Source organism: Bacillus sp. D386 (assembly GCF_006346415.1).
In genome coordinates, this window is record NZ_VEMV01000002.1 from 1 (window position 1) to 230,686 (window position 230,686).

General features: G+C 36.4%; 215 protein-coding genes, 15 tRNA genes, 3 pseudogenes and 1 riboswitch (1 of these 234 cut by a window edge). Of the genes and pseudogenes, 61 read left to right on the plus strand and 172 right to left on the minus strand.

Annotation, left to right across the window (positions count from 1 at the left end; translation table 11 throughout):
* Positions 1-734: 734 nt before the first annotated feature.
* The 10 genes from FHY45_RS05010 to yneA form a co-directional block, all read right to left on the minus strand.
* Positions 735-950 carry a YneF family protein gene (locus tag FHY45_RS05010; protein WP_066103996.1) on the minus strand — a complete coding sequence of 72 codons (216 nt, stop codon included), beginning with the start codon at positions 948-950 and terminating at the stop codon, positions 735-737.
* Positions 951-1,117: 167 nt separating this feature from the next.
* Positions 1,118-1,561, minus strand: a complete 444-nt coding sequence (sirA, locus tag FHY45_RS05015) for a sporulation inhibitor of replication protein SirA (protein ID WP_066103999.1) — start codon at positions 1,559-1,561, stop codon at positions 1,118-1,120.
* A 167-nt stretch (positions 1,562-1,728) separates the two neighbouring features.
* Positions 1,729-1,842: a TetR-like C-terminal domain-containing protein gene (locus tag FHY45_RS21295; protein ID WP_180349939.1), complete on the minus strand. Its 114-nt coding sequence runs from the start codon at positions 1,840-1,842 to the stop codon at positions 1,729-1,731.
* A 375-nt stretch (positions 1,843-2,217) separates the two neighbouring features.
* Positions 2,218-3,702, minus strand: coding sequence for a DUF4153 domain-containing protein (locus FHY45_RS05020; RefSeq protein ID WP_139891583.1), 1,485 nt, complete (start codon positions 3,700-3,702; stop codon positions 2,218-2,220).
* Between the two features lie 81 nt (positions 3,703-3,783).
* Positions 3,784-4,425 (minus strand): hypothetical protein, encoded by a 642-nt coding sequence (locus FHY45_RS05025; RefSeq protein WP_139891584.1) that lies wholly within the window; start codon positions 4,423-4,425, stop codon positions 3,784-3,786.
* Positions 4,422-4,754: a PadR family transcriptional regulator gene (locus FHY45_RS05030; RefSeq protein ID WP_066104010.1), complete on the minus strand. Its 333-nt coding sequence runs from the start codon at positions 4,752-4,754 to the stop codon at positions 4,422-4,424. Before FHY45_RS05030 ends, FHY45_RS05025 begins: the two co-directional genes overlap by 4 nt.
* A 120-nt stretch (positions 4,755-4,874) precedes the next feature.
* A complete protein-coding gene (gene tkt / locus FHY45_RS05035; protein ID WP_139891585.1) occupies positions 4,875-6,881 on the minus strand; it encodes a transketolase in 2,007 nt (668 codons plus the stop codon).
* A 138-nt stretch (positions 6,882-7,019) separates the two neighbouring features.
* Positions 7,020-7,250 (minus strand): DUF896 domain-containing protein, encoded by a 231-nt coding sequence (locus tag FHY45_RS05040; protein ID WP_139891586.1) that lies wholly within the window; start codon positions 7,248-7,250, stop codon positions 7,020-7,022.
* A gap of 76 nt (positions 7,251-7,326) precedes the next feature.
* A complete protein-coding gene (locus FHY45_RS05045; RefSeq protein ID WP_066104021.1) occupies positions 7,327-7,977 on the minus strand; it encodes a YneB family resolvase-like protein in 651 nt (216 codons plus the stop codon).
* A gap of 69 nt (positions 7,978-8,046) precedes the next feature.
* The gene (gene yneA / locus FHY45_RS05050) at positions 8,047-8,370 is read right to left on the minus strand and encodes a cell division suppressor protein YneA (protein WP_066104023.1); all 324 of its coding nucleotides are present in this window, start codon (positions 8,368-8,370) and stop codon (positions 8,047-8,049) included.
* Between the two features lie 153 nt (positions 8,371-8,523).
* Here yneA and lexA point away from each other — a divergent pair, with 153 nt between their 5' ends.
* Positions 8,524-9,150 carry a transcriptional repressor LexA gene (gene lexA, locus FHY45_RS05055; protein ID WP_066104026.1) on the plus strand — a complete coding sequence of 209 codons (627 nt, stop codon included), beginning with the start codon at positions 8,524-8,526 and terminating at the stop codon, positions 9,148-9,150.
* Between the two features lie 203 nt (positions 9,151-9,353).
* Here the strand turns inward: lexA and FHY45_RS05060 are convergent, their stop codons facing one another.
* On the minus strand, positions 9,354-11,825 hold the full coding sequence (locus FHY45_RS05060) for a helicase-related protein (RefSeq protein ID WP_180349936.1): 2,472 nt from the start codon (positions 11,823-11,825) through the stop codon (positions 9,354-9,356).
* 474 nt (positions 11,826-12,299) lie between these two features.
* On the opposite strand from FHY45_RS05060, the gene FHY45_RS05065 reads away from it, so the two are divergent.
* A complete protein-coding gene (locus tag FHY45_RS05065; protein ID WP_139891588.1) occupies positions 12,300-12,950 on the plus strand; it encodes a 2OG-Fe(II) oxygenase in 651 nt (216 codons plus the stop codon).
* 224 nt (positions 12,951-13,174) lie between these two features.
* Here the strand turns inward: FHY45_RS05065 and FHY45_RS05070 are convergent, their stop codons facing one another.
* From FHY45_RS05070 to FHY45_RS05130, 13 genes are all read right to left on the minus strand, one after another.
* Positions 13,175-15,085 carry an AMP-binding protein gene (locus FHY45_RS05070; RefSeq protein ID WP_139891589.1) on the minus strand — a complete coding sequence of 637 codons (1,911 nt, stop codon included), beginning with the start codon at positions 15,083-15,085 and terminating at the stop codon, positions 13,175-13,177.
* Positions 15,086-15,104: 19 nt separating this feature from the next.
* The gene (locus FHY45_RS05075; RefSeq protein WP_139891590.1) at positions 15,105-16,637 is read right to left on the minus strand and encodes an acyl-CoA carboxylase subunit beta; all 1,533 of its coding nucleotides are present in this window, start codon (positions 16,635-16,637) and stop codon (positions 15,105-15,107) included.
* 25 nt (positions 16,638-16,662) lie between these two features.
* Entirely contained in the window at positions 16,663-17,436 is a 774-nt protein-coding gene (locus tag FHY45_RS05080; RefSeq protein WP_139891591.1) for an enoyl-CoA hydratase, read from the minus strand.
* Positions 17,436-18,353, minus strand: a complete 918-nt coding sequence (locus tag FHY45_RS05085) for a hydroxymethylglutaryl-CoA lyase (RefSeq protein ID WP_139891592.1) — start codon at positions 18,351-18,353, stop codon at positions 17,436-17,438. Before FHY45_RS05085 ends, FHY45_RS05080 begins: the two co-directional genes overlap by 1 nt.
* A 16-nt stretch (positions 18,354-18,369) precedes the next feature.
* On the minus strand, positions 18,370-18,585 hold the full coding sequence (locus tag FHY45_RS05090) for an acetyl-CoA carboxylase biotin carboxyl carrier protein subunit (protein WP_066104050.1): 216 nt from the start codon (positions 18,583-18,585) through the stop codon (positions 18,370-18,372).
* An 11-nt stretch (positions 18,586-18,596) separates the two neighbouring features.
* A complete protein-coding gene (locus FHY45_RS05095; protein ID WP_139891593.1) occupies positions 18,597-19,949 on the minus strand; it encodes an acetyl-CoA carboxylase biotin carboxylase subunit in 1,353 nt (450 codons plus the stop codon).
* A gap of 12 nt (positions 19,950-19,961) precedes the next feature.
* Positions 19,962-21,599, minus strand: coding sequence for an AMP-binding protein (locus FHY45_RS05100; RefSeq protein WP_257468991.1), 1,638 nt, complete (start codon positions 21,597-21,599; stop codon positions 19,962-19,964).
* A gap of 34 nt (positions 21,600-21,633) precedes the next feature.
* Positions 21,634-22,776 carry an acyl-CoA dehydrogenase family protein gene (locus FHY45_RS05105; RefSeq protein ID WP_139891594.1) on the minus strand — a complete coding sequence of 381 codons (1,143 nt, stop codon included), beginning with the start codon at positions 22,774-22,776 and terminating at the stop codon, positions 21,634-21,636.
* Positions 22,777-22,844: 68 nt separating this feature from the next.
* Positions 22,845-23,459 carry a TetR/AcrR family transcriptional regulator gene (locus tag FHY45_RS05110; protein ID WP_139891595.1) on the minus strand — a complete coding sequence of 205 codons (615 nt, stop codon included), beginning with the start codon at positions 23,457-23,459 and terminating at the stop codon, positions 22,845-22,847.
* Between the two features lie 302 nt (positions 23,460-23,761).
* The gene (locus tag FHY45_RS05115; protein ID WP_139891596.1) at positions 23,762-25,354 is read right to left on the minus strand and encodes a long-chain-fatty-acid--CoA ligase; all 1,593 of its coding nucleotides are present in this window, start codon (positions 25,352-25,354) and stop codon (positions 23,762-23,764) included.
* A 1,167-nt stretch (positions 25,355-26,521) separates the two neighbouring features.
* Positions 26,522-27,052: a cupin domain-containing protein gene (locus FHY45_RS05120; protein ID WP_373925467.1), complete on the minus strand. Its 531-nt coding sequence runs from the start codon at positions 27,050-27,052 to the stop codon at positions 26,522-26,524.
* A gap of 135 nt (positions 27,053-27,187) precedes the next feature.
* Positions 27,188-28,102: a ketose-bisphosphate aldolase gene (locus FHY45_RS05125; protein WP_139891597.1), complete on the minus strand. Its 915-nt coding sequence runs from the start codon at positions 28,100-28,102 to the stop codon at positions 27,188-27,190.
* Between the two features lie 217 nt (positions 28,103-28,319).
* Positions 28,320-29,072, minus strand: coding sequence for a DeoR/GlpR family DNA-binding transcription regulator (locus tag FHY45_RS05130; protein ID WP_139891598.1), 753 nt, complete (start codon positions 29,070-29,072; stop codon positions 28,320-28,322).
* 530 nt (positions 29,073-29,602) lie between these two features.
* On the opposite strand from FHY45_RS05130, the gene FHY45_RS05135 reads away from it, so the two are divergent.
* The 5 genes from FHY45_RS05135 (at position 29,603) to FHY45_RS20810 (ending at position 34,773) form a co-directional block, all read left to right on the plus strand.
* The gene (locus tag FHY45_RS05135) at positions 29,603-30,904 is read left to right on the plus strand and encodes an ABC transporter substrate-binding protein (RefSeq protein WP_257468993.1); all 1,302 of its coding nucleotides are present in this window, start codon (positions 29,603-29,605) and stop codon (positions 30,902-30,904) included.
* 72 nt (positions 30,905-30,976) lie between these two features.
* A complete protein-coding gene (locus tag FHY45_RS05140) occupies positions 30,977-31,900 on the plus strand; it encodes a carbohydrate ABC transporter permease (protein ID WP_257468995.1) in 924 nt (307 codons plus the stop codon).
* Position 31,901: 1 nt separating this feature from the next.
* On the plus strand, positions 31,902-32,738 hold the full coding sequence (locus tag FHY45_RS05145) for a carbohydrate ABC transporter permease (RefSeq protein WP_139891599.1): 837 nt from the start codon (positions 31,902-31,904) through the stop codon (positions 32,736-32,738).
* Between the two features lie 97 nt (positions 32,739-32,835).
* Positions 32,836-34,143 (plus strand): ADP-dependent glucokinase/phosphofructokinase, encoded by a 1,308-nt coding sequence (locus tag FHY45_RS05150; protein ID WP_139891600.1) that lies wholly within the window; start codon positions 32,836-32,838, stop codon positions 34,141-34,143.
* A 501-nt stretch (positions 34,144-34,644) separates the two neighbouring features.
* Positions 34,645-34,773, plus strand: coding sequence for a hypothetical protein (locus FHY45_RS20810; protein ID WP_257468997.1), 129 nt, complete (start codon positions 34,645-34,647; stop codon positions 34,771-34,773).
* Positions 34,774-34,890: 117 nt separating this feature from the next.
* Here FHY45_RS20810 and FHY45_RS05155 read toward each other — a convergent pair whose 3' ends face one another.
* The 4 genes from FHY45_RS05155 to FHY45_RS05165 form a co-directional block, all read right to left on the minus strand.
* On the minus strand, positions 34,891-35,631 hold the full coding sequence (locus FHY45_RS05155) for an SRA domain-containing endonuclease (RefSeq protein ID WP_483861444.1): 741 nt from the start codon (positions 35,629-35,631) through the stop codon (positions 34,891-34,893).
* A gap of 222 nt (positions 35,632-35,853) precedes the next feature.
* Entirely contained in the window at positions 35,854-35,988 is a 135-nt protein-coding gene (locus tag FHY45_RS20815) for a hypothetical protein (RefSeq protein WP_257468998.1), read from the minus strand.
* Positions 35,989-36,185: 197 nt separating this feature from the next.
* A complete protein-coding gene (locus FHY45_RS05160; RefSeq protein ID WP_139891602.1) occupies positions 36,186-36,713 on the minus strand; it encodes a hypothetical protein in 528 nt (175 codons plus the stop codon).
* Between the two features lie 421 nt (positions 36,714-37,134).
* Positions 37,135-37,572, minus strand: a complete 438-nt coding sequence (locus FHY45_RS05165; RefSeq protein ID WP_139891615.1) for an ASCH domain-containing protein — start codon at positions 37,570-37,572, stop codon at positions 37,135-37,137.
* A gap of 326 nt (positions 37,573-37,898) precedes the next feature.
* Between FHY45_RS05165 and FHY45_RS05170 the strand changes: the two genes are divergently transcribed.
* The 3 genes from FHY45_RS05170 (at position 37,899) to FHY45_RS05180 (ending at position 39,881) form a co-directional block, all read left to right on the plus strand.
* Positions 37,899-38,936, plus strand: a complete 1,038-nt coding sequence (locus FHY45_RS05170; protein ID WP_139891616.1) for an NAD(P)-dependent alcohol dehydrogenase — start codon at positions 37,899-37,901, stop codon at positions 38,934-38,936.
* Between the two features lie 225 nt (positions 38,937-39,161).
* Positions 39,162-39,530 (plus strand): fumarylacetoacetate hydrolase family protein, encoded by a 369-nt coding sequence (locus tag FHY45_RS05175; RefSeq protein ID WP_257469005.1) that lies wholly within the window; start codon positions 39,162-39,164, stop codon positions 39,528-39,530.
* 15 nt (positions 39,531-39,545) lie between these two features.
* The gene (locus tag FHY45_RS05180; RefSeq protein WP_139891604.1) at positions 39,546-39,881 is read left to right on the plus strand and encodes an Ntn hydrolase family protein; all 336 of its coding nucleotides are present in this window, start codon (positions 39,546-39,548) and stop codon (positions 39,879-39,881) included.
* 2 nt (positions 39,882-39,883) lie between these two features.
* On the opposite strand, the gene FHY45_RS05185 is transcribed toward FHY45_RS05180, so the two are convergent.
* From FHY45_RS05185 to FHY45_RS05205, 5 genes are all read right to left on the minus strand, one after another.
* Complete coding sequence (locus tag FHY45_RS05185) at positions 39,884-40,891, minus strand: hypothetical protein (RefSeq protein WP_139891605.1); 1,008 nt, start codon at positions 40,889-40,891, stop codon at positions 39,884-39,886.
* A 200-nt stretch (positions 40,892-41,091) separates the two neighbouring features.
* On the minus strand, positions 41,092-41,295 hold the full coding sequence (locus FHY45_RS05190; RefSeq protein ID WP_139891606.1) for a hypothetical protein: 204 nt from the start codon (positions 41,293-41,295) through the stop codon (positions 41,092-41,094).
* Positions 41,296-42,177: 882 nt separating this feature from the next.
* Positions 42,178-42,900 carry an NADPH-dependent F420 reductase gene (locus tag FHY45_RS05195; protein ID WP_139891607.1) on the minus strand — a complete coding sequence of 241 codons (723 nt, stop codon included), beginning with the start codon at positions 42,898-42,900 and terminating at the stop codon, positions 42,178-42,180.
* Positions 42,901-43,180: 280 nt separating this feature from the next.
* Positions 43,181-43,951 (minus strand): SDR family NAD(P)-dependent oxidoreductase, encoded by a 771-nt coding sequence (locus FHY45_RS05200; protein WP_139891608.1) that lies wholly within the window; start codon positions 43,949-43,951, stop codon positions 43,181-43,183.
* Positions 43,952-44,057: 106 nt separating this feature from the next.
* A complete protein-coding gene (locus tag FHY45_RS05205) occupies positions 44,058-44,816 on the minus strand; it encodes an SDR family NAD(P)-dependent oxidoreductase (RefSeq protein WP_139891609.1) in 759 nt (252 codons plus the stop codon).
* A 180-nt stretch (positions 44,817-44,996) separates the two neighbouring features.
* Between FHY45_RS05205 and FHY45_RS05210 the strand changes: the two genes are divergently transcribed.
* Positions 44,997-45,611 (plus strand): TetR/AcrR family transcriptional regulator, encoded by a 615-nt coding sequence (locus tag FHY45_RS05210; RefSeq protein ID WP_139891610.1) that lies wholly within the window; start codon positions 44,997-44,999, stop codon positions 45,609-45,611.
* Between the two features lie 304 nt (positions 45,612-45,915).
* On the opposite strand, the gene FHY45_RS05215 is transcribed toward FHY45_RS05210, so the two are convergent.
* The 17 genes from FHY45_RS05215 to FHY45_RS20825 form a co-directional block, all read right to left on the minus strand.
* Positions 45,916-45,987, minus strand: a tRNA-Glu gene (locus FHY45_RS05215).
* A gap of 3 nt (positions 45,988-45,990) precedes the next feature.
* A tRNA-Asn gene (locus tag FHY45_RS05220) sits at positions 45,991-46,065 on the minus strand.
* A gap of 90 nt (positions 46,066-46,155) precedes the next feature.
* A tRNA-Gly gene (locus FHY45_RS05225) sits at positions 46,156-46,229 on the minus strand.
* Positions 46,230-46,319: 90 nt separating this feature from the next.
* Positions 46,320-46,393, minus strand: a tRNA-Trp gene (locus FHY45_RS05230).
* Between the two features lie 8 nt (positions 46,394-46,401).
* Positions 46,402-46,485, minus strand: a tRNA-Tyr gene (locus FHY45_RS05235).
* A 12-nt stretch (positions 46,486-46,497) separates the two neighbouring features.
* Positions 46,498-46,570 (minus strand) — tRNA-Thr (locus FHY45_RS05240).
* A gap of 45 nt (positions 46,571-46,615) precedes the next feature.
* Positions 46,616-46,691, minus strand: a tRNA-Phe gene (locus tag FHY45_RS05245).
* A gap of 16 nt (positions 46,692-46,707) precedes the next feature.
* Positions 46,708-46,784: transfer RNA gene (locus FHY45_RS05250), tRNA-Asp, on the minus strand.
* 108 nt (positions 46,785-46,892) lie between these two features.
* A tRNA-Ser gene (locus tag FHY45_RS05260) sits at positions 46,893-46,985 on the minus strand.
* 117 nt (positions 46,986-47,102) lie between these two features.
* Positions 47,103-47,178, minus strand: a tRNA-Ala gene (locus FHY45_RS05265).
* 12 nt (positions 47,179-47,190) lie between these two features.
* Positions 47,191-47,267 (minus strand) — tRNA-Pro (locus FHY45_RS05270).
* Between the two features lie 8 nt (positions 47,268-47,275).
* Positions 47,276-47,352, minus strand: a tRNA-Arg gene (locus FHY45_RS05275).
* Between the two features lie 18 nt (positions 47,353-47,370).
* Positions 47,371-47,456, minus strand: a tRNA-Leu gene (locus FHY45_RS05280).
* Positions 47,457-47,470: 14 nt separating this feature from the next.
* Positions 47,471-47,545 (minus strand) — tRNA-Gly (locus FHY45_RS05285).
* Positions 47,546-47,552: 7 nt separating this feature from the next.
* Positions 47,553-47,634 (minus strand) — tRNA-Leu (locus tag FHY45_RS05290).
* 684 nt (positions 47,635-48,318) lie between these two features.
* Positions 48,319-48,444 carry a hypothetical protein gene (locus FHY45_RS20820; RefSeq protein ID WP_257468923.1) on the minus strand — a complete coding sequence of 42 codons (126 nt, stop codon included), beginning with the start codon at positions 48,442-48,444 and terminating at the stop codon, positions 48,319-48,321.
* Between the two features lie 84 nt (positions 48,445-48,528).
* Positions 48,529-48,804, minus strand: coding sequence for a hypothetical protein (locus FHY45_RS20825; protein ID WP_257468924.1), 276 nt, complete (start codon positions 48,802-48,804; stop codon positions 48,529-48,531).
* Positions 48,805-49,234: 430 nt separating this feature from the next.
* Here FHY45_RS20825 and FHY45_RS05300 point away from each other — a divergent pair, with 430 nt between their 5' ends.
* Positions 49,235-49,969 carry an alpha/beta fold hydrolase gene (locus FHY45_RS05300; protein ID WP_139891064.1) on the plus strand — a complete coding sequence of 245 codons (735 nt, stop codon included), beginning with the start codon at positions 49,235-49,237 and terminating at the stop codon, positions 49,967-49,969.
* A gap of 344 nt (positions 49,970-50,313) precedes the next feature.
* Here the strand turns inward: FHY45_RS05300 and FHY45_RS05305 are convergent, their stop codons facing one another.
* The 16 genes and pseudogenes from FHY45_RS05305 to FHY45_RS05375 all read right to left on the minus strand — a co-directional run bounded on the left by FHY45_RS05305 (position 50,314) and on the right by FHY45_RS05375 (position 67,993).
* Complete coding sequence (locus FHY45_RS05305) at positions 50,314-52,317, minus strand: ABC transporter permease (RefSeq protein ID WP_139891065.1); 2,004 nt, start codon at positions 52,315-52,317, stop codon at positions 50,314-50,316.
* Positions 52,307-53,074: an ABC transporter ATP-binding protein gene (locus FHY45_RS05310; protein ID WP_139891066.1), complete on the minus strand. Its 768-nt coding sequence runs from the start codon at positions 53,072-53,074 to the stop codon at positions 52,307-52,309. Before FHY45_RS05310 ends, FHY45_RS05305 begins: the two co-directional genes overlap by 11 nt.
* A gap of 297 nt (positions 53,075-53,371) precedes the next feature.
* Positions 53,372-54,388: a sensor histidine kinase gene (locus FHY45_RS05315; protein ID WP_139891067.1), complete on the minus strand. Its 1,017-nt coding sequence runs from the start codon at positions 54,386-54,388 to the stop codon at positions 53,372-53,374.
* Positions 54,385-55,059, minus strand: a complete 675-nt coding sequence (locus FHY45_RS05320) for a response regulator transcription factor (RefSeq protein ID WP_139891068.1) — start codon at positions 55,057-55,059, stop codon at positions 54,385-54,387. Before FHY45_RS05320 ends, FHY45_RS05315 begins: the two co-directional genes overlap by 4 nt.
* A gap of 228 nt (positions 55,060-55,287) precedes the next feature.
* Positions 55,288-55,636 (minus strand): annotated as a pseudogene (locus FHY45_RS05325) (GyrI-like domain-containing protein); the annotation flags it as partial.
* A 376-nt stretch (positions 55,637-56,012) separates the two neighbouring features.
* Positions 56,013-56,510: a hypothetical protein gene (locus tag FHY45_RS05330; protein WP_139891069.1), complete on the minus strand. Its 498-nt coding sequence runs from the start codon at positions 56,508-56,510 to the stop codon at positions 56,013-56,015.
* Positions 56,511-56,989: 479 nt separating this feature from the next.
* Positions 56,990-57,736, minus strand: coding sequence for a hypothetical protein (locus tag FHY45_RS05335; RefSeq protein ID WP_139891070.1), 747 nt, complete (start codon positions 57,734-57,736; stop codon positions 56,990-56,992).
* Between the two features lie 131 nt (positions 57,737-57,867).
* On the minus strand, positions 57,868-58,176 hold the full coding sequence (locus FHY45_RS05340) for an HIRAN domain-containing protein (protein WP_139891071.1): 309 nt from the start codon (positions 58,174-58,176) through the stop codon (positions 57,868-57,870).
* A 356-nt stretch (positions 58,177-58,532) separates the two neighbouring features.
* Positions 58,533-58,787, minus strand: a complete 255-nt coding sequence (locus tag FHY45_RS20830; RefSeq protein ID WP_257468925.1) for a transporter associated domain-containing protein — start codon at positions 58,785-58,787, stop codon at positions 58,533-58,535.
* Positions 58,762-59,856: a hemolysin family protein gene (locus FHY45_RS05345; protein WP_257468926.1), complete on the minus strand. Its 1,095-nt coding sequence runs from the start codon at positions 59,854-59,856 to the stop codon at positions 58,762-58,764. Before FHY45_RS05345 ends, FHY45_RS20830 begins: the two co-directional genes overlap by 26 nt.
* A 304-nt stretch (positions 59,857-60,160) precedes the next feature.
* Entirely contained in the window at positions 60,161-61,600 is a 1,440-nt protein-coding gene (locus FHY45_RS05350; protein ID WP_139891072.1) for a glycoside hydrolase family 1 protein, read from the minus strand.
* Positions 61,601-61,606: 6 nt separating this feature from the next.
* On the minus strand, positions 61,607-63,178 hold the full coding sequence (locus FHY45_RS05355) for a response regulator (RefSeq protein WP_139891073.1): 1,572 nt from the start codon (positions 63,176-63,178) through the stop codon (positions 61,607-61,609).
* Positions 63,175-64,899, minus strand: coding sequence for a cache domain-containing sensor histidine kinase (locus tag FHY45_RS05360; RefSeq protein WP_139891074.1), 1,725 nt, complete (start codon positions 64,897-64,899; stop codon positions 63,175-63,177). The genes FHY45_RS05355 and FHY45_RS05360 overlap by 4 nt, the downstream gene beginning before the upstream one ends.
* Positions 64,900-64,905: 6 nt before the next feature.
* A complete protein-coding gene (locus FHY45_RS05365; RefSeq protein WP_139891075.1) occupies positions 64,906-65,754 on the minus strand; it encodes a carbohydrate ABC transporter permease in 849 nt (282 codons plus the stop codon).
* A 13-nt stretch (positions 65,755-65,767) separates the two neighbouring features.
* Entirely contained in the window at positions 65,768-66,643 is an 876-nt protein-coding gene (locus FHY45_RS05370; RefSeq protein WP_139891076.1) for a carbohydrate ABC transporter permease, read from the minus strand.
* A gap of 66 nt (positions 66,644-66,709) precedes the next feature.
* The gene (locus FHY45_RS05375; protein WP_139891077.1) at positions 66,710-67,993 is read right to left on the minus strand and encodes an extracellular solute-binding protein; all 1,284 of its coding nucleotides are present in this window, start codon (positions 67,991-67,993) and stop codon (positions 66,710-66,712) included.
* Between the two features lie 627 nt (positions 67,994-68,620).
* On the opposite strand from FHY45_RS05375, the gene FHY45_RS05380 reads away from it, so the two are divergent.
* Positions 68,621-69,301, plus strand: coding sequence for an EcsC family protein (locus FHY45_RS05380; RefSeq protein ID WP_225983687.1), 681 nt, complete (start codon positions 68,621-68,623; stop codon positions 69,299-69,301).
* Positions 69,302-69,741: 440 nt separating this feature from the next.
* Here FHY45_RS05380 and FHY45_RS05385 read toward each other — a convergent pair whose 3' ends face one another.
* The 8 genes from FHY45_RS05385 to FHY45_RS05420 all read right to left on the minus strand — a co-directional run bounded on the left by FHY45_RS05385 (position 69,742) and on the right by FHY45_RS05420 (position 79,071).
* Positions 69,742-70,548 carry a MurR/RpiR family transcriptional regulator gene (locus tag FHY45_RS05385; protein ID WP_139891079.1) on the minus strand — a complete coding sequence of 269 codons (807 nt, stop codon included), beginning with the start codon at positions 70,546-70,548 and terminating at the stop codon, positions 69,742-69,744.
* 27 nt (positions 70,549-70,575) lie between these two features.
* Positions 70,576-71,262 (minus strand): N-acetylmannosamine-6-phosphate 2-epimerase, encoded by a 687-nt coding sequence (locus FHY45_RS05390; RefSeq protein ID WP_139891081.1) that lies wholly within the window; start codon positions 71,260-71,262, stop codon positions 70,576-70,578.
* A 178-nt stretch (positions 71,263-71,440) separates the two neighbouring features.
* On the minus strand, positions 71,441-73,039 hold the full coding sequence (locus FHY45_RS05395; protein ID WP_139891082.1) for a PTS transporter subunit EIIC: 1,599 nt from the start codon (positions 73,037-73,039) through the stop codon (positions 71,441-71,443).
* 469 nt (positions 73,040-73,508) lie between these two features.
* Positions 73,509-74,381, minus strand: coding sequence for a pirin family protein (locus FHY45_RS05400; RefSeq protein WP_139891084.1), 873 nt, complete (start codon positions 74,379-74,381; stop codon positions 73,509-73,511).
* A 579-nt stretch (positions 74,382-74,960) separates the two neighbouring features.
* Positions 74,961-75,161, minus strand: coding sequence for a cold-shock protein (locus FHY45_RS05405; protein ID WP_050614125.1), 201 nt, complete (start codon positions 75,159-75,161; stop codon positions 74,961-74,963).
* A gap of 369 nt (positions 75,162-75,530) precedes the next feature.
* The gene (locus FHY45_RS05410) at positions 75,531-76,547 is read right to left on the minus strand and encodes a PTS sugar transporter subunit IIC (protein WP_139891085.1); all 1,017 of its coding nucleotides are present in this window, start codon (positions 76,545-76,547) and stop codon (positions 75,531-75,533) included.
* A gap of 18 nt (positions 76,548-76,565) precedes the next feature.
* Positions 76,566-77,513, minus strand: a complete 948-nt coding sequence (locus FHY45_RS05415; RefSeq protein ID WP_306821530.1) for an L-lactate dehydrogenase — start codon at positions 77,511-77,513, stop codon at positions 76,566-76,568.
* A gap of 415 nt (positions 77,514-77,928) precedes the next feature.
* Positions 77,929-79,071: an acyl-CoA dehydrogenase family protein gene (locus FHY45_RS05420; protein ID WP_139891088.1), complete on the minus strand. Its 1,143-nt coding sequence runs from the start codon at positions 79,069-79,071 to the stop codon at positions 77,929-77,931.
* A 187-nt stretch (positions 79,072-79,258) separates the two neighbouring features.
* Here FHY45_RS05420 and FHY45_RS05425 point away from each other — a divergent pair, with 187 nt between their 5' ends.
* Positions 79,259-79,627: a hypothetical protein gene (locus tag FHY45_RS05425; protein WP_139891090.1), complete on the plus strand. Its 369-nt coding sequence runs from the start codon at positions 79,259-79,261 to the stop codon at positions 79,625-79,627.
* Positions 79,628-79,652: 25 nt separating this feature from the next.
* Here FHY45_RS05425 and FHY45_RS05430 read toward each other — a convergent pair whose 3' ends face one another.
* The 6 genes from FHY45_RS05430 to FHY45_RS05455 all read right to left on the minus strand — a co-directional run bounded on the left by FHY45_RS05430 (position 79,653) and on the right by FHY45_RS05455 (position 85,776).
* Positions 79,653-80,576: a TIGR01777 family oxidoreductase gene (locus tag FHY45_RS05430; RefSeq protein WP_139891092.1), complete on the minus strand. Its 924-nt coding sequence runs from the start codon at positions 80,574-80,576 to the stop codon at positions 79,653-79,655.
* Positions 80,577-80,702: 126 nt separating this feature from the next.
* Complete coding sequence (locus FHY45_RS05435; RefSeq protein ID WP_139891094.1) at positions 80,703-81,407, minus strand: Type 1 glutamine amidotransferase-like domain-containing protein; 705 nt, start codon at positions 81,405-81,407, stop codon at positions 80,703-80,705.
* Between the two features lie 133 nt (positions 81,408-81,540).
* Complete coding sequence (locus tag FHY45_RS05440; protein ID WP_139891096.1) at positions 81,541-81,951, minus strand: hypothetical protein; 411 nt, start codon at positions 81,949-81,951, stop codon at positions 81,541-81,543.
* A 301-nt stretch (positions 81,952-82,252) separates the two neighbouring features.
* Entirely contained in the window at positions 82,253-83,314 is a 1,062-nt protein-coding gene (locus FHY45_RS05445; protein WP_139891098.1) for an NAD(P)H-dependent flavin oxidoreductase, read from the minus strand.
* Between the two features lie 179 nt (positions 83,315-83,493).
* Positions 83,494-84,183: a response regulator gene (locus tag FHY45_RS05450; protein ID WP_066104175.1), complete on the minus strand. Its 690-nt coding sequence runs from the start codon at positions 84,181-84,183 to the stop codon at positions 83,494-83,496.
* 12 nt (positions 84,184-84,195) lie between these two features.
* Entirely contained in the window at positions 84,196-85,776 is a 1,581-nt protein-coding gene (locus FHY45_RS05455) for an ATP-binding protein (protein ID WP_139891100.1), read from the minus strand.
* 88 nt (positions 85,777-85,864) lie between these two features.
* On the opposite strand from FHY45_RS05455, the gene FHY45_RS05460 reads away from it, so the two are divergent.
* Together FHY45_RS05460 and FHY45_RS05465 are read left to right on the plus strand one after the other, a co-directional pair.
* Positions 85,865-86,908: a DctP family TRAP transporter solute-binding subunit gene (locus FHY45_RS05460; protein ID WP_139891101.1), complete on the plus strand. Its 1,044-nt coding sequence runs from the start codon at positions 85,865-85,867 to the stop codon at positions 86,906-86,908.
* Between the two features lie 213 nt (positions 86,909-87,121).
* Entirely contained in the window at positions 87,122-88,399 is a 1,278-nt protein-coding gene (locus FHY45_RS05465) for a dicarboxylate/amino acid:cation symporter (protein WP_139891102.1), read from the plus strand.
* A gap of 247 nt (positions 88,400-88,646) precedes the next feature.
* On the opposite strand, the gene FHY45_RS05470 is transcribed toward FHY45_RS05465, so the two are convergent.
* From FHY45_RS05470 to FHY45_RS05480, 3 genes are read right to left on the minus strand one after another with little or no spacing between them, the layout of a single operon-like run.
* On the minus strand, positions 88,647-89,015 hold the full coding sequence (locus FHY45_RS05470; protein WP_066104187.1) for a hypothetical protein: 369 nt from the start codon (positions 89,013-89,015) through the stop codon (positions 88,647-88,649).
* A gap of 13 nt (positions 89,016-89,028) precedes the next feature.
* Positions 89,029-90,108 carry a toxic anion resistance protein gene (locus FHY45_RS05475; protein ID WP_066104191.1) on the minus strand — a complete coding sequence of 360 codons (1,080 nt, stop codon included), beginning with the start codon at positions 90,106-90,108 and terminating at the stop codon, positions 89,029-89,031.
* Positions 90,109-90,132: 24 nt separating this feature from the next.
* Positions 90,133-90,933 (minus strand): hypothetical protein, encoded by an 801-nt coding sequence (locus tag FHY45_RS05480; RefSeq protein ID WP_066104194.1) that lies wholly within the window; start codon positions 90,931-90,933, stop codon positions 90,133-90,135.
* 379 nt (positions 90,934-91,312) lie between these two features.
* On the opposite strand from FHY45_RS05480, the gene FHY45_RS05485 reads away from it, so the two are divergent.
* On the plus strand, positions 91,313-91,774 hold the full coding sequence (locus FHY45_RS05485) for a PH domain-containing protein (RefSeq protein WP_066104197.1): 462 nt from the start codon (positions 91,313-91,315) through the stop codon (positions 91,772-91,774).
* Between the two features lie 109 nt (positions 91,775-91,883).
* On the opposite strand, the gene FHY45_RS05490 is transcribed toward FHY45_RS05485, so the two are convergent.
* Positions 91,884-92,576, minus strand: coding sequence for a DUF1919 domain-containing protein (locus FHY45_RS05490; RefSeq protein WP_139891103.1), 693 nt, complete (start codon positions 92,574-92,576; stop codon positions 91,884-91,886).
* A 283-nt stretch (positions 92,577-92,859) separates the two neighbouring features.
* On the opposite strand from FHY45_RS05490, the gene FHY45_RS05495 reads away from it, so the two are divergent.
* From FHY45_RS05495 to FHY45_RS05510, 5 genes are all read left to right on the plus strand, one after another.
* Complete coding sequence (locus FHY45_RS05495; RefSeq protein WP_139891104.1) at positions 92,860-95,799, plus strand: SH3 domain-containing protein; 2,940 nt, start codon at positions 92,860-92,862, stop codon at positions 95,797-95,799.
* A 190-nt stretch (positions 95,800-95,989) separates the two neighbouring features.
* Positions 95,990-96,262, plus strand: coding sequence for a phospholipase A2 family protein (locus FHY45_RS05500; protein WP_139891105.1), 273 nt, complete (start codon positions 95,990-95,992; stop codon positions 96,260-96,262).
* Positions 96,263-96,530: 268 nt separating this feature from the next.
* A complete protein-coding gene (locus FHY45_RS05505) occupies positions 96,531-97,298 on the plus strand; it encodes a YqjF family protein (protein WP_139891106.1) in 768 nt (255 codons plus the stop codon).
* Between the two features lie 289 nt (positions 97,299-97,587).
* The gene (locus FHY45_RS20455; protein ID WP_175354261.1) at positions 97,588-97,746 is read left to right on the plus strand and encodes a hypothetical protein; all 159 of its coding nucleotides are present in this window, start codon (positions 97,588-97,590) and stop codon (positions 97,744-97,746) included.
* Positions 97,747-98,174: 428 nt separating this feature from the next.
* On the plus strand, positions 98,175-100,556 hold the full coding sequence (locus FHY45_RS05510; RefSeq protein WP_139891107.1) for a DUF6359 domain-containing protein: 2,382 nt from the start codon (positions 98,175-98,177) through the stop codon (positions 100,554-100,556).
* A 98-nt stretch (positions 100,557-100,654) separates the two neighbouring features.
* On the opposite strand, the gene FHY45_RS21195 is transcribed toward FHY45_RS05510, so the two are convergent.
* The 6 genes from FHY45_RS21195 to FHY45_RS20460 form a co-directional block, all read right to left on the minus strand.
* Positions 100,655-100,810, minus strand: coding sequence for a phage holin (locus tag FHY45_RS21195; protein WP_077248048.1), 156 nt, complete (start codon positions 100,808-100,810; stop codon positions 100,655-100,657).
* Positions 100,811-100,944: 134 nt separating this feature from the next.
* Positions 100,945-101,322, minus strand: a complete 378-nt coding sequence (locus FHY45_RS05520; protein WP_066104215.1) for a hypothetical protein — start codon at positions 101,320-101,322, stop codon at positions 100,945-100,947.
* Positions 101,323-101,334: 12 nt separating this feature from the next.
* Positions 101,335-101,649: a hemolysin XhlA family protein gene (locus tag FHY45_RS05525; protein ID WP_066104219.1), complete on the minus strand. Its 315-nt coding sequence runs from the start codon at positions 101,647-101,649 to the stop codon at positions 101,335-101,337.
* Positions 101,650-101,812: 163 nt separating this feature from the next.
* On the minus strand, positions 101,813-102,430 hold the full coding sequence (locus FHY45_RS05530) for a glycoside hydrolase family 25 protein (protein ID WP_139891109.1): 618 nt from the start codon (positions 102,428-102,430) through the stop codon (positions 101,813-101,815).
* A gap of 290 nt (positions 102,431-102,720) precedes the next feature.
* Positions 102,721-102,843, minus strand: a complete 123-nt coding sequence (locus tag FHY45_RS20835; protein WP_257468928.1) for a hypothetical protein — start codon at positions 102,841-102,843, stop codon at positions 102,721-102,723.
* Between the two features lie 107 nt (positions 102,844-102,950).
* Complete coding sequence (locus FHY45_RS20460; RefSeq protein ID WP_180349899.1) at positions 102,951-103,088, minus strand: hypothetical protein; 138 nt, start codon at positions 103,086-103,088, stop codon at positions 102,951-102,953.
* Positions 103,089-103,299: 211 nt separating this feature from the next.
* Between FHY45_RS20460 and FHY45_RS21100 the strand changes: the two are divergent.
* Positions 103,300-103,530, plus strand: a pseudogene (locus FHY45_RS21100) (tyrosine-type recombinase/integrase); the annotation flags it as partial.
* A 112-nt stretch (positions 103,531-103,642) separates the two neighbouring features.
* On the opposite strand, the gene glnA reads toward FHY45_RS21100, so the two are convergent.
* The 4 genes from glnA to hflX all read right to left on the minus strand — a co-directional run bounded on the left by glnA (position 103,643) and on the right by hflX (position 108,652).
* The gene (glnA, locus tag FHY45_RS05540) at positions 103,643-104,977 is read right to left on the minus strand and encodes a type I glutamate--ammonia ligase (protein WP_066104225.1); all 1,335 of its coding nucleotides are present in this window, start codon (positions 104,975-104,977) and stop codon (positions 103,643-103,645) included.
* 46 nt (positions 104,978-105,023) lie between these two features.
* A complete protein-coding gene (locus tag FHY45_RS05545; protein WP_066104229.1) occupies positions 105,024-105,437 on the minus strand; it encodes a MerR family transcriptional regulator in 414 nt (137 codons plus the stop codon).
* A 683-nt stretch (positions 105,438-106,120) separates the two neighbouring features.
* Complete coding sequence (locus tag FHY45_RS05550) at positions 106,121-107,386, minus strand: methionine gamma-lyase family protein (protein ID WP_139891110.1); 1,266 nt, start codon at positions 107,384-107,386, stop codon at positions 106,121-106,123.
* A 15-nt stretch (positions 107,387-107,401) separates the two neighbouring features.
* The gene (hflX, locus tag FHY45_RS05555) at positions 107,402-108,652 is read right to left on the minus strand and encodes a GTPase HflX (protein ID WP_066104235.1); all 1,251 of its coding nucleotides are present in this window, start codon (positions 108,650-108,652) and stop codon (positions 107,402-107,404) included.
* Positions 108,653-108,797: 145 nt separating this feature from the next.
* Between hflX and FHY45_RS05560 the strand changes: the two genes are divergently transcribed.
* Complete coding sequence (locus FHY45_RS05560) at positions 108,798-109,400, plus strand: trimeric intracellular cation channel family protein (protein ID WP_139891111.1); 603 nt, start codon at positions 108,798-108,800, stop codon at positions 109,398-109,400.
* Between the two features lie 122 nt (positions 109,401-109,522).
* Here the strand turns inward: FHY45_RS05560 and FHY45_RS05565 are convergent, their stop codons facing one another.
* The 4 genes from FHY45_RS05565 to miaA form a co-directional block, all read right to left on the minus strand.
* Complete coding sequence (locus FHY45_RS05565) at positions 109,523-110,281, minus strand: hypothetical protein (RefSeq protein ID WP_139891112.1); 759 nt, start codon at positions 110,279-110,281, stop codon at positions 109,523-109,525.
* Positions 110,282-110,572: 291 nt separating this feature from the next.
* Complete coding sequence (gene spoVK / locus FHY45_RS05570; RefSeq protein ID WP_066104245.1) at positions 110,573-111,526, minus strand: stage V sporulation protein K; 954 nt, start codon at positions 111,524-111,526, stop codon at positions 110,573-110,575.
* Positions 111,527-111,797: 271 nt separating this feature from the next.
* Positions 111,798-112,025, minus strand: a complete 228-nt coding sequence (gene hfq, locus FHY45_RS05575) for an RNA chaperone Hfq (protein ID WP_066104248.1) — start codon at positions 112,023-112,025, stop codon at positions 111,798-111,800.
* Positions 112,026-112,054: 29 nt separating this feature from the next.
* A complete protein-coding gene (miaA, locus tag FHY45_RS05580; RefSeq protein ID WP_139891113.1) occupies positions 112,055-113,005 on the minus strand; it encodes a tRNA (adenosine(37)-N6)-dimethylallyltransferase MiaA in 951 nt (316 codons plus the stop codon).
* A 998-nt stretch (positions 113,006-114,003) separates the two neighbouring features.
* Here miaA and FHY45_RS05585 point away from each other — a divergent pair.
* Positions 114,004-114,699 carry a YqjF family protein gene (locus FHY45_RS05585; RefSeq protein ID WP_139891547.1) on the plus strand — a complete coding sequence of 232 codons (696 nt, stop codon included), beginning with the start codon at positions 114,004-114,006 and terminating at the stop codon, positions 114,697-114,699.
* Positions 114,700-114,744: 45 nt separating this feature from the next.
* Here FHY45_RS05585 and FHY45_RS05590 read toward each other — a convergent pair whose 3' ends face one another.
* On the minus strand, positions 114,745-114,966 hold the full coding sequence (locus tag FHY45_RS05590; RefSeq protein WP_139891114.1) for a hypothetical protein: 222 nt from the start codon (positions 114,964-114,966) through the stop codon (positions 114,745-114,747).
* Between the two features lie 183 nt (positions 114,967-115,149).
* Between FHY45_RS05590 and FHY45_RS05595 the strand changes: the two genes are divergently transcribed.
* Positions 115,150-115,563: a YkvA family protein gene (locus FHY45_RS05595; RefSeq protein WP_066104258.1), complete on the plus strand. Its 414-nt coding sequence runs from the start codon at positions 115,150-115,152 to the stop codon at positions 115,561-115,563.
* Between the two features lie 785 nt (positions 115,564-116,348).
* Here FHY45_RS05595 and mutL read toward each other — a convergent pair.
* From mutL to cotE, 3 genes are all read right to left on the minus strand, one after another.
* Positions 116,349-118,280 (minus strand): DNA mismatch repair endonuclease MutL, encoded by a 1,932-nt coding sequence (gene mutL / locus FHY45_RS05600; protein ID WP_139891115.1) that lies wholly within the window; start codon positions 118,278-118,280, stop codon positions 116,349-116,351.
* A gap of 15 nt (positions 118,281-118,295) precedes the next feature.
* On the minus strand, positions 118,296-120,908 hold the full coding sequence (gene mutS / locus FHY45_RS05605; protein ID WP_139891116.1) for a DNA mismatch repair protein MutS: 2,613 nt from the start codon (positions 120,906-120,908) through the stop codon (positions 118,296-118,298).
* 106 nt (positions 120,909-121,014) lie between these two features.
* Entirely contained in the window at positions 121,015-121,614 is a 600-nt protein-coding gene (gene cotE, locus FHY45_RS05610; RefSeq protein WP_139891117.1) for an outer spore coat protein CotE, read from the minus strand.
* Positions 121,615-122,099: 485 nt separating this feature from the next.
* Between cotE and FHY45_RS05615 the strand changes: the two genes are divergently transcribed.
* Together FHY45_RS05615 and FHY45_RS05620 are read left to right on the plus strand one after the other, a co-directional pair.
* Positions 122,100-122,615, plus strand: a complete 516-nt coding sequence (locus FHY45_RS05615; RefSeq protein WP_139891118.1) for a DUF6141 family protein — start codon at positions 122,100-122,102, stop codon at positions 122,613-122,615.
* A gap of 239 nt (positions 122,616-122,854) precedes the next feature.
* Positions 122,855-123,820: a bile acid:sodium symporter family protein gene (locus FHY45_RS05620; protein WP_139891119.1), complete on the plus strand. Its 966-nt coding sequence runs from the start codon at positions 122,855-122,857 to the stop codon at positions 123,818-123,820.
* A 121-nt stretch (positions 123,821-123,941) separates the two neighbouring features.
* Here the strand turns inward: FHY45_RS05620 and FHY45_RS05625 are convergent, their stop codons facing one another.
* Complete coding sequence (locus tag FHY45_RS05625; protein WP_139891120.1) at positions 123,942-124,376, minus strand: DUF4395 domain-containing protein; 435 nt, start codon at positions 124,374-124,376, stop codon at positions 123,942-123,944.
* Positions 124,377-124,879: 503 nt separating this feature from the next.
* Between FHY45_RS05625 and katA the strand changes: the two genes are divergently transcribed.
* A complete protein-coding gene (gene katA, locus FHY45_RS05630) occupies positions 124,880-126,331 on the plus strand; it encodes a catalase KatA (protein WP_139891121.1) in 1,452 nt (483 codons plus the stop codon).
* A gap of 117 nt (positions 126,332-126,448) precedes the next feature.
* Here katA and FHY45_RS05635 read toward each other — a convergent pair whose 3' ends face one another.
* Positions 126,449-126,730 carry a hypothetical protein gene (locus FHY45_RS05635; RefSeq protein WP_139891122.1) on the minus strand — a complete coding sequence of 94 codons (282 nt, stop codon included), beginning with the start codon at positions 126,728-126,730 and terminating at the stop codon, positions 126,449-126,451.
* Between the two features lie 367 nt (positions 126,731-127,097).
* On the opposite strand from FHY45_RS05635, the gene FHY45_RS05640 reads away from it, so the two are divergent.
* A complete protein-coding gene (locus FHY45_RS05640) occupies positions 127,098-129,200 on the plus strand; it encodes a 5'-nucleotidase C-terminal domain-containing protein (RefSeq protein WP_257468929.1) in 2,103 nt (700 codons plus the stop codon).
* Positions 129,201-129,409: 209 nt separating this feature from the next.
* Positions 129,410-129,706 carry a hypothetical protein gene (locus FHY45_RS05645; RefSeq protein WP_139891124.1) on the plus strand — a complete coding sequence of 99 codons (297 nt, stop codon included), beginning with the start codon at positions 129,410-129,412 and terminating at the stop codon, positions 129,704-129,706.
* Positions 129,707-129,990: 284 nt separating this feature from the next.
* Here the strand turns inward: FHY45_RS05645 and FHY45_RS05650 are convergent, their stop codons facing one another.
* From FHY45_RS05650 to FHY45_RS05660, 3 genes are all read right to left on the minus strand, one after another.
* Positions 129,991-132,015, minus strand: a complete 2,025-nt coding sequence (locus FHY45_RS05650) for a penicillin-binding transpeptidase domain-containing protein (protein ID WP_257468930.1) — start codon at positions 132,013-132,015, stop codon at positions 129,991-129,993.
* 192 nt (positions 132,016-132,207) lie between these two features.
* On the minus strand, positions 132,208-132,870 hold the full coding sequence (locus FHY45_RS05655; RefSeq protein ID WP_139891125.1) for an HAD family hydrolase: 663 nt from the start codon (positions 132,868-132,870) through the stop codon (positions 132,208-132,210).
* 127 nt (positions 132,871-132,997) lie between these two features.
* A complete protein-coding gene (locus FHY45_RS05660; RefSeq protein WP_139891126.1) occupies positions 132,998-133,279 on the minus strand; it encodes a putative periplasmic lipoprotein in 282 nt (93 codons plus the stop codon).
* 374 nt (positions 133,280-133,653) lie between these two features.
* Between FHY45_RS05660 and safA the strand changes: the two genes are divergently transcribed.
* Positions 133,654-134,256, plus strand: a complete 603-nt coding sequence (safA, locus tag FHY45_RS05665; RefSeq protein WP_139891127.1) for a SafA/ExsA family spore coat assembly protein — start codon at positions 133,654-133,656, stop codon at positions 134,254-134,256.
* Between the two features lie 454 nt (positions 134,257-134,710).
* Here the strand turns inward: safA and pulA are convergent, their stop codons facing one another.
* From pulA to FHY45_RS05740, 15 genes are all read right to left on the minus strand, one after another.
* Entirely contained in the window at positions 134,711-137,212 is a 2,502-nt protein-coding gene (pulA, locus tag FHY45_RS05670; protein WP_373925460.1) for a type I pullulanase, read from the minus strand.
* Between the two features lie 789 nt (positions 137,213-138,001).
* Positions 138,002-139,030, minus strand: coding sequence for a PTS sugar transporter subunit IIC (locus FHY45_RS05675; RefSeq protein ID WP_373925450.1), 1,029 nt, complete (start codon positions 139,028-139,030; stop codon positions 138,002-138,004).
* A gap of 520 nt (positions 139,031-139,550) precedes the next feature.
* Positions 139,551-139,976, minus strand: a complete 426-nt coding sequence (locus tag FHY45_RS05680; protein WP_139891130.1) for a hypothetical protein — start codon at positions 139,974-139,976, stop codon at positions 139,551-139,553.
* A gap of 213 nt (positions 139,977-140,189) precedes the next feature.
* Complete coding sequence (locus FHY45_RS05685) at positions 140,190-140,906, minus strand: PepSY domain-containing protein (RefSeq protein ID WP_180349900.1); 717 nt, start codon at positions 140,904-140,906, stop codon at positions 140,190-140,192.
* Positions 140,907-141,027: 121 nt separating this feature from the next.
* Positions 141,028-141,600, minus strand: coding sequence for a PepSY domain-containing protein (locus FHY45_RS05690; RefSeq protein ID WP_139891132.1), 573 nt, complete (start codon positions 141,598-141,600; stop codon positions 141,028-141,030).
* Positions 141,590-142,945, minus strand: a complete 1,356-nt coding sequence (locus tag FHY45_RS05695; RefSeq protein ID WP_139891133.1) for a sensor histidine kinase — start codon at positions 142,943-142,945, stop codon at positions 141,590-141,592. The genes FHY45_RS05690 and FHY45_RS05695 overlap by 11 nt, the downstream gene beginning before the upstream one ends.
* A gap of 3 nt (positions 142,946-142,948) precedes the next feature.
* Positions 142,949-143,632, minus strand: a complete 684-nt coding sequence (locus tag FHY45_RS05700; RefSeq protein ID WP_139891549.1) for a response regulator transcription factor — start codon at positions 143,630-143,632, stop codon at positions 142,949-142,951.
* Positions 143,633-144,225: 593 nt separating this feature from the next.
* Entirely contained in the window at positions 144,226-144,798 is a 573-nt protein-coding gene (locus tag FHY45_RS05705) for an MBL fold metallo-hydrolase (protein ID WP_180349902.1), read from the minus strand.
* A 157-nt stretch (positions 144,799-144,955) separates the two neighbouring features.
* Positions 144,956-145,483 (minus strand): hypothetical protein, encoded by a 528-nt coding sequence (locus FHY45_RS05710; RefSeq protein WP_139891135.1) that lies wholly within the window; start codon positions 145,481-145,483, stop codon positions 144,956-144,958.
* Between the two features lie 129 nt (positions 145,484-145,612).
* A complete protein-coding gene (locus FHY45_RS05715; RefSeq protein ID WP_139891136.1) occupies positions 145,613-146,410 on the minus strand; it encodes an ABC transporter ATP-binding protein in 798 nt (265 codons plus the stop codon).
* A 1-nt stretch (position 146,411) separates the two neighbouring features.
* Positions 146,412-147,443 (minus strand): FecCD family ABC transporter permease, encoded by a 1,032-nt coding sequence (locus tag FHY45_RS05720; protein ID WP_180349903.1) that lies wholly within the window; start codon positions 147,441-147,443, stop codon positions 146,412-146,414.
* Between the two features lies 1 nt (position 147,444).
* A complete protein-coding gene (locus FHY45_RS05725) occupies positions 147,445-148,416 on the minus strand; it encodes an ABC transporter substrate-binding protein (protein WP_139891138.1) in 972 nt (323 codons plus the stop codon).
* Positions 148,417-148,607: 191 nt separating this feature from the next.
* Positions 148,608-148,787, minus strand: a riboswitch (cobalamin riboswitch).
* Between the two features lie 144 nt (positions 148,788-148,931).
* Positions 148,932-150,428: an amidase gene (locus FHY45_RS05730; RefSeq protein WP_139891139.1), complete on the minus strand. Its 1,497-nt coding sequence runs from the start codon at positions 150,426-150,428 to the stop codon at positions 148,932-148,934.
* Between the two features lie 94 nt (positions 150,429-150,522).
* Complete coding sequence (locus FHY45_RS05735) at positions 150,523-151,590, minus strand: undecaprenyldiphospho-muramoylpentapeptide beta-N-acetylglucosaminyltransferase (RefSeq protein WP_066099816.1); 1,068 nt, start codon at positions 151,588-151,590, stop codon at positions 150,523-150,525.
* A gap of 130 nt (positions 151,591-151,720) precedes the next feature.
* Positions 151,721-152,263, minus strand: a complete 543-nt coding sequence (locus tag FHY45_RS05740; protein WP_254654674.1) for a histidine phosphatase family protein — start codon at positions 152,261-152,263, stop codon at positions 151,721-151,723.
* A 261-nt stretch (positions 152,264-152,524) separates the two neighbouring features.
* Between FHY45_RS05740 and FHY45_RS05745 the strand changes: the two genes are divergently transcribed.
* The 3 genes from FHY45_RS05745 to FHY45_RS05755 all read left to right on the plus strand — a co-directional run bounded on the left by FHY45_RS05745 (position 152,525) and on the right by FHY45_RS05755 (position 154,204).
* A complete protein-coding gene (locus FHY45_RS05745; protein WP_066099827.1) occupies positions 152,525-152,791 on the plus strand; it encodes an acylphosphatase in 267 nt (88 codons plus the stop codon).
* Positions 152,792-152,936: 145 nt separating this feature from the next.
* On the plus strand, positions 152,937-153,713 hold the full coding sequence (locus FHY45_RS05750; RefSeq protein ID WP_066099829.1) for a C40 family peptidase: 777 nt from the start codon (positions 152,937-152,939) through the stop codon (positions 153,711-153,713).
* Between the two features lie 182 nt (positions 153,714-153,895).
* Positions 153,896-154,204 (plus strand): hypothetical protein, encoded by a 309-nt coding sequence (locus FHY45_RS05755; RefSeq protein WP_066099832.1) that lies wholly within the window; start codon positions 153,896-153,898, stop codon positions 154,202-154,204.
* 28 nt (positions 154,205-154,232) lie between these two features.
* Here the strand turns inward: FHY45_RS05755 and FHY45_RS05760 are convergent, their stop codons facing one another.
* The 3 genes from FHY45_RS05760 to FHY45_RS05770 all read right to left on the minus strand — a co-directional run bounded on the left by FHY45_RS05760 (position 154,233) and on the right by FHY45_RS05770 (position 157,055).
* Positions 154,233-154,433 (minus strand): ChaB family protein, encoded by a 201-nt coding sequence (locus FHY45_RS05760; protein ID WP_066102205.1) that lies wholly within the window; start codon positions 154,431-154,433, stop codon positions 154,233-154,235.
* Between the two features lie 108 nt (positions 154,434-154,541).
* Positions 154,542-155,261, minus strand: a complete 720-nt coding sequence (locus FHY45_RS05765) for a YebC/PmpR family DNA-binding transcriptional regulator (protein ID WP_066099835.1) — start codon at positions 155,259-155,261, stop codon at positions 154,542-154,544.
* Between the two features lie 669 nt (positions 155,262-155,930).
* Positions 155,931-157,055, minus strand: coding sequence for an acyltransferase (locus FHY45_RS05770; protein ID WP_180349904.1), 1,125 nt, complete (start codon positions 157,053-157,055; stop codon positions 155,931-155,933).
* Positions 157,056-157,284: 229 nt separating this feature from the next.
* Between FHY45_RS05770 and FHY45_RS20845 the strand changes: the two are divergent.
* A pseudogene (locus tag FHY45_RS20845) lies at positions 157,285-157,542 on the plus strand (IS3 family transposase); the annotation flags it as partial.
* 192 nt (positions 157,543-157,734) lie between these two features.
* On the opposite strand, the gene FHY45_RS05780 reads toward FHY45_RS20845, so the two are convergent.
* The gene (locus tag FHY45_RS05780) at positions 157,735-158,205 is read right to left on the minus strand and encodes a hypothetical protein (RefSeq protein WP_139891142.1); all 471 of its coding nucleotides are present in this window, start codon (positions 158,203-158,205) and stop codon (positions 157,735-157,737) included.
* A 144-nt stretch (positions 158,206-158,349) separates the two neighbouring features.
* A complete protein-coding gene (locus FHY45_RS05785) occupies positions 158,350-159,099 on the minus strand; it encodes an aminoglycoside phosphotransferase family protein (protein ID WP_139891143.1) in 750 nt (249 codons plus the stop codon).
* A 531-nt stretch (positions 159,100-159,630) separates the two neighbouring features.
* Here FHY45_RS05785 and FHY45_RS05790 point away from each other — a divergent pair.
* The 4 genes from FHY45_RS05790 (at position 159,631) to FHY45_RS05805 (ending at position 162,617) form a co-directional block, all read left to right on the plus strand.
* Positions 159,631-160,065, plus strand: coding sequence for an LptM family lipoprotein (locus FHY45_RS05790; RefSeq protein WP_066099846.1), 435 nt, complete (start codon positions 159,631-159,633; stop codon positions 160,063-160,065).
* A 431-nt stretch (positions 160,066-160,496) separates the two neighbouring features.
* Entirely contained in the window at positions 160,497-160,721 is a 225-nt protein-coding gene (locus tag FHY45_RS05795) for a hypothetical protein (protein ID WP_139891144.1), read from the plus strand.
* 360 nt (positions 160,722-161,081) lie between these two features.
* Positions 161,082-162,119: a MerR family transcriptional regulator gene (locus FHY45_RS05800; RefSeq protein ID WP_066099853.1), complete on the plus strand. Its 1,038-nt coding sequence runs from the start codon at positions 161,082-161,084 to the stop codon at positions 162,117-162,119.
* Positions 162,120-162,140: 21 nt separating this feature from the next.
* Complete coding sequence (locus FHY45_RS05805; protein ID WP_066099855.1) at positions 162,141-162,617, plus strand: MerR family transcriptional regulator; 477 nt, start codon at positions 162,141-162,143, stop codon at positions 162,615-162,617.
* Between the two features lie 108 nt (positions 162,618-162,725).
* Here the strand turns inward: FHY45_RS05805 and FHY45_RS05810 are convergent, their stop codons facing one another.
* Positions 162,726-163,268 carry a GNAT family N-acetyltransferase gene (locus FHY45_RS05810; protein WP_066099858.1) on the minus strand — a complete coding sequence of 181 codons (543 nt, stop codon included), beginning with the start codon at positions 163,266-163,268 and terminating at the stop codon, positions 162,726-162,728.
* 25 nt (positions 163,269-163,293) lie between these two features.
* Positions 163,294-163,776, minus strand: a complete 483-nt coding sequence (locus FHY45_RS05815; protein WP_175354207.1) for a GNAT family N-acetyltransferase — start codon at positions 163,774-163,776, stop codon at positions 163,294-163,296.
* A 207-nt stretch (positions 163,777-163,983) separates the two neighbouring features.
* Between FHY45_RS05815 and zupT the strand changes: the two genes are divergently transcribed.
* Entirely contained in the window at positions 163,984-164,793 is an 810-nt protein-coding gene (gene zupT, locus FHY45_RS05820; RefSeq protein WP_066099864.1) for a zinc transporter ZupT, read from the plus strand.
* 64 nt (positions 164,794-164,857) lie between these two features.
* Here the strand turns inward: zupT and FHY45_RS05825 are convergent, their stop codons facing one another.
* On the minus strand, positions 164,858-165,679 hold the full coding sequence (locus tag FHY45_RS05825) for an STAS domain-containing protein (RefSeq protein ID WP_066099869.1): 822 nt from the start codon (positions 165,677-165,679) through the stop codon (positions 164,858-164,860).
* Between the two features lie 772 nt (positions 165,680-166,451).
* On the opposite strand from FHY45_RS05825, the gene FHY45_RS05830 reads away from it, so the two are divergent.
* On the plus strand, positions 166,452-166,715 hold the full coding sequence (locus FHY45_RS05830) for a hypothetical protein (protein ID WP_139891145.1): 264 nt from the start codon (positions 166,452-166,454) through the stop codon (positions 166,713-166,715).
* A 58-nt stretch (positions 166,716-166,773) separates the two neighbouring features.
* Here FHY45_RS05830 and FHY45_RS05835 read toward each other — a convergent pair whose 3' ends face one another.
* The gene (locus FHY45_RS05835) at positions 166,774-167,283 is read right to left on the minus strand and encodes an LURP-one-related family protein (protein ID WP_066102213.1); all 510 of its coding nucleotides are present in this window, start codon (positions 167,281-167,283) and stop codon (positions 166,774-166,776) included.
* 241 nt (positions 167,284-167,524) lie between these two features.
* On the opposite strand from FHY45_RS05835, the gene FHY45_RS05840 reads away from it, so the two are divergent.
* A complete protein-coding gene (locus FHY45_RS05840; RefSeq protein WP_139891146.1) occupies positions 167,525-167,815 on the plus strand; it encodes a hypothetical protein in 291 nt (96 codons plus the stop codon).
* A gap of 191 nt (positions 167,816-168,006) precedes the next feature.
* Here the strand turns inward: FHY45_RS05840 and FHY45_RS05845 are convergent, their stop codons facing one another.
* From FHY45_RS05845 to fosB, 4 genes are all read right to left on the minus strand, one after another.
* Complete coding sequence (locus FHY45_RS05845) at positions 168,007-168,969, minus strand: S8 family peptidase (RefSeq protein ID WP_066099880.1); 963 nt, start codon at positions 168,967-168,969, stop codon at positions 168,007-168,009.
* Positions 168,970-169,348: 379 nt separating this feature from the next.
* Positions 169,349-170,059, minus strand: a complete 711-nt coding sequence (locus tag FHY45_RS05850; RefSeq protein WP_066099884.1) for a 6-phosphogluconolactonase — start codon at positions 170,057-170,059, stop codon at positions 169,349-169,351.
* Between the two features lie 375 nt (positions 170,060-170,434).
* Positions 170,435-171,394 carry a DMT family transporter gene (locus FHY45_RS05855; protein ID WP_139891147.1) on the minus strand — a complete coding sequence of 320 codons (960 nt, stop codon included), beginning with the start codon at positions 171,392-171,394 and terminating at the stop codon, positions 170,435-170,437.
* A gap of 334 nt (positions 171,395-171,728) precedes the next feature.
* Positions 171,729-172,148: a metallothiol transferase FosB gene (gene fosB / locus FHY45_RS05860; protein WP_066099887.1), complete on the minus strand. Its 420-nt coding sequence runs from the start codon at positions 172,146-172,148 to the stop codon at positions 171,729-171,731.
* A gap of 178 nt (positions 172,149-172,326) precedes the next feature.
* On the opposite strand from fosB, the gene FHY45_RS05865 reads away from it, so the two are divergent.
* The gene (locus FHY45_RS05865; RefSeq protein ID WP_225983684.1) at positions 172,327-173,700 is read left to right on the plus strand and encodes an MATE family efflux transporter; all 1,374 of its coding nucleotides are present in this window, start codon (positions 172,327-172,329) and stop codon (positions 173,698-173,700) included.
* Positions 173,701-173,765: 65 nt separating this feature from the next.
* On the opposite strand, the gene FHY45_RS05870 is transcribed toward FHY45_RS05865, so the two are convergent.
* The 9 genes from FHY45_RS05870 to coaA form a co-directional block, all read right to left on the minus strand.
* On the minus strand, positions 173,766-175,835 hold the full coding sequence (locus FHY45_RS05870) for a catalase (protein WP_257468931.1): 2,070 nt from the start codon (positions 175,833-175,835) through the stop codon (positions 173,766-173,768).
* A gap of 322 nt (positions 175,836-176,157) precedes the next feature.
* Positions 176,158-176,307 (minus strand): YvrJ family protein, encoded by a 150-nt coding sequence (locus FHY45_RS05875; protein WP_066099896.1) that lies wholly within the window; start codon positions 176,305-176,307, stop codon positions 176,158-176,160.
* Between the two features lie 74 nt (positions 176,308-176,381).
* Positions 176,382-176,600, minus strand: a complete 219-nt coding sequence (locus FHY45_RS05880; protein WP_139891149.1) for a DUF2922 domain-containing protein — start codon at positions 176,598-176,600, stop codon at positions 176,382-176,384.
* A 42-nt stretch (positions 176,601-176,642) separates the two neighbouring features.
* Positions 176,643-176,855, minus strand: coding sequence for a DUF1659 domain-containing protein (locus FHY45_RS05885; protein WP_066099901.1), 213 nt, complete (start codon positions 176,853-176,855; stop codon positions 176,643-176,645).
* A gap of 455 nt (positions 176,856-177,310) precedes the next feature.
* Positions 177,311-179,086, minus strand: coding sequence for an ABC transporter ATP-binding protein (locus tag FHY45_RS05890; protein ID WP_257468983.1), 1,776 nt, complete (start codon positions 179,084-179,086; stop codon positions 177,311-177,313).
* Between the two features lie 32 nt (positions 179,087-179,118).
* Positions 179,119-180,858 carry an ABC transporter ATP-binding protein gene (locus FHY45_RS05895; RefSeq protein WP_139891151.1) on the minus strand — a complete coding sequence of 580 codons (1,740 nt, stop codon included), beginning with the start codon at positions 180,856-180,858 and terminating at the stop codon, positions 179,119-179,121.
* Between the two features lie 391 nt (positions 180,859-181,249).
* Positions 181,250-181,999: a CDP-diacylglycerol--serine O-phosphatidyltransferase gene (gene pssA, locus FHY45_RS05900; RefSeq protein WP_139891152.1), complete on the minus strand. Its 750-nt coding sequence runs from the start codon at positions 181,997-181,999 to the stop codon at positions 181,250-181,252.
* 207 nt (positions 182,000-182,206) lie between these two features.
* Positions 182,207-182,770, minus strand: a complete 564-nt coding sequence (maa, locus tag FHY45_RS05905; RefSeq protein WP_139891153.1) for a maltose O-acetyltransferase — start codon at positions 182,768-182,770, stop codon at positions 182,207-182,209.
* Positions 182,771-182,800: 30 nt separating this feature from the next.
* Positions 182,801-183,736, minus strand: coding sequence for a type I pantothenate kinase (gene coaA, locus FHY45_RS05910; RefSeq protein ID WP_139891154.1), 936 nt, complete (start codon positions 183,734-183,736; stop codon positions 182,801-182,803).
* 162 nt (positions 183,737-183,898) lie between these two features.
* On the opposite strand from coaA, the gene FHY45_RS05915 reads away from it, so the two are divergent.
* Positions 183,899-184,843 carry an ATP-grasp domain-containing protein gene (locus tag FHY45_RS05915; RefSeq protein ID WP_066099910.1) on the plus strand — a complete coding sequence of 315 codons (945 nt, stop codon included), beginning with the start codon at positions 183,899-183,901 and terminating at the stop codon, positions 184,841-184,843.
* A 225-nt stretch (positions 184,844-185,068) separates the two neighbouring features.
* Here FHY45_RS05915 and FHY45_RS05920 read toward each other — a convergent pair whose 3' ends face one another.
* Together FHY45_RS05920 and FHY45_RS05925 are read right to left on the minus strand one after the other, a co-directional pair.
* Complete coding sequence (locus FHY45_RS05920; RefSeq protein ID WP_139891155.1) at positions 185,069-187,375, minus strand: SEL1-like repeat protein; 2,307 nt, start codon at positions 187,373-187,375, stop codon at positions 185,069-185,071.
* A gap of 37 nt (positions 187,376-187,412) precedes the next feature.
* Positions 187,413-189,164 (minus strand): Hsp70 family protein, encoded by a 1,752-nt coding sequence (locus FHY45_RS05925; protein WP_066099917.1) that lies wholly within the window; start codon positions 189,162-189,164, stop codon positions 187,413-187,415.
* A 388-nt stretch (positions 189,165-189,552) separates the two neighbouring features.
* Between FHY45_RS05925 and FHY45_RS05930 the strand changes: the two genes are divergently transcribed.
* On the plus strand, positions 189,553-189,810 hold the full coding sequence (locus tag FHY45_RS05930; RefSeq protein WP_139891156.1) for a hypothetical protein: 258 nt from the start codon (positions 189,553-189,555) through the stop codon (positions 189,808-189,810).
* A 113-nt stretch (positions 189,811-189,923) separates the two neighbouring features.
* Here the strand turns inward: FHY45_RS05930 and FHY45_RS05935 are convergent, their stop codons facing one another.
* The 16 genes from FHY45_RS05935 to FHY45_RS06010 form a co-directional block, all read right to left on the minus strand.
* Positions 189,924-191,204 carry an ADP-ribosylglycohydrolase family protein gene (locus FHY45_RS05935; RefSeq protein ID WP_139891157.1) on the minus strand — a complete coding sequence of 427 codons (1,281 nt, stop codon included), beginning with the start codon at positions 191,202-191,204 and terminating at the stop codon, positions 189,924-189,926.
* 530 nt (positions 191,205-191,734) lie between these two features.
* Positions 191,735-192,589: a malate synthase gene (locus FHY45_RS05940; RefSeq protein ID WP_066099925.1), complete on the minus strand. Its 855-nt coding sequence runs from the start codon at positions 192,587-192,589 to the stop codon at positions 191,735-191,737.
* Between the two features lie 744 nt (positions 192,590-193,333).
* The gene (locus tag FHY45_RS05945) at positions 193,334-194,524 is read right to left on the minus strand and encodes an NRAMP family divalent metal transporter (protein ID WP_066099928.1); all 1,191 of its coding nucleotides are present in this window, start codon (positions 194,522-194,524) and stop codon (positions 193,334-193,336) included.
* A 77-nt stretch (positions 194,525-194,601) separates the two neighbouring features.
* Positions 194,602-195,381 carry a LamB/YcsF family protein gene (locus FHY45_RS05950; RefSeq protein WP_066099931.1) on the minus strand — a complete coding sequence of 260 codons (780 nt, stop codon included), beginning with the start codon at positions 195,379-195,381 and terminating at the stop codon, positions 194,602-194,604.
* Positions 195,374-196,351, minus strand: a complete 978-nt coding sequence (locus FHY45_RS05955) for a 5-oxoprolinase subunit C family protein (RefSeq protein ID WP_066099934.1) — start codon at positions 196,349-196,351, stop codon at positions 195,374-195,376. The genes FHY45_RS05950 and FHY45_RS05955 overlap by 8 nt, the downstream gene beginning before the upstream one ends.
* Positions 196,345-197,061, minus strand: a complete 717-nt coding sequence (gene pxpB, locus FHY45_RS05960; protein ID WP_139891158.1) for a 5-oxoprolinase subunit PxpB — start codon at positions 197,059-197,061, stop codon at positions 196,345-196,347. Before pxpB ends, FHY45_RS05955 begins: the two co-directional genes overlap by 7 nt.
* A gap of 415 nt (positions 197,062-197,476) precedes the next feature.
* Positions 197,477-198,121 carry a hypothetical protein gene (locus FHY45_RS05965; protein WP_139891159.1) on the minus strand — a complete coding sequence of 215 codons (645 nt, stop codon included), beginning with the start codon at positions 198,119-198,121 and terminating at the stop codon, positions 197,477-197,479.
* 415 nt (positions 198,122-198,536) lie between these two features.
* Positions 198,537-198,836: a DUF2087 domain-containing protein gene (locus tag FHY45_RS05970; protein ID WP_139891160.1), complete on the minus strand. Its 300-nt coding sequence runs from the start codon at positions 198,834-198,836 to the stop codon at positions 198,537-198,539.
* A gap of 19 nt (positions 198,837-198,855) precedes the next feature.
* Positions 198,856-199,404 (minus strand): nucleoside/nucleotide kinase family protein, encoded by a 549-nt coding sequence (locus FHY45_RS05975; protein ID WP_139891161.1) that lies wholly within the window; start codon positions 199,402-199,404, stop codon positions 198,856-198,858.
* 356 nt (positions 199,405-199,760) lie between these two features.
* Positions 199,761-200,321: a thioredoxin family protein gene (locus FHY45_RS05980; protein WP_066099951.1), complete on the minus strand. Its 561-nt coding sequence runs from the start codon at positions 200,319-200,321 to the stop codon at positions 199,761-199,763.
* 99 nt (positions 200,322-200,420) lie between these two features.
* The gene (locus tag FHY45_RS05985) at positions 200,421-201,812 is read right to left on the minus strand and encodes an FAD-binding oxidoreductase (RefSeq protein ID WP_139891162.1); all 1,392 of its coding nucleotides are present in this window, start codon (positions 201,810-201,812) and stop codon (positions 200,421-200,423) included.
* Positions 201,813-202,173: 361 nt separating this feature from the next.
* On the minus strand, positions 202,174-203,028 hold the full coding sequence (locus FHY45_RS05990; RefSeq protein ID WP_139891163.1) for an ABC transporter permease: 855 nt from the start codon (positions 203,026-203,028) through the stop codon (positions 202,174-202,176).
* The gene (locus FHY45_RS05995) at positions 203,021-203,941 is read right to left on the minus strand and encodes an ABC transporter ATP-binding protein (RefSeq protein ID WP_139891164.1); all 921 of its coding nucleotides are present in this window, start codon (positions 203,939-203,941) and stop codon (positions 203,021-203,023) included. Before FHY45_RS05995 ends, FHY45_RS05990 begins: the two co-directional genes overlap by 8 nt.
* 421 nt (positions 203,942-204,362) lie before the next feature.
* On the minus strand, positions 204,363-204,986 hold the full coding sequence (locus tag FHY45_RS06000; RefSeq protein ID WP_139891165.1) for a pyridoxamine 5'-phosphate oxidase family protein: 624 nt from the start codon (positions 204,984-204,986) through the stop codon (positions 204,363-204,365).
* A gap of 128 nt (positions 204,987-205,114) precedes the next feature.
* Complete coding sequence (locus FHY45_RS06005; RefSeq protein ID WP_306821531.1) at positions 205,115-205,423, minus strand: GNAT family N-acetyltransferase; 309 nt, start codon at positions 205,421-205,423, stop codon at positions 205,115-205,117.
* Between the two features lie 58 nt (positions 205,424-205,481).
* Positions 205,482-206,147, minus strand: a complete 666-nt coding sequence (locus FHY45_RS06010; RefSeq protein ID WP_180349905.1) for an NUDIX hydrolase — start codon at positions 206,145-206,147, stop codon at positions 205,482-205,484.
* Between the two features lie 143 nt (positions 206,148-206,290).
* Here FHY45_RS06010 and FHY45_RS06015 point away from each other — a divergent pair, with 143 nt between their 5' ends.
* Positions 206,291-206,707, plus strand: coding sequence for an organic hydroperoxide resistance protein (locus FHY45_RS06015; RefSeq protein WP_139891167.1), 417 nt, complete (start codon positions 206,291-206,293; stop codon positions 206,705-206,707).
* A gap of 114 nt (positions 206,708-206,821) precedes the next feature.
* Here the strand turns inward: FHY45_RS06015 and FHY45_RS06020 are convergent, their stop codons facing one another.
* Positions 206,822-207,127, minus strand: a complete 306-nt coding sequence (locus FHY45_RS06020; RefSeq protein ID WP_257468933.1) for a DNA-binding protein — start codon at positions 207,125-207,127, stop codon at positions 206,822-206,824.
* Positions 207,128-207,475: 348 nt separating this feature from the next.
* Here FHY45_RS06020 and FHY45_RS06025 point away from each other — a divergent pair, with 348 nt between their 5' ends.
* Both FHY45_RS06025 and yidC read left to right on the plus strand, forming a co-directional pair.
* Positions 207,476-207,763: a hypothetical protein gene (locus tag FHY45_RS06025; protein WP_139891168.1), complete on the plus strand. Its 288-nt coding sequence runs from the start codon at positions 207,476-207,478 to the stop codon at positions 207,761-207,763.
* A gap of 26 nt (positions 207,764-207,789) precedes the next feature.
* Positions 207,790-208,572, plus strand: a complete 783-nt coding sequence (yidC, locus tag FHY45_RS06030) for a membrane protein insertase YidC (protein WP_306821532.1) — start codon at positions 207,790-207,792, stop codon at positions 208,570-208,572.
* Between the two features lie 145 nt (positions 208,573-208,717).
* Here the strand turns inward: yidC and FHY45_RS06035 are convergent, their stop codons facing one another.
* Entirely contained in the window at positions 208,718-210,205 is a 1,488-nt protein-coding gene (locus FHY45_RS06035; protein WP_066099972.1) for an aldehyde dehydrogenase family protein, read from the minus strand.
* A 358-nt stretch (positions 210,206-210,563) separates the two neighbouring features.
* On the opposite strand from FHY45_RS06035, the gene FHY45_RS06040 reads away from it, so the two are divergent.
* Positions 210,564-210,980, plus strand: a complete 417-nt coding sequence (locus FHY45_RS06040; RefSeq protein WP_139891170.1) for a hypothetical protein — start codon at positions 210,564-210,566, stop codon at positions 210,978-210,980.
* Between the two features lie 61 nt (positions 210,981-211,041).
* On the opposite strand, the gene FHY45_RS06045 is transcribed toward FHY45_RS06040, so the two are convergent.
* Positions 211,042-211,965 (minus strand): aromatic acid exporter family protein, encoded by a 924-nt coding sequence (locus FHY45_RS06045; protein WP_066099977.1) that lies wholly within the window; start codon positions 211,963-211,965, stop codon positions 211,042-211,044.
* A 164-nt stretch (positions 211,966-212,129) separates the two neighbouring features.
* Between FHY45_RS06045 and pepT the strand changes: the two genes are divergently transcribed.
* Positions 212,130-213,362, plus strand: a complete 1,233-nt coding sequence (gene pepT, locus FHY45_RS06050) for a peptidase T (RefSeq protein ID WP_139891171.1) — start codon at positions 212,130-212,132, stop codon at positions 213,360-213,362.
* Positions 213,363-213,739: 377 nt separating this feature from the next.
* Here pepT and FHY45_RS06055 read toward each other — a convergent pair whose 3' ends face one another.
* Entirely contained in the window at positions 213,740-214,114 is a 375-nt protein-coding gene (locus FHY45_RS06055) for a DUF2750 domain-containing protein (protein WP_066099981.1), read from the minus strand.
* A gap of 810 nt (positions 214,115-214,924) precedes the next feature.
* Between FHY45_RS06055 and FHY45_RS06060 the strand changes: the two genes are divergently transcribed.
* The 3 genes from FHY45_RS06060 to FHY45_RS20470 are packed head-to-tail and all read left to right on the plus strand — an operon-like array spanning position 214,925 to position 216,733.
* Positions 214,925-215,761 carry a peptide ABC transporter permease gene (locus FHY45_RS06060; protein ID WP_139891173.1) on the plus strand — a complete coding sequence of 279 codons (837 nt, stop codon included), beginning with the start codon at positions 214,925-214,927 and terminating at the stop codon, positions 215,759-215,761.
* Entirely contained in the window at positions 215,754-216,233 is a 480-nt protein-coding gene (locus FHY45_RS20465) for a hypothetical protein (protein WP_180349906.1), read from the plus strand. Before FHY45_RS06060 ends, FHY45_RS20465 begins: the two co-directional genes overlap by 8 nt.
* Before the next feature lie 29 nt (positions 216,234-216,262).
* Positions 216,263-216,733, plus strand: a complete 471-nt coding sequence (locus FHY45_RS20470; RefSeq protein WP_180349907.1) for a hypothetical protein — start codon at positions 216,263-216,265, stop codon at positions 216,731-216,733.
* A 180-nt stretch (positions 216,734-216,913) separates the two neighbouring features.
* On the opposite strand, the gene FHY45_RS06070 is transcribed toward FHY45_RS20470, so the two are convergent.
* From FHY45_RS06070 to FHY45_RS06085, 4 genes are all read right to left on the minus strand, one after another.
* The gene (locus FHY45_RS06070) at positions 216,914-217,390 is read right to left on the minus strand and encodes a BsuPI-related putative proteinase inhibitor (protein WP_066099988.1); all 477 of its coding nucleotides are present in this window, start codon (positions 217,388-217,390) and stop codon (positions 216,914-216,916) included.
* Positions 217,391-217,452: 62 nt separating this feature from the next.
* Entirely contained in the window at positions 217,453-218,874 is a 1,422-nt protein-coding gene (locus tag FHY45_RS06075) for a hypothetical protein (protein ID WP_066099991.1), read from the minus strand.
* A 333-nt stretch (positions 218,875-219,207) separates the two neighbouring features.
* The gene (locus tag FHY45_RS06080) at positions 219,208-219,975 is read right to left on the minus strand and encodes an alpha/beta fold hydrolase (RefSeq protein ID WP_066099995.1); all 768 of its coding nucleotides are present in this window, start codon (positions 219,973-219,975) and stop codon (positions 219,208-219,210) included.
* Between the two features lie 465 nt (positions 219,976-220,440).
* Positions 220,441-220,836 (minus strand): hypothetical protein, encoded by a 396-nt coding sequence (locus FHY45_RS06085; protein ID WP_066099998.1) that lies wholly within the window; start codon positions 220,834-220,836, stop codon positions 220,441-220,443.
* A gap of 394 nt (positions 220,837-221,230) precedes the next feature.
* Here FHY45_RS06085 and FHY45_RS06090 point away from each other — a divergent pair, with 394 nt between their 5' ends.
* Together FHY45_RS06090 and FHY45_RS06095 are read left to right on the plus strand one after the other, a co-directional pair.
* Positions 221,231-222,268: an endonuclease I family protein gene (locus FHY45_RS06090; protein ID WP_139891174.1), complete on the plus strand. Its 1,038-nt coding sequence runs from the start codon at positions 221,231-221,233 to the stop codon at positions 222,266-222,268.
* Between the two features lie 98 nt (positions 222,269-222,366).
* Complete coding sequence (locus FHY45_RS06095; RefSeq protein WP_066100001.1) at positions 222,367-222,852, plus strand: DUF4306 domain-containing protein; 486 nt, start codon at positions 222,367-222,369, stop codon at positions 222,850-222,852.
* Between the two features lie 200 nt (positions 222,853-223,052).
* Here the strand turns inward: FHY45_RS06095 and FHY45_RS06100 are convergent, their stop codons facing one another.
* Complete coding sequence (locus FHY45_RS06100) at positions 223,053-223,367, minus strand: hypothetical protein (protein ID WP_066100008.1); 315 nt, start codon at positions 223,365-223,367, stop codon at positions 223,053-223,055.
* 413 nt (positions 223,368-223,780) lie between these two features.
* Here FHY45_RS06100 and FHY45_RS06105 point away from each other — a divergent pair, with 413 nt between their 5' ends.
* Entirely contained in the window at positions 223,781-224,008 is a 228-nt protein-coding gene (locus FHY45_RS06105; RefSeq protein ID WP_139063780.1) for a hypothetical protein, read from the plus strand.
* 124 nt (positions 224,009-224,132) lie between these two features.
* On the opposite strand, the gene dacB is transcribed toward FHY45_RS06105, so the two are convergent.
* On the minus strand, positions 224,133-225,614 hold the full coding sequence (gene dacB, locus FHY45_RS06110; RefSeq protein WP_225983682.1) for a D-alanyl-D-alanine carboxypeptidase/D-alanyl-D-alanine endopeptidase: 1,482 nt from the start codon (positions 225,612-225,614) through the stop codon (positions 224,133-224,135).
* A gap of 1,211 nt (positions 225,615-226,825) precedes the next feature.
* Between dacB and FHY45_RS06115 the strand changes: the two genes are divergently transcribed.
* The 4 genes from FHY45_RS06115 to FHY45_RS06130 all read left to right on the plus strand — a co-directional run.
* Positions 226,826-227,269 carry a hypothetical protein gene (locus tag FHY45_RS06115; protein WP_066100014.1) on the plus strand — a complete coding sequence of 148 codons (444 nt, stop codon included), beginning with the start codon at positions 226,826-226,828 and terminating at the stop codon, positions 227,267-227,269.
* Positions 227,270-227,582: 313 nt separating this feature from the next.
* Positions 227,583-228,044, plus strand: a complete 462-nt coding sequence (locus FHY45_RS06120) for a hypothetical protein (RefSeq protein ID WP_139891175.1) — start codon at positions 227,583-227,585, stop codon at positions 228,042-228,044.
* Positions 228,045-228,250: 206 nt separating this feature from the next.
* Positions 228,251-229,321, plus strand: a complete 1,071-nt coding sequence (locus FHY45_RS06125) for a DUF3900 domain-containing protein (protein WP_139891176.1) — start codon at positions 228,251-228,253, stop codon at positions 229,319-229,321.
* Positions 229,322-230,006: 685 nt separating this feature from the next.
* A protein-coding gene (locus tag FHY45_RS06130; RefSeq protein ID WP_066100023.1) for a DUF6612 family protein crosses the window boundary here: on the plus strand, positions 230,007-230,686 show its 5' portion. 211 nt of this gene lie beyond the right edge of the window; 680 of the gene's 891 nt are visible here — the first part of the coding sequence; the start codon lies at positions 230,007-230,009; its stop codon lies beyond the right edge, outside the window.

Here is a 230,686-nt window from a genome sequence, read left to right on the forward strand (position 1 = left end):
ACAGTTTAGCGGACGGGATCATTTGTCCCACTGCCCCTTACGTTCTACCCTGGCTACTGATAGATTAAATTCATATGAAAAAAGTTCAACCAGAAAGTTCTGGCTGAACTATATAATACGAACCGCCCCTTTAGCCGCATAAGAAAAGACCGTCAATTTGACAGCCTTGATTTTCTGCTATTACCCCAGTTTGTATAAGTACGTTTAATTGGAAATACCAAAAGGTAATTCCACAATCATAACCAATCTTTCACATATGTAACAAGTCCTAAAACTGCACCTAAACTAGAAGCAACAAACACAATAGCTATATTATTAGATTTACTATGACTATGCTTTTCATTACTCATTCTGATATCACCCCTCACTAATTATCCTTATTATACCATTTATGTGATTTTAGTTTATTTATCTTATTCAGCTAACCTGCCCGTTTCTACAATAAGGAGTTCAACATAAAAGAGCATAATCCTCGATACTTTGAGAGAAACTCTTAACGTTCCTTGCTCTCGAACTGGTAAACCTTTTTTTATCACAAAGATGTAAGTATCCTTCTATTACCTCTTTTAACAACATAAAAAGACCATCTCCTTCTGAATATTTCTCAGAAAAAAGACGGTCTGATGGAAGATTAACCAATTTGACTTATGTATCTCCAAAAAGATAAACCAAATTACAAAAATTAATCTATACAGTATGGTGACAACACCTTAGAATCCCAGATGGAACAAGGCTTATTTCCCTTGTTGCTTGTTCATCGCATTCATCATTTGATTTACTTTCTTTTGGGATGGCTTCATACCCATTTGTGTCATCATCATTTTAATCATTTGTTCATTGATTGGTGGGTTTTTCTTTAAATAGTCCATCATGTATTTACGAGCGATAAAGAATCCTAAAGCCACACCAGCAATCAAAGCAATCACTGCCGTAAGAATATAATATCCCATAACCTAAACTACCTCCTCCGTGCTGTCACAAAGACATTGTACTAAACCAAAGTAATAATACCATAACTATTGTGATATTTCTATCAGATTTTGATACAAACAGACATAATAGAATAAATTCCACGGTATTTATAACAATCTCATAGTGAAATCTGTCTTATTCTACTTCATACATATAACCTCTGTTTAATAGGTCTGAGCCAAGCGCACCGTTCCTTAGTTATATCCAACGCTAAAAAATATGGATTCCACTGCCTGAGCCATTCAAAAAATATGGTCTCACATTCATACGTTCCAGTAGCATGCAGAATCAATGAATGATTGCGATATCCTAAGCTTGCTTCGCTTTGGCCGACATTTCGCTTTCTGATATAATATACCCCATTTTCCATATAACAATCTTTATTTTCCATTAGTTGATTTTCCATAAAAGAGGTAAAAAGCTGTGCATGAATCTTTTTAGTAACAAAGTTAATTTGCCTGCGGAGTATTTTTTTCTTATCCCCTTCAGATTGTTCATAATCCTGGAATAAGTTAAAAAACATATATTCTCGTCCATAATAATGACGTGCAAATTCATTCTCTATTAAATAAATAATATAAGTGCGCATACTCTTACCTCCAATTCTCTTTACATATAGTATAAAAAACTATTGTTGCATATTATGTAAAATGAACGTGCAGAGTTGTTCTAATTTTGTCGAGTAAATATTTTTTTGATTTTTCAAATTAATCTCTTATACCCATTATACATATGATTTACTCTTATCACCATTGATCATCTGTATAATTCTGTAATTTGACTGGCTACATATTCAGAACTGAAATGAAGTCCGTCTTTTATCCACCATATGATAATTCCCAATACTGATGAGCTAATATATCCGGTGATAGACTTTTTCTAATTTAGGGGCAAGTGATGCTTATTATTTCATGACATTATTGAGTGTCATCGCATTAATGATTACATTTTTTGTACCTTCTAAAAATTATATCCATTCCCCACTCGCTAGGATCAAGGGCAGCTGAGGAAAATAAAATTGATATATTTCATATTTTTAAATGGATTAGCCTACAGACATAAACACTTTAAATAAGCTTGTTTACAAAAAGCCTGGACCCATAAGTCCAGGCTTTTTACTTATTTATCCTTCAAAAATCAAATTAGCCAGTACTCCGTTTTCTGCTGGAATCCTCCAAAAACCGGTTGCCGTTATCTGATATCTACTTTATAGCAAGAATATGACCAGTACTGGATTAGCTGTTGTTAATCTCCATTTTCATGCTTAGTGAGGTTAAGACTTTCTAACCTATCATAAACTTCAACTCTGGAAAGATTATAGGACTGCCAAGTATAGTCAGTGTTCCTCATTTGCTCATATTGGACTGATAATAGATGTTTCAATTCACCAGAATTGGGGTCTGATTCATATAAGTCAATCAGTCCAGATAATCCTGTATAGGATAATTCGTTTAAATAATATAGATCAATTTTACCCGTTTCTTTATATCTACTTATATTTTTATCTACGATTAGTTGATCCAGTTGAACGATGTGCAATCCAGTGTAAAACAATAATCCGGTTAAAAAATAAAAATGTCTTAATGCAATTCGTTCAATCCAGATTTTTACTAATGTATAGGTAAAAATGACAACCAGATAAAGCATAATCGTATGTGCGAGTATTCTGAGAATCGTATATCCATAGGCCTCTTCATACATATAGAGGCGCATAAAAGCCGATGTTAGCATAACTCCGCTAAATACGATTAAAAGACTGAGAAGGACCTGTATAAGCCTTTTAGCAGCGTTCATTTGAACAGATACATACTTTAGGGTTCCAAGCAGTATGGACCAATTTATGAGGGTAACCAACAATAACTGGGCAAATCCTGTTCGCGCGCTTGAAGCATAGGTCATATCATTGAGAAGCGGGCTGCCAAAGAAATATTTAAACTGGACAATTGTAAATAATAAATAGACTCCATTAATCAGGACCAGAATCGTTGTCACAATGGTTGAATCGAACTGGACACTTCCTGCCTCTTTCATGTTAGAGGACAGTGTTTGCGGCTGTTTTAAATGTAATACATTTAGAAAACCATAAAACAAAAGAGCAAATAGGATAATAACTATCAATCTTCCAAAGAATTCACCTATTTGTACGGAAAATAACCAGTCAGGGATGTGCATAAATATCGCTTGAAAATGACTGTCTGCCGATACAAGCAATAGAATGATGATGATGAGTATCGGGAATGCAATAACAATTCCCAAACCGATGCTTTTAGCCATCCCCCCAGTTTCCCCTGCTCCCTCTTTTCTGAATTTTTTTAGGATGTAGGAGATGAATTGCTGATTGTATTTAATACTGTTTACCAGTTTTGTTTTCAATTGTTTAATAAAGTTGACTCTGCTCCAATCAATTTTTTGTTGATTTGTAATAAGTGTTAGCTGAGCTGCTACAAGAATTGGTATAACCAACCCATTCGTTAGATAAAAAAGGACATTAGATTGATAGAAATAAGATAAACCAAGAATCCAAATACAAACCATCAGAAGGCTTCCAATTCGCATATGAGTAAATTTCGTTTTCCGAAACCTCCAAAAAAACAGACCATAAAAAGCAAATAAGAACAACGGATAGGAAATCCCTACTTCTCCATGTAAAAAAGATAACTCAGCAAAACAGGCTAGCGCTATACATAACAGTAAAAATACTTTATCTTCTTTTTTAAACTGAATATCCATTTTAAGGATCCCCCTCTACCTAGTTTTTCTAGGTATATAGTGATAAATATACATAGTTATTCTATGTATATAGGCAAATAGTCAAAGCGAGGCTTTCTTCCCCCATAGATACCCAGCAAAACTGACTGGATATAAGATAAACGTACAAAATACACATGCAATAATAAATGATTTATCCAGTAAGGGGTCAAACCATTGATCCGGTACGAGGTTAAAGATAACCAAATACATTAAGATAATGTTAGGGATCACCGTAATCAATAACGTTTTCTTAATAAGCTTTTTGCCCTGATGTCCAAATTCCTTGCCAATTTCATAACCAAGCAAGACCCAAAAACCAATATAGATGGCCATTAAAAGTACAGGAATCGATGTTAGCAAAGACCATATTTCCTTGGCCCAATTCCAATCATATGTATGGTTGATAAATGTTAACAAAATTCCGCTTATAAAGAGGGACAAGTTAATTCCTGCAAATATCCACCTTGTTTTTCTTGGTGTAAGGGTTAGTTCCTGTTTCCAGGATACAGCAACTTCTTCCGGTGTACCCAGCCGCATCGATAGCTCTTTATAGATTAAGTCGGGTGACTCATCCTCATAAATGATGTCGCAAGCCATTTCGGAAATATGTAACTTATATTCTTTCATAATAGCCGCTTTATCAGGATGGGCACCCAGCAATCGATCAAGCTGACGTAAATAATCTTCTTCAGCCCGTCTCATGTTTCTGTTCTCCCCATTACCTTGTTCATGACCTGGACATATCGATTCCATTCGTTTGTTTTAATCTCTAGCATCTCTTCGCCAGCCATGGTAATACGGTAGTACTTACGAGCGGGTCCCTTCTCTTGTTCAACCCAGTAGCACTCTATATATTCCTGTTTTTCAAGCTTATGCAAAGCAGGATACAGCGTACCTTCCTTCATCTGAAATCCATGGTCACTGCGGTGATCCATTTCTTTCACCAATTCATACCCATACATATCTCTTTCTTGCAAAAGCTGCAGAACAAGAAGTGATGTACTTCCTTTTACAAGTTCACGATTAAACATTTCTTCACCTACCTAGAATTATTAGGTACATATCAAACATACATCATTTGGAATTGTTTGTAAATATATTCATAAAAAAATCACCAGAGAAAGACCCTGGCGATTTTTTAAAAATATATTTTATTTTTGTAGCATTTCTTTTACTAAAGAAACCACATTAGATGGAGTGAATCCGAATTTTTCCATTAACAATTCACCAGGGCCGGAAGCACCAAAGCGGTCAATTGCCAATATTTCACCTTCATCACCTGTATAACGGTCCCATCCGAAAGATGTACCTAATTCAATTGCTAAGCGTTTCTTAACAGTTGAAGGGATAACAGATTCTTTATATTCAGCAGATTGAGCTTCAAAGCGATCAAATGATGGCATGCTGACAACTGATACATCAATGCCGTCATTCGCTAATATAGCCTGTGCTTGAACAGCCAATCCTACTTCAGATCCAGATGCCAACAATATAGCATCGGCAGTATCCTTATTGGAAGGTGAAACTACATATCCACCTTTAGCAACGCCCTCTTCAGCTAATTCAGCTGATAACGGTAACGTAGTTAAGTTTTGGCGGGATAATACTAACGCAGTTGGTGCAGACTTGCTTGTTAATGCCGCTTTCCATGCAGCTGCCACTTCATTGCTGTCAGCCGGACGGATAAGTGAAACATTAGGCATTGCGCGCAATGCAGCCAAGTGCTCAATTGGTTCATGAGTTGGACCATCTTCTCCAACAGCAATACTGTCATGTGTAAATACATATGTGACAGGAAGATTCATTAACGCTGCTAAACGAATAGCTGGACGCAGGTAATCAGAGAATACAAAGAATGTTCCTCCATACACATGCACACCACCGTGAAGTGCCATACCGTTTAATGCAGCACCCATACCAAATTCACGTACTCCAAACCAAATGTTTCGGCCATCATAGGAGCCTGGCAAGAAATCTTTTTCGCCTTTCAGCATCGTTTTGTTTGATCCAGCTAAGTCAGCGGATCCACCAAATAAAGATGGAAGATTTTTAGCGATTGCATTTAATACTTCTCCGCCTGAATTACGTGTAGCAACGGCTTTTCCTGCTTCATAAACAGGAATATCCTTATCCCAGCCTTCAGGTAATTCGCCTTTGATTGCTGTTTCTAGTTGAGCAGCAAGTTCAGGGTATTCGTTTTTATAGCTTTCAAATAATTGGTTCCATTCTTCTTCTTTTTTAGCACCAGCTTTTACAACAGTTTCTTCGAATGTGTCATAAACTTCCTGTGGTACATAAAAATCTTCTTCGAATGTCCATTTGTAATATTCTTTAGTCAATTTCATTTCGTCTTCGCCAAGCGGAGCACCATGAACAGCAGATTTACCGGATTTATTTGGAGCACCGTATCCGATAACTGTTTTTACTTCAATCATAGTTGGACGGTCAAGATCTGTTTTTGCCTCTTCAAGCGCTTTAGCAATTTCATTCAGATCATTACCGTCTTCTACGCGAATGTATTGCCATCCGTAAGCTTTAAAACGCTCAGCAACACTTTCAGAGAAGCTCATATTTAATTCGCCGTCAAGAGAGATATCATTGGAATCATAAAGGACTACTAAACGTCCCAATTTTAAATGGGCAGCAAGAGAAGCAGCTTCAGCTGATACCCCTTCCATTAAATCTCCATCTCCGCAAATGCTGTATGTAAAATGATCTACAACATCAAAGTTATCTTTATTGTAGACTGCCGCCAAATGACGTTCCGCCATTGCCATACCGACTGCCATCGCAATACCTTGGCCAAGTGGTCCGGTTGTAGCTTCTACGCCTTTTGTATGTCCATATTCAGGATGTCCAGGTGTTTTACTGCCCCATTGTCTGAAATTCTTAATTTCTTCCATATCAAGGCCATAACCTGATAAGTGCAATAAGCTGTATAAAAGCATGGAACCATGTCCTGCTGATAATACAAAACGATCACGGTTAAACCAATCCGGATTTTTTGGATTATGGTTCATGAATTTGGTCCAAAGAGTATAAGCCATAGGAGCAGCTCCCATTGGCATACCAGGATGACCTGAATTAGCTTTTTCAATTGCATCGATTGAAAGAGTACGAATAGCTGTGATAGATAAATTATCTTTTTCTGTGAACATTGCCTACATCCTTTCAGATTAACCTTCTAATTTATATTAATGAAGTATAAACAGGTTGACAAGACTTTGTTGGTAAATGCTACAAAATCGTCACTCCTTAGGATATTTTTTTGGAGTCTAACCTATTATGCTATACCCTTAATGTAATTTTTTATTACGTAATTTTTTTATTTTTTCAGGTGTGACATCCTTACCTTCTGGATCGATAATTGTCAAACCTTCAACCGTATTTCTCATTGAGGTACGAAAGGTTTCCAAATACTCTTTCCTTAGAAGAGATTGTTCAGTGGCTTCTTCTTTTGTAAGGCCAACTGTTTTTGATTTCTTAGATAATTCATTAATTCTTTTAATTTTATGCATTGGCAGCATGGTATTGCTCCTTCTATATAAAATATAAGTAGATATTGTCATCGTATAGAAAAACTGCGTAATTTTCAAGAATGAACTATTGATTAGTATTCTTTTTCATATATTCTGAATATCTTCGATGAATGGTGGCTTTTGAGAGATCATAGCCTTTTCTGTTTAAATTCTCCGTAATTTCAGCAAATGTTAATCCTTTAATACGCAGCTCAATAACCTCCTGTAAAGGTACCTCTGACCTTTCTCTTCCGCCTCCAAGATGTTGATTTGCTAAATTTCTTTGTGGTTTATATCCATTTTCAATTGCTCGTTTCATCCCTCTTCTGATTTTACTGTTTTGTAATTTTCGCTGATATTCCTCTACTATACTGATGATTTGCAAAAGCATGGCATCTGTTTCAGAAACCTCGAGCTCACCATTATGAGTAACCGTATATAATTTAACCCCTTCTTTATAGATGCAATGTAATAGAGCAATCTTGGCATTTCCTCTGCCCAGTCTTGTTTCATCCTGAATCAAGAGACCCTCGATTTCTCTATTTTTCATTTTTTCCAGCAAGATTAGAATGCCTTCTCGTTCTAAATCATATCCACTGGCTTGTTCTTTCTCGATTATTACCACCTCGAACCCCTTTATGGCAGCCAGTCTTGTTAACTCCTGCTCCTGCCTTTCCAGTGATGTTTCCTGTGAACTTTTATCTGTGCTGACTCTGCAATAAATTCCAACCTTCATTTTCTCTCACCATTCTTCTTTACATATAGATAAGGCCGGGAAACATTCCCGACCTTACTGATTATATAGTTATTTATCAGAATCTGCTAAGTGTAGCATTTCTGTATTTTCGTTCATTTTCTTTACAGGAATCACAATCGTTTGCCCTTCCTTTAAATGATTAATGTGCAAGTCATTATGTTCCTGAACCCAAGAGACAAATTCAGTCTGTGTCATTTCGCTGCCGTCAAAACGTTCAGCCATATCCCAAACTGTATCTCCTTTTTTAACCGTGATTTGTTGATAATCGTCTTTTGGTGCTTCAATATTTGTTACTATCATTGTAGTTATTAATAAGAAAAGACCGATAAAAAACAAGATGGAATAATTATAAGAAGTCCATAATTTTTTCATAAATAAACCCCCATCGAATGTATGTTCGTTTAATATAAATCAAGTATAAACCGAACAAACGTTTTGTGTCAATACAAAAAACGAACTTATGTTTGTACTGTTAAACAGGAAATGATATACTAAAAACAAGAAAAGCTAAAAGAGGTGCGGGAGATGACTACTAAATTATCCAAACGGCAACAGGATATTTTGCTATATATTAAAGAAGAAGTAAAAACGAAGGGCTATCCGCCTTCCGTTCGAGAAATTGGCGAAGCAGTCGGACTGGCTTCAAGTTCCACGGTTCATGGTCACTTAGCGCGATTGGAAAGCAAAGGACTCATCAGACGAGATCCTACCAAACCACGTGCTATTGAAATCCTGGATATGGATCCACATGACCATATTCCAAAAACAAATTCAGTTAATGTACCATTAATCGGGAAAGTAACTGCAGGGCAGCCTATTACAGCTATCGAAAATATAGAAGAATACTTCCCTCTGCCTGAGCATATGGCTCCTGCCGATGAAAATGTGTTTATGCTTGAAATTATGGGTGACAGTATGATTGAAGCTGGAATACTTAACGGTGACTATGTTATTGTTCGCCAGCAGCATACAGCAAACAATGGTGAAATTGTCGTAGCCATGACTGAAGATGATGAAGCTACCGTAAAACGTTTCTTTAAAGAAGATACTCATTTCCGTCTGCAGCCGGAAAATTCTATGCTCGAGCCTATCATTCTACAAAATGTCAGCATCCTCGGTAAAGTGATCGGGTTATACAGAAATATTCAATAAGAACGATGGGACCGGCTTTCAGCCGGTTCTACTTATGTGTTTAAAATCTATTATCTCTATTTTCTCTATTAAACTTATGCATTTAAAGATTGGCATATTCCACTTTATGAATAGATTAACGCTTTTATTTATCTTCTTGTTTACATAATATAATTATGTAATACAAAAAGCTTGCAACCATTATGATTGCAAGCTTGAAGGTCCTATATATCCCATCCTCTGTAATAGTATCTTGATCGTTTACTCTCTTCATAACACGACTGACAAATAGCAAATGGATAATTCCAGCTTAACGGCTTATTGCATGACCGACATTTTGTTTGATATTTTTTAACCCCTTTTCTTAACTGATTATGTGCATCTGAACTGATTTCTTCTCTTACTCGCTCCCAATAGACCGTTTCACTTCTTCTATCTAATTTATACAAAAACAATAAATGCAATCCTACTGATTTATAAGATAATTCAAGTTCATCCAAGGAATCTTTCTTTATTAAAGGCTCTCTCAATTCTCTTCTATCCACAATGGCTTTCATATTATAGAGCCATTGATTAACAAGGCTCTCCTCATTCGCTGAAAAAGGTAAATGCAGAAAACCGTATAAATCAGTTATCGACATTCGTCCTTCTATTTGTTCATGGCGAATTAAATGATATAAAGCTTTTTCCTGAGTAAGCGGTGCTTTTGTTGTTCCGGCAGGATTTTTAAATTCATCCCATAATTCAAAGAATTGATCAAAGCTGGAATGATAACGTTTAAAGCGTTCAAATACAACCTGTGTAGGAGCTATTGTAAATGTACTGATTGGCCGGTCTTCACCATTCAACAACCGTTTCATTAAACCAATTTGATCAGTAAATGCCACTCTTCCTTCATTATATATACCTTTACGTCCGGCACGGCCTGCTAACTGCTTTACTTCCTGGGAGGTCAATAAACGTCTTCTCGTGCCATCAAATTTATCATTTTCCAGAAAAACGACCCGCCTAATCGGTAGATTGAGCCCCATTCCGATGGCATCTGTAGATACAATCACTCGCGTCTCCCTGTTAATAAACCTCTGAATTTGTTTAGCTCTTGTCTCAGGAGGCATACTTCCATAGATCACACTTACTTTATGGCCGTTTCTTTCCAGCTTTGAAGCGGTTTGAAGCACTTTATTTCGAGAAAATACAATCAATGCATCTCCTGCCTTGGTATGTTCGATCTTAAAAGGTTTTTTCTCTACAATCAGCGGTATATCACGTTTGTATTCATGAATTTCAATATCATTTCCCTGAAGCAGATTTAAAATCATCCTTTTAGAGTTGTGACTGCCTATAATGTGAACTTCCCGAGCACGCGCTTTATTAATAGCTCTAAACCAAGAAAACCCACGATCCTTATCTGCAATCATTTGCGCTTCGTCTATAACCATGACATCGAATTCATCTTTCTCGGTAAACATTTCAATTGTGCAGGAATAATGCGTGGCATTTGCAATATCCTTTTCTTCTTCACCTGTCTTTAATGCACAGGCAATTCCGTTGTTTTTAAGCGTTTCATATACTTCAAGTGCCAATAGCCTTAAAGGTGCCAGGTATATACCAGATGCAGCTTGCCTTAATCTATTTAGTGCCTGATAGGTTTTACCGGTATTTGTTTCTCCTATATGCAGAATATATTTAGTGTTACTATAAACGGTCGTCTTGTATTCCACACCAAAGATGTCATCCAGTTTCTTTTGTTTTATTTCTTCCTGTTTCCTCAGCTCTTCTAATTTCTGTTCTCTTTTTTCAATTCTCTCTTTGTGCTGAGTATGGTATAACGGCATTTGTATATCAAATTCATCCGGGTGGGTTCGAACATCTATAAGGTCCTCAATCAATTCCTGCTCTATTTCACTTTCATATTCCCATTGAAATTCACTAATATTTCCCCCGATCAATTGCCTGATCAGCTTATGATTAATCGACCCTTTAAACAAATTCTCATATTGGTTTATGATTTGATTCGGCAATTCTGATACTATAAATGGGTATATGGTTTCGTAAACAAAGGTATCGATCAGATTTTGATAAATATATTCGTCAAAAACAGAATCATCCTGGTATACATCATATCCCCAATATAAGAGGTCGTTGAGCGTTTCAAATTGGGCTTGTTTGAACCCCTTCACATTTGCTATATCCCTTTGTAATTGATTTGCCACTTTATATCTGAGTTTTAAATAAAAATAAAGCTTGTTACTGCTCAAAATACTTAAGGCCTCATCTTTTATAACGGTATTCTCATAATTCCCTTTCAATTTTTTTAGCTTGACTGTTTCAAATAATTCATCCCATCGTTCATCTGTTTCTCCAAAGTAATCTTGGATCCAACTTTTCAGATCAAAGGATTTTAGTCCACTTAGTTCTTGTTCAACCATTTTATTTATTGCTTTCTTGGAGGCTCCTTCTGTTTCTATACCACGCAGCCCCAAAAATTTAATTTTTTCAGCTCTATTCATCCGCTGAAGCGTTCGACTCTTCCATGCTAAATTCCAAATTTGATCGAAATAGCGTTCTCTGCTCTCCAAATAATCATGTATAGCTGGCTTTGTTTCGCTTTCTTCCATATATAAGGAAATATCATTCAGAATATCATTTTTTGCTTTTTCAACTGCTTCTTTATACCCTTTATTCAATATGTCCATTATTCCGTTCTCCTTCAACTGCCATAAAAATTCTCTTATAAGGCTAATATATACGATTACCCGCATATCTATAAATTTAATACATTAGTTTACATAATATTATTATGTTCTACATTAATTTTTTTCTTAATTTTTGTATTAAATCCACTTGATTCATTACTTTATATAAATCATACATATAATATCACCGGATCAATCATAATTGTTCCATTGTGTTTGCTTTGATGGCGCATTTTCTGTATATACAGCAAAAGTAAAGTATTAAACAAAATAAACTCCCCATTCATTGAGGAGTTTTGATTTATAAAGTTCTTGAACTAAAATTTCGGCTTCCTTTCTTCAAATTCAAACTCATATATTATTATTTTGAAATTTACTCTTCCAAAAATAATTATGAGAATTCTAATCGGATTTATTAAAATACATGATAAAATAACAAATGGAACAGAGAAAAGATGGGAGAGGAAGCAATATATGACAACGACCATTCATCCACAAAAAGAAACGCCTATTTTCCCCCACACAGGTCATTTCATTGAGACAGAGAACAGACGAATTCCTATCTTAGCTCGTCACGGTGAACCACTTGTTGTGGTATTGGGAAACGTGTTAAGCGACGAGGAATGCGATACGTTGATAGAGTTAGCGAAGCAGGATATGAAACGCTCAACCGTTGGAGCAACCCGTGAAGTAAACGGTATGCGTACGAGTTCAGGTGCTTTCATTGAAGATGCTCAAAATGAAACCGTTTTACGCATTGAACAACGGCTAGCTGCCATCACTACCATTCCGTCTGAACATGGCGAGAATCTCCATATCCTTCGCTATACTCCTGGTCAAGAATACAAAGCACACTTTGATTATTTTGCTTCGACAAGTTCAGCTGCTCAAAATAACCGAATTAGTACAATTGTCTTATACCTAAATGATGTGGAAGAAGGCGGAGAAACGTATTTCCCTCACCTAGATTTATCAGTCGCTCCACAAAAAGGAATGGCGGTTTACTTTGAATATTTCTACCAAGACGAATCTCTGAACGAAAAGACCTTACATGGCGGTGCCCCGGTTACCAAGGGTGAAAAATGGATTGCTACTCAATGGATTCGGAAACAGCGTATTCGTTAACAGGACAGTAAAGCGAGGCAATGATGTATGCCTTGCTTTTTCTTTTGTTCCGATACATTCTATTAAATTATTTTAATCGTTAAGTTTTCAAGAATACAACAACCCAATTATATTAACTATAAAACTAATTAAAAAAGCATGGAGATTATCCATGCCAACGCTTAACTATCAGATAGCTGTTTACCAGCATGTGATTCGCACACTTGCTTCCAACTAACTGGGTATCATTTTATTTTTATCTGATTGATTTCATGTACGATCTCCGGATTGACTAAGGAGGATAAATCACCTGCATCTTGGTTAAGGAAGGTAGATTTGATGACTCGGCGCATAATTTTCTGGTTTCTCGTTTTTGGCAGGTCGCTCACGAAGTAAATAGCTGAAGGCTTGAGTGCTTTTCCAAGCTGATTGCCCAAAAGCTTCATGAGCTCATTTTCTAGCTCTGTACTCCCCTTTACATTCGTTTGTAAAACGGCAAAGCATACACAGGATTCCCCTTTAAGCTCATCCGGAATACCGATAGCAGCCGCTTCAATCACATCTTCATGCTTAATAAGAATGGATTCATATTCAGTCGGACCTACTCTTTTTCCTGCTATATTCAATGTATCATCAGACCGCCCTTTAATCTCCCAAAAAACGCCGTCTGTACTAACCCAATCCCCATGAACCCAGGTATTCTTATAGGTGCTCCAGTATGTATCCAAGTATCTTTCCTTCTCATTCCAGAAGCCTTTAGTCATGCCAACCCAAGGAGCGCGAATACAGAGCTCACCCACCTCGTTCGTAACAGATTCACCGGATGAATTTAATACCGTAATATCCATGCCTGGCATCGGTGAATTAAATGTAACAGGAGCAATAGGCTTCAATAAAACATTTCCTAAAATGCCGCCGGATATTTCGGTGCCTCCTGAATAATTAATAATCGGGATTTTCTTTTTCCCAACCCTTTCAAACAACCAATTCCATGGATCCGGATTCCAAGGCTCACCCGTTGATCCAAACACTTTAAGAGATGAAAGATTATGAGAACCAATCGAATCATCAGCTCTTGCCATAAGAGAACGAATTAATGTAGGTGATATTCCTAATTGCGTAACTTTCCACTTTTCAACTAACTTCCATATCTGATTAGCTGTTGGGTAGTCAGGCACCCCATCGTAAAGCATAATCGTAGCTCCGTTCATTAAACTGGCAAACAACTGGAATGGTCCCATCATCCAGCCCATATCGGTTATCCAGAGAAGCTTATCACCTTTGACCACGTCCATTGAGATTCTTGCATCAATCGCTGACTTTATCGGGAAACCGGTATGAGTGTGGACTGTTCCTTTTGGTTTACCTGTTGTCCCTGATGTATAAATGAGCATGAATGGGTCATCACTCTTCATTTCAGCAGAGGTGTCCACCGAATCAGTTGCTTCGATTTGAGTCCAGGATACAAATGAGCCACGCATCCCAGTCTCTCCCACTACAACTACCTTCTCCAAAGTATCCATTTCATCTAAAACATTTGTAACTGTCTTTAACATATCGACCTTTTTACCACGTCGAGTATAGGACTCTGCCGTTATAATCATTTTGGAGCCTGCTGCGTTTACCCGTGTCTTTAGGGCATCCTCTGCAAAACCGGAGAATACAGGCGAGACAACCGCTCCAATTTTTGCAGCAGCCAGAATGGCTACAATGGTCTCCGGAATCATTGGCATATAGATGGTTATTCTATCTCCACGTACAATCCCCTGTTCCAATAACCCTCCTGCCACTCGGCTCACCCAACCATATAATTGCGGAAAGGAGATTTTCTTTGTTTGTCCTAATTCATTTTCATATTCGATTGCATGATGATCAGAATATATCCATTTCTCTATACAAGAATCCACAATATTACAGGTTCCACCGACATACCAATCCGGGAATTCAATCCCATTTGATAAATCCATTACTTTTTTATATGGTGTTTTCCAACTGAACCCCAATTCTTTTTCGACCTCTCCCCAATACCATTCGGGCTCTTCAATCGATTTAGCATAAAATTGGTCATAGTCTTTAAAGCCCAGTTCTTGTATCCATTTATAAAGACGCAGGTTAGAAATCGTACGATGATCGGGTATCCAGGCTACTTGGCTCATGAAAGAACCCTCCGTTTCCTCAAACCGGGTAAACCGGATGTTTTCGGCATGAAAAGACCTGATATTTACTTTGATATAAGCTAAATCTAGTGATTAATTGACTTCTTAAATCATTAGGTTCAACAATATCATCAATGATCATTTCTGAGGCGAGGCGATAAATATTAATATCTTCCTTGTACTCTTCTCTTTTTTCCATAATGAAGCCTTGACGTTCTTCTTCCGGCAGCGCGGCAATTTTATTGGCATACACAGCATTCACTGCCGCTTCTGGACCCATAACTGCAATCGAGGCAGTCGGCAAGGCAATACAGCAATCTGGTTCAAAGGCTGGACCGGCCATCGCATAAAGGCCAGCTCCATACGCTTTCCGAACAATAACAGAGATTTTTGGAACGGTTGCTTCACTCATGGCAGCAATCATTTTTGCACCGTGCCTGATAATTCCTGCCTGCTCTACTTTAGTGCCAATCATAAAGCCTGGTATATCGGCCAAAAAGAGCAAGGGGATATTGAAAGCATCACATAGATTAATGAATTTGGCTGCTTTATCAGCAGAATCATGAAAAAGGACTCCACCCTTTACACGAGGCTGATTGGCAATAATACCAATCGGTTTACCACCCATTCGGGCAAGACCAGTAATTAATTCAGGTGCAAACATTTTCTTGATTTCACAAAAGGAATCCTCGTCTATTAATTGATTAATGAGATCATACATATTAAAAGGTGCATTTTGATTCTGAGGGATAAGATCTGCGATTGTTTTGTCTGATACTTGAGGTAGTTTTTCTTCGGTGCTTTTTGTTTTTTCGGCAAAATTGGCTGGGAAGTAGGATAGATATTTCCGGGCATATTCGATTGCCTCTTGTTCACTGCTTACAAGAACATCTCCGCAACCTGATACAGAACAATGCATTTTCGCTCCGCCCATTTGTTCCAATGTGACCTTCTCACCAATCACCATCTCTGCCATTCTAGGAGAACCAAGATACATGGAAGCATTTCCTTCCACCATCACAACGATATCGCAAAATGCTGGAATATAGGCACCGCCTGCTGCAGATGGGCCAAATAATAAACAGATTTGCGGGATTTTCCCGGACAGTTTTACCTGATTATAAAAAATTCTGCCAGCCCCTCGGCGTCCAGGGAACATCTCTACCTGATCGGTTATTCTCGCACCGGCTGAGTCCACTAAATAGAGCATAGGGATTTGAAGCTTATCAGCAGTTTCCTGAATACGAATGATTTTTTCAACCGTCCGTGCTCCCCAGGATCCTGCTTTAATGGTTGAATCATTAGCCATAACAGCAACCGTTTGGCCGTTTATTTTTCCTAATCCCGTTACCACCCCGTCAGCCGGTAAACCTTCCGCAGAATGATTCGCAAACAATCCATCCTCAGCTAAAACGCCTTCATCAAACAATAACTCCAAACGCTCTCGGACGAACAATTTGCCTGCTTCTTTATTTTTTTGATGATACTTCTCTTCTCCGCCTCCTTTAATTTTTTCTATTCGTTCTATAAGGTCGTTTTGAATTGTATTCATGGTCATCTACCTTTCTATTGGGAGTTTATTCACCGGTATATACAGGCTTACGTTTTTCCTTGAATGCCATGAGCCCCTCCATACGATCCTTCGTTGGAATGGTAACCTGATAGCTCATTTCTTCAATTTGGAAACCATGTGCTAAGTCTGTTTCCATACCTCTTTCTATCGCTTTTTTAGCTTCCCTTACTGCGATAGGTGCATTGGCTGCAATTTTCTTTGCGATTGACAGACTCATAGTCTCCAGTTCATCCGGCTTGGCGATTTGATTAACCAGGCCAATTTGCAGTGCCTCAATGGCATCTATCCTGCGAGCGGTGAAAATAAGCTCCTTTGCTTTGCTGATTCCAATTAATCTCGGCAGTCTCTGTGTTCCGCCTGCGCCTGGAATAATTCCCAGAGAGGTTTCTGTGAGCCCCATCCTGGCATGATGGCTGGCCACTCTTATATCACAAGCCAATGCAAGCTCAAGCCCTCCGCCAAATGCTGCCCCATTAATGGAAGCAATCGTCGGCTGCGGCATTTGGTCAATCATGGAAATGGTTTCCTTGATTAATCTGACCGCTTCTCCTACCTGTGCTGGAGTCATATTTAACCGTTCTTTTAGATCAGCACCAGCACAAAAGGCTTTGTCACCACTGCCAGTAATGATTATGCAATGAATAGATGAATTTTCTTTATATAGACGCAGTGTTTGTTGCAATTCTTTTAACAACTCAATAGATAAAGCGTTGGATTTATGAGGATGATCTAATACAATCACCGCTATCCCGTCTTCTCGTATGGATCGGTTTATCATCAGTTGACCCTTCTCCCTTCCTTTTTCTCCTGGATAGCCATTTGTTTGCTCGACAAAGGGATACCCATCTGTTTTTGAATATAATCTGCAGCTTCAGCTAACATTCTTCCATCAATACCCGTACGAATCCCCATCCTCTCAAGCATATAAACTAAGTCATCAGTGGCTACATTTCCTGAGGCTCCGGTTGCATATGGACAGCCGCCTAAACCGCCTAGTGAGGAATCAAAAATTGTATATCCTTTCTTTAAAGCTACTAATATATTTGCCAGCGCCATGCCGCGTGTGTCGTGAAAGTGTAACGCAATACGATCCTTATTAAACCGTTTTGTTACTTCATCCAGTAAAAAATCAACCTGTTTTGGATGGGCAATACCAATTGTATCGCCAAGAGAGATTTCATCTACCCCCATCGCGAACAGCTTATCGCATATATGTAAGACAGCATCAATCTGAACTTCGCCCTCGTACGGACAGCCAAACACTGTCGATACATAAGCTCGTGTTGTTTTTCCTTCCTTTGATGCATCCTCTGCAACCTCCTGAAGAATTGGAAAGGTGTCTGCAATGGATTTATTTATATTTTTTTGATTATGTGCTTCACTCGCTGACATGAAAATAGAGACTTCATCGATATTTGCTAACAGCGCATTTTCCAATCCCTTTCGATTTGGCACTAGAGCCGCATAAGTGACCGTATCCTTGCGCTTGATTTTCCTTGATACCTCCAGCGCATCAGCTAGCTGCGGAATCCATTTAGGAGCAACAAAAGATGTAATTTCAATATAAGAAAGACCCGTTTCGCTCAACAGGTCAATCCATTCTATTTTTTGTTCAGTCGGAGCTATATTCATCTCGTTCTGCAAACCGTCCCGGGGGCCAACTTCTTTTATTTGTACAAATTCAGGTATCTCCAAAAAAGTTCTCTCCCTTCTAGTCAATACGGATTAAAACATCGCCCTCATTTACAAAATCCCCTTCGTTTACGACAACCTCTGTGACGAGTCCGTCTCCTTCAGCGGCTATAGGAATTTCCATTTTCATAGATTCCAAAATGACCATGTCCTGTCCGTTTTCAACGGTATCTCCCTCTTTTACTTGTATTTTCCATACATTTCCTGCCATACTTGCTTTGATTTCTTCAGCCATTATTACCTCTCCTATCTGTTTTTCATTTTTTTAAGATTTGCTTCAATAAACCCAGTTGTTGTGTCTCCCGCCTTAAATGCTTCATGCTGGATGACCGTTAAAAGCATGGGTAGATTTGTTTTAATTCCCTGAATTTCATAGCTTTGAAGTGCCTTTGTCATACAGCTTATAGCTTCTTCCCTGCTTGATGCCGACACAATTAGTTTTGCAATCATCGGATCATAAAATGGTGTTACCTTAGAGTTACCACTGATAGCAACCTCATTTCGTACACCTGGACCATTCGGTAATTTCAGATGGGTTATTTGCCCGGGTGATGGTAAGAACGTAACGGGATCCTCCGCATAGACTCTCACTTCAATAGCATGACCCTCTAACCGAATATCATCTTGGGTAAAACGTAAATTCTCCCCATAGGCAATCCTAATTTGCTCCTCAACCATATCAATTCCCGTAATCTCCTCTGTTACCGGATGTTCAACCTGCAGGCGCGTGTTCATTTCAAGGAAATAGAAATTCTTTTGTTCATCCATTAAAAATTCAAAGGTACCGGCATTATAGTAGCCTAAATCGCGTACGGCCTTTAATGCTGTTTCGCCCATTCTTTTCCGTAAACTCTCATCAACAAATGGAGATGGTGCTTCTTCTACCACTTTTTGATTACGGCGCTGAATGGAACATTCACGTTCCCAAAGGTATACAGCATTGCCTTGCTTGTCAGCCAGCACTTGAATTTCAATATGTCTCGGGTTCACAATGACTTTCTCAAGGAACATATCCCCATTGCCAAAAAAACTTTGGGCTCGGTTTTGATTGCCTTCATATGCTTTTATGAGCTCGATTTCATTTGAGACTGACTGCATGCCAATCCCGCCTCCGCCAGCAGAGGCTTTCAGCATTACAGGATATCCGAGTTTCTTAGCTACCCTGACTGCCTCCTCCGCATCAGCAAGCGGGTATGATATTCCAGGCACAACCGGTACACCTGACTTCTCCATGGCCTCCCTTGCCTTTGTCTTTTGTCCCATTAGTTCAATGACATCCGGAGAGGGACCAATGAAAACAATATTTTCTCTTATGCATTCCCTCGCAAACTCACTGTTTTCACTTAAAAATCCGTAACCCGGATGGATAGCTTCCACATCATGCTCTTTCGCAATCTCTAATATTTTCGCGGTATTAACATAGCTTTCATTTACTCTTGGACCACCCAAAAGAAAAGCAAAATCTGCTTCCTTAACAAATGGTGCCTCTTGATCTGCCTCAGAATAAACCGCAACCGTTTCGATATTAAGGCGTTTACAGGTACGGATTATTCTTGAAGCGATTTCCCCTCGATTGGCAATTAATATTTTCTTAAACAATGCTGCTCCTCCTCACGTTCCCAAAATCTGCATGGATTGTTCCCGAAGCTTATATTTTTGAATTTTTCCGGAAGCTGTCATCGGATATTCGTCTATAAATTCGATATAGCGCGGAATTTTATGCCTTGAAATCTTCCCGTGGCAGTAAGTACGGATATCCTCGGCTGTTATGGATGTGCCTTCTTTAGGAATGATCCATGCCATTACTTCTTCACCATATTTGGCATCTGGTACACCAATGACCTGGACATCAAGTACAGAAGGATGCTGGTACAAAAACTCTTCTATTTCTCTTGGATAAATATTTTCGCCACCACGGATAATCATGTCCTTAAGCCTGCCAGTAATAGCGCAATACCCATTTTCATCCATGACAGCCAAATCACCGGTATGAAGCCAGCCATCTTTGGAAATCGCAGCTGCAGTTGCTTCTGGATTTTTGTAATAACCCTCCATGACATGGTAACCGCGTGTGATTAACTCGCCATGCTGCCCCCGAGGCACTTCATTCTCAGTGCCAGGCTCGACGATTTTCACCTCAATATTAGGCATCGATCTGCCAATGGAGCTGACTCGCAATTCAAGCGGATCGTCCGTCCTCGTTTGAGTGATACCAGGTGAAGATTCGGTCTGTCCAAATACAATCGTTATTTCATTGGCCCCCATCTTTTCCACTACACCCTTCATGACTTCAATAGGGCAGGTGGAACCAGCCATTATACCTGTACGCAGAGTGGATAAATCGTATTCTTCAAAGTCCTCCAGGTTCATTTCAGCAATGAACATCGTTGGAACACCGTGAAGAGCGGTACATTTTTCTTCTTCAACAACCTGTAAAACACTGCGCGGATTAAACTCCTGCAATGGAATCATGGCTGCACCAACAGAAACGGCTGTTAATGTTCCTAATACACACCCAAAACAATGGAAAAAAGGAACTGGAATACACATACGATCTTCATTTGTCAGCTTCATTCCCTCAGAAATATTGATCGCGTTATTGACGATATTGCGGTGAGTCAGCATGACTCCCTTTGGAAAACCAGTTGTCCCAGACGTATACTGCATATTGATGACATCGCTGTCGTGTAAGGAATCTAGCCTTTCAGCCAATTCCTGCTCTGATGTGTGGGAGGCCATTTTTATCACATCATCCCAGCTGTACGTACCAGGATATCGATTCTCACCGAGCACGATAACATTTTTTAAATAAGGCAGCTTCTCTGATACCACCTCTCCAGGAGGTGCATCTCTTAATTCCGGTATGACTTCATAAAGTGTTTCAATATAGGAATGATCCTTCACATTTTCCATTAAAATAAGTGTTTTTGAATCAGACTGCTGCAAAAGGTATTCTAGCTCTTTGGCTCTGTAACTCGTATTTACCGTAACGAGCACCGCTCCCATCTTCCCTGTCGCATATTGGGTAATCAGCCATTCAGGAGTATTAGTCGCCCATATGGCAAGATGATCTCCCTTTTCCATTCCAAGCGACATAAACGCTCGGGCTGCCTCCTTGCAAACATCATTAAACTGTTTATACGTATACCGAAGACCTCGCTCTGCATAAACAACTGCTTCTCGCTCCGCATTCTCTTGAGCTATTTCATCCAAAAGAGCACCCACTGTTTTCTGAACCAAATCCGCCATCTCGTTCCTCCTTATCACTTAAAAAAATATAAGGCTAGCAACCTAGTTGGCGGGATATTACAAGTCGCTGAATTTCTGATGTACCCTCGCCAATCTCCAATAACTTCATATCACGTAAGTAACGCTCCACTTCGTATTCACGCATATATCCATATCCACCATGAATTTGAATCGCCTGATTGCATGTACGGAATCCCATTTCAGAAGCAAATAGCTTGGCATAGGCAGATTCTTTTGTGAAATTCTTTTTTTGATCTTTAAGCCAGGCAGCCTTTAATACCATATTTCTCGCCAGCTCAATTTCCATTGCCATGTCTGCCAGCTTAAATTGAATAGCCTGAAACTTAGAGATGGACTGTCCAAACTGGATTCGTTCCTTACTGTAGGCAAGCGCTTTATCAAATGCTGCCTGAGCAATCCCGACCGCCAAAGCCGCGATTGAAATCCGGCCGCCGTCCAGTGTATATAAAAATTGTTTAAATCCTCCCTCGAGATCTCCAAGGACATTCTCCTTAGGTACCCGAACATGGTCGAGGATTATTTCTGATGTATTCGAAGCTCGAACACCCATTTTGTCGTAATTGCTAGTAATCTTTAGCCCTGGCGTATTAGTTGGTACAAGAAAGGCGGAAATAATATTTTTTCCGGTATTGGTCTTACCAGATATCGCAGTGACCGTAATCGTTTCTGCAAATCCGGCATTTGTAATCCAGCATTTTTCTCCTGTAATTACGTACTCATCACCTTCTAGAACTGCCCTTGTTCTCGTCCCTCCGGCATCTGATCCGGCATTAGGCTCCGTTAATCCAAATGATGCTAAGGCCTTACCACTTGCCAATGGAGTTAAGTACTGTTGCTTTTGCTCCTCTGTTCCAAAATAATAAATCGGACTCGATCCAAGTGATACGGCAGCTGCATAGCTCAAGCCCGTACCTCCGCAGGCTCTTCCAATTTCCTCTACTGCAAGCGCATAAGAGATCGTATCTCCACCAGAGCCTCCGTATTCTTCTGGAAAGGGAATTCCGAGCAGACCTAATTCACCCATTTTCTTAAATACTTCTTCAGGGAATCTTGACTCCCGGTCTAATTCAATCGCTATTGGCTTAATTTCCTTTTCCGCAAATTCTCTTGCCATATTGCGGACCATCTTTTGCTCCGTGCTCAATTCAAAGTTCATTTTCATCCTCCTACTCTTTTGTGAAAGACCGACTGGTTGGTCTGTTATAGATATGTAAGCGCTTTAATTTATGTGGTAAAAAAATGTGCGTATTTCCTTTTTGCCTCTTCCGTTAATAGAGCATGCATAATAAAGTCAGTAAAATACACAGAAATCTGATCCATCGGCAATGGCCCGTTTCGTTGGTACCATTTTGAGGTCCAGTTCACAATTCCCAAAATGGCCAAACCACTAATTTCAAAAGGAATCTCTTTTCGAAAATCTCCGGAATCCTGACCTTCTTTAATGACTTCGTATATTAATAGCCTGAACTCATCCCGCTTCAGTTTAATAGTTGAATCCAGTTCCGGTTTTAAATATTTACTTTCCTGATAAAAGACTGATATGTGAGATTGGTAGAGATCAAATACTTTCGTAAACGAGTAAATAATCTGCTGAAGTTTCTCTGGTGGAGTTTGATAATGGTGGATAGCCTCTTTGGCTTTACGCAAGACATAGGAGATAAATGTGTCGTGTATAGAGAAAAGCAATTCATCCTTTGATTGAAAATGGTGATAAAAACCACCCTTTGAAGTATCACTGGCCTGAACAATATCATTTACTGAAACACCATGAAAGCCATGCTTTTCAAACAGCTTAACAGATGTATCCAGAATGCGATCCTTTAATTCCGTTTTCTTCACCCCTCTCCATGTTCATTTATTATGATTTAGATTCTAACTCAACCTTCACAAAATTGTCAAATTATTTTATTTATTCAAATATTTAGGTTTTGATTGGATAGTTAAAAATGAATGTGAAATCTACTTTGAGTGTAGTTCTTAAATTAATTAATTAAATCGAAATATGTAGCACCATTAAATAGATTCTAAGAAAGTTAAAACTCGCTAATCAGATAGCGAGTCTTTTTTATATTGATTATACTTATTTTTCCTAATCTAATCCTACTAGTTACCTATCATAATAATCTTCAGTTGATATTTTATTAATTGACGAATTTCCCGCCTTTTCCGGCTGCCTCCCAGTAATCATTACGAAGGACTACCTTTTGTATTTTCCCAGAAGCTGTCTTTGGTAGTTCGCTTACAAAGGTTACTCCTGTTATCGCTTTAAAATGAGCTAACCTCTCTCTTGTAAATGCAATTAATTCCTCTTCAGAAACGTTTCTTCCCTCTCTTTGAACAATAAAGGCATGCGGAGTTTCTCCCCACTTTTCATGAGGAACAGCGATCACCGCTGCTTCTAATACATCGGGGTGGTCATATAACACGCCCTCAACCTCGATGGAAGAGATATTTTCTCCTCCGCTTATGATAACGTCTTTCTTCCTATCGACAATATCAATATGTCCATCTTCATCTACAGTAGCCATATCTCCCGTATGAAGCCATCCGTTTTTGATCGCCTCCATCGTTGCCTCTTCATTCTTCCAGTACCCTAACATGACTCCATTACTTCTTGTAATGACTTCCCCAATCTCTTTACCGTTATGCTCGACTTCTTCGCCATGCTCAGTCACAACTTTAACTTCACAGCCAACCATCGATATCCCAGCCTTCGATTTAATTCTATATTGTTCCTCAGTAGGTAACTCCTTTAATTCTGAGCGAACAACTGAAATCAAGCTTAAAGGAGAAGATTCAGTCATTCCATATACTTGTATGAAATCCCAGCCCAGCTCTTTTTCCACTCGTCTAACAAAGGCTGGCGGTGGTGCCGAACCGGCAATGACAACTCGAACTGCTTGTTCAATATTTGAGCTATTCTGGTCGTAATATTGCAGAAGTGCATTTAACACGGTTGGAGCCATATGCATAACGTTTACTTTATGTTTTTCGAGGGCAGAAAAAATCATCTCAGGCGTCGTTTTTCGAGAGCAGACCTGAGTAGCACCGTTAGCCGTATAATAAAACGGAGAACCCCAACCATTTACATGAAACATCGGTAAGACATGAAGTAACACATCTTCATCCGTTATGCGAAGATGATGCATAGTACTTAACGCATGAATATAGTTATTTCTATGAGTCAGCATGACTCCCTTTGGATTCCCGGTTGTTCCACTTGTATAAAGAAGGCTGCATACATCATCTTCTTCTAACGGAAATCTCTCAAATGCCTCGTTACTTTTCTCTTCCAACCAAACATCATATCCTACCTCTTCTGTCTCTGAATCTTTATAATGAACTATAATTTTTTCAATCGTCTTTAGCTTATCTTTAATTGGCAAAATCAAATGGTAAAGGTCTTGATCAACGAATAAAATTTTCGATTCACTGTGGTTTAGAATAAATTGATAATCATCTGGCTTTAATCGACTATTTAGTGGTACCATCACACCACCCAATTGGAAAATCCCATAAAAGCCCTCCAACATTTCAACAGAGTTTGGTGCTAAGTAGGCAATACGATCCCCTTTTTGAACCCCCAAATTCTTTAAACCGTGAGATAACCGATTAACTCTTTCATTTAGTTCTTGATATGTAAATACCCTGTCTTCACATATGATAGCCTGCTTGTCCCCATACAAGCTTACGGCCCTGTCTAAGAATTGCGTAAGTATTAATGGTACATTCATTACTGTATCCCCCTTTACTAAAATCAAAATATTCCGAATTAATTAGACATAACATATTCACTGGACTTTTCAAATGATAGGAGGAATTAATTTAACTTCTGACATTTCAACGGAATATCAATTTCTAAAAATCTCTTCCCGCTAAAATATTCAACTCTCTCCCAAATAATTAATTCGACAAGCAAGAACTATATTTCCTGCAATAATAACGAAAAAGAAATATAAAAAAGCAATCCGAAGAATGCTTGAATGAATGATCCCTTATTGTTTGCGGTCTATATGGAAAAATAAATCCGTCTTACTTTGATGAAATTAAGAAATTTAGACTAGTAAATTGACAGGATGGAGGGCGCTGGGTTCGAACCCAGTTGGAATTATACTTTTCAAAAAGGCTTAAACCTAGATGTATGATATGCTCCCATTAGGTAGACAGATTAAAAAATAAAATATGTTTATCTAATGGTGAGTATTTCATGTCTAAAAAATTACTTTCATAAAATATTAAAATCCGAATGAGACGGTAGTTTGCAATTTTAAGACAATAACTACTATAGTGTTGAATGCGCGTTTACGTAAAAGGTGATCAAGATAAGGTAAAATATCGTTTCATCCAATGGTTTTCATTGCTCTTAAAGACAGCATTATTTTCTTCATTAAAAAAAACATTTTTTATATCGTATTTTCGTATTTATCTAAAGGTAAATAACTTCTTTCTTTTCCACTTTTTAATTATATCTAACGCCTTCCTATTCTGTTCCTGCCTCATCAAATCATATGACAGCGGCTTCATCTCTGGAATAATTATCCTAGGTTTAACATTCTTACTCTAAGTACTTTTACTTTATTAGAAGATATAATATATAGGTGATTGAAAAGCTATCATCCCCAAATATTTTTTAATATTCAATATAATTTTTTTACTCTTATATCCTCTTACAATAATAATGACTTTACAATGAGTATTAAAAAGCTCATAAACCTCGTTACGGTTTATGAGCTCTTATTCCCGATTAGTATTGAAGATTTTATCAAATGATGCCACTAACTACGTATTATTCAAACTGATAAGGTTTGAGTACAATATGTTCGTAAAAGTAATAGAAAGCAAAAACTCATTCTCGAGTCTTGGTTATTATTTTGTTAATACCTAAAAAGAGCTTTTCTTTTCTAGACACGTTTTATTCTTGGGTCTGTAAAAATATCTGTCTCATCTTCACTATTGGATGAAAATTCGGATATGACAGCTCCTTCTTCTCCTGCTTGAAACCAGTGCTTTGTGTTTTCCGGAATGGTATATTGTTCTCCAGGCTGTAGTACAATTTCATGAAATACAGTATAGTATCCTAAATCCTCTGTAGGTGGTGACGCTTTCGGAGAAACAGTAGATTCTCCCTCCACAAAAAGATAAACTGTTCCTTTACGACATCTAAACGTTTCTAATTTGCCAGAATCTCCATTTTTTCTTGGTGGATGGCGATGTTCAGGGCATGTTTGATGTGGAAACAATACTAAATCTTTTGCACAATAACGCTCATTATTAACGTAAGTGATTAACTGTAATCCTGTTTTTTCTAGATTTTTCAAGTTAAAATCTACTATCTCAATCATTTCCTGTTCTGCTTGAGTTAAAACAATTCCAGTTTCAGCAAGCATATTGGCAACCATTTCCCTATAATCCTTTGTTTGCAAATTAGCCATGTAATCAACCTTCCTAGTTATAACAATAATAATTTAATAGATATTATGAGAGATTCTAAGGAGATATGAATATGAATAGTTGTGAGTTGATTATTGTGAAGTATCTGATGAGGATTTTCTTTATTTGAGATATTACTAATATAAATTATCCGATAATGCCTTTTCATTTCTGTTAGTTGTATTTACCTTTTCGTAAAGACTGGCTTTTCCTACAGAGTTGAAAAGGTGCATTTTATGGTTGATCACCTTTCGTGCTTCTAGAATACATTCTGGATAAATAACATTCGGATCCCAATATTCAGTTGAATTTAAAATTTCACGTACTTTTTTATAATAAGCATACTTCATATCACTAGATATATTAATCTTACTGACACCTAGTTTCACAGATTGAGCAATTTCACTATCTGGATTGGATGAACCACCATGTAATACTAGCGGGATATCAACAAGTTTATTAATTTCTTCAAGAATATCTAATTGCAACTCTGGTTTAATATGTTTCGGATAAATACCGTGTGCAGTACCAATTGCCACTGCTAATGAATCAACACCTGTTCTAACAACAAAATCCTTTGCTTCAGCCGGATTAGTATATGTAACCTCAGTTACACCACCCTCTATTGAATTTCCTGTATTCCCGATAGTCCCTAATTCACCTTCCACAGAAACACCAACAGAATGAGCAATTTCAACGATCTTTTTAGTTAAAGCGATATTTTCATTGTATGGAAGTAAAGATCCATCAATCATCACCGATGTAAATCCACAACGAATTGCTCTTAATATATCTCCCAAAGAACCTCCATGATCTAAATGCAACACAAATGGAACTGCACTTTCATATACACGATGTTTAACGTATGAGAAAAATTCATCTGTCAAAAATTCATGCTCAGAAGGATGGATTGCAATGATTGCTGGAGATTTTAATTCTTCCGCCTCTTCTATCACAGCTCTTAAGAATGTACTATCTGCAACATTAAACGCTCCTACTGCAAATTGATTTTCTTTTGCAACAGTTAATAATTCTTTCATTGTAATTAACATTCAGTTCATCTCTCCTCTTAAAAAGTTTAAATTTGTTTCACTTAGTCTTTAGAATTCAGAAAATGTTATAAGCTTTTTAATTTCAAGTAACAGTCGATTTTCTAGATAATATACACTATTTTCATAATTAAACATTTATCTAACATGAGTCCTTAAAGCCAACATGGCAATCCATGTTGAAGGGCACCACCCCCTTAATGTAATTTTAATTAAACACTCATACCTTAATTAGCTTGACATCTTTATTTTCAACTACAGTTACCCAATAGTCAGATAAACTACTATCAGTTATTATCATATCGACGCTTTCAATGGGAGCAAATAGATTCATAGAACGCTTTCCAAACTTTGATGTATCGGCTAAAATATATGTTTCTTTACTAGACTTAATCATAGTTTGTTTTATTTCGGCATCAGAAAAGTGAAATACACTATAGCCGTTTTCAACAACACCGCTAGTTCCAATAAACGCTTTGTTTACATATAAACTTTCTAGAAAAGATTTTGCTCCATTGCCAAGGAATGCCTGTGAATTTTGACGAAACTCACCACCGGCCATAAATAAAGATATATTTTGCGCATATCGAAGGGGATATGCAGTAGTTAGGGAGTTTGTAATTACCGTAACGTTCTCAAGTGCAGATTCAGCTAATGCGACTGCAATATAATTAGCGGTAGTACCAGAATCCAGAAAGATTGTATCGTTGGAGGATATAAGCGTCAAACAATATCTAGCAATACTTTTCTTTTCCTCTACATATTGTGTCTCTCGTTGAACGGGGGACTCTTCCCTTACATGGCGGATTCCACCATGATATCTTTCGAATAATCCGCGTTGCTCCAACTTTTGCAAATCCCTTCTAATAGTCATATCTGATACTTGAAATTCTTCAACTAATTCCTGTACGGATAAACTTCCTCTTTTAATTATAAATTCAGATAGTTTTTTCAATCTTGTTTCAGCAGACATAATTATCTCCAATCACTCATGTGTTTTACACTTTATTTATATAGGAACCAAAAGAATAAATCAAGATAAACAAACAAATTAAACAAATTTACAAACATTTATTGTTATATATATGTTTATTTTGTTCAATTCTTATTGACAAAAAAAACCAATGCATTTAATCTTTATGTATTAATAAACAAAATAATGTGAGGGGGAGAAGTATTATTAAATTAACGAAATGCACTGTTGAAAGATCAACCTCTCTAGTGAGGTAAAGCCTTCTTTTTTTGGAGAATTCCAAAATACATTAAATAAGAATCCAGATAACAACAAGTCTGATCCTTTTTGCTAGATACAACCAGAGAAAAAATAATGGTTATGTAAGCAATATGCATTTGTTTGATTCGTATCAAGTAACGGAATTATAAGTTTGTTTGTTGTCCCACTCATTTCACCTTGTATACATAAAATGGATCTGTATACAGTCTTACTCTGAATTATAGGAATAAATTTATCTGCATTATATAAAAAAATAGGGGTGACTTAATTTGAAACTTCAAATTTTGAAAGCGCTTAATAAAAGAATGGTATCAATTTTATCAATAGTGTGTATTTCTATAGTATTAGTGGGCTGTATGGATTCTCAAAAGACCACTAAAGACAAAAATGGTAACCAGGAAGTTACATTAGAGTTCCAACAGTGGTGGGGAGTAGAACTACCAGATGGAGTTCTTCAAGATATTGTAGATAAGTTCACTTCAGATACAGGAATCAAGGTAAAACTATTAAGTAATCCATATGCTGATACCAAAACTCAAATAGCAGCTGGCGCAGCCGCAGGTACAATGGCAGATGTTGTTGGTCTAGATGGCTCTTGGGTATATGATTTTGCTAAACAAGGATCCATTGCAAATTTGACAGAATTAATGAGTAAAAGTGGATACGATGATAGTCAATTATCCGATCAGATTAAAGTTGATGGGAATACATATATGATTCCTGTTGCCAATTTTGCATATCCGATGTATGTAAACTTAGATATCTTAAAAGAGGCTGGTGTTAAGGAGATTCCTAAAACTTGGTCTGAATTTAGTGAAGTGACAAGTAAAATTACTAAGTCAACAGGAAAAGCAGGATGGGCCATTCCATTGTCTACAGAATCTCCAAGTGGCATTCAAAACAATTTTATGAGTTGGCTATGGGCTTCCGGGGGTTCTATGTTAAATGATGGAAAGCCAGCTTTAACAAATAATGAAGACTTAACTGCTACTGTAGAATTTGTAAAAGATCTATTTGATTCTGACGTAGTAGCTCCAGGTGCATACGCAATGAAAGAGGCAGATATGGTAGAAGAGTTTACAAACGGTCGTATAGCATTTATGACTGATTCTCTAGCTCACTTAACCACTATAAAAAAAGGAGCACCTAATTTAAACTTCGATATCATTCCAATGCCTCTTAAAGATGGTTATAGTGGTAAAAGTGGCATGGACGTAGCAAATTGGGGGATTGGAGTTGCAGAAAACAGCGAACATAAAGAAGAAGCTATGAAATTTGTTGAATATCTAATGAGTCCTCAAGTTAATGCAGAACTTGCTGTTTATGCAAATGCCTTTCCAGGAAACTCAAAAGCACAACCTGATTACTCTAAAGCAGATAAGCTATTCATAAAAGCTTATGAAATTTATCAAAATTCATATGCGATTAACGAATTTACCGGCCTTCCAACTTCAGAAGAATTGATGAGAACTTTTGATGAACAACTGCAACTTTACTTAGATGGTGATACCAGTTCAGCAGCTGATATGTTAGAAGAAACACAGAAAATATGGGAAGATGCATTTGAATAATAGATACTTCTTTATTTGCCAGCGGGATGTATGCATAACATACATCCCTGTTTAGAAAGGTGGTAAAAGTAAGTGAAAACTGAAACTGAAACAATAAGAAAGTTACAGTATAATAGGAAAACTCGATTTAAAAAGAAATCAGAGCCATATGTATATCTTTTACCAACAGTTTTATTAATGATTATTTTGTTAGTTATACCTATTTTTATGGTTATTCGTTATTCCTTCTTCGATAATGTAATCATTAATAAAAATCCCGAATTTATCGGTTTCTCAAACTTTAAAGAAGTATTAGCAAATAAATCTTTTTTAACAGCTGTAAAGAATACATCGATTTTTGTTGGCTTTAGTATAGTTGCACATATGATTTTAGGAATGACATTTGCAATGGTATTAAATACAAAATATCTTGGTACTAAAACTAAAGCAATATTTAGAGTAATTTTCGCTTTACCTTGGATGTTTACAGCAGCCGTAATAGCAATTTTATGGAAGTTACTATTAAATCCTAACGGCCTAATCAACTATTTTTTAATAGAATTTAATTTAACCAGTAATCAAATTGAATGGCTCGCTTCAAGAGATTTTGCATTATTGTCGGTTACTATGATTAATATTTGGGCGGGATATCCCTTCTTTATGATAAGTATTTTAGCTGGGCTTCAAGGAATACGATCAGAACTCTATGAATCTGCTGCGATTGATGGCGCAAATAGCATAAAAAGTTTTTTCCATATTACTATTCCTCAATTGAAACCAATTTTAATTAGCTTAATATTATTAGATTTTGTGTGGACAATACAACAATTTGCACTTATTTGGATGACCACTGGAGGCGGTCCAATTGACTCGACCGAGATACTTAGCACATTTATTTATAAACAAGGATTTACTCGATATGAATATTCTCTAGCTTCAACTAGTGCTGTAATTTTATTAATCATATGTACAATAGTGTCAATCTTTTATGTGAGACACCAAAGAGGGAGGGAATAGTATGGTTGGAGAAAAAAAATGGTATATTCAAGTTTTATCTATAGTCTTATTAATTCTTGGAACAATCTTTGCTGGATTACCAGTATTGTGGATGTTTCTAAGTTCCTTTAAGCCAAACTCAGAAATTTTTGCTTGGCCACCTCTATGGATATCCAAAAATTTTACATTTGATGCTTACATTGAAATTTTCAATAATCCAGAACAAATCAGATTTTTCATTAATAGCTACTTTATAGCTTTTGCTGTTGTAATTTTGACTTTAATTGTCAGTATTCTTGCCGCATACAGTTTTAGTAGATTTGATTATCCAGGTAAAAAAGTGATCAATACAATTATTATTAGTGTTCAGGCTGTACCACCTATAACCCTATTAATACCTTACTTAGGTTTGATTGTTACAATGGGATTGTATAACACATATGGCGCATTAATATTAACTTACCTTTTATTTACATTACCTTATGCAATATTAATGATGACTGGATATTTTAATACTTTGCCAAAAGACTTAGATGAAGCAGTTATGATTGATGGTGGAACTAGATTCAGAGCACTTTGGAATGTTTTAGTTCCTGTATCAATTCCTGGGATAGTTTCTGTAGGAATGTATACCTTTATGTTATCGTGGAACGAATATTTATTTGCCCTAGCTTTAACTAAGACAAACGAATTTCGAACTGTTCCAGTAGGAATTAGCTTATTAATGGGTCAGCATGCTTACGAGTGGAACCAAATGATGGCCATGAGCATACTTGGTTCGTTACCAATTCTACTACTATTCTTGTTTTTCCAAAAATACTTTATTGCTGGAATGACATCCGGGGCGATTAAAAGCTAGTAAACAATATAAGTTACATGAAAGCTGACTAGTTTATATTCTTTAGAAAAAGCCAATATTTAAATTAATATATCTTTTAAAATAGAGGGATGTAAACATGACAATTGAAGATAAATATATAGAAACATATGAAAAATTATATAAAAATACACGTAACTCTACAAAAATGCCTGCTCTAGGGTATACAAGTAATTTAGATATTTTATGCGATTTTCAAATTGATATTTTAAATGAACTCCTTGCAGAATATATGCACGGAGAGCACTTATTTGACCTGAAAGCATCGAAGGTAATAAAAACAGTGCAAGATTTTTTAAGTACTTTAGTATATTTTTGTGGTAACGGTATTGGTGGAGAGGTAGAGATAGAAGATTTTAAAATTATCGAAAGTTTCTTTTTGACTAAGAATGGTATAGGAGGAACTGCAGCCCAAGCAGCTATGGCATTATCTGCCATTGAATTTCCTTCGATTATTCATATGACCGATGATTCAAAAAAGGTTTGTGATATCCTTTGTTCACCCCATATATATACAATATCTCCAGATGGAAAATTGATTCATACAAATCAAGTCACTCAAAGATCCGAACAAGAAATACACTACATTATACAATTTAAAAAAGGTGATGTTATCCGATTAGGAGAGCAAGAATTGCTTATACCTGTTTCAAATCGCTTGATTGTTACAAAAATCACAGTTAACGAAAGATTACCATTCTCACACTCCTATTTTGAATATATAGAAACGCATGCAAAAGAAATTAGTAGTAATGTGCTCTCTAGTTTTAATGCCATTAAAGATCAAAATATTTTAAAAGAACGTTTGGATTTTATAAAACAACATATAAAAAAATATAAGGCTAACAATGAGTCAGGCATTGTTTTTTTTGAGGATGCTCATTACCATAGCAATATGATAAAGAAATTATGTATAGAGACAATATATTCAGATGTAGATATTGTCTGTATGAATGAAGAAGAATTAGAAAATATGCTAAAAATGTATAACTTTAATATCAACATTGAAGATATAATCTCATGTATAGAAGGAATGAAATTTATTAAACAGAATCTAATGATTAACAAGGGTGTAGTTGTACATACGAAAGATTATTCTATGTATGTAGGAGATAAACTTGATATTGACATTGAAAGCGGTCTTGTATATGGCAATATGCTTGCTACTACAAAGGCTATGCTTGGTTGGTATGGGTCTATGAAACAAATATCCAGAGTTCTAGAGCTCCCTTTAAGTAAAAAAGGAATGTCTAATAGAGAAATAATAGCTAATAGTAATTATGCAAATGAAACAATAATTGTCCCTACCAAATATATCGATAATCCTAAATATACTATTGGATTGGGTGATTCATTTATAGCCGGTGTGCAAATCTGTTTTGTGTGAGTTTTAAGCCTTAATTTTAGCTGCCATCTATCAAATAGAACATAATAAAATGCTTTCAACGGCTTGAAACCTTTATTCTAGGGTCTCAAGCCGTATTTGTATGAAATGTCCTTCCATTATAAATTGCACAATCCGATGTACCACTTATCTTGTTTAGGGTATATTTGATCAAAAAAACTGCACCTCAAATTGTTAATTGTGTCTAACAATAGGCATGCAGTTTATACGAGGAAATCTGTTATATACAAAACTTAAGACAGCTTAATGGTGATAAGTAGTCGACGTTTCCGCTATTTTATGAGATTATGCCTCATCTCGGCTTAAGTCATTAGTTATTTTGCATGGCTTCGAATTTTTCTAAAAGCAAATCTTTTCGTACACTATCAACAATTCGATAATTTGCTTGCCATAACGTTTTACTTTTCCCGACTTGTTGAGGATTTGTATCAGTATCAAAAGTATTTTGAACTAGGCGAACTCCAGCTTTTTGGAGGAGTATAATTGCCTTTAGGTGAATTTATACGAACTATACATGATGTAAGTGAATATTGGGAAGGTAAACAAGATGACATTATCACAACTGAAGCTGAAGGACGTTTTAAACTTATAATAGTGCCAGGAAATACCTAAACAAAAGATTTAACTTATCAATAAGAATGAGGAAAATAAAAAAAACTAAAAGTTAGTGGAGAAAATTTAAAGGGCAATGAAAGAAGACCTACTGCCCCTTAAAGTTGTAAAAAAAAGTTAGTTATTTAGTAATTTTTCTTTTTTATTAATGATGGATATAAGTTTATTATTATATTCTATCTTATCATTACCATAATGTACTCTTCTATGACAGTTAGGACAAATTGCAGCAACGTTTTCCGGATGATCAATTCCACCATCTGATAAACGATATAGATGATGAACTTCTAGTAAGGGCTGATCCTCTATTGTAAAAAAAGGAGCACCTTGATTACATGCTTCACAAATACCTTTAGATCTAACGAGAGCGTATTTTTTTACAGCTGCTGAACGTTTCCTTATTATTTGCTTCCTTTCTTTAATTGAATGTGTATTGATAAAATTTGATTTTTGGGCTATTTTTCGTAATTCTTCAAGATCATTTGTTTCTATTATATTCGAGATAACTTCTGTGTCAGGATTTATTTGTTTAATATTAGCGAAATTAAAAATGATCACTCTTCGCATATTTCCAAATTTATCTGGTCCTCCATCAAAGTGATGACCGATCAATGTTAGCTGACCATCAAATCTGTATAGTCCATTTTTGTCATTCTTCTCGAACAAAAATACATCTTTACCATTTTCAACATGATCCCTTAATGCTTTATTTCCTTCTTTAAAAACCTGATCTCCCACTTGGCCTTCACCAGTATAGACATAAGTGCCTTCATTGTTCCATCCATCCTCATATCCATATATTTTTCCCTCTTTACCAGAAAAAATAAAAATCATTGGATTTTCTCTAGATATGGATATACCTCTTTATCTGTTACCACCAAAGCTATCATGGATATCAGTACGTTTGTATTCAGTATTTAAAACAAATGGAAAAATGGTTGTTTTAGCATTCATTTTTCGTATCCCCCACTTTCCTGCTCCCTTTCCCTCCACAGAATGGAAAATATCTTTTTCATCGCCTGGTGAACCTTTAAAAATATCACAATCACTAGAATGTAAATATATATTCTTTCTAACCTGCTATTTCCAGTCTGTATATGAGCTTAATTTAATACTTTTACCTTCAGAAAACTCTTTATATATTTCTTCAAGAGTTCCTTCTCCACCTAAATTATTAATTGCAGCAATTATTTCTTTTAACCAATTATTCTTCATAAAGCGTTTAAATGACCTCCAAAAGATTTTGTCATTTTTTATAATTTAAGAGAGCAAATAAAAATGAATACATACAATATATCATTTCAGTAATAAAACTATTTTTAACCTTATTTTCACGCTATTTCAATGGCAAGAATGGTGAGAATAATTTCATTTTTTATTGCTTTTCTTCATATCCAATATTTATTTCTTGTTTAGCTAATTGTAACTCCCCCTTCAATCATGGGTAAGGCCACTCGTTTAATTCGAAGGGTATTATCTCTGCCATTTAACTGATCAGCCCGACCCGTACCATAAACACTGAGTCCTCGTTTTCCCTTTACGGCCTTTACTGTTATCCGGTGACTTTCTCTTTTGAAATCGATGTCAAGACAATCTTTGGCTTGTTCTAAAGTTAGGATAGCAATCTCACTATCTTGCATTTTATTATGCTGCCCACATATAAAGGCAAAGGCATACTTTTTTCCATTATCTTGGTACTGTTTAATTCTCTCCAATTCTTCTGTTGAAAAGGAAAACGTCCAGGTCTTTGTGTGTTTATTCTTTCGTACCCCAGGCATGGAGGCGTATTTCGTATATATCTCATATTCCCCTTCATCATTTGTGACTGAATAAACCCGCCTATTTTCTCCTGGTTCCACAATCGCTGGTGCCATTCCATTATTGATAAAAACCGATAGTAAAGACCCATAATAGAAATCAGCTTTTCGAATAGTAGTCATCACGATCTCCCCTTTGTACCTTTATAGTTATATTGTACTAAATATCATAACTCCTATGGGATAATTTCGATTATTTATTGTTAATTCGTACCGTATTTTACACATATATGTATATTTTGATAAATATCTGTTTGTTTTTGTTTAGTTTTTTTGATCTTTATTTGCCTGTTTATAATATTTCTCTTCCTGTATGGCTTAAGCTAAATAACAGCCGAGTGGAGCAGTTTATGATGTGGTGCAGGTATTAGAAGTGAATGAAATTCCATACATTCTTTTTGAGGAAGTAGACTTGTATGAGAAGGTATCGGAGAATTGAAAGAAAATCTAACCTGCCCCTTTCCGTCAATAAGAAATGAAACATAAATAGGCTTTAATCCTTCTCGGATCAAAAGCCCCACTGATGCATAAGATATTTTACACTTTATTTAGGATATACTTTTTTAAACCGTTCACATACAACTAACATATTTGGTGTAAATTCTATATTAAACTCTTTTAATGCTTGGATAAAAAATTCTTCGTGAACATCCCACCAATATGGATAATCTCCTTCACCTTCAGCTAAAGCGAATTCCTCTGTACCCTCATTCATCGGAACAACTTCAACCGATTGATTTTGAATGACTGCGACTGGATTATCCTGCCCATCTAAAACAATCGAGTATTCACCAGCCTGTGGGATAGGTTCCTTTTCTAACTCATAAAATACAAAACCAGAAGTTGTCGCTATCTTCTTTCCTTCAACAACTAAGTCAGCTAGCCATTCAGCGGAAACACCAAATTGAAAGGAATCTTTAATTACAATGTAGTATTTATGAAGATAATTTCCTAGTCTTTGAAGAAGGTACTCACAGACCATATAAAGTTGAATACACACACCATTTCTCCTATCAAAATAAGAATGACACGATTTATAGGGCTTATTGTAAGGCCCAACCAACAAAGTTTACTCCAATTATGCAAATAAACAGGAAATTGTTTCCTTTTTGACGAATTGTATAGGTAAAAGGGAGGTGAATGAAAATGAAATTAGTTTAGACGAAATATATCAAGGTATACACCATTACACCAGATTGATGTACCGCCAATCCTATCCAGAATGCTTGTTATTTTAAAAAAAATTCTTTGAGATAAAATATATAAATAGTTTTCTATTAAGGCAAAGGGGATATTACAGTGAAAAAAATGAAGGCGTATCGAATGATAGAATGGGGACAAGATCCTCAATTTGTAGAATTAGAAGTCCCGCAACCAAAAAGAGGTGAGGTTCTTGTTAAGGTTGCTGGGAATGGTTTATGCCACTCGGATATCGGGATGAAGACCATGAGTAAAGAAATTGGTGAAGCCATTGGTTGGCAAATGCCTTTTACTCTTGGACATGAAATTGGAGGATATATTGAAGAAGTTGGTGAAGATGTTAAAGGGTTTGAAAAAGGAGAAGCTGTAGCACTTACAAGTTCTGCTTTTTGTGGAGAGTGCGAATACTGTATGAAGGGGTTAACTAATAATTGCGACTATGGATTGGCAGGCCGTGGTTATGGAAGAGATGGAGGGTTAGCTGATTATGTCTTAGTAACAAACACTAAGCACATTATTAAACTTCACTCCCTAGATCCTATAAAAGCGGGACCTCTAACAGATGCAGGTGCAACTTCCTATCATGCTGTAAAACGTATATTGCCTAAATTAATTCCAGGTTCAAGTGTAATTGTCATTGGAGCTGGTGGATTGGGTAGTTATGCGATACAGTTTATATCTGCTATGAGTTCAGCAAACATAATAGCAGTGGATATGAATGAAAATCGGTTAAAAATTGCAAAAGAGCTAGGAGCAGATTTTGCTGTGCAAGGTGTTAATGAATCTACCTTGTCAGAAATAATGGATATGACAAATGGTCGTGGAGTAGAAGCAGTTTTAGACTTCGCAGGTTTTGATTCGACCATTGAATTTGCATTAAAGGTTGTCCGGAAATGTGGATCATATGGACTGGTCGGAGCTGGTCAAGGGACAAATAAGCAACCTTGGTATGGTAGTTTTCCGTTTGACGCAGAAGTGTTCAATTTTCAAGGGGGATCATACACGGATGCTAAAGAAGTAATTGCTTTAGCAGAATCCGATTTAATTAAGATAGAAGTCGATCTATTCCCATTCGAGGACATAGAAAAAGCATATGATCAAATGGAAAAAGGTCAACTGAAAGGTAGAGCCGTTATCCAACCTTAACAATAAGATAGTGTACCTATATTATTTCTCGGCACACTAAAAACCTTGCTTCTATTTGAGTATTAGAGACTACAATAAAGATAGATAAAAAAGTGTTGACCTCCACATTTTACATGAGATTACGAGGACAGCACTTTTTTCGCTTGGGCAGACGGTTCATTTGTCCGGCGTTACTATACCATTTGGTTGTATCGATCTCATTGATTTGATATTGAAGAAACCGATATTCCATATCTCCATCAGTTAGATTTGAATTTATGGGTATACGGTGAACTTAGACAAAAAAACAATACCCAAAACTTACTGTACAAACCTGCTGAAACACTAGCTGAATTAAGTGGAGTTATAAGTTTTAAGATTGGTGATTTACTATTAACAGGAACACCATCTGGAGTGGCCATCACTGCTCCACCAGCATTCGTTCAAAATTTGTTAAGTCTTCTAATACCCAAAGAAAAGAAGATGCAAATGTTTATTAATGGACAAAAGAAAAATCCTAATTATCTTCAAGATAATGACGTTATCCGAGCCAGTATTCGGTCTAAAGATGGTGAGATTGATTTAGGTATGCAAATCAATACAGTACAGTTTTAAGGAAGGACGATTCTTGTGAAGAAGAGAAATTTATTTCTAACAGTTGGTATCTTAACCTCATTTGCTATGATTGGCAAAAAAAAAATTCAAAAACCAAGGATTCATTTAGATGGTAATTATCCCGTGTTAGATAAGGTGCAGCATGCCGTATTTTACGTAAAGGATTTAAACGAATCACAAGCATTTTATGAAGCAATTTTTGATATACAATATTCAGCCATAAATCATCCTGATAGTAGTGCAGCTATGAAAATGGTTGGACATACCATGAAATTTTTTAGTTTTGGTTATTATCATCATGATATTTGCTTTGTCCAAAAAAAACGGTCATATATGACCGTAGAGTTATAGAATTAATTACCCGCCGTGATCCCCCCCAACATAGCACCCTCAGACGTTAAAACCGCACTAACCTGCATATCCATGGCAGCAGGCGAATTCGTATAAAATGCATCAATAATAGCGATAAAGAATGATTCATCCTGTGTTATGGTATATCCTCTTTGTTCTAGTATATATAAGACGTTGGATACACCATGAAATTTTTGGTTATCCGTCAACTTAATCCATTCATTGCCGTTTATACTAGTCAAATCTATTTCCGTATCATCAGATGTTCCAGTTCCCTCGTATGAGTTATTTGAATGTGAATCCTCCGTTTCTGAATCGTCTTCCGAAACTGACCCACTAGTTGTAGCCGACCCACTTGATAAGGAACCATCAGAATCAAAGCCATTATAAACAAAACTTTCCGAATCAGCAACATCTCCTGCCAATTCTCCGTCCCTAGTTATCATACTGCCTTCAATAGTGGACTCTTTTCCGCTCTCCTCTTCTTCTTCAGTTAAACCTCCAATTTTACCTGACATAACCGTTTCTTTATCCAATTTATCAAGAGTATCTATAATGATGTCTTTAGGTTTTTCTCCGGATTTCCGCTCTACCCCGAGACTAATCGCCACCAAATATGAAACTTGATATTCAATACTGTAGGTAGGGTAAGATTTCCTGCTAAAATTCACTTGCATTTCATCAAGGTACCCACCCTCTAACGTAGTACCGAATTTATCATTATATTCCTCATAAAAATCAACCAAACTTAGATATTGTTCACTAATCGATTTATCTCCGAAATCATCTTTAACTGTGATAACTAAGCATTCTTCATTATCTGATTTATCTAATGTAAAGGATTTTATAAACAATCGTGAAGATACCCATTTTTCTCTTTCTTCAACGGATGGTTCTTTCTTCTCCTCATCTTTCTTATTTACTTTTTCAACACTTCCACTCTCACCGGATGAACAAGCTGCAATAAACAACAAAATACAGATAAATACTCCCACCACGCTTTTCTTCACTGTATCATCCCCTTGTTATTCTTCGTTTGATTTTACCATAAATAACCAATTAATAATACCTAAAATAACAACATTCCAACTTATGCTCACATTACTTATTGCTTATTTCATCTGTCCAAATAAAAAAAACATAGACAATTTGCCTATGTTTATATTTAATTACTGTTCCATATAATCAGCCAAAACCACAGGTTCCGGTTTCACTTCTTCCAAACTAATTTAAGAGCAGCATTATTGGTATCTATATCAACAACATTCAAGAAATTTTTCATCAAAAATTTGTGTCTTTCTCTACCATTAGAAGCTCTAAAAGCATGCTTATTTACAAGCTTGACCAGTGTCCAATCAATTTTTCTCTTACCTTTTGGTTTTGCACCCAACATCCTTAATTTCTGATAATCCATCTCTAAATCCATACCAGTTTAAGAGCTTCATTAAGTGTTTCTATATTAGTAACAGTTAAGTATTTATCCATAATGATTTACAGCCAGATAATTGTACCTGGCTGTTTTTATCATCATAGGTAATCTGACATGTTATTAACAAAATTGTTGCTGACTAAGAATAAACGGAGATAAATTTAGATTCTAGAGGCTTATCTTATGATCTATAACATCATTGTATGGAATATTTCCCTATCCTCCACCACCGGCTATTTGTTCTCCATATTCCATAATGCCTTCTGTATCATTGTATCTATCGTAAACAATTCCCCTCTGCTAATACTTCTTGTTCTGCTTCAACTGGAAAATCACCCTACCTCCACCTACTATATTCATTCATATACACACTGCACAAAAATTGCACAGAATTTCTAGAAACAATGGAATTAAGAGATTCAGCTTGTATAAACAATCACTTGCCCCCTGAATTAATGGACTGTTTGGATCCTATTTATGCATATACTGTGTATAAGATTCGGAATAGTACATTGACAGGGTGGGGGTCGCTGGTTCCAGTCGGGATTATACTCTTCAAGTAGGCTTAAACTCATTGTTTCAAGGGTTTGAGCCTTTTTTCTGTTTTTCTGTAAATGACCGATTTCCCCTGTATATTACAAAAATACGGAAGTGAACAGCAGATCTGTTTGGTGAACATTTTGGATTTAACGGGAAATATGGAGACAGCTGAACACCTCGGAAACACTGGGCTCGTGTAGCTTTAAAAGATTTAAAATATGAAAAAAGTGATCAAAATAACTTTGATCACTTTTTTAGTTCCCAACCTATTCCTCTATTCAATATAAAATCAAATACCATAGTATAATCGATAGGAAAATCCTAAAATCAGGAATTATATATTTCTCTGTTTAGATTCACAATATCTTTATGTGACAAGCCAGCTGAAAACTTGTCCATAACCTTGTCCCGTAGTAACGGTGCTTTTTCTTTATTGGCTTTTTTCAACGCTTGCAAGAGCTCATTTTTTGTTAGTTCTGTGCAGTAAGCAGGAGTTCCTGGTTGTTGTCTCCAAGAGTCACTTAAAGAACCACTATCTACCGCGTCGAAGCCTAGCTCGTTTACTACGTACATGACTACTTGTTTTCGTGATGGGTCATCACCAGCAATTGCCATTGCAATTCTACTGCTAGAACCCTCGGATTTTCCTCCATTTTCCAAAGTATAGGCTAATAAGTTATTGAATCCTTTAATGATAGGTCTGCCTAATTGATTCGAAACCCAAACACTTTCAACCATTCCATTTTTAATTTCTTCAATCTCACCGTCTCTATATGGATAATAATTTGAAGTATCTACAATGATTACTTCCTCACCGACTTGATCGATAATGTTCCGAATACTCGGCAGTACGTGTAAAGGGATGGATATTATAAGAACTTCTATATTTTTAATGACATCCTCTACAAGCACAGGTGTTCCAGCAAGCTCTTTTCCTTCTAAATGTTCAATTGCTCGTGCATCTGCAATTTTGACATCATGTCCATTTTCAACTAATTTTTTAGAAATAATTGTTCCTATTGGTCCTGCGCCTATAATTCCAAATTTCATTATTGTTCCTCCTAAATATAATACTGATAGTCTGTAAGATTGAGTAAATGCATAGAGATTTTACTTACATCAAACAGGGGCCTATTCGGAAGAATTATGCAATACATTATAATACCGGAAGGGCCGATTTAATAATGTCCTGTCTCAAAAAACCAAAATACATGCGGGAAAGAGAAAATTCTTCTACCTCATTCGCATGTATTTATTGGAATGTTTATCTTAAGTTAAAAGTAATCAAAAACAGCTTTAACAAATCAAATCATTATTACTTAGAAATTAATTACTTTGTTGTGGTGGCTCCTCCATCTACTACAAATTCACTACCTGTAGCGAACTTAGACTCATCAGATGCTAAAAACAACACCATATACGCAAGGTCTTTAGGATCACCTAGATGCGGTGGAAGCGGAAAATTGGTTTCTATTGTTTTTCTCAATTCAGGGTAGTCTTTCAACGAGCTTTCTACCATCGGGGTACTAATTACACCTGGATGTACAGAGTTCACACGAATATGATCTTTTGCTAGTACTTTTGCTGCATGCTTTGTCATCGACCGAACAGCACCTTTAGAAGCGCTATAGGCTACATCATACCCATCAGGAGCTCCACCAACAATGGCACCGATTGAAGACATGTTAATGATTGACCCATGACCGTTTTCCTGCATTTTAGGAATAACCGTTTGCATTCCTAAAAATACACTAGTTGCGTTTATTGCCAGAACTTTATTCCATTCTTCTAGTGTTGCTTCCTTTACACTTTTTCCTATCTGAATAGCAGCGTTATTTACTAACACATCGATCTTACCATATTTTCTAACAGTCTCATCAATAGCACTTTTCCATTCATCAGGAGAGGATACATCTAGTTTTAAAGCAAGGGCATCTCCGCCTTTTGCATTAATTTCATTTACTCCTTCTTGTAGAAGTTCAAATTGTATATCTGCCGCTACTACCTTTGCTCCTTCTTCAGCAAACGTTTGAGCCATTGTTAACCCCATTCCACCTGCTGCACCTGTAATGATTGCAACTTTACCATCTAATCTAGCCATTGTAATTCCTCCTATAAAGTAACTCTAATTCCTTTAAAGATATACTCTCTCTTTTATGAAATTTTGAAAGTAAACCATATCTGCATTTGTTAATTTATACGGCAGATTATTTATTTATAGTTGCTCTTGCTCCGTCTACTACATAGTCTGCTCCACTTATATAACTAGCTTTATCCGATGCTAAAAATGCAACTACTTCAGAAACTTCTTCTGGATTTGCAAAACGTTTCATTGGAAGCAGATTTTGAGACACGTCATCAATCTGTTCTTTAGTTAGTGTAGCTTCAGCCATTGGAGTGAGTATTGCACCGGGAAGAATAGCATTGATTCTAATATTTTTATCAGCAAATTCATATGCTGCTTGTTTTGTAAGTCCTCTGATAGCAAATTTTGAAGCAGTATAAGCTGGATTAACTGTAATATCATGTCTCAATCCGGCAAGTGAAGAAATATTTATAATAGACCCATTATTATTTTCAACCATTGTAGGTAAGACTGCTCTCATACCGTAAAATATTCCGTTTTGGTTAATATCAATTATTTTTTTATACAAACTTTCTTCTATATCTAAAAGTCCAGTTATTGCCCCTGCTAGACCTGCATTATTCACTAAAATATCAATAGTGCCAAATGTATCTTTAGTTTTTTGTACTACATTGTCCCAACTCTTGGGATTTGTAACATCTAATTCTACAAAAATAGCCTTATCTTCACCTATGTCTCTTGCTATTTTTTCTCCGTTTTCTATATCAAGATCTCCTATTACAACTCTAGCACCTTCTTCAGAAAGCTTTCTTGAATGAAATTCCCCCATACCTTTGGCTCCGCCAGTAATAATCGCTACTTTCCCATCTAAAAGACCCATTATTATTCCCCCTAAATGTCATTCCGCATTTTAAAAGAGTTAAATTCTTAGAGAATGCTGTCATTTATATGTTAGAGTCAATCGACTTAACACTCAATAAGTAGGTATAATGAATTTGTTGAATAATCAACAAATTCATTATGTTTGTTTATCTCTAAATGAATAAAAGGGTGATTTATATTGAATAATCCAAATCGACAAATACGAAAGAAGCAATTAACTAAGAAGTTACTAAAAAATGCTTTTATAGATTTGATATTAGAAAATAATGATGTGCATGCTATCACAATTAGTGAAATTACTGATCGAGCTGATTTTAATAGAGGTACTTTCTATATCCATTACCAAGATAAAATCAATCTCCTAGAAGAGTTATACCAAGATGCTATTGAAGGCATAGATCAGGCTATTAAAAAACCATATAGAAATAAGAGTAAAGTGTTTTTAAATGAGGTTATTCCTTCTAATAAGCTCATATTTGAGTATATCGAAAAGCATAAAATGTTGTTTAAAGCTCTAGATCTTATAGAGGACAATCCAGATATATATAAGCGACTTGAACTATTTTTATGGAATTTATTTACTAAAGAAATATATATTGAAAGAGAAACTGACATACAGGAAACAATGTATGATATCTTTCTAAGTTTTCAAGTCTCCGCTACAGTTGGTGTCATAAAGTATTGGATTAAAAATGATTTTATTTTCTCTACAAATATTATGAGCGAACAATTAACATCTTTTTATTCGGATAAAGTAATTGCGATGAATTTCAGGAATAGGAACCTTGATTGAGAGAAGTTTTTTCCTAATACTTGGATGTAAAAATTCTAATCCCTTCGTTCATTCATACACACTGCACAAAAATTGCCCAAGATTTCTAGAAATAATGGAATTAAGAGATTCAGCTTGTATAAATATAATAATCATTGGCACCCTGAATTAATGGATTGTTTGGACTTTATTTATGCAAATATTGTGTATAGCGTTTTACTCAATCATCCGTAGGTCCCACTAAAGATAAAAGGTTGTAGGTTAATAGATATGGAAAGATTGTGGCAAATAGAAAAAAACCATGTACATCTTGTACATGGTTTTATGACCCCTACGGGATTCGAACCCGTGTTACCGCCGTGAAAGGGCGGTGTCTTAACCGCTTGACCAAGGGGCCAAATGGCTCCGCAGGTAGGATTCGAACCTACGACCGCTCGGTTAACAGCCGAGTGCTCTACCACTGAGCTACTGCGGAATAATAATATGGGCGACTCAAACTATCGACTTGACACTTATCAGGCGTGTACTCTAACCAGCTGAGCTATAGGCCCTTTATGATATTTTTTGGAGCGGGTGAAGGGAATCGAACCCTCATCATCAGCTTGGAAGGCTGAGGTTTTACCACTAAACTACACCCGCATCTATGGGACAGCTGATGAAAATCGAACCCACGAATGTCGGAACCACAATCCAATGCGTTAACCACTCCGTCACAATCGCCATATTTATTGGCAGGGGCAGTAGGAATTGAACCCACACTGGAGGTTTTGGAGACCTCTGTTCTACCTTTAAACTATGCCCCTATAATGAATGGTGGAGGGGGGCAGATTCGAACTGCCGAACCCGAAGGAGCGGATTTACAGTCCGCCGCGTTTAGCCACTTCGCTACCCCTCCGATTATTTTGAGTGCCGGCAAGAGGACTTGAACCCCCAACCTACTGATTACAAGTCAGTTGCTCTACCAATTGAGCTACACCGGCATAATATTTAGGAAAAATCATTATTTGTCATATTTTAATTAATAATGGTGGCTCAGGACGGAATCGAACCGCCGACACAAGGATTTTCAGTCCTTTGCTCTACCGACTGAGCTACTGAGCCAACTTCATTATGTAAATGGCGGTCCGGACGGGACTCGAACCCGCGACCTCCTGCGTGACAGGCAGGCATTCTAACCAACTGAACTACCGGACCATTTATTGTGGGAATAGTATTTGAAGCTGCGACCTTCGGGTTATGAACCTTACAAGTTACCAGACTGCTCCATCCCGCAACGCTATAACTATTGCTTTAGATAATATATGGCGGAGGAAGAGGGATTCGAACCCCCGCGCGGTTTAACCCGCCTCCCGGTTTTCAAGACCGGTCCCTTCAGCCAGACTTGGGTATTCCTCCATATATATAATAAACCTTGTAGGACTCGAATCTATGACAGAACGATTATAATCCGTATGCTCTAAACAACTGAGATACACCGCCAAAACCAAAATCCTATTGGGTTTAAATTAGTCATGGTGGAGCCTAGCGGGATCGAACCGCTGACCTCCTGCGTGCAAAGCAGGCGCTCTCCCAGCTGAGCTAAGGCCCCATATTTTTAGAATGGTCGGGAAGACAGGATTCGAACCTGCGACCCCTTGGTCCCAAACCAAGTGCTCTACCAAGCTGAGCTACTTCCCGCAAGGAATTGGCGCGCCCGAGAGGAGTCGAACCCCTAACCTTTTGATCCGTAGTCAAACGCTCTATCCAATTGAGCTACGGGCGCATTCTTGCAAACAACTAGTGCCGAGGGCCGGTCTCGAACCGGCACGGTAGTCACCTACCGCAGGATTTTAAGTCCTGTGCGTCTGCCAATTCCGCCACCCCGGCATATAACTTGGCATTGGAGCGGAAGACGGGATTCGAACCCGCGACCCCCACCTTGGCAAGGTGGTGTTCTACCACTGAACTACTTCCGCATATAAGTGCGGGTGAAGGGAGTCGAACCCCCACGCCATAAGGCGCCAGATCCTAAGTCTGGTGCGTCTGCCAATTCCGCCACACCCGCATGTTTAAAGATGGTGAACCATTAAGGACTCGAACCTGCGATCCTCGAGGTTCTAATTGATTAATTTCAAACTCTCTCGTTGACTGCTTTATTATTTTAATCTGTATTTATCTATATTTCAATAAGAAATATATGGAAATATTAATTTATTTTTCTTCCCTCTATCAAAAAGATTAAACTTCTATGAATGCATTTATCCTACACAGGAATACATGTTCTTTTATACGGTGTTAGAACCCTTGCTTATAGCTATATAAACAACTCAAGATCCTTAATATCCCTTTTATTTTCAAATTATCTTAGAAAACATAACTATCATTTTACTGTTTGAAACGGAAAGAGTGATATTCCTAGCACCATTAGAAATATAGATACCAATTCTAGTATAAAAAATCTCCTATCTTCTCCATTTAACTTTTGAAGATCTCATAAATTGAATTTTAGCTTTTAGAGATTTTTACTCGCTTTTCCAATTAACTTTTACCTACTTAACAATACCTTTAATGATTCTGATATCAAAAACCAAAAAGTTGCCGTGTAATTACTATTAATACAGTTTTCAGGCCGCCGGCCCGTTTCTTCAATAATTCTAACTCTTCGATTTGTCTGCACCAGTCAAGCCATTTGCCTTATATATAAACAGCTCTATCATCCGTCTCCCTCTATTAAAAATATGTCGGTATATTAATTCATTTGGTCATAGATAATTGCTTTGAATATCTGTTTGAGTTCTTTTAATTTTTTTCCGCGAAGCCATTCGACCTGGTCAATTGGCAGCGTGAGCTTAAGGGTGATCTTTTCATCAGGCATCTCAACTTTCCTGATGTCGGCAAGGGAAATTCCCTTCTCAATATCAGGAAAATTGGTCTCGTTCTCATTGATATGGTCAAGGCCCTACTCATAGGGACCATCAATCACGCAATTCAAGTTCAACTGCGGTAGACGGCCAGGAATTGATTTTATGTACATAAATGAGCTGATTACTCGGTTATCGGTCAGTTCAATTTCAGCAATGATGCTCTCACGGTTGCTATATTTCTTTAGGGCTACCTCGCTCACGATGATGTCGAGCTCCAACGAAAAACCGGATGAAGTTTCCAATATATATATCGCACTATTAAAAATATGGATTTCTTCGCCGTCAAGATTCACCGTTTTTACGCCAACCATGTCATTCCCCTCCAAAAGAGACCTTCGGGAATATTCCCCCACCCGGCTTATTTTCTTTTATTCTACTAAATCATGGTAGTTCCTCCAAGCGTAGCTTCTCGGGGAAGGCCTCAGATATTTTGCCTTCAAATAGCTGTTTTACTGTGGTAGCCTTCTTTTGTACAAAAACAAGCAGATGCATCACCCTGCTTTCCATGATGGTGTTGAACACCTTAGTGATTGCTTGCTCCGGCACATCTTCAAAATTGGTGAAAAAACTGGTGTTTGCCTTGCGCTTCGATTCAGCGAACGATGTAGACTTACAATTCTTACTTGATTAAGAAACCGAATTACCTGCTTTATGCTTTAGAAAGAATTTATACATAGCACGGAAGCTCTTTATGCTAAAATTGAAATTGTAAATCATTTATGAAAGAGAAGAAGGCATTTTATGAAGAAGATTATTACTATTAGCTTAGGTATACTATTGATTATTTTTGTGTTGGGTCTTACCGGCTTCTATTTTTGGTCCCAACAAACGTACAAAGCATCAGAAGAAGTTACGTCTTACGTAGATCTGGATGACATTCAGACGGAAGAAAACTGGCTTGTGTTCGAACCTATAGAAAAACCAAAAAGCGGGATTATTCTTTATCCTGGAGCAAAAGTAGAGCCTGAAGCATACAGCTACTATGCCCAAGGCTTAGCGGATAAAGGTTATTTGGTGATTGTCCCGAAAGTCAACTTGAACTTTGCCTTACTCGATATTAATCAGGCGGATATAATTATAGATGAGTTCAACGATATAACGAATTGGTATATAGGCGGGCATTCACTTGGCGGCGTAGCCGCAGCATCATATGCATACGATCATCTCGAAGATGTAAAGGGTTTAATCTTATTGGGTTCCTATCCAAGTGATTCCAGTAATTTTTCAGAAACTGACCTCCCCATTCTCTCCCTGTATGCCGAGTTTGATGGGTTAACGACAACTGATAAAATAGCTGATACAAAACATTTGCTTTCGTCTGAAGTAACTTTATATGAGGTTAAAGGCGGAAACCATGCCCAATTTGGAATGTATGGAACGCAAGATGGAGACGGAAAATCCACGATTTCGGCAAAAGAACAGCAGGATAAAATAATAGAAGAAACGTTAAAATGGCTGACTCAATATCAAAGATAATGCCGAGGTTTCTTTCAACATATCGGATACTGTAATAGCCCACCCGTTATACGGGCGGGCTATTTTAAACTTTTATCTTTCATTTGAGGTAACCGCGCCTCACAAGCGCTATTATTTCTGACTATTTTAAATAAAACCCATAGTCTCTTCACAGATGTTTTTCAATTATTCAATTACACTACTAATAATCTCGAACCATTATTCCTTTTACTAGTATGATTCCCCATAGATTCAGATATTCGTTCTGAAACAGTAAATTTTGCAATTTAAAATCACCTACAAGCTCTAATTTAAACAGTAAAAAAGCTGTGCCAAAACAACTCATTTTTGACACAGCTTCTCTTTTAATTTTTCACAATGCGCTTGTACCCTGAATATGTTGCTATGAAATAACCGCCATATACAATAATCATAATTAACGCCGTAAACAAAGCCGGTATGAAAACGGAAGGTTGACCCATCATCAGAAGTTCCTGATTGACCACTTTAATTCCAAAAATCGAATGGATGATTGCTAAAGACAATGGCATCATGAAGTAAATAAATACCTGACCGAATATCGCCTTGTTAATTTCCTTACTTGTTACACCTATTTTTCTTAGCATGCTATAGCGCTCCATATTATCACTCGCTTCAGATAACTGCTGAAGCGCCAGTACAGCTGCACTTGAAATGAGGAACACAATCCCAAGATAAATACCAATAAAGACAATCATTGTAGACGATCCAATACTTTGGTCATACAACATTTGCTTAGTCATTACGTTGACATAAAAACCATATTTAGAATAAACTTCTTCATTTTGAGTTAAATGATAAAGCTCGTCTTCATTTACTTGACTATTACTACTGTAATTAACATTAGACAGTGACATATTAGGTGTCATACCTTCAATAGCTTGATCTGGAACAATCACGGTAAATGCAACTCTTCCTGGATAATCATTTATATATTGTACGTACTCTACTTGACGATTAACAATCGTATAATCCATAGCGTTCAATTGAATGGACTGATTTTCTTTAATATAGGCATTCACTGCATCAAAATAAGTCTCATCATCTGATATGAGGAGTACTTCTCCTTTATTAAACTTTTTCGGTTCAATGTCTTGCATTTGCAAAAGCTTTACATAATCAGATTCTTTCATCAATAAGATTTTTTTACGAGAGATTGCCATATCAAAGTATTGTTCTAACTCTGCATTTGCAAAAGGACGCAATAATTCGTTATACGTAGAATCCGCTTCATATAATTCAAAGGAACTATTTTCACCCATCTCATCCAAGTCCATACCCAATATTTCAATCGCTTGATCTATATTCTTTATTTGCGTATCTTCTTTTCCATACAGGTAGAATGTTGCATCATACGGCACTTGATTTACAAGCTGTTTTTCTCCCGCCGTCTTTATGCTAAATCCTGTTGATAAAACACCAATTGTGAAAAAGAGCATTAAGCAAATGATAGTCATGGATACAAAGGTTGTATTCACCTTGCTGCTTATTTGGCGTAGAACAAACATATTTAAGCCTTTAAAATATATAGTATTATTTCTTTGCAGCATATTAAGAGCAAATCCAGAAAGAGACATAAAAAACAAAAACGTTCCAAGTGACCCCAGTCCAACGCAGGTCCACGTGACAGTCAAACTTTCTGTTAAACCATACTTTAAAATAACAGTATAAGCGATCCCAAGAGTAATGAAGGATAAAACAAAGAACGCGATTGATGTTGATATTTTTCGGATCTTCAGGCTTTCATTTTTTCTAGCGGCTGTTAGCAAGTCGATGAGCTTATACTTCGAAATCACTAAACTATTAAAGATCATAACGAACAGAAAGATAATCCCAAAATAGCTCATTGTTTTGAACATCGCTTCACTGGAAAAGACGACTTCGAACTTAGTCATATCTGCCTTAAATAACGAAACCACTAGAACGGACAATCCTTGAGATATAAATATTCCCAGTAATAATCCGGCCATTAACGATAAAACACCTATAAAAAGTGTTTCCATTACAACTATTAACGATATACTATATTTACTCATACCTAGCGTCATATAAATTCCGAGCTCTTTTTTTCGTCGTCTGATTAAGAAATTGTTTGCGAATAAAATCAGAAACCCTAACACAATCGAAACAAAAACAGATACTATTGAAATTAATTGTGTTATCGATTGAATCATTTCCGACTGACTGGCACTTAAACTAGACATAGCTGCCGAAGCTGAAATCGAATTAAAGCTATAAAATATACAGACTGCAAATGTTAATGTTAAGAAATAAATTGCATAATCCTTGAAGCTTCTCTTCACATTGCGAGCAGATAATTTAAATAACATTATTCGTGTCACCTCCGAGAAGTGTTACCACCTCAATGATACGGCCGAAAAATTCTTTTCTCGTATCATCACCTCTCACCAGTTCATTAAAAATTTCCCCATCTTTAATAAACAAGATCCGATGTGCATAGCTTGCTGTAAACGCATCATGTGTGACCATTAAAATTGTAGCCTGCAACTCCTTATTTAATTTCTCAAATAAATCTAGCAGTAATCGGGCAGATTTTGAGTCAAGTGCTCCTGTCGGCTCATCAGCCAGAATTAATGACGGGTTCGTTACAATTGCTCGGGCTGAAGCAACACGTTGTTTTTGTCCACCCGACAGTTGATATGGGAACTTTTTTAATACCGCCGTAATCTCTAATTTATCGGCAACTTCATTTACTAGCTTTGTAATATCAGCCGGCTTACGACCTTGTATGGTTAAAGCGATCGCGATATTTTCAAACGCTGTTAATGTATCGAGCAAATTAAAATCCTGAAAGATAAATCCTAGCTCATCCCGGCGGAACTTCTCAAGCTTTCCAGCCTTTAATGTCGTAATATCCTGACCATTTATATGAATATGACCCGTTGTTACATGATCAATTGTAGAAATGCAATTCAACAGTGTCGTTTTCCCGCTGCCTGAAGGACCCATAATACCAACAAATTCCCCTTTTTTTACATCAAAACTTATATGATTAATGGCTTTTGACACATTTCCTTTATTACCATAGTATTTTTCTATATCTTTTACTTCCAGAACTGTATTCATAACAACCTTCTCCTCTCTTTTATGCTTTTAGTATATCCCCCCTACAGCAATACAAATATTGAAGTTGATTGCATAAACCTTACATTTTTGAAAGCTTCCAGTTTAGTACCGTGTAGATTTGAATCCTTCGTCTATGGAAAGGAAAACGACTGATGGAGATAATTGATCTTAACTTTCCGGTGAGAGTGGCGAATTACATGTCAACTTGCACTGGAGATTAATGGCTAAAACCACCATACAAATTCATACCACAAATCAGTAATAATCTTATTTTCGTAATAAAAAAGAGCCTTTCTCTCAAGACTCTAATAAAACCAATTTACTTTTCGGGAAAATGATATTTACCTCGGTTCCTACATCCTTCTGTGATTTGATCGTAATCCCTAAATGCAGCTTATCTACCAACATTTTACAAAGATATAGACCGATGCCTGTTGACTTTCTGTATATGCGTCCATTTTCTCCTGTAAATCCTTTTTCAAATACTTTTCCGACATCCTTTTCATCAATACCAATGCCATTATCAACAATATGAAGTATAAGATTATGCTCATGATTAGTCGTATAAATAGAGATGAAACTATTTTCTTTATAGCAATAATTAATACTGTTAATGATTACTTGATTCACTATGAACTCAACCCACTTTTCGTCACTATAGACGACATCATCTATTTCTGATAACTTAAGCTGAATCTTTTTATGAATAAACGCTTTTGCATTTCGCTTAATTACTTTGGAAACACATTCTTTTAAACGAAATTCTTTCACAATATAATCCTTGCTGGCACTGCTGCTTCTCGCATAATACAAGGCCTGTTCAATATAATCCTCAATCTTCGTTAATTCCTCAGTTAAGCCAACAATCGGACCACCTTGATAATTCTCAATTATTAGCTTACTAGATGCAATCGGTGTCTTAATTTCATGGACCCACGCTTCAACATACTCTTGGTATTCCGATTGCATAGTCTTGTAGTGGTTGACATACTCATGCACCTGCTTGTCACTCGTCCGTAAAATGTCATATAAAATCTTTCCTTCTAAAAATTCAGGCTCATCCATAATTTCAGATAGCAAATATTTTTGATCAAGATTTTCAACATTTTCTATTACCCCATCATAAAAAGGTTTTTTCTTCATAAATTCAAGAAAATAAGAAGTAAGCAGCGGACCAAACCAGCATAACCCGACTATAACAATAACACCCTTTTGTATAGAAATAAAAGCTAAAAATAATGCTACCGTCATAAAAAGAAAAACATTAACCGTAATAAAAACGACTATTTCCTTTAAAAATGCCCACAATGTCATGACATGATATACCCCAATCCTCGTCTCGTTTCAATCGGGTTTTCCATACCGATTGCCTCTATCTTTTTACGAAGTCGAGTAATGTTAACAGATAGCGTATTGTCATCCACAAATAAATCAGATGACCATAGATCCTCCATCAGCTGTTCTCTAGAAACAATAATTCCATTATTTTTCATTAAACAATGTAAGATTTTTATTTCATTTTTTGTTAGTTCCTCTTTCTTGCCTTGATAGGAAATTGTCCCATTAGCCAAATGCAGCTTCAAATCCTTGTAAGTCATTACAGCACTTTCTTGTTTTGCATATGTCCTTCTTAAAATATTTTCAATGCGTGCCAACAAAATTTGCGTGTTATATGGCTTCGTAATGAAATCATCTGCGCCTATATTCATGCTCATCAATTCGTCCACTTCCGTGTCTCTGCTTGTCACAATAATAATGGGTACCTGAGAGTATTTGCGGATTTCGCGACAAATATAATAACCGTCGTACACAGGCAAATTAATATCCAATAAAATCAAATGAACATCATCCTGACTTGCATAGTTCATGACATTTTGAAAATCATCCGGTGCTTCCACTTCATAACCATAATTTTTTAAAAATGCGGTTAATTCTCTACGAAGCGTCTCTGCATCCTCAATGATTAATATTTTTGCGTTTTGCATAGTGATCACCCCTTAACGAGCTTTTCAATTGTTCATTCTTGAGCAACAAAAATCCTGCACCCTACAATGAAGCTAGGCTGTATTTTATATTTAGTCAATAGCTCATTTTTCATTATATTACTTTGAATATTGGATTATCGTGTAGAAAAACCCAAATAAATGATGTTTATCTTATCACAAATCAGATAAGGTTTGGAATTCTGCAATTCAGGAAATGTCCCTGCTCCGTTACTGTAAAGTAACTAATATTTCACACAAATGATTATCAATCATTTGTGAAGTATATCTTTCTATAATTGGTTGTTCTCTAATGGATAGATTATTTCTTTCTATCTCCGAAAAAATATTGCCCCAAAAATTAACTGACTGCCTCTTTTGTATGATCAAGCAAGAAAACAGCATATTTCCCACCAGGAAATTTACCAACATGAGCTGGTTTTACCACATTAAAATCTTTATTTTTAACAACGCAAACTTCATAACAATATTCCTCTTTAGGAGTAATCTCTGGGTTATCTTACGGTATACCTAAAATTGTAGAATTATCAAATACTCCATTCAATTTTGCCGACTTTTTAATAATTAGAGTATGCTTTAATTAATCAGTTTCTTTGTCAACTGCCCGTTGATAAGCCTTTTTAATTCTGCTACATTTTATTTTAAAACTGGATTTCTTGTTGCTCCAAACATTTCCCAACCTATTTGTTCATTTACAAAAATAAAAGGAGAAACAGCATCTTTTGCCATTCTCCTTTTTATCATTTCATTGCTTGCATTTCTACTTCCGAATAAAGAGAAAGAGTGAATTTCCCATAAATTCGTCGGCTCAGCATCAAATAAGTCGTTAAGTTCATATCATTTAATTAAATTTCTTGCTAATCAAAACATTTTCACGGTATACACAAGGCTTTCTACCTGTATCTTGTTTAGCTCTTATGCAATTGCTAATAATCTTAATCAGAAAAGGACTTTGTATACTTAGGTAGCAAGTACCGGAATATCACCAACGCATGGACAATCCCAATTCCTGCAAAAAGAGCCCTCACAAACCATTCCTGCCAAAGCAGTAAGATACCATTCATATCGCCACCACCAAAAAATCCACAAAGTACACTCAAATATAGCGGATCAAGCAGTAGCATGACTAGTGAGGTATACCATGCGATGGTCCGGAAAACCTTTGATTTTACTGAACAGATTGGTTTACAAAATATAATAAGAAGCCAACTGAAAACAAGAGTTGCAATCGCACCCGCCAGACAGAAAATTCCCATCTGAATATCTGTCATCAGGGTATGATATACATCCACCTGAACCCCGAGCCCCATGAAATTGATTTGCTTAAAAACCCCGTAATAAAAAGCTACTAGGAGGTGCGCCCCCTCATGGATGATATAGTAAATGATAATAGCCGCAATAATTCCAATATATTGTCTTACACTTCTGCTCATAATAGTCACCTATCTTACTTACCGTTATACTTTTATGAATGACAAATCTTTAAGCTAAACAATGCCTATTCTACAAACTCTTAGCCAATCATCAGCCTGTGATTGGCTAATGATCATGTGCATTGTTTTTTTCATTTGTATGTTAATTCACAAAGGTAGTATATTGCATATAGGCACCTAAAACAATACATTTTTCTATCTACACCTCTTTTTGCAGATTCACTAGAGTACTCTTTAAATATAACCATAATACCGTAACCCCAGTAATAGCTATAGCAATCATTAATCTAATCCAATTAGAAGAGATTGGTGTAATAAAAATTACTGGTAACGAACAAATGTTATTAAAGATAAACCCTCCTAATCCACTTTAAAAGGTGATTTAATAGCATACTAGAGCAGATAAACTGAAAATATTGTTAAAAGTGTCTCTACTAAAAAAGCCGCCCACTAAGGGCAGCTCTTCTACTTATTTACCTCTAAAAAGAAGGATTTTTATTCTCCATATGTAACTTTCGGGTTACAGCTACAATTCTTTCTTTAGGAATATCCGGATGCTTGTCCTTGATTATCTTGACACATTCAACCCAATTGATTTCAGATTTTAACAAAGATGCGATTTCGTTTTTAATCATTGGATCTATTTGATAAATATCACTATCGGTTTCATCCGTTTCATTCTTTCCATCCACACTTTGGTCAATTTTATCAAACAGCAGCGAAGCAACAAGATGAATAGATATGATAATTATTTTCACAGTTGTAGAAAGATCGATGAGTGTAAAAAAGTAATCTAGTGCGCTAATAACTATATAACTACCAGCGAAAGTTAAGATACTCGCAATCAACTTATTGACAAAGATATCCTTATAAATGTCCGTTACGGCATGAAGAAAGCTATCAATAATAGTCCCCACTCCCATATCTATAAGACACAACAGAAAAAGAAACAGAATTAAATAGATTAAATTCTCATAATACTGGCCTGTAAAATGAATAATCAAAGCATAAATAACCATGAGAGGTAGAAACAAGAATAAAACAACCGTCATAAGTAAAGAAGTGGATAGAAAAAAATTCTTCACAAGTATAGACTCCAGTCTCCATAGCTCTTCTCCGCCTACGGAGGTTTTTGTTAAATTATAACAATTATTTCGCATAAAGTCAGCAACTGCATATGAATATCCTGCCTTTTCAGTTTTAGTTTCTACTTCCAGCTTAATCAAAATTTTGCGAGAGCCACCCACAGCCTCTACTAAAATAAGACTTTCACTTTAAGGACGACGTATCTCTACTTCACTTACGTTTAACACTTCAAAACTAATGCCATTCTTTCATTAGAGATAGGTGAATCTGATTAAGCACTCTCATCCTTTCCCAATAATTTTACGATGATTGTATCCTTCACAATGAAGGCCACTTGTCCCATGCATACGTACTCGAATGTATCATAGATCCTGCCGGCACTGCGGGTTCCTTTTGCAACTGTCTGATAACTATTAGCCACATAACCAACCTTACCAATTGTATCGAGCTCGGCTTGAATTGCTTCATCATCATGCTTATTATCCAAGTCTTTTCTTAAGATTATCTTCTGACCAACCTTGAAAATATCCGCTCCAAAATAATGACAAACACCTACAACTGATATATATTTCTCTGCCATTTCTATCCCCTCCATGTGACACTTTTTATTACTTTACTCTCTATATATTTACGAATTTCACAAAAATAAGTTTCAGTGATCCCTTGTAGAAAGCCTTTTAGATTGTCACATAAAAGAGATAAGGCAGCTCACAGGTTCTTATCGGATCGTGTATCATCTAAATAGGAACCATTTTTAGCTCCTTCACCTTTTCTTTGTTTCATTGCCAATAAAATTACACAAAATTAAAAAAGCCTTAGAGAATCGAAAATGATTCCTAGGACTTTTAACGTTTCTTTAGATTTAACTCCTTCAATTTATGAGAGTTTGATTAATACATATTCCACATAAAAAAGATGACCATTCATTAGGTCATCTTATATTATTTCTTCTGTTGAGTCTCTTTCTAGCCTTGTGATTAACACTTTATCTACTCGGGCACGATCCATGTCCACTACTTCAAGTTGAAAGTCATCTACTTGAATGGTGTCTTTAATTTTTGGTATATATCCAATTTTATTAATAATAAATCCACCCAATGTGTGGAAGTTTTTACTTTGGTTAAGAATCGTAAAGTCTTCCAAATCAAAATATCTAATAAACGTATCAATCGAAACAAGACCATCTGCCAACCATGAGTTTCCATCTCTCTATAATTTGCGGCTCTTCTTCATTATCCTTTTCAGGCATTTCTCCAATAATATTTTCCATAATATCATGAAGAGTGACAAAGCCCTCAATTCCTCCATATTCATCGATAATAACGGCTTCATGCTGGCCGGATTTTTTCAATGTTTCCAATGCCCGATATACTTTCATTTGTTCTGGCAGAACAAGTGTATCTTTGACGGAATCCGCTAAAGAAAAATTCTCTCCTGCCACAATTCTTGATAAAAGATCTTTTTTATGAATGATTCCTTGAAAATCATCTAAACTTCCAATCCCAACAGGAAATTTGGAGTAATAACTTTCATTAATTTTTTTCATATTTTCTTCAAACGAATCCTCTAAATCAATGTAAACAAGCTGCGTACGAGGTGTTAAAATATCACTAAGACGTTTGTCCCCTAAATAGAAAATTTGTTCTACCATATCCTGTTCTATTTCTTCAACAATCCCACTATGAACACCTTGTTCAATTAATTGGGTTATTTCTTCTTCGGTTACATTCGGTTGGCTTGTGGGTTTTATTCTTAAAAATTTTAATGCAAAATCAGTAGACTTACTTAAAAACCAAATAATTGGGCGTCCAACTTTTGAAAAATAATACATTGGTTTTGCTACTGCACATGCTACTTTTTCTGGATTTCCCATACCAATCCGTTTTGGAACTAACTCACCAATAATTAATGATAAGTAAGTTGAAAGTCCTACAACCACGATCAGACTTAGCTCATTACTGAAAGAAGCAAGACCATTAATTTGTTCAATATAAACAGCTAGCTGGCTTGCAATGGTTGCACCGCCAAATGCACCTGTAATTACCCCAATTAATGTGATTCCGATTTGAATAGTCGACAATAATTGATTTGGGTCATCCGCTAATTTCAAAGCATAACTAGCACTGGAATTTCCTTCATCTCGCAATTTTTCTAGTCTATTCTTCTTAGATGTAACAATTGAAATTTCGGTCATAGCAAATATACCATTTGCCACGATAAGTATTAACAAAATTACAATTGAGGTCCAAATGCTGTCCAAAAAAATCTTCACCGTTCCTTAATTAAATTTTCCAATTATTATAACGTTACTATACACCATAGTCTATTTCCCTATTATGCTCAAAACAAGATAATACATTACCATATATATTTCATCTAAATGAATCTTTCACAGACTTATTTTATATATTTTTTTAAAATATCGCCTTTTTAGCAGCTTAAAATAAGACTGTCCATATAGCTAGCTATCATCTAATATCCTTCCCTTTATCCATTAATCCTATCGAATCAAATTGATTTCATGGCCTTTGAGGTTAGATACATTCTGGAATGGTCATCCCAACTCACCTATAAAAATCGTCATTCTCTGCTTCAAATTCTTTTGTTTCGATTACTTGTTTATACCAGTAAGCAGATTTCTTAAGTGCTCGATTGCGGTTATCGTCTAAATTAATTTCAACTAAACCATAGCGGTTTTTGAATGCGTTCATGGGTGATACATTGTCGGTGAATGCCCATAGCATATAGCCTTTACAGTTGGCTCCTTCTTCGATTGCCTTTAAGAGCCATTTTAAATGTTCGCTTATAAACTCAATTCGGTAATCATCCTGAATGATTTGTTCTTCATTCTTAAATCTGCCTTCGTTTTCTACACCCATTCCATTTTCAGCAATAAACCATTCAATGTTTCCGTACTCTTCTTTCAATCTGACCGCCATATCAAACATAATTTGCGGGTAGATTTCCCAGCCACGATATGGGTTCATTTTCTTACCTACTAGCTCGTGTTTTTCATAATAGTACTCAGGGTGGAAAGGTGTTTCTTCATTCCATGCAGTTGTACGTGCTTTGACGCGGTGTGGGAAATATAGATTAATGCCTACATAATCAATCGTATTTTCCTTAATGAGCTGCAACTCTTCGGTTGTATGTTCAAAAGTAATATCATGTTTTTCCATCAACTCAAATAATTCCTGCGGGTACTCACCCTTAATGGCTGGATCTAAGAATACACGATTGAAGAATAGGTCATACATTCTAGCTGCTTTTTGGTCGTGTTCAGAGGAAGAACGAGCATATGTAACCTCTGGGTTTAGGATGGTCCCAATTTTGGCTCCTGTCTGATCCTTTAATCTCATTTCCTTAAATAACTTCACCACTTTAGCAGTAGCAAGCCCTTTATTATAGTTCCACTGCATCCATTTTTTTGTGTTCTGTTCATATGGCCAACGAATCGCATCTAAGTATATGCGTGTTTGAACTACAACTGGCTCATTAAATACGAACCAGTGTTTCACACGATTTCCATAACGTTCAAATACTTTTTCCGCATATTTTACAAATAGTTCAACCACATGCTTTGAGCCCCAACCGCCGTATTTTTTAAATAAATAAGCAGGCAATTCATAGTGCTCCAGACAGATCATTGGCTCTACACCATTTTTAATTAATTCATCAATAACGTTTCCGACAAAGCTTGCGTATTCTTCATCCACAATAGCATTCTCATAGTCCACTAAAAAACGAGACCAATTGATCGATGTTCTAAAATGGGTAAGACCAATTTCCTTCATATAACTGATATCTTCTTTATAGCGATTGTAAAAATCAGTTGCATAAGCGGGTCCATATCCGTTATGCCAAACATTCTTATTCTTTTTATACCAGAGGTCTAAGTATGAATCTTGAAACTCTTTTTTATCGGTCCCGCCTTCAGTTTGCCATGCAGAAGATGATGCTCCTAAAATAAAGTCCTTTGGTAGCTTCCATGTTATTTTTTCCATCTAATATTATCTCTCCCCAGTTTTTCTATCTTGCAGGTTTCTAAATTTCCGATAGTCCGTCGCAGTCATTCCTGTCAGTTTTTTAAACACTCCCACGAAATACTTATATTCATGGAATCCTACTTGTTCGGATATTTCGTTTACCTTAAAAGGAGTCTCCGCAAGTAAGATCTTTGCTTCATCCACTCTTAATTGGTTAACGTATTCATTGAAATTAACACTTGTTTTCTGCTTGAATAGAGAGCTAAAGTAATTTGGGGTTATATTAAGGACCTCCGCTACTTCATGAACTCTAATATTTGTTCTGTAGTATTCATGTATGTATTCCTTCGCGTGATTGATTAACAAATCCTGTTTGTCAAAATTCTTCAGCTCAGATTGGTATATACGAATGGAGGAAAGGTCCAGATAAAAAAGTTCTCTCAACAATTCGAATGAGTTATATTCATGGACATTTATACTCTCACTGTAATAAAGATCCCATTTCCTTACCTTTTTCCCACTCAGAGACTTATAGTGATCCAAAATTTTATGAAGTATCTCTCTGCAAACCTGAACAACTTCATCCAGAAAAAATTCATGTATTGTAAAGTATCCGAATAATTCATTAGTAAAAGTATGAAGGTCCAAATCTTTCATCTGGACAATAGCATCTATTAATTGCTCTTCAAGTTTAGTTGGGTACGATTGAACGGGATCCCGCCTCAATTGATCTGAAACTATCAGGCTAGTACACTCAGTGAAAGCTAAATACCTTCCTTTATTTAATAGTTCTGTTAGTACGATCATAAGATTTTCAACAGGAATCCACTGGTCACTCCAAACAAATTGAAGGTTGAATCCATCATTTCGAATCAAATTTTGCAGGATATCCGATGTCATTTTCCGACCATCATCACTATGAACACAGGTAACTAGTATATTTTTTTCAGTAAAGAACGAATAAGAGGCAAGTCCATAATTTTGTAGTTTCCTCTCAATGCTTTTCTCCCATCCACTTAAAAACTCTTCATATTCCTCTTCTGACAAGCTATTTATTTTTCGAATATAATTTTGATGCATACTAATAAATGGATAAATCCTGAAGCAGTTGTAGTCGTCTGATTTAGCAGGTGAAGACCTTTGTAAATTTGTTACTTGTTGGAGGATTGCATTTCTCAATCCTATTTTGTCCCGTTCTTTTTTTTGCTGCCGCTTTTGCTTCATTTCGTTGGTTATCTCTTTAACATTTTCCACGAGCTCATTAATATCAACCGGTTTAAGAAAATAATTATCTACACCCAATTTGATAGCTTGCTGGGCATATTCAAATTCTTCAAATCCACTAAGAATAATCGTCCGAATTTGAGGGTAGTTTGCATACAGAAAACGCGCCAGCTGCAGTCCATCCATTTTTGGCATCCTTATATCTGTAATAACAATGTCTATATCGCCATATTGTATAACCTTCTCGATGGCATCCTCTCCGTCATGTGCTGTGTCTACGACTTCGACGTCGATGGTCTCCCAGGGAATTGTTAAACGCAGACCACGGGAAATAATAGGTTCATCATCCACTATTAACATTTTAAAAGTCACGAGTGTTCACCTGATTTCTCCATGTTTATGGGCTGCCAAAGTAGTGGCAGGATTAGTCTTACCAATGCTCCGGATTCAGCTTCTAACACCAGCAAACCATATGGTTCTCCAAACGCAATCTCTAAACGTTCTTTTAGGTTTTTCATTGCATAACCAGTATCTTCCGTACCTTTTTCGAAACCCCAACCGTTATCTATCACATCGATCCATAACTGATCTTCCGCTTGGTAGCAGTGAATGGATATGATTCCTTGTCTGGGTAATTCTTTAAAACCGTGCTGGATGCAATTTTCAACTAATGGCTGCATTAATTGTTTCATTATGTAGGAACGTTTGATTTGATCATCAATAAAAATGTAAAAAGATAAACATTCTCCTAAGCGGCTTTTCTGTAATTCTAAATAGGATTCAATATAGGCTATTTCCTCTTCTATTGTAACCCACATTTTACCATTGTTTAAATTCATACGGAAAACTTTTGAAAGCTGTTCAATTTGTTGACCTGTTTCCATCGCATTTTCCAGGCGTGCGGTCCATCGAATCATGTCTAATGTATTGTAAAGAAAATGTGGATCAATTTGATTCTGAAGCGCCTTTAATTCAGATTCCTTTTGTTTAATAGTCAGTTTGTATTCTGTATCAATATGTCTTTGGATTGTTTTGACCATTTTATTAAACTGTTTCCCTAGTTGACCAATTTCATCATTTGTTGAAACGCCCACATTCGCCGAGAAGTCCCCTTTCTCAAGCTGGTGTGTTTGGCCAGTTAATTCAATTACTCTTTTTATATTAGAGCGATAGAATCCATAAAAAGCGATAATTCCACATATGAGAAGAAGAAAAATCATATTACGAATCGAATTTCGAACGGTATACAGTTCCTTGACCAAGTGCTCCTCATTTACAATCACGATAGATGTCCAATTTGTCCCACTCAGCTTTTTTTTAACAGCTTTATAGTTATGGTTGTTTTTTGTAAAATCATAGGCTAGGTTCTCACTATGATTGACCCAATCGATAAAGGCAGGATCATTGTATTTTTTTCCTATTAGCTCTTGATTTGAATGAAGAATAACTTCACCGGACTTTGACATGACCAGGTAATTACCTTGTTTTACTTCTAAATTTCTCTTAATTTTTTCCTGATCAAGACGGATTCTTACGATGCCAATTGGTTGATTAATCTTATTTAAATCGTTAATGACTCTAGAGAGGCTAATAACATATTTTTTCCCATCCCACCCACTTGTAACCCCATAGGTATCACTCCAAATTGGAGATCCTTTTCCGTCTATGGCAGCCTGATCTAACTTATCCTCGTTTCCAAAAACAGGTTCACCAAATGCCAGCTCCTCACCATTGCCTCCTTTTAATAAGATGGAGGATATATACTCATTTGACATCAATTGAAAAGTAAAATAGCCTTTTATCCCGTCCATACTACTTTTATCCGCAATAGGGATTTCATCTGTAGTTTTAAAAAATGTTCGAAAGTCCTCGCTGTAAATCATATAGGAGGACATACTTTCAACATCTCGTATGATGGACAAAAGGCTCTGTTCATCTTTTTCTAGTATTTCAAGGATATCCTCTTCCAGCTGTCTTTTAAGTACTTCCGTTGTTTGGTAGTAAATGAGAATTCCATAGCATACTGTTGGTAGTGTGATGAATACAAGGAATATAATCATAAACTTCTTTTTTAGGCCCCAATTTCGAATCATATTCATTTACCCTTTTACCGCACCAGCTGTCATACCTTTAACAATATTCTTTTCAAAAATCATGTAGAAAATGACAATTGGAATTAAAGACATCGTTAAACCAGCCATTTGGGCACCATAGTCGGTTGTAAATTGACCTGCAAAGTTTGCTAAACCTAGTGGCAATGTTTGAAGCTCTGGGTCATTAATTAACACTAGCGCAAATGAAAATTCATTCCAATTGTAGATGAAATTAAGAATGACAGTTGTAGCGATTGCCGGACGTGACATGGGCAGGATGATGGACCAAAATATTCTAAAAACTCCGCACCCGTCCATGATTGCAGATTCTTCAATATCCTTAGGAAAGCCCTTCATAAAGCTGGTGAGGATAAAGATCGTAATGGGTAAATGAAAAGCGATATAGGGAAAGAGTAAGGTGATGGGTGTATTCAATAGTCCTAAATTTTTCATTAGAATAAACATAGGTACTAATGTGGCATGAATCGGTATTAATAATCCAAAGATGAAAAATCCATATAACCACTTGCTCATCTTGAAATCAAATCGAGATAAGAAATAAGATGCTAACGCCCCGATAAAAACGGTTAATACAGTCGCTGTTACAGTAATAAAAATACTATTCTTAAACAGGACACCTAAGTTAGCAATATCCCAAGCGGCAGTATAGTTTTCTATTATAAATTTCTTTGGAAACCCAAATTGGTTTGTTGCAAACTCCTTCTCGGATTTAAAGGAGTTGATTGCCATCCAAATAATTGGATACGCATTAATGATTGCAAATATAATTAATGCTATATAGATGCTTACTTTTTTGAAGCTTCTTTTCTTAGGTATTTCATTTGTTTTCGCCATCTATACCCACCTCCTAAATCATTTTCTTTCCTAATACTTTGTTTACAATTGCTATTAAGATCAGACTAAAGAAGAAAATAAATACGGACACTGCACTACCATAACCATACTGCAATTTTGAAAATGTTTCATTAAACATATAGAGTGCCATAACATCCGTTGAATGTGCCGGACCACCATGTGTCATGACATAAATCAAATCAAATGTTTTCAAACTGCCTGCAATACAAAGCGTAATCGCAACGAGAATGGTCTCCCAAATCATTGGAATCGTAATCTTCCAGGTTGTTGCCCATTCTGATGCACCATCCATTTTAGCGGCTTCTAATACTTCAGTAGGTATATTTTGTAATGCGGCCAGAAAAATAATTAAGTATAGACCAACAAATTGCCAAACAACAACTACTAAGACAGATGCCATTGCCCACTTTGTATCTCCTAGCCAATTTTGTGCGAATGAATCTAACCCAATTGATCGTAAAAATTCATTGATTAATCCATTACGAGAATTGAAAATTAAACTCCAAGTTAAGGAGATTACCACGGTTGATAAAACAACTGGCAGAAACCCAATTGTTCTAAATAATTTTGCGCCCTTCATTTTACGGTTCAATAAAAGGGCAAAAAATAAAGCAAGTGGAACTTGACCCAGCACTGAGACTAAGACTACGTATATATTATTTTTGACAGAGTTCCAAAATAGCGAATCCGCAAATAGCTTTTTAAAGTTATCTAACCCTACGAATGTCATTTCATTGAATCCGTTCCAATCCATGAATGAATAATAGAAGGATTGGAGAATCGGATAAATGGCAAAAACAATATATAGTAAGAAAGCAGGCAGTATACCTAGTATAAACGCTCCCTTAGTCTTCTTAGTTAACTTCATTTTCTTCCCCCCTAAACATTCACAGGTTACTTGCATGAAGTAACCTGTGAAAGAACTTATAGAAGATTATTTACTTTTGTTTTCTTTTTGCATCTCTTCCGCTAATTGTTCAGGTGTTTTGTCACCTAAGGTAATAGATTGCAAGCCATTGTTAATAATATCAGTAAGTTCAGGAGTTAAGGTTGCATCATATACAGGCACTAATCCACCTTGAGCAAAGCTATTAGCATCCTGGAATATTTGTGGAATACTGTCATCCATTTCAACAGTAGCTGGAACGATAATATTCGCTTTGATTAAGCCTTGGTATAGTTCATCACCATAGTAGTATTTTAAGAATGTGAAAGCAGCCTCTTGCTCTTCTTTACTTAACTTGCTGTTAACGGCAATCCCCCCGCCAGCAGCACCAGCAATCTTGGCAGGATCCCCTTTACCACCTTCAAATGTAGGAAATGGAGCTACACCAATGTTATCAATATTTTCTACACTGTCTAAAATTGGCCCAAGTGCCCATGAACCAGCAAAGTGGAGTGCTGCAGTTCCTTTAATAAATTCATTTCGCGATTGAGCTTCATCAAGGGTATTCATATCCTCATTAAATGCCTTTAATTTTGTTAATTCGTCGATCACAGATAATGCATTGATAAATTGCGGATCTTCGAAGCTGCCATCTCCATTTAATGTATTCTCTAAGAAATCACTTCCAGTAAAGCGATCAGCAATAGTAGAGATGTAAACAGATTGTAATGGCCAGATTGCTTTGTTACCTAAAGAAATTGGAGTCGTTCCTTTATCATTAAGTGCTTTTACAAGTTTTTTAAATTCTGCATATGTTTTTGGAAACTCATCAAACCCTACATCTTGAAGAATGTCCTTATGATAGTAAATTAATCCTGTAATACTAATGTTTGAAGGGATTGCGTAATAATTATCATCTAACGCATAGTCTTGTAGAATGGCATCAGGAATGACTCCATCCCAGTTCTCAATGATTGGGTTCAATGGAAGGATGGCTCCACCTTCAGCTAGAGGCTCTGTTCTCGCCCCAGGCCATACACGCATCATGTCAGGTAACTGGTTACCAGCAGCTTGTGTTCTTAATTTAGTTTCATATTGGTCATGTGGTATGGCCTCTACCTTAACCTGAATATCATCGTGTTCTTTATTGAATTTAGAAATAATGTCTTTGTAAAGAGTATTTTCCGGCCGATCCTCGGTCCAGTCAGTCCAAAGCGTAAGCTCAATTGCCCCATCCTTCGTGGATTGACCTGCTTTTTCATCATCATCGCTACACGCAGCCAAAGCTAGCACCGTCAGTAACCCCATTAGGACTAAACCTAATTTCTTCATCGTCTTTTCCCCCTTTATCGTAAATTAAAGCGCTTACAAAATTCATTATAACGCTTACCTATTGATTGAAATATCCTACAAACCTATAAAAATATCTAAAATTCTTGGGAAAGGTGGTTGGGATGCTGTGGTTAAGTACAAGGAGGGTCTTCTCTGTCTAAACCAGAAGAGGGCTTGTACATCTTATGCAGCCGAGGGTCTATATACTCTTAAAAAGCGTTTTTCTGAGTGCTGTATTATCTCCAGTACTAATCTGTTGTTAAAGATGGATTATCTAGATCCTCGACCGAATTTACCTTTATATACTCCATACAAGAAGAGACAAAAATAGAGACGTACTTTTATATAATTATTTTTATCAACGGAGGTATTTAAATGAAGAAATTATTAGTAGGTTTTACAAAATTCCCGAATATGAAAGCTGGACAGATTAGATTCGCTTCCAATAGTAAAGAAAATTGTATTGAGCCACAGAATTATTAAAGGATTCTATTAGAAATATGGACGGTTATCCGCAATTGCTGAAAAAACTAGTTTTGATAACAATAATATCAATTAAACAATTAGCACAGTCAGATAAATAACTTATAATATTAGTATAATACTGAGAGGTAAGGTGAATATATAGTGGACGAGAAAAAAAGATTAACCCACGATGCTATAATGAATGCCTTAGATTGGTCTTATGATAAAGCAATTAATGGCGGAATAGCTGGAATGGACACAGCCATAGAGTTAGCTGAAAGTTATTTACAAAAAAGTGGTACACTTGATCAAAAAGTTCAAAGTTTAATTAATTGGCAAAATACTAAAAGTGCCACAAGTGGCTTCTTAACAGGAGTAGGAGGACTTATTACTTTGCCAGTTGCTGTCCCTGCAAATATAACTAGTGTTATATTCGTACAAATGAGAATGGTAGCAGCTATTGCACATATGGGGGGATATGATCTAAAAGATGATCAGGTTAAAACTTTTGTTTATGTATGTTTAGCAGGAAACGGAGCTAAAGACATTCTTAAAAATACAGGGATTCAAATTGGTAGGAAGCTTGCAGTAACAGGTATAAAAAAAATACCTTTTGAGGTTATTAAAAAAATTAATCATGCTGTAGGATTTCGTTTACTAACAAAGTTTGGAGAAAAAGGAGTCATTAATTTAAGTAAAATGGTTCCTGTAGCAGGTGGAATTATTGGAGGAACTGTAGATGCTTTTGCAACCAATACAATAGGTAACTTAGCCAAGAAGATGTTTATTCAAGAGCCTAAATCATATAATGATGACGAACCTGATATTATTGATATGTTGTAATAACCTTACCTTAATGTACATTTTAATGTTAGATAAATACTCGGTTTTCCAAGTAACGTATTCTACCACCATTCTCTAATATTCATCATACAGAGGTAATATAATATGTATTTTTTATCTTCAATTATTACACTCTAGAATGCCAATGAATGACCTATTACCTTTCAATGGTATTCTTAATTTATAATTTGTTGAATGAACTCACCAATATAAACCTAAGCACGAGTATCCTAATATTTATAATTAGCATCTTCAATATTTTTAGGAAAATGAAAGATTATCTCGATATCACGACCGTACTTAAAATATGTACATACTCAACGTTTTGAAAAGACAGATCAATAATATGAATATCTTTTTACAAAAAAATACTCCTCCTAAGGTAGGCAGATTTTAAACAAATCAACTCTCTCAGGCGGAGTATTTTAAACTTCTCTTTTTCAACTATTAATATGGATTTGAGACGATACGGCGGAAATGGTCTCTTGATAGATTTTTTTCCTATTTGGGTCCTCTAGGAAATGCATACTAATTAAATCAATGAGGTAAAGCGCGCTTAAATCAAGACCGGTTGACAAGTATGCATTTCGAACTGGATGAACGGTCCATAGCACTTCATCCGATAATTGCGTAAGATATGTATGGTCATAAGCCGTTAGAGAGATTAATTTAACATCTTTTTTCTTCGCTTCATTAACTGATGAGATTAACTCCCGGGTTTGTCCAGAACGTGAAATAGCTAATAGCAAATCCCCTTTTTTTAATAAGGTACTCCTAATAATCATTAAATGTGGATCAGTTACAGCTTCACTGGCAAAACCCATCCTACTTAATCGGTAATTTAATTCCTGTGCGGCAAGTCCCGAGCTTCCTAAACCATAGATAAAAATCCGCTTAGCATTTGTAACTAATTTGAGTGCTTTCATTATCGATTTTCGACTGTTTAATCCTTGTATATCGCGGATTACATCCATATACTGACTTCTAATTTTGGAATCCATATCTTCCGCTTCTTCATGGTGCGTTTCTCTCGCTAGATTCATTTTTAATTCCACGAAATTTTTACAGGATACTTTTCTACAAAAACGTGTAATCGTTGCAACGGATACATTCGTCTTTTCTGCTATTTCTTTGATCGTGCACTTGGAAGCTTCTGATGGCGAAGAAAGCAAATAATCAGCTAAGCCTTTTTCTTTATCGGAGAATGAAGAATATTTCGATTGAATTTCCTTCAAGAGCGTAACCATAGATGACTCCTTCCGCCTTAAGTTTGATCAGCAACCCCTCTTTATTTCTTCAACAAAGCGACTTGTTATTTGCTGCGGCCGAGTGATTGCTCCCCCGACTACAACGGAGTAAGCTCCGATATCAAGTACCCTTCCCGCCATTTCAGGAGTGATAACATTTCCTTCAGCTATAACAGGGATTGAGACATTTTTTAAGACTGTTTTGATAAATTCAAAATCATTCTCATATAATTTACATCCTTTTGTCTCATTTGTATAGCCATAAAGGGTTGTGGATATACAATCAAAGCCCAATCGTTCCGCATTCATTGCATCCTCCAACGTGGAGATATCTGCCATCAACTGAACCTGTGGATAATGCTCTTTTACATATGAAACTAGATTAGCTAATGTTTCTTCATTTGGACGTTCTCTTAGTGTTGCATCCATCGCAATCATTTCACAGCCTGTCTCAATTAGTTCATCTACTTCTTGTTTTGTTGCTGTAATAAAGACTTCACTATTCGGATAATTTCGCTTCACAATTCCTACGACAGGTAAATCTACTTCTTTTTTAATCGCAATAATATCTGGTTTAGATTCTGCCCGAATACCTGCCGCTCCGCCTTGCTTGGCAGCCAGAGCAAGCTTTGACATGATAAATGAGCTATGAAGAGGCTCACTCTCTTGAGCCTGACATGAAACAACAAGACCTTTTTTAATTTGTTCTAACATTTTTTATTCACCTACTATTTCTGTTTTTCTACCTTGATGATTACAATTAGATCACGATTCTCCAGCAGCAAATCCAATTAACGAAACTTAAATAGTGGAGGTAGCTTAGCATTATTATATAGATTAAGAAAGGATAAAACATAATACCACTACGGCTCCACCTATTAAACTTTTAGGATTATTTAACGTTGTTTATCTCATTCTTTAAGATTTCTGCGAGGGCTCCATAAACAACTTGAACACCCTTGCCTTTCTTAAAGAGTCCCTTTGCCTTCAGTTCATCTTTCCAAACCGAATCTTCTGCAACCTTATCAATATCCTTAACGGTTACTCTTAATCTAGTTATACATGCATCGACGTCCACTAGGTTTTCTCTTCCACCTAAGGCTGTGATTACATCCTCTATATCAATATCTTTTAACAAAGCATCTTTCTTCGTATATAACTTATTCTCAGATTCCTCCCCACGACCTGGAGTTTTTAAATTCAATTTGAGAATAAGTGTTTTAAATACAAAGTAGTAGATGAGTGCTGTTGGAATTCCGAGAATGAGAATCCAAATGTAATTCGTTTTATCATTACCCTGTAATAGACCGAATAATGTAAAGTCAATGATACCCCTTGAGAAAGTAACCCCTACCGAAACATCTAAAGCATATAAAGCAGCATAGGAAATTCCCTCTAGGATGGCATGAATACCATAAAGTAATGGCGCTACAAATAGAAATGTAAATTCGATTGGTTCAGTAATCCCTGTTAAGAAGGATGTTAAGGCAGCTGAAAATAGAATACCGCCCACAATTTTCTTGTTTTTACTGTTAGCAGTATGATACATAGCAAGAGCAGCTGCTGGGAGACCGAACATCATTGGTAAATAACCACCTGTGAAATACTTCGTTGCTTCTGCTGAGAATTTGGTAACAGTCGGATCAGCCAATTGGGCGAAGAAAATGCTTTGTCCACCTTGTACGATTTTCCCTGCAACCTCTAATTCTCCACCAAGTGAGGTGTACCAGAATAGTGGATAAATAGCATGATGAAGTCCAAAGATATTGAGAAGTCTCATTAGCGATCCATAGAAGAACATTCCGATTGGTCCTGTTCGTCCAAAGAATTCTGAGAAGGTTGAAATTCCAATGTGAACATATGGCCAAACAAATGGAATAATCACCCCTACAACACTGATTGCAAATACTGAAATAATCGGAATAAATCTTACTCCAGAGAAAAACGAAAGTGCTTCTGGAAGCTGCTTGTTGTAATATCTATTAGCTAAAAAGGCTACTAGTAAACCAACAATAATTCCTCCAAGCACGCCAATTCTAACTGTAAAAATACCAAGCTCGTACCCATATACGTTTGCCTGCTTCGCTGCTTCAACTGGATCTAGACCCTGAGATAAGAAATAGTCTACAGTTGTCGTCTCTGGTGTATGGCCCAGGAAACCTAGAATGGTACCAACGATAACATGCATGACAAGAAAAGCGATTGCTGCCGATAAACCCGCTGCACCTTTTTCCTGTAATGCTAACCCCGAAGCAATCCCGACAGCAAATATCAAAGGCAAGTTAGCAAAAACAATATTACCAATTGCAGACATGGTGCTTAAAATATAAAACAAAAATGTCCCTTCTCCGAGTATTCCTTCCAACCCATAGGTTTCTACCATAAGGGGGTTGGTAAAAGCTGCACCAATACCAAGCATAATCCCCGCTATTGGCAAAACAGCAATAGGAATCATAAAGGCTTTTCCTAAACGTTGTAGTTTTTCAAACATTCGTATCCCTCCATTCTCAATCAATTATAGAACCCTTTGCCCAATCATTTGTTACTTTTGAAAATAATTATCATAAATAATATTTTATGTAATTTATTATCTTCTATTATATGAGAGTACCATATTAATATGCAAATAATTTTTAGAATAATTTTACTATATTGATAAAATTTATGATTTTCGCAAGTTCCACGTGTACTGTCCATCCCTTTTGTAGATTATTTGTAGGGCAATAAATATGGGATGTAGGATTAGGAAAGGAGCTGAGCTCAATAAAATATATATGTATCTTATGATTGGTTATTTTTTCTTTTGGAAAGAACATTGATTAATTTTGTCAGTAACACACTTCTTGGATCAACACACTCGATAGTTTAAGAACATACGTTCAAACTATACAAACAAACACCAGATGTTTATTATCCATCTGGTGTTTGTTTGAAAATATATTCTATTTCTCTAATTTGATTTATTTTTTTACTGCAGGTGGTCCAAATAATCCGTGCTGAAAATCGCGGAACGCCTCCTTGATTTCTTCCTGTGTATTCATCACAAATGGTCCACCAAACGCTATTTCTTCGCGGATAGGGATGCCTGAATAAATCAATACTTTGGAACGAGATAATGCTTTTATTTTTAATCCACTTGAGTTAGAATCTGAGCCTTCTTCATTAAAGGATAGGGTAGCCGCCCCTGTTTTAGCTATCTTTGTCTTACTTTCTCCGAACTCCATCTCCCCCGCCAACATATACAAGAATGCATTATGATTCTCAGGCAATACATGTGTGTAATCAGTTCCTTCACGGAGGCTAATTTCTGCCATCGTAATAGGAACCAAACTATTCATAGGTCCTGTTACCCCTGCAATATCACCTGAGTAAACTCGAATGTAACCCCCTTCAAAGTTCACAACAGGAGCATCTTCTACATAGATGTTTTGATAACTTGTTTCTGTATGCTTTAGACTTTTTGGCAGATTCAGCCATAACTGTAAGGTATGAATAAGATCATCATCAAAAGCCTCTTCCGCATGCCTAGCTGCCCAACCGGCATTCATGTATTGGGCATCACCAGCATCCAAAATGCTATACCCTCCTGCATTATCTATATGTTCAAGCCTTCCATCAATAACATAAGTTATAGTTTGAAACCCTCTGTGGGGATGGTCGGAGAAGGTTCCACGCTTAAACCAGTCTTCAGCCATTAGAATAAACGGGGAAAATTCCTCATTCCTCTCAGGATTTAAAATCATTCCTTGTTGAACATGAGGGTATCCATTTTTGTTGTATTCTGGATACCAAAAATCTTTTACTTCTCTCTGCAATGTTGATTCATTAGACATTTCAATACCTCCTTTTGGACTTTTAAACATATGAATAAATTCATTTTCATACAGCTTTAACTACTTTACTTAATTTCAATTGGGTTTCTTTTTAGCTCTTATTAGGAACTTTCCAATTAATTGTTCAGACTGTTTCCCCCATAGCATAAATTGAAATTCCTTAAAGAAGTCATCAACGATCATTTCAATATTCCCTAAGGCAGTTTCTTTTGAAAGGCATTTAGTTCTTGATTTAAAACCCTAGCCCTTGTATTCTGTGATTGTTTCTTCACCAAATACTTTTACTGCAAACTCTTTTTTATTTCAGAATCCATTACTATTCCCCTTATTGATATCCCACTATCTTACCATTAACATATTACCATAATATTCCGATTCGTCATTGAAAAATCACAGTATAATCCCTGTTTAAATTAGTGATTATTCAACCACTATGCTATACTTACCCCACCATTTGATAATACTAGTTTCATACGTTTGTTACAGAGGCTCTATTGATTTCATGAATAGGGCTTTATTTTTTTCAATGATGAAATAAAAATAGACCCTACAAATGTAGGGTCTATCTATTAGCTGTTATTAAGCTTTTTGAACATTTGTAGCTTGCGGGCCACGTTGTCCTTGTTCTACTTCAAAAGTTACACTTTGACCTTCGTCTAAAGATTTGAAGCCTTCGCTTTGGATTGCTGAGAAATGTACGAATACGTCTTCTCCGCCTTCACGTTCGATAAATCCAAAACCTTTATCTGCATTAAACCATTTCACTTTACCTTGTTCCATAATTGTTGCCTCCTAGTGTGTTTCCACACAATGTATTACTATCCTTGCTCAAAAACCTTAGACGAAAATCAAAATCGCTTCTCAATCTGAAAACGAACAAAAATAATTCTTCTTTAGAATAACAGACATATCTTATAATAGCAAATTATTAGACTTATACCCTCCATTAACCCACGAACATTGTCACTTATCTTCTTCAAAAAATACTGTACTTAATTGAACATATCAAAAAAACTGCATTAGTGTTCTGAAACATATTCTTTTAATGAATGTAACATTTCACTTTGGATTTAATTTATTTTACAGTCAAAAAACCTTTAAAAAGTAAAACAAGGTAAATCATTAGATTTACCCTGCTCTCTTTATTCGTTATACTGGTAAGCTTAAATCATTTTCTTTAATCTTACCTTTTTTCTTTAATAGATAATAAGTGCCATATGCAATACCTGCAGGTAATATTATATAAGTAATCAACATCGCTGGAATGATATAACCCAGATTATTTGTAGTTAATAGTTGAATTGGAGCCACAAGTGAACTTAAACCCATACCGGCAATTTCTTTAGGAGCTTCTATACTAAATACTAAAGCTGACACCGGACCTGCCACTGCACTTGCTAACAATGTCGGTAGCAGGATATATGGATTCTTTGTTATATTGGGCAATTGTACTTTTGGCGTACAAATCCCTTGAGCTAGTATACCTCCTAACTGATTTTCTTTTGCTGAGATAATAGAAAAACCAACAAAGTGAGCAGCACAACCTGCTAGAGCAGCTCCACCAGCGATACCTGACAGTTCAAGTGCTATAGCTAATGCGACGGAGGATGCTGGAGATACTAGGAATAATCCCCAAACTACTGCCAAAACGATTGAAGCGATCAAAGGACTTCCGGCTGTTGATGTTTTAATAAACGCACCAACGGATGTTAAAATAGGTGCTATTACTGTTGAAAGCTGTATTCCAACAAATCCAGAGATTAATATGGTTGCAAATGGAACTAACATCATATCAAGCGGTGTTTTGCCGCTCAATCTTTTTCCAATAAAGGTTGCTAATGTTGCAGTTATTAAAGCACCAATAGGTTCTCCTGATTTAATCAACATACCCGCTTCGGTAATACTAATAGCGCCTGCTCCCAATGCTGCTGCTATGGCCGCAGAGAATACCACTAACCCATTCGCTCCTAGCATAATTGCAATACCTACCCCGATTGCTGGTGCCATTAACCCTGTAGCTATTGAGCCAATTTCAATCATCCATGCCAAATCCAAAATGGAACCTATATTTTTTATTAATAGTCCGATACCCAGCGTAACGAAAATACCTTGTGCAATACCAGTTGAAGCATTAAATATTCTAGGCATTATATATTCTTTTTTCATCTGTCATTCCTCCTGTTGTTAAAAGCCAATGCTTCTCATGTATTCACGTAGTATTTCATTCGATTGATCAAATTTTTCTTTTTCTGTGCTAGTTAGGTTTAACTCAACTACTTCTTTAATACCTTCTCTTGTAATGATAGAAGGCACTCCAGTACAGATATCTTTATATCCATATTCGCCATCAAGAATAGTAGAAAGTGCGACAATTTTATGAGAATCATTAAATATTTCTTTAGTGATAGATGCCAGAGCTGATCCGATACCGTAGTAGGTGGTTCCTTTTCTTTCTAGTATCTCAAACCCTACTCTTTTCACTTTTTGCAATAATAAATCTAAATCGATTTCCCCAATTTCTTCTTTTCCTTCTTCTAAAATTTGTAGAAGTGGTTTTCCCCCAACAGTCATGTGGGACCAAGCGGCAAATTGAGAGTCTCCATGTTCACCCATTGTATAACCATTAATACTTCTTGGATCAACATGTAAAATTTCCGATAAATAATTTTTCAATCTTGAAGAGTCTAATGAAGTTCCAGTACCAATTACTCTATTTCTCGGAAGGCCAGATAATTTCCATACCATATAAGTCATAATATCAACTGGATTGGATGCTATCAAAAAGATACCGTCAAACCCACTTTCCATTACTTCCGAAACAATAGACTTCATAATCCTTGCACTAATTTCCAATGTATCTAGTCGTGTCTGACCTTTTTTAGGAGGAGGACCAGCAGTTATGATAACGATATCTGCATCTTCGCAATCAGAATAGGAACCCGCAGTAATTTTCGTTCGGCTTGGCAAAAAGTCGATGCAGTGTAATAAATCCCAAACTTCACCCTTTGCTCTTTCATGGTTAATGTCAATCATAATTAATTCATCGCAAATTCCTTGATTAATTAAGCTATAGGCTGCACTTGATCCAACCAAACCAGTTCCTACCATTGCTACTTTTTTTAGATTTCTCAAATTACTCACTCCTCTAAGATGTTAAATATGTGAATCTTTTCACATAACGCATTATCAATATAGCTTCTTATTTTTTCATGGTCAAGAAAAATGTGGTATTTTTCACTAAATATACATTTATTATATTAAAAAGTTAACTTTACTTTTTTTGAATAAAATCAAGCTGGAAATTAAGCTATGAATAGCACTTTTGCTTTTTTGTATATCCCTTTAATGAGTTTAATGGATATAAACCGGTATTCATTTGCTTCTTCAAAAAATTATTCTTGGAAAAAGTGACCCCCAATCAACTTGGAATAAAGACAAAAAAAGAACCTCATTATCTTAATGAGGATTCTTTCTGAATATAAGAAACGATGAAAAGTTCATTTAATATTTTCTTTAACTATGTTACATCCCAACTGTTTTCTCTCTATTACACCTGTTTCTCCAACGCATTTTTAGCAAGTAAGGTCAGCGTAGAATCATCCATAGGAGGATTATGCAGACCTGCCCGAACATCACGATAATATCTTTGCATTGGACTTTTCCGTTGCAGGCTTTGTGCGCCGACTATTCGCATGGCTGTATCGACAATCGAGATTGCTTGATTGGTTATAGCCGTTTTAACAGCTGCCAATTCAGGACCCATTTGTTCACGTTTCTCAGGATACTGCTCCCATCTTTGAGCAATAGAATATAAAAAGCTCCTAGACTGCATCAGCTCAAGCTCCATTTGACCAATCTTTGCCTGAATATGCGGCAGTTCAGAGATTGTGCCCTTTAAACTGTTTGGTGAATACGTTTTTGCAAATTGAATCGCATAGTTACGCGCTCCCATTGCAATGCCGATATAACAGGCAGGTATATGTAAAAGCCAGCCTGAAGCTTTTCTAGCAGAAGCTCTTTCCACAAAATCTTCTTCACGAAGCACTACATTTTCCATAAGTAAATCATGGCTGCCAGTTCCCTGCATCGAGATCATATCCCATGTTTCATCAATACTCACACCGCTCTGGTTTTTGTATACTTTAAACCAACCAATCGTTTCCTCGTCAGGAATCCATGCACTTACAAGAAAAATATCCAAAACCGGAGCCAGTGAGGTGTACGTTTTTCTTCCGTTAAGAATCCATTTATCTCCTTTTCTAAGAGCGATCGTCTCTGGTCTACCTCCCCTTGTTGGGCTACCTGTCGCTGGTTCAGATGCGGCACGATTAACCAAAGCTCCGTCAGCGATTTCGTTAAATAGTTTCTTTTTATTTTCTTCTGTCCATGTTTTATTTTCTAAGAGCTCCAGGATCACCATATTGTGCCACCCAATTGCTAGTGACGTTGAACCGCAATGCTGGGCGATGATCTCCTGGCCAAGCAAAAAAGTCGTTAACCCTTCCCCTGCTCCTCCAAATTCCTGTGGCAAGGTTAAGGTTGTATACTTCATTTTTTTCAAATCGGTAATATTCTCGGCTGGAAATGAGCGTTCCTCGTCATATTTTTGTGCACTTACAGAAAACTCTTTTGCTACGTCTTTTAATTGCTGCAAAATAGTTTCTTGTTGCTTTGTTAAATATTCCTCCATGTTGCCAGCTCCCTTATCGAAAAAACTATTCTGGGTTGAATAGTATGGTTTATATGTTTATCATATCACTTTGCCGTTTCTATACCCATTACCAAACTATAATTATTCCCCTATTCCCTAAGCAAAACGCCTATGCAAATGATCTATAACGTGCATTAACTAATTATAAAGAAAGGGGAGACTACATTTGAGTAATGAAAGTGATAAAGATTTTTTTGATTATGCTTCTGATCTAATTAGTGAACAAGTCCAGGTTATTACAGTTGAAGGTTCATATTACGGGGAATTAAAGGCGTTAAAGAGCGACTTTTTGTTGCTGCTTACCACAAATAGAGGTCAAACTAGCATAATAGCCATCCGCTTCAAGAAAATAATTGGCATTTCAAGAAACCTATACAAGGAAAGAAGACGTCCATTATTCTTCGGTCAACAATGGAACCAAGAGCAGGATCATACAGACGACCAATATGATGATCATGTAGAGGATCATTATGAACATTCAGCAGACAATGATCATGGTGAGCATGAAAATCATGATTTTCATGACGAAAAATAATTCAAAAGAAGTAAGGACTCTGCTTTTACCTCCGCGAGTCCTTTCTTTGTTTTACTAATTGCCTTAGAGCAGACCTTAAATCCGGATAGATAAATGAGTATCCGGCTTCGATTAATTTTTTGGGTATCACCTTTTGCCCTTGCAGTATTAACGTACTCATTTCTCCAAGAGCTGTCTTCATGAAAATAGAAGGAATGGTTGTCCAATGCGGTTTATTAAGTACCTCACCCAGAGTTTTACCGAAATCCTCCATTCTCTTTGGATGCGGAGCGGTAAAATTCACCGGGCCATTTATTTGGTTATTTCGGATACAAAATAAAATTGCATTTGCCACATCCTCAACATGAATCCACGAATACCATTGTCGGCCTGAACCTAAATTACCTCCGACAAATAGCTTATAGGGCAAAATCAATTTTGGAAAAGCCCCTTCTTTGGCACCAAGAATTAGACCAAAACGGGCAAATACGACTCGCATTCCAAAATCTGTTACTTTTTGGGCTCCCTGCTCCCACTGAACAACAGTTTCCGCCAGAAAATTGTCACCTGCTTGTTTCCAGTCCTCATGATAGGTTTGTTCTAGAGATGGCTCATAACAACCAATAGCACTTGCATTGATTAAAATTCGAGGTTTAGGGTCAAGCTTTGCTATTATCCTATAGATCTCATTTGTTGCATTTATACGGCTTTTTAAAATTTGCTTTTTTCTTTTCTCCGTCCAACGACCAGAATTCAGGGATGTCCCAGCTAAATTAACAATAGCTTCAATCCCTTCCAATTCCTCTTCTGGTTTACTATATTCATTAAGCCATTCGACTGGTTTAACAGTTGACATTGTCAGCTTATTTTTATTACGGGTCAAAATATAAACCTCGTGACCTTCCCTGACTAATAATGCAGCAAGTTCCTTCCCAACAAAACCGCTACCGCCGGCAATCGCTATCTTCATCCTCCGCACCCCATTCATTTGCGACTATCAATTCAGAAAGACTTTTAATCTATTTTTGCTTACTTTTCTACTTCCCTCAAAAGAAAAAGATGTAAACATCATAATAATTACAACGTGGTATTCTCTCTATAAGTCTTCCTTTCCTAAATAATAGGGTAGGATTTTTTCCTCAATGCCATCTTCAGACATTTCAACTCTATATGCTGCTGCGTTCGGTCTGGAGCTCACTACTTTTACCAGCTCTCCATTTACATAATGAAGCCCTACCCCATCATCAGCAGCAATACCTGGATTTATTAATCCATCTTTAATCATTTGTAGATAGGCCGGTCTTCTATTCATTTCACCGTCGTAGTGAGGGGAATGACTCCCCTTTAATATCCCCAATGCCTTTATTGGTTCAAGAGTATCTCCAAATGAATCGGTCAATCCTTCCTCATACCAGCAAATCGCACCTGCACTTATACCGCACAATAGGATTCCTTGGTCATAAGCAGTTTTCAGTATTCGATCCAATCCCCACTCTTTCCAGAGAATTAATAAGTTCTTTGTATTACCTCCCCCAACATAGATAATATCCTGCTTGAGTATGTAATCTTGCAAATTTCTTGTAGGTGGCTTAAATAATGATAAGTGCGTTGGTTCGCACTCCTGCTCATTAAAAAAGGTATAAAACCTTTGTATATACCCGTCCGCATCCCCGCTGGCAGTTGGTACAAAGCATATTTTCGGCTTTTTTACGGTGGCCTGATTTAAAATATATTGATCCAATAACGGGTTCTCCGGTTCCATTGAGAAACCTCCGCCTCCTAAGGCAATAATCTGTCGCAAAGCCCAATCCTCCCTTACTTTTGACGACCAATAACGTTCAGGCAAAACTTAGTCTATAAATAACGTTTAATATATGTTTGTTAACAGCGTTTATAATGAACAAATGCATAAAAAAGCCTTACTCAAGGCTTCTTTAAAACTTCAGTTCTATCGATTTACCATCATCCTTAGAACGAATAGTTACTTGTTTTTGTACAGAGCGATTTTTTTCTAAATAGACATCATATGTACCAGGTTCAATGGTCAACTCATATTCACCTTTACTATTAGTTTGGACCTTTAAGGGTTTCTTGTCTTGATTCTTAGATTTTTTCTTAATCAAAATATCAGTCTCACCAAGTGCATGACCGGATGAATTCAAAAGGATAAATTTTATTTGAACATTTCTTCTGATATCCTCATCCGAGGAATCAGCGATTTGTTTACTAGACGTGTGATTTAAATTCACATCATGATCACTAAAAGAATAGAAAATGGCATACAGATAAATCGAAAATACGATTACTGCATAAAATATGAGTTTAACCTTCGCCATCATATTCACATCTGATCGCCCCTTCATTCCCTTTAAAAAGTAATCATGAGCCTGCCTTCTACCATTATATTTCCATCCTTAAGCTATCATTCCCTTCCAGTATTTAAAATTTGTTAATAAAATACTAATAAGTGGCTCTAATAATCAGTTTGATAAACAGTATTGGAAGAGCAGAAAAAATGAACGAATTTGAACATTTAATTAGTCTATTACATGGAGCGATCTGGTCCATATTTTACAACCATAGGATATTTATTTTTATTAGTTTGGTGGTTTTTGTTCTTATTCAAAAATAAAAATAAAAGATAAATTATAAATTTACAAACTGGTTCAGAATCCCTTTTGTTTCTTCTTGAAGAGATTGTATTAATTCTTTAACCGATACTTCCCTGCTTAATCTTGGGCTCTGCCCAGACCAAAGTGACATATATTCCTTATTATTTTGTTCACTTGCTACCCTTCTTATTTCTTTAGTTAATGTATTTTGATAAGGATAAGCCGGCAATTCATTTTCGTACTCTCTCATATTTTCCATGAATTTATTGTTAACACCCCGGGCTGTCTTACCAGAAAAGACCCTGGTTAATAATACATCTTCTTCTGATGCATTAAGAATAGCCTTCTTATGCAATGGATGTGCTCCACTCTCTTTTGTAGTTAAAAAAGCTGTGCCTAATTGAACTGCTTTTGCACCAAGACATAAAGCCGCTGTGACACCTCTTCCATCCATAATCCCTCCTGCAGCAATAACAGGTATGGAAACATTATCTACAACTTGTGGAATTAAAGACATTAACCCTATTAAGCTATCTGGATTCATAAATGATCCTCTATGTCCTCCTGCTTCGCTGCCTTGAACAACTACTGCATCCATTCCTATACTTTCAACTATTTGGGCTTCTTTTACATTTGTTGCAGTACCTATAACAACTGTTCCTTTCTTTTTTAATTCTTTCACAATCTCTTTGCTTGGAATACCAAATGTGAACGAGCAAACCTTCAATTTTTCTTTTAATACTATTTCAATTTGTTCTTCGAATTCTGATTTAGTAGAAATCGACAAATCATCCTTTACTATCTGAAGTTCTTTTCGATATTGGTCTAATAAACTATTCGTTTTTAAAATTTTATCTTCTATTAATTTATGATTTTCAGGTACAAAAAGATTTATACCAAATGGATGTTTAGTTAACTTTTTTACATTATGTATGAATTCTCTTGTTTTATCTGCTGTTAAATAACCGGCTCCAATACTACCTAAACAATTATTATTTGAAACTGATGAAACGAGTTCCGGAGTAGTCACGCCTGCCATAGGAGCTTGTAAGATGGGATATTTAATCCCTAACTCTTGAATCAATTTATTCTCCATAACGAGTTCCCCCTCATTTTTTTGAATTTATAATAAAGTTTTTCCCCAGGATGTATTGTATTTTTTACTTTTCATTGCTAGGTTGCCAAACGTTGAATAACCTTGAATGGATATTGCAATAATTCTCTGATAAAACAAGAAATATTTAGCTTTAGCTTCTTAACTGATTAATGCTAATATCAATTAACCGTTTGATAACGGTTGATAGGCCGTCCTATCCCGCCATACTGTAATACAATTTCTACTTTGTTTTGCTTTTCGAGATGTTCCAGATAACGACGAGCTGTGACTCTTGCAAGTCCAGTCCCTTCGGCAACTTCTTCTGCCGAGATTGGTTTCTTTTTCTCTTCGATGAATAGAAGTATTTTCTCCATTGTTGCCGGGTTAAGTCCTTTAGGGAGTACTTCCTTCTTCATTTTATGCCCCTGTTCAGGTTGGCTGCGCAAGAGACGGTCCAATTCATCCTGAGTCAACTCCTCTTTCTGTTTGAATTGCTCCCTGTATGCCTTATAGTTTTCGAGCGCTTGCTTCATTCGCTCAAAGGTGAATGGCTTCATGACATAGTCAAAAGCTCCAAACTGCAGAATTTCCCGAATTGTCTGCTGGTCATTAGCTGCCGTAACGACGATGACCTCTGTCGAAATGGCCTTTTCCCTGATTTTGCGGATAGTAGCAAGCCCATCCTGTTCAGGCATGAATATATCCATTAAAACAAGTTCTGGCTTCAAGATTTCTATTTGTTCAAGCCCCACCTTACCGTTCGGGGCAAAACCGACGACATGGAAGCCTTCTATTTTCTCAATAAACCCACGATTAACCTCGCGTACCATTGGATCGTCCTCAATTAGTAATACAGTAACTGTTTCCATTTCATTTCCCCCTTAAAAAGTAATGACAATGCTGGTCCCTTCACCAGGAGAACTATCCACTTCAATATTGCCGCCGCCTTTGGCGACAATTTCATGAATCAAGTACATGCCAATCCCATGTCCTTCTTCTTGTTTGGTGGTGTATCCATTTTTGAATAGATTATTGATGACGGCTTCATCCATCCCAATTCCATTATCCTCCACCAAAATTGATGTAGATTCATCCGTTTGGTCCAAGCTAATAGACACTTTACGCTCTTTTTGGATAGATTTCTGTACAGCCTCGAATGCATTTTCAATAAGATTTCCGATAATGACGACAAAATCATGATGGTCAAGCCCATTTGGAAAATGAGTCCAATTGCTGTTCTTATCTATTTCGACTTCGATACCTAGTTCTTTCCCATGGCTAACCTTACTTAAAAGCAAACCTGATAGATTGTCATCTTTAATGCGTTCATGTAGGAAATCAGTGAGCATTTCTTGTTCTTCTTTAGCTTGGAAGATATATTCAGTTGCTTTTTTATATTTACCAAGCTGAAGCAAGCCTGCGATTGTATGCATCTTATTTTTATGTTCATGATTTTGAACACGGAGAGCCTGAACAAAAGCCTTTACGCCTGTAAGCTCCTCGGCTAGCTTCTTCACGTCTGTCCTGTCCTGAAAGACTGCGACGGCTCCAATCGTTTTGCCCCTTACCTGAATAGGAATACGATTACTCAAAATGGAATGCTGGTTGACCAATAACTCCTTATTATAGACCGGGTGATTAAAATCAATGATTTCTGGCAATCTTGTATCAGGCAGAACATCATAAATATTCTTGCCGATTAGATTTTGCTTATCTACACCAAGGATACGATAGGCCTTTTCATTAAAAACCGTAATGGTCATATCATTATCAATAGCGATAATTCCTTCATGCATGGCATTGAAGGTTTCATTCCGTTCGGCATAGAGACGAGCTATTTCATGTGGCTCAAGCCCAAACATTTGGTTTTTAACATGCCGTGCCAGTGACCATGCTCCCCATGCGCCAAGTAGCAGCGAAAAACCAATAGCCAAGAAGATTTCAATCCTTGTCCCCCATACAATTTCCCATAGAGTTGGGGTCAGATATCCTGTGATAACCACCCCTACCTGATTATGTTCATCATCCATAATAGGAACAAATCCGCGCATAACTGTGCCTGCTTCTCCATTCGCTTTAGAGACATAGCTGTGTTCCGTAAACGCAGCATCCTCATCTGCCGTTTTTGACACTGTACCTATCATCCTTTTGACAGGATGGGACAGTCGGATACGATTATTATTGAGCACAACAATATAATCAGCATTATTGATAACCCTAATCCGCTCAACAACTGGGTTTATTTCTTCCGCTCTGCTTTTGTCACCGCCTTCTGAAAGCAGCTTCCTCACCTCAGGCAATTCAGCAACCGTTCTTGAGAGGAGCAGGCTCCGTTCGCTGATTTCTGCCTCCTTCTTTTCCATGAAACTTCCGAGCACAAAGATACCTGCAACAGCAAAAGAACAGATAATGATGAAGAAAGTCATAGTCATAATCTTCCAATGGATAGATATTTGCTTCATGCCCAAAACTCCTCGAGTAACTTTTTTCCATTGTACCACCAAAAAACATGGTAGAATATTGAAAAGAATAATATGGCGGGGATATGATATGAAAAGTTTTTTAATAACAGCTGTTTCCATCATTGCCGTATTGGTGATATACATGGGGGTTCAGCATGATTTTGGGCAGAAAGCAAGCTTACCGCCTGATTTTGAACAAGAGGGCTTAAACGAACAAATTGTCATCAACTTTAGTCATGTTGTTGCCGAAAATACACCAAAAGGGCTCACCGCTGATAAATTTGCAACGCTAGTCGAGAAGAAGACTAACGGAGCTATCCAGGTAGAGGTATATCCAAACAGCACACTCTACTCAGATGGGGAGGAACTGCAAGCTTTGCAAAATGGCGATATCGAGATGATTGCTCCCTCCTTCTCAAAAGTGACAGATTGGATTCCCGAATGGCAAGTTCTCGATCTGCCGTATTTATTGAAGAATTATAAAGATATAGAAGAGATTTTCACAGGTCCCATAAAGGGAGAGCTATTAGGGATGCTTGATGAGTATGGTGTAAAGGGCTTGGCCTTTTGGAATAATGGATTTAAACAAATTACAACGGCCCATTCTCCTGTTAAACTGCCAGATAATCTTGAGGGACTTACTCTGCGTACCATGCCAAGTAACATGCTCAAAAGGCAGCTGAACCTTGTTGGTGCAGAGAACCGAAGCGCTTCCTTTGACCAAGTTTATAGTTTATTAGAAAGGGAGAAGCTTGACGGCCAAGAAAATACGATCTCTAACATTGATTCTAAGGGTTTCTATCAAGTGCAAGATCATATGATACTATCCAACCATGGTATTCTTGGATATGCAGTCATGATTAACAATGAGTTTTGGAACAGTCTTCCAAAGAATTTACAGCAGGCAGTCATCGAAGCAATGGACGAAGCGACAGCTTGGAACTTAACGCAATCCGAGCAAATGAACAGAGAATCCTTAGCGAAATTGGAAGCTTCCGCTGAGCTTGAAATCTATCATCTAAGTGACGAAGAATTACGGCAATGGCAGCAAACTTTCTTGCCACTGTATGATTACTATAAGACCCAATTCGACGAAAAACTATTAAAAAAGATTCAAGAGTCGATTGACTGATGAGGCCTTCCCCTACGGAAGGTCTTTCTTTTTCATATAGATTGGATGCTGATTAAAGAAATATGCTCATTCTTTCGATTAAGATAATTATCCTGGTGACCAAAAAGACCAAAAAGAACATTAAAACCATAATCCCACAATTCCTTCTTTATCCTTTAAGATAAACACAATAAATTGTAAGCGCTAACAATAAAACAGAAAGAAGGGTTGGCTTTGAAAATCTTTAAGAATCTAACTGTCCAAGTTGTCACCGGTATCATTTTAGGGATTATGGTAGGGGCAATTTTCCCTGAGTTCGGTGCCAGTTTAAAAATCCTTGCTGATTTATTCATAAAATTAATTAAAATGTTGATTGCTCCAATTATCTTTTTGACAGTAATCATTGGGATTGGAAGCATGGGCAACCTAAAGAAAATCGGGAAGATTGGCGGCAAGGCTTTATTGTATTTCGAAATTGTATCCACTCTTGCTTTAGCAATCGGTATTCTTGTCGTCAACTTTGTTCAGCCTGGAAGCGGGCTTAATACAGAGAATTTAAAAACTGGCGATGTATCTCAATATACGGCACAGGCTGCTGAATCGGATCAGGGCTTCGGAGCATTCATTCTGAACTTGATTCCTGAGAATGTTGTCGGCGCCCTTGCTTCAGGGGAACTGCTTCCGGTCTTGTTCTCAGCAATTCTATTCGGACTGGCTGCTGCTTCTGTCGGCGAAAGAGCCAAACCAGTCATCACCTTCTTTGAAATAATAGCTGATATATTCTTTAAGATTGTCAATATGGTTATGAAAATATCCCCTATCGCCGCGTTTGCCGCAATGGCCTATACAATCGGAAATTTCGGTCTTGGATCGCTTGTTTCACTCGGAAAATTGATGGGCTCTGTGTACCTCACTATGTTTTTATTCGTCGTCTTGGTCCTCGGCTCAATTGCAAAATATTACGGTTTTAATATCTTTAAGTTCATGGCCTATATTAAAGAAGAGATTCTGCTGGTTCTTGGTACATCATCTTCCGAATCTGCCCTGCCGGGAATGATGCGAAAGCTAGAAAACTACGGCTGTTCAAAGCAAGTCGTCGGTTTGGTCATCCCTACAGGGTACTCCTTTAACCTTGATGGTACATCTATATATCTATCAATGGCCGCCATCTTTATCGCCCAGGCCTATGGGATTGATTTGACCATCTGGCAAGAACTGACCTTGCTTGGCATATTAATGCTAACCTCAAAAGGCGCTGCAGGGGTGACAGGATCCGGCTTTATCACACTGGCCGCCACTTTGGCTGCCTTCCCAATGATTCCGGTAGAAGGAATGGCGTTATTAATTGGTGTCGATCGTTTCATGTCTGAAGCACGTGCAATTACGAACCTAATTGGCAACGGTGTGGCAACTGTTGTTGTTTCTAAATCAGAGAAAGAATTCAATGCGGATTTTGTGCCTGATGAACAAGCAAAGAGGTATGATGCCACTTCTCCTGCAGACAATCTATAAAACAAAGAGAAAGACAAGCCGTGCCTCCATCTGCCAGCTTGTCTTTCTTTTTAAATACTTTTTCTAATTTTCCATTCATATACGGATGATCAACCTGTGATACTTATTATTTTTCATTTTCAGGTTAATTTAATTATTGCTCTTAATCCATACCTGAGAAGATAGCTGCATAATGAAAAGACTGCCTATCTGACGTCCCGTCTCTGAAGAACAGTTAAATAAAAAAAACGCCGAATCAATCGGCGTTTCAGTAGTATATTCGATTTCCTTTTTCCTTCTGCTTTTTATAATACTTGTCGTATGCAACCAATGTTAAGACTGCTAGGATGGGATAACACAGTACCATGGAGTTGTATGAAGTGTATCCTGCAAAATTAAAATGGAATAGCAGGAAACCAATCGTATTAATGACAAGCAACCTCATTTTCAATGAATGGTTTTCTTTCATTTTCATAAAGAATAAGCCAAATAAAAGAATTGTAATCCCGATGGACATGGAAATATAGGAACCCAGGAACATCCCGAATGAATCAAAGAATACCACTGGTATCAATCCACTGAACATCACGGTCAAATAACAGGTTAGTAGCAAGAGAGAATATCTAACATATTGCATGGTTTCTTCCCCCTTATTGATTTAATAACTTCGTTTTCATTTCTCTGTTCATATCATCCAGCTTCGTTACAAACTCTTTACTGCTGGCGATAATCCTTCTGCTGGATGCTTCCTGGGTCTCAATAGCAGAATAAATATCCTGGTAAGCCTTTTGCAGCTTTTCAATCGAGATAGATGGATTCTCCAGGAGCTTCGTTGTTTTTTCTGTGTTTTCTTTTAACATTTGCGCGTTTGCCAAAATCATGTTTTCTGTAGCTTCATTCACATCATTGATTGCTGTAATGATTCTTTCCTGATTTTGCAGTGCCAAATGAATAGCAGATGTAACGGGAGCTAAGTTCTTAGTCGTATCAATTGCATTCCGAATGGCTTCTTTCAATTTATCATTATTTTTCTTGATAATATCAACAGAAGCAAGGGATTGCTGTAGCACATTTACCATAGAGCTCATATTCTTTGTTCGTACAATAATTTTCTCCTGTGCCTCCATGACAAGCTGCTGCTTATTCTGCCATTCTGGATCGTTCTTTTTATCCTCAATCATTTGGAAAAGATGCTGACCCATATAGATTTGTTTATCTAAGAGATAAATTTTTTCATGGACATCTTTTTTGATGACATCAAGCTCAGCATTATCCTCCTGAAGCATATCTCTTCCTCTAAGTAAGGACTGGACGATTTCATCAATATTCTTTTCCACTGTTTGATACTTTGCAATAAACTTTTCATTTGAACTCTTGCGCAAAAACTTCGGAACAATCTTTGCTATTCCTTTTGTCTGATAGGCATTTGGATTTAGGTCAGAAACCGCCTCGCGAAGCTTGAGCAGATTAGTTGGTATATCGTGATTGTCCTTGTTGTCCATCATGTCTTTGACTGGTCTGCGAAGACTGTTTAATGATTCCCCAGCCATACGTTGCTCATTGCCGCCGAAATTGCTTAAATGCTCTAGGACGGAGTCAATATTATGTGCATCCGTGTCAGATATTTTTTTGACGACCTGAGTTGCTTCATCATTTAATTTTTTCATATCTTCGGGATTTATGAATGATTGAATCGCTGTTTCATCAAATTCCCTATTTTGTTCACTCATCGGTTTTCCACCTCTTGTCCGACATTATTTTTCGTATCTTTGATCGATTGTAGTCAATGTTTTCTTTAAGTCAAATTCCCTTGTATTGTCAATATGTCTGCGAATTTGTGTAATTCGCTCCTGTATGATAATCAGTCGATTTAATGTATCATGTTCATACTTTTCTTGTTGTTTGGATTCCAATTGACTAAAGTCAGCTATCAGCTTTCGTAAATCTTTAATTATTGTCTCCTTAACCTGATGCTCATAATCAACATCAGAGATGAGATCCACATGCTCCAGTAAATAACCCAGGCTTGGGATAATTTGAGTAAAGGCATGATCAATCGGTGATGAGAGATAGTTTCTTTTTCTCGCATCTTCCAGCTCGTTTATAAGAGCAGTAAAGTTATTGTTATTTTGATATATCATTTTCATTTTTTCCGGCTGAAAACTCATAATGGCCCATCTTAAAAACAGGTCAATCTTTTCTAGATCGCTTTCTTTCTTTAATAACTGTTCAGAGATTTTCTTTTCTGTATAAACTCTCGATCTTGTATCGTATCGAACATCAAGTAAAGGCTGTTTGGTTTTAGCTTTTTGCGCATTAATCGTAATGTAATCCGGTCCAGCCAAGATAGATAGTATATTTGAATCCAATTCATATACATAATGGGCATAACGATCATCCAATTGAGTGCATACAAACTGGTCTTTTTGATTTTTACCTGCTATTCGCTTCATCACATTTGCCAAACGTTCCTGTTTTGGTCCTGCTGGTTTTGCGTCCTGCAGAAAAACTACAGCTGTAGCTCCTACCAATCCAAGAAGGATCATATAGAACATAAACAGTCACCCCTTTCTAAGGCAATTTTACCATACTATACATACGAACAAACAGACAGATAGTTTCAAAAAACATTGGTAATTTTCATTTCCTGTAGCACTTTTATCAAAAATAATGGATATCTCAAGAAAAACTATATTTATATATTATTTCTTTCCCTAAGCGAATATCTTAATTTAAAATTTCAGAATAGAAACTATTTTACACACCTAAAATATGGATTGTTTTGGTAAAATACAAATTGAAAGCTGACCCAAATCGTAAAACGGCCAATCGACGGCGAATTTCCATTAATTCACCTGTTAATTTGAAGGGTAAATTACATCTACATACGTACCACCAAGAAAGTATAAATTCAAACGAATAGAGGATGATAGCATGTATTTTTCATCAAAAAGAGACTTATGGATAACCGCTACCATTTGGTTATTCGCATTTATTTTTATTCTTTCACCCATTTTCTTTCCAGACCTTGGTGTTTGGATGACCCCTGAGTTCTTAGACAAGCAATGGATTAAAATCGTACTCTTAGTACCAGTTGGTTTTTGTTTAATGTGGATATGGCTTAAAACGGGATATACAATTGCGGAAAATCTCCTCACCATACACTACGGTCCATTTAAGAAGGAAATTAAGATTGATACGATTAGTAGTATAAGAAAAACCAGAAATCCTTTTACAGATCCTGCCCAATCTATGAATAAAATAGAAATTAATTTTACAGGATTTAATACGATTGCCATTTCACCAAAAAACCAAACTGAATTTGTTCGTCAATTATTAAAGCAAAATCCACATATAAAAACGGATTACCATTTTGAAAATCGTACGGAGAGTTAGGATAAGAATTAATAGATTAGCCTTTTTAAGTGCAATCTGCCTGCAGCGTCGGTCTAATACCATGAGCACATAAAAAACACCGGAAAACACCGGTGTTTTAATTAATTATCTATTTGTTGTCGATTAGCTTAAAAGGAAAATGCAGTTCAAAATTGGCTTTTCTTTTTTCAGGCTCTTTCTTAATCACTTCCCCTGTATTCAGCCAAGATGCTACATCAAAGTATTTCTTATAATCCGTTAGCTCATTTTGTAATTTGGTTTCTATGTGTTGATTTGAAAAACAAATCACATTGTCTAAATGTCCCATTGGCCTAGCCGTAAAACAGACTTTGTTTTTTAAAGGCAACTGATTGAACGTTTCAATACATTCTTTTCTGCACTGATACTGATCGCTGAATTTAAAAAACAACTGATCCCAATTTATGCGTTTAACTCTTTCATTCCAGTCATTTAATGCTGTCTGTTTATACTTATAGGAATAGAAATGGATCTCCACTTTCTGGTCCAACAGCCCAATGGGATAGATATCCGTTATTCCATCATATTTTGAATGGAGTGTAAATTTAAGGGGAGATTTCATATAATGCTCAAAGTTAGATAAAAGCTCAATATAGTCCGGTGCAAATATGAACATTCCAATAAATGGAGAGTTGTATTCCATACCTAAATCATCGTATACTTTCTTGCCCCAATCATTGTCTGAGACAATCGTGAAATGACTGTTTTTCACTTTCTTTTTCATATCCAGATGAAAACAATAACTAGATATCTTTTTCGTTATTTTTTGTAGATAACCTTCCATTTTATCTCCCCCTTTCTACATTATTATTACCTTTATTCCTTTTTTTAATGAAAAAATAACATCTAAATTATGGAATCTTACATTTCTCGCTAAAGATTTCCCAAATTATGCCGATATGTGATATAGCACCCTCTATGACATTTTATGATGGAGACATTTTTTAGTTACTCATTTTATCCTTAAATTTGTTTGGGATTGATTTAACTGGTCTTTGCAGTTGTCTGACAAAAATATATGCCATACAGCCTTGTAAAACTGAGGGAGAATAAAGGAGGATGTACATTTGCAAAATCAAAAGGCAAGCCATAAGCCATTGGTCTATAAGGGTACAACACTTTTATTATCTGCAGGATTTATCCTATATAGCGGGGATACATCATTAAAATTATTGGACACCAAAAAGGCAGAAGCATCTAGTGTTACGTATTACGAAACCACTTCTAATTTAAATTTACGAGTCAGTAATTCTACTAAAAGCACTGTACTCTTAACCATCCCTAAAGGGGAAAAGATTAGCTACCTTGCAAAAAGTGGTTCTTGGTTCAAAGTGAAATTTAACAATCGCACAGGATGGGTCAATAATAAGTATGTGAAGAAAGCTGAAAATATTACTTCTAGTAAAGCAATTGTGTCTGGCTATCAAACTACAGCTAATCTTAATTTACGATCCAAAGCGTCAACCAATGGGAAAATCCTGAAAACCATACCTAAAGGGAAAACCCTAACCTATATTTCCACTAGCGGTTCTTGGATTAAAGTAAAATATCAAACTACTACGGGCTGGGTTAGTTCAGATTATGTAAAAAAAATAAATGAGAAAGCTAAGGTTGAACCTGCTGTGGTGAAATCTGCTGTTGTTACCAGCAGTTCATCAGTCTACACAACGAAAGCTAACCTTAATTTACGATCATCCGCTTCAACAAAAGGAGCTATTTTAACGACGATTCCTAAAGGGAAATCCGTTACTTATGTTTCCAAAAGCGGTTCATGGTTCAAAGTAAAATATGGCGGTAAAACCGGTTGGGTCAGCTCCAGTTATTTAAAAGCTAACTCAGCTGCTGCTAAACCAACGAGCAGCACCCCTTCCGCTGTGGCAAAACCACAGCAAGAGGTTACGTACCAAGCAACAGCTAATTTAAATTTACGATCCTCTTCTTCCACAAAAGGATCTATTCTTACGACGATTCCTAAAGGGAAATCCGTTACTTATGTTTCTAAGAGCGGTTCATGGTTCAAGGTGAAATATAGCGGTAAAACCGGTTGGGTCAGCTCCAGTTATTTAAAAGCTAACTCAGCTGCTGCTAAACCAACAAACGGTACAGGCACACCATCTACCGTGGTAAAACCACAGCAAGAGGTGAAGTATCAAGCGACAGCAAATTTAAATTTACGTTCTTCTGCTTCAACGAAAGGATCCATTTTAACGACAATTCCTAAAGGGAAATCTGTTACTTATGTTTCCAAGAGTGGTTCTTGGTTCAAGGTGAAATATAGCGGTAAAACTGGTTGGGTCAGCTCCAGTTATTTAAAAGGTGTTACACCGGTTAAAAATGAGAGTCCCTCCCCTTCTGTTGAAAAACCAAAGGCGAATTTGACTTATCAAACTACTGCTAAACTGAATCTAAGAACTGAGGCTTCTACCCAGGGGTCTGTATTAACGCTTATACCAAAAGGAGAGAAAGTTACCTATCTATCAAAAAACAGTTTTTGGTTTAAGGTGAAGTATGGAAACAAAACAGGTTGGGTCAGCTCTGAATTCCTAAAGGAAACAACTGAAGATAAAAAAGAGGAAGTAAAGAATAAAGAGATTTATACGACAACTGCTAATTTGAAGTTTCGAATTTCAGGCTCTACCAGTGCAACAGTCATTACTACTATACCTAAAGGAAAGCAGGTTACGTATTTATCCAAAAAAGGGGCATGGTATAAGGTTTCCTTTAACTCACTTACAGGCTGGGTCAACTCATCCTACCTGGTAAAAGGAGCATCTACCTCCGATTCCTCTAATCCAATCAGTTCAGATTCCTATGTAACGATGGATTTAAGGACAAAATCATCCGTAACAGCTGCTCAGATTAATACGTATATTGCGAAAAATGCAACCTCCTCCAACAGTGTTCTATATAACAGGGGAAGCATATTTATTGATGCAGCAAACAAGTATGGCGTGAACGTTTTGTATCTTGCAGCACATGCCATTCATGAGAGCAATTTCGGTAAATCGACTATATCATTGGCAAAAAATAATCTGTTTGGTTACGGAGCCTACGATGCAGCTCCATTCGTGGGTGCTGTCAAATTTAATACAATCAAATCAAATATTGAATTTATTGCTCAAATGATGAAAGCAACGTATTTAAATGAAGGATACTGGTCCTATAAAGGTGCTTATCTTGGTTCTACCGTTAAAGATAGTAATGGGAATAGAATCGACAGCCTAAGCAGCGGGATGAATTTTTATTATGCGACCGATTCAAATTGGGGAAAAGCGATTGCCAAACATATGTCGGCAATGCTTGATTACAGTAACGAGGGTGCAAAAAATGCCACCCCGAATAAAAAGGTGCCAAGCAGACCCTCTTATCCTGATGCAAAAGATGTCTTTCCTACCGGTACTCTTGCTGTAGCCCATAAAACAATTAATCTGACATCAGCAGATAACACAGGTTCAACCGTTTATCAGACAACTTCAAACCTAAATTTGCGATCAAGTGCTTCAACAGATGGTTCTATTCTGCTCACCATTCCTAATGGGAAAACGATAACCTATCTTAGTGCAAGTGGTAGCTGGTGTAAGGTTCAATATAACGGAAAAACCGGCTGGGTCAGTTCTGAATATGTCACAAAAACAAACTCAGGATCTTCTGTCAGCATTCAAGCAGGAGAAACCTTTAATTTACTAGAAAAACATAACAATGAGTCTTTAAAAGTAAAATACAAAGGGAAAATGTATTATACATCCAGTTTTGGATTAAGCAGTTATTATAAATACATGTCCGTTAAAAATCTGGCGCGTGTGGATGCTACATCCTTAAATGTCCGTTCTGCTGCGAATACAGGCAGCAGTATAGTCGGTACCCTATCTAATTATCAATATATTGAGCTATCGGTTGATTCAAAAAACAATCCGGAAACCAGCAATGGATGGTATAAAGTGAAACTTTCAAATGGTACACAAGGATGGGTTTCCGGAATGCATATTATCCGTGAATTGAATAAATAATAGATTGTGAGATTGTCATATCTTAGTTTTTAGCCCAGAGATTCACTCTGGGCTTTTTTCTATAAGGATATATTTGTTTTGTCACAACAGCCCATTAGAAAACAAAAGGAAACATTCACTATTTATCCGCCCTTACGTTTTGTCCGACTCCTCATATATTAATTATAAAGATTTATATGGAGGTGGAAGTATGCAAAGAAGAAGAAGACGTGCAGGCAAAGGACTATGTTATCCAGGATATAATTGGTGCGGTCCTGGCTGTTCCGGTCCATGGGGACCTACTAATCAAGTAGACTCATGCTGCAAGAAACATGATGACTGTTATAAGAGATTTGGACCCACCAAACAGTGTGACGAGATGCTGTTAAACTGCCTTCAATCACAAATAAATCCTCGAACAAAAATGGGACGAGATGCTCGATTGTTTTACAATGTCATGCGCCTTAGGTATGATCTCCGATAATTTAATCAGAAACTATAAAAAGCCTCTCAAATCTTTTTGATTAGAGAGGTCTTTATTTTTACCTATACATTACATCAGTACTATTAGATCTGGAAATTTTATATTTAACTCCATATTTCCCTCAGCTATAATCACTCTTAAATATTATGTAAATTGCATTCCCTCTTGTTCTATTCTTTTTATTATGCCGTGTTGCTTTATCGGAATGTTTAATATCTATATATATGGGCAAAACATTTAATATACCTAGAGAAATGAGGCGGAATTTATGTATTTTGAGTTGAAAGAAACGAAACATCGCCCTTTCCCTTTACCGAAATCACCGTGGGTACTGACCCAGGTATGGAATGATATGCTATTTTTACATTATCAAATAGATCCCACCCTTCTCCGTCCATATGTGCCGGAGGAATTGGAGATTGATTTATATGAAGGAAAAGCATGGATTTCGATTATTCCCTTTAAGATAACTAAAATGAGAGCAAGAGGGCTTCCACATTTTCCATATCTTCATACTTATTTAGAGCTGAATGTACGTACATATGTTAAATACAAGGGTGTTCCTGGTATTTATTTTTTTAGTTTGGATGCTGATAAACTATTAGCCGTCTTGGGAGCACAAGTGGGCTTGGGCCTACCTTATAAAAAAGCACATATGTACTTTCAACAAGATAGGGATCAATTTTATTTTCAAAGTGTACGAGAAAGCAGTAAACAAACCTATCAACTCGATGTTCATTATGAGCGTAAACAGATTTTATACGAACCCCTGCCGGACTCTTTGGATTTTTGGTTATTAGAACGATACAGTATGTATAGTATTTGGGGCGATTTAATCATACGCGGAGATATTCATCACGATCAATGGAAAGTAAGTATGGTTCATGCGCATATTTCAACTAATACTATGCTCGACTTTTTAGGAGATGAAACACTCGATCCTGCACCACAGCATATGCATTACTCGAGAAGAAAGCGATTTTTATTTTTCCCTCCAAAAATTGTGGGCAAAATTAAACACTCCACAGACAAATAATCTATACAATAGGTGTAATCTCGACTATATTATGTTAAACGAAAATATACTCTCTTTAGTCTGGTTAGATAAAAGTATTTAACTGAATTCTTCTTAATTCATTCTCCCTTTTATCATACCCATCAGTTGGGTAAATGATTGCTACCATAACTTACTCCTATCTTTTCGGTAAATTGGCTTTCTTTTGACTTCTTAATAATATTAAAATGTAAACTCCTATTAATCTATTCGTAACATTGTAACTATATAATGGTACTATAACAGTTTTCCAGAAGGATAGATGCTAAAAATGGACATAAAAGAGCCAACGAAAAAAACGAATTCAATAACCATACCTCCGGTGATTAAAGATTATATCGGAAATAAAACTACATTAGAAGATTTAGAGCAACTGAAGCATTTGGTTGCAAAAAGATATGCTGAACTTAAAGTACCCCGTCTCGATTAACGGGGTTTTTTATTTGCCTACATTCAACCTCTATTCATACTTTTCCTACTTAGTGTTTTCTCTTCATTTTTTCTATAATTCTTACCCCGTATTTTCCTATCCTAGTTCATCAAATCTGCACCTTAACTTCATTAAGATGTTAATCTAATGAAAATAAAAAGCTCTCTCCTAGGCTCATTCTGGCTATAGTATTCTCTCAGCCCTATATTTAATAGAAGAAACTCGATATTTTTTACTAAACGATATTTCTAACTTCAAAAAATTGAGGATTCAGAGTCAATACCTTTCTAAAAAACAATAGAATCATGACTTTTTACTTATATTGACTATAACTTTCAATTGAAAGATGAATCTAACCACCCTGTACTAATTGCCCTCTTTTTTGTAGTATATGGGAGAAATGATAGAAATTTAAAGGAGAGTGTCGAATGTCAAAATCCAATATTAATCGTTTCTTCGTCCCAGCCTTTCTCGTGTTCCTGCTCCTCTTATCGTTCATTCCTGCGGTAACACCCAAGGCAGATGGACCAATTACTGTAACAGAGGCAATAGCAAACAATACAGGCAATGCTACTGTTGAAGGCTATATCGTTGCCCATACGACAGGAAATAATAGCTACAATTTTGAAGCACCATTCAGCAGTGATTTTAATATTGCGCTAGCTGATTCACCCAATGAAACGGATAAAGAAAAACTGCTTCCTATCCAGCTCCCGGCTAAATTCCGAGCAGAATTTGGGCTGCAGTCTAATCCATCCATCATCGGGAGTAAAATTCACGTTACTGGAAATCTTGAGGCTTACTATACAGTGCCTGGATTAAAATCACCTACCTCCATTGTTTTTGCAGAAGAACATGATCCAACTCCGAAAGCTGCCGCTGCTGCGAGCTCAGTCTCTCCAGGACCAGTATCAGCTGGAACAGCTATTTCCTTAACTACAGAGACGGAAAACGCAACCATCTACTACACAACAAATGGGATGGAACCTACCATAGACAGCGAAGTGTACACGACCCCTATCATCATCGCAGAAAACACGACAATTAAAGCAATCGTCGTAGCAGACGGCTATAAAAACAGTGATATTGTATCACTAGCCTATTACATTGCCACTAGCGGTTTACAGATACATGACATTCAAGGTGCCGAGCACCACTCTCCATATCAGGATCAATATGTGGCAGATGTTGAAGGCATCGTAACTTATATTGCCGATGCTAACAACTTTTACATGCAATCTCTAACGCCTGATAAAAACCCTGCCACCTCAGAAGGCATACTTGTCTATAAAAGGAACCATGCTGCACAAGTTGGTAATACCATTAAAGCAAGCGGTCAGGTTAAAGAATGGGTACTTGAAGGTTATGCAGAAAAATTAACAACGGATTTACCGGTTACAGAAATCAATGCTACTAACATTACGATTGTAAATGACTCACAACCGCTCCCTAAGCCGATTGAGATTAGCCCGCTTAAAGGACAGCCAACACGAATCATCGATAACGACCAGTTCAGCAAGTTTGATCCATATCAGGACGGGATTGATTATTACGAGAGCCTAGAGGGAATGCTCGTAAACATTAAACAGCCGAAGGTTATTGCACCGCAGGATTATGGCGAACTATATGTAGTGTCAAAATATACTTTACTCAACACCCTGGCAAAAGGCTTGAGGATTTCAGAAAACGATTATAACCCTGAGCGACTCATCATTGATACTGGTGATTCAAGCTTTGTTACCAAGACAGGCGATTCATTTACTGGAGATATTCATGGTGTTGTAAGTTATGGTTTCAGCAATTACCGAATCTTATCTGATAAAGAAAATTTACCAGAGCTTAAAAACGGTAGCCTGAAACAAGAGGTAACGAAATTTAAGCAACATGCCAAAAAACTGACAGTCGCTTCCTATAACGTAGAAAATTTCTCCCCGAAGGAAAGCGACGAGAAAACTACTAAACTTGCAAAAGCCATTACTGACAATTTAAATCAGCCTGATATCATTGGACTTACTGAAATACAGGATAATGATGGTGCCACAAATAGCGGTAATACAGATGCAAGTGCAAGCTATCAAACATTGATTGATAAAATCAAAGAGTTGGGCGGTCCTTCTTATTCATTCACAGATATTGCGCCGGTTAATAATCAAGACGGAGGCGCTCCTGGAGCGAATATTCGCGTTGGATTTTTATATAACCCAGAGCGAGTGTCACTCACTCCTGCTCCAAAAGGCAGTGCGAATGAAGCAGTCAGCTATGAAGATGGCAAACTGACAGCTAATCCAGGACGAATTGATCCTGAAAATCCTGCTTTCGATAGTAGTCGTAAGCCTTTAGCTGCCCAATTCACCTTTAATGGGAAGGATGTTATCGTCATCGCTAACCATTTTAATTCAAAAGGCGGAGATCAGCCGCTCTTTGGAAAAAACCAGCCGGCTATATTGTCTAGTGAGGAGCAGCGCATTAGCATGGCAAATGTGGTGAATCAATTTGTAAAAGAAATCCAGTCCAAGAACAAGAATGCCAATATTATTGCTCTCGGAGACTTAAATGACTTTGAATTTACAGATACACTCAAAACACTGAAGGGAAGGGAACTGACGAATATGATTGATTTGATTCCCTCAATTGACCGCTATACGTATGCCTATCAAGGAAATTTACAAGTGCTAGACCATATCCTTGTTTCGAAACCACTAACATTGCGTACAGCTGTTGATATCGTTCACATCAACGCTGCCTTCATGGAAGAACACGGACGAGCAAGTGATCATGACCCTGTATTAATCCAAACCATGCTAAAATAATGCTCAATAAATTCTTGAGAAGGCGGTCCTAAAAGGATTGCCTTCTCTTCTTTTATGTAAGGCAGAGTTTTGAGATGATACGTCTTAGGTAACGCATATTATGAACACAAGAAACCCAATGGTACATATACATCGGGTTTGTCATCTCTTGGCACTTCATAAGTCAAGGCTTGTCTACTGTCTCCTATTCCTTTAATGGTCGGATCCTGAACAATACCAATCCAGCTAAAATAACCACAAAAATCAAAACTAATTGTGGTGTATCATCTTCTGCGACAGACGGCATGACTCCTATTAAACCGAGCAACTTATATATAAATCTGGTGACTAAAGTAGCAAATGCAATAATAAGGTTGGGTTTTTAAAACGTACTTTCCAATTCATTCTATCACTCCATTAACTTAGTATGCCTAACTTCAAATATATTTAAAAGGCTGAATGCTGACAGTAAAAAGAAAATCCCTGCCCCCCAATTTAAGGACATTTCACTCGTGGCATAAGAAACAGCAATGATTAAATAAATTAAGGCGGATAACCCTAACCCAAACTTTCTCATTACATAACTATTAATAACCAGCCCAATAACCTTAATGGTAGCTGCAGAAAAGAAAATGAGAGCAAACAATGTCTCGCTTCCCAACTGACTTAAAGTTCCATATAACTCTGGCAATTGCTGAAACATATCATTGTTGAACATACATACCATAGCAAGGTAATAGCTCAATATACTAACTAGTGCCTCAAAATATGGTATAGACCTTTTCATCATCCACCCTCCTTAGTTCAGTTTTTGTATAGCAAACACAATAAAACCGATAACCGCTGGAATAGTTCCACCTATAACGGCAGCGGTCACAGTTCTTCTTAACCATACAGTATCTCCTTTAATGTCTTTTAGGGTTTCTAAAATACCAGCAATCTGTTGATCGTGTACAATTTGTGTACTACGCATTTGGTCCAACCGATCCTCCTGCTTGTCCATCCGGAGTTCATGTTTTTCAAAACGCACGTCCTGTTTATCAAATTGCCCTTCCGTCTGACGCTTGTACTCTTTGAACTCTTCTAACATATTCATCACCAACTGTTTTAACATGTAACCTTCACCCTCATCATATGCGAAGAATCTTTCTTTTGTGCCATAATTAGACTTTGTAACTATCATTTAATGTCTGAATAGTTGGCCAAGAGAATGGCTCACTTTACACGAGCATCACTTTAGGCAAAAAAAGAGGACTCCAACTAGAAGTCCCCTCATACTATGTGATTTGATCATACTTACCCGTGAAATAACTCAATGGTTTATTACTTATAATTGCATTCAAGTCTACATTACCAGCATATCCATCTACTATTCCTTTGTCTGTAAACTGCCATAAGTCGCAAACATAGTCAGGTTTCCTGCTACTTGCTCGCATGCCATTGTTACGCCCATAAGAAGGTATCCAAACAGCATCAAAGTCTCTTATATCGATATTAAAGGATTTATAAAGATGATTGGCAATATATATCCCTACTTTCTTCACCCCAAGAGCTCTCAATTTCTTTGCATAGACCTTAACCCCTGCTCTCATATCTTTCATGCTCTTCTCCTCAACGTCAAGCCAGTAAACAGGCGGGCTAAATTCTTTAGTCCGGTTATAAAAATCAGTAGCCTCTTTCTCCATATCAGAGATCGAAATACCTCTTACCCACGCATAGGCATTAGTTGGTACACCACGCTTATTAAATTCCTTGTGATGAGTTTTATAATGTCTGTCGATTGTAGAAGATCCATACTGAGTACGAACAATAACTAAATCCACTTCCTTGGCTAGTTTGTCATAATTTATAGATGATGGTGGCTGGTGATGTGAAATATCTATAATTTTCCCCATTTTTATCAGTACCCCCTTTTATTAGAATATATAAAAAGAGCCCTGGAGGACACTTAAAATAAATTAAACGGCAACTATAGTTTTTGACAGAGGCGAGCAATTTTGCTGGGCATAAAAACTGACTCGCTTTTTTATATTAAATCCTTAAATGGTAAGACTTCTCCCCTTCCCTTAAGGGATTGTGTGCACTATATTGGCCGAGCATACACCTGGATTCTGCTTGCCGTTTTTTATCCAACTAAGGCGATCTATAAAGGGCTTTTCGCTATGTCCTTCACAAAGTGGATGGGCTAATTTTTTCTCGCTATAACAGCAAACTTCTCTTTAGAGTGTATTCTTAGTTGTTTCTCCAGAAATTCATCCGCTTCCGGTTCCCATGGAATTCTAGCATCAGTTTTCCATGTGTATCTCATTTTTATCGCCTCCTACTTTTATAATATCAGTCAGAGGCGATTTATTAATAAGAGGTAAAAAGTTTTTATAAAAAAGAGGACTTCCAGAGTGGAAAGTCCCTTTAATTTTAAATTTTCAGCTTTTCTAATTCGTTTAATTTTAAATGCAAAAGAAGAATTTTTTGATTCACTTCCTTAGATGATTCCACATGTTGAAGCAAATAGCGTAACCGCATGGTGTGGAAAATACACAAAAGTTTCTTCATATATAATCATCCTTTATCCGACTTACGTTAATAATAGCGTTGGTATATAACTTCAACAAGAGGCTCAAGATGCGGTTCATTTGTCATATACAAATAAGAGGAATCCCACTTAGGAACCCTCTTATTTATTCTTCTCATGTTACCGCATAGTATGTTCCAATTATACTTTAAATCCACGAAACCTTTCGCACAGGATATTCATTTCCTGTAACTATTTAATGCTATGGAACGAATCCATAAAAGAGCCGGATTGCCAAAGATACAATTCACGCTTTAAGGCATACTCATGCTGTTCTACTTCTAGAATCAGGAGCTTCGATGAAATACATCCAAGTACGATTGGGTCATGGATCCATTCAGATCACCGCTGATGTGTACTCGCGTCTCTAAGAAAATCGAAAAAGATACTATGGAGAAATTTGAAGATTTCACAAAAAGTTAAAATGTTTAGAGGCGGGGCAAAAGCGGGGTGAAAATTTGGACAAGCTAAAAACATGTGATTGCCCCACCAAATAAAAAACCCTTGACGCTAGCAGTGTCAAGGGTTTCAGCTATTAATACATTTGAAGATATTGTTCTCTCTCCCATGGATGAACTTGGGTTCTAAACATATCCCATTCAATCTCTTTTGCTTCTACAAAGTGTTCCAGGATATGATCACCTAGACCATTCATGATGACTGGGTTTTTTTGTAATTCTACTAACGCTTGATATAATGTAGACGGAAGATCTTTAATACCTTCTTCAGCACGTTCTTGTGCAGACATTACATAGATATTACGGTCAATTGGCGCCGGAGCTTTTTTCTGATTTCTAATGCCATCAAGACCAGCGCTAAGTAATACCGCCATAGCTAGGTATGGATTTGCAGTTGGGTCAACAGAACGTACCTCAACACGTGTGCTCAATCCACGGGAAGCCGGAATACGGATTAGTGGGCTACGGTTACGAGCAGACCATGCAACATAACAAGGTGCTTCGTATCCAGGAACTAGACGTTTGTATGAGTTAACTGTTGGATTTGTTACTGCCGTGAACGCAGGCGCATGCTCAATGATACCAGCAATGAATTGATGAGCTGTCTCGCTCAATTCGATATTTCCTTTTGTATCGTAGAAAGCATTCTTTCCATCAGAGAATAAAGATAAGTTCATGTGCATACCGGAACCATTCACACCGAACAATGGTTTTGCCATGAAAGTTGCGTGCAAGCCATGTTTACGAGCAATTGTTTTTACTACCAATTTGAACGTTTGGATTTGGTCACATGCTGTAATCGCATCAGCATATTTAAAATCAATCTCATGTTGTCCTGGAGCTACCTCATGGTGGGAAGCTTCAATTTCAAATCCCATCTCTTCTAGCTCAAGAACGATATCGCGACGGCAATTTTCACCTAAATCTGTAGGAGCAAGGTCAAAGTATCCGCCTTTATCATTTAACTCCAAAGTTGGTTCCCCTGCTTGATCCAATTTGAATAAGAAGAATTCTGGTTCAGGCCCAAGATTGAAATCTGTGAAACCTAGCTCTTTCATTTCCTCTAACACACGTTTTAAATTAGCACGTGGGTCACCTGAGAAAGGTGTGCCATCCGGATTGTAAATATCGCAGATTAAACGAGCCACTTTTCCTTTTTCAGCAGTCCAAGGAAAAATTACCCATGTATCAAGATCTGGATATAAAAGCATATCAGATTCTTCGATACGAACGAACCCTTCAATGGATGAACCATCAAACATCATTTTATTTTCTAATGCTTTATCAAGCTGACTTACTGGAATTTCTACGTTTTTAATTGTTCCCAGAATGTCGGTAAATTGTAATCGAATAAATTTCACATTTTCATCTTTAGCTAACTTTCTAATATCATCCGCAGTGTATTTCCCCATCTTCCTTTTTCCTCCTTAAATAATAAAGCTTTTTATATTTTAATTTTTAATTAAAAAACCGATGCATATCACCAGATTGGTTGCTGCCTCTCGTTGTAAAGCGGCCAGCCTTCAAAATTTCATCACGCAATAATTTTCTTAATTGCGCATTGGTCAATTCTGGTTTTGTTTCTTCTTTAGAATGTTCATCTTTAGCAATTATTTCAGTTTCATTATAAATAGAAGGTTCAAGAATTTTTTTAATCCCAGCCATATTTATGCCTTGATCAAGCAATTCTTTAATTTCCAAAAGACGATCAATATCGTTTAACGAAAACATCCTTCGATTACCCTCTGTTCTGGCTGGATAAACCAATTTGTGTTCTTCATAATAACGGATTTGACGTGCAGTTAAATCGGTCAGCTGCATGACAATACTCATTGGAAAAAGTGGCATGGTTCTTCTGATGTTACCGCTCACCACTACATCCTCCTTCAATACCTCTTCTTGATATTGTTAGTTTATGCCATGTAAACTTCTTTGTCAATCATATGTAAGGTTTTCTGACATGGAATCTCTGGAGTAATGTATCATTTTAACTGCTTTACTTCTTTTACCCCAAACTCAGACAATTAACCTATTAATTTATAAATAAAAGCAACAAGCTGGTCCTTATTTTGAATTTCACATAAAAAAGCACTTCTATTTACACATTAATTCAACTCTTTTCCACAAAAAAGTATACCTACCTCTATGGAGCAAATAGACCAAGATACAGAAAAGATATTGCACAGACACACTAGAGGTGTATAGAAGATGCAGGAAAGCCACGGTATCCTACGCCTATCTTACATCTATCAAACACCTTTAATTAGGAATAGGTGTAACAAAGATGTAGCATAGCATCTATTCAGCACCTTCCAGACACCTTTGACCCCGCATAGGTGCGGCATAGGTGTGCCATGGGTGCAGCATAACACCTATCCTCCACCCTTCAGACACCTATGCTATGCGATGCCATTCAATAAACAGCTAATATGATATAGATAAACAGAGTTCACTTTGAATCCCACTCTGCAAATAATCGGTTACTTGTAACTCACACTGACCATTTTTACTAATAAAAAACTCCCCTATTCCAAAAATAAGGGAGTTATTATTAGTTACTTTATTAATCCTTTTTCAATCATCTGATCAATTGCTTTGCAAATGGCTATTTTAACATGGGAGTACGTTAGTCCGCCCTGTACAAAAGCGGTATATGGCGGTCTTAACGGACCGTCAGCGGTTAATTCGATACTCGCTCCCTGAATAAACGTTCCGGCAGCCATGATTACATCATCCTCATATCCTGGCATATAAGCAGGATATGGTGTTACATGAGAGTTAATTGGTGAAGCAAACTGAATCTGCTGACAGAACAGCACCATCTTATCTCTGTCATGAAATTGGACTGATTGAATGAGATCTGTTCTTGGTTCGTTCCATGTAGGTGAAGGGTTAAATCCCCATTTTTCTAGCATGGCAGCTGTAAAGATTGCTCCTTTTAAGGATTGTCCAACAACATGCGGAGCCAAGAAGAATCCTTGGTACATTTCTAATAAACTGTACAAGGAAGCACCCGCTTCAGCACCAATACCCGGTGTTGTTAAACGATATGCGCATCGTTCTACCAAATCAGCTCTACCGGCAATATAACCACCCGTTTTCGCTAAACCGCCGCCAGGATTTTTAATTAAGGACCCAGCCATTAGGTCCGCACCAACCTCAGTAGGCTCCATTTTCTCAGCAAACTCTCCATAGCAGTTATCAACAAAGACAACGACATCCTGTTTGATTGCTTTTACAAACTGAATCATTTCCTTGATTTCTGCAATTTTAAATGATGGGCGGTTATCATAGCCTTTTGAGCGTTGAATTCCAATTACCTTCGTATTTGGTTTAATGGCTTTTGCTACTGCATCAAAGTCAACATACCCATCTTCCTTTAAAGCGACAGATTGATAGGATATTTGATATTCCTTTAAGGATCCTATACCACTTCCGCGTATGCCAACAATCTCTTCAAGCGTGTCATATGGCTTTCCAGTGATGTATAAAAGCTCATCTCCAGGGCGTAACACGCCGAATAAGGAAGTTGAAATAGCATGTGTTCCAGATATGATTTGCGGGCGGACAAGTGCCGCTTCGGCTCCAAATACATGAGCAAACACCTTTTCCAATGTATCTCTTCCCATATCATCATACCCATAACCTGTTGATGGATTAAAATGGGCATCACTAACCTGATTTTCCTGGAAGGCTTTCAATACCTTCGCTGTATTAAAGTCTACATTTTCTTCAATTTCTAAAAATCTTTCAGCAATCATTTTTTCAGTTTCCTGAACAGTTTCTTTAATTCTCTCACCGTTCTTTAATTGTTCAAACATGTTGCATTCCTACTCCTACTCATAATTTTTAATAATTCCCATGATTGCATGGTCTGCTAAAGCAAGTCCCTTTAGATGATAGGTCTCATTGCTTTCATGAAACTCGGTTGATTTAACGATTGTCTCATCCTTTAACCGGGCTATAATTTTCCCTTCATTAGCTGGAATCATTACGGAATATGGTTCCATAAAGCTTTCAACCAATTTTTCCATTTCTAAAAGGAGTTGTTGAATCCCTTCATCCTGACGAGCAGATATATGAATGGATTTTTCCTTGGATGTCGGTACAAATTCAGAATGGGCGGCATCTTTTTTGTTATAGACAATCAATTGAGGAATATCCTCAGCACCCAAATCCTCGATAATTTTTTGAACGGTCTTCTCATGATTATAAGCATCAGGATGAGAAGAATCCACTACATGTAAAATGGCATCGGATTCTGTCACTTCTTCAAGCGTGGATCTAAATGCCGCAACAAGGGAGGTAGGTAAATCCTGAATAAATCCAACAGTGTCACTGATAAGGACCTTGTATCCAGATGGAAGAAGACATTCCCTGGTCATCGGATCAAGGGTAGCGAACAGTTGATTTTCCTCATAAGAATCCGCTTCAGCCAGACGGTTAAACAAGGTTGATTTACCGGCATTCGTATAGCCAGCCAATGCAATTTGGAAACGATTATTTCGTTTTCTGCGCGCTCTGTAACGTTCCCTATGCTTAACAACTGAATCCAACTGCCTTTTGATCTCATCCAAGCGACGTCGAATGTGGCGTCTGTCAGATTCCAGTTTGGTTTCCCCCGGTCCCCTCGTTCCAATACCGCCGCCGAGTCTTGATAATTCAGTACCTTGCCCCGCCAATCTTGGCAGCATATATTGCAATTGGGCTAACTCTACTTGCATTTGACCTTCGCGAGAACGCGCACGTTGAGCAAAAATATCTAAAATCAACTGGGTACGGTCAACGATTCTAGTTCCCAGCTCTTTACCTAGATTTCGTATTTGACTGGGAGACAATTCATCGTTAAAGATTACGACATCCGGTTCTAGCTCTTCAACTAATGCAATAAGCTCCTCGACTTTCCCTTTCCCGATATATGTAGCAGGATGAGGCTTAACTCTCTTTTGAGACACTAATACAAGAGCCTGCCCTCCGGCAGTTTCCGTTAGTGATTCAAGTTCCTCCATAGAGGATTCAAATCGACTGTCATCAATATCTTCTCGCTGACAACCAACTAGTATAGCTTTTTCATATGTTTCTTCCATTATGTCACTTCCCTCAATAGTTCACTATTCTTCTTATCATACCAAAAAAATCACCCGTTCCAAACACTGTATTCAAATGATATGATAAATTAGCCAGATTTTAAATGATTATTTGAATTTTATTTAAGGAGAAAAAGAAAAAAGTATGACATGGGATGTATTAAGCATTATCGGAACAATCGCTTTTGCGATTAGCGGAGCCTTAGTGGCAACAGAAGAGGAATATGACTTATTTGGCCTTTATTTACTCGGATTTGTAACAGCCTTTGGGGGAGGTGCCATTCGCAATTTGCTGCTCGGGATCCCAATAATCCATATTTGGGAACAAAACGGATTATTTTTTATCGCATTCATTTCTATAACTATTGTTTGTTTATTTCAGCATTCGCTTTTAAAGCATTGGAACAGGTGGGGGAATTTTTTTGACGCTATCGGTTTAAGCGCATTCGCTGTACAGGGCGCTTTACTAGCAACGGAAATGAACTTACCGCTTATTGCGGTTGTATTTGCTGCTATCCTGACAGGAAGTGGCGGCGGTATCGTACGAGATGTCCTCGCAGGCAGGAAGCCAATACTGTTAAGATCTGAGATTTACGCAATTTGGGCAGGTATTGCAGGTCTCTTAATCGGCCTCGGAGCGATGACATCCAACCTTGAATTATACCTTTTATTTATTATTATTACCTTTTTACGAATGCTTTCTTATCTATACGAATGGCATTTACCTGTTGTTAAAAGAAGTTACTGATTAAGAGTTACTACATAAATATCCTACTAATCCACTTTCATAGATTCGTATTTATATAGGATAAATGATAAGGGCCTTGCTGTTTTCTTAGCAAGGCTCTTTAATCTGTATTGATGATTATCTTAAGTGCCATACTCCACAACTGGCATGAATCCTTTTACCTCATAATCAGAAATCTCTATAAATGAAAAATTATGACGATGAAAAATAGCTCTGATTTTAGAAGAGAACTCCCTCTTATACTCAAGAATGCGTTTTGTTGTTTCAAATTCCCATACACATAGTTTATTTTCTTCTATAAATAAGCCGTATTTGTAGGTAAGTGCAAAGGTAATTAAATTTCCTGTATCAAAAGGAATTTTCATCGTTTTTTCTTCTTCAAGCTGCTCGTTTAGTATTACTAACTCATTTCTCTCCGAGTTGATACAAGCATAGGGCTTATAACGAGTAACCAGAGGGTCATAGAGAAGATCATATTGGATAGCATTGTTATAAAAAGACTCTAAACCACTGAATGGAGATACACAGTTCAATATATTTACTCCAGCACCCTTTCCGTATACACCTTGATCTCCATATGTACATAGAACGCCATCTTTGTAAGGAAATAACTCATGAATATGTGAACCAACCTCAAATTCAGATACAAATTTACCCGTTAATGAATAAAAAGATAGAGTCGTATTGTATAAAAGACAGAAATGGTCTTTTGTGAATCGAATAATATGGTGACCCTTGGGAAGAGTTAAAATAAGTTCTCCGTTTAATTGAACCGTATTTTCACCGGTGTTTTTTAACAAAACAATCAAATCTTCTTTTTTACAATCTGCATCAATGATTACCTGTTTGCTTGTAAATATAATTTCTTCTATCAAATTCATCTCGTTTAACCTTCTACTCTCATTCCACTTCTCGATCTTTATGGCAAGAGATTGTTAATATAAAATCTACCATTCCAACCTATGCAACTAACTAAAATTTACCACAAAATCTAAATTATTAATAGATTACTTAGACGTGGTAGTTCGTTAATTCCCTGCGTTTGATTTTAGTATTCTAACCTACTAATAATCACCATCTTAGAAATATTTCATTATGACTATTTCTCAAAAAAACAAATGCCCCAAAAGCTTTATGACAGCTTACGGGGCACTCATATTTATTCGTATCTCTTACTCAAACGTATCGAACACTAGGTCATCACTTCGGATGGTCATTAATTCCCGACGTTCATATTGATCCGACAGCAAAAGACGCATTGCCTGAGTTCTGATTGATTTTTCTATTACATTCCTTACATATCTACCATTGGAAAAGGATTTAAGATGTAGAACATTTGTTAAATAATATAGATGATCGCGCAGTTTTCTTTCCGCGTCCAGACTATAAACGTATTGCCTGGCACTTAACATTCGGTTCCCTATATCCATTAATTGATCAACCGTGTAATCCGGAAAATCAATGACAATCGGAAAACGGGATTGCAGGCCTGGATTCAAGGTTAAAAAATACTCCATTTCCCGTGAATATCCGGCAAGAATAAGAATAAATTCATGCTGCCGATCCTCCATATGCTTTACCAATGTATCAATCGCTTCCTTACCAAAATCCTTTTCACCACCCCTTCCCAAAGAATAGGCTTCATCAATGAAAAGAATACCCCCAATTGCCTTTTTGATTAAATCTCTCGTCTTTTGAGCTGTGTGTCCTATATATTCTCCTACAAGATCTGCCCGCTCAGCCTCGATTAAGTGGCCTTTGCTCAAGACATTCATCTTTACAAATAAATCTCCTATAAGCCGTGCGACCGTCGTTTTTCCAGTACCGGGATTACCTTTAAACATCATATGAAGCGCCTGTTTTTCAGCCTTAAGGCCAGCTACTTCCCGTTGTTTATTCACATAAATCCATGCATAAATTTCCTTTATAACTTTTTTCATTTCCTCCATGCCTACGAGACTATTCAATTCAGCTTCAATTTCTTTTAGGGCTATATGATGAGAAGGTATATCCTTTGGTAATGGAGGAACATTTAGAATCGGCTTAACCTGAGCCTTTGCTTGACCATTTTTCAATACAACATTAATTTGCCCATTATTTCTCACTCGCATTGGCTGTTGCTCCATTTGATCACCTCTTTAATGAAGCCGTGTCCCCCCTTTTTTACCTAACACATTCGACAAAGTGAAGGCAAAATAGACAAGGGCACCCCTGAAACTACAATATAAATTTATTTTTTACCAATAAAGGTGTGCCTGATTGTCACATACTGCGATTGCCCGGAAAATAATTATATTTCCTCTCCTTATTTATATTCCGGGCACCCTCCATACAGAATGAAAAAATCAGTTAAATAAAAAACAGACTCACCGTAGAGGGAGTCTGCCGTACTTATCCTTAACCTTCAAGGTCAACTTGTACATTTTTTTGAGGAGCAAATGTTGAAATCGCATGTTTGTAGACCAGTTGATGTTTACCCTCTGTTTCAATTAAGACTGTAAAATTATCAAACCCTTTTATCAGTCCGCGTAACTGAAATCCATTAAGTAAAAAGATTGTTACATATACATTTTCCTTACGCAATTGATTTAAAATTTGATCTTGAATATTGATTCCTTGTTTCATTTTTTTGCCTCCTCTTTTCTCTCTATAGTTTATCTATTCGCCTTTAAAGCGAGCATTCCTGCCACTTCAAGCGATATTTCTTCAGAAATTTTTTCGAAATCAGCCAAATTGGTCATATCAAACCAGTGAACATCCATCTTATTTCGGAACCAAGTAAATTGTCTTTTTGCAAACCGACGGGAATTCCGCTGTATTTGAGCTATAACATTTTCTCGTGTTTCAGTTCCTTCAAAGAGTCCCTCAAATTCCTTATATCCAATTGCTTGCATGGATTGTGCATCTTTTAATCCTTTTGCATATAGTTTTCTGACTTCCTCTTCAAGACCCTGCTGCATCATTGCTTCCACTCGTTCATTGATCCTTTTATATAAAAGATCGCGGTCCATCGTTAATCCAATCAAAGCCACATCATATAATAATGTTCTCTCTGTGGATTGTTCCTGTTCACTGAAACGCTTTCCTGAATCATAAAATACCTCTAAAGCACGGATAACTCTTTTTGTGTTATTAGGATGTATTTTTTCTGCAGCAACGGGATCAATCTCAACAAGTGTTTGATAAACAGCATCAGGCCCTTCTTGTTCAATTCGTTCTTCCAGCTCTTCTCGAATATTAGGATTTGCTGTGGTTTCAGGGAACTGGTAATCATAGAGGACGGATTGAATATACAAACCGGTACCACCCACTAATATAGGAAGCTTTCCCCTATTCGTTATATCATTAATCTTCTGCTGCACTTCTTGCTTAAAATCATAAACATTATAGGATTCAGATGGTTCCCTGCAATCAATTAAATAATGAGGAATCCCTTCCATTTCGTCCTTTGTAACTTTAGCAGTTCCTATATCCATACCCTTAAAAATCTGTGCTGAATCGCCACTTATAATTTCACCATTGAACTTCTTGGCCAAATTGATTGATAATTTGGTTTTTCCCACTGCCGTTGGTCCAATAATCACGACCAATTTCTGTTTTTCCATTTATGCTTCACACTGCCCTATTCATTTTTTTCTTATCTTAACATAAATCATTATAATCTGAACATGAGCGAGTAACATCTAACCAGTATAGTCAGTTTAAATGGTCTTTATTCAATTCTTTTTTCACACTTTTATTATTTTTAAATAATTTTTAGATGAACTTTAACCTTAAGATAAGTTCTATTAATACTAACCCTATAATTAAGGTGCTTCAGTAATCAATCATATAACAATTACCTAATCAATATTTATTATAGAGGTTTCATACATTTGAAGGCGTAAACGATATTACGCGAAGCAAATTGCTGAGGATGGAGAAAGGTATCTTACATATATAGAAATGAGGAGATTGTTTTCATGCTCCGGTTCATACAGGCGTTAACCGGCTTACTTACATTTTTCTTACTGGGTTATATTTTTTCATATAGGGTCTTCTCCTTGGTGCAATTACTTTTTGTTTATTTAATCGTCCTATTTTTAATAACCGGTATTAGAGAACTTTATAACTATAAGACTTTTATTGGATCCATGTATGTTCTTGTCTCGCTTCTCCTTTTCTTATTTTTTATCCACAGATGAAACAGCGAGTCCAATATAATCACTGGAATCCCGATTCCATAGGAAACTTACAAACCCATTTAATTGTTCATGTTGGAAAGTTCTTTCCACAAGGCTTACATTTATCTGTAAGATTCTTAATTTAAATCTACAATAGTTACTTTAAAATAGATTAATAATATAAAATCATTTCAATTTAACGGTATAATAGGTATTAATTAGGATGTTTATCTCCATGTAAAATTGCTATCATGAATTTTTTTACTTTTGATTTTTACTTAACCAAAGTGGTGACGATTATTCTAAAAGGAGTTCAATTCCAAAAATTACATTAAAAAATTGTTAAGGAAGTGATAGCTTTGGGAGAACAACTAAAGCTCGATAAAAACCAATGGGATGACAGTCATCGTCCATGGGCTCTCCCGAATTTACCTTGGACAATGAAGCAGACATGGAGCGATCTTTTATTTGCCCATTATCCAATTAAATATGAGGCGTTACGAAAGTTAGTCCCTGAAGTGCTCCCTTTGGATTCATATAATGGCATGTGCTGGATTGGGGTTGTACCGTTTCGTATGTCGGGTATTAGACTCCGGGGATTACCCCCTATTCCAGGAACAGATCAATTTCCTGAGCTAAATGTTCGTACATATGTCATTCTCGACGGAAAGCCAGGTGTGTACTTTTTTAGTTTGGATGCTTCCAATTGGCTTGCTGTAAAAGGGGCTAGAACACTATACCACTTACCGTATTGGTACACTGATATGGAAATCCAGACTAATGATACAAACATTGAATTTAAAAGTAAGAGACTACATGACCATGAAATCGAGTTAACCTGTAGCTATAGACCAATTTCAGAACCATTTCAGGCAGCTAAGGGGTCCTTCGAGGAATGGATGGCCGAGCGTTACTGCTTTTATACTTTAAATTTATCAGGAGTACCGCTTCGCTGTGATATTTTACATGAACCTTGGATCTTACAAGAGGCAGTAGCAGAATTCAGTAAGAATTCAGTATTATCCAAGCAAGGTATTGATATTAATGATGAATTGCCTATTTTTCATTTTGCAAAAAAGATTGAGGTACGTGCTTGGCCTTTGGTTCACCATTTCACTAATCGTTTTAGTACATAGAACAACATAAGGTCTCAGTGCCATGGACTAAAATACTGACTCCTTTTATACACATCTCCTTAGAGCTAAATAAAAAGAGATTCCCTCATCTTTTGTTAGATGCTGAAATCTCTTTTTATGTTTAAACTGTTCCATTTTATCCTTCTTTGTTTTCGTCATTTTTGTACTCAAATCAATTGTATATAGGCCGCCACGTAGAGTTTCAGGATTACGCTTGCCTTCCCTCTCCAATTTCAACCTATATTTTTTAGCCCGACTTTTACTCATAACTCTATACACCTCATTTTTTCACAGGATAGGATTAGTATACACAAATTTAGGGAAAAAGACATTAGGCAGCGTTTCTAATGAGAGGTATTTAATTTTATTTCAAGCCAATCACTGAAATGTTGTTAGTTGAAGCAATATACCTTAAAATGTAAACAAGTTGTCGTTTAGGAGGAATGAGTAATGGAAGAACAAAACAAAGGAATACATAAATATAAAAAATACATCGATTCAGCCAAAACCTATTTAAATAATACAAAAAAATCAAATGAGCTATTAGATGAAGCAACTACAAAATCAAATACAAACAAAAATGCATTGGAAGAGGTATGGGACAATCTGCAATTACTCATCACTATGTTTCGCTCCTGGGTAAAGGGTGATTATAAAGAGATTCCTAAAAAATCGATTATCTCTATAATCGCAGCCATTATCTATTTTGTATCACCTATTGATTTTATCCCAGATTTTATTGTAGGTCTTGGGTTTGCTGATGATGCAGCCATCATCGGATTTACCATTAAGCAAATAACTGAAGACCTCGAGAAATTCAAACTATGGCAGGCGAAGCAAGAGCAAACTATTGATATTGAGTAATTAAAAAGGTGTCTGATCAGTATGATAGGCTGATTTGACACCTTTTTTGCTTTTCAAGGTTGATTTCTTGGGTCCTGGTTAAGACATATATGCGATTTACATAAAAACATAAGCAGCTGCTTAGAGAGAATCAACCCTGCAAGTAATGGTACCTGCTCATAAATTAAATTCCCTAAGATGACTACCTTTCAGACACTTTTACCCCAGTATAGGCTGGTCATAGGTGGAGGATAGCTGCTTTCCTCCATACTTCACCCACCTTTCAGACACCTTTCCCCCGGTATAGGCCGATCATAGGTGCCTCATAGCTGGGAGATAGCTGCTTTCCTTCATACTTCACCTACCTTTCAGACACCTTTCCCCCGGTATAGGCCGGTTATAGGTGCCTCATAGCTGGGAGATAGCTCCTTTCCTCCATACTTCACCTACCTTTCAGACACCTTTCCCCCGGTATAGGCCGGTTATAGGTGCCTCATAGCTGGGAGATAGCTCCTTTCCTCCATACTTCACCTACCTTTCAGACACCTTTCCCCCGGTATAGGCCGGTTATAGGTGCCTCATAGCTGGGAGATAGCTCCTTTCCTCCATACTTCACCTACCTTTCAGACACCTTTACCCGGTATAGGCCAGTCATAGGTGCCTCATAGCTGGGGATAGGCCCAAAAAAGCGCAGCTTAGGAGCTTTTTTGTATCCAAACTTATATTATAAACACAAAAAAAGCGGAGGAAAATGACTCGTTTCCTCCGCTTAATTAAAGTTTAATGGCTTTTATTTACCTACTTCATTACATAACCCGTTTAAACATTTTCTCCAGCTCATAAATCGAATAATGAACGATAATTGGACGGCCATGCGGGCATGTGAATGGATCATTTGTACGGCGCAATTCATCCAGTAATGCACTTATTTCATCATTACGCAAATGCCGGTTGGCTTTAATTGACCCCTTACAGCTCATCATGATTGCCGCTTCCTCACGCAATTTCTTAATATCCACCTTTTTCATCGTTAATACTTGGTGGACCATTTCATCGATGATCGTTTCTTCCATGCCTGCTGGGAACCAGGTTGGATGGGCGCGGACAATATAACTATTTAATCCAAATGGTTCTAAAAATACTCCGACCGCTTCCAACTCTTCTTTATGTTCTTCCAGCTTCACAAACTCATCTGTTGAATACTCCAGTGTCATCGGGACCAACATTTCTTGCAGTTCTTTGTTGACCTCTCCCACCTTATGCTTGAAGAACTCATACTTAATCCGCTCTTGGGCAGCATGCTGGTCAATCATATAGAGCCCTTGTTCATTTTGGGCCAAAATATACGTTCCATGCAGCTGTCCAATCGGATATAAAGGCGGAATTCGGCTTTCTTGCATGTCCTGATTGTCTTGAATCGGCTCTAATTCCTCTTCTTTTTGCTCTACGATCGTTCCGACACGTTCGGAACCCGCTTCTGAACTGATAAACGGTTCAGTTTCTACCTGTTCTTCTACTGATTCCCTTCCAGGCTCGTTCAACTCGATAGGACTAGGAGCCTCGAATTCCCGCTTCGGCTGTTCAATCTCAGGCGGATCATAAATCACTGAAAATCCTTCAGTTGCCTTTACCATTGGAGGAGTCTGCTTTGGCGCCTCAGGCCGCTTGGCTCTTTCCTCCGTAAACGTAAATTGAGCTTGTTCCGTTTTTGCTTTTTCCTCACGTTTAACAGGAGCGCCTGTCGGAATTAATGTCTCTTTTTTAAACGTATTCCGGATGGCCTCGCTAATTAATGTCATCAGCTCTTGCTCTTTACTGAAACGAACCTCCATTTTGGAAGGATGCACATTCACATCAACCAATAAAGGATCCATTTCAATATTGAGCATCGCAATTGGATAACGTCCAATAGGCAATAAAGTATGGTACCCTTCCATGACTGCTTTGGCGATCAAATAATTCTTAATAAATCTTCCATTTACCAAAATGGTCATATAGTTACGCGAAGCCCTCGTCATTTCCGGATGTCCGGCATAGCCTTTTATTGAAAAATCAAGTGTTGATGCTTCAAACGGCAGCATTTTTTGAGCAGTTTGTATCCCATATATCCCGGCAAGCACCTGAAGTGGATTGCCGTTGCCTGATGTTTGTAATAAGGTACGGTCGTTGTGAACCAGCTTAAACGATACATCCGGATGCGACAGTGCCAGCCTATTTACGACATCGGTTATATTCCCAAGCTCTGTATGAACGCTTTTAACATATTTCAGACGAGCCGGTGTATTAAAGAACAGTTCACTCACCGTTATATCGGTTCCTTTACGGCTTGAATAGGACTCATGAGTAAGGACCTTGCCGCCCTCGAGTAAAAGACGGGTTCCAGGTCCATCACCTGTTGAGGTCTTTAATTCGAATTTGGAAACAGAAGCGATTGAAGGCAATGCCTCACCCCGGAAACCTAGCGTACGAATTCTGAATAAATCGTTTTCGTCCTTTATTTTACTGGTCGCGTGCCTGTGAAAAGCATTGAGGGCATCGTCCTCTTCCATCCCTTCCCCATTATCAATAATGCGAATGGATTCAAGACCGGCTTCCGTAGCATAAATCTCAATTACCGTACTGTTAGCATCTATTGAGTTTTCCACTAACTCTTTTACAACAGATGCAGGTCTCTCTACTACTTCTCCGGCAGCGATTTTATTGGATAATAGATCATCTAACAGTACAATTTTCCCCATATCGTTCTCTCCTTCCTACTTTAATTTTTTCTGTAATGCATATAAGGCGTTTAAAGCTTCTAAAGGATTCATCTCTAATATAGATAAGGATTTAAGCTCTTCCGCTACCTTCCACTCTTTTGAGTGTCGGGATGATGAAGTCGTTTTTTCCTTTTTATCTTCTGTGAAAAAGGATAATTGCGCCTGTTCACTGACAATTTCAGCATCAGTTTCAGTTTTTACAGGCGGCGTAGGTTTTGGTTGCTTGTCCCCTTGTTCAAGGACGTTTAATATCTCTTGCGCTCGCTTAATCACCGTCTCCGGCATTTCCGCAAGCTTGGCAACATGAATACCATAACTGCGATCAGCAGGTCCATCGACTACTTTATGAAGGAAAATGACTGTGCCATTTTGCTCAATTGCACGAACATGTACGTTACTCAGCTTGCTGAGTTGATCAGATAGAGCTGTTAACTCATGATAATGCGTGGAAAAGAGGGTAGCTGCGCCAATATGATGGTGAATATATTCGATAATCGATTGGGCTAATGCCATTCCATCATAGGTTGACGTTCCTCTTCCGATTTCATCGAATAGAAGCAAACTGTTTTCTGTTGCATTCGTAATCGCATGGTTCGCTTCAAGCATTTCAACCATAAATGTACTTTGTCCTGATATCAAATCATCCGCAGCACCAATTCGAGTAAATACCTGATCAAAGATCGGCAGTGTTGCTTCGTCTGCAGGTACAAAGCAGCCGATTTGGGCCATAATTGCTGTCAAAGCAACCTGGCGCATATACGTACTCTTACCGGACATATTTGGTCCAGTAATTAATAAGATTTCCTTCTTTTTATCCAAGAAACAATCATTCGGTACATATTCCTGCGCTTTTAAAACCTTTTCTACAACTGGATGTCGGCCATTTCTTATACTCATTTGGCGTGTATGAGAGAATTGTGGTTTTACATAGTGGTAACGTTCACTAATAGTAGAGAAACATTGTAAAACATCCAATTCACTGATTTCCATCGCTAATTTTTGCAGACGAGGTATATAATCTTTAATTTGATCACGTAATTCACAGAACAAATCGTATTCCAGACCTGTACTTTTTTCCTCTGCTTCGAGGATGATTGTTTCTTTTTCCTTTAATTCTGGAGTGATATAACGTTCTGCATTTGCAAGAGTTTGTTTTCTATCATATCGATCATCATTCAGAAGGTGGAGATTTGCCTTTGTTATTTCCAAGTAATAACCAAATACACGATTATAACCAATTTTTAGCGAACGGATACCCGTTCTCTCTCTTTCCTTTTGTTCCAACTGAGCGATCCAGGTTTTCCCGTTCTTGGAAGCATCGCGATAACGATCTAAATCTTCATTATACCCTTCGCGAATAATGCCTCCCTCTTTGATGGAAATCGGCGGGTTCTCATGCAGCGCCTGCTCGAGTAAATCCGTCACTTCTTCACACGGATCCATCCGGGATGCGATTTCTTTAGCCGTATCAATAGGCAGCCTTCCAATCACATCAATAATAGCCGGTACTTGCTGCAGGGAACGCTTCAGCTGCAATAAATCCCGTGCATTTACATTGCCATAGGAAACACGGCCTGTTAAACGTTCCAAATCATACACTTCATGTAATAGCTCACGCAGCTCTTCCCGTTCAAAAAATTGATTCATAAATGTTTCAACCATCGATAACCGAGCTTCTATTTCAGATTCGCTGACTAATGGGCGTTCAATCCATTGCTTTAGTCTTCTGCCGCCCATGGCCGTCTTGGTTTCATCAAGAAGCCATAAAAGAGAGCCTTTTTTACCTTTTGAACGAATAGTTTCCGTGAGCTCTAAATTTCTTTTTGAATAGTAATCAATTTTTAAATATTGTTCCGTTTCATATAATTCAACTGGTTGAATATGTTCAATCGTCCTCTTTTGAGTACGCTGTATATAATTGAGCAAACGGGCTACCGTATGCTTTAGGTCTTTTTTCGGAAGCTCATTTACCAGATGGTTAAACTCGTCTTTCGTTTCCGAATCGGCTTCATAAGAAATCGTGACAATCCCTCTGTCTTTTAATAAAATTTCTTTTTCATCGCCGATATCGGGCTGAACTACAACTTCTTTAGATCCTATAACCGAAACTTCATTTAACACATCTTTAAAATTGGAAAAATGGGTTACTCGATTTTCGCCAGTCGTTAAATCAATATGAGCCACTCCAAATCCCAATCCATCTATAGATGAAATAGTTGCAAGATAATTATTCTCCTTTTCAGCGAGGCTCTTTCCTTCCATCACTGTACCTGGAGTAATTAATTGGACAACTTCACGTTTAACGACCCCTTTTGCCGCTTTTGGGTCCTCTGTTTGTTCGCAGATGGCCACTTTAAAACCACGATCTACCAGTGTTTCAATATAAGACTGCGCTGAATGATAAGGAACCCCGCACATTGGAATTTTTTGTTCTCCTCCACCATTCTTCGCTGTTAAGGTTATCTCCAATTCTTTTGATGCCTTAATGGCATCCTCAAAGAACATTTCATAAAAATCACCGAGACGGAAAAACAAGAATGCATCTTGATAATCTGCCTTTATACTCAAGTATTGTTGAATCATAGGAGTATAGGTTGCTACTGCCATTTTCCCAAAACCTTTCTTTCAATCAAATATATAATAGAAGTATTATATCATAGGAGCCAAGCTCATCTAACAACAAAAAAACTAGAGAGTTTTTCTCTCTAGTTCCTTAATCCCGCTTGCTTTTGCTTTTTTTCCTGCCTGATTCATAGGAGCTGGACTCTTCACTGGATGACTCACTATGATCAAGGAAATCAGGATTAATTTCCTCCAGTTCGTCATCATCTACCTCAAGCTCCCAGCTTTCCTCATCGGTGTTTGCATTTTCCCTGATTGAAACAGTTACTTTTGTTTCACCAATAATCTCCACTAAAAATTCACGTTCAACATGAACAGAGATCTTTTCGCCATCTGGAGTGATGAGACATTCAATACAATTTGGTTGCTGAATTACTTTGGCTATGACTTCATTATCATCATAAACTGTTTGGTCCCGATACTTTAATTTTATGGTGTCTTTATATGGAACCTTTTCTGTTCTTACTTCTGTCTTTGTATTATTGCAATATGAATACCAAACATTGATATCATAATATCCTGCAATTTCTACCTTTTTACCCTGTTTCTTAGCTTCGTACGTATGATTAATAATCCAGCAGCCCAGTATACTGGTAGGATCGTTGTCCGGACAAACCGTATGATTTGCCTTGGTAAACTTACGCCCCTTTGCTACTACTGCCTTCGTGATAATTTCTCTATATTGCGACATACAAGGTTACCCTCCTCAACCATTTTCATTTCATCCTATGCATGATAAATGTCTAGCGTGCAAATTAATTATCAGTTCAACAAGGATTGCATGCTACAGTTTATGCCCATGCTGAAGAAAGGTGACCTTGATTTAAAAATAGGAGCAAGTTATACAGAATTTAAATAAGAAAGCTAGGAATGATAAAGTGTTACTACTCATTTCCCTTTACTATTAAAAATAGAGGATAGACTTTAAAGCTCTCAACAGATGAACAAGCATTATTACTGAAAATATAATTAACAGAAGAAATGAGGCATTTATCTACGGAGATCATGCCTTTTTGAGTTTTAGTTTTATCTGGAATTAAAGGACAGGTAGAATTATGACAGTTTTTCACTTAAATAGTACAATAAGGAGTATAAATAACACATATTTATAATAATACAAAAGTTCTGTACTCAAACATTAGTACTTAATTATGTAAAGAGGAGGAAATTATTATCATGAAAAAACAGGAGGATGTAATCTTTCGAGAAGTTCAATACCCTCGCCAACCCTTGCTATGGATTTTTATTATAGCTCTCGCTACATTATTTTGGTATGCATTTATTCAACAGGTCATTTTCGGAATTCCATTCGGTGATAAACCTGCATCTAATCCGTTTTTAACAATTCTTTGGCTTGTTTTTGGAATAGCAATCCCATTAGGACTATTACTGGGATTCTGTAAGCTAGAAACTGAGGTGCGTAAGGATGGATTGTATGTGCGTTATATGCCGTTTCACCTCCATTATAAATCATTTTTATTTAAAGATATGGTTCAATATTCTAGTATTACCTACAATTCGTTACTACAATTCGGAGGCTGGGGCATAAGATTTAATTTAAATGGGGATACAGCATATAATATAGGCGGCAACAAGGGAATAGAATTGCAATTAAGAGGAAAAGGAAATGGAAAAGTGGTAGTGGGTTCACAAAATCCGGATGAATTAATAAAAGCATTAAATTCAAAGTGAATATTTTCCACCTTACTCGATATTATGTATGTTTCTTGAGTTTGATGGTGTATTTTTTTGCTTTTTCACAGAGATATTCGGAAATTATCCATACTATATATAGAGAGAACACAAGAAGTCAGCCAAAAAAATGTTTCTTTTGAATGCATCTCTTCACAATGAGTTTTCAGACTATTGATTATATTCAGATATTAATATATAATTTCCCATATTAAACAAATTTATCCCTGAGGTGAAATATGAAAGCTTTAGAACGTTTCAGTCAATTTGTAAGTAACACCTTTGCAGTATGGGTACTTATTTTTGCAGCACTTGCCTTCTTTATTCCAGATGGTTTTTCTTGGATTGCAGCCTATATTACCGTTTTATTAGGGATTGTCATGTTTGGGATGGGATTAACAATTTCACCTGCTGATTTTAAAGAAGTATTAACAAGACCGAAGGATGTTCTCATCGGTGTAGTCGGTCAATTCTTGATTATGCCCACATTGGCATTTTTATTGGTCAAGCTATTCGATCTTCCACCAGAAATTGCAGTCGGCGTCATTTTAGTAGGCTGCTGCCCAGGAGGAACGGCTTCTAATGTCATGACCTTTCTTTCAAAAGGAGATGTTGCATTATCCGTAACCATTACTTCCATCACAACATTGCTGGCTCCAGTTGTCACACCTGCACTCATTTTCTTATTCGCAAGCGAATACATCGATGTTGCACCTACTAGCTTATTTATCTCGATTGTGCAAGTAATTGTTATACCAATCGCACTTGGCTTTATTGTTCAGAAATTGTTTAATAAGCAGGCGAAAGCAAGTGTTAAAGTAATGCCTCTTGTTTCTGTTATTGCCATAGTTGCTATTGTTGCAGCTGTAGTTGCGGCAAATCAGCAAAAAATTGCTGAAACAGGATTGCTCATTTTCGCTGTAGTCATTTTACATAATGGCTTAGGCTATTTAATCGGATACTTATTCGGTAAATTATTAGGCATGAATCTGGCGAAAAGGAAAGCAGTCGCGATTGAAGTCGGTATGCAAAATTCAGGATTGGGTGCTTCATTAGCGGTAGCACATTTCTCACCTTTGGCAGCTGTTCCAAGTGCCATCTTTAGTGTATGGCACAATATATCAGGACCGATTTTAGCAACGATCTTCAGTAGAATGAGGGATAAAAATGAACCTGTTGATCTGGATGAATCGCAATCTATTTAAGTTGGAGCCTCTGCAAAGCGATAGCCTTGCGGGGGTTTTTAATTAAGTCGTTAGCAATAATTCTACGATTCTGCCCAGAAAAAAGGATCCTGCGATAGCATGCAAGATCCTTTTCCTTCTTTTAAACTGTTTTATTTACTGATTTCTTATACCTATATTGCTGCCACTGGAAACGAATAAAACAACCAATACAGAATCCAAGAATAGCTACAAATGAAGCAATAGCAACCATGGCCGTAAATACATATCCAGCAATCACCCAATCAAGTAGATAACTGATCAGGCCGCCTGCAAGACAAATAACAGCGATCACTTGATTAAATTGTTGCTGAGCCCACTCTTCCGGGATATAATCAGAAGGTTTTTTTCTTAAAAATAACTTACCTCCTTGCATGATTGGATTGAATCCAAAGACTAAACCCATAATTCCTGCAAATAAAGGCAGTGCTAAAATCCATTCTATACCTGTTACCCAAGTAGCGACCACGCTAAGAAAAATCACCCATTGGTTTAAACGTACCAATGGTCTCGGAACTGTGCGGACCGTTTCTCCCATTATTTCACACCTCTCCAATATGTTTTATATGTTATTTTTCATCTTACTCTGTTTAACCATAAATGGGAAAGTAAAAGAATTTAATTAAATTATATTTCTCATCAAATACTTTTAGATTGTATTTAAAGGAAGATTCATGAACCATTCCATTTGACAGCAAGGAAACTGATAAAGGATACATAACTTTCCCAATCAATTTGGAAAATCAACTGGTTCGATAGAAAATCCCTTTCCACATTTATATAAAGTTGATATTTTCATACTCTAATTAAAAGAACATAATTAAGAATACCTGCTTCTTAATTGAGAATCTCCTTGCTGCCTCTCCTGCTTGCTTTAGGTATTATCCCTACCATTAAGAGCTCTCTCATAATGAATTAAAAAAGCATCCTTTCGCTTAATTTCATTCTATTTATAATTATTTTAAATAAATAGTTGTTTTTAATTGATAATATGATAAAAAATAAATATAATAGGTTTATCATACGAAAAAGGTGGTATAAATAATGTCCAAAAAATTAACAACTAGTTGGGGAGCTCCTGTAGGAGATAACCAAAATTCCATCACAGCTGGAAGACGCGGACCAACTTTAATCCAAGACGTACATTTATTAGAAAAATTAGCTCACTTTAACAGAGAACGTGTACCTGAGCGTGTTGTGCATGCAAAAGGCGGCGGAGCACATGGTTATTTCGAAGTTACAAAGGATCTAACTGAATATACAAAAGCTGCTTTCCTATCTGAAGTTGGCAAAAAAACGCCTTTGTTCATTCGTTTCTCTACAGTTGCAGGTGAACTTGGTTCTGCTGATACATTGCGTGATCCTCGTGGATTTGCTGTAAAACTTTATACTGAAGAAGGTAACTATGATATCGTTGGTAACAATACTCCTGTCTTCTTTATCCGTGATGCAATCAAATTCCCTGATTTCATACATACACAAAAAAGAGATCCAAAAACACATTTGAAAAACCCTAATGCTGTTTGGGATTTCTGGTCACTTTCACCAGAATCTTTACATCAAATAACAATACTTATGTCTGACCGTGGTATTCCTGCTACTTGGCGTCATATGCACGGATTTGGTAGCCACACATTCAAATGGACGAATGCGGAAGGTAAATCCGTATGGGTTAAATACCACTGGAAAACAGAACAAGGGGTAAAAAATCTATCTACTGATTTGGCTGCTGAGCTTGCAGGTACAAATCCAGACTACCATATCGAAGACTTACACAATGCAATTGAAGCTGGCGATTATCCTGCATGGAAATTATGCGTACAAATCATGCCACTTGAAGATGCAAACACATATCGTTTCGATCCATTCGATGTAACAAAAGTTTGGTCTCAAAAAGACTATCCTTTAATCGAAGTTGGCCGCATGGTATTAGATAGAAACCCAGAAAACTATTTTGCAGAAGTAGAACAAGCTACATTCTCTCCTGGTAATTTCGTTCCTGGTATTGATGTATCACCGGATAAATTATTGCAAGGTCGCTTATTCGCTTATGCAGATGCTCACCGTTACCGTGTGGGAGCAAACCATAATCACTTACCAGTCAACCGTCCTAAAGTTGAAGTAAATAACTATCAACGTGACGGACAAATGAACCCAAGTATAAATGGCGGTTCTTCTGTCTACTACGAGCCAAACAGCTTCGGAGGTCCACAAGAATCTCCAGAAGACCAACAAGCAACATTTGAAGTGGAAGGCTATGCTGCAAGCACTTCTTATGATAATGATGATTTCTACACTCAAGCTGGTGATCTTTACAGATTGTTAAGCAGTGAAGAACGCGCTAACCTGGTTAACAACATCGTTGGATCTATGCAAGGTGTAACTGTACCTGAAATTATCGAACGTCAAATCCAGCATTTCTACAAAGCTGATCCTGAATATGGAACACTTGTAGCTGCAGGACTTGGTTTAACAGTAACTGAAGAAGTTTAATAGAATAATTTAATCCTATTTTACATTTTCAATTATATTCTCATATTCTCAATTAAAAAAAGGTGCTGCTACTTGCAGTACCTTTTTTATCTAAAACTCTATCTCCCCTTCTCATTTCTAAGCCATATTTTTCAACCAAGTAAGGACTCGAATGAAATAAAACGGCTCAAACCAGCTAATCACAAAGAACACAATAAAAAAAGAACTGAGTGAAATGAATTTTAACCAACCTTCTTCCTGTTTTGCAATCGCCACAAAACTGAAGACTATTCCAACTAGAAAAGAAAGACTTCCTAAAAGAAATAAAAGTTCCACATGTTTTTCTATACCTGCGGTTAAACCGAATAATATCAGCCCTGCTATCATCATTCCCATCGACCATAAACTGAATTTTCTCAACACTCCACCTCCATTCATAAGAGTATCACCATTTGGAATAATATTACAAAACGTTTTCCATTTAGATTTCATTTAAATTTAATAACTCGGAAAATAAAGATCTGTAAAATTTAAGATCAAAATTAATAACCTTTCTCCTTCATCTTGAACACATACACTATATGATAAGGTTAATCAGATTTCTAAGGCTTAATTATTAAACAAAACATTACAGATACTAAATAAATATCTCTTAAAAGAATTGATTATTAATATATAGTTCAAATTTACCATTTATTTGAAAATTATGTCGATTGCCTCGAAAACTAATTTATAATCAGATATGAGGCCTATATCTTGGCCATATCAAACAAAAGGGGAGCGGTATATGAAGTTTCGATTGAAGTTTTCTCGTATGTTGGCCATTATGACAATGGTTGTTGCGCTTGCTGGAACATTGCTTGCGCCGGCAGTCGATGCAAAAACATCTGATCGCCAGAATGAAGCACGTTTTATTCAGGAACTGGGCGTTTCGTCCCAAAGTATGAAGAAACAGAAATCCATATCTAGAATTGATGCAGCTGCTCTGATGGCGCGTGCATTAAAACTCGATAGCCAAAAAGCTCCAAAGACAAGCTTTACGGATGTGCCAAAATCGTCCCAAAAAGCTGTAAACTCATTAGTCTATGCCGGTATTCTTGATGGGAAAAGCAAGAATAAATTTGGCAGCTATGAGCCCTTAACTCGTGGGGAGCTTGCTGTTTGGATTGCGAAGGCTTTCGATTTGAAAGGAAGCACAGTAACAAACTTCTCTGATGTACCTGCTAAACACGCTGAAAGAATCGGTTCTATCCTTCTATACGACATCGCTGAAGGTATTTCCGATACTGAATTTGGTTATAACCAAAAGGCTAGCTTATCCGAGCTTATTTCCATGCTGCAACTAGCCCTAAAAGCCCCAGATTATCAGTTGCGTGTTCTTCATGTGAACGATACACATGCTAATATTGAAAATACACCAAGACAAATAACCGCAATTAATGAACATCGCAATGGAAATACGAATAATCTTCTTCTCCATGCTGGTGATGTATTCTCTGGCACCCTTTATTTTAATGAATTTAAGGGACTAGCCGATCTTGAATTGATGAATCTTGCCGGATTCGATGCTTTTACCTTTGGTAACCATGAATTTGATCTTGGCACTGAGACCTTGCTGCCATTCGTTCAAAGCGCTGAGTTCCCATTTGTGAGTGCAAATGTTGACTTCAGCGATGATGCCCTCATGAAAAGACTTCAGAATAACACATATACTGCTAAACCACATGATGGAAAAATATACGACGGTATTATTAAAAATGTAAACGGTGAGAAAGTTGGTATTTTCGGCTTAACGACCGCTGAGACTACCAGTATCTCTAGTCCTGGTGATGTTAAATTCGAAGAATATATCAATTCAGCCAAAGCCTCCGTTAAAGCATTCAAGAAACAAGGAGTCGATAAAATCATCGCCCTTACCCATATTGGCTACAATGACGGCGGCGGTGACAATGACCTTGAGCTTGCTAATCAAGTCGAAGGCATTGATATTATTGTTGGCGGCCACTCTCATTCACAGCTGAATGAGCCAGTCGTTGTAGATAAATACAAAGAACCGACAGTTATCGTCCAAGCAAACGAGTATTCCAAATATCTTGGTGAGCTTGATGTGAGCTTTGATAAAAAAGGAAAAGTTATTGCCTATGATGGCGAACTGATTAGCATTGATGCTAAGAACACAGAAGGATCTTATATCTTTGCTGAAGACCCGGCAGCAGCTCAAATCCTAGCGAAGTATAAGCCTATTGTTGACGCAAAGAAAAAACAAGTTGTCGGAACAACAGCTGTCGATCTGATTGGTGGCAATCCTGCTGCAAGGACAGGCGAAACAAATCTTGGCAACTTGATTGCTGATGGAATGCTCGATAAGGCAAAAGCCATCAACCCAAATACTGTCATCGCCCTACAAAATGGCGGCGGTGTCCGGACAACCTTAAAGGCAGGACCAATCACTTTAGCTGACGTTATGACAGTCCTCCCCTTCAGCAATGCACTCGCAATCATGGAAATAAGCGGAGCGGAATTGAAAACAGCTCTTGAACATAGCGTTAGTGCTGCTCCAAGCGCTAGCGGCGGATACCTGCAGGTCGCAGGCATGCGGTTTATCTATGATAGCTCTAAACCTGCTGGCACACGCGTGCAATCAGTCGAAATAAACCAGAATGGCGAATATACATCACTCGTGGATACACAGAACTACTTCGCTGCTACGAACATCTTCACTGCCAAAGGCGGGGATGGCTATTCTGTCTTTGCTGATATTTATGCAGATGGACGCGTAAGCGAACCTGGCTTCGTTGATTGGGAAATTTTCTCCGATTACATCCAGTCCTTCCCTGAACAAACTGTTTCACCTAATGTTGAAGGCAGGATTATTGATTTAGCTAATTAAGATAAAGCTATTCGAGATAAAGAATATTAAAGGCATCAGTTTAAGACTTATGCCTTTTTTCAATGAATTTTACATTAATTTTGTTAACCTGAAATAAGTTTGCTGAAGGGACATGCCTTTTTACTCATTCCATAAATAGCCATTTTAACTTTATAATGAGATAGGATGTTCAATATATTAAATTTATCAAGAGATAGGGTGCGGTGATTATGGATTATATTAATTATACTGAGATTATCTTGAGGTACGCTCTCCTGGCAGTTTCCTTTTTTTGCGTTTATGCAGTAACCAGGCAAGGAAGTAAAAGCGAGCGTTATGCAGCCTTCTTAATCTACCTAGCTACCTTTGGCTATTATACGTTCTTAATAATTGCTGAAATGATTACCCCCTCTGAAGATGCGAACATTGGATTAGGCTTTTCTATATTGCTAATGGGTTTTGTGAGCATCGCAGGCATCATCTTAGCAGGCATCATCTACCTGGTGAGGAGAATTAAATCCCGTTAATCGATTTACATCACTTATTTTTTCAGATTACTAGTTTATCTATTTAAGGTGCACTCAGCAGAAGATAGTAAATAACTAAAAAGTATTGATGAAAAAATAAAAAGAACTATTAACTTGGATCATGCAAAAATAAAACCTGTATAAGAAGCCTGAAAAAAGAAGCTCCCACCCTTACTTGAAAGATACCCCCGGATAGTGGCACTTTTTTATCAGTGTCCGCTATCCAGAGTATCGTTCATGTTCTGAATGGAAGCTTCTTTTCTATTTTTTGTTTACCTTTTTAATTAATCAATTTCAGAGGAATCCCAATCCAGGAATGTCTTTTGAACAATGGATTGAACATTTTTACCTCCGCCATTATTTTGTACATCTTCTATTAACAGTGCCATGACAGCCTTCGGATTTTTTTGATCATAGGCTACGAATAACCCATTTTCAATACCTTCTTCTCCTTGTGTGCTTTTCAGCTCAGCTGTACCTGTCTTACCTGCTAATTGCAGTTTAGGTGTGTTTGCAGCCTTTCCTGTGCCGCTTGTAACAACCTTCCTCAAGTCAGTTTTCAATGTTTTAGCCTGTTCAGCAGTAATAAAAGAATCGTGCCAAACGGCAGTTTCAGTATCAAGGTAAAGACGAGGCTTCATCAATTTTCCATCATTGACAATTGTACCGTAAATACTGGATAAATGAACCGCACTCATTAATACTTCTCCTTGACCATAGCCAGTATCAGCTAATAATTTACTGCTCTCCAATTTGCCGCTATTTGAATATTGTGATGCGCGGACTGGATATTCTAGCGGGAATTTTTCTTCGCCAATCCCTAATTCCTTAAATCCAGTAATCAAATCAGTCTCACCAATCGAAAGAGCTGTCTGTGCGAAATAAATATTATCTGAGATTTGTAAGGCAGTTTGAAGATTAACAGGTTTTCCTGGATCGCTTACTCTTGTAATAGAGGCATTTCCCCATTCTTTCCCTTTAGACCATTTTAAGCCTTTAATATTCAGCTGTTTTTCTGGGTCAAGCTTCCCCGTTTTTAAACCCATTGCTGCAATAATCGGCTTGATCGTTGAACCAGGTGAATAAGCGGCCGCAAATCGATTTAATAATGGCAGTTTTTTATCATTTTCCAGCTGACTATACTTCTCTGAGCTAATTCCCAGTACAAAGTCGTTTGGATTAAACGACGGAGAACTTACAAGCGCCAATACATCTCCTGTATTTGGATGTACCGCAGCAAATGTCCCCGCAGCTCCCTTCATATTTTGAAATGCTTGTTTTTGTAATTCACCATCCAATACTAACCTAAAGCTTTCCCCATCCTCTGCTTCTGTTTCAGCAATGACTATAGGGTCATCTTCGCGGTTAATATAAATCGTATTGCCATCTTTCGGGCGCAGTTTATCCTCTAATAATTGCTCAAGCCCTCTTTTGCCAATTATACTGTCATTTGAATAGCCCTTATCTTTATTTTTCTCTAGCTCTTCAGCAGTAATAGTACCTACATATCCTGTCAAATGGGCTGCACTTTCACCATATGGATATTCCCGAATCTCTTTTTCTTGGAAACTGACACCATTAATAACTTTTAATTTTTCAATCAGCTCTGTTTGGTTATTTTGGATTGTTTTAATTGGCACAAAATAACCTGGCTGAACCCAGCTTTGATTAAGCTGTTTATCAATATAGTCATTGCTAAGATTCAATAATTTTGTTAACTCTGCTTTTTTGGATTCATCAAACTTCTCTGGTGTTATACCTACAGTTTGAGCAATTCCATTTATCGCAAGCCCATTTCCATTACGATCAAGGATTTCGCCCCTTTTACCAGTTGTCGTTTTAATCCCAATCTTATCGTCTGGCTGAAGTTCAGGGAAAATATAAGTTGTATCCCAGTCTACATACCAATTATCTTCCTTATCCTTCGTTTCAAGCTTCATGGTTACTTCTTTTTCAAATTCAATCGGTCCTGCAAGGGAATTCATTTTTACTTGAATGGGAAGTGTTATACTTTTTTGATCCCTCTTCAGCTCTTTCTCATCCTTGAATTCGCTTTTAACTGATAAATCGGAAATCTCCAGGTCCTTATAGACCTTTTGATATCGATCGACATATTGTTCTTTTTTAAACTTGTCTTTGGCTGAGTCTGCTACATAGTTCGAATACATCTTATCAAATTTCTGATCGTTCCACAGGTTTATGTATTCCTTCAATCGCTCTTCTGGACTGACAGTTTCATTACAACCAGCCAAGATAAGAACCATTAATAACATTCCTATACTTCCCCATATGGTTTTTTTAACCTTCAACGTGAGAGCCCCCTTTCACATACAAGACTATTATACTAAACTAATCAATGATTTTCACAATGTTTCATCTTCAAAATAAAGCTTATAAACAATTTTACTAAAGCGAATAGACAAAAAAACCTTTTAAGTTTAACTACAAAGAGTTAATTTAAAAGGAATTAATTAGAATAAACTATTTATTTTTTGTGTATTTTAATTGAAGTTATGCTTATATTTTTTTATCAATTTAATAAAATCAGGAAGAGTCTTACAAATATGAGTAGGCTTTGTTCCATACAAGCTCGTTTGAACTGTGCTAAACCATTGAGCTGCGATGGTCGTTACGTGCGCTGAAGCTCCTGCAGCGATATCAGCCTGGCTATCTCCAACAACGATGACCTCAGATGGATCATTATGGAGTAAAAATAGTGATTTCTGTATCCCTTCAGGATCGGGTTTAGGTGCTTTAACTTCATCGCCAGAAATGGTCACATCGAAATAGTCGTATAGATTCAACAACTCTAGTGAGAGTGTTAATGATCTTCTGCTTTTTCCAGTAACAATTCCCAGATTTATATCCATGTCCTTTAAAACATCCAGCATTTCCTGAATTTCTGTTAAGTATTCAAACTCACGATTATGCCCTTTTTCATATAAATCATAAAAATCTTCTATGGCATGCTCCACCTTTTCCTTATTACGTAAATGATTTCTTATAATAACATCCTCAATGGGACCAAATAATTGAATAATCTCTTCATCAGTTAAACTTCTTTGATCATATTTATTAAACACATACCTAAAAGCTTCAAAACTAACAGGTAAAGTATCGGCAATAGTTCCATCAAAATCAAACAGAACGGTCTGGAGACTCACCGTGCCACTTCCTCTCTGTATTAGCCCTATCAATAGTTTATTACCCTTTTTGTAAGAAGGTTAATACAGAACTAAAATAAAGTTTTACTCCCACCGAATGAAAGCGCTTTAAATTTAAATAAAAAAATTATTTATCATATTCATAGGCTTTGTAAATCTCAGTTGCTTCTTCCACAGATATCTGAAATGAATCACTTGCCATTTTCATAAGCCGATCATCATAGACTGCCGGATTATAATTAGGAGCTGTACTGAGATGAGCTTTTGCTTTCTTAATATATGTATGTACGGCTTTTTGTCCAACAGAACTCTCAATTTCCACTTTTTCGTTTACCTTTATTGAACTTTCGCTAGCACTGCACCCTGTAAATAATAATGTTACACCTAATGTGATTAACATCTTTTTCATTATATGGACCCCCCTTCCATTTGCCTATTTCTAGTATAAAAGACTTATAGAAGGAACGTATATACTGTTTTTGAATTTGTCATATTTCATTATTTTCTAAATCAATATTCAACACATCTCTTAACCCCTATCTTCGCAGCAAAAAAGCCCCAAGCTTGGATGTTTATACTCTTAACATTAATAATCGGTTATTAAAAAATCAGCTCTCCCTCTAATAGTTATATCGCCAATTCTATCATTTACCAAATTTGTATAAATCCCTTTCTAGAGGGGTTCAAATGGCAATATTAGTAGATTCCTGATATTGACAACCAATTCTCTTCCATTCTTTTATATAATCGAACCCGTAATAAAAAATTTTAAGGAGAGGAAAGATGAAGAAAAAAATCACATCAGTTATACTCACAACCACTTTACTGCTACCTACAGCCACCGCTTTTGCAGACTATCAATATACGGTTGTCTCCGGTGATACTTTATGGAAGATTGCTGTTAAAACAGAGACAGGAATCAGCGAAATTATTGCAGCCAATTCTCAAATTTCAAATATAAACTTGATTTATCCTGGTCAAAAGATCAATATTCCTACTCAAGACGATGTTAAATCCTATGAGCAAGAAGTTATCAGACTCGTCAATGTTGAAAGAGCAAAACAAGGTTTGCAGGAATTAAAATATGATTGGGAGCTTGCTAGAGTAGCTAGATACAAATCAGAAGATATGAGAGATAATAATTATTTTAGTCACACTAGTCCTGTATATGGTTCACCATTCGACATGATGAAAAACTTTGGTATCAGCTATAAATCTGCTGGTGAAAACATCGCAAAAGGTCAAACAACACCTGAACAAGTTGTAAAGGCGTGGATGAATAGCACAGGCCACAGAGCAAATATTTTAAGCTCGAAGTTTACTCATATTGGTGTAGGTTATGCGAAATCTGGTCACATTTGGACTCAGCAATTTATATCTAAGTAAAAAGAAAGCCTATTTTGGCTTTCTTTTTTCGTTTTCTAAACCTTCCTTTACTTGTCTTAGGGGATAAACTGGCGGGAGAGGTGGGTTTGATACCCGGGGCATAGGTGTTGCATAGGTGTTCGATAGCTGCTTTCCTTCACCTTTGACACACCTTTGCTCCGCCTTTGACCGGGGATACCCGGGGCATAGGTACTGTATAGGTGTTTGATAGCTGCTTTCCTTCACCTTTGACACACCTTTGCTCTGCCTTTGACCGTGGATACCCGGGGCATAGGTACTGTATAGGTGTTTGATAGCTGCTTTCCTTCACCTTTGATACACCTTTGCTCCGCCTTTGACCGGGGATACCCGGGGCATAGGTTGGTTATTGAAGCCTTAGCTAATTCGTTTTATAAAAAACAAACAGCCCTGTCATTATGATGACAGGGCTGTTTGGCCTTGGATAAACTATGCATCAGCGCTTCTTTTTATATTTTTTTCCCTTTTCTTGAAGCACAACAGTACTTAATGCAGGAATGGTCACCTTTTCCCCTTTCAGTTTATATATGGGTTTCGAGGAAGCCTCATTTGCATTTACGAGTACATTCCATACAGCGTTTCGTGGAAGTACAACTTCAACATCATTTGTGTTGGCATTATGTGCTACAAAATAGCTCCCATTTTGCTTTCCTCTTGATGGTTCAGTAATCGTATAGGCAATCGTATTTACCGGTGCATTTAAAAAGCGAATACTATCCTTTATTGCGCTGGCCTCCGTCATTCTGAATACTGGATGGTTTTTACGAAGTTCTATCAAACCCGACATATATTTCACTTCATTCACAAATTCTGCATTCCGTTTCCAATCTAATTGATTAATTTCATCTGGGGATTTATAGCTATTATGATCTCCATACTTAGTTCGCATAAATTCCTGTCCGGCGTGAATAAATGGGATCCCCTGTGAAGTTAAAATGATAGACGAGGCCAGTTTATGTCTTTGTTTTTTCTCTTCATAACTTGCATTTGGATTCGTCAATTCCAACTTGTCCCAAAGGGTGTGATTATCATGTGCTTCTACATAAGTGATGACCTGTTCCGGATCACGGTATGTCGCCTGGTTATTATCATAATCAAGACCGGCCATAATGCCTTTTTTGATCCGATCTTCCATATTCAATTTTCCATTTACGAATCCATTATCCTGCTCTTCAAATACGCTGCCCTTCAGTCCATCTCGAATGTCATCATTGAAATGAGCAATGCCAGGCATTTTTTCAGCATTTTTCTGATTTGCCTTTATGTCAGCCGCAAGCGGAGTATTTAAATCCCAACCTTCCCCATGGATAATAAATGATGGGTCAATACGCTTCAAAGCCTTCCTTACATCATTCATTGTCTCAACATCATGGATTCCCATTAAATCAAATCGAAATCCGTCCAGTTTATATTCCTTCGCCCAATAGCTTGAGGAGTCGACGATGAATTTACGCATCATTCTTCGCTCGGAGGCAGTATCATTGCCGACACCGGTACCATTTGCCAATGTACCATCCTCATTGTAGCGGTAGTAATAGCCAGGAACCAACTTTTGAAAGTTTGACTCTGCAGCATCATACATATGGTTGTAGACAACATCCATTACTACACGTAGGTCCTCCTTATGGAGCGTTTGGATCATTTGCTTCAGTTCTTTTATTCTCACTTTAGGTTCATAGGGATTGGTAGAATATGACCCTTCAGGTACATTGTAGTTTTGTGGGTCATACCCCCAGTTATACTGTGGCTCGTCAAGCTTTGTTTCATCTACTGTTTTATAATCATAGATTGGCAAAAATTGAACATGAGTTACTCCCAATGATTGTATATGATCAAGACCGGTTGGAAGCCCATTTGGTCCCTTTGTACCTTTCTCCGTAACGCCTAAATATTTCCCCTTTTGCTTAATTCCGCTTTCTGACTGGATGGACAAGTCGCGTACATGCAATTCATAAATAATTGAACTCTCTGGATTCGCTAACTTTGGTTTCTTATGTTTATTCCAGCCATTCGGATTTGTTTTCGATAAATCTATCACGGCTCCTTTTTGACCATTGACTGACGCTGCCCTTACATATGGATCAACAGCCTCTGTCCATTTCCCACCTATATTCACTTTATATGTGTAAAAGAGACCATCCTGATTTCCTTTTAATTTAGCCGTCCATGTCCCCTTTTTATCCGACTTCATCGTAATTTCCTTGCCCTTAGGATCATTCCAATTTTCATAAAGAACGAGCTTTGCCTCTTGAGCTGTTGGAGCCCACAAACGGAAGTTGGTCGAAAAACGTGAGTAGGTGTTCCCAAGATCATTGCCACCATAATAATACTGGCGATCAAACTCCTCTGTCCGCACCACTTCTCCTATCTCAACAGCCCGCTCTCCATAGCCCTCAATTCTCACGGCATAGCTTCCACGCACATCAAGCTTCTTGTTTGTTTTTATCGTAAACTTATTTGTTACTGAGCTATTCCCTTCCTCAGGGATAATTGCTTGAATGGGTGCATTTTCAAGCTCAATCACTGTTCTGTTTATATCAAGTGGATTATTTGTCGTGACAGTGATTTCTGTAAAGCTGTCCATCGCTGCCTTTTTGATGCTCGGCTCACTGTTTGGTTCTGAATAGTACACTTCATCATCTCCTGAAATAATCCACACCTCCGCCTTTCCATCCTTTATTCCTTCAATCCAACGGTCGCCTCCATCTTTTTCCCATGAATCAGTACGAATAATAAAGCCAACCCGCTCATGAAGTCCCTCCAGTGTAAATCTCGCAACCTTTCCAAATGCATCTTCTTCCTCAAACTGTTCGACATGACCTTCTCCATTTTCAGGCCATACCCATAGATTCCAATCCTTTGCATCATCATTTCCCTGATAATGGATGACAATCTCCGTTTTTCCATCTTCTGCTTTTGCACTTAGCTGAGGGAGCATTGTCAATAACAAGCAAAATGTGCCTAGCAACGCGATAATTCTATTCTTTCTCACAGACATCTTCCTCCTCCTTCATTCTTCTCTTAGTAGGCAAACGATTGCATAAATTCATATATGTAATCGTTTTCATAATTACACCCTTCCATTCTAGTAAACTAACTTTCTGAAGAACAGTTTACGTTTTCCTATTTTTAGAAGAATATGATTAAGAAATATGGACTTTATGCCTATACCTTTATATAAATTAAACGAAAGAGGATCATCAGAGTTGAATCATTCTTCCTTACCAAACAAATCCAGCAACTCTTGAATACGTCCCCTTTCGTAGAAAAAACATTCAAATATAATTAACTATATGTGTCTGCTACTATATTGCTGAATTCTCTTTCACAATGGAGGTGATTTCCATCCAAACAATAATCTGATTATTGATTACGAAGTCATAATACCCCCAAAAGAATAATCGCGATATATTGTAGGCATATTCTTAAACTCATGGCCCGCCTGAAACATTCTTTGGACTTAAGTAAACTGAAGTACTTTATATTTTAAATCAACAAGCAACTAAGCTGTCATTCTGCACACGAAAAAAGATGATTCCTGCATCATACAGAAATCATCTACTCACTTCGCATTTTTTATATGTTCATTACAAATGAAGATATAATAACTTTCTCTATGGATTGTTTAGGTTCATTTTTAGCATATTTTTCAAAATAGATTCTCTTCTTCGTTGGATTTACACAAACCCTATCTGAGTCAATATTTCAAAAGAGACAAAGCAGACAACTATTGAACTTCAAGATGAAGATCACCTGCTTTAACCTTTCCAGCCATTTTTAGAAGACGGTGAATCGAAAGAGCAATCATAACAGGAAGCACCATCCCTATTCCTACATAAATGAGGAATATGCCTATCCCTTGATTAGCTAAGATGTTTATCGGTGCAATCAACGAGCTTAGCCCCATACCCCCTAATTCATACGGTACTTTAAAATCAAAGACCATCGTAGCTATTGGCGCAGCAATTGCGGCAGCTGTAAACGCAGGTATAATATAGATTGGGTTTTTTATCAAATTAGGAAACTGTACCTTTGGTGTCACGATTGATTGGGCAAGGAAGCCACCTAAATCATTATCTTTATAGCTCATTGCTGTAAAGGCTACAAATTGTACTGTACAGCCAATCAAAGCTGCTGCACTTGATACTGGATCCAACTGCAGAGCAATCGCAAGCGCAGCTGATGAAGCTGGAGTCATTAATAAAAGACTAAATACCAAGGATAGGACAATCGATCCAATTAAAGGAGAGCCTTCTACAGAGGCTGTTATTTGTGCACTTATCCATGTTAGTAAAGGTGTTGTCACCGCCGCTAATCCAACTCCTGAAACCCCGCCAATAAAAATAGCTGTAATTGGAATTGCCATAATGTCCAATTTCGTTTTACCAACCATCCTCTTGCCTATATATGTAGCGATGAGTGCAGCCAATACAGCCGATATGGGTTGTCCAGTAACGATCGTAAAAGCACCTTCTGCTGTTTTTTGAATAGCTGCTCCACCAACTGACGCACATGCCATTGCACTAAATTGTACTAATGAGTTACCTCCAAGCTGATAGGCAATCCCTGCACCAAGAGCAGGCGCGAGCAAAACCTTTGCCGCTCCTCCAATAGTAAGGAACATTTGCCAATCAAAATAACCCCCAATTGATTCAAATAATAGACCGATTCCCAATGTTACTAAAACGGCATTTGCGATTCCCGTTGACGCCTTATACATTCGATTAACTATATATTCTTTTCTCTTCATCCCCATCGCCCCTTAGTAGTTAATTAAATATTCTGAAAAATAAAGGTATTATGTTTTCTTTTCTATGCATCCTTCCTTTATTGGAGATATTAGTATTTAGATATATTAACACACCTAAAATAAAAATAGCAAAATATTTTGAAAATTTAATATAAATTAATAATTTGAACTTCAAAATAATTCCATAACGTTTTTATCAACTGAATTTCCATATTCATATTATATTTTTAACTTACAGTAATAGTTGGTTTCTGGCATTTTCCTTTTTTCACTCTCCACTTTCCACAGCCAATAATTCTATTTTTAAATATAATCTAATTACACATTTTGATTTACGAATACTTATTAATTATTTTAGTCGTAAAGTAACATAAAAACGGGCAAATACACAAAACTTGTTCTACCTCATAACCAGTGCGAAGTATATGAATGATTTTGAGTATCTCTGTTTATAATAGCTGCTGCGTATAATCTTTTTGGTCCAAAAAAAGGATTTCCGCACTTTTACGGAAATCCTCGCTCTTCTTTATAATGATAATGTTAACTTGATTGTCCCATCATTCATCTCATACGATTTAATTTTTCCAACAGGTATCTTTTTGACGATATCCCAGGAATTAAAATCCATTTTAACCGTCTGATTTGTAGAATCTGAAAATGGCGGACTGTTAAAAATTTTAATTTCATCTTTATTCATATCAGTAGGCTTCAAACTCTCAATTTCAAAAATAATCATTCTTTTTTCCATATGAATAGGTTTCAGACTTATCATATATGAAACATTTTTATCTGTTGTACCGCGAATGTTCAGGTGGCCTGTTGTAATTTCTACTTTTATTTCTTTTTGACCAGACTGTCTTTTTATGAGCTGTTCTAACATTACTGGCTTAATAGGGACGGTGACTCCATTTTTACTTATTTCGTTAAATTTCTGTTTAAATTTATCCAGCACGGTGGCAACACTCCTATTGTATTTAGTTACCGGTTTAATTAACTCCAATTTTTCTTCTACTTGTTTCTTTAAATATAATTTGATCGTAACATGGGTAGAATGAAATTCCCTACTAATGTGTCCTCTTTCCACTCATAAAAAAGCACGATTCCTTCTTTAATTATGAAAGAATCGTGCTTTTCTTTTTATCGAATCATAAAGGATTTTTCCTGATTAGTCCTCCATATCTTGATTGACTTCAATGATTTTTCCTGTATATGCATCTACTTCAACATCATATTCTACGTTTCCGTCTTTGAATTCCAGTTCATAAGTCTTAGTTTGATCATCATTATCGTTGTCTAATTCAACTTTTGTTACTGTTCCTTTAGCGACAGTTGAAGCAATTTTAATGGCCTCTGCTTTTGTGATGATTGCTTTTTGGGTCTTAGCTGCATTCGGTTTAGCTGTTCGAGTATTAGCTGCATTTGTTTGGTTTGATGTTACAGCTTCGTTCTGCTTAGTTGAGCTTGGTTTTGCAGCAGCTGGTTGAGATGAAAATGCCTTTACATCATCATCGTCGTCTTGCTCTTTAGATACTGACTGATTGTTTTGTACTGGTTTCGTGCTGGCTGAATTTTCTTTTTCAGCTAGTTCGCTCTCCGTAATGGTTGCCTTACCAGTCTTTGCATCAACATCAATATTTACTTCTTTATTATTGCTTTGGATTTCAAACTCGTAATGCGGGTGCTGATAATCTTGATCAAAATCAACCTCCGTAATCGTTCCGTTGAATTTTTTTAATGCAATTTCCTTAGCTTCTTTTTCTGTGATTAGTTTTGTACTTTCTGTAGTCTGTGTCGCAGCGGATCCGTTTGTCGTAGAATGTGCGATGAAAAATCCTCCTATTACAGCTGCTGAAATTGTTAACATTATCCCTAATTTTTTCATGATGAACTCTCCTTTATTCTTTAACTTACTTGTATTGTATAGTGGCAACATTAAACGTAAATTAGAGAAAAATTAGAGTTTCATGAGAAAGAAATGAAAACATTAGAAAATGATGAGAATACTAATCATCATACGTGATTGTTAAAATTTCACCAGTTAGTGCATGTATTTGAAGGGTTGCCTCGTCCTCAGCGGTTTCAATGTCCACATTATAATAGCCACCCTCATTCGTACCTACAAACTCAATCTCGTCCACTTCACCATTAAATTTCGAACGAGCAATTTCAATCACCTGTTGTTCGGTTAACGGCTTTACCGCTTCAGGTTCTTCAATTGTTGGTTTTTCCTCTGTCTTTTCCTCTTCTGCTGGTGCCACTTCCTCTGGAATTTCTTCCTTAGGTGGTTCTTCTTTTATCATACCTTCTTTAATCAGCGAAATATTACTGAACGTCCCTTCCGTTTCATCAACTGACACTTCATATAGGAAGTCATTTTTTGAAAAAGTTACTTCATATTGATCTTTTATTTTCGTAACGGACTGGACTTGGCCGTTAAATAGAGACTCTACCCGATTTTTTATCTCCGCTTCTCCAAAAATTGTCTTCGTCAAAATCTGGTTATAGGCATAAAGCGATAAGCTAATGATCCCTATCAAAAGGAGAACTGGCAATATCCAAGTACAGTTAATTTTCATATGCGGGCTCCTCCTTAGGCAGTGTTACGGTAAAAGCTGTTCCCATGCCAACCTCACTTGTTACGGTAATCGTTCCCTGAAGTAATTCAACAAGATCCTTTGCAATCGCAAGACCAAGACCTGTTCCCCCTGTTTGGCGATTACGGTCCTTTGCCACTCGATAAAAACGGTCAAAGAGATGAGGGATATCTTCCTCAGTGATCCCTACGCCATAATCCTGGATTGTAATGGTCACGTTTTGGCCATTTTTTATGAATACATCAATCTTGTCCTCACTATATTTGCGGGCATTATCAAGTAAGATAAAGATAATCTGTTTCAGCTTTGATACATCCGTCGCTAACGTAAAATCTTCTGCATGTAGATTAATGTCCCTTTTATAAGCTTGTCGAAAGCTGATCACGGTATCTGAGAAAAGCTCCCTCGACGAAATGGTCTCCCACTTGATCTGTAATGTTTCATTCGCTTTAGCCAGCTCAAGCATTTGTTCCATCATCGCTTTCATTTGGGCTGTTTGATTCGTGATTGCCTCTAATGCCTCGTGATTGATGTCTTCATTTTCAAAACCTCTTCTCTGGAGAAGCTTTGCATATGATTCAATTATCGTGAGCGGTGTTTTCAGTTCATGTGAAGCATTTCCGACAAATTGCTGCTGCTTTGCATAGCTGTCCTCTAACTTATCCATGAGTGAATTATACGTATAAGTCATCTCAGCAATTTCATCTTTTTTATTTGCGGGTGTTTCTAGTTTCTCATACCTCGACTGTGAAATGTTTCGACGCATCGTGCTAGTCAGCCTTTGAATTGGGATAGCAATCAAGCGAACAAGCAGCTGGCTTGCTAAGTGAATCGGGATGATCGCCAGCAAGGTGATTAAGATCAAGATCCATTTTAAGATAGCCATATTTTCAGACACTTCACCCAAAGGCTGGACAAAATGCACGTTGACAAGTGAATAATCCGGCCAGACCATCGGATAGCGGATGGCCATTATCAGTACACCTTCCCACTCAGAGATGGTGTATCTGTCATTTTCATTTATCTCATAATTCATTTTATCTGTTGTAGAAGTAGCCTGCAGGCGTAAAAAGGCATGATCATTCGAATCGGTTATATGGATCATCCCATTCTGCGGAATATAGGAACGTAATAAAGTATCAATATTATCTGCACTGTCTAATTCACTGATTGCAGCCAGCATTTCATCTCCATATCCTTTTAGCCGCTCGTACTCTGTATCATAGGCTAAATACTTATAGAAATAATAAATGCCGATAAAGCTCAGACAAAAAAAGAAAAGAGTAAGGACAGTTGATAACAAATTAATCTTTGTTTGTAATTTCACATCCTATTCCTCCTTCATAACATAGCCAACGCTCCGTACCGTTTGAATCACCTGATTCCCAAGCTTTTGACGAAGGTAGCGGACATAGACATCCACGACATTTGTATCTCCATAATAATCAAACCCCCATACAGCATCTAAAATTTGCTCTCTCGTTTGGACAATGCGTGCATTCCGAATAAAATGGACAAGTAAATCAAATTCACGCGGGGTCAGTTCAATCACCTTTCCATCTTTCAGCACATCATGGCTATCTAAATTCACTTGAATTGGGCCAAAACTGAATTGATTTAATGGAGGGGTAACAGTTGGAAGGGAAGCTGGACTAAATCGTAAATTCACCCGTATCCTGGCCAGCAGCTCCTCAAATTCAAATGGTTTTGTCACATAATCATTGGCTCCCAAATTTAATCCAGCAACCTTGTCTTTCACTTCATTTTTAGCTGTTAATAAAATAATAGGTGTGCATGATCCTGAGTTCCTTATCTGTTGCAATACTTCCATGCCGTTTAGCTCTGGCAGCATAAGATCAAGCAAAACAAGATCATAACTCCCTTCCTTGAATTTATCCAATCCTTCCCGGCCGGTATGGGCAATATCCGATTCGAACTTTTCAAACTGCAATTCTAGTTGCAGAAGTCTGGCCAGCTGTGGTTCATCTTCTATAATTAAGATTCGTTGCTTCATCATTCAATCACGTCCTGTAGTTAAGTATTTCGCTAAATCTATCGTATTATCAGATATATGTACTCATCAACTAGAAAAAAATTCATCCCTGAAAGTTACTCTCCTATAGATACATTCTCGTGATTGTTGGAGGAAAATTAAAATGATGTACACAAAGAGCTAAAGTTCAATCCGTTTAGAGCATTAAAAAGACCGTCATTCAACGGCCCCATGGTTAAAATAGTTCCCTCAAAATGATGGCTCTGCTTAGTTTATTTATTTCCACTAATGATATAAAAGAAATTGAAAATGCCGAAGAAGAATAAATCAATTTATCCAACGCTAACTTGAATAGCGTATATTTGTTTTTAAAAGAAGGAGTTATTTGAAAGCAATATGCTGGTAATGGGGAATCTGAATTCCAAAAATAAGAACAATGCTGTAGAGAAAGAAGTCAAATGTTATTCAATTGATAAAAATACTTTTGATATAGAGAAAGATGAACTTATAAGATGAACTTATATTGTAAAGTAACTGCTTTTCAAATAATTTTATAAAAGTTGAATTAACAGGGAACTCCTTAACACTAGAGTTCCCTTGTTTTGAGTTGAAAATCAACATGATTTATAAAAATAAAACATGCCATCTCTATCTTCTTTTCGAACAAAACCAATTGATTGCAGGTATTCCAAATTAGTAATGGTCTGCATAAATCCTGATAGAGTACGTGCGCAACTCGGATCCCGTCCATATATTTGCTTGGATATATCGAAGGCGCTTTTCCCTTCATAATCAACTTTTTCATAAATCTGCATCCATCTTTTCCGGTAGTGGTTCTTTAAATCCCGGATTCTTCCTGAGGGATTTTCGATCATTTCCTTATGACCGGTCAGCATATAACGTACTGAACATTGTTCAATTTTCCAGATGGCTTGCATATAATCCCTCAATGGATTTTCACCTGCCTGCTGGATAAGAACAATCGGATTGATGACGTTTAGTAAGTGGTCCCCGACAAAAAGAATACCCTGATCCTCATCAAGAAAACAAAAATGGTCCGGAGAGTGCCCAGGTGTCCAGATTGCCTTATAAGGCACATCTCCTATATTTATATAGTCGTCTTCCGAAAAAATCCGGTCTGGCTCGAATTGGTACTTTTCATATAAATAATACCCTGCATCCTGCACAATTTCGGGTCCTCCATACACCTTGAATAAAGCCGGGACCGGGCTAGCAGTTCATTTTGCACTCCGTTTTTGTTTTCTAGGCTATACCTGTTTCCCATCCACTAATCATGAACTCTGTTGCTTCATTTTATCCATAACAAAAGAAGGATGATCATTTTTAATTCTTTTTTACGGCATATGATTTACTGACAAAAGGAATTTCCTGTATCCCATTCACCTGATTGACGTAAACAGCCATTACAAAACAAACATTAGCGAGCAATCCTAGGAAATCAAATAAGATGTCTGGCACTTCTCGCTCTTCACTAACTTTATGCAGGGCACGATAGGATTTCTTGGCCTCATTGCGTACGACATGAAGTGCGCATGCGGCGTTGCTTCCTTGCGGTAAGACGAATTGTTTTACATTTTCCCCTGTTTTCTCAACATAAAAATCATATCTATCACTCAACCACTGTAAATCTGCTTCAGTTATCGCCAATTTTCCGCGCACAGAACCGTTCACATGATAGCATAGCGCTTGAACCATACGAAGGTCATCAATGACTGCTTGCTCCTTCTCAGTCAATAATGGGAATACAGCCCCAATCCTTGTTGTTAAACTATCAGTGCGAATTTCATAATCAACTAAACAAGTTTTTTCTTTCATGAATGGATAACTGGAGTAGCGCCAGTCTTTTTTCAAGGTTCATTCCTCCTTATTTAAAACATGGAATTTCGTATGAAATGGTGACCCTCCGCGATGCCGTTTACTTTATTCACATAGAAGGCCATCGCTCATGTATGTATAGAAATATAACGAAATCCTTACTCCTCATGCCTCCCCTTTTATATCTATGGCATAAGGAATCATCTGCCTTTTCCCAAAATAGGAATCATTATAGGTATACGTGTGGGTTTGAAAAACACGCATTAAATTATGATCTGTAATGACTTGTTCCGGTTCCCCTGCTGCAATGAGTTCTCCATTTCCCATAAGCATGAGTCGATCACAATAGCGAGTGGCTAAATTAATATCATGGATTGCCGCGAAGACAGCCTTTCCCTCTTTTACAAGCTCCCGGATGACCTCGGCAATTTGGACCTGATGATAAATATCCAGATCTGAAGTTGGCTCATCCAACAAAATAACCTCAGAATTCTGAGTGATGGCTTTAGCTAAGAAAACAAGCTGACGTTCTCCTCCTGAAAGGGATGTGATATAACGGTCTCTTAAATGATAAATTCCTGTTTGTTTCATCGCTTTCTCTGCCAATTGATTATCATCTTTTTGTGAGAATTGCCATTTCTTCCGATGCGGATGCCTTCCCATAAGTACTACCTGACTCACTGTAAATTCATAGTCAAGGACCGTGCTTTGTGGCATGTAGGTGATTGCTTTGGCCACTTCAAGAGTAGTCATCTCAGAGAGAGCATGATTCTTAAAGGCTATTGACCCTGCAGGTGGCTTTAGCAATCCTGCCATTAAGCGCAGTAAAGTAGATTTTCCGGTACCGTTCGGACCAATCAAGCAGGTAAATTGGTTAGTTTCCAAAGAGATATCCATTGCTTTTAAAATCACCTGTTTGCCACGGCTAAAGCTGAGTTTCTCCGCATTCAAAATAGCTGTCATCTCAGATTTCCCCCTTCTTTTTATTTATTAAAATTAAATAAAGGAAAAACGGAGCGCCAAAAAAAGCTGTAATAATACCGATTTGAATCTCAGCAGGCCTAATGGCCAAACGGGATATTAAGTCAGCAAGAATCAAGAAACTCGCTCCCCCTAAGACACTAGCCAGTAGTAAATTTCGATGCGAGGGCCCAATGATCATACGGATCATATGAGGGACAATCAGACCAACAAAACCGATGGCTCCCGTTAATGAGACACTCATTCCAGTTACTAATGAAGCAGTAATTAACAATAGATTACGGGTGCGCTGAACGGAAATCCCCATATTCTGGGCCTGCTCTTCACCCAGCAGAAAGATATCTAAGTCGTTGGCATGGTACAAAAAGACACAAATCGAAAATAAAACAGGAACAGTTAATATTTGTACATGACTCCAATCACGCCCGTTTAAGTTCCCCATCATCCATTGGACAATCTGCTGCATCACTCCTGCATTCGAAAAAGAGATTAGCAGAGAGGTACAGGCTGATAAAAAAGAACTAATCGCAATACCCGTCAGCAGCAATGTCAGTACTGAGGTCCTTCCTTGATTGGTCGCAATCATATAAATTGCAAACAAAGTCAATGCAGCCAGGATAAAGCCCATTAATGGGACGAAAAGAGAATGGATCGCGGCCAAACCAAAATAGATGGCCAGTACACCTCCGAATGCTCCACCTGATGAAACACCAATTATGCCGGGGTCAGCCATCGGGTTGCGAAACACACTTTGCATCACGACTCCCGATATTGCCAAGGCTGCCCCGACTAATCCAGCCACAACAACCCGCCCCAGGCGAATCTGCACAAGGATTGTTTCATACATTGGGTTATAGTCAAACTCTATAAATGGAAGCAGTGAGAGTAATACTTTCACAGTTTCCGTAAATGGAACGATGACCCCGCCATACATGGTTGCTAAAAGTAACGATACGAGCAAGGAACAAATCAGGATTCCAAAAATAAGAACCTGTTTAGACTGTTTACAAACCATATTATTCTCCATATAAAACTTGATAAATATCTTCTGCTCCCTCAATCACAAAATGGGAAGCCGTTGTTAAATTTGCGCTATCTATCACATGCACTTCATTATTCTTAAAGGCTTTAAGATTTTTAAGTGCCGGATCCTTTTTCCATTCCTCGACGAATGTTGCTTTTGAGCCATCATACTGCCAATCACTTGTAATAATCACATCTGGATTTAACTCAACTAATTTTTCCTTTGAAAGATTCGGATAATCAGGATACTCTTCACCGGTAATGCCCGCTTCTGTAATGGCATTTATCCCGCCTGCTAAGGTGATGATTTCTCCTATTGTAGTATTCTCAGTAACTGAAGAATTTTGCTGTGTCCAGTAAACCACTCGTTTTTTATCTGTTTGTGCTTTTGCTTTCGTTTGTAAATCTGACATCCTCTTTTTGACATCAGCTATGATTTCTTCTGCTTTATCTTCCTCGCCAACAATGGTACCAACCTCCATTAGACCATCCAATACACCTGATATAGAGGAATCATCTTTAAGTTGGTAGGTGGTGATGTCTGCTGCATCAATTTGTTTAAGAACCTCAGGATCTACATAGGAAGGAATCAGCACTAAATCAGGCTGAAGTGACAGCACCAATTCAGATGTGACTGATTCAATTTTTGTATCAATTCCATCTGTTAGATCTGCTACATTCGAAATCCCTGAGTCTGTAGACATTTTCGTAACCGCTGCAATCCGTTCCTCTTCTGCCAATGGCAATAAATATTCATCAATGGCCAACGTTGTTGAAACAATCCTTGAAGGTTTTTCTTTTATTGTTACCTTTTCTCCACGACCATCTGTCAGTGTTTTCGGATACTCGCTAGTTTCCTGGTTTGTTTCATTTTTCTGGTTGTTTACTGTCTCATCATTTCCGCATGCAAACAATGCAAAAACGGATAAGAACACCAAAAGTGATAAGCTTGCAATCTTTTTCATCTCACTATTCTCCCTTTTCCAAAATTTATTATATTTAGCGAATTCACGCTGAAATATTAAACATAAAAAAGCCTGTCTTCCCGGTTAAGGAAAACAGGCTTGATTCATGCACAGACAAAAAAACGCTGTCAAAATCAGCGCAAAGACACAATCATCTCTACGTTCGCCATCCCTTTTCCCACCGAAAAGTAAGCAATACACATTCATAAGCAGGTTTCCTGACTCTGAGCTTCACTTTACTCTCACACCTTCCCTCATTTAAAGGTGGTCACGTGATTTCATCAGCTCTTACAGTAGCGGGGGCTGTTCCAGATTTACACTGGATTCCCTTTTACCTCACAATAGTGAGCACTTATGATTGTTTTAAATTTTCGTATTATTAATATATCATGTTGAAAATGTAAACGGAAGATATTTTCGATATATAGGAATTCTCATAAATATAAACAAGTGAAATGACTGTTTTAATTGACCAACTGAATTACACGCATCTTCTAGTCGATCTATCACTTTTATCACCATCCAATATATGGATTCCCTTTCTGTCCAACCCATATATCGGATTGCTCTAACAACGCTCCTATTTTAAGAAGCCAATCTTCCCTTCCCTTTGGAGCCATCAATTGCACTCCAAGGGGTAAGCCAGAATCTGTCATATGAACAGGCAAGCTAATCGCAGGCTGTCCGATGATGTTCGCCAACTGTGTAAAAGGCGTATACGTTAAACTTGGTTTAAACATTTCATAGACCATTGCTAACTGATCAGAGGGTTTTAGTTCATTTACTTTCAATAACTGCAAGCTCTGTTCATCCGTATGCGTCAATTCGCCCACCTTTGGAGCTGAGAAAGCTGTTGCCGGCGTCAAATACAAATCATAATCCTCATTGAACCTGGCCATTTGTGCAGCTGCCGTATCCCATTCAGCTAAACTGCGTGTAAATTGAACAGCTGATACATTCTGCCCGGCAGTTCTGAGTACCCATGTGACTATCTCTATATCATTAACGGTAATCGGCCGTCCAATGGCTTCCTCAATGGACAGTATATCTGCTGCCATTTCTCCGCTATTCATAATATAGTAATTTTCCATAAGGCGGATTCCATCTACCCCATTATCACATTCTTCAACGGTGAACCCTGCCTGTTCCAGCCATTTGACTGTCTTATGTACCGCTTCTACAGCTTCTTCACTAACGGGTGTTCCCACCGGAGACTTTGTGGAAAAAGCAATTTTAAACCTTTCTTTCAATGGATTCGAAAGCTCCTTCAAATAGCTCCCATTATATAAAGGTACCTGAAAGGCAGTATCCGGCTGAATGATTTGCAAGGCATCCAGCATAGCTGCACTATCACGAACCGTTTTGGTTAAGGCAAAATCTACCGCAGCTCCATGCCATTGGCGGCCCACACCTGGACCAACGGGTGTCCTTCCCCTTGTTGGCTTCAAGCCTACTAATCCAGTGAATGATGCCGGTATACGAATAGAGCCGCCGCCATCACTGGCACCGCTAATTGGGACCATACCTGAAGTTATACTGGCTGATGCTCCGCCGCTTGATCCACCCGATGAATGCTGCAGGTTCCATGGATTACGTGTCGCTCCATATACAGCTGGCTCAGTAATATTTTTCAGACCAAACTCCGGAGAACTCGTCTGTCCAATAATGACAAATCCTGCCTCACGAATTTTTTTCACAAAATTAGAATCCCGTTTAGCAATCCGATTTACATGTAATTTTGAACCCGCTGTAATCGGTTCGCCTTTAATAGATTGTGATAAGTCTTTTAATAAGATAGGTACTCCTGCAAAAGGTCCGTATATAGATTCAAACTTTCCAGTTTCCATCATTGCCTTTTCGAATCTAGTTCGAACAACTGCATTTGTTTTAGGATTTAGTTCATTTATTTGTTCAAATGCGTCCTCTATTAATTCTATTGCGGATACTTGTTTTTCCTTTACAAGCTTCGCTAACCCAAGTCCATCATATTGGGTATAACATTTAAGATTCATTGCTCCGACACTCCTACTTTTTGGCTACAAATCCTGTTTAGTGTTCTGTTTTAATGCTTTTTTCGTATATAGAATAATACTTATCATTTCAACATTAAATTTTATAGGTATCAATCAATTCATACAAGCGTTCCAGTCCATCTTCTTCCTCAAAATTGTTCATTTTATCGATAATCATCTGTTTGTTTTTAAATATAGTTTCTACCTTATCAGCTAACGTGTTTAACGAAAGCTCATCCTCTTCAATAACATAGGCAAAACCCTGCTTTTTAAATGATTCAGCATTCATGATTTGATCGCCTCTGCTGGCTTTCCTTGATAACGGGATTAAGACCATTGGAATTTTTAAACTTAAAAATTCAAAAATAGAATTTGAACCGGCCCTTGAAACAGCCACAGCTGTCATAGCCAATATATCTGCCAAGCCTTGGTTAATATATTCAAACTGAGCATATCCATCACGATGTAGGGTGGAATCTACCTTTCCTTTTCCGCATAAATGAATGACATTAAAGGTTTTGAGCAATCGATCCAAGTCCTTACGCACAGCCTTATTCACTGCTTCAGAACCCTGACTGCCTCCCATGATCAATAATCCAGGTTTCCTTGTATTAAATTGGCATATTTTCATTCCAATCGATGGGTCACCCTGACGCAGTTCATCTCTTACGATGGGCCCTAAGAAAAAAGACTTTTCTGCAGGAATATGATTTTTAGCCTCCGGAAAGGTATAACAAATTTTTTGAACAAAAGGCAATGATAGCTTATTGGCCAACCCTGGTGTAATGTCTGACTCATGCGAAATGATCGGTACTTTTCTACTCGCCGCAGCAAGAATGACAGGAACGGAAACAAAGCCACCTTTTGAAAAGATTATGGACGGCTGTAACCGCTTAATAATCTTTCTTGATTGCATAAAGCCTTTCAAAATATTAAAAGGGTCTTTTACATTTTTTATATCCATATATCTGCGAAGTTTACCTGTGGATATTGGAAAATAAGTGACACGATCAAACTCCTTTATCAAAGAGACTTCAATTCCCTCTTTAGATCCTATATAGTAAATCTCCCAATCCCTTTCAATCAAATAGGGAATGAGCGCCAAATTGACAGCAACATGCCCAGTTGATCCCCCACCTGTTAAAATGATTCTTTTTTTCATTTTATAAACCTCCGACAAATTTAAACGAGTCATGGAAAGTAACCATTAATATGTATGCTAAGACATGAAATCTAAATTTTATTCTCTCCTATTCACCTTGCTAATCAAAAACGGAGATGTCATCAGTGACTTACTTCCACACCCTTGTGATATTGCTTTGATCCTCATCTATCTTTAAACAATACACATCCGGATTAGTCAGACCCAACCAAGTTTCGTAACCAAAGGATTCATCCAGATGATTTAGGATTAAAGTCAGTAAGTTACCATGTGTTACGATTAATATATTGAGATTCTCGCTATCCAATGCCTCCTTTATTACAGTAAAACCTCTTTTAGCAGCCTCATTGCTGGATTCTCCTCCGGCTAATTTAACATCACGTTCCAAAAACGATTGGTATAATCTATTTTTCCAATCAGGTAAATCATGTCCAGATAAGATCCGTTCCTTTAAACGATCATCATATTCGAGCTGTATATTCTTTTCTTCAGCAATTGCTTCAGAAGACTCAATTGCCCTTTTATATGGACTGCAGACTATACGCTCTATTGAAATAGAGTTAAAAAAATCAGCTAGTTCCCTCGCCTGTATTTTCCCTTTTTCTGTTAAATCACATTCAGAACCCTGTCCGGTAGCCTCACAATGTCGAACTAAATATATGTATTTCAACACGACACTCTCCTACTCCCTATAAATTTTATTTACTATATTCTACCATATAAGGAATTCCATTAGAGCTTTGGTTAGTACGTCATCCTATTGTTGATAGTTAAATAAAAAATAAGTACCATTAAAATATAGAAATATGAATTCTTAAAACAAGTAGTGCTGAAGCACCTAGTCTTGTACACTCATGTAAATTCTAAATATTTGAGATGCTTGGGATTAAAGATATTGGGATTCTATCTATATATCAGAATAGGAGGATAAATAATGAAGCAATATCACATAATTGTCTCTGGGATTGTTCAAGGTGTAGGATTTCGCTATTTTACTCTGCTTACAGCAAAAGATTATGATATACATGGGTGGGTGCGTAATTTAGTAAATGGTGATGTAGAAATTGTTGCACAAGGAACAGAAGAAGCATTGGATCATTTTCTTGGCAAAATTAGAATAGGCCCAAAATATAGTCGAATAAACCATGTAGAGGTTAACACTCAGGTCGCTACTGAATATAAAAATTTTACAATTAAGTAAACTTATCCAAAACACAGAAAACTCACTTTTATTACAATAAACTTTCTGTTTTGTTACATTTAGGAAACATACCTAGTAATTTTTTGTCGAATCTACTACACTAGGCTAGTACTTTAAAATTTTACTAAGTTTAGTGGGGGTCAACATGAAGAATAAAGTTTTATCTATTACTGCTACCGCTGTCCTGGCGTCTTCTATTTTTGCTGGTGCTGCTTCTGCTGCTACCGTCACAGTTTCTAAAGGTGATTCTTTATGGAAATTAGCAGTTAAATATAATACTACTGTGTCTGCAATCAAAAAGGAAAACAACCTAACGTCTGATACTATTTACATAGGTCAAACACTTAATATTGGTGAAAATACGACTGCAAGCACTTCTACAAAGAAATATACAGTAAAATCCGGTGATTCTTTATGGAAAATTGCAAATACCTATAATACAACTGTTGCAAACTTAAAATCTTGGAATAATTTAAAAAGCGACACCATTTATGTTGGACAAGTATTGGTTGTAAGCAAATCAACTACTTCAACTGGTACCACTTCAGGCAGTACGGTTACAAAATCAGAAGCTGAGCGCATGGTTGCTACGGCAAAAAGTTTAATTGGCACTCCTTATAAATGGGGTGGAACAACACCATCAGGATTCGATTGCAGCGGGTTCATTTACTATATCGTTAAACAAGAACGCCCAAGCTTTACACGTACTAACACAGCAACTTACTTCTCTACTATGAAGAAAGTAAACACACCTTCTGTAGGTGACTTTGTATTCTTTGAAACATATACTTCCGGTGCTTCTCATATGGGAATCTATGTTGGAAACAATAAATTCATCCACGCTGGCTCCAGCGGTGTTGTACAGGCTGATATGACATCATCCTATTGGAAACCAAAATACTTAGGTGCAAGAAGCCTATAAGCATATCTTTATCAATCAAAATCGGTAAGCTACTATTGCTTGCCGATTTTTTATTTTTTCTTCTGAATTATGATTTCATTATTTGAGGATTTATCTAAATTTATACAATTAGGAATTAGCCGTATAGCTGAATATCATTCGGACATCATATTCTTAAATCGGTTATGTAAGGAGATTGTCAGATGGCTAAAGTATTTGGAAATGACCCATTACATATACTATTTGCATCCATTCAAGGAGAAACTGAACGAGATTACTGGGAGCAACTAAATGATGGCTTATCCTATCATAAAGGAATATCATGCTTGGAAGATGGCAGCTATCTGATTATTGAACAAAGGCAATGGATTGAACAAGAAAGCATTGGCTACCCCATTTCAAAGGAAGATGCCCTAAAAGAAATTCTCTTATCAGATAATCTTCATTTATTAAATCACCCTAAATTTTATGATTTAAAAATTCTTTATGAAAAAACAAGGAATACTCCATAATCGAAAGGAGTATTCCTCTTAAATTAGCCTATTCTTTTTCTACCCATTCGCCATCATCGTTTTTCTTGTATTTATTTTTCACCGCACTCCAGGCTACTTTAAAAGCTGTTTCTTCTTCATCATATTCTTCTCTTGCCGAATTAAAGGCTTCTTTAAATATTTCCTGAGCATGATGCGGTAACGAGTCCTTTACGGAATCTGGGAGTTCACTAACAGATTTGTAGGGCATATGATAAACCTCCAGTAATAAATGTTTTAACATTTTATTACCTTGTATCCCCCTTCTTTAAACAAAAAGTCTCTCCAAAGGAATACCCCGGAGAGACATTAAATAAAATTATTCACCAAGATCAACATTATGATAAACTTGCTGAACATCCTCTAAATCTTCAATTGCATCAATCATTTTTTCAAATTGCGCCTGTGCATCTGGATCCAATGTTACATCATTTTGAGCAAGCATGGTAAGCTCTGCCACAGTGAATTCTGTAATTCCAACATTTTTCAATGCTTCTTGAACAGCATGGAATTGATGCGGTTCTGCATAGATGATAACCGCCTCATCTTCTTCCAGGATATCACGAACATCTATATCTGCTTCCATTAGCAATTCAAGCACTTCATCAGATGTTTTCCCTTCAATACCAAAAACTGCTGTAGCATCAAACATATAGGCAACAGATCCGCTGACACCCATATTCCCGCCATTCTTACCAAACGCTGCACGGACTTCTGAAGCTGTACGATTAACATTATTCGTTAATGCATCCACAATCACCATGGAACCATTTGGCCCAAAACCTTCATAACGAAGCTCATCATAGTTTTCTTCTGCTCCGCCTTTAGCTTTCTCAATCGCACGATCAATAATTGCTTTTGGTACACTGTATGTTTTTGCACGTTCAAGTACCATTTTTAATGCTTGGTTAGATTCGGGGCTTGGTTCACCCTGTTTTGCAGCTACGTATATTTCACGTCCAAATTTGGCATAAATACGACTGGTATTAGCATCCTTAGAAGCCTTTTTCTCTTTAATGTTATTCCATTTACGTCCCATTATGAACACTCTCTTTCCACTATATATCTACTTAAAAATAGTAATACGAATAAGCTTTTACTTCAATACTTTTTGTTACAATCCCTTGGTTTCTCCAAGATTCTATGTATAAATGAAGCAACTTTACTATTATACCTCATATATTATACATTTAATGGTTAAGATAATGAAGGAATAGAGATTTTAAATTTAATATCAGGGAGCGATTCACTCAGTAAAGAAACCCTTTAATTAATCTTATTAATGCTACTCAATTTCTAACACAAAGGTATAAGATATCGTTCCATCATTCCATTCAGCTAATACTTCATCCACGACAATTACTGAGCTGCTATCGAACCAATCAATGGCTCATCTAACTCAGCAGTAATTTCAATTTAATATTCTGATTTTTTGACATGGGCTCAAGAAAATCAGCAATAATCTTATCATCTCCGCTGTATATCAAGTTAAATCCCCATACAATAATTTGAGGTATCCATATTTTAAATAACATCTTACTTAATAATAAAATAAGCGTTACATCTGTTACACTCAGTATTTACAAGAGATTCAAGTGTTTCACTGTTTCATTTTTTATACATCCTTGTTTTTAAGTTTAAAATACATGTTATATTAAAGAATTAAAGTCTGGTGCATTCAAAAAATAAGAGGAGCTAAATAAGCTCCTCAAAAATTTATTACTCCAGATATTTTACTACCAATTTTTGCAATAACGTTATAGATAACATTAATAATATAAGATAAAATAAGAGAGCAACAAAATACAACTGGTACTATAATGAAATAATATGGAGTTTTGTCACCTACATTTTCGATATTAGCATTAAGAATCGCATAAAAATGTTTGTCAAAAATCCATGAGACTATATAAATTCCAAAAGACAAATCAGCTATTACTTTAAAAATTTTTCTTACAACTAAATTAACTGATTTAGTATTTATTCTGATAAAAAATATAAACACCAAAACAGAGTTAATAACGTTCCCTACGCTTCCCCATGAACTCCATATACCCCATATAAAATTGGAATCATATGATCTCCAATATGAAAACAGACCAAATACTATCATACAAATAATTATTGCAAAGAAATTCTTTCTGAGTGATAACTTTATTGAGTCTTTATATTCTCTAATATAAGCACCAATAAAGTAATAAACTAATGGGTAAAGGCCAGACCACCAAAACGGTAATATTTTTTGATAATCATTAGAAATACTAGGCTTATCAATCCAATTCATTGTAAAAAAATCATATATATTTGTCATTGTTGGTATAGTAACCAATATCAATAATGTAATAATTAAGTATAATTTATGTTTTTTTTCTGAAAGATTATTATATATCAAATTTAAGAAAGGTATTAGCATAAAAAGTCCTATATACATTTCTACATACCAAGAATATTGCTTAAAAGACAAAATGTTAAAAATACCTTGATTTATACTAATTTCACTTTTCAAAAAAATACCTTGATATATTAATATACATATTGTAGCTAGTACATAAATAGAAAGTGTTTTTATAATACCAAAATAATAACTTTTAGATAATTTCTTATAACACATTAGATAGCCTGTTAAAATTATAAATAATGGCACACATATCATAAAAGAGCTTCTCATTATTGTAGCAATTAACATATCTCTTCCCTGAATATTTTCTGAATAAAAACCATTATTCAAGAAAAAATGAACTGAGAGTACAGCAAAAACAGCAATAGTTCTAATAATGTCAACATTTAGATTTCTATTGTATAATTTTTGCTTTTCATTATCTAATTTAATCAAAAACTTCCACATCTCCTGTATTAAACTATATTAAAATAATATATATTTTAGTATAAGAATCAACACCTGTAAAGGCGCATATTCCTATATATTAATAAGCGCTTTAGGATTATTACATCAATTTATATTGTTTAATTTAGAGAGAGAACGATAGAGGGTGGTTTAAAGTACCTATATCCTCCAGAGAAATGTTAGGAAATATACATGAGGTTAAAGTACCACTTAAGTTCGACAAACAAAAGTAAAAGTCATCTATGAATTAAGGTATAAATACCCGGTAAAAGCACTAGTGGCAGTTTCACACACCCCACGTGGTACATATTACAATTTAGTAAGGAAGATGGAGCGTCCATACCCAGATTTCGATTTAAAGACTGAAATTCAAGCGATTTATGAGGAACATGAAGGGCTTGGACGTTATTGCTACCGCCGTATACGGGATGAGTTAGCGAACCGTGGGCAAAAAGTGAATTATAAGAAGGTTCAATGCTCGAATTACTTTATTGGAAAGAAATTTGAATGTGTAGAGCATTTTAAAATCGAATTAGAAAAATCATAACCTATTACAACACGAAACGAATGAAGGCGAATTTAAAATTAAATCCGGTGTAATACCTAACGCATTTTACCCAAGTTGCCTAATGAAAACCATGTCTAACTTCTTGGGATCACCTTAATGCTAGTCAATTTCTAACACAAATGTATAAGATATCGTTCCATCATTCCATTCAGCTAATACTTCATATATATAACGGCCTTTACTTGCAGGAATATAAAACTGTTTATTTTTATGTTCGATTTCTTGTCCTCTGCCCTTTTCATTCCATAAATAAATTTTAATATCTGGGTTATCGTCAATTTGGATAGTGGCTTTTTGTTTAGATTTAACCTTAATTGATTCTATGCTGTCCGCCATCCGATAAGGAGAGGCGTGATCTGTTTCCACCATTTCTTCTTCTTCTCCGTTAATCCTTTTCCATTTATAATTTCCTTTTTCCAGCTGATACTCTATCCCATTAATTATTACTTCTCCCTTCATATGTGGAGGAAATTCATTAGCATTAGCTTCATTTTCTTTACCTGTATTATTTGAACAACCTGTAATCAGAAGTAAAACGAAAATTAACATCCCCATAAAAAAGTTTCTCATCGACTGGTTCCTCCATTCTCTTACCCTCTAAGATGAGTTTTTTATATTTTTAAACGGTCTACTTTTATATAAGTACAAAACCATAATTATATTATGTAAATTAAAATCCATCTAACGCATATGGTTAGCTTAATAAATCTCTTCCTATAGCGGACATTGCTGATGAACAATTTCCAGTAGATGTTTAGATTTTCCCTTGGAAACATGCTCTGCTAATCTTGCTCCAGCAATAATTGGGATCCACTGCAAAACCTCCTTTTCTGATAACCCGCTTCTCACGCAATACAGATGCAAATACATTTCGGCCAACTCCATTGAAACTTCTGAATACAAAAGATACGTCCGACATACATCAGCACGAATATCTCCTACGCTGCTATCTACCCAATCAATAATCGTTACTTTATTGTCTGAATCGATTAAATTAAATAAATGGAAATCACCATGGCAAAGTCGCTTATCATATGACATTTCATTCATTTTTTGTATCAAAATATCCTTATGTTTTCTTTTTAAAACTGCTGCCTGTTCAATTTGGCGTATTAATTTATCTGTCATGAGTTCAAGAGAATCAGCAATAACCGAATGTATTTCCTGTTGTATATCAATCGACATACTCATGTAATATTCAGCTTTACTCATGTTTTCAGATACGATACTGCCAAATGTTCTGCCCTTAATGTACTCCATTATGATTGCTTGTTTTCCATCTATTACTGTCACATCCACTATTTCTGGAACAGAAAGTCCCAAAGAGAAAACTAGCTTTTGCTTATTAGCTTCATACCTTGCTTCCGTCGCTGGTAAATACTCTTTAAATACTTTGATAATCTTATTATCCCAAAGATATATATTTGCTGTATTCCCCATCGCGAATGGAGCGGCTAATTCCATTGAATATCTCCCCTTGATTCATACTCATGTAGCTTCCACTGTAGACATTACTCTAAAAAATAATATATATATTGCCTGATTACTTCTTTATATTTCAACAAATATTGTGTAATTCCTCTTTCTATAGTACGTTTAATGCCGCTTATCAACAAAAGAGCCTCATTTAAGGATGAATTTATACAAAAATAAAGATTGCAATTAACTTCTTATAATTGCATCCTATCTATATTTCCTGAGGTTCATCAATCAAATAGAGCTATTCCCCTCCAGTCATATAATAAAAAAATGCAGGATCTTGTAGTAGTTAATTTGAAAATTTCCCGTGTTTAATTCATCCATTCATTCTGCAATATGGACATTGGAAGTTACTTTGGCCCTAATCCGTAAGTATTCGAATTCTCTTTGCCTTAACACAGTCATCAAGAAAATGTAACTTATTACCAAAAGGCATAAAACTATTTCTTTCTTCCCTGATGTTCATTAAAATGTAATTACAAAAATAGGTATCTTACGTGAGAAAGGAAAAAAAACATGAAGAAATTTTTTTTCATAATACTTGCACTTGTAATGTGCACGGGGTTAGTTGCATGTGGCGGTTCATCTAGTAGCAAACAGGAGGGATATACACCTGCTAAACCACTAGATCTTTCAGGTACATGGGTTCAAATTAATAGCAATTCTGATGAAGCTTGGCAGGAAGCCACTATTGCAGATGGCACAATTGAAATCAACTGGATCAGTGATAAAGGGGAAACAAAATCATTGTACTGGTCTGGCACATATGAAGCGCCAACTAAATCCACTAATGAATATGAATGGACATCTAAAAATGATAAAGAAAAAACTGACAGTGCCTTGTTAGCATCTGGTGCTGACACTAAAGATTTCACTTATAAAGATGGTGTGATTTCCTATGAAGCATCAGCTATGGGAACAACTACTACTATCAAATTGGAAAGACAGTAAATCATCTTAGCATAAATTGAAAGCCCATGAAAAAAAACAGGTCAGAGGCCAAATGCCCTCTGGCCTTTTCTCATGAACATCTTTTTTGATTTCATTAATTTGGATACCTTTTCAAAGGAAGTATCCCCTCTAAATTAGCAACGCCAACTTTCGCTACTATATAAGATCCTTTGGGTTTTACTTTCGCAAACTAAATACATCACTGCACCGATTGCTAATAACAAAATCTAAATGATTCATTTTTCACCTTTTTACTTCCGTAAATTTTATGCTCAACAAACAATTAATTCCTGGAAATCAGCCCTGCGTAATTAAGGATCTCTTAACAAAAAAATAATTAAGCATTATTTGTTCACAAAATATACACAATCTGTTACGATAATTGTAACAATTTAAATTTTTTTACTATTCCTACAAAGGGTGGGGTTCAAATGAAATTAAAAACATACGGGTTATTTATACTTTCCATTATTTTTGCTGTTATAGGACATTTTAAAGTTTCCGGAAGCATACAGCCAAATGGTATTGAGGTATACTCCAACACAACCGTTCTTGAGAGTATTTCCAACGGAGTTTTGTTAGGCGGGTTTGTCTTCTTTATCGGAATGGCAATGCTAGGATATTCTGTTTATAACTTTGTAAAAGAACATTCTTAATGTTTGGCCCTCAGGTACTTGCTGAGGGTTTTTTTATTTGCTTTTTTTGTCCTACACCTTTTTACTGTTAAGCTACAAACTTCACTTTTTTCTACCGCAAAATATTTCAACCTATCCTGTTTCCCCCTTTATCGTGCATATAATTGCCATGCCTCGTCCGTATTATGAATCCTTCCCAGCATTCTCTGTTTTTAGATAGGTAAACCTCCCGAAATGAACATAAAAACAAGGACTCTGAAGAAATACAACTTGTTTTGATAGCTTTTGTCATGCAGCAGGAAAAGTATATTGCCTGTGAAGAATACATGTATTAGAAAGATACAAATATACCTAAACGACAAAGGGAAAGGATTGTTAATTATGAAAGATAATCAAATCTTACGAGCATATTCCATTAAAGAAGTTTCACGGAGAATAAATGTACCTGCAGGAACAATCCGCCAATGGGAAAAGGACTTAAATGGCGTATTAATTATTCCGCGTTCTAAACAGGGAGCCCGTTTTTATACTGAAGTTGAAATTTCAATTTTAAAAAGAATAAAGGAAATGCGTGATAAAAATCTTAGTAAGGAAATTATTAAGGACATGCTACAAAAACATTTAACTCAAGAAAAACAGCCTGTTTCAGAACCCCCTTCTGAAGATTCCGGAACCTCTTTGGCTGTTGTAGAAAAACCGGCTGAACCAAGGATGGAGGATTTCTTGGTAGCCATGGATGATTATAAGAATAATTTAATGAAAGAAATGTCAGCAGAGTTACGAAATAATCGGAACCTTATGATTGAAGAGGTAAAAAAAGAAATTTCACAAGGTTCAATTGATACGATTAAAGGCCTATCGAAAACGATTCAACGATCCAATATAAAAACAAACGGAGAGTTACGAAAACTTTCTCTAAATGTTTCAAAAGCATCAGAGCGTACATCCGAAACATTCGGAGCACTAACGACCACCATTGCGAGGTCTTCAGAGGGAGCCTTTGAATCGTTTTCCAAACGGATATCCGAAGCGGCCGCAGATGGTTATCGTGACTTACTTGCAGACCTCTCTGCGTCCGTAACTGAAACACAACAAGAAATTAAAAGTGTAACAGAGGCCATGTATCAGGATCGCGAGCAGTATTTCGAAACGATGAATAATGAATTAGACCAGTATCGAAATGACATCCGTCAACGAGAGGAAGCTTTTAAACAAATGGTCATGAGCTTCCGAGATGCGGCACCTACAAAAGAAATAGAAAAACCAAAAACAGTGAAATTTAAAGACGTTAAAAAGAATAAAACAAAGGAAAAAGGAAAAGTCAAAACAGAAAAAAATAAGCAAGATAAACAGACTTTAAAGGAAAAGGATATGGTTCCAGCAGAAAAGAAATGGTGGAGTTTTCGACGCAAGAAGTAAAATCTAAAGGTGGTATTAAAAATGAATACAAACGAAGTAGCTAAAATCTTAGGAGTTTCATCGAGTACAGTTAAACGTTGGGTTAAACACCTATCTATTGAACCTGCCAGAAATTCTAAAGGGCACTTTATCTTTACAAAGGAAGAATTCAGCCAATTGGAACACTATCATAATCAAGATCAAATTCAATCCGTTCAAATGCTCTCTCATCCAAATAACGAAGAGGTAGAGAAACTAAAACTAAAAGTTAATGAACTTGAATTAAAACTGTATAAAAAAGCGGATGGTGTTGCGTCCATCCAGCTACTCCAACATCGAAATGAACTTGAGGATTTACTGTCAATCGTAAATGAACTAACAACTCGAATGGATCATCTTGAGACCCAATTAAGCGGAACAAAAAAACCTCCCGCTATTTCTAAGCCGATTGCACTTGATACAATAAAATCCAGGCGAAAAAGGAAACGGAAAATAACACAAATCATGTTTGGGTTATAAGGATATTAACTTAGAAGTATAACGGGACTTTTTCAATAAGTTCCGTTATTTGCTTTATTAATGTCTGTATACGTCCAACCGCCGAAAAATAATACAGCGGAGTATTTATCAGTGTTTCCATTCCGGTTTCGTAATTGAAAATACATAGGCATCATGTGATTGATTTCTCTGATATAAATATCCTCGAAGTGTCCCTTCTAATGTAAAACCCATTTTCAGCAACAAATGATTAGATGAAGTATTAGCCGGATACGTAATAGCCCCTATCCGGAATAAATCAAGTTGATGAAAGGAATAGTTTACTACTGATATAATAGCTTCTGTTGCATATCCTAACCGCCAAAAATCCGGATGAATCTCATACCCAATCTCGGCACGTTTGCTTTTTAAACTAAGATTATTTAAGCCAACTGTACCAATTAACTGACCAGATTCCTTTAAAGTAATACCCCACCTTATGGATTGCCCAAGTGCCAGCCCTCTATCCAGAGTTGCAAAAATTAAAGCAGCATCTTCCTTTTTGGTCAAAGGCTCCATCCCATAATACTCCATTACTTCTTGTTTAGACATGATCGTAAAATACTGGTTTAGATGAGAGGTATTTAATCTTACTAATTGTAAACGCTTAGTTTCTAATTCTACAAAATCCATTTTAACTCCTCCATTTCTTATCCCCTTAAATCTTCAAATGCAAAACCATTTGTTCTCCTCTTTTCCCCATTCTCCTCTCCCCCATATCCTTAAAGCCGCAGTTTATGTATAAGGATTGAGCAGGGATATTTTTCATATTCACTAGCAGAACAACTTCATCAATTTCCTCAAAATGATTTTTGATAAAGTTGGAGATGGAGTATAATGCTTGTTTGGCAAACCCTCTCTTTTGGTATTTATAATTAACTGAAAAACTGGTTAATAACAGTGCTCTATGGTTTGTCGTCACTTCAGCCACCCTTTTGCCACTGTATAAACAGAAAAAGCCGACTGCCTTTCCGTTATTAAGAATCAACACTGGAAACTTATCACAACCCTGATATACTTGTTCTAATGCTTCGAGCGGATATGATGTAAATAGATATTGTTCAGGGGGTAGCTTATAATCTCTTATACCTTCTATATATTCGTCGGAATAACTAGCTAATGTAATTTTAGAAGTATCCAAATGTTTCATCCTCCATATTTTTCAAAATAGAAGTAATAATTTATAATACCTAATTTATTTTAAAGATTCAATTTTTTATGAACAATATACTTTTGACGAACATATTAATTAGAGTATAGAATTATAATCTATAGAGTTATATTTTGATTTTACTTGATTCAAAAAGGTACACTATGTTTAAGTTATAAGGTTAGAGAGGTTTTCATAATGGATCAAACTATTTTATTTGCCTTTGCATTAACACTCATGGCTGGTTTAGCAACAGGAATCGGGAGCTTGATTGCTCTGTTAACATCTCGTACCAATAAAGTATTTTTATCCGTTTCCCTTGGCTTTTCTGCCGGCGTCATGATTTATGTTTCAATGGTTGAAATTTTTGTTAAGGCAAAAGATTCTCTTGTCAGTGCTTTAGGCTATGAAAAGGGCTATACAATGACTGTGGTTGGTTTTTTTGGCGGTATCTTACTTATCGCCTTAATTGACCGTTTTATCCCAAAGCAAGGGAATCCTCATGAACCAAAAAAAGTGGAGGACATGAATAAGCCGCGAAGTGAAATTCATAGTGATGAGCTTATGAAAATGGGTGTGTTTACCGCTTTGGCAATTGGTATTCACAATTTCCCGGAAGGTATCGCTACATTTACATCAGCAATACAGGATCCTGGCTTAGGAATTGCTATTGCAGTCGCCATCGCTATTCACAATATTCCCGAGGGGATAGCGGTTGCCGTGCCTATCTATTTTGCGACCGGGGACAAACGAAAAGCCTTTAAACTTTCATTTCTCTCCGGATTGGCAGAGCCAGTCGGTGCTCTAGTAGCTTACTTACTGTTAATGCCATTCTTAACTGATATGTTGTTTGGAATTATCTTTTCGGCGGTTGCGGGGATTATGGTATTCATTTCGTTGGATGAATTATTACCTGCAGCTAAAAAGTATGATGAAGGTCACCATGCCATTTATGGGTTGATAGCAGGGATGGCGTTAATGGCAATCAGTTTATTATTATTTATTTAACCAGCTATTTCAAAAAAAGTAGGTCCTGAATTTTCAGGGCCTACTTTTCTTTTACTTAAAAGTTTTAAAGAAATCTTTTGATAGCTTGTTGAAGACTGCCCATTGTAGTAGCTTTGTTTTCAAAATTAATCCCCATATGGATAATTTGCTGTACAATATCGGGGCGAAGTCCTGTGATAATGGATTCACACCCCATCATTGAAGTACCCTCAATTAACTTCATTAGTTGATCAATAACATCAGGATCCATCTCAGCTATACCGGATAAATCAATAATTAAGGTTTGGATATGGTGTTCTCCAACTGCCTGTAACGCTTTCTTTTCTATAATTTTGGACCTATTATCATCCCATACACCGATTAGTGGTAAGATACAAATCGTCGGTGTGATCGGTATAATCGGGACGGATAAATTTTCAACCATTTTAGTCTGCTTTTCAATTAATATATCTTTATAATTCGAATAGCTGATAAAGAAAGTATTCAAGAAACTATCAATTTGATTGTTAATTTGTTTTTCCATAATAAAAAAATCTTCCATATTAAAAGATTCTTCTGATTGTTGAACAAATTGATTGATAAATGCCCACATCGTTCTTCTTATTGCCTGTACCCATTCCAATTTAAAATTCAAAGTAAGGGAATGAGTAGCCCAAGCTATGCCTTCTTGCTTAGCAAAATCAATAACTTCTTTCTTCTCCTGGTCAAGAACGTATATAACCAGTTTATGGGCGTTATTTATCAAATCAATATTGCCAATCAGTAAGATTTCTTCTATTTTCCGCCTGACATTTACTGCTTCAGATAATAACATATCACTAAAGGACTGGCGATTTTCCACGATATATTCTTTGATCATGGCAGCTTTATCCAAGGTTGTATCCATTCTATCCCTCCTATTATAGTCGTCTGGCTACATAAATTTTATCAGACACTTCAAAAATCGTAAAATATTAACTCTTCCTTTCTAAAGTATTTAATAGGTCATCTTATTAATTCGTATGACAGAAAAGCTAAAAAGGATTTTACCCTTTATAAAGGCTTTTCGTATAGTTTGTTGTTAGTAGTCAAAGGTTGAGTGCGAAAACCCAAATTAGAGGAAAATAAAGTAAAAAAATCCAATAAATACGAAGAGAAATGTGATATAAATACTTGTAGTATTTTAATTAGATGGGGGATTCAATGTATAAAAGATATTGGGGATCTTTGACATTTTTGAGCTTGTATGTAGTTGTGTCTATACGTGTTTTCCACACCTAAACTCTTTCCTAATTTAAGCCAGCGAAACCAATTGAGGCAGTTATCAAATATTGAGTTGCAACAACTTAAATATGCTAACGGATCTTCAGTCTACTATAAAAAATATCGTTATTCCCTCTTTAAGCTTAATATATCAACCCCCATTTGGTATAACCATCACGAAAACAGCCTTTAAAAAAGAAAAGTCATGAAGGGTTATGTATTCTGGAACGAATCGTTGGTCACTTAGAAGAACATAAAAAAAACTAGAATGAACCCATATAATCTCGCTTACAGAGTTCATTTTAGTCTCATAGCATTTGTTTGATTAAAAATTGTTACTCTTAATTTCTACTACTTTTTTGTAAATTCAATTATATACTAATATGGATTATGAAAATTTTTAACGGAGGTTAAGGATGATAACGATAAAATCCTTATATGGAGTCACAGCTATGAACTTATTTATCCTTTTACCCTTATTAACAGAGTCCTTACTTCAGGATTGGTCATTTTCTTTTTCCCAGCTCGCCTATTTTTTCTGCCCCATTATTACCATGATAACACTTATTAAGATTATCCAATTAGATATATTAAAAACCTATCATGGTGCCTTCAACTTTATTATTCAATTACTTATTGGAGGCACTTCAATTATTATCGCGTTCAATCAGTCTGGCTAAGTCACCTCTATTTACTCTTTTAGTTCTATCAATTAAAGTTTTAATAGTAATCTCTCGTTTATACGGTACTGTTCGCAGCCGAATGACTCCTTTTTTGAATAGCATTTACACCCATGACAACAGCTATCATTTCACCTATTTCGATTTCATTGGAAGTTTTAGATAATTCATAGGCAGGACTTGATAAGATGGAGTTGACTTTTCTAAATCGGCCAACTTGCTTTCCTTTTTCACTGAGGATTTCATATCTTTTGGAAAAGGTTTCTGAATCAATGCGGAATACTCCCCGGTTATGAGCTGTGTACTCGTATTTTTTGGCAAAAAAGCTAAATCTTGCACGTACGAAGCCAAGTTCATCCCCCTCTTGATTTGTAACGATCCACCTGTTGCTGAAAAGCGGGAATTTGCCGCTAATCAAAATATTTCCCTTCAAATCTAATACATCGATTGTGGAAGTAAAGGCACTTTTTAAATCTAATTTACCAACAATGTGTTCATCCCTTGTATAAATATCTTTTTGGCCAGATGAAAAAAAACTATCTGTAAAGTATAAATTCTTATAATCCATATTGCCACTCCCTGACATTCTTAATTCCCTCTTCATTAACATTTCTACATCTAAAACCGTATTCCTGCCTTAAAATATATATTGCCACTGAAGTTTGTCTACCTTTATAATGAATACAAAATTATCCATTTTCACGATGTCCCCCTAAATGATTGGCATTCGTTAATGAAGCCCTTTATCCTGCCTGTCCACCAATCATTTTTCAAATATTAAAAGAATAACTAATAAAGGAGTGGAGACATTGGATTGGAATTTATTTGGCGCCCTAGCGATTGCTCTCTTTCTTATTCGCTGGGATCAGAACAACATTAAACTTATTAATTTATTTAAAGAACTGTTAATGATAGGCTTGTTTGTACTTGTTTTATCTTTTAGCCTTAAAGTTGAGAATCTAGCATTTTCCGTTTTCAACTATGTTCCTGAACAATTTGAAATTTGGACTGGCGCTCTCCTCTTCATTTCCTTTATTGGCGCATTGACTCACAGAGGCTGGCGCATCTTCAACACAAACCATATCAATCGTCATCATTAAAAAAGAATGCTAATCCATTTCCTACATAAACGAAAGGACTGCCATACTGAGCTAGCTATTCAGTGTGGCGGTCCTTTTTATGGTTACGCGGCCAATCTTACTATCACTGTTATAATGAAGCTTTTCAAATCTTCTCATTCGCATCATAAATCTTTTTAACGATTCAAGAATACTTTTGTACTGTCAACAATCTACATATTTATAGCATCATCTAAGGACAGTTTATTAACCAGCTCTGTTAAATAGTCAGGGGCTGTCAAATACAGCAAGCCATTTCCCTCTAATTTAGGTGAGTTCCCAAGCGGTATTGTTCTCTTTATTAATTGTGCATATATTTCCGGCTCACTTAAGTTACGTTCAAAGCTGTTATTGGTCATAACCTTAATAAGAGCCATTGCTCCTGCCACATGAGGCGTAGCCATAGATGTTCCACTTAAAGTCGCATATTTTCCGTTCAAATAAGTGGATAGAATTTTCTCACCAGGTGCTACCAAATCAATCTCCTTATTCGAATTAGAGAATCGGGATGACCGGTGTTCGAGATCAATTGCGCCAACACTGATGACTTCGTTGTAAACTGCCGGATAGCAAAGCTCTTCCGTCTCTTCATTACCATCTCCATCATTGCCTGCGGCACAAATAACTGCAATATTATTCATTACTGCCTTCTTAATTGCTTCATGCAGCTCAGGTACATCTTCTGTTCCCCCTAGAGACATAGAAATAATATCTGCTTTTTGCTCGATTGCATAAAGAATCCCGTTAATAATCCAGTCATACTCACCGAAGCCATCCTTATCCAATACTTTCAGAATAAGCAGCTTGGCAGCTGGAGCAACCCCAACTACCCCACTTTTATCTTGCGTGGCTGCAATTGTTCCCGCCACATGTGTACCATGCCCGTTATAATCCTGGAATTTATCAGGGTCACTATCATCGTCTGTAGTAAAATTCCGGCCGCCAATAATTTGCTTTGCCAAATCAGGATGGTTCACATCACAACCAGTATCCAACACTGCAATGGTTACACCTTCACCCATCGTAACATTCCAGATTTCAGGGGCTTCAATCATTTCAATGCCCTTTGGCACCTCATTGACTGAATCAAGCTGTTGATCAATATGATATGGTATAACTTGCACTTCTCTCTTCATCTTATCTCCTCCACTTGAGATTAATTTGAAGCCGGTACCAGTTGTTACCCATATTTTAACAATATATATAAAAATATCATAGGTACATTCGCACTGATTTTTAATTAGCTTATTTACATAATTATTCATGATTCATGGTTACTACTTATCAATCGTTATAATTTGACAAGTTAACATTATAATTAACCTGAGTGTAACAATGGGCGTGATTCAAAAATGAAAGACAAAATCGTATTTTATCACTAATACAAAAAACGATTATCCGACCTCTTCACTGATTCAAAACCGATAAATAGTATAATGAATATTCAGAAAATGGTATGTAATAAAGCTGACTGATTATTTTACTTAATATTGATTTTTATACCATGTACGTTTTTTAAACCCTTAATAAGCTTCCAGCTTCCTGATCTAATAAGAAAGTTGTATTTTGGTGTAAAACTTTCTTTTGTGTATGTAAATGTAAATTCTCCTTTAACGTTTTCCTGATTATTTGCGCTTTATGCAAACCATTCGCCAACACAATAACTTCCCGTGCTCCCATTATATGTTTATATCCTACCAAGTAAGCTGCAGGCAGATCCTGTGTATCAGACTGATTATAATAATCCTTATCTCCTATGCGGCGAACATGTGAATAACAAGAAAAAGAACTACTGGGACTAATAAAACCAATCTTGCAATCTCCGCCAATTCCCAATAGGACTAAATCTAATCCCCCGTTTTTAATAATATCATTGTCAATTCTCTTACATTCCTTATGAGGTATCTCAGATTTTCCGTTAAAAAAAACCAATTGTGAAGCTTTGACATTAACTTTAGAAAAAAATTCTTTATAGAGGAATTGATTGCAGCTGCCTTCATCATAAGTGCTTCTGCCCATCCATTCATACATAACTGCAAAACGGCACTCTGAAAAATCAACCAACCCCAATGAATATTGGTTCGCTAATATCTCCAATACTCGCCTTAGACTATTTTCTGCAGGGAGACCTATAAAAAGGTTTGGTTTTTCATTGATTTCTTGTATGATTATTTCAGCCGCGGATGTGGACATTTCTTCGTAATCTTTAAAAATTGTATAGTTCATTTTCTCACAATACTCCTTCCAATATTTAAGCATTTAATTCATTATCCTAAAGATGTATTTCTATTCAGTCATTCATTAACTAGTCCAATTTGTGAAATTTAAGAGAAAGTACAGAGGCGGAGTAAGTAATCATTTATGTACTAAACAGAGGAGGTTATAAACTGTATTGAAGTTAGAAGTTATAAGAAATTGTTGGTTTTATCAAACTACCTTTCCAATAATACAATGCTTCCATCCTCCTAGGCAAGAAAGATGTCTGAAATTTTTGTTAAATTAATCAGAATAAAGTCTTACTAGGAGATAAAAAAAGAAAAAATGTCAATTTCAGCAGAATTAACATTTTAGAAGGATTACTATTTATATATTTCTACCTTTTTATATTTCTTTTGCAGTAATCGTATTCTCTTTCTTCTCAACAGAACTTAAGCTATGCAAGACTAATCCAAACATGACAATAAATATTCCAATCATAGCCGAGATGGACGGAAATAAAATAGATAAGATTATCATCTCTCCTGCTAAAGCAAACAAAATTTCCATGGATTGAGTGGCCTCCACCGCTGCCATCTTTTTCATATCACGGTTAACGAGATCGGTTGCTTTAAAAAATAGAACGGTGGCAATGACTCCTGAAGAAATAGCAACTATCAATGTTTGAATATTTTGCATAGGGCTTGGTGGTCCAACTGTAGACAGCGCCAGAATGGAGACGATAATCCAAAGAGGTAAGCTGGCTATGATCATTCCTAGTACTCGTTGATATGCATCCAACCGACCTTTTGTAATTTCCATCATTTTACGGTTTCCTAATGGATAAGCAAATGCTGCTATCAGGATTGGGATAAAACCAAATAAGAATTCCTTTATTGTTAACTGATTCATATTTTCCATCTGTATCAATAAAATCCCCAGTAAAATAAAGCATGAGAAAAACAATTGCTTTTTAGGTATGATACCTTTTTTTGAATAAATCCCCTCTTTAAATTCAAAAAACAATGGTGTCAATAAAGTACCTGCCACTATTGTAATTTGCCAGGTTCCTGCTGTAAGCCACCCTGGAGAATATGCTGCAGCAAAACATAAAGGCAGATAGAACATCCCAAAACCAATAAAGCTCCAAAAAAACCATGCCTTTAAGTTTTCTCGCATAATAACAAACAATTGCCATAAATTCTTTCGGAAATAAACAATTGCCATTAAAAATGGAATCATATAAATATAGCGCAATGACGCACTCCAAAGCCAGCTACTTCCTGAGAGTTCCATTGACCTGTTTAGTATAAATGTCACCGCAAAGAAAAAAGATGCCAATATACCTAACAATATGGATTGCACTCACATCAACTCCCTATACTAAATTCTTCTCAAAATGGCTATGCCTTTCTCTTAAACCATCTATTATAAAAGGTTTTACAAATGTAAAAGATGCGTAGGTAAAATAAAATGTACATTTGGAATTATTAACAACCTTCTAATAACAAGAAAATCATTCTTTTCCTCAAACGTTTATCTATGAAACGTGTAATATTCGTAACGGCAAAAAAGTTAGAATTAAGGAACAAGTTTCAATCATTTTATCTTTTTTTAAATGCTGCGTGAATACATTATCATTGGCATCCAAGCTTAATAAATATAGAATAATGATTACTTTAAGCTGCTTTCACATCAACTAAAAAAACTTCATATGGGTTTTCGCTTCTTTATAATAGGAAAGACGATCATCAAGATTCCCAGTATGGAACTCAAATTTATGTCCATCAGGATCAGTAAAATAAACGGATCGCTGATCTTTTAGATCTCTCATTCTTCCTGGAAGAATATTCACGTTTAACTTTTTTAAGTGATTTATACACTCATCGAAATCTGCTTCTTCTACGGAGAAAGCTATGTGGGTATATGAATATTCTATGTCCCTCCGAGGTATCATTTTTTCTTCATTCAATGCTAACCATAAACCATTAAAATTAAAATATGCAGTTGTTCTCCCTTTTACAAGTAATTTCGCTTCGAACACTTGTTCATAAAATAAAATGGATTGATCCAGATTGGATACGGAAAATAACAAATGATTAATCCCTTTTATATTCATCCTTTATTCACCCTTTGTTTTTGGTTCATTATACTTGAAAACGAACCAAATCCCCCAGATAAAAGATACTTCCAAAAGATAAAACTCATGTTTTCATAATCTCTTCTATACATATAATGGTAAAGTATTATAGAATGATTTATTAGGTGTTTAATTTAAACTAAAGGAGTCAGACGGATTGGTAAATACAGAAAATTTAAAAAATCAATCGCTTTTTTCTATATCATGGCCTTTATTTATAGAGCTTAGCTTACATATAGCAATGGGGTTACTGGCTACATTGATGCTTGGACATTATTCTGACCTAGCTGCAGCAGGAGTAGGTGTCGCCAACCAATTAATAAGTATTTTTATCTTAGTTTTTAATGTCTCTTCTATTGGTGCGATGATCTTAATTGGACAAAGGATCGGGGCACAGCGTCTTGATAAAGCAAGACAATTATCAAGATCTGCATTTAGCATTAATGTATGGTTTGGTGTCCTCATATCTCTTATTGTAGTTATTTTCGGGCAGAGTTTATTGAATTTATTTGACATTAGCGGAGAGGTTTATGACTATGCTCTTCTATTCATAAGGATTGTTGGATTTTCTTTATTTCTTGAGTCAATTTCACTTGTTCTAAGCGCTATTCTCAGGAGCCATGGAAGAACAAAGGAACCTATGTATGTTTCACTCTTTATGAATATTATCAGTACACTAGGCTATGTCATTAGTATTTACGGAGTATTCAATCTTCCGATAACCGGTGTGACTGGTGTTTCATGGACGATGGTTATTGCTCGAAGTTTTGCAGTGGTCGCTTTAATAATGATCGTTGCCAAAGAGCTTGCATTGCGCTTCCGATTAAGTGATTTATTTCATATTAACACTGAAGACATGAAAAATCTTTTTCAAATAGGTATTCCCTCTGCCGGTGAAAATTTATCCTATCATTTTTCACAGCTGTTGGTAACTGCTTTCGTTGCCACCCTCGGTGATGCTTCATTAGTTGCACGTGTTTATTTAACGAATATTACAATGCTCTGTTATTTATTCAGCGTTGCGATTGGCGAGGGAACACAACTGTTGGTTGCAAGATATATAGGGGGCGGTCACTTTGATCAGGCCTTAAAAAGAGGAATGAAAACCGTAAAAATAGCTGTATTTGCCTCTACAGCTGTGTCACTGACATTTGCACTAATGGGAAATTCATTGATTGAGTTATTTACATCTAATGCGGCCATTTTAGCGATTGCTTTGCCTGTTCTCTGGGGAATTGCCTTTGTTGAACCTGGCAGAGCTGTCAACATTGTTTTAATGAGCTCATTAAAATCAGCAGGGGATGTTCGTTTCCCAGTCATTATCGGCATTTTATCTATGTGGACATTTACTGTAGGTTTCGGGTATTTGTTTGGCATTACATTCGGGCTTGGTTTACTCGGAATATGGATTGCTCAGGGAATTGACGAATGGTTCCGTGCAATCTTTGCAGTCAAACGCTGGCACAGCCGTCCATGGGAGAAAAAATTCGCTCATCAGACAAAAAAACAAGATCCTATTCATATTTCCTAACTGACAAAAAGCCTCTAAATCCGTTGTTGTGGATTAGAGGCTTTTTAATCAATATTTGAACTTTCTTATTGAATACGATCCCAGTGGCGATGCTTAGCAACCGCTTCAATAAACTGCTCAACTGACTTATTTATTGGTTCATCAGAAGCCGAGGTAATAATACCGGCAGCTCCATTAGATGTCCGGATAAATGGAGCAACCAAATCTGCAGCTTCTTTTGCGGCACCTATTGCTTTAAAGTGATTGAATGCATCCATTATAAACTCATTCACCTTGTTGATCGTTTTTAGAGCATCTACACTATGTTGACCCGAAGCAAGATAGACAGCATCATATAAAACTGAATCTGTTGTCAAAAACGTCTGGTCTACCTTTAACACAGCTCCATTAGCGCTAGTTATTTCTCCTTGGTTCTCAGAAACAATTTCTGCAATTAAACCAGCCTCCTCAAAGGCTACCAGCGCCTGTTTTAAATCAATTCCATCAAATCCATTATGGACAAGGACAGCAACCTTTCTTGTCGCGGCACCCATGGTTGTATTCAATTGACTGAGTGCAGGTGATGAATCAATTACTTTTGATTCTTTAACTTCAGTATTTGATGGTACCTCAAGACCTAAACCAATCGCAATTTGTTCAGCCAAATAATGATCCACATTCGCATACATATTAACAACTTGTTGTTGGATATCCTTACTTAGACATTTACCAAGCTCAAAGCGGAATGCATCGATGATATGTTGTTTTTCTACTGAAGACATGCTGTTCCAAAATAATTTAGCTTGGCTGTAGTGATCCTTAAAACTTTCACTTCTCTTCCGAACTTTAGATCCATCTACCTTTTCCTGATAATGCTCGAAACCGCCTTCTTCAGGAGAGGCCGGTGATGGAGAATTATTGGCTAACCCATTTTTATTGTAGCTAACCTGCCCTTTATCGATACGCATTTGATGATATCCGTCACGTTGGTGATTGTGTACGGGTGAAATCGGGCGGTTAATCGGAATTTGTTGGAAGTTCGGTCCCCCAAGCCTTAACAGCTGTGTATCCGTATAAGAGAATAGACGCCCCTGTAATAATGGATCATTGGTAAAATCAATTCCCGGTACAATATGACCAATATGGAATGCCGCCTGTTCCGTTTCCGCAAATACATTATCCACATTTTTATTAAGCGTCATTTTACCTATTTTCTGTACAGGTATGAGTTCTTCTGGCCACACTTTAGTAGGATCCAGTATATCGAAATCAAACTTAAATTCATCTTCTTCCTTAACTACCTGAATACCAAACTCATACTCTGGATAATTTCCCATTTCAATCGCTTCATATAAATCACGACGATGAAAATCAGGATCTTTACCTGCGATTTTTTGCGCTTCATCCCAGACAAGAGAATGGACCCCAAGTATTGGTTTCCAATGGAATTTAACAAAATGGGCTTCTCCTTGTTCATTTACAAGTCTAAATGTATGGACACCAAACCCTTCCATCATCCGATAGCTTCTAGGTATACCCCTATCAGAGTTCGTCCATAGAACCATATGTGCAGATTCAGTATTATTTACAACAAAATCATAAAAAGTATCGTGGGCTGTTGCTGCTTGAGGCATCTCATTGTGTGGCTCAGGCTTAAAGGAATGAACTAAATCTGGAAACTTAATCGCATCCTGAATGAAAAATACAGGAATATTATTTCCTACGAGATCAAAATTACCTTCATCCGTATAAAATTTGGTTGCAAATCCACGGGCATCCCTTACAGAATCAGCAGATCCCCTGGAGCCTGCAACAGTGGAAAATCGTACAAAGACTGGCGTTTTTTTAGATGGATCCTGCAAAAAACTTGCTTTGGTCAGCTTCGTCATTGGTTCATACACCTGAAAATAACCATGTGCACCAAAACCACGAGCATGGACGATTCGTTCCGGAATTCTCTCATGGTCAAAATGCGTCATTTTTTCCCTAAAATGAAAATCCTCCATGAGAGTCGGTCCACGGTCACCCGCTTTTAAAGAATGTTCATCTTCAGAAACCCGTACACCATGATTGGTTGTTAATTTTTTTTCGCTATTATCCACTCTAAAATCATCCAATTGCTTGTCTTTTTCGTTGTGAATATGTTTACCAGCCATCATCTCTACCTCATCTCTTTGTCTAATGGTTTCATATATAGATATACATATGTAAAGTTACATATTTTTCAAAAAATACCACTGATTCATTATTTTTAAACCTTAAAAATTTAAAAGCAATTAATATAGCAATAATTAGGTAGAAAATAAAACGTATAGGATAGACGGGAAAGCCAAAGCCAGAGAGCTTAATTTTTGATGTTGAAAGTGGTTGTTATTTCATACGTATCACTTGCACTTACTACACTGGCACTTAGTATTCGCAAGGAGTGATGGTCCAATAAAAAAAGCTCGCCATTCTTACTGATGGCAAGCCTTAGAATTATTTTTTGATCAGTTCACTAAGCATTAAAGGTAATGATTGTATGGAATTATTCAGCATCTCCAGTTTTCCTTCAATACGGTATAAAAGATAAACGGTTACCACAATAGGAAAACCCACATCTTTAATTAACGGAATTAAATCGTTCACGGATTGCCACCTCCTCGCTCAATCCTTTAAAAATGGCTAATCCAGCTTATTTGGATTAGCCATCTGTTCATCAATTACACAAATGAATATTCGGTTTTTGCTGTTTCAACTAACTGTGCTTCTTCTTTACTAACGTAATAACCTGATTTTGTTAAGAATACTTTCGATTCAATAATGATATCCATTGCCTGTCTAACCGCTTCTTGGTCAACTGGCATTTTTGGGTTATCAATTGATAGTTTAGCAGTTTTACCTTCTTCTGTTAGAAAATATAATTCTAGAACATTTTCCATCTGTAGCCCCTCCTTTCTATCCGATATTTCCTTCTACCGATACTAGATTTGCCAAGTATCCAAGCGCCTTACCCCTGCTACTTCATGGACTTGAAGAGAGATAATCGCATTCGCACATCGTTTTAATGCTTCACCGTCTGCCCCATTATTAATATTGGATAGTGTTCTTTTTTGGGTGATTGGTTCCCCTTGTGCATCAACCCCAACAACAAATTCAATTTGCAGCTTTGTTAACTCTAAGAATTGATTTTCCATGTTCTCACCTCCTTTTCACCTCTTATATATAAATAAAGAAGCTAAAAAGGAGCATCTATAAAAATATTATTTCTCTATTCTTAGCTAGTTTGATATTTCTGGGCAACCGATGTATTTATCTCGATATCGTGCTGTTTATGATATTAGGCAATCATTCTTCCTATTATAAATTTCTTTTTTGAATGCAATTTGTACTTTTTTGGAAGTAAAGTACAGTTTTATTCTTGGCAGAAATATCCCTGTACTGATGAATGTAATTGTAAGACCGAAAGCAAGATAGTATACATGCTCGGTGCAGGGCTCTAGCGTCAGTTGAACTAATCCGCTAGTCTCCCACTATTCGTTATTGCTTCTCATTCGTTTGAAGTGAGGATCTTGACTTCAGTTTGAACGAAAAAAGAGCAACGGAAGTAAATCCATTGCTCTTCTTTTGAAAAGCATATTATATAGTGAAATCAAGTCGTGAATTGGCTTTCATATAGTCTGTGATAATACCCTTTATTTTGAATAAGCTCGTTATGAGTTCCATGTTCCACAATCAACCCATCATCGATGACATATATACAGTCAGCATTCTCGATTGTTTTTAAGCGGTGTGCAATTACAAAGGTTGTACGACCCTTAGTCAAATTCTTCATTCCGTTTTGAATGGCTATTTCTGTGCGTGTATCAATACTTGAAGTGGCTTCATCCAATATTAAAATATCTGAATCTGCTAAAACCGCTCGTGCAATCGAGATTAATTGCCTTTGACCCTGGCTTAAGTTGATACCACCCGATGTGACGACTGTATTATATTGATTTGGCAAATGTTTAATAAACTGGTGTGCAGCAGCAATCTTAGCAGCTCGAATGACCTCCTCATCAGAGGCATCCAGTTTACCATAACGGATATTCTCCATGATTGTTCCAGAAAACAAATATGTTTCCTGTAGAACGATTCCTATCCTTTTTCTTAAATCTTCGACTAAATAATCCTCTATTAATCTGTCATCAATCCAAATTTCACCGCTTAATCGATCATAGAATCTTGATAGCAGATTAATAATAGTCGTTTTTCCTGAACCAGTTTTGCCTACCAATGCTATGGTTTGTCCGCTTTTAGCTTCTAAGGAAATACCTTTTATAATTTCCTTCTCTTTCTCATAGCCAAATCGAACACCTTTAAATCGGACATTCCCTTTTATAGAAGTCGCTGGTATAGCTCCCCTTTTATTCTTTAAATCAGGTACTTCATCCATTATCTCAAACACACGCTCAGCTCCTGCTATAGCGGATTGAATCGTATTCATCAAATTGGATAACTGATTGATCGGTCTGAAAAATAATCTTGAATACGTAACAAAAGCAGCGATTACACCTATTGTTGTCAGCCCATGCACCGACATGATGGCCCCAGTGCCAATAATCAAGCTAAGGCCGAGATTATTGATAAAGTTATTGACAGGGCCGAGAAAACCACCATATGTATCAGCCTGTATAGCCGATTCACGCAAGTCCTCATTGATCTTTTTAAACTCCTTGATGGTTTCCTGCTCTCGTCCAAAAAGAGTGATGACCTCTTTGCCGCTTATTGCTTCTTCTACATACCCATTCAGGTTACCTAAATTTTGCTGCCTCTTGGCATAATTACGGCTGCTCACTTGGATAATCTTTTTGGATGTAAAGATCATAAGGGGTATCACCAGAAATGAGACAATTGCCAACATCCAATTTAATGCAAACATGGCGATTGAGACACCAATGATTGTCAGTAAGGAAGAAAAAATCTGGACTACACTTTGGCTTAATGCATTATTTAAATTATCAATATCGTTGGTTACCCGACTCATTAAATCGCCGGATGAACGTTTATCAAAAAATCGGAGGCTTAATGTATGCAGGGTTGAAAATAATTCTTCTCTAATTGTCCGAATCGTTTTTAATGAAATATGTATCATCAAGTTTTGCTGAAGCCAGGTAAGAATCGCACCTACTATATAAATAACGGCTAATAACAAAGTCATTCGAATAGAACCATCTACATCTTTAACAAGTACATATTCATCAATTGTAATTCCAATATAATAAGGACCAAGTAAATTGATAACAGTCGAAAATAGCACGCATATAATTGACGCAATCAGTGTCAAATTTCGCCTTTTAAGATAAGACCATATTCTTAGAACCGTTTCCTTTTGATGTTTTGCCTTGCTTTTAGGCCCAAATGAATGTCTGTGACCTGGTCTCATATTCACTTGTTTTTGAGTTTGCGTCTGCTGGCTCATAGATGGCTCACCCCCTGCTCACTCTGTATAGAACATAATTCACGATAGAGTTCATTTTTTCGGTAAAGGTCATTATGGCTGCCAATTCCAGTTACTTTACCATCCTCAAGAACCAAAATTTGATCCGCATGTTTTAAAGATGAAAGCTTTGAGGAAATAATAATTTTGGTTGAATCCGGATATTTATTTATCAATACTTTTCGGATACGGCTTTCCGATATCGCATCCACAGCTGAAGTAGAATCATCCAATATAATAATGGATGGCTTCCGGATAAAAGCCCGGGCAATGGATATTCTTTGTCTTTGTCCACCTGACAGATTAGTTGCCCCCTGAGTGAGTTCATAAGCATAATCCGGGTCTAATTGTTCTACAAATTGAAGGGCTTCAGCATTTTGAAGAGCTTCTGTCATGTCGCCCTTTGTTGCATTTTCATTACCCTGAGTTAAATTCTGGCTAATGGTTCCAGAAAACAACAATGCTTTCTGCGGTACAAACCCGATGGACTTTCGTAATTCTTGTATATCCATGTCTTTGATATCTATTCCATTCAACAGGATTTGTCCTTCATCCACGTCATAAAGTCTCGGTACTAATTTTACCAGTGTTGTCTTTCCGCTACCTGTTGCTCCAATGATTCCAAGTGTTTGTCCACTCGGTACACTAAAAGAAACATTAGAAAGAACTCTCTCCCCATTTTTGCTATAACTAAAGCTCACATTTTTGAATTCCAAAGTACCTTTATCCGGTATAGGAACGAACGGTTGTTCAGATTGTTTAATGTCTTGCTCTGTATTCAATACATCAACAATTCGCCCAGCAGATGGAAAGGCTCTAGTGATTTGCATGAGAACATTACTGCTTGTCATAAGGGAGTTCAAAATGATTGTTAAATAATTTATAAATGCTACAATTACTCCCACATTCAAGCTTCCGTTATCAACCTTAATCGCACCCATCCAAATAGCAGCAACTATTCCCATATTAACGATAAACAATAGTATGGGCATTAAACCCATAATGACTTGGTCAGCACGAATATTCACCGCTGTTAATTCCTTATTAACAATCTGAAATTGTTTCATTTCATGGTCCTGTGTACCGAATGCTTTAATTACCCGGATTCCGGCAAGGTTTTCCTGTAATTTCGTATTGACACGATCAATTGCCTTCTGCACCAATTGAAAAAGATGACCGGCCTTCCATGTAAATAAAACTATTAATATTGTCAATAAAGGTACAACTGCCAGAAGAATTGGAAAAAGTTCTCTGGCAGTGAAAAATACAATAATAATACTGCCAATAAACATAATCGGGCCACGAACAAATATCCGTAAGGTCATCATGACAGCCTGCTGCACGGCTGTTATATCATTCGTCATGATGGTAATCAATTTTCCAGCACCGAATTTATCCGTATTTTCACCGGAAAAGTAATCAATCTTCTCGAAAACATCTCTGCGGAGCTCAGTTGAAAAATGAATCGCTGAACGCGTACTGAATATCGTACTTCCCATACCACCAAGCAGCCCTATAATTGCAGAGAACAGCATAAATATACTCATTGTTACTACATAACGACTATCACTCGAAGCAATCCCTTTATCAATAATATTTTGCATGATTGTCGGCTGAATCAGGTCCATAGTTACTTCCACAATCATACATAAGGGGCCAAGCAATACAATTAACTTGTATGACTTTAGATATTTGATTAATGCTAAAAAAGAATTCATAAAAATACCCACCTTCACTTATGCTGTCAAACAATCAATTTCATTTACTTAGGATAATAGCTAGAAATAGTTGCAGGATAGCTTATCTCGGATGTCTTAATTTTCAGACTCCATATCTAAATCTGAATCCTACCCTTTCTTTCCGATTGTTACATAGGATTCTTCCCCAGCTATCCATTTCTCAAAAATTAACCATAAATAAACACCCCAAAAGTCAGATTCGAAATCCAACATTTGGGGTGTGAAAAAACTCGGAGAATCATAACACGTTTGAATCAATCCACAAGTACTCTTAAAGATATGAGTCCTCTTATTCGTGGTAAACCTGAATGCCTTTTCCCCGTCATAGAAACCAAAAAGGAATATAAGGTGCAGTAGACTCAATAGGTCATTATTTCTTTTTCATTCCTTTTTTAATTTTCTTTTTTCTGACCCGAATCGTTCTCATTTTTTTAAGGCGAAACTTAGGTGTCTTACCTTTAATGTATCGGGCAATGATAAAGATAATATAAATAGCAATGGCAACATAGAAAAATTCAGGAACACTTTTAAATCCTGACTTTGCAATAAGATAAAACATATACAATAGGAATAAAGTTATAATGACCGTATAATAATTTAATTTTACCTTTTTGAAGCTTGGGATTTTAATGGTACTGACCATCAAGATTGCCAAACTAAAGAATATAATGACAAATACGCTGACATGAATCCAGTTTTCAAATAGTACTAAAAAGGCAACAAGTCCCCCTGCAAATGTAATTGGGATTCCTTTAAAATGCTTTAATGATTCCTCAGTAGGCGTAATATTAAATCTTGCAAGTCGATAACATCCAAAAAGCGGGAACAAACCGGCAATCAAAAGACCATATTGTTCAAAATCGTATAAATATGTATAAGATGCTAAAAAGGCAGGCGCGACCCCAAATGATACAATATCAGCCAATGAATCAAGCTGTTTTCCCATATCATCGGCTACCCTTAAAATTCTTGCCATTCTTCCATCCAGCGCATCAAGCATCAATGCAATAAAAATGAGTATAGTCGCATTTCGCACATCCCCGCTGATAATGTAAGAAATGGACAGATAACCACAATAAAGATTTCCTAAAGTCAATAAATTTGGTATATGTTTCTTCATTCTTCACATCCTCAATTTTGTTCGTACTTCATTTGAAGTTATAAGTGCTATTATATCTTAAACTATTAATTAAATTTTATCAAAAGTACCCATATAATGTAATCAAAATAATCTCATTTTAACAATAAGTTCATTTATCAATGGAATAATAGCACCAAGGAATATTATTCTTCCTACACAACTCATTATGTAAATGGGAATAGAATCTTATTCTTTATCAATTCGTTTTATAATGCGGGCTGGGTTACCGCCAACAACCACATCATCTGGAATATCTTTCGTTACAACAACTCCTGATGCTACCACTACATTGTTACCAATTGTAACACCTGGATTAATAACCGCCCGACCACCAATCCATACATTGTCACCAATTGTGACCGGCTTTCCATATTCTTTACCGGAATTTCGTTCATCAGGGTTGAGCGGGTGTGTAGCAGTATAAATATGAACACCAGGTGCAAGCATACAATTTTGACCAATTCGCACTTCGCATGTATCTAAGATAACACAATCAAAATTAGCATAAAAGTTTTCACCAACATGAATATTGTACCCATAATCACACCGAAAAGTCGGTTCAATATAGCAATTTTTTTCGGTTGAACCGAATAACTCTTTTAATAAAGCGGTTCGTTCTGCATAATCAGTTTCTATCGTCTGATTATATAGTCTCGTAAGCTTCCTGGCACGGAGACGGTCATGGACGAGCTCTTCATCTAGTGGCCTATATAATTCTCCATTAATCATTTTCTGTTTCTCAGTTGCCATAGTTCACCTGCTCCCTATGAGTACATCCTTTTAAATCTTTCTCAATTTCACCGAGGAAATAGAATGATCTGAGTCCTTCTTAAGAATAATGTTCGCTCTCGTTTTAGTTGGAGCAATATTTAAGTCCAAGTTGATTTTATTAATGGTGTTCCAAATATTTGTTGCAATTTCGTCTGCTTCTTCATCCGTCAAATCGGCATAACGATGGAAATAAGACGCCGGATTGGCGAAAGCGGTTTTACGAAGCGTTTTAAAACGTTCAACATACCAATTATAAATATTATTTTCAGTGGCATCGACATAGATGGAGATGTCGAAGAAGTCTGATACGTAAACACTTGGAAAATGATCATCCTGTTTAGGAGTTTGCAGAACATTAATTCCTTCCACGATGACGATATCCGGTTGTTGGATGACGGTATATTGGTTAGGCATTATATCATAATATAGATGCGAATATATAGGTGCCTTCACTTTTGGATGACCAGCTTTAATTCTAGATAAAACCTTGATTAATTCCTTCGTATTATAACTCTCAGGAAAGCCCTTTTTGTCCATTATTCCTCGTTCCTCCAGCACAGCATTAGGATAGAGGAATCCATCGGTTGTGATAATTTCTACCTGTGGAGTATTTGGCCATCGGGATAAAAGAGCCTGAATAATACGGGCTGTTGTACTTTTCCCTACAGCCACACTTCCTGCTACACCAATAACATATGGCACTTTTCTTGTGGTATTCCCAAAGAATGTGTCCGTGACCGTGTGCAGCATTTGTGATGAGTTCACATATAAATTTAATAAACGGGTTAACGGCAGATAAATAGTCGTAATTTCCTCAACAGAAAGCTTTTCATTAACACCTTGAAGTTCTTCTATTTCCGATTGAGTCAATGTCATTGGCGTATTAAATCGCAAGTTAGCCCAGTCTTTTTTTGAAAAATATCTGTATGGCGAAAAATTTGGCATGGTATCTCCCTTTTAATCTCTTTCTCAATCAACAGTATAAACTTTGCCAAACGGTTTTTCCACTGCAATAATTATTTTTCCTAAATTTCAACATTTGACCCAATTCCAAGTTAAATGGTATGATTTTCATAAATTGACGAAAACTAGAGGGAGATTTTCCTAATGACACATATACATATCATTCATGAAAATGATGACTGGACCAATCATTTAATTAATAGAATGGAAGAATTAAACCTTCCATACAAAAACTGGCATTTAGCTGAGGGCTTAGTCGATTTGACGGATACACCGCCAGATGGTATTTTTTACAACCGTATGAGTGCGTCATCCCACACACGCGGACACCGTTATGCACCTGAACTTGCTAGCGGAGTAATCAACTGGCTCGAACGTCATAATCGAAAAGTATTTAACGGTTCAAAGGCTTTAGGAATGGAAATCAGCAAAATCAATCAATATACAGCTCTTCAAGCTTCAGGTATCAAAACTCCTGCCACGATTGCAGCTGTCGGTCGGAGTAATATCATTTCTGCCGCTAAAAAACTTGGAATGACACCTTTTATTACTAAACACAACAGAGCTGGAAAAGGTCTTGGTGTGCAGCTATTTCAATCTGTAGAAGCCCTAGAGGAATACGTAAACAGCCCTCTTTTTGAAGAGCCAGTAGATGGGATCACACTCATACAGCAATATATCCTCTCTCCTGATTCTTCAATAACCCGTTGTGAATTTATTGGAGGAAAATTTCTTTATGCTGTTCGTGTGGATACATCAAAAGGTTTTGAATTATGTCCTGCCGATGCCTGCCAAATAGAGGATTTATTTTGCCCAGTTGGAGAACAAGAGGATATATCTCCGCAATTTAAAATTATTAAGGATTTCAATGATCCTATTATTGCGAAATACGAAGAATTTCTTACCTCAGCAAGTATTGACATTGCCGGAATTGAGTTTATCCGTGATCAGGATGGAATGATTTACACATATGATATCAATACAAATACAAACTATAATTCCGACGCCGAAGCTGAGGCAGGCCTATATGGAATGCTTGAGCTCGCAAAATTTTTGGGAGCCGAATTAGATAAAGCAAATAGGTCTTAATCTAGCCTGTAGTTTTAATATTCTTTACCTATAATCTTAAAGAACGAAAGACCTCCAATTGTTTTTACAATTGGAGGTCTGTTAATTATATAATGAAATTTTTTTCATATAGAGCTAACTATACCATTACCAATTAGATGGTATTAAAGTTAATTTAACGTATTATTTATTGAATCATTTCTTGTATTAATTAGCAAAACGACTAACCCAAGGTCAAAAAATAATTTATGGGTTCTTTGTCTCTATAAAAAGAGAGGTAAACGCGACTTGCAGCAATGTAGTAGCTATTGGCAAGTCCCCGTTATTTTCAGCCACTAATGCACAAGTTAATGAACCGTACAACAATAACACCGCAAATACATATACGGTTAACTTTCCATTAAATAACCGATTAATTATTTTTGTAGTATTAATTATTGATACGATTATCAACAAAAAAATACTTATTCCAATATACTTTAATACACTAAACTCTGTTAATACGTTTTCTGCAGACCACTGGATAGCATAATAGATACCTGATGCGAATAAATAAGTTTTTACTCCGTCAAAAATGATTGTTTTAACATTGACCTTAATTGCGTCATTTGGACTATGAACTTCCTTAATAATATATAGAGGAAACAACACTATTAAATATATTCCCACAGAAACCCAGTTTACTCCATAATTTAATAGGAGGGATAAAAATTCCGGGATTTCTCCAACGTCTGCTTCAGTTAACCAAGGTTTAATTAACCCCTCCGTGTAAAACAACAAGAAACAAACACATCCAAACAATAATATCGCTATGGTTAATATCCGCTTTTTATTTAAATATATATATTGTACAATCTTTGCCTGAAGTGTCCTTATATTATCAAACTTGATTAGTTGATTTAACCATGATGGATTTATATAGAAATACAAGCTTGTAAAGATCATCCATGCAAATAATATCCCAAAATAGATTAATACATTAGCTATATTAAAATCAGTTGGAAGAACTTCTTGTAAATAATACAAAGATACTAAACACAATAAAATATAAGAACCTGAAGTTATCCCAATCATTATAATTGGTCTATAAGTAATCTCTCGCTCTATTTTTCTTATTCTTCCTTTAGCCGTTTCATCACTTACTTTGTTGTAATGAACCAGTGCTTTTTTATAATTCTTAGTAGTGCCTTTCCCTTTATAATAACAGTCACCTAAATCTAAATGAGCTTGATTGTAAAAATCATTCGAAGCATGCAAATTATTGACAAATTCCTTTAAATGACTAAAACCAACTTGTTCATTTTTTACGCAACCCTCTCCACTGAAACACATCTGACTTATCCGATACAACGAATTTTTATTATTTCCTTTTTTAGAATTGTTTTTATTTATCGCCTCTTCATGTAATTTTATTGCCCTATTCAGATCCCTAGGAAGGCTATCTGTACCTGTATAATATAATTCAGCTAATTCATACAGTGCATAACTGTGATCAATAATATTAGATTCTTTAAAATGCTCAAAAGCTTTATCAAACTCTTTATTTTTTAATGCCTCACGACCACAATGATACTCATAATCTTTTATAGAAAGAACTTTTTGCAATGTTTGTTGAGTATCTTCCTCTCCAAAATCCTTATGCCCGACATTGGCGATATAATAATCCGTAACAGGAGAAATACCTTTAATGCCAAAATACTTGTGGTTTTTTAATAAAAACAAGATGAATTTTTTTTCATCGATACCTTCTTCTTTTACTTTCTCCAATAAAATATCTTTGAAATAAATGGTAGTAATATCCTTATCTTTTATATTCAGTAATAATTGGATAAACATTGAATATTTTAGAAAATGTTTATATTCCTCATAGTGATCTTTGAAATCATTTGTTAAGAACACTTCTTTTTCAAACTTTTTCAGGATATCCTTCTTATTAATATATTTTTTATAACTACTATCATTTGGGTGCTCATCATATATTTTTTGTAAATCATCTTGTTTTTGCTTGATTTTATTTTTGACTGTTTCATAGTTTGCTTTTTCATCAAATCCAAAAGCAGTAAATAAATTCACTTCTCCTAACTGTTTCAATTCATTTTCATAAATGGCTAGCTTATTAAGTAGATTCATTGATATGGCTTCATCTGGTCTTTCTTTAGCTTTAAATATCTCTTTGACTATTTTTTCAATTTCCGATTCATCTAGATATTGATGGTATTGTTTCTTTAAAGCTTCAAGATCCATATCCTCTTCATTAGATTCGATTAATCTAGTTTTTAGTTCCGATTGCTTCTCCTCTTTAATTTTCAAGTAATACCGTTGTCGTTCTGTCGGATTTTTTAAAATATCAAATTCATGTGCTTTCAATCTCTTTAAATTTTCAGACGCTTCATCGCTTTTCTTACCTAAATGTTTTAGCTTTAATTGCTTCCATCTGTTTTCCGTTTCTAAAAAAGCTTTATTTATTTGCTCTTCATACTCAGAAGTAGGATTTAATATCAGCGACTCATCCACTTTAAGTTTAAACAAATCAAAATAATTATCATTCGTCATATCAATCACCACATTCCAAGGTTGTATGATTTTCTTCTTAATTGAATGATTGGTGTTTATTACGTTCTATAGCTCGTTTTGTTTCCTCAGTGGATAAAGAGTTCGAAACATCAAAAGTACCATTATACATACTATTTGTTTCTTTATGAAAGGCACTAACTTCCAATAAACCAGCACTATTCATGCGAAGTGTGATCTCAATAGGTGTTCCCTTCGGCATGCTATTTGGAAACTCAAGTATTCCTGATCCAATTTTATTACCTTCTTCAAGTTCAGCCTTTGCACTCATAGTAAATGATTCATATACGTCAATATCCACTCCAACTTGCCCTTCATCCATCGTATAAAACATCAGGGTTTGTTTTTGTGGAAGTTCATCATTTCTTTTTATAAAATTAAAGATTACTAGTTTATCTCTGGAAGAGCTTTCATAGGCTGCTGTTCCGTATGTTCTTGGAGAAACATTTGTAAAAATCATGCCACGCGATTCTTGCTTTTGAACCATATGTCTTGGCAGTACATCTTCATACTGTTTGATTATGCTTTCATTTCCCTCCTGAATCGCTTCTTTCACAAAATCATAATCTTGCTCGCCAACTGATTTTTTTACCAATTGCCAGTCTTCTTCACTGAATTCCACATAATCATTGCTTGCACAAATGGCCGCTCCCTTTGCAACAGCCTCATCCAAGTCTGCTTCTTTTGCTTTAATACCATATTTACTCTGAATTAATTTTGATACTTGAGGCATTTTGGAAGAACCCCCGACTAATAATATGTCGGTAAGTTCTTCATGAAGATATTTATTTATTTCTTCATTCGTTATAGCTTCAATATCTTTTCCATATTTTTTCGCTGCAGCAATTTTCAAACATTTATCTGTATAACTAATACTTCTTTCTAATAGATCCTTCGTTTTTTCATCAAATTCGTTGCGTGTCATCGTAAAGTTTATTCGTCCTGAATCACCAATAATCATAATTGGTGCTGATTCTCTGTTGCTCAGAGTTATTTTAGTTTGTTCCGCCTTTAAAAATAACTCCTGTAAGATATCCAGGTTTTCTCTAGGGTCTTCACCCTTTTCTTCTATATATTTTTCAGCAAAATATTGAACAAGTGCATCATCCCAATCTTTCCCGCCTAATGTATGACTACCATCTGTACAAATAACTCGCGGAATACCATCGTGGACTTCAATAATCGTAACGTCAAATGTACCTCCGCCTAAATCATAAACCATAACGGTTTGTTCTTTACCCTTATTAACATGAGCATAATTTAATGCTGCAGCTGTAGGCTCTGGGATAATATTCATTACATTTAAACCTGCAATCTTGCCTGCAGCCTTAGTTGCCTCTCTTTCAGCCATACCAAAATAGGCAGGACAGGTAATCACCACATCCTTAATATCTGGATTTCCATCACTTAATTTCCCTATTTTCCTTAGCTCAGCATTAGCATCCTTGACTATTTTCGTAAGAATCTTTGCCGAAATCTCTTGTGGAGACATACTTATTCCATGAATTGTTCTCATAATTGGCGCCTTTGTTTCATCGTCTATTTTCCCCATATCACGCTTAATAAAGGCTACCGTATTATCCGGTTCAGATACCAAGCTTTGTTTTGCTACTTCTCCTACTACAATATTTTCCTGTGATTCAAAATAAACAACAGATGGTGTTGTAGCATTGCCTTCTGCATTTTTTAATACAATTGGATTTTGGTTTTCATCGATATACGCCACACATGAAAAAGTTGTTCCCAAGTCAATTCCTAGTCCTTTGACCATTTGCCCTCTCTCCTTCACATTAGCTTGTTTTCGATTTTATAAGTCTATTTCTCTTAATAAGAGCATTTATTCTATATTAATATAATTTCTCTAAATTCTTATAATTAAACGTTAATTCAAGTTATTTAACGATTTTTTATACCTGATTGGTTGGTCAGATTAAAGTTTGTAATTATATAAAAGATAAAAAGTGAATTAACAGCTACGGTATCAAATATCGTATATTAATTTTTATAACGAATAAAAACACAAAGGCTTTACTGCCATTGTGCTCTTAGAATAATGGTTCAAACTTATGTATATGTTGTAATCAAGCACTTGAATTTGTTTATCCATCAAGCAACACTTATAATAAACCTGATTCTATACAAATAAAGGAGTTTCTATCGTGATTGAATTTTACAGCTGGCCCTTATTAAAAAATTATTTAATAACAGAATACGATTTTCAGGAGCACGGACTTGAAGAAGCATTCAGCACATTCGAAAGAAAGGTAATTTTAAAGCATGGATTAACAACTAGTGCTCAGCCTGCCACTTTTCCTTTTAATTGGTTAACAGAAGATGGAGTGGATGTGACACTTAACTTTGCCTTTATCTTTGATGAAGAGGAAGAAGAAAAAAAGTATGCGATTGTTATGTATTGATACATATACGTGAGGATTACGCCCAGATGATTATTTAAAATACTCTGGATATAATCCTTTATTAATTACACAATATTGGTACTTAACATTCTTCTTTCCGGATACTCACCAGTTTAACAAATTCCATTAATACCAGTAGAATTATTCTCATCAATCGTTTTCAACCTTTTTAGCCACTTCACCATGCATCCATTCTCAAAAAAGCTTAGCAGAACCCCCTCGCTGAATCGCTCCGCTCGAGTGGCACCCATAATGAGTGCAAGGATACATTGGGCATCGAGAGAATCCTCATCCGCATTACGCATTGCTTCCTGATTCCATTTAAGACCATTCCTCTCCAAAATATCACTGTAACTGGTCAAATTGTATTCCGGATGGGATTCAGAAAAGTGATAGAATTCCTTAACAAATAAATTTATAAGCTTTTTATACATGACATATGGCATTTGGATGGATTGCCCTAGTGTTTCATTATACTCTCGATCTATAAACCATTCACCAAAGGAATCCGTATCACAAATTTTAGGTATATATTTTGTTAGTACTGTGAACTTACCAGAGTGATGTTCGTTCTTATAAAGACACCAGTCATCGTAAATAGACTGCAGTTCATCATCCAAATAGGTTAATACCTTTTCCTTCAGGGTTTCAGGTACTCCGTAATACGCTTCCGCTATAGCGCCGGTAATGGCTGCCAGAGTATCACTATCTCCACCAATCGAAATGGCATTACGAATTGCATCTTCAAAGGACGTTGATTCTAAAAAAGCAACAATCGCTTGCGGAACGGTCTCTTGGCATATCTCATTAAACACGTATGTGTCTCGGATTTGATCAATTGAGAAATCTAAATGATAGTAATCACAATTAATCCTATTTTTAATTTCATTTTTGGTTAACCCCTGCCTTGCCATAAATATAGCTACTGTGGTAGCCTCAGCACCCTTTATTCCCTCTTCATGATTATGGGTTGTTCTGGTAACAATCTTAGATAAATCCCTTGCTTCGTTCTCGGTTCTTGCTAAAAATCCTACAGGACTTATTCGCATTGCTGCCCCGTTTCCAAAACTGTTATAAGGTTCGGGATTCTCACTGAAGACCCATTTCGCAAACATCCCACCAAATCCACAATTCGGATATTTACGCCCCAATTCTTGCATATATGTAATCGACATATTCTCAAGAAGTGTCTCGTACTCACCGTCATAATCCCCTGCAGTGATAGAAGAGTGAATAGACCCTTCTGTCTCCATAAAAGCTTTAGCAATCGCAAGAGTCATAATGCTGTCGTCCGTTACTCGGCACTCTTCGGTAAACAACTCAAATTCCTTGCTACGATGATTATTAAATTCAAAACGAGATCCAACAACATCACCTATAATCGCACCAATCATAAATAATCCCTCTCTCTCATTACTCAACTCACTATTTCAAGGCTTAAAAAACGAAAGGAAATTTAGACAGACAACTGTAACAACCTTTAAGTCATTAGCATTACCTTGGTAATAAAAAATCAAATTTCTAATGTTCCAGCTTCTCTTACTGAGGTTTCATTGTTCACGAAAACAAATATAGTTTGCCAAAGAGCTATTCAAATTTTTAAATATATCTACACTTCAGTAACCACTCACAGTATAAAATTAATTATATATACGTCTCCACCAATATTTTAATATAACATCAAGTGGTTCATATACCTATAAATCAAAAATCAGATTTTTAATTTCACTTTTTCACACGGCATAAAAAAAACCCTAATCTCCGCTCAGAGATTAGGGTACTTTCATTCGAATTAAAACTGTTTCAATCTGTGTCATTCACTCAACCTAGAGTATACTATATGTGTGTACACATGATCCTGTTGGTTTTAATGACATATGCTCGCTATTTTTTATTCGTTTTCAACTAATCTTTAGACTAGCGTCTAAGTACGCATTATAGCGCCATTAGGCTTTGGTATATCTTGTTCCATGATCTGATTCATTTTACAAAAATGATTAAAGAATTGCTGTGCAAGTTCTCGTTCATTCGGGTCACTTTTCAACGAAATGATAGCAAGTAAAATTTGAGCCATCCATAAATTATCGAAATAACGGTATTTACCTGTATTCCATGTCATTTTTTCTGGATTTTTCTCATTTACATAATATTCCCAGAAAGCCAACTGATCTGATTCCTCTTCTGTAAGTTGGATTCTGTATTTTGAATGAGCAGGAATAATTCCATCTTCACACATCTTTCCGACAAAATTTTCATGCACCATATAGACACCTAAGATACGTCTGTCTTTTTCAGACATATTGGAATCGACTGCAGTTAACAGGACAGCGCTATTTTGATGTAAACGGACTGGCTTGTTCGGATTTCCTTTGTTTTTACCGCTTTTTATTACACCCGAAAAAACCTTCCACTCTGAAAGAGAACTATTCTGTTCTTCTGTGTCACACCAAAAAACCATTTGTGATTCAGGATGTAGCTTATGATGCTTCATAAGTTTTTCGTGTTCTACGCGAAGTTCCTGTTTTTTTCGTTGTAGTTTTTTTTCTTCTTCCTTTTTCCATTCTTCCTCTTTTAGTTCATCTTCCTTTTTTTGTATAATTTCTTCGAGTGACTTAGCATCACTTTTATCATGTAGTTTTAGATGCTCTCCAAAAACATCAGGGTAAACAAACATTTTATTTTCCGATTCGAAATTTATTTCAATTTTAGACTCATTATGCCCAACTATACTACCCGTTCCAAAACGTTTGTGTGTAACTTTCTTATTGATTAGATTCATTATTAAAGTCCTCCTTGTATATAAAAACTCGTTTACTAATAAAGTGAAACTTTGCTCGGTGAAGGTTTTCTTTCATCCCCTCCCGAGCATTCGTTGAACCAATCGGGTTCTTACCGACGCTTATCTCCGCCTTAACCGTGATTGCTTCTGCTTACGTTTGAAGGCGGAGTCTTAGCACCAGTTTGAACGGGATAAATAGTTTATTGAAAATTTTATTCAACTAACTTACTTTAAAGCTTAAAAAACATCTGAATTTTCCTTCGTTTTATAAAAGTATATAAAAAAAAACGTATGCAAATTCTATCTGTAAAGAAAAGTCCAGCGGAATTTGAAATACGATAAAAAACAACTGTAAAACTATTATACCATTTTTTTGATATTTTTACAAATTAATTATTGACAAAACATTTTGTGTTGATGTAGAATGAAATTTTATTCCACGCACTTACGTATAATAACCATAAATTTAAGGTGTATAAAAAGGCGCAAAACTCTAAGGAAATCCGCTTAAATCACCGCTGATAAACAGGGGTGAATATAATATACAATAAGTTGATTCCTTTCCTGGAAAATTAACCGATGAATGAATCCGTGCCACGAACCATATATGCGGAACATTACATAAAAAGACCCTGATTTTCACAAAGATTATATGAACGAAATTAGGGTTTTGATTAAAATCTAGATGTTATAACTTCTCAATGGATTAAATGATATTGAGACTCATTAATCAAAGATTATTTACTAAAACAATTGTGACAAACCATTAATGAGTGAATAACCTCCCATTATCGCCATACCAATAACGATAACTACACCAAAAACAGTAAGCCATAAAGGCTGTTTATAGTCTCCTACTATTTTCTTCTTATAGGCTGCTATTAGCATAACACCAAGAGCCACAGGAAGAATCAAACCATTTAATGCCCCCACCAGCACGAGAATCTGTACAGGCTGGCCAATTGTCGCGAACACTGCCGTTGAAATAACGATAAAAGCTATGACAAACCATTTTTGATAACGATCAACAAAACTACTAAAGGTTTTGATAAAGGAAACCGATGTATATGCTGCACCTATAACTGAAGTAATGGCAGCAGCCCACATTATGACCCCAAACATTTTATATCCTACATTCCCTGCAGCTTGCTTAAAGACAGAGGCTGCCGGATTACCGGCATCCAAAACAAACCCCTGTGAAACCACTCCCAATACTGCTAAAAACAAAAATATTCGCATGATGGATGCAATGCCAATGGCACTAACCGCACTCTTAGTAACTTGAGGTAAATTTTGTTTTCCAGTCAACCCGGCATCAATTAATCTGTGCCCACCCGCAAAAGTTATATAACCACCGACTGTTCCTCCAACCAATGTGACAATCGCCAGCAGATTAATCTCATCAGGCCACACTGTATGTACAAGAGCTTTGGCATAGGGAGGATTAGCTGTGAACATTACATAAACAGTAAGAAAAATCATAATAAAGCCCATAATTTGTACAAACCGATCCATTACTTTACCAGCCTCACGAACTAAGAATATTCCTACCGCAACTAATCCACTTAAAAGCGCACCCCATTTTGCATCGACCCCAGTGATTACATTGATACCGAGTCCTGCCCCCGCAATATTCCCAATATTAAATGCTAATCCCCCTAATACAATTAAAGTAGCTAAAAAATAACCTAATCCCGGTAGTAATTCATTCGCTATATCCTGCGCCCTCTTTTCTGATACAGCTATAATTCTCCAAATATTCACCTGTGCCCCAATATCTATAATAATGGATATCAAAATAACAAAGCCCATACTCGCCAATAGCTGTTCAGTAAATACAGACGTTTGTGTTAAAAATCCTGGGCCGATCGCTGATGTGGCCATTAAAAAGGCAGCCCCTACTAAAATACTCAAATGCGATTCTTTCTTTTTCATACGACTCCCCCATCCAGCTTTGGCTCATTAGTTAGAATAACAACCAGCTGTATTCAAATGTCTTCCAAAGAGATTTTTTATATCAATTCATTTATGAAACGATCTATTTTTTGAATTTCGATATCTTCTCTTTTTAATGTTTCTGAGATTTGCTTTGCAAATTCCAACGCGTTTTCTCCATCTCCATGAATACAGACTGTATCTGCTTTTATCGTTATCACCTCATCCTGAACGGAAGTAACCCTCTGCTCTTTCACCATACGAACAACTTGATGAATGGCTTTTGTTGGATCTTTAATCAATGCATTGGCTTCCGTTCTGGAGGTTAATGTTCCATCCGCCTGATAAGTGCGGTCTGAAAAAACCTCACTGGCAGCACGTAAACCAATACGTTTGGCCGCCTTCACCAATTCTCCACCGGATAATCCAAATAAAATCAATTCAGGATCGACATCATATACCGCTTCCGAAATGGCTTCGGACAGAGCAACATCCTTTGCCGCCATATTAAATAAAGCTCCGTGCGGTTTTACGTGCTGTAGCTTGCCTCCCTCTGCCTTTGTAAACGCATATAATGCACCGATTTGATAGATTACCAGATCATAGGCTTCCTCAGGACTAACCCTCATTTCCCTGCGCCCAAAACCTATTAAATCCTGAAAACCCGGATGTGCTCCTATTCCAACTCCCTTCGAAAGCGCTAACCGTACTGTTTTCTTCATTGTCGATGGATCGCCTGCATGAAAACCACAGGCTATATTAGCTGAAGATACATAATTTAGTATCTCTTCATCTCGCCCCAATCGATACTGCCCAAAGCTTTCTCCCATATCGCAATTAATGTCAATCTTATACATATTGTTTTCCCTTATTAAATTTCATCCCAATTCCCCTTTTTAAAATTTTCAGTTGTTTTTCTTGATTAATATAAAGCTGCTGCGCCTCATCCAATGTGACGAATTCAAATTGCAAAGAATCACCCGGTTTTGCCTGGGCAACAACTGGCAAATCAACCGAAATAACTTCTGCTATTTTTGGATAGCCGCCGATCGTCTGACTATCAGCCATCAATATAATTGGTTTCCCATTTGCAGGAACCTGTATCGTCCCAAAAGTGACGGCTTCTGAAATAATCTCTTTCTGCTTAAAAAGTTCAAGCGAGACTCCATCAAGACGATAACCCATTCTATCTGATTGAGGAGATATTTTATAAGATTGCTTAGAAAAGGCATCTATACTCCTTTTTGTAAATTCTTCAAAATGCCTGCCCTTTAAAACCCTTACCTTTTTACGGCCTTCTGGCTCTATATGCAACAAGTCCGAAGCAAACCACTTCGTGCTAATTACATCCCTCTCAAGTTTTAAAGGACCAGCCCCTAAGTGATCGCCCTTTTGCAAAGGTCTCCCTTTGAATCCCCCTATTTGTGCACGTAAATAAGTGGAATAGCTCCCCATCACTTTTGGAATCTTTATGCCCCCGCGTATTGCTAAATAGGCACGGCATCCTGTCTTAGGCTGGCCGAATGTCAGAACATCCCCTTTTTGAATGTGAATAGGACTTGCCATTTGCATTGGCCTGCCATTTAAAGAAGGGGATAAGTTTCCTCCGCACAAAGAAACTATCGTATTCTCTAAAAATCGTATAGTTGGACCATAGAGGGTCATTTCAATCGTCGGTTCATTTTCATGATTCTGGACCAACAGATTTGCCATTCTATGAGATAACGGATCCATTGCTCCGCCTGTGATAATCCCATATTTTTTAAATCCATACCTTCCTAAATCCTGAATGGAGGTTAACAAACCCGATTTTTCAATTATTAACATTGCCGTTCCCCCTCCAGACTGACATACTCTTCATGGCTAATTGGTTTAAATTGAACCCGGTCCCCAGCTTGCAATAAAGTGGGTGACGAATCAGTTGGATTAAATAATTTCAGAGGAGTTCTGCCAATCAACTGCCAACCTCCTGGTGTTTCAATTGGATAAATTCCTGTTTGTTCACCAGCAATTCCTACCGTTCCCGGGGGTATATTTTGTCTTGGCGATTTTCTTCTTGGTGCTGAAATTTCCTTAGACATTCCTCCAATATAGGGGAATCCAGGTGCAAAACCAAGCATGTATATAAGATAATCACCACTTGAATGAATCTCAATAACTTCCTGTTCAGTTAAATAATTATATTTAGCCACATATACTAGATCCGGACCGTATTCTCCGCCATAGCAAATTGGAATTTTCACTCTTCTTTGTTCGTTTTTAATTGATGGTTGAAGACGGTCTAGCAATCTTTTTAATTCACTAGTGATTATTTCATATGGTAGCCGACTTTCCTGAAATGCTCGATAAACATATTCAGGAGAATAAAATAAGGTAAGTGTTGTATACGCGGGAACCACCTCAATCAGCCACTCAGGTTGCTCACTTTCCAATATGTTGCTTATCTTTCGGACAGAGTTATAGGTCTCTTCATCTATCTCTTTGCCAAATTCAATTAAAATTGCTCGGTCTCCAAGTGGATGTAACGAATAATTCAACTACCATCCCTCACCTTCCATCCCATTCAAGAGAAATATGTAATGTTTTGTAGAAATAATAAAAATATCCAGATATTCCATTATTATACTTTAATTGTTTGAATTATTAAAATATTTAAATTATCACCATTTATAATTTACTCCATTCGTTATCGTTGTAATTATCCTTACTTCAATTCAATTCTTCTGTTGATAAACTGAACCAAGATAATATCGAACAAGATAGTATGGCAATGATCATTCTTAACAGCAAGAAAGCGAAGTCCTAAATGGAAAAGTAAAAAAGACAGAGAAATAATCTCCCTGTCTTCAATCTTAATATTCATACGTTAATGGCATCATAAACCTTTATTCGATTAGCCCGACCAAAACTAACCTCATAAAAGCTCAACATAAGCTTTTGATTTTAAAGGGTTTACACATTACTTGAAGAGTAATTCAGTTTAAAGATGGAAAGTTCCTTCTCAATCTCGCTATCTATTAACACTTCATTTACTGTATCCTCTTTTGGATTAAGTTCTTTATAGGACTCTTTATCGATAATTTCCCTTTTAATCCGTTCAATATGCTTCTTGCAGTTCCCTCTGTCTAACTTTTCAGAAATCACCAATTCCTGTAATGCTATTTTCTGTTTGATAATAAAAGCTTCTCGATTGCTTTTATCATTATCTAAAACACAAAGGGCTTTATTTAGCCTATATTGATATTCTTGGATTCTTTGATTATGCATATCTATTATTTCATTCAGACATTGTAATTTCTGCTGTTCCTTAACTTTTTCTCGAATCATTTCCCTGGCAGCTGTATCTTTCTTATGATCCACATACTGTGTGACTAACTTATTTATACTTTCAATTCGAATAAGCTTGTTCGATTGTTTCATATCCAAGTAATGACCGATTTCTATATGCTTTGCTAATGCTAACTTTAAAATTTGAATGTTCTCCTCTAAAATTTTTATAGCATCATCTAACATTTGGCGGTAATCGTTCAATTCTTCAATAAATAACTCTTTATCTGTTTTGAAAAATCGGGTTATCTTTTTTAATAAGTTTTTCATGCTACCTCACCCTTAGTTGTATAATTTATATAATTAGTTATCCGATACCCTTTTTCGTCGGTCAAAAGAAATGATTGCCGTATAATAATCATATTATGTAAATAAAATTTTATTTCATGCAGTATACTTGTATTATGATTACAAAACCTACTAATCAAATTAGTATCATTATTACACTCATGGTATAAATATACACTTATTCCAGTTTATCAATCCACTATTTGTTTTCAACTAAACTGCTCTTTAACAGCATAAAAGAAGACCGTCAATTTGACAGCCGTGGACTTTCGCTATAGTTTGATAGAATACCGGTCTCCAAAGGGTGAGACTAAATAGTTCATCATTCAACATAATTTAAATATCCTATTATCCCCTAACATTTTTGCTTGGCTTGCTCAATATAAATTTTATCCATTTAATCTTCTTTTATCCAATATTCCGAACAATCCGTGCTGCGATTCATAAATCCATACACGATAAGCTCTCTTCTAATTGTTGCAAAATCACCGTAAATTGTTTTCAATACTTCGTTAATTTCTATTTCTGAATATACTCTCCCCAGTTCAAAACGTTCACTTATATTTTGTAAAATGATCAGCTTTCTTTTCTCCTTACTCGGAAAAGTATCTAATTGACCACTCAAACCTTCTTTAAAATAGGCTGACAAGACCTTTTGCTTTTCCTCTTCTGTTGTTACATAGCGTATATTCACCATGTTTACCCCCTAAAATCAACTATGTTTCTATTTTTTTAGTAATAATATTTACAATCTCATATTCAGGTAATGTTCCATCTACAATGAGGTCAGAAATTGGTTTGATCGTATTCAACATATGAAGATATCCCCTTCTTCCCCAACCAATGTAGTAATTTAAATCCATCATAATCTCCTCAACGGCACCATTTCTAAAATCTCGAGTTAATCTTCGTGCCATGGCAATATCCAGTGGAGTATCAATAAATACTGCTAAATCAATAATTTCCTTCATTTGACTATGTAAATTAGCGAATGGAAAATCTACTATTATGTAATCCAGCGGTTCATTAACTAACTTTTTTATATCTGTAAGAAGCGGTGATAAATCCCAATCATCTGGATTACCTCCATTATCAATCCAATTAATCATGTCATTGGGACCATTAAAATCATAATCATCAAAGGATAGAGTTCCACTATTTTGCAAATTATTTTTCAGGTAAGAGGTGATGGTCGTTTTTCCTCCACCTGAAACAGCAGCAATTGAAATAACAAACGGACACTTTCTTTTTTTATATTTCTCCAATTCAAAAATCCTTTCATATAACCAGCATTCTATTCCTTTGAGTACTTGACTAACTTTGCAGTTCCACCGTCTTTTATTGACTTTGCAATCCTTTCACATTTTTTAATGGCCCATATATAAAAGCAGGTTTCTTCTTGTTGGGAAGCCTGCTCCTTCTGTCCTTTCCAAAAATATTTTCTCTACACATTCAATTATCTAGATTTTAAGTTCCTAATTACCGAAGCCTGAAGTTAAATGATTGTCAAAATTTTATGGCTGGATTCCATTCTATTGAATCATTGAAGCCCGTCCTTGTATGTCGCCTAAGCTTTTCTCGGTGATATATCCTCTTCTAATACTTTTAGATGAATCACTCGCTACTTAATTTCTTTTAACTTACTAATAATGCTATCTGCAATAACATGCCAAGTATCATAATCCACCGTAAATTTATTTACAAATTCTTTGAACATCTCAAGTTGTTTTTCTTTAAAATCAGGGGCATCTGCGCTTGGTAACTGTGATTTCAATTCCTCAAAGCTTTGTTGAATTTTAGCAGCGCGTGGTCCCCAGACGGTTAATTCATTTCCATCCTCATCTATGAAAATAAAAATCGGGATCGATCGAGCCGTTCCATTGGTTAAATACTGATCCATTAACTCTAAATTGCTGTCACGCAGGATAAAACGAACGTCGATATTTGTTGCCTCTGCAATACGCAGTAAAATCGGGATATTTACCATTGCATCCCCGCACCAATCTTCTGTCAACACAATAACCTTAATCCCAGTGGGCGGTATAGTTAAAAGCGCCTCTTTACTCTCCCCTGATAGATGGAACGATTCATATACCTTTAGGAGATTTTCTTTATTTGTTTTCATACCATCGATATACTGTTCCGTTGTTAAACCTTTTTCAAACCATTGTTGTAATTCCACCCCTAAAACCCTCCTGTTATCATTATAAAAACTCATCCACCAATACATGTCTCTATCTTAAGAGAGCTATCAAGGTTAGAACAAATTCTACCAATCTATTTATTTCTCTTTCTTTATTTTAAAAATTTTATTTGGGTTTAGAAGATTATCTGGATCTAGTACCCGTTTAATCTTTTCCATCACCAGCAGTGCTTCTCCGTGTTCTTTCTCTTGGTATTTCTGTTTCCCAATGCCGACACCATGTTCTCCTGTACAAGTTCCTCCTCGTTCAAGTGCATACATGACAATCATTTCATTATATTGATCAGCTCTTTTCAGTTCATCAAAATCATTCATATCAATCATTAACAGAACATGAAAATTGCCATCACCGACGTGCCCAACAACACCGCCTGTAAGCATTAACAAATCAAGTGTTTCTCTTGCATGAGCAATAGCACCTGCTAACTCGGAAAGGGGCAAACAAACATCGGTTATCATGAGTTTTTTTCCTGGGTGTCCGTGAATATAGGAGTAAGCTAGATTATGGCGAGCTTCCCATAGCTGATTTCGAGCAGCATTATCGGTCTCGAATTCAATACGTTCACAATTGTGAGCTTCCACAATCTCTTTCATAAATTCAACATCTTGCTTTAAGCCCGCCTCATTCCCCTCAAATTCTAAAAATAAGGTTGGCTGTTCCAGATAGGCCGTCTTATTATGAAGGTTTACTTGTTTCATAGAAGGTTCATCTACGAGCTCAACTCTTGCAATTGGAATTCCCGCTTGTAAAATATTCAAGACTGCTTCAACAGCATCACTAACTGTTTTAAAGGATGCTCGCGCTGCCATAATATTTTCAGGAATACCGTACACTCTTAATGTCAATTCAGTAAAACATCCAAGTGTCCCTTCCGAACCAACAAATACACCATTTAAATGATAGCCAGAAGAAGATTTTTCTGCTAAATTTCCTGTATGAATCACTGTGCCATCTGCGAGAACAACCTCTAAATCCCGAACTTGGTCACGCATAATTCCATATTTAACAGATGTTGTTCCACTGGCATTTGTAGCTGCCATCCCACCAAGTGTTGCATCTGCTCCCGGATCTACGGAGAAAAACAATCCGTATTTTTTCAGCTCTTTATTCAACTGAGAACGCGTCACCCCTGGTTGAACTTTCACAAGAAAGTCCTTCTCCCTAACCTCTACTATTTTATCCATAAGAGAAAAGTCAATCATGATTCCATGGTCATAAGGAATAACATGCCCTTCCAAGCTTGTTCCCCTTCCAAATGGCACAATCGGCACTTTATATTGATCCGCTATAGTAATTATCTCCCTCACTTCTTCTGTGTTTGTCGGAAACACTACTATATCAGGCAGACTAGCACGATGATACGATTCATCTATGCTGTGTTGTTCTAAAATAGTATGATTGGTCGTTACTCGGCTTTCTTGAATAACACTTCGCAGAGCAATTAACAATTCTTCAGTGGTTTTGATCAATTTATTCGCCCCTTATTATCATTTTTCCGCGGTATTTGTTAATGGTATTTTTGCTGTTTGAATTATAAAAATATACCTTTATAGTAATTCCTCTTACTTTCAATTCTCTCCAACCTCTACCATTATATCAAATATTAGGAAAATATTTGCAATTCACATTCCCTAATATTGATTCTAATTAAAGCTTTAGGGAATAAGAAAGGATCATACAGCTTCGATATAATAATCGAATAAGAGTCATTATTAAAAAATACTGGTTGAGGATGCGGTGAAGGGCAATTTAGCTGGATTAACATGAAATTGATTCAGGAAAAAGATAACTATATTAGTGCATGAAAAAAGCAGGAAACTATGTCCCCTGCTAAGATTTCTTTCGTGATACATTCCATACGGCAAGAGCGAAAAATAAAATGGTGACTCCTACCAGGACAAGAATATGCGTGCTGCCTTGGGCAGTAAAGTCACCATATGTCAGCACAACACCCAGTTCTTCTTTTAAACCATCGACTGCAGCACTTGGTGCACCGTCGAATGATATTTTTAAGGGCTCTTCCATAAATACCTGACGAAATAAGACGCCTGCATGGGTGACCGGAAAGATCTTCACAATCATTTGTACAGCATCAGGAAGATTGCCAATTGGTATGTAAATGCCGGTAAGAAACCCGATTAATGTCCCGATAATCGTACTGCCAGTTGCAAATGCATTAACACTTGAAAAGAAGCTAACTAAGAAAAACACCATTGCGCTTGAGGCTAGAACCGATAGGAACATCAACACAATGATTTTTAACATACCTATGAGTGGCAAAAGCTCCCCACCGTTTGCGACAATATATATCTCCGCTAAGACAAAAGTGACCATACACATGATGAGGCCGACCATAAATGAACTGATTACATAACCACCAGCGATTTGATACCTTTTTAATGGCGAAGCATAGAAATCTTTTGCATTGCCATTTGCCCGATCCTCTACCATTGTGCCAAAAGCGCCCATTGTCGTCGTGACAGAGGTAACGGCAAGAAGACCGCCCATAATCCAACTGTCCATTAAGTATCGAGCTTCCTTAATTTCGGTCATGTCCCCTGCAATGGTATCTCCAAGAAAGAGGACATATAAGCCAATGATAATGAAGACGGCCAATAAGGAGAAGAAGACCGCACTTTTATCCCGAAAAAATAGTTTTAGATTACGCTTTGCTAAATTAAACATCAGCACGTATTTCCTTTCCTGTGATTTCGATGAACACGTCATCCATTGTCCCATGCATCACTTCAAAATTTGCAATCAAGGGCTCTGCCAATTTTAGAATCGAGAGGGCCTCTTTTGTATTCGCTATTTTAATGATCATCAGTTGATGCTCGTTTTTGTAACTGATTCCATTGGCTTGAAAAAGCTCATCGAGAGCAGCATAGTCAATCGGTTCAATTTTCAGCATATCTGAGCTATATGTATTTCGCAGTTCATAAGGAGTTCCCTTTGCCACAATCTCTCCATCATCAATAATCATGATATAGTCGGCAGAGGCGGCTTCCTCCATATAATGTGTCGTCAAGAATACAGTCAGTCCCTGATCTCTTTGCAGGTTCGTAATCGTCTCCCAAACACTTCTTCTTGTTTGGGGGTCAAGACCGGTAGTCGGCTCATCCAGGAAAAGAACCTTCGGTGTGTTCACAAGAGCTCTTGCTATATCAGCGCGGCGCCTTTGTCCTCCTGATAATTTTCCGTATGGGCGATCAATAAAGTCCATGACATCAGCTGCAATCGCTGCTTGTTCCACTCTGGATTTGAGCTCCGATTTTGGAATCTGATAGAATTTGGCTCTTGTTAGGAGATTTTCCCGTACAGTCAGGAGAGGGTCGAGCAGACTTTCCTGGAAGACTACCCCGATTGATTCACGGATTTTTGAATCATTTTTAGCAATCTGAAAGCCATTGATGATGATTTCTCCTTTATCTGGCTTCAAGAGCGTGCATAACATATCAATTGTCGTGCTTTTGCCCGCGCCATTAGGACCGAGGAAGGCAAACAGCTTTCCTTGCTCTACATAAAAATCAATATCATTCACCGCAGTAATGTCACCATAGGTTTTGGTGAGGCGGCGTACCTCAATGATTTTTTCCATATAAACACCTCAATTCATATAAATAGGCAGATTAGAATGTTTTTTCGCTGGAGAGTTTTAAAAATGGGGTCAATTCGTAATATTTAATTATATTATAGCTCGGATAGAAGCAATTTGGCGATGAAATATATGCGATGAAATGAACATTCTATCCTGATTAAAACATATATAGACTGGATTTACAGATTGAGGGAGAACTTCGAGATATTTACACGACAATATGATGCTCCTCAATTTTCTTAATGTATTAAAAAATAAACCGATTAATGATGTAAAACCACTCTATAAATATGTAAAAAGGTACATGAATTAACGCGTGATTTCTTTAAATAACAAGAACAGCCACATCCTTACGAAAACAGTCTTATTTTTACTGTGGCGAAAGAATAAGATTACTATCAGAGAGCAAAAAAAAAATTGCTTAATATAATCTGGTTGTGTAACCCTCCTTTAATTGAATTTCAATGTCTTCAGCTCTTGTTTTCAATTTGCTGGCATGCGCTGCAAGTATCTTTGAAGCTTGAGGAAGAGAATTTTTATCTGGCCACGTTGTCGGGTTCCATAATTCTGATCTAATAAATGCTTTTGCACAATGAATAAAGCATTCCTCTACCTTAACCCCAATACCGATGTTTGGTGTCTTTCCATTAACACCTAAACACTCAAGCAAGTCTGGATCTTTTACTACGTACCCTTTTCCATTTACACGGAGGGTTTCACCCAAGCCTGGAATAATAAACAACAAGCCTACTCCAGGGTTCATTAGAAGATTGTATAGGGTGTCCATTCTTTTATTGCCTCTCCGTTCTGGAATTATCAAATAATTTTCATCCAATATTCGAACAAATCCAGCTTGGTCTCCCCTAGGTGAAACATCTAAATTCCCGTTTCCATCCGTTGTACCAATAAACACAAACGGAGATTTGCTTATGAAATGAACACAATGATCATCCAATCGTTTAATCACTTTATTTTTTACTAGTTTACTTGGTTCTCCTATCAGAGCACGCAGTTCATTTGCCTCCGTTATAATCTGTTCAAACATTGTATTCCCCCTTTTTTATTTAACCAAATAGGTTTCAGCCAACTCCTGATTCAAATAGCGGGCCATACCTGTTTTCAATGGGTAAAATCCGCATTTTTTATAAAATTCCTCGTTTCCGACTGTCGAAATTAAGTGGATACAAGATACGGATTCAATTGTGTTAATAGAGAGTTAATAATTTCCTTAGCTACTCCATTACCCTGTTCGTCTGTATGGACTACGAGATCATAAATCGCACCATTAAATACACCATCTGATAGCGCTCTTCCAAAACCAATTAGTCTATCTTCTTTAAAAGCAATGGCCACATGCGTGCTTACTGTGAATACTTGATTAATCATTTCAATTGTATGCTTATTCCAGCCCACAGATTGATAGACTTGCTGCATAGACTCGGCATATATTGAGTTATAATTTACTTTGATTTCTATGTCCATTCCGAGATTCAGTTGACTATGCTACCGATCGTTTATCTTTTCTAAGCACTTCCTCGATTTAAGCTTTCCGGTTAGAGCAAATAGCTTCTGCCACGCTAACAAAATACTGCTTAGAATGCGGTACAAACCGGTCCTTACTTATTGTCTCCTTAAACCAGGTTTTACCTCCGCTAGAATCCTGCTTATAGCCTTCAATCTCCAAATGATCTGAATCTCCATTGTAAAAAGAAATAAAATCATATAATCGAGCTTTTGCCATTCCAGATACTTCTTCCGGCTGCAGGATAAAAGTCTCCATAGGTTCTGTCATTTCATAAAGAAAAACATGACTTAATTCATGGTCTTTGATTGTCTCTGTTTCTATTACATTAGGAAACATACCAAGGCTGTTTAGTTGATCATAGGTAACATTTAATCCAAGTTCCTCATTAACTTCTCTTACACCATCAGCTACCGTTTCATTTGAAAGAATATGTCCCGCTGCAGTTATATCGTAAACATTAGCAAAATCTTTTTTTAAATGACTTCTAAGTTGAAGATACATATATTCTTCATGATTTTCTTTTCCAACCACATAACATTGAAAGGTTTGATGCCAATATCCTTTATTATGGACTTCATCGCGTGTGGCTACCCCAATCGCGGAACCTGATTCATCAAAAATAGTTAGCATTTCTGTTTCCATACATATACACACTACTTCCCATAAATTTACTTTCACCATTATTATATACCTAGCTTTTCTATGTAGTCTAGATAAAAAAGGAAATATTTTCATAATAATTAATACCTATTCTTTTGACAATCTGTTTAATAAAACCAAAATAGGGAAAAGTGCTATATATCATTAATTAAGGAGTTGGTTTGATGGAACCATTATATACAGCAACCGTCACATCCACAGGCGGTCGTGAAGGACATGTAAAATCTGAAGACGGGATTATAGATTTAGATGTGAGGCAACCAAAAGCATTGGGAGGTAGCGGAGAACAAGCTGCAAACCCAGAATTACTGTTTGCAGCAGGATATGCTGCTTGTTATGACAGTGCATTAAACCTCGTATTACGTAAGGATCGAAAAAAAGTAGATACAACGGTCACGTCTAATGTAACGATTGGTAAAGATGGAGAAGATGGCGGTTTTAAACTGGCTGTCCGCTTAGATGTCTCTATCCCTGGTTTGGATAAAGAAGAAGTTAAAAAATATGCTGATATGGCCCACCAGGTTTGCCCTTATTCTAAAGCAACGCGTGGAAATATTGAGGTAACCATTATTACGGTGTGATTGCTTACTTTCTATATAAGTATTTTTATTAGGATAGAGTCTATTCGCTTATAAATAACAGAACAAACGACTGGGAAACCAGCCGTTTGTTCTTTTTTTACTTAAACCGTCCGTTTAACTGCTAAAATTCTTGGATGAAATCCATTCAATTAATTGATTTTTAGGATAATAGGTAGTTCCGTTTAATACCAGCTTAGGGACATCCTGATATTCAGTCAATAAAGCCTTTATTTCATTCCTATTTAATTTAAAAACATAGGCTAGGTCACTTTCTTTTAAAAACACATTGTAATCAATTACATTTTTAGACTGACGAAAATTTATGAGTCCTTTACCTATGTAATGCCCCAATAAAGCTAATCCAACTCCAATACAAAATAGCCCAAAATTTATTCCTGCACCTGATATATCTATTTCCAAATCTATCTCCCCCTTCTTTAATTCTAGTAAACACAAAGAAATTTCCCTTCGAATTCTGACTCTTTTATATGCATCTATATTTATTCGATTAAAATATTGTTAAATCCTTTTATTAAACTTTATTTTGGTCTTGCAGCATAATGATTAAGGTAGCTAACACCTTTGTTTATATAAGTAAATATCAATCAAAAAACTGTTTCACCTCTCAGCTAAAACTTTATTCCCTTCTTATTCGTCTCTTCTCACTTAATAAGAGAACTTCTTCTATCCCTGGCATTCATTTAATGGTATAGTATCCATAACAAATCACTTCATAATTTGAAAATCTTTAACGGAGAGTTGCCAGCCATGATAGGATTAATAATTGAATACGATTATGATGTCATACAGCAGACATTAATAATTGCCTTTTTATTCTCGGTTGTCTTTCCGTTAGCCGCCTTATTCATAGTGCATAAGCAAAATAAAGTCCTTTTCAGTAACCACTATGAAGAAGGAACGAATCAACCGATTTTAAAAAGCAATAAGAAACAGCCAATTATAGATAAACGCCATATTCAACGCTTTTTCACTTTATTTCGTATTAAGGTAAACCCCGGAGATAAAGAAAGCAGCCATTTCCATCCCATCGTATAAACAAATACATGATCGGAGGAAATGGATTGAAAAAATTAATAGGTGTTTTATTCGCAGGAATGTTGTTGAGTGGATGTTCAGCCAATTCTAACGGAGACGGTTTTTTCCAACACTTTATTGTCTCTCCCTTATTATCCTTACTGGAATTTAATGCAGATCTATTTCAGGGGAATTATGGGCTCGCCATTATTTTGGCTACGTTGCTGATTAAATTATTGCTCATGCCGTTGACTGTTAAACAGTATAAAACTCAAGCTGATATGAAACGGAAAATGGAAGTTTTAAAGCCTGAGATGGAAGCTATACAAGAAAAATTAAAACAAACAACTGATGCAGCGAAGAAAGCAGAAATTCAACAGGAAATGATGCAGCTTTATCAGAAGCATGGCGTAAATCCTCTCAATATCGGATGCTTACCAATGCTGATTCAAATGCCGATATTAATGGGATTCTATTATGCCATTAGGGACTCACATACAATTGCAACCCATGACTTCCTTTGGTTTAGTCTTGGCGAGGCGAACATGATCATGGCGTTAATTGCCGGATTGATTTACTATCTCCAATTCAAAGTCAGCTCAAGCCAAATGCAGCCTGAACAGCAGAATCAAATGAAATTAATGGGACTCTTGTCACCTATGATGATTATGTTCATTTCTTTTTCGGCTCCGGCTGCTCTTCCGCTCTATTGGATAACAAGCGGAATCTTCTTGATCATCCAGACATTCGTTTTACAAAGTATCTTTAAACAGGAAGAACCAAAAGACCTTGCAAAAATTCAAACTGAGCCATCTTTAAAGAAAAGCTAAGCTCTTAATAAATAAAATCACCCCATAAAAGACAGACATAGCTCTGACTTTTATGGGGCTTATTTATGCTCTTATTTGACTGATTAACCAAATAAGGAAAAACAGTGTGATTACCGTCCATAACCACACTGCTTTCTTAAAGATCTTAGTCCATATTAATCCATACACTCTTCACTTCTGTGTAGTTATCGAGTGCATAGCTTCCCATTTCACGACCAATACCGGATTGTTTGTACCCTCCAAAAGGAGAAGCCGCATCAAATGTATTATAGGTATTTACCCATACCGTACCCGCTTGTAACTTATGTGCGATTTGATGAGCCTTTTTCAAGTCCTGTGTCCAAACACCTGCCGCTAATCCGTAGTTGCTGTCATTGGCTTTTTGTATAAGATCATCAATATCATCAAATGGCATGGCCGCTACAACAGGTCCAAATATTTCTTCTTTTGCTATTGTCATGCTATGGTTTACATCTGCAAACACGGTCGGTGATACAAAATAGCCTTTATCAAATGGAATATCCCCTCCAATTAACACTTCGGCTCCTTCTTCAACACCTTGGTCAATATATCCTTTTACCCTGGACTGCTGCTGGGCGGAAATAAGCGGGCCCATCGTTGTATCTTCTTCTAACCCATTACCCTGTTTAATATCCTTGGCACACGTTATTAAATCAGAAACGACATTATCATACATTTTCTTTTGGACATATAAACGGCTGCCTGCACAGCAAACTTGCCCCTGATTGAACATGATACCCATTAATGCACCCGGAACAGCCTTTGATAAATCTGCATCCGGAAGAATGATATTCGGCGATTTTCCTCCAAGTTCCAATGTTACGCGTTTCAGCGTATCAGCAGCTGATTTCATAATTTGTTTACCAACCTTAGTCGAACCCGTAAAGGCAATCTTATCGATCATTGGATGATCGACCAATGGTTGTCCTGCTGACGGACCATATCCTGGGACAATATTGACGACTCCATCCGGGAATCCAGCTTCACTAATTAGTTGTGCCAGGTATAATGCAGAAAGAGGTGTGTTTTCTGCTGGTTTTAATACGATTGTACACCCGGTAGCAAGTGCCGCTCCGAGTTTCCAGGCAGCCATTAATAATGGGAAATTCCACGGGATAATCTGGCCAACCACTCCAACTGGTTCATGTTTTGTATAATTAAAAAAATTACCGGCTACTGGGATGGTTTGTCCCATGATTTTAGTCGACCAACCTGCAAAATAGCGGAAGTGTTCAATGGCTAATGGAATATCTGCATTAGATGTTTCACGGAAAGGCTTCCCGTTATCCAATGTTTCCAATTGAGCCAACTCCAGCTTGTTTTCTTCCATTAAATCTGCCAATTTGTATATTAAACGACTGCGTTCTGCAGCATTCATTGTTCTCCATGGTCCTTGATCAAATGCTTTACGTGCAGCTTTGACAGCTAAATCAATATCTTCAGATTGCGCTTCTGAAATCACAGCCAAAACTTCACCAGTAGCCGGATTCATTGTTTCAAATGTTTTACCAGATACTGAGTCTACGAATTCACCATTCATATATAACTGTTTTGTACCTTTTAGAAACTCTGCTAATTTGGGACTAATATTAGAGCTTATAGTAGTGGTCATTTAATTCCCTCCATTTATATCCATCATTTTGTGAACGCTTTCAGTATATTCCATCTATTTTCCATTTTCAATTAATTACCATCTGCAGAGCAAATGAATCGTTCGCTCCTTTTTGACATGAATTAATTCAATACACCATATATTTGTTGAAAAAGAGCAAAGCTTGATCTATATTGTACTTTTGTGTTCTTTTAGCAACATAGACGCGCTTTTTGCATTTTTAAACACATGCTTTCAAAATGAATGATAAAATGCTCTCATACAAAATAGTTTCTCTTATTGATAAAAGGGAAATATATCCATTGTATAGAATAGTATTAAAGAGGCTCCATCTTTACTTTGACGAGGAGGTTCCAATTTGAATCAGTCAGTACTTATTGAGGATTTTAAGTCCTTCTTTCTTGAATTTCAATCTATATGGAATAGCTGTAATACTGAATTGATGATTTCCAAGCTTTCTCTGAATTTATCTGTTCGTTGGGCAAATGCGGATGGTGTCGTTTCAGATTGGGGATATAAGGAGGCTTGCCTAGGATGGGCAGAAGCTTTTGAACAATATTGCGGACATAACCCAAAATGGAATTTTACTATTTTACATACTACTCCAGCGTCTGAGGATGAGGTCATTGTTTTATTTTGGGTAACATTTGAAATGGATGGTGAAAAGAAAGAGGTTGTTAAACTGTTTGTACAGAGATTTAAAAGATATGAAGATGGATGGAAATTGTTGCATGAATACTGTGAAAGTTTACGGTCAGAAGCAGCAATATTATAGACGCCATACCTTTCTTCCACACAAAAAAAACGAACTGTTTTGAAAACAGCACGTTCTTTTACTACGATTGGATTTCGATAAATTGCTCAATTTTATTGATCAAGATTAACAGGGCAGCACGAGTTTCAAACTCCTCCCTTGTTTTTGGTAAATCCATATTCTCAAACTTACCTCTTAGATTCTGTAATTTTAACAGTAGACGATTCCGGTCTTCTATATTTGCACCCAAATCATCTACGAAGTCAGCTACCATTTCATTCTGCTCAAATGTTGTAGGCAGATGAATGATTAAAGGAGCCATTCGCTCAACGATTTGGAATTGCTGATGCACTTTAGTGAAGTATTGCAAATAATAGGAGTCTCTTTTAAAAAAGGAATTTTCCTCACTTCTCTTGGCTAATTCCATACCCACTTCGATTAGCTTCTTTGTTTTAATAATGTATTCATCATTCCAAACACGTTCTTTCTTCCGAATAAACTGACCGAATTGCAAGAAGATCACTTTAAAATTTCCTTCTAGCTCCTTTATAATCTTCTTAATCTCACCTTCAACACTTGGCATATATAAGTTGAACAAAAGAGCGACCAGAATTCCAATCGATACGATGCAGATTTGGTTTAAAATAAGCTCATACGTAATATTTTGCGATATGTATAATTGCATGACAATAACAAAACCAGGTACAATACCGTCCTGAAGCCCCAGCTTAGCCATGACCGGTATATAAATAAATAATAATAAACCTACTGCAACAGCTGTATAAGCACATCCTTCAAATATCAATACAGCCAATAAAATCCCAAGTATACAAGCTGCAAACCGCTGCCATGCAATCTGTATACTTCTGCGCTGTGTACTCTGAACACTTAATAAGGTGATAACTGCAGCGGTTGCTGTATTTTCCAGCGACAAAACTTGAGCAATAACCAAGGCAATCATCGCGCCAATCGCTGTCTTAACTGTGCGGCTTCCAATTGTAAACATGGTTGTATCGATCCCTTCTTTCTTTCCATCCCCATTATATAAGAATACCCGAAATAAATAAAATTACCTCTGTACGGAAATATTAACCTAAAGAAAATTCGAATAACTTTTTGTTGATCAATAAAACTTTCGTTATAATAGGAATACAGAAGGAGATGAATCTGATGAATAAAAAATTAGTTGAACGCTTTCTTACATATGTAAAAATTGATACCCAATCCGATGAAAACAGTCAAACATGCCCTTCTACAGAGAAGCAATTTGACCTCTTAAATCTTCTAAAAGATGAATTGCAGACAATAGGAATGGAAGAAGTAACACTTGATGAAAATGGCTATTTATTTGCCACCCTTCCCGCGAATACAGAAAAAGAAGTACCAACAATCGGCTTCCTTGCTCATGTCGATACGGCTACTGATTTTACCGGTAAGAATGTAAAACCACAAATCGTAGAGAATTATGATGGCGGTGATATTACGCTTAATAAAAATCTTAATGTCATCCTATCACCGAAAGACTTTCCTGAGCTAAAAGAGTATATAGGTAAAACACTTATTACCACTGACGGCACTACTCTGCTTGGTGCTGATGATAAAGCAGGCATCGCTGAAATCGTAACGGCAATGGATTACCTAATTAAACATCCGGAAATTAAGCACGGCAAACTTCGTGTCGCTTTTACACCGGATGAAGAAATTGGCAGAGGCCCTCATAAGTTTGATGTGGAGCGTTTTAATGCTGACTTTGCTTACACACTGGATGGCGGTCCCATTGGTGAACTTGAATTTGAAAGCTTTAATGCTGCAGGGGCAAAATTGACTTTTAAAGGAACCAATGTCCACCCAGGATCCGCTAAAAATAAAATGGTCAACTCCTTAAAGATTGCCGTGAATTTCAATGATGAGCTTCCAAAAGAAGAATCACCCGAATATACAGAAGGCTACGAAGGCTTCTATCATCTCCTATCGTTAAACGGTGATGTAGAACGTACTCATGCCGCTTATATTATCCGCGATCATGACCGTGAAAAATTTGAAGCCAAAAAAGCGACGATGAAAGACCTTGTTGCAAAATACAAGGCTAAATACGGCGAAGAAAATATTATATTAGATATGAATGATCAATATTATAATATGGGAGAAAAAATTGAACCTGTAAAGGAAATAGTCGATGTCGCCCATCAAGCCATGGAAAACTTGGGCATTAAACCAATTGTTAAACCAATTCGCGGCGGTACAGATGGTTCCCAACTATCCTATATGGGCCTGCCTACTCCTAACATCTTTGCCGGAGGAGAAAATTTCCACGGTAAATATGAATATGTAGCTGTTGAAAGTATGGAAAAAGCCACCGAAGTCATCATAGAACTTGTACAATTATTTGAGAAACGGGCATAATTTCTCTTATATGAAAAAGAGTGTGCAGAATAGAGGATACCAAGTCTATTATAGAGGCTAGGTATCCTCTTTTATTTGAATTTAACCTGACAAGGAAAATAGTATATCCAATATAAAAGAACTATTAAAACCCCAATTATATCCCTCCGCAAGCCGCAAAATATATACTACTTATTTTCAATTTTCTCCAATAGGGCAATAACTTTTTCGTTTTGTGCGATTATTATTTCATTTTGCTTTCTCAGTTTTACAAAGTCAAAGAGATAGACTAATAAAATCACTATAATTAAAAATCACAATCCTATTCCCCTTTCACAGTACAAAATAATTCCATTTATTATTCATTTAACCTACCCAGCCAGTAGGAACAACCTATCCTATAGATTACGAATCATTTCCTTAATTTCATCACGTGATTGAATGTTCGAATCTTTCCCGTTAGGAAAAATCACCGCAATACCACGGTCATTTTCAATATCAACAAGTATATCATCTAAAAATGTAGTTAATGGAACGTTAAAAGCTTCGTATGAATTATGATCTATTTTAGCAGCCTCTATTTCAGCAAAACTTCGGCTTGGCCAAACTGGAAGCAAAAAATGATATTCTCCTTCATCTTCTAATAGTAATAAGTCGCCATTATTTTTATCACGAAGTAGCCACACCTGTTCATCCGTCACAACCATAGCATAAAAATAAGTAAGTCTTTTTTCAGCAGGACGTTTTAAAATAAATTGTTTAATTAACTTCATATAGACCATTCCTTTTCACGACATATAATTTAAATTTATTCGACAGATAAAATAGAAAGTCCTTCTTTCTTCCGAAGAACTGCCCTTTACCCCTGTAAGAATTCATCGAAAAAAGGCAGTAATTCGCCTTGAATCAATGCCGCTATTAAATCTATTACTCTATTTATTTTTAATTAAAAAAACAACGTCTGCATAAAACTCATTGTCTTATATAACTTCATAACGCCATAACCCACTTTGAGGAACTTCAAAATTAACTGTAAAACGCTCTAATTTTGAATAACCCGGTGACGATTCTTTGATTCTTATTGGATTTAGAGCCGTTATCTTCTCTTCTGTTTCTTTATGATAGGCATATATAGCTAATTCTTTACCTTCAAAGGTTTTAAAAGGGGCAGTAAAATGGAATACCTACCCAAATGGTTTACCTGCTATTAGATTAGGTTCTGGATTTACCGTTAATAAAATTTATATTCATTACGAACTTGCCATTCTTGATTCATTATGGTTTCTTTTGGTTTATTATTTTCGGTTTCTTTTTTTGGAGAACAGCTTACTAACGTTACAAGAAAAATAAGCAAAAATATGGGCAGAAACCTTTTATTATTAATCACTTCCTCTCAGTTATTTTTAACAAACTTCCTTTTATTAAATAACCATATATTCGTGTAAATAGACTTAAAGATTCGTATTCTGGAAACAAAAATAATTTATAGACAAAAAAGATAGATATAATTATGATAAAATCATATCCAAAAATTAGGATAAAAAGGAGATGATTTTATTTTAATTTTCAAAAAAACTGCAGTAATGATAACAGAAGTGCTTATAGCCATTTTTGTAATTATCTGCGTTAGTGCATTGCCAACACTCTTCAGAGATATTTCTGTTAATTTTTTTGCTTTCTTAGTAGAAATCAAAAACACTTTTCTATCGTTATTACACCCTCTAGATATCACATATGGGATGGGCATCCAAAGACCAGTTTTTCCACAAATATTCTACCATTATAAAGAATCAGTCCTACTGATTGTTGCATCACTTTTAATTTCAACCATACTTGCATTCTTATTAACTTACCTAATCCTATTAGTTTTTCAAACAATTAAAGGTAAGATTATGTGGTTTCTCACGATTATTGAGTCCCTACCAGATATATTTTATATAATCGCACTTCAATTTCTTACTATTATGTTTTTTAAAAAAACAGGTACGCTCTTATTAAACGTAGCTTCCGCGGGGGATGATCGGGCCTTTTTTCTCCCTATTGTATGTCTTAGTTTGCCTTTAACCTTACTGTTGACTAAATTTTTAATACAGCAATTTGAGAAAGAACAAGGGAAGTTATATGTAGAATATGCTGTAACTAAGGGAATGAAGCCACTATACATATTTAATATTCATATATTTAAAAATGTATTATTCAGTTTATACCACTATTCCAAAACGGCGATTTGGTTTGTTATATCTAATTTGGTTATTTTGGAGTATATGTTCAATATGACAGGGATTATCTATTTTATCTTTAGAAAATCACCCGAAATATTTGTAATCGGTATACTGATGATTTATTTGCCATTATATCTTATTTATCGTATATGCGATTGGTTAATTCCCCCGGTTGTAAGAGGTGAAGCGATTGATTAAACTTTTGCTAAAAAATAAAACATTTATGGTTGGATTTTTATTTGTATTTATCTTATTGATTTTGAGTATGGCTAATACACTCTTTAACGATAGTACGATTAGAACTGTGCCTCTATATATGGATGATCAAGCGAATATAGTAGATTCTCCTCCTTACCAGCCATTTACACATGGGTTTATAGCTGGTTCAGATTCAGGTGGCAGAGATTTACTTCATATGATTATACATGGTGCAAAATTTACGATAGGGATTGCTTTTCTCATTGCTATCTTACGGGTTTTATTTGCCTTAATATTTGGCGCTTTTTTAGGAGTATATTGCCAAAAGTATATTCGTTGGTACGAAAAAATATTTGATCCAATTACGGTGATTCCACTAACGTTAGTAGCATACTATGTTCTATTCAGTGTAATTGTCTATGGAGGAGATGGTTCTCCTTTTCCATTTTGGGAAAGAGCTTTTTTGAAATAGCAATTCTAACTTTTTATGCTGTACCGACATTGGCTATCTATCAAGCTAATGAAATAAAAAAACTTCATAAAGAAGAATTCATGGAGGCTGCTATGGTGTTAGGTGGCGGTAAACTACATAAATTAAAGACACATATACTTCCTCATTTAAAAGAAAATATCGTTATTATTTTGATTCAGCAGTACATACAAGTACTCGTTGTATTAGCTCATCTAGGAGTACTAAAAATTTTCTTTGGCGGTACATTACAGGATTCTGATGGAAATGCTAACTCAGCTTCTCACGAATGGTCAGGTTTGATTGGCCAAGCTTACGATAATCTGATCGGGTATCCCTGGTTACCACTTATACCTATCCTATTTTTAGGATTAACCATTTTATCCGCTCAAATGATGCTAAGCGGGTTCACAGATGTAATAAATAATAAAGCTTTATATCTGGCTAAAGTATCTAAACCGAGAAAACGTGCTGCTAAGAAGAAGATAGAAACACAAAACTAACTATTTAATGAACACGAATGTGTCTGGCTTGATAGTTGTATAAGGTAGAATCATTAGGAATTGAATCATAAAAAAAATAGCCCAATCATATTATAAAATTAAAATATGATTGGGCTATTTTTTTACATTGATTTGAAGGTTGAGTATCCAAATATAATATAAATTGGTACCCTCCTTTCGTTAGTCTACTTTGAACTGAATTTTTTTCCTTGAGTCATCCTTCACCCCTTTGGCTGTTAACCATGCTTCTAGAGTGTATTCTCCAGGTTCAAGGTCTTTCAAATGGATATCATGCGTTAATTGCGCTCCTTTAACCAGTTCTTTTTCAGTAATAACCTGTATAAAGGATTTTCCCTCTGAATACTGGATGATTGTTTTTCCCGCTTGATCCTTTAAAATATAATCAAACGTTTGGCCGCTGTTAAACGTTAATTTAATCGGTTTCGCTGTCTCGTTTTCAACTGTATATACAAATAAGTAATCATTTTCGACTTTGTTCTTTTGGACTAAGCTTGACGTTAAACTTGCATCATTGATACGATTTGTACTCTTATCTATATTCACTGGTTTATCATCACTTCCTTTGTTTGGACTGGGTTCTTGCCCGCATGCTGCCAACAGGAGGATACATAAAATAAAGCTTAGACTTTTTTTCAAACTCACACCTCCTTATAATTCCTTTGTTTGTTAGGTTCTACAATCATCTGCCATTCCCCTGCTCAATCATTCTTAGATTTTATTTTTTCCTTCATCCATTTATAGACTGTTACGATTCCTAACACTCCACCCAACGCAATTCCGGATAATGCTACAAATAAAGCGATATATTCAAAGAAGGAATAGGAAGCAGCCTGGGACCAGTTAATATTCCCTTTCCAATCCTGTTCAATGACCAGATTCATGCCGTAAATTCCCGAAATAACCGTATATGTAGTTAAAAACGTAAGTAAATATTCATGTCGTTTCCCTGTTAGCTTTTCGTGGTTTTTATAGAGATTGCCAAGTGTTCGGTTCACATGATTATAAAGCTCATCCATATGAAAAATATCTTTCATTTTTAAATAGATTTCTTTCCCAAAAATCCGGCTATGTACTTCAGGCTGATAAAATTGTGCAGAAAAATTCGTGATTCGAATGATAAGCTTTTCAATAGAACCTTTTTTATCATCCACTCTCAGCTGGGAATTCTCATACGATAATTCTAATAAGAGGAGTCGATTGAAAAAGAATAAAATATTTGTGTAAAAATTTTCTCCATACATACGCTCAGCAATAAATTTACTTTTCTCTTCACATTCATTTGATAGACAGACAAATGCATAATTACTGATTATATAATAGGAAGAATCGCCCCATCGATCATATACATGCTGATCACAAAAGCGATGGATGTATGCCTCCGATTTAGCACCGGCATAGGGATGTCCTTCCCTATCATATCCCTTAATCAAAGCGGCTCTGTATAAAGAAATTTCATCCAGGAGGGTATTCTTTTCGAAAGCTAAATAGTAGTAAACTTGCATACGTTCTTCTATAAAAAATGGCAAACTGCCAAAATAGGTTGTATGCTCTTTCTTTGATAAATGATCCTCCAGCCATGGACAATATTCATTGAAAATAATTCCTTTTGTTTCAGAATACTCTTTTTCATTTAATCTAATAACTATATCATGCGGTTTATCTAGTTGTCTGAATAAGTCTATAAAATGAAGAACATCATTATAGCTCATATGATCAGGCAAATTAATTCGCATATTCATAATGCCAATATTATACGGACAAACAAAGATATCAAAAGATACTAATATAAAATCAGTTTCTAAATACTTGGATTGTAAACAACCCTTTTGATTGATAATTTTACTAAAGCGACGAAATGCATTTTTATCCTTTATAGTTGGGGGAAATAAAATGGGCTCCATATTAGGAAGAAAAAATTTCTCCATGCGTTCATGAGATACTCGTATATCTCCATAAAATTTGCAATCCTGACTTGTATCTCTTAAATCAAAAAACTCCCACTGCTCTTTTATTAACTGCTGAACCAAGCCCTCACTCCGTGAGTCCTTTATTTGAAAGGGGAAGATGAACTGTAGGTAGGATTGTTCCACTTGAAGTTCTGGGATTTCTATCTTAGACATTCTGTATACCCCCATCTCTCTATCTATCTCTCTTTTCCCTCAATACTGGATTAAAAAACTTATTGATTGGTTTATATAATAACCTATGATGAATAATTGGGTTTATATTCAATATATACAAAACAAGTACTAATATTAAGAGGAGAGTGGACTATATTCTCTCATCACACCCATTCACAGTCCAAAATAAAAAACCTTCTAGAGAGATTACCACATCACTCTAAAAGGTTTAATAACCGATGTAAAAGAATTAAGATTATTTTAGTAAATGAATTGTTTAATCGATATATATGCCAATCGCTTTACTATCATCAACTTTGGCTTTTTGTTATTTCAATGCGCCAATAAAAATTGTAAGGATATCTCATTGAATTGGGCAGCTTGATCTATATTACATACATGACCGCTATCCTTTAATATGACTAACTGACTTGATGATTGTTTTTTTACTAGCCGCTTCACTGGTTCTAAAAACACATAATCCTCATCTCCCATAATATATAATGTAGGAATATGTGTATCTTTTTCATTGATTTTCAATAAATAGCTTGCGATATCACCAGTTAGTGATAACCAACGCAAAAATTCTCTATGCTTAATTTTTCTCGCCTCTTGAACAAATAAATGACGTGAAGTTTCATGGGTTTTTCTCGGCATTAAAATCCAGGCAAATAGTTTATATAACCACATAAATGGGATTATTTTCTTAAACATATTTGCGATACCAAGTAAAAAGTGCAGCCTTGGTGTAATACGTATTACAGCGCCTGCAAGTACCATCGAATGAAACCTTTCAGGGTTCGTCTCAGCTAACTGACGAATCAGCATTGTCCCCAGTGAAATTCCTACAAAGTGAGCTTTATCAATCTTTACTTCATCTAAAACATTTAAAATATCTTCGCTAACCAAATCAAGTGTATATTTAGTTGGACTGTTCTCAATCTCACAATCACCATGGCCGCGAAGATCGACGACCAACACATTAAAATGCTTACGGTATACTCGAATTTGCTTGTACCAAATAGTTGAGCTACCTCCTGCACCGTGTACTAAAACAACCCATTCTTTATGTTGTTGACTATAGATTTTATAATGTAACAAATTTTTCATCCTTTAGTTATTTAACATATACTATCATTACGTACAGCAACACTCATGGTTTCAAATTTTAGAGTATTTTACATTAGATGTATGCCCAAAAGTAATATCCGTAAACATTTCCATTTATCAGATACCGAACATATCTATAATTTTTTCGCTTCCTGCTAGCGTTTGATCAAGCATTTATCACTTCTAACATTTATTTCCTCTTGGGTGCTAGATATACAAATATTTTTAATAAATGAAGGAGCAGCGGTAAAAGACGATACATAGTCTAATCATACTGAATCTTTCAGTAAGGGACTTTGTGAAACAAACGATAATCAGAGTATTAAATAAGCCAAAAGAGAAAAAGCACTTTTTATAGTTCATGATAAATTAACATCGGCCGATATAATAAAAGCCCCATAGACAAGTCTATGAGACTAGAGGTATTATTTCGTTATAATAGTAATATTCAAATATTTATTTTTTGGGACTGCGCCATTTTTCAAGTGCAGTCTGTAATACAGATGCTAAAAAAAGAGTTTCTCCTATACTGATTAAAATTCGATTCATTGGATTATGCATATTAATCGATTCTCTATCAAGTTTACCTATCTGTTCTTTTTTTAATTGAATAATAGCTTCTTCAGCTTGACCTTTTGAGAATCTTAAAAGCTTATTTCCCCAATCCTGATCATCCTTCGTAAATAATACAGAGTCTTCTTCAATGATTGCAGCAAATTTTACACCGTAATTATTTTTGTAGTGATACGGAGCTTTTTCAAAGAAATCCTCAGGCGTGTCTTCTAACATTTCATGTTCAGCTTGTATAGCCTTAATCTCTTCTTCTACTTCTAAACTAGTGCTTGTAACCATAAATACCAACTCCTTCTGCTAAGTACTTAAAAGTATAAACGGTTTACCAAAAGTTGTCTTCTTATATATGGAAGGATATAAAAAGTAATTATATTTAGAATTTTCTTTTAAATATAACTACAATATTGGAATAATGATTACATTATGTAATAAATAGTTCTACCCTCGTATACAATAGCTAATTCTAACTTTAAACGATATATTATACATTGATTTATAGAAAATTTTATTATTCGAAGAATTTCTTCACCCTTTTTGTTAATATTCACTCTATGATTATCTTATAATCATTCTACTGAAATCATATATTTCTTAACCTCTAGATAATCTGTAACCATCATTTATTTACATTTGTTTCCACACTTGATATTATCAAAATAAAGAGGTGAAGCTGATGAAAAAAAGAATCCATCCGTCTTTTTCTCATTCCTATGAAATAATCTTGCAGGATACCGTCCATTTTTTGCTAGCTTTATTCCATAAAAATCCCTCACACCGTTTGATAAAGGAAACTCTTAATGTATGCTATGACTCTATTATTCATGTTACACAACCCCTTACCCGCCAACTTCAGGAACAACCTACAGAGAAAATTGAATTCCAGCTAGTTACAGACATGATTAATGAAATTTATTACGATGAAAAAGAGGACCAGAGCATTATTGATATGTATTACAAAAACCTTCCACTGGATGACTTTTCAAATGACAATTTAGTTTCGGAGCTGACCGAATTGCTGACAAGAACTCATAATCCCCAGCTCTCCTATTCAACCAGCAGAAAAGCGCTCCATTCATGGGTAGATTTGCGTGAAGATGGTCAAATAAAAAGCATATATTCCGACCAAAGCTTAAATCCCAGTGATGTAATTGCTCAGGATAAACTGCTGGAAGATGCGGCAATCGACCAAATGATACAAGTATTGAGTAAGGATTTCGGAGTGCTTCATGAACATAAAAATATATTGATTGAGTCCGTATTGCGGTCTCTCCAATTCAATATTGAACATGTCATTCCACAATCGTGGTTTGAGAAAAGACACCCCATGGTTGGAGATCTTCATCATTTATTTACGTGTGAAAAAGATTGTAATTCATTCAGAAGTAATATTCCTTATTATGATTTTGAAGACTACAAACCTGGAGCTTATAAAGAAGTCATAAAATCCTTTTGCGGAAAAAGAGATGGCAATCAAAGGTTTGAGCCTGAAAATGGCAAAGGTGAAATAGCACGAGCATGCTTATATTTTTTAATGAGGTATCCTGATGAAATTATACAAGAAAAAATGTCATTGATTGATATCGACCTATACAAAAAATGGCACAACAACCATCCGGTCTCTCTTCATGAAAAACATCGAAATTGGGCAATTTTTAAACTCCAAGGAAATCGAAATCCCTATATTGATTTTCCTGAGCTGGATTTCACATGATTATAAGATATTTTTTCAGAGTTTGCTAACAATTGAAGATTCCAGTCATATTTTTTGGTAACTACATGATCCATACTATAAAAAATGAGGGATACAAAATGAAACTGAAAACCATTATTCCGCTTTCAGCTTCATTGTTATTGCTATGTTTATCAACAATGGCCGCTTTCTATGAAGGAAGTGCTCTCCGAGATGACATTTTCGAATGGCGGTGGTCCACTCCATTTACTATGCTTACAGCAGAAAGAATTTCACATGCCGATCAAGTATCAAAATTAGATTACCTGGTTTATGCTGCAAAATTCCAGCCGTTTTTTCCTGCTATTATGTTGATATGTCTCATTAGTATCCTCATCTTAGCCAGTTATATTGGTATTAAAAATCCAAAGACTCATGCTTATTATTTTTCGGTCTTGGCTTGTGTAATGGCAAGTGCAGGTTTAATGATACTCTCTGATCATGTGGGGACAAAATTTATTTATTCCAGCATACTACTATCAGGAGTTATTATTTCCTCTCTCTTAGCCTATCAGCACTTTACTCAAACACTCACACAATCTACATTTAAGCAAAATGAGACTTAAAATAATACCAATAATTAAAAGAAGGAGTGAAAATTCCACTCCTTTTATTGCGACATTCTTTTGTTTCAACTCTGTTAATGATTAAGGATGAGATTAGCGGAATTGCAAAAACCATCCCATTGTCGATATGTCTAATGTGCTAAGTCAATGTTTTTGTAATGAATAGTTTTAAAAAGGAGTACTCCAAGAGGCATATCTTCTTATGAATTCCCTGCTTCGAATTGATCCATAAGCATAAAAATAAAAACAATCGCCAAATGAAGAATTGCCAATATTGCGAAATGGTATCCTTCAAGGATTTTTATATAATAAAAAAAGATGGGAAAAGCAACGGTTTCATAACCAAATAAAACCAATAGCCACCCTATTCTTTCAGCCAATTTTTTCTCATTCTTCGGAATAAAGACTTCATTATTCCCTGCGATAAAGGACGTTTTTCCTTTTTTTCTAATCGAGTTCCCACTCATCATGAGTAATATACCGATCACCGCAAGTACAACAGAAGGCAAAAGCATTCTCTTTCCTCCTCATAATTCATCAGCATATTCTTAAACATGTATTCTGATTTTTTCAATAATTAAGTGAAACTTATTTATTGATTTTATCATCAAAAATTATCATTTAGAATTGCTAAATGCCGCTTTTTAAGTAAAAGGATTCCAACTAATTAGCATTATTCTATGTACCAATGAATTTTACAAAAATAGGAGGTATACCTTTGCCATTAACTTTATAGTATAAGGTAATACCTAATATAGGTCTCCCCCTTATGTTTATAAAAATACAATTGACATAGTGTACAGTTTAAAGGAACGAATGTGCCTCAGAATAAAGACGTCAGTTACATGTTTATTTGTTTTAATGATGTTTTTAAAATGTTCCCATTCCTACATCATGAATAGACTATAAAGGAAAGGAGCGGTTTTTTTTGAACAGAGATAAGTACGACGGTCTCCATTTCTTAGCGATTATCTGCATAACCTTTTTACAGTTGAACTTTGGCTTTAATGACTGGATTTTCGGATTGCTTATAACCATATATGCCGTATTTGCCATTTTAGTTATTGAAGGACTATCGAAATACTCCGTGACAAAATTTATCATTTTATTACCAATGATCTTCCTATTAAGAATCTTCATCACTTTATACTCATGATTTCAAATAATTTATAGATTACTATAAAATACAAAACTAATTCAGATATCAGCATGACCTGCACCAAGGTTAGATGGTCTTGAGCTCATAATAGTGCAGGTCCTACTTAATTGGATTGTTCTTTCTAATTGCTAGCCAGAATGACAGCCATCTCGTCTTCAATTTTCTTCAGCTGATTTTCTTTCTTGGCATTGTTAATAATGATGGAGAAAACGTATTTATTCCCCTTCTTTCCTTTTACATATCCCGTCAAACTACTGACCGTTGAAATCGTACCTGTTTTGGCTATGATTTTACCTTGTGCAGCTGTGCCCTTCATTCTGTTTCTTAATGTCCCTCCTACACTTCGATCACTATCACCTGCTACTGGAAGTGCATTCTTATATGTTTTATACCATGGTTTGGTTTGCGCTTTATAAAGTAAATTTGTTAATGCGTTAGCTGAGATCATACTAACATGAGACAACCCTGAACCGTCTCTCATAAGTATGGCATCATTTCCAATCCCCAAATCGACAAACTGGCCCTCAACAACTGATAATCCCTTATCCCAGCTTCCCACTTTTCCTTTTACCCTGCCCATTTCTTTTACAAGAACCTCAGATATTGTATTATTACTAAGCTTCATATATGGTACAAGAATCGTACCCAATTTAGGTGAATGGTCGGTGGCAAGCTTTGTAGGCTTAGCTGGTATTTTTCCGGCTGTATAATTCCCAGTAATTTTAATGCCTTGCTTTTCTAAAGATCTTTTAAATAAAGCAAGGGTATATCGAGTAGGCTCCCATACAGAAATCCATGTTTTTGTAGTACCGGAATTTAGAGGGACATTCCCGGTGACAGTAATTCCATTGCTGCCATGTTTTCTATGTATCTTAACAGTATTTTTACTGTTAACCTTACCAACTTTGGTTTTGTTCGATATCTTCACATAATCCGTCTTTGGAGTCATGGTTACAGAGGCGGCTTTACCTACTTTATTGCCAGACTTGACTTGTATAATCACTGTACCTGCATCATAATCAGCATTGGGGGAAAAGGTTAATCCAGAAATTTGAGCACCATAATACTCTTGCTCATCACTCCATGGCATATCCAATGATAATCGGATTTGGTCATACCATGTATCATCCGCCACAAGATTTCCTTTAATCTTCTTTATCCCCTTCTTTTTTAGAGCTAAAGCAATATTGTCTAGATCCTTCTCCCCTAGAGTAGGATCCCCCTTCCCTCTGATGTAAATATTTCCCTTTAAGGTACTTCCTTTTTGTTTACCATCTGTATAGATCTCAGTTTTGAAACGATAGTTTTCTCCAAGTAATTGAAGAGCAGCAGCACCGGTAACTAACTTCATACTTGAGGCCGGCCTTAATCTGGTATCCCCATTATGCTTGTATATTATTTTTCCATTAGATGCATTTCTCACGCTTATTCCAATACTGGCACCTTTTAAATCAGGATGGCTTAGCACCTTGGCGATTTTAGAGCTTAACTGGCTTCCTCCAGCGGCATTAGAAGCCTCGTCCTTTTTCAAGGGACTGACAGAGCTAAAACTAATAACCATAACAACCATTAACAGACATAACCATTTCATCTGCTTGTACAATGGACTCTCCCCTTCTATATTTTTTTAAACACTTTTATTAAACAGCAGAGTATAACTGGCTATGAAGGCATAGCCATATTAATTTGTATATGAAAGCACCTAAAAGGAGAATCATTTTTAAAAAATGACCTCACACTTTTTACTAATTATCTTCTCCCTAATCATATTTACTAGTACTGCTTCTATTGTTAAAACATTCAGAGAAGGGATATAGTTCGCGAATACATTGGTTGCTCCCCCCTTAACTTTATATATTCTGATTTATTAGCTATATAGTGTGGGGATGAAGAAACAGCTAAAAAAGACTGTGAGTTAGGAAGATTATGTACAAACACGTTTTCAGAAACAGGGTTAGTACCCCCAGTGCTTGTCTTGATGTTTGGAGTAAATGTTGGGGTTATCAAGGGGAAAAATATGTACAAGGATGGAAAGACCTATAAAGTTATAGTGTGGTCTTGGCAACAGTATTCAAACAGCTCGAATCACCAATCATATTATAAAAAAAATAATGCCAGGCGTTAGCATCCTTTTTTATATGATTGGAGTAGCCATAACCTCTAATTTTAAAATATGTAGAACATACTTAATTTGAATGACCAATGAAGAGACAAGCTGTCACCTTAACTATGTAGTTAATTCTTATTATATAATGTAGAGATATATACATAATTCTATACTTTTAGTTGTTTTTAGATTCATTAGTCAAAACTTTTACTAATACTAAATAAAAATATTATGTAAACAATCATTTTAAAATCTAAGCATATGTTAAACCGAGCACAACCTATATAATTGAGGAAATGAATTCCTCTAATATCATAAAAGTGTAAATCACTAATGCTATACCAGCAACAGCAATGAATCCAACAAATAGTGCAGAGCAAATTATCTTTATAAAAGAAATAATAGTGGTAAGAATATTTTTGTTAAATATTATAATATGAGCCATCTTATTCAACCTTTCTGAAAGTCTTCTACTTTCACTATACCGTAATCCCTTGCCAAATGTTAACACCTATTTTCCTTTATTTTGTAATAACATTTCCGTATTTCAAGAGGACCTCTAAAAAACAAACGTTAAAACCTTGCTATAAGAATGATTTATGTTAGATGAAATTATAAATATATGATTCATATGGAATCAAAATATTTTGTTTTTTTTATTTTTTGTTCTATCATAGATTATTAAAAAAGGAAAGTTAGGTCTTAAGATGAAAAAAAACACATATCATACAATTATTGCTGAACTAAATCAATCAGACCAAGTTTCTCAAAAATTATTACATTCTTTATCAGCTCCGATTATTATAAAAATGTTTTATAATTTATTCGGACCTTCTGGGACACACCGGTTAAGTGAAAATGCTTATTATAAAATTCTTACTGAATTGAAAGACCACACGGAAGAGCTTCCAAACACTTCTGTGCCATATGCCAGTTCAACACTGATTCATTTATTTTATGACAAGATTGGCAGGCACGTCACGGCTGAGACCGTTTTGGAGGATGATGAAGGGGACTCCAAAGAAGAAACAAATGATTTAACAGTAGATGACCTACTGGATTTACTTAATTTCGCAAACGAAGATCATGATGAGCTTTATGCAGAACATATTAAAGATCGCCTTTCTCAAATTTGTTCTTTATTACGATAAAAATTATAAATATGTGGGGATGCTTTTTTAAAAGGCATCCTTTTTAATGCGTACAAATGTTAATTACAATAAAATATCAAAATTGATCAGCAACCATTATAAATAGATTATTTTGCCAAGCGATTACATATAGAAGTATTTCCAACAAAGATGCCATCTAATTACAGGGTATTCCTTCTAATATAGGGAAAATACTACTATATTGTGACAATTGCAATTATTCAGTTCACTACAGTGTAAATCATATAAAGGTATATGTTATTATGGTCCCAACAAAATATTGTGCGATTATTATTTTTTGAGGGGGATTTAAATGAAATCAACGACTAAGGAAATCATAGTATCAGAAATCAGGCAGACAAAAACTGTATATGAAAAGCTATTGATATCATTAACAACTCCAGTCCTACTTACTATTTTCAAACAATTATTCGGCAGAAACGGAGAGTTTTCCTTATCCGATAAAGGATTCGATTGTGTTGTAGAAGAACTTGAGTCTCAGAATCGACTACCAGAAACAAATGGGGAAAAAATCACAGATGCCTTATTGGTAGATATTTTCACTGATTTTTATACCAATCAGAATGAAGATAACCCTCTTAAAGATCAAATGCCTTCTGTTGACGAACAATCAACCCCTCATCTAACACTTGATGATTTATTAGATTTACTTAATATAGCTATGAAACATCATGATATCCTATATGCCAATGAATTAAAAAGACGTTTATTGGTACTTAACAGGAATCATAAAAACAGTATAGAAGCCTCCTGAATATCTACCTTCTAAGCGAATGAAGCACCCTGTTCATTCGCTTTTATTATTGCATCACTAAGGAAAGTTCATGGCTAGATGGTTGGTTAAATTTAAAAAGAACTCTCAGCTTTCATTATTTCGATCTTCGACCATGTCTTCATTGACGAAATACCTCTGTTTTGGGATACTGAAAAGGCTGACTCTAAGGAAAAAAGGTGTATAACATGGAATTTGAGATTAAATTTTTATCTTTCTTTGTTGTGGAAACAGAAGATAAGGAACAGCCTACAGCTAAGCATTATCAAACACTTGATACAGATGAATATGAGGAAAGTGCTCTTAAAGATTTCCTTGATGGCGAATTCAAGAAAATCGTAAAACGTAAAGTCGATCGTCATCCCAATTCAGAACAAGTACCAACAAAGCTGGGCCATTTTATAATTGAACCAGGTCATACATTGGATTCAAATCCAAACTACAATGCATTTAACCGTACTCGCTTTGCTGATAATAAAGAAGATTTTAAAGCATTCAGTGAGGAATTCGTTCATGCTTATCTTGATACAAGTGCAGTTCGGGGCGGTGTGTTTGTTATGGCTTCAGCCGTACCGCGGAAATTTTTCGAACATCGATTTTTATTTTTAATGAAATGTGATTTTGAACCAAAGGTCGCTTCTATATCTGATGAAAAAACATTAATTCGCAATGTCGAGATGGCCATCACTACTAAAAATATGAAATCCATTCTATACCCTCATATGCCTGAAGAAGGCATGATTGAGGAAAGCGAATTAAAAATTCATCAATCCTCACATGCCCGATATTTCGAAGATTTTTTAAAATTTGTAGAGTATGGTGAATCTAAACAAGAATTAGTGAAGAATCATGTCATTGACATGGTACAGGAGCATATTGGTGAAGTATATGAGCCCGAAAGTGAGGAACGCCGTCAGTTTGAAGAAGCTATTGAAATCTGGGCTGACAGTCCCAAGCGTGAGCTTCAGGAACGATTAACAACTGAACAAGTTGTAGAAGCAGCCGCTCAAATTGTTGAACAAGAACCGGATATTGAACTAAAGATGAAGCTGGATAATACGAATATTAAAGGATTGCTGGCCGATTTCAGTGAAACCATTCATTTAGCCAAAATTAACAATCGTTATGTATTGGTGATTGAAGCAGAGCAAATTTTATTTGAGAAGGGATTCTCCCCCATCGAATTCCACAAACCTGATGACCTGCATAGGGTAATCGATAAAATAAATAAAAAGACCTATGAAAATAATACTTTTTAAATCATAGGTTAAATTCCATGATTTAAAGAAGGGTTCTGATTTTAAAGCTATAAATCCTGATATATGATAACCTTTAGATTAGATGGTTTTTAGGCTGCCGACTTTGTCGACAGCCTATTTTTTTAAACACTATTTAAGATTGGATATTAAGACAATCCATTTTTTGCCACTATTGCTAGTAAAAAATTTATCTGCATTCTGACAAAACCGGCTATATAAAAATTGGCCAGAACCCCTTTCATTGATCCAGCCATTCTTTGCTACTTTTAGATTATCATTTATAAATTTAAAGTTTAGATTAATGTAGCGGTATCCTCCATTCAGAATTCACACCAGCTTTTGCCCCCCTTCTCTTCTGTTTTGTTTACTTATATAACTAGTAATACAGTTGCTATAATCATATTCAAACAAAATATTAATTATATTTATAAAGATGCATTTTTTACAAAATTTAGGGTATTGTGTTATTGTTGATTTGATCATTACCACTATGAATAATCTCCAGATGCTCTCTTCATTAGGTATCATCTCAATCAGTATAAAAAATTCATTTCCTGATATCAGTCCAATTGTCTACTTAGTTAAGCACTTGCAAACTTGCAATTAATTTATACATATATGACTTTGCTTAATATGCTTTAGAATGTACTTCGTTTTCAGTGAATTCAATATCAAGGAGGAACATATGTTGAAGAAGTCAGTATCTTATTTGGGAAGTATTTTTTTCATTTTATTTTTAACTGCTTGTAATGAGGAAGCTTCACCGGTATCTAAAAATGGCAATGAGGTAGCAAAGGCAGAGGAAACAAAAAATGGTGAATCTGAACTAACAGCCAAGGAAGTCTATAAAAAAATGGTTGAGGCTTCTTCTGAAGTTAAAAGTCTTGGTCTTAAATTAGATATAGATCAAGAAATATCAACTGAAGCTGATGGAATCATTTTGACAACAGAAACAAGGACAGACTCTAAAATGATTCAGGAACCTTTGTCCTTATACCAACAGATTGAAATTTATTATAAAAATCCAGCAACCGGAGAACAGGAAGGTAAAATCGATCAATATTTAACAGATGAAGGATTTTTCATGCACGATATCGAGGGAGATCAGTGGGGAAGATATAATGCAGATTATACTGAGGTGGCGAAAGGGCTTAATTTACAGCCGGGAACGAATCAATTAGATTCTCTGAAAGATTTAGAGTCATTTGCAGACGACTTTACCTTTGAGCAGGAAGCTGATCAATATGTTTTAACTTTAGCAGGCAATGATGAAAAATTAAATGAATACGTAAAAGGATCATTACCTGCTAATATACCTGAATTAGAAACAGCTCTGAAATCTATGACACTACAAGAAGTCGAATA

Excerpts from the sequence above, each read along its gene's own strand:
- FHY45_RS05010 (WP_066103996.1), bottom strand. The coding sequence starts at position 950 with ATGGGATATTATATTCTTACGGCAGTGATTGCTTTGATTGCTGGTGTG.
- sirA (WP_066103999.1), bottom strand. The coding sequence starts at position 1,561 with ATGCGCACTTATATTATTTATTTAATAGAGAATGAATTTGCACGTCAT.
- FHY45_RS05020 (WP_139891583.1), bottom strand. The coding sequence starts at position 3,702 with ATGGATATTCAGTTTAAAAAAGAAGATAAAGTATTTTTACTGTTATGT.
- FHY45_RS05025 (WP_139891584.1), bottom strand. The coding sequence starts at position 4,425 with ATGAGACGGGCTGAAGAAGATTATTTACGTCAGCTTGATCGATTGCTG.
- FHY45_RS05030 (WP_066104010.1), bottom strand. The coding sequence starts at position 4,754 with ATGTTTAATCGTGAACTTGTAAAAGGAAGTACATCACTTCTTGTTCTG.
- tkt (WP_139891585.1), bottom strand. The coding sequence starts at position 6,881 with ATGTTCACAGAAAAAGATAATTTATCTATCACAGCTATTCGTACTCTT.
- FHY45_RS05040 (WP_139891586.1), bottom strand. The coding sequence starts at position 7,250 with ATGCTGCCAATGCATAAAATTAAAAGAATTAATGAATTATCTAAGAAA.
- FHY45_RS05045 (WP_066104021.1), bottom strand. The coding sequence starts at position 7,977 with ATGAAGGTTGGAATTTATTGCAGAGTCAGCACAGATAAAAGTTCACAG.
- yneA (WP_066104023.1), bottom strand. The coding sequence starts at position 8,370 with ATGAAAAAATTATGGACTTCTTATAATTATTCCATCTTGTTTTTTATC.
- lexA (WP_066104026.1), top strand. The coding sequence starts at position 8,524 with ATGACTACTAAATTATCCAAACGGCAACAGGATATTTTGCTATATATT.
- FHY45_RS05060 (WP_180349936.1), bottom strand. The coding sequence starts at position 11,825 with ATGGACATATTGAATAAAGGGTATAAAGAAGCAGTTGAAAAAGCAAAA.
- FHY45_RS05065 (WP_139891588.1), top strand. The coding sequence starts at position 12,300 with ATGACAACGACCATTCATCCACAAAAAGAAACGCCTATTTTCCCCCAC.
- FHY45_RS05070 (WP_139891589.1), bottom strand. The coding sequence starts at position 15,085 with ATGAGCCAAGTAGCCTGGATACCCGATCATCGTACGATTTCTAACCTG.
- FHY45_RS05075 (WP_139891590.1), bottom strand. The coding sequence starts at position 16,637 with ATGAATACAATTCAAAACGACCTTATAGAACGAATAGAAAAAATTAAA.
- FHY45_RS05080 (WP_139891591.1), bottom strand. The coding sequence starts at position 17,436 with ATGATAAACCGATCCATACGAGAAGACGGGATAGCGGTGATTGTATTA.
- FHY45_RS05090 (WP_066104050.1), bottom strand. The coding sequence starts at position 18,585 with ATGGCTGAAGAAATCAAAGCAAGTATGGCAGGAAATGTATGGAAAATA.
- FHY45_RS05100 (WP_257468991.1), bottom strand. The coding sequence starts at position 21,599 with ATGGCGGATTTGGTTCAGAAAACAGTGGGTGCTCTTTTGGATGAAATA.
- FHY45_RS05105 (WP_139891594.1), bottom strand. The coding sequence starts at position 22,776 with ATGAACTTTGAATTGAGCACGGAGCAAAAGATGGTCCGCAATATGGCA.
- FHY45_RS05115 (WP_139891596.1), bottom strand. The coding sequence starts at position 25,354 with ATGAATGTACCATTAATACTTACGCAATTCTTAGACAGGGCCGTAAGC.
- FHY45_RS05120 (WP_373925467.1), bottom strand. The coding sequence starts at position 27,052 with ATGGCTAATTTGCAAACAAAGGATTATAGGGAAATGGTTGCCAATATG.
- FHY45_RS05125 (WP_139891597.1), bottom strand. The coding sequence starts at position 28,102 with ATGTTAATTACAATGAAAGAATTATTAACTGTTGCAAAAGAAAATCAA.
- FHY45_RS05130 (WP_139891598.1), bottom strand. The coding sequence starts at position 29,072 with ATGTCTGCTGAAACAAGATTGAAAAAACTATCTGAATTTATAATTAAA.
- FHY45_RS05145 (WP_139891599.1), top strand. The coding sequence starts at position 31,902 with ATGGTTGGAGAAAAAAAATGGTATATTCAAGTTTTATCTATAGTCTTA.
- FHY45_RS05150 (WP_139891600.1), top strand. The coding sequence starts at position 32,836 with ATGACAATTGAAGATAAATATATAGAAACATATGAAAAATTATATAAA.
- FHY45_RS20815 (WP_257468998.1), bottom strand. The coding sequence starts at position 35,988 with ATGAAGAATAATTGGTTAAAAGAAATAATTGCTGCAATTAATAATTTA.
- FHY45_RS05160 (WP_139891602.1), bottom strand. The coding sequence starts at position 36,713 with ATGACTACTATTCGAAAAGCTGATTTCTATTATGGGTCTTTACTATCG.
- FHY45_RS05165 (WP_139891615.1), bottom strand. The coding sequence starts at position 37,572 with ATGGTCTGTGAGTACCTTCTTCAAAGACTAGGAAATTATCTTCATAAA.
- FHY45_RS05170 (WP_139891616.1), top strand. The coding sequence starts at position 37,899 with ATGAAGGCGTATCGAATGATAGAATGGGGACAAGATCCTCAATTTGTA.
- FHY45_RS05190 (WP_139891606.1), bottom strand. The coding sequence starts at position 41,295 with ATGGATTATCAGAAATTAAGGATGTTGGGTGCAAAACCAAAAGGTAAG.
- FHY45_RS05195 (WP_139891607.1), bottom strand. The coding sequence starts at position 42,900 with ATGAAATTTGGAATTATAGGCGCAGGACCAATAGGAACAATTATTTCT.
- FHY45_RS05200 (WP_139891608.1), bottom strand. The coding sequence starts at position 43,951 with ATGGCTAGATTAGATGGTAAAGTTGCAATCATTACAGGTGCAGCAGGT.
- FHY45_RS05205 (WP_139891609.1), bottom strand. The coding sequence starts at position 44,816 with ATGGGTCTTTTAGATGGGAAAGTAGCGATTATTACTGGCGGAGCCAAA.
- FHY45_RS20820 (WP_257468923.1), bottom strand. The coding sequence starts at position 48,444 with ATGCCTGATGAAAAGATCACCCTTAAGCTCACGCTGCCAATTGACCAG.
- FHY45_RS20825 (WP_257468924.1), bottom strand. The coding sequence starts at position 48,804 with ATGGTTGGCGTAAAAACGGTGAATCTTGACGGCGAAGAAATCCATATT.
- FHY45_RS05300 (WP_139891064.1), top strand. The coding sequence starts at position 49,235 with ATGAAGAAGATTATTACTATTAGCTTAGGTATACTATTGATTATTTTT.
- FHY45_RS05305 (WP_139891065.1), bottom strand. The coding sequence starts at position 52,317 with ATGTTATTTAAATTATCTGCTCGCAATGTGAAGAGAAGCTTCAAGGAT.
- FHY45_RS05310 (WP_139891066.1), bottom strand. The coding sequence starts at position 53,074 with ATGAATACAGTTCTGGAAGTAAAAGATATAGAAAAATACTATGGTAAT.
- FHY45_RS05315 (WP_139891067.1), bottom strand. The coding sequence starts at position 54,388 with ATGACATTGTGGGCATTTTTAAAGGAAATAGTCGTTTTTATTACGGTT.
- FHY45_RS05320 (WP_139891068.1), bottom strand. The coding sequence starts at position 55,059 with ATGCAAAACGCAAAAATATTAATCATTGAGGATGCAGAGACGCTTCGT.
- FHY45_RS05330 (WP_139891069.1), bottom strand. The coding sequence starts at position 56,510 with ATGAGCAGAAGTGTAAGACAATATATTGGAATTATTGCGGCTATTATC.
- FHY45_RS05340 (WP_139891071.1), bottom strand. The coding sequence starts at position 58,176 with ATGGCAGAGAAATATATATCAGTTGTAGGTGTTTGTCATTATTTTGGA.
- FHY45_RS05350 (WP_139891072.1), bottom strand. The coding sequence starts at position 61,600 with ATGGAAAAAATAACATGGAAGCTACCAAAGGACTTTATTTTAGGAGCA.
- FHY45_RS05360 (WP_139891074.1), bottom strand. The coding sequence starts at position 64,899 with ATGATTCGAAATTGGGGCCTAAAAAAGAAGTTTATGATTATATTCCTT.
- FHY45_RS05365 (WP_139891075.1), bottom strand. The coding sequence starts at position 65,754 with ATGGCGAAAACAAATGAAATACCTAAGAAAAGAAGCTTCAAAAAAGTA.
- FHY45_RS05370 (WP_139891076.1), bottom strand. The coding sequence starts at position 66,643 with ATGAAGTTAACTAAGAAGACTAAGGGAGCGTTTATACTAGGTATACTG.
- FHY45_RS05375 (WP_139891077.1), bottom strand. The coding sequence starts at position 67,993 with ATGAAGAAATTAGGTTTAGTCCTAATGGGGTTACTGACGGTGCTAGCT.
- FHY45_RS05385 (WP_139891079.1), bottom strand. The coding sequence starts at position 70,548 with ATGGTTACGCTCTTGAAGGAAATTCAATCGAAATATTCTTCATTCTCC.
- FHY45_RS05390 (WP_139891081.1), bottom strand. The coding sequence starts at position 71,262 with ATGTTAGAACAAATTAAAAAAGGTCTTGTTGTTTCATGTCAGGCTCAA.
- FHY45_RS05395 (WP_139891082.1), bottom strand. The coding sequence starts at position 73,039 with ATGTTTGAAAAACTACAACGTTTAGGAAAAGCCTTTATGATTCCTATT.
- FHY45_RS05400 (WP_139891084.1), bottom strand. The coding sequence starts at position 74,381 with ATGTCTAATGAATCAACATTGCAGAGAGAAGTAAAAGATTTTTGGTAT.
- FHY45_RS05405 (WP_050614125.1), bottom strand. The coding sequence starts at position 75,161 with ATGGAACAAGGTAAAGTGAAATGGTTTAATGCAGATAAAGGTTTTGGA.
- FHY45_RS05410 (WP_139891085.1), bottom strand. The coding sequence starts at position 76,547 with ATGAAAAAAGAATATATAATGCCTAGAATATTTAATGCTTCAACTGGT.
- FHY45_RS05420 (WP_139891088.1), bottom strand. The coding sequence starts at position 79,071 with ATGGAGGAATATTTAACAAAGCAACAAGAAACTATTTTGCAGCAATTA.
- FHY45_RS05430 (WP_139891092.1), bottom strand. The coding sequence starts at position 80,576 with ATGAAGATAGCGATTGCCGGCGGTAGCGGTTTTGTTGGGAAGGAACTT.
- FHY45_RS05445 (WP_139891098.1), bottom strand. The coding sequence starts at position 83,314 with ATGGAGAATAAATTGATTCAAGAGTTAGGGATTAAATATCCCATCTTA.
- FHY45_RS05450 (WP_066104175.1), bottom strand. The coding sequence starts at position 84,183 with ATGGAAACAGTTACTGTATTACTAATTGAGGACGATCCAATGGTACGC.
- FHY45_RS05455 (WP_139891100.1), bottom strand. The coding sequence starts at position 85,776 with ATGAAGCAAATATCTATCCATTGGAAGATTATGACTATGACTTTCTTC.
- FHY45_RS05460 (WP_139891101.1), top strand. The coding sequence starts at position 85,865 with ATGAAAAGTTTTTTAATAACAGCTGTTTCCATCATTGCCGTATTGGTG.
- FHY45_RS05470 (WP_066104187.1), bottom strand. The coding sequence starts at position 89,015 with ATGCAATATGTTAGATATTCTCTCTTGCTACTAACCTGTTATTTGACC.
- FHY45_RS05475 (WP_066104191.1), bottom strand. The coding sequence starts at position 90,108 with ATGAGTGAACAAAATAGGGAATTTGATGAAACAGCGATTCAATCATTC.
- FHY45_RS05480 (WP_066104194.1), bottom strand. The coding sequence starts at position 90,933 with ATGTTCTATATGATCCTTCTTGGATTGGTAGGAGCTACAGCTGTAGTT.
- FHY45_RS05485 (WP_066104197.1), top strand. The coding sequence starts at position 91,313 with ATGTATTTTTCATCAAAAAGAGACTTATGGATAACCGCTACCATTTGG.
- FHY45_RS05490 (WP_139891103.1), bottom strand. The coding sequence starts at position 92,576 with ATGGAAGGTTATCTACAAAAAATAACGAAAAAGATATCTAGTTATTGT.
- FHY45_RS05500 (WP_139891105.1), top strand. The coding sequence starts at position 95,990 with ATGCAAAGAAGAAGAAGACGTGCAGGCAAAGGACTATGTTATCCAGGA.
- FHY45_RS05505 (WP_139891106.1), top strand. The coding sequence starts at position 96,531 with ATGTATTTTGAGTTGAAAGAAACGAAACATCGCCCTTTCCCTTTACCG.
- FHY45_RS20455 (WP_175354261.1), top strand. The coding sequence starts at position 97,588 with ATGGACATAAAAGAGCCAACGAAAAAAACGAATTCAATAACCATACCT.
- FHY45_RS05510 (WP_139891107.1), top strand. The coding sequence starts at position 98,175 with ATGTCAAAATCCAATATTAATCGTTTCTTCGTCCCAGCCTTTCTCGTG.
- FHY45_RS05520 (WP_066104215.1), bottom strand. The coding sequence starts at position 101,322 with ATGAAAAGGTCTATACCATATTTTGAGGCACTAGTTAGTATATTGAGC.
- FHY45_RS05525 (WP_066104219.1), bottom strand. The coding sequence starts at position 101,649 with ATGTTAAAACAGTTGGTGATGAATATGTTAGAAGAGTTCAAAGAGTAC.
- FHY45_RS05530 (WP_139891109.1), bottom strand. The coding sequence starts at position 102,430 with ATGGGGAAAATTATAGATATTTCACATCACCAGCCACCATCATCTATA.
- FHY45_RS20835 (WP_257468928.1), bottom strand. The coding sequence starts at position 102,843 with ATGAGATACACATGGAAAACTGATGCTAGAATTCCATGGGAACCGGAA.
- FHY45_RS20460 (WP_180349899.1), bottom strand. The coding sequence starts at position 103,088 with ATGAAGAAACTTTTGTGTATTTTCCACACCATGCGGTTACGCTATTTG.
- glnA (WP_066104225.1), bottom strand. The coding sequence starts at position 104,977 with ATGGGGAAATACACTGCGGATGATATTAGAAAGTTAGCTAAAGATGAA.
- FHY45_RS05550 (WP_139891110.1), bottom strand. The coding sequence starts at position 107,386 with ATGTTTGAACAATTAAAGAACGGTGAGAGAATTAAAGAAACTGTTCAG.
- hflX (WP_066104235.1), bottom strand. The coding sequence starts at position 108,652 with ATGGAAGAAACATATGAAAAAGCTATACTAGTTGGTTGTCAGCGAGAA.
- FHY45_RS05560 (WP_139891111.1), top strand. The coding sequence starts at position 108,798 with ATGACATGGGATGTATTAAGCATTATCGGAACAATCGCTTTTGCGATT.
- FHY45_RS05565 (WP_139891112.1), bottom strand. The coding sequence starts at position 110,281 with ATGAATTTGATAGAAGAAATTATATTTACAAGCAAACAGGTAATCATT.
- spoVK (WP_066104245.1), bottom strand. The coding sequence starts at position 111,526 with ATGGAGCAACAGCCAATGCGAGTGAGAAATAATGGGCAAATTAATGTT.
- hfq (WP_066104248.1), bottom strand. The coding sequence starts at position 112,025 with ATGAAACAAGGAATCAATATTCAAGATCAAATTTTAAATCAATTGCGT.
- miaA (WP_139891113.1), bottom strand. The coding sequence starts at position 113,005 with ATGGAAAAACAGAAATTGGTCGTGATTATTGGACCAACGGCAGTGGGA.
- FHY45_RS05585 (WP_139891547.1), top strand. The coding sequence starts at position 114,004 with ATGAAGCAGACATGGAGCGATCTTTTATTTGCCCATTATCCAATTAAA.
- FHY45_RS05590 (WP_139891114.1), bottom strand. The coding sequence starts at position 114,966 with ATGAGTAAAAGTCGGGCTAAAAAATATAGGTTGAAATTGGAGAGGGAA.
- FHY45_RS05595 (WP_066104258.1), top strand. The coding sequence starts at position 115,150 with ATGGAAGAACAAAACAAAGGAATACATAAATATAAAAAATACATCGAT.
- mutL (WP_139891115.1), bottom strand. The coding sequence starts at position 118,280 with ATGGGGAAAATTGTACTGTTAGATGATCTATTATCCAATAAAATCGCT.
- mutS (WP_139891116.1), bottom strand. The coding sequence starts at position 120,908 with ATGGCAGTAGCAACCTATACTCCTATGATTCAACAATACTTGAGTATA.
- cotE (WP_139891117.1), bottom strand. The coding sequence starts at position 121,614 with ATGTCGCAATATAGAGAAATTATCACGAAGGCAGTAGTAGCAAAGGGG.
- FHY45_RS05615 (WP_139891118.1), top strand. The coding sequence starts at position 122,100 with ATGAAAAAACAGGAGGATGTAATCTTTCGAGAAGTTCAATACCCTCGC.
- FHY45_RS05620 (WP_139891119.1), top strand. The coding sequence starts at position 122,855 with ATGAAAGCTTTAGAACGTTTCAGTCAATTTGTAAGTAACACCTTTGCA.
- FHY45_RS05625 (WP_139891120.1), bottom strand. The coding sequence starts at position 124,376 with ATGGGAGAAACGGTCCGCACAGTTCCGAGACCATTGGTACGTTTAAAC.
- FHY45_RS05640 (WP_257468929.1), top strand. The coding sequence starts at position 127,098 with ATGAAGTTTCGATTGAAGTTTTCTCGTATGTTGGCCATTATGACAATG.
- FHY45_RS05645 (WP_139891124.1), top strand. The coding sequence starts at position 129,410 with ATGGATTATATTAATTATACTGAGATTATCTTGAGGTACGCTCTCCTG.
- FHY45_RS05660 (WP_139891126.1), bottom strand. The coding sequence starts at position 133,279 with ATGAAAAAGATGTTAATCACATTAGGTGTAACATTATTATTTACAGGG.
- safA (WP_139891127.1), top strand. The coding sequence starts at position 133,654 with ATGAAGAAAAAAATCACATCAGTTATACTCACAACCACTTTACTGCTA.
- pulA (WP_373925460.1), bottom strand. The coding sequence starts at position 137,212 with ATGCTCCCTCAGCTAAGTGCAAAAGCAGAAGATGGAAAAACGGAGATT.
- FHY45_RS05675 (WP_373925450.1), bottom strand. The coding sequence starts at position 139,030 with ATGGGGATGAAGAGAAAAGAATATATAGTTAATCGAATGTATAAGGCG.
- FHY45_RS05685 (WP_180349900.1), bottom strand. The coding sequence starts at position 140,906 with ATGAAAAAATTAGGGATAATGTTAACAATTTCAGCAGCTGTAATAGGA.
- FHY45_RS05690 (WP_139891132.1), bottom strand. The coding sequence starts at position 141,600 with ATGAAAATTAACTGTACTTGGATATTGCCAGTTCTCCTTTTGATAGGG.
- FHY45_RS05700 (WP_139891549.1), bottom strand. The coding sequence starts at position 143,632 with ATGAAGCAACGAATCTTAATTATAGAAGATGAACCACAGCTGGCCAGA.
- FHY45_RS05715 (WP_139891136.1), bottom strand. The coding sequence starts at position 146,410 with ATGACAGCTATTTTGAATGCGGAGAAACTCAGCTTTAGCCGTGGCAAA.
- FHY45_RS05720 (WP_180349903.1), bottom strand. The coding sequence starts at position 147,443 with ATGGTTTGTAAACAGTCTAAACAGGTTCTTATTTTTGGAATCCTGATT.
- FHY45_RS05725 (WP_139891138.1), bottom strand. The coding sequence starts at position 148,416 with ATGAAAAAGATTGCAAGCTTATCACTTTTGGTGTTCTTATCCGTTTTT.
- FHY45_RS05730 (WP_139891139.1), bottom strand. The coding sequence starts at position 150,428 with ATGAATCTTAAATGTTATACCCAATATGATGGACTTGGGTTAGCGAAG.
- FHY45_RS05735 (WP_066099816.1), bottom strand. The coding sequence starts at position 151,590 with ATGAAAAAAAGAATCATTTTAACAGGTGGGGGATCAACTGGGCATGTT.
- FHY45_RS05745 (WP_066099827.1), top strand. The coding sequence starts at position 152,525 with ATGAAGCAATATCACATAATTGTCTCTGGGATTGTTCAAGGTGTAGGA.
- FHY45_RS05750 (WP_066099829.1), top strand. The coding sequence starts at position 152,937 with ATGAAGAATAAAGTTTTATCTATTACTGCTACCGCTGTCCTGGCGTCT.
- FHY45_RS05755 (WP_066099832.1), top strand. The coding sequence starts at position 153,896 with ATGGCTAAAGTATTTGGAAATGACCCATTACATATACTATTTGCATCC.
- FHY45_RS05760 (WP_066102205.1), bottom strand. The coding sequence starts at position 154,433 with ATGCCCTACAAATCTGTTAGTGAACTCCCAGATTCCGTAAAGGACTCG.
- FHY45_RS05765 (WP_066099835.1), bottom strand. The coding sequence starts at position 155,261 with ATGGGACGTAAATGGAATAACATTAAAGAGAAAAAGGCTTCTAAGGAT.
- FHY45_RS05780 (WP_139891142.1), bottom strand. The coding sequence starts at position 158,205 with ATGAGAAACTTTTTTATGGGGATGTTAATTTTCGTTTTACTTCTGATT.
- FHY45_RS05785 (WP_139891143.1), bottom strand. The coding sequence starts at position 159,099 with ATGGAATTAGCCGCTCCATTCGCGATGGGGAATACAGCAAATATATAT.
- FHY45_RS05790 (WP_066099846.1), top strand. The coding sequence starts at position 159,631 with ATGAAGAAATTTTTTTTCATAATACTTGCACTTGTAATGTGCACGGGG.
- FHY45_RS05795 (WP_139891144.1), top strand. The coding sequence starts at position 160,497 with ATGAAATTAAAAACATACGGGTTATTTATACTTTCCATTATTTTTGCT.
- FHY45_RS05800 (WP_066099853.1), top strand. The coding sequence starts at position 161,082 with ATGAAAGATAATCAAATCTTACGAGCATATTCCATTAAAGAAGTTTCA.
- FHY45_RS05805 (WP_066099855.1), top strand. The coding sequence starts at position 162,141 with ATGAATACAAACGAAGTAGCTAAAATCTTAGGAGTTTCATCGAGTACA.
- FHY45_RS05810 (WP_066099858.1), bottom strand. The coding sequence starts at position 163,268 with ATGGATTTTGTAGAATTAGAAACTAAGCGTTTACAATTAGTAAGATTA.
- zupT (WP_066099864.1), top strand. The coding sequence starts at position 163,984 with ATGGATCAAACTATTTTATTTGCCTTTGCATTAACACTCATGGCTGGT.
- FHY45_RS05825 (WP_066099869.1), bottom strand. The coding sequence starts at position 165,679 with ATGGATACAACCTTGGATAAAGCTGCCATGATCAAAGAATATATCGTG.
- FHY45_RS05830 (WP_139891145.1), top strand. The coding sequence starts at position 166,452 with ATGATAACGATAAAATCCTTATATGGAGTCACAGCTATGAACTTATTT.
- FHY45_RS05835 (WP_066102213.1), bottom strand. The coding sequence starts at position 167,283 with ATGGATTATAAGAATTTATACTTTACAGATAGTTTTTTTTCATCTGGC.
- FHY45_RS05845 (WP_066099880.1), bottom strand. The coding sequence starts at position 168,969 with ATGAAGAGAGAAGTGCAAGTTATACCATATCATATTGATCAACAGCTT.
- FHY45_RS05850 (WP_066099884.1), bottom strand. The coding sequence starts at position 170,059 with ATGAACTATACAATTTTTAAAGATTACGAAGAAATGTCCACATCCGCG.
- fosB (WP_066099887.1), bottom strand. The coding sequence starts at position 172,148 with ATGAATATAAAAGGGATTAATCATTTGTTATTTTCCGTATCCAATCTG.
- FHY45_RS05870 (WP_257468931.1), bottom strand. The coding sequence starts at position 175,835 with ATGGCTGGTAAACATATTCACAACGAAAAAGACAAGCAATTGGATGAT.
- FHY45_RS05880 (WP_139891149.1), bottom strand. The coding sequence starts at position 176,600 with ATGGAAAATGTTCTAGAATTATATTTTCTAACAGAAGAAGGTAAAACT.
- FHY45_RS05885 (WP_066099901.1), bottom strand. The coding sequence starts at position 176,855 with ATGGAAAATCAATTCTTAGAGTTAACAAAGCTGCAAATTGAATTTGTT.
- FHY45_RS05890 (WP_257468983.1), bottom strand. The coding sequence starts at position 179,086 with ATGAGACCAGGTCACAGACATTCATTTGGGCCTAAAAGCAAGGCAAAA.
- FHY45_RS05895 (WP_139891151.1), bottom strand. The coding sequence starts at position 180,858 with ATGAATTCTTTTTTAGCATTAATCAAATATCTAAAGTCATACAAGTTA.
- pssA (WP_139891152.1), bottom strand. The coding sequence starts at position 181,999 with ATGAAGAAACATATACCAAATTTATTGACTTTAGGAAATCTTTATTGT.
- maa (WP_139891153.1), bottom strand. The coding sequence starts at position 182,770 with ATGGCAACTGAGAAACAGAAAATGATTAATGGAGAATTATATAGGCCA.
- coaA (WP_139891154.1), bottom strand. The coding sequence starts at position 183,736 with ATGCCAAATTTTTCGCCATACAGATATTTTTCAAAAAAAGACTGGGCT.
- FHY45_RS05915 (WP_066099910.1), top strand. The coding sequence starts at position 183,899 with ATGACACATATACATATCATTCATGAAAATGATGACTGGACCAATCAT.
- FHY45_RS05920 (WP_139891155.1), bottom strand. The coding sequence starts at position 187,375 with ATGACGAATGATAATTATTTTGATTTGTTTAAACTTAAAGTGGATGAG.
- FHY45_RS05925 (WP_066099917.1), bottom strand. The coding sequence starts at position 189,164 with ATGGTCAAAGGACTAGGAATTGACTTGGGAACAACTTTTTCATGTGTG.
- FHY45_RS05935 (WP_139891157.1), bottom strand. The coding sequence starts at position 191,204 with ATGATTGGTGCGATTATAGGTGATGTTGTTGGATCTCGTTTTGAATTT.
- FHY45_RS05940 (WP_066099925.1), bottom strand. The coding sequence starts at position 192,589 with ATGAATCTAATCAATAAGAAAGTTACACACAAACGTTTTGGAACGGGT.
- FHY45_RS05945 (WP_066099928.1), bottom strand. The coding sequence starts at position 194,524 with ATGAAAAAGAAAGAATCGCATTTGAGTATTTTAGTAGGGGCTGCCTTT.
- FHY45_RS05950 (WP_066099931.1), bottom strand. The coding sequence starts at position 195,381 with ATGTATAAGATTGACATTAATTGCGATATGGGAGAAAGCTTTGGGCAG.
- FHY45_RS05955 (WP_066099934.1), bottom strand. The coding sequence starts at position 196,351 with ATGTTAATAATTGAAAAATCGGGTTTGTTAACCTCCATTCAGGATTTA.
- FHY45_RS05965 (WP_139891159.1), bottom strand. The coding sequence starts at position 198,121 with ATGAAAAACTTATTAAAAAAGATAACCCGATTTTTCAAAACAGATAAA.
- FHY45_RS05970 (WP_139891160.1), bottom strand. The coding sequence starts at position 198,836 with ATGGTGAATATACGCTATGTAACAACAGAAGAGGAAAAGCAAAAGGTC.
- FHY45_RS05990 (WP_139891163.1), bottom strand. The coding sequence starts at position 203,028 with ATGTTTAATTTAGCAAAGCGTAATCTAAAACTATTTTTTCGGGATAAA.
- FHY45_RS05995 (WP_139891164.1), bottom strand. The coding sequence starts at position 203,941 with ATGGAAAAAATCATTGAGGTACGCCGCCTCACCAAAACCTATGGTGAC.
- FHY45_RS06000 (WP_139891165.1), bottom strand. The coding sequence starts at position 204,986 with ATGTTTGAACAGATTATAACGGAGGCAAATGAACTGCGTGCTCTGATA.
- FHY45_RS06005 (WP_306821531.1), bottom strand. The coding sequence starts at position 205,423 with ATGGACATAGAAATCAAAGTAAATTATAACTCAATATATGCCGAGTCT.
- FHY45_RS06010 (WP_180349905.1), bottom strand. The coding sequence starts at position 206,147 with ATGGTGAAAGTAAATTTATGGGAAGTAGTGTGTATATGTATGGAAACA.
- FHY45_RS06015 (WP_139891167.1), top strand. The coding sequence starts at position 206,291 with ATGGAACCATTATATACAGCAACCGTCACATCCACAGGCGGTCGTGAA.
- FHY45_RS06025 (WP_139891168.1), top strand. The coding sequence starts at position 207,476 with ATGATAGGATTAATAATTGAATACGATTATGATGTCATACAGCAGACA.
- FHY45_RS06035 (WP_066099972.1), bottom strand. The coding sequence starts at position 210,205 with ATGACCACTACTATAAGCTCTAATATTAGTCCCAAATTAGCAGAGTTT.
- FHY45_RS06045 (WP_066099977.1), bottom strand. The coding sequence starts at position 211,965 with ATGTTTACAATTGGAAGCCGCACAGTTAAGACAGCGATTGGCGCGATG.
- pepT (WP_139891171.1), top strand. The coding sequence starts at position 212,130 with ATGAATAAAAAATTAGTTGAACGCTTTCTTACATATGTAAAAATTGAT.
- FHY45_RS06055 (WP_066099981.1), bottom strand. The coding sequence starts at position 214,114 with ATGAAGTTAATTAAACAATTTATTTTAAAACGTCCTGCTGAAAAAAGA.
- FHY45_RS06060 (WP_139891173.1), top strand. The coding sequence starts at position 214,925 with ATGATAACAGAAGTGCTTATAGCCATTTTTGTAATTATCTGCGTTAGT.
- FHY45_RS06075 (WP_066099991.1), bottom strand. The coding sequence starts at position 218,874 with ATGTCTAAGATAGAAATCCCAGAACTTCAAGTGGAACAATCCTACCTA.
- FHY45_RS06085 (WP_066099998.1), bottom strand. The coding sequence starts at position 220,836 with ATGGTTACAAGCACTAGTTTAGAAGTAGAAGAAGAGATTAAGGCTATA.
- FHY45_RS06090 (WP_139891174.1), top strand. The coding sequence starts at position 221,231 with ATGAAAAAAAGAATCCATCCGTCTTTTTCTCATTCCTATGAAATAATC.
- FHY45_RS06095 (WP_066100001.1), top strand. The coding sequence starts at position 222,367 with ATGAAACTGAAAACCATTATTCCGCTTTCAGCTTCATTGTTATTGCTA.
- FHY45_RS06100 (WP_066100008.1), bottom strand. The coding sequence starts at position 223,367 with ATGCTTTTGCCTTCTGTTGTACTTGCGGTGATCGGTATATTACTCATG.
- FHY45_RS06115 (WP_066100014.1), top strand. The coding sequence starts at position 226,826 with ATGAAAAAAAACACATATCATACAATTATTGCTGAACTAAATCAATCA.
- FHY45_RS06120 (WP_139891175.1), top strand. The coding sequence starts at position 227,583 with ATGAAATCAACGACTAAGGAAATCATAGTATCAGAAATCAGGCAGACA.
- FHY45_RS06125 (WP_139891176.1), top strand. The coding sequence starts at position 228,251 with ATGGAATTTGAGATTAAATTTTTATCTTTCTTTGTTGTGGAAACAGAA.